This is a genomic window from Maribacter sp. MAR_2009_72, assembly GCF_007827235.1.
In the GTDB taxonomy this organism is placed as follows: Bacteria; Bacteroidota; Bacteroidia; order Flavobacteriales; family Flavobacteriaceae; genus Maribacter; species Maribacter sedimenticola.
The window spans coordinates 4,094,672-4,325,357 of the sequence record NZ_VISB01000001.1 but is presented as its reverse complement, the minus strand read 5'-3'; the positions used below and the strand labels follow the sequence as shown (position 1 = coordinate 4,325,357).

Genomic DNA, 230,686 nt, shown 5'->3' with positions numbered 1-230,686 from the left:
TTCATTACCGTTCCAAGTTAGATAACTCTGCCCTTTTACACCGGAACCAATGACCAAATCTAATTTTGACCTTACTTCCAAGGTATCTCCAAACTTTGCTTTTGCATATTGATAAAGATGATTGTTTAACTCGGTCATTTTAAAACGAACACCGGTAAGGTTCAGTTCATTGTAACCCTCGTTAAAGCTTCCTTTTACATGTTCGTTATCCGCAATAGCTGAAGTTTTGTAATGAGCGGTTTCCAAATGAGATTTGTAAATATCCGGATGACATTCCATACATGTTTCAGAACCAACAAAATTAGCCCCGTTATAATGTGTAGCCACTATTTCAGGCTCAAGATAATCCGAAATCTTCATAGAGTTCCTTATGGACCAAATCCCATAAGCCAGCAGCAGGAGCAGAATTAAAATTAAAGTGTATTTAATATTCCGTCTGCTATCCATGCCCTATACTTCTAACTAGTTTAATTCCTGATTCATAAACCAGTCGTACAATGCATCGGTCTCATAAGCCTTTATCCATGCACTATGCCCAACATTTGGATATTTGGTAAATAGGACATCATACCCCATTTCCTTAAGTCGATCCACCATAGTTTCAGATTCTTCAATTGGGATAGACTTATCCTTTTCTCCATGAAACACCCAAATTGGCATTTTTTTATTGATCCAAGATGCATAGGGCACCGGCGTCATACCGCAAACAACGGCCATTGCGGCAAAAGTTTCAGGGTACTGAACCGCAAGTTCCCACGCAGCACCTCCGCCTCTACTAAGGCCCGTTAAGTAGATACGTTTTTTATCTATTCTATTGGTCGCCACTATAGAGTCCAACAATTGTTTCACGGCTCTTGTGTTCCACCATTTTTTTTCATTGGGGTTTTGAGGGGCCAAAATCAAAAAAGGAAATTTCTTCCCTTGGGCAATAAGTTTTGGAGGTCCATTTCGTTTAACGGTCACCAGGCTATCGCCAGATTCGCCTCCACCGTGCAAAAAAAGCAAAATAGGAAAATCCTTTTCTGGCTCGGTTTCGTAATTTTCCGGATAGTATAGGTAATAGGCAAGATGCTCCCTTACATTGGTCTCCATGGCATCATCGATTAAGATTGCTCTTTCTTGGGAAGCACAATTTTGAAATAGCACAAGTAGAATTACATATAAAATATACTTCATTGATGACAGTGAATTAGTCTATCAAATGTACCAAAAAAGGATGGGTTACAGTCTAAAATAATAATACGCTAAAGGAATTATAATCCTACCGGTAAAAGCCTATATAACCTGTTTGTATAAAAAAAGAGCTAAAATGTTTTAGCTCTTTCTTTACTTTAAAGTGTATTTACCTATCTATATAAGGTAAAATGGCCAACATATCTTATTTCTGCGGTATTGGCATTGACAACATACCAATAATCTCCAGTAGGCACTTCTTTACCTTCGTAGGTTCCGTCCCAACCACTTACCTCGTCCAGAACTGCTACAACCCTACCGTAACGGTCATATATTTTAACGACCACCCCATCAAACAGGTCTCTATTGTTAGGAGACCAAATGTCGTTCAGGTTATCTCCATCTGGTGAAAAGAAATTTGGAAACTCCAACATTCCCGTAAACTCAAATGGCACATCTAATTGCAGCTCACATCCCATTTGGTCCACTACCCTAACATTTACCATTCCGCTTTCATTTGTCGTGTACGTAGTTTCCGTACCATAAGACCTACTATTAAAGAAAAATTCGTAGTTACCAAAACCACCTGTGGCCACGGCCACAATTTCATTTGGACCAGTTTTATCAACGGAAAGACTTAAGGGCTCATAACTATCTATAGAAAATTCCACACTATTTGTACACCCATTCTCATGATAGATATAGACTGTATGGTCCCCAGGTGGCAAATCTCCCCAAATATATTCCTCCGTTGCATTGGCACTAATAGGGTCTGTAGGATCTATGGGGTCTAAAGCGAACATTAATTGTGATGCCTGAACATCTCCGCCCCAGTTGATCGTAGTGGTATTTGTTGGAAATATACCATCACAACCGTATTGAACTTGTGGTGCGGCAGAAAGGTCAACCCCAATATTTACGATAAAAACTTCCATGGTTCCACAGAGATTTACATCCTGAACATAGATTGCATAAGAAGCCCCTCCTTGTAAGTTTTCTATACGATCGCCTAAATAGGGTTGAAAAGTTGCCGTTCCTGTTTCATCAACTGGATCGATCATTTCAATTTTATATTCATAGTATGGGGTATTACTGACCAATACGTCCGTAAAAGGGGTACCACCAATAATGTTAAAGGACATTGAGCCATCATTGGCACCTATACATAGTTCTGCCATGGTCTCTATATCCACTATCTGTATTTGATCGGGAGCCTCAATGGTAATGACATCTTTTTCAAAACAACCATTTTCGTCCTGTATCAAAATTTCATAAGATCCGGCTTCAAGTTCATCAAACGTATAACTGCCAGGATTTTCAGCATCGCTAAAGAATTCATTAAAATTAGGTGCGATCGCAAATTGTATTAAACCAACACCTCCTTCACTAACGGTTATAGTTATAGAACCGTCCGCCTCACCGCTACAGGTGACATTGGCAGCAACGGCATCAAAAACAATAGGTTCCGGTCTAACAATCTCAAATGGACCCGCTATATCCATACAAGTGGATCCACTGGTTACCGCTATATAATAATTTGTTCCTTCAGGAAGGCCTTCAAAAGTTCCATTGTCCTGAGGTCCCCTAACCATAGTAGCGGTTGCAACAGGGTTAAAAGCATCAATTGGATCACCTTCAAAAAGGTAAAACAGGTCTTCGCCCACACCACCATTAACAAAGGATTCTATACGGCCATCCAACTCAGAGGCACAGGAAATATCATCAGGTAAATTGGGCAATAACGTAATTCCGGTAGCATTGGTCATAGTAATACCGTTACTCCTAATTGAAGGACAAGCACCGGCGGAATTGACCTTTCTCACATCAAATTGATAAGTAATTCCTTCTACTCCAGATATTAATATTGAAGTACCGTTCATAGGTTCGTAACCACCTATTGCCACATTGTTCTCTACCCTTAAATACTCATAAGAAAAAGAAGGATCGGGATTTTCAACGGTCAACCTCATTTCTCCGTCACCACCACAACCTGGTACTCTGGTCTGCACCAAAAGGGGTTGGATCGGCGGAGGTGGGTCAACATAATAGGCATCGGTAACAAAAGAACATCCAAAACTGGAAGAAACCTCAATTGCATACCAACCAGCACTAATGTAACCTCCACTATCACCAATAAAGGTAGGTGTATTCTGTAATCCACTTTGGGAAACGATATCCGTATTATCATTACTATTAAGGTAAAGTAAAGTGTAATTATATCCTGCACCGGCAAAACCACCACTTGCACCGGCAATTGCCGTAGCACTATCGCCAGAGGTAATATCATAAGCCTCCAGTACCGCATTGTTCCCGTTGGGGCAGTCAAGGCCCTGGGGCTCTCTAATACCTGCTACAATTTGTGGAACTTCATCCAATTCAATTTCAAAAGTGTCCGTACACAGTTCAGAATCACGTATTTCCACTTGATAAAAACCATAAGATAATCCCGTAAAGTTATTGAGGTTAGAAAATGCCGCTATTTCCGTGGTATACGTTGCCCCACCATCGGCGCTCATAAACAAACGGTATTCATAAGGTACGTTGTCCCATCCTCCGGTACCTGTGGCTTCTATTTCACCTGTATCGTTCGTACAACTAACATTACCAATTGCAACTGCATTAACCGTTAACGGTCCATTAGGGGTTCTAATATTAGCTACGTTACTGGTTGCAGAACAGAATGGCATACCTACGGATACTATATCCACTATTAAGTTTCCACCGGGTAAATTTTCTATTCTAGCTTCATCACCATTACCATCCGGATAATTGGCCGTATTGAACGTTCCCGTAGCCAATGGAGTTGTTCTTGAAATGTCATCCGCCTCATAGACGATATAATCAAATATACCGGAATAATCACTGACCGTAATGAACAACGCCCCATCATTTCCTGGGTTAGCACAACTTACGGGTTTAGCCTCGCTTATGACAACCCTTGGTTGCAGAGGCTCAATAACCGTATGAACCGGCATAGGATACGTACAGCCAACCGTATTATCAACAACCTCAAAAAGATAATCGCCGGAAGCAGGCAATAAGACATCTACATAGTCATTTCCTGTTGTATTAGTTACAGGAGTAACGCTTGCGACCGAAATTGTATTCACTGTAAAATCCGTAGTACCCAAAACTTGGATACGTACCACTTCATCATCCCTACAATTTAGAGGTTCCACATTAATTATAGATGGAACCACATCCGTAGGCGGATAGATTCTAGGCACATCAAAAGTAGTTTGACATCCATTACCATCTATTGCATAAACGGTTATGTCCTGTGGATAACCATTATCGACAATTTCAAACGTATTGCCAGATTGATAGTTGGAGAACCCGGTGATACTATACTGATACCCAGATCCAACAGTGCCCGGATCTAAAACATTTATTGAAATAATGGTTGAGCTATAACGGTTTGCACCCGGTTCACAAGCAAAATCCGGAGCCGAAGCTTCTATTGAAAATACCGCAGGTTCGCTAATTGTTACCTCTACAAGGTCCGTACATCCCAGATCTGTTACAACCTCAGCAACATAATCCCCAGCACTTAAACCTGTAAATGAACCAGACAGGTTAGTAGTTGTTGGCGTTGCTGAACTGGGTAATGGTAAGGTACCTGTGTATAAATTATATGCGGCAATCCCATCCACATCTGACCCACCGGCCAATATTATGTTGATACTACCGTCATCCGCCCCGTTACAACTTATACTGCTTGCCCCGTCAGCTATAATACTAGGAGCCGTAGGTATGGTACTTATAATATCATATACGGTAAACGGACAATAAATGGTACCGTCATTTACAAGATCATCCACCAGCACAACTTGGTATTCCCCTGCCGGTACTCCTGTAAATACTCCTGTAGCATTATCAGCGATATAATTTCCTAAGCTATCCTGTAATTCAAAATTAAAATTACCGCTACCACCATTGGCATAAACCGTAATTTCCCCATCAGAATCCGTACAATTTGGCGGTCTGGAGAATTCACCTGTTGCGGATAATACCTGATACACTTCAGGATCGGCAGCACCAACACAGCCGTTTGCATCCATAACATCTACATGGTACACCCCTACACTGTTAACGGTAAAGGTTGTGGTCCAAGGATCGGTATCATTGGCCCTGGTACCTAGTTGACTTACACCGCCCAAGGTAAAGGTTGGCGTATTAATATAGGCCGGTAAGGATAGGTCAATGGTAAAGCTAGCCGCAGTTACATCACATTGGTTACTTACCAAAAAAGTAGGCGCCGGCAATGGTGGGTCTTCCGTAATTATTGCCGCTGAAATCCTATAGGAGCAATTCCTGGAATCCCTCACCCAAATATCATATTCAATTCCCGCTCCGGGAGCACCAGGCAACGTAACGGTAGAGGCATCCGTAAAATCGTCAGACGGATCACCGGGAGTAAGTGTTCCATTTTCATCTACAGGGGTACCTGCAGGCACGTAAGCATATTCATAAGGACTACCGGTAGCAAAAGGTGCACCACCACTACCCCTTACGGTAAGTTGGCCTTCCGCATTACAGTTAGAGTTTATATTTTCCAAAATATCCACCCTTGGAGCATTCAAAAGAGCTTCTGCCTGTGCACCATCTGAACATTGTGTACCATTATCAAAAACCAAGATACTATAAGCACCTTCTGGAACTTGGTATGTGAAATTTGTTTCTGATCTTGTTTCGGCAATAAACAGGTCTCCTGTCTCTGTATTTCGTATTTCAATATCCAATAACCCCGTAGTACCTGTAACAGAATAGGTCAATCCTACTTCATTTCCAGGAATACAGGTTGCATTATCAATAGCAAGGTTTACGTCTACGGTAGAAGGTCCTTGCGGCACCTCAATAATTTCTTGGTACATACAACCAGAGAACGTATCTACTACCTCAACCGTAAATACCTCCCCAAATTGAATATTTGGAAAACAATACCTTCTTATTTCACTTGGAGGTGTACCTCCCAATGATATATACGGCGGATTAGTACCATCTAAAATACGGATATCAAATGGTCCAGTACCGCCAACAATATCTACGCAGTAGGGAAATCCGCCCGGTGTACATGTTGGCGGTAACAACGTATTATCCGGTTGAATCTGTACCGTCGCATTACCAATTGTAACCGTATCCACATCCCTACAACCTCTAGAGTCCAAAGTAACCAATTGATAGTTTCCTTGTACAATATCTGGATGGGTGATGTTTAAAGGATAAATTGTTGAACCATCCGTTTCCACTCTTGTAATTTCATTTCCAAAAAGGTCTTCAACGATATACACAAATTCTGGCACACCTCCACTTACGGTAGTTATTTCAATACCTCCGGAAACCACATTACCAATACAGGTAGCATCAATTGGCGCAACCGTTGCATTTGGTGCCACTGTACCATCCGCAGATACCGTTACTGTTACAACACCAGGTATTAAACAACCTCTACCATCCTTGACCACGTACTCATAATCACCGATCGGTAACCCAGAATATGTTGTTTGAGAAGAATATTGGTATGCACCGTCATCTGCCACGGAATAACTTAAACTACCGGCAGGTCCAAATTTAATTTCATACGGTGGTATACCTACCGTAGGATCTGGCGTAATATCTATAAAACCACTGTTGGCATCGCCACAACTGGGACCAACAACTCTATGCGTAGCGGTAATGGTAGATGGAGCTTCAAAAATTATAGGTTCGCTTATATCCGTACAACCATTATTGTCCTCTACAGAAACGCTATATGTACCATGTTCCAGGGAACCAATTGCAAAATCAAATGAATTTGATGGCAATTGAAGACCTGTTGCGGACGCTACCGGAGCGCCATCCTTGAAAATGGTATATGAGGTATTGGTCAAATCGGATATATTACCACCATTAACAGTAATACCCATGGTACCGCTACCGGCACATGGTATTTCATCATCAACGGATAATTGAACATTGATCTGTGGTGGTATTGTTATATTAACAGAACTTCGACAATTGTTATCATCCTGCACTTCAATAGTATAAGTTCCCGGGAACAAATTGTTGAACGTAGGTGATGCGGTAAAGCCCCCGTTATTTATTCTATAAACATGTCCTGTTCCCCCACCTGAACTTGTAACGGTTACAGACGGAGTATTGGTTGGCGAATAACACAGGTCTGCAGCTGCAATACTAATACTTGGTGCAGTCCTAGCTTCAAGGTCAAAGGTAAAGGTGGTACTACAACCTTCACTATCAATAGCCGTTAATGTATATACATCGGATGGATCTAGCGCATCCGTAGTTTCTGTCAGATTACCAAATATGTTACCTGATACGACTCCAGTATTATAACCGGAAGGATATTCAAGTGCATATTTATAACCTCCCCATCCTCCAGTGGTTATTGCTTCTACCCTACCAATATTATTATTATCACAACTCATTGGTGTTACTACACTTGAGGTCAAGTCCAAGGTGGTCGCTTCCTCAATATCAAAAGAAGCGGTATCCGTACACCCGGTATCCGAGTCCGTTATAGTAATGGTATATGTACCTGCACCGGATAATGGCAAGATAACTTCAGCGTCATTTTGGGGCCCTCCGGTATAAAGTCCACCATTGATATCATAGGTATAAGTATTTGAAAAACCATCAACGATAAAAGTACCGGAACCATCTGCAGCACCGTTACACACCCTTAAATCTCCTCCAGATTTTACACGCACTCTAATAGAGCTGGTAACTATAGGCCTAAAACCTTCCGTATAGGTACATCCGTTTACATCAGTGATTTGAAAAATATAAGCTTGTGAAGTCAGTAGGCCAATAAAAGTATCATTGTTACCATTATCAACGTAAGATGGGCTAATGATTTCATACCTATTGATGGCCGCATTGCTGGTTGGCGTCAATTGTACATCAGATGTCCCGGCGGAACAACTCACGTTAGATTGCACAAAAGCCAAATCCGTAGGTGGATCAATATCCAAAATTTCAATTGACGTCAATTCCAATCGGCAACCACCGGCATCACGGATTATAGGTGTGTACGTACCCGGAGACAAATCAGAATAAGAGGTAATACTCGAAAAATGCACACCATCTATACTAAATTCATAACCGCTACCAGAACCACCTGAAAATGGTCCCACAAAATCTATTTGTCCACCTTCTGTACCACTACTGGTACAGGTAACATCAGAAACTTTATTGGCCGATCCCGTTAAAGAGCCTACCGTATTAACAGTAATGGAAGGCATTGCCAAGGTACACTCAAAGTCGCCTTGTTGATAACGAACTTCTATATCATTATATGTACTTGCAGCAACAGATATCTGGGGAGTGCTCACCCAAGGGGCAGAGGCACTTTCACGAAAAGATATGTTATACCCCCGTCCATTGTTTATGGTAAAATCCAATTTAGCACCACCATTACTACAGCTACCATCAATACCGGCCACAGTTACATCTGGTGGAGAGAGTGTTTCAACATCTGATGAAGCACTAATGGTACAACCATTACTATCCGTAATAATAAAATCATAGGTACCAGCGGAAGTTACGGTAAAGATCGTACTTCCCGTATCCGTAGAAGCATTACCAAAAGCAGGTTGTACCGCACCATTGTTCACCGTAAATGTATAAGGCGCAGAACCGCCGTTGGTATTTAAAATAATATCCACACTTGAAATATCCGAACAGCCAAAACTACTATTGACCTCTGTAGAGGCGTCCAAGGCAGAGGCACCCGCACCAATGGTCAACGTATTTCCATTAACATCTAAATGCTGCCTTGGAGGATTGATTCCGTTACCCGGATCACCCGTACATTGATAGGTTTCCACTTGTACGATATAAGAACCAAAACCTACCGCAGAGAACGTATAGGAACTGTCTGGCATAAATGCGGTAAATTCCTGACGTACGCCGTTGGAATTCAGTAAAGTATATTTGTAAGGCCCTGGTACTCCTGATGCGTTTACGGTGATGCTACCGGTGTCGCCATTACATAGCGCATCTTGGAAAGTTGCGGTAATATCAATATTTCTTTCTTCAATTATTATAGGCTCATAAGGATATTCACAGGTATTCGCCGTATTTTTTAATCGGGCTTTAACATTATAGGTGCCCGCTGCCAAATTAGGGAATATAGGTCCTTGCCAAGCCCCAAAACCACTGCCATCGTTAATACTGAATTCATAAGCACTGGACAAGTTGGTAATTTGGATCCTACCATCTACTCCACAGATGAAGTCTTGCTTTTCATAAGTTTGGTTTATGGTACTTTTCTTAACTTTAAAATAATAGATTTGACCATTGGCTACAACACGATATTCCGCACCTTGTGTAGAGGGCACGGAACTGGCGTCCAAGGTAAAGGTCTGTTGATCGGCAACTTCCGTGTAACATGCACCGGTATTTGGACATTCCGTATTAATATCCGGACTACACGACCCACCCAATACTTGCCATGAGACATTACTGTATGGCCCACCGGAAAGGCTTATGATACGGTCATCATAGTCACCGCAAAGATTAAAGCGTGCGACCGTAAAACCGTTGTCGTCACAATTTTCAAGATTATCCGCCCCTTGAATGATTGTTGCAAACATTGCCGTTGAAGTTGCTTTGGCAACAAGTTGCGCATTCTTTTTCTTGGTTTGTTGGGGTTGTTTTTTTTCTGTGGTAGAAACAGCCTTATCAAAAGCTAAAGACACTTCCTCAAAAAGGGTACTTACCTTAGAGTTGGCTATTGCAGTTGTACCAGCTACGGATATCAATATCAGTAATAGTACAACCAACGTATACCGTTGTTGTTTTGGGAGCATAGGTTAAGTGAAATTTTAAGAACAATGCGATTTGGGATCTTTACCGTTCTTTGTTGTAATTTTTTATACTTATATTTTATCTTTAAATAATGATTAGTCCTTTAATATATTTCTAACGTCTCAATATGAAAAAAAGTATCGTTCTACAGCTTTTATTTGTTGTAATGCTCAATTCCTCTTGTGCACAAAATATTGAAAACAAAGTAATTACACCAAACACTTCTGTTTTTGACGCAGAGTTGTTCGTCGATCAGCTACAGATTCCATGGGGGTTTGCATTCCTTCCGGATAAAAGTATATTGATTACAGAAAAATCGGGAAAATTGATTCATTTTAAGGATGGCAAAAAATCGATGATCGGTAATGTTCCCGATGTTTATCAGCGTGGTCAGGGTGGGCTCCTGGATATTGCCCTGCACCCGAATTACGACAAAAACGGATGGATTTATATCACTCTCGCCTCTGCATCGGGCGATGAAAAAGGAGGTAACACCGCACTTATGAGGGCTAAATTGAGCAATGATAAACTAACGGATGTTGAACAATTGTACAAGGCCGTACCCAATACCACCAAAGGCCAACATTTTGGGTCCAGAATAGCGTTTGACAATGAAGGCTACCTCTACTTTTCCATAGGGGAAAGAGGCGACCGGGATATCAACCCACAAGATCTAAAACGAGATGGCGGTAAAATCTATCGATTACATGATGATGGCAGAATTCCAGCGGATAATCCTTTTGTAGGTGTGGATGGTGCCAAAAGGGCTATATATAGCTACGGACACCGTAATCCCCAAGGATTGATAAAACATCCCGTTACGGGAGAAATTTGGGACAATGAGCACGGACCTAGAGGCGGGGATGAAATCAACATTATTAAAAAAGGAGCTAACTACGGATGGCCATTGGCCACTTATGGCATTAACTATAGCGGCACACCAATAACGGATCAAGAGAGTATTTCCGGTATGGAGAACCCCATACACTACTGGGTGCCTTCCATTGCCCCTAGCGGTATGGCCTATGTAACTTCAAACAAATATAAGGGATGGAAAGGTAGCTTACTGGTAGGGTCTTTGGCCTTTCAATACCTTGAACGTTTGGAACTGAACGGAAACAAGGTGACCTTACGTGAGAAACTTATGCCAAATTTAGGAAGGGTCAGGGCAGTAAAGGAAGGCCCGGACGGCTTAATTTATGTAGCGGTAGAAGGAAAAGGAATTTACAGGTTAGTCCCCAAAAAATGATTATTCAGGAACTATTAATTCTGTTTAAAAAAGTATAAATTCAATTACCCTTAACAGAGTCTACCGCTAATTTAACGGATCCATATTTTTTGAGAAGTTTTTCAGCTTCCGCATAGCCAATACCTAAATCCTCCATAATGTAGCGGGTTCCTCGGTCCACCAGCTTATCATTGCTCATTTGCATATTTACCATTTTGTTCCCCTTTACCCTTCCAATTTTTATCATCAACGCAGTGGAAATCATGTTCAATGCCAATTTTTGCGATGTACCACTTTTCATTCTTGTACTACCGGTAAGGAACTCTGGACCAACATTGATTTCTATGGGGACATCTGCAATTTTAGCTATCGGGGACCCTGGGTTATTGGTAATGGCAGCAGTAAGGATCCCATTGTCCTTTGCCGCTTTAAGCCCACCAACCACATAAGGCGTACTACCGGATGCTGCTATACCAACTACAACATCCTTTTCCGTAATTTGATGCTCTTTTAAATCTACCCATGCCTGTTCCATTGCATCTTCTGCATTTTCTACAGCTTTTCTGATTGCAGTATCACCGCCCGCGATAAGACCTACCACTCGTTCATGGGGCATTCCAAAAGTTGGGGGTATTTCAGAAGCATCCAGAATACCTAAACGACCACTTGTACCTGCACCAATGTAAAACAGTCTACCGCCTTGATCAAAACGGGTTGCCAGCGCATCTACTAAAATTGTAATCTGTGGTATGGTTTTTTTTACCGCAGCCGCAATTTTTTCATCCTCCTCGTTCATTTTTTGCAAGATCGTTGCGGTATCCATCATTTCCAAATGGTCGTGATTGGATGGCATTTCAGTGATTTTTTTGTAATCCATATACTTAAATAATTTTTATATCATGGTTTTTAAACGCATTGAGCAGGGTGTTTTCCGGTTTTAATTCCGTAATCATAGTATTAATGGAATTGATATCACAGGTTTTATAGCGGTGTTGTGAGTTCAATTTTTCAGAAATGGACAACAGAACCGTTTTTTTTGATGCCTTGATTACCGCTTTTTTAATCTGAACGATATCCCAATCAAACTCCGTTAGCCCATAAATAGCGTCTACATAACCCGTACCTATAAAACTATAGTCAAACCTAATTTCCGATAAATGGTGTATGGCATTTGCCCCAATTGCTATCTGTGCTTCCTTTGCAATTTGTCCTCCAATGGAAATTACACTGATATTTTCTTTATTGGAAAGTTCCATGGCAACCGGCAGACTTATTGTAAAACAGGTAAGGTTTAGGTTTTCCGGTATAATTCTGGCCATTTCCAAACAAGTTGTGCCCCCATCTATAAAGATAACGGCACCATCTTTCAATAAACTTATTGCCTTGGTGGCGATCGCCATTTTTTGGTCTAGCTTATAAATATTGGTATTACGTGCACTATTGCTCATAAAACCCATGGATATGGCACCACCGTGTACTTTTCGTAATTTTTTCTCCGCATCCAGCTCCTTAACATCTCTTCTAACGGTATCGATAGATACATCCAAGGCCTCTGCGATATCGGTCAATAAAATTCTATTATGAAGATCTACCTCATTTAAAATAGTTCTGTGACGTTCCTCTTTTAGCATTTTACAACAACATGTTTTAGCGAATTAAGGCAAAGATAACATTTTAATTTACTTGCCGTTTTATGACGTTAAAGTTAATAAAACAATATATCAATATTAATTAACAGCAAAATAAAGCAAATTTTATTGCAAAAAACGGCATAAATGCAAAATAGTGCATATATTTGCATGAATTTAAAACCTAAATTTTATTGCTGTCCTATGAAAAACGCCTTACAAGATTCTAAGATTGATATCAGCCATAAACCCATTGGCCAATTTGAGGAAACTCGTTTTGAAAAAATCCATAATGTAATCTTTCAAGATTCCAACATTGCATCCATTATAGTTGCGGAAGAAATTGCCAACCTGATCAAGAAAAGACAGGGACAAAAAAGAAAGTGTGTACTAGGACTGGCAACCGGCTCTTCCCCAATTAGGGTATATGAAGAATTGGTACGTATGCACAAGGAAGAAGGATTAAGTTTTAAAAACGTGGTTACTTTTAATTTGGATGAATATCTACCCATGGAGCCCAATAACATACAAAGTTATTTTTACTTCATGCACGAACATTTGTTCAACCATATAGATATCCCAGAAGAAAACATTCATATTCCAGACGGTACGGTCAGCAGTGATGAAACTACCGCTTATTGCCTTTCCTACGAAAGAAAAATCAAAGAACATGGAGGTCTTGATTTTCAATTGTTGGGCATAGGTAGAACGGGCCATATAGGTTTTAACGAACCAGGATCACATTTGAATTCCGGCACAAGGGTCATAACCTTGGACCACATTACTCGCGTAGATGCGGCTCCATCGTTCTTGGGAATAGACAATGTTCCCAGAAAAGCCATTACAATGGGTATTTCAACGGTAAAAAAGGCTAAACGCATTATACTCTTGGGCTGGGGTCAAAACAAGGCGGATATTATCAAAAAAACTATAGAGGGGGAAATATCCTCACATGTACCCGCTACCTACTTGCAGGACCATGACAATTGTACGTTTGTTCTAGATACAAGTGCCGGTACCGAGCTTACCAGAAACAAGACTCCATGGCTGGTAGATGCCTGTACCTGGACGGACGAGCTAAAATCAAAAGCTATGGTTTGGCTATGCGAAACTACCGGAAAAACAATATTGAGTTTAACGGATAAGGATTATAATGACAATGGTATGGCAGATCTCTTAGCACAGGAAGATGCCTATAACCTAAACATTAAAATGTTCAACAAACTTCAGCATACCATTACAGGTTGGCCCGGGGGCAAGCCCAATGCCGATGACACCCACAGACCGGAACGCGCAACCCCGGCACAAAAAAGGGTCATTATCTTTAGTCCACACCCAGATGATGACGTCATTTCAATGGGCGGTACTTTTGACAGGTTGGTTGAACAAGGTCATGATGTACATATTGTCTACCAGACCTCAGGAAATATTGCGGTATCTGATGTTGATGCACGAAAATATGCCGAAATAGCAATGCAGATCACCCCTTCTTCCGAAGCGGAAAAAATCATTAAATCCATAACGGACAAAAATGAGACCAGGATAGATTCTCCCGAAGTCAGAAATCTAAAAGGTAAGATCAGACGTGGTGAAAGCTATGCGGCAACAAGATATATGGGACTACAGGATGAAAATGTACACTTTTTGGACCTGCCATTTTATGAAACAGGAACCATTAAAAAGAAAAATTTAAGCACTGAGGACATTGCATTAATGGTGGAGATTATTAGTAAGATAAAACCTCATCAAATTTATGCCGCAGGAGATTTGGCAGACCCGCACGGAACGCATAAAGTTTGTCTAGATGCTGTTTTTGCAGCCTGTGAGCAATTGAAATCAGAACCGTTTATGAAAGATTGCTGGTTATGGCTGTATAGAGGAGCTTGGCATGAATGGGATATCAACGAAATTGAGATGGCCGTACCAATGAGTCCGGGGCAGGTATTGAAAAAACGAAATGCCATATTTTGCCATCAATCTCAAAAAGATGGGGTCATGTTCCAAGGAGATGACTCTAGGGAGTTTTGGATGCGCGCCGAGGAACGTAACCGTGACACGGCCAATAAATATAAGGCGTTAGGACTTTCTTCCTACGCCGCTATGGAAGCCTTTGTACGCCATAAATTCAATTAACATATTCTTTATTCAAAAAGGCCTATTTTAGTTCTAAAATGGGCCTTTTTCATTCCTATATATGTCAAAATACATCATCTTAATAATTTGCATTCTTTTATTTCATTCCTGTGCAGTTTTTAAAACCTATGAGAAACATCCTAAAACAGAATTTAGAGGGGTTTGGATCGCTACCGTAGTGAATATTGACTGGCCAAAAAATGGAAATGACACTTCTAAGAAACAAAAGGAAGACTATTTAAAAATTCTAAATTTTTACCAAAAAGAAAATTACAATGCAGTCATAGTACAAATACGCGCTGCAGGTGATGCCTTTTACGATTCTGAATTTGCTCCTTGGTCTAGATTTCTGTCCGGTGAAGAAGGAAAAGCTCCAGAATGGAATACCGATGTGCTGGACTGGATGATCAAAGAAGCGCATTTGCGGGGAATGGAATTTCATGCATGGTTAAATCCGTACAGGGCAACTTTCGATGAAAATTTTGAAGTTCTTTCAAAATCCCATGATTACTGTACCCACCCAGAATGGATAGTGCATTACGGAAAAAAGAATTATTACAATCCCGGGTTACCAGAGGTTCAAAAAAGATTCTCTGAAATTGTGGGTGAAATAGTTACCAATTATGATATAGATGCCATACATTTTGATGATTATTTTTACCCCTATAGAATTAAGGATGAAATCTTCAATGATTCAACAACATTTAAAACCTATGCAAAGCCAAATCAAAATTTAGAGGATTGGAGACGTAGTAATATTGATTCTTTGGTACTCCAGACCCACCGAACCATTAAATCCATTAAACCATATGTCCAGTTTGGAATAAGTCCGTTTGGGGTATGGAAAAATAAAACTACAGACCCAAGTGGCTCCAATACCAAAGCTGGTCAAACTACCTTTGAGGACTTATATGCAGATCCGTTATTGTGGATGAAAAATGGGTGGATAGATTACTTAGCTCCACAAATTTATTGGAGCATGGATCTCAAAGCGGCACCACACGCAACTTTGGTAGATTGGTGGGCCAATAACAGCTACAATACCAACATATATATAGGTAATGGCGCATATAAAGTCAAAAACAACAGTGACCCCGCCTGGAACAATCCAAAGGAACTTCCTCAGCAATTAGAACTGGCTAGAAAAACCCCTGAGGTATTGGGAAATATTATGTTCAGTGCAAAATCGTTAATGAACGACAATGATGATGTTGTGAACGCAATACGCAAAGATTTTTATAAGGTACCGGCCTTGACCCCTTCATTTTCATCCTTGAACATAACAGCAGTGCCTACACCGCGTTTGGCAATTACTGAACTAAACGATCAAGAATTTATTCTGCACATAGAAGATATCGTCAATATGAGATATGCAGTGTTATACAGATCCGGCCGTAAGGTAAAGGAGGCATACAAAATGAAGAAATTGGTAAAAAAAATATTTTTGGATGAAAACCCCAATACCATAAGTATTCCAAAAACAGCTATTAACAACAACTTTATAGCCCTTAGTTTCATAGACAAATATGGTGTAGAAACAGCGGCAACCGTAATTAATATTAAGAAATTAAAAAAAAATGGTACAAAAAGATAAAGGAGCTTGGGCATGGGTACCGGTCTTATATTTTACACAAGGTTTGCCTTATGTTTTAGTAGTTACCGTATCGGTAATCATGTACAAAAAACTTGGTGTAAGCAATGAAGATATAGGTCTATATACCAGCTTATTGTACTTGCCTTGGGTGTTAAAACCACTATGGAGCCCTTTTGTGGATTTAAAAAGCACAAAGCGTAACTGGTTTCTAGCCATGCAATTGCTAATAGCTATTGCCCTATTGGGCGTAGGCCTTACCCTACCTACCAATATGTTCTTTATCTCCTCCCTTGCTTGTTTCTGGATGGCCGCTTTTGCTTCTGCTACCAATGACATTGCTTCAGATGGTTATTATATGCTGGGACTAACGGAAAAAAAACAATCTTTTTTTGTGGGGATGCGCAGTACGTTTTATAGATTGGCCATGGTCACGGGTGAAGGATTAATTGTTGTTTTGGCAGGTTTCCTTGAAAATAAGTATGGTGACAATACCAAGGCATGGAGTATTACCATGTCCGCGGCAGCATTCTTAATGCTGATCATGACGGTGACCAATTTTTTTGTAACCCCAAAATATGAATCGGAAAATGGGATAAATAACGAAAAAGCTACTGGCTTCTTGGAAGTTTTTTCTTCATTTTTCAAAAAGCCGGGTATAGGAATTGCTCTAGCTTTTATTTTAACTTACCGTTTAGGAGAATCGCAATTGGTTAAAATGGCATCGCCTTTTTTGTTGGACACACCAGATAAAGGCGGCTTAGGATATTCCACGGAACAGTTGGGAACCATATTTGGTACGGCTGGCGTAATTTTTCTATCCATTGGAGGTATATTGGGAGGAATCTTGATTTCTAAGGATGGATTAAAAAAATGGATGCTACCTATGGTCCTTTCGTTAAACCTTCCAAATATTTTATATGCGGTGTTGGCATTCACGAATACCACCAACATATATGCAGTGACCGCAACGGTTATATTTGAAAAATTTGGCTATGGGTTTGGTTTTGCAGCCTTCTTGATGTATTTAATCTATATAGCGGATGGCAAATCAAAAACATCACATTATGCAATTGCTACTGGTTTTATGGCCTTAGGAATGATGCTGCCCGGCATGATCAGCGGTTATATGCAACAGTGGTTAGGTTATGACGGCTTTTTTATCTGGGTGGTCATTGCGGCCCTCCCAGCCCTTTTACTATTAAAGTTTATAACCTATCCAGCAGATTTCGGTAAAAAAACAGCAGTTCCCAATGAATAAGATTATGCTAACCCAAGAGACACTAGACCAACTTACAACTACGGAAAAAGTAGGTCAATTATTTATGCCTGCCGCTTTTATCAATGATACCGAAGATGAGATACGGGATCTAGAAAACTTAATAGCCAATTACCATATTGGAGGATTGTGTTTTTTTCATTCCAGGGCAAGTGCAGCTACAAATTTTGAAGGAAAGAAAAAGATAGCTCACAATGCGCACAGTTTTGAGGTGCTTAAACAACTGATTAACCGTTACCAACAAGCAGCTAAATACCCTCTTTTAATAGCAATTGATGCGGAATGGGGGTTGGCAATGCGTATTGAAAATACACCACAATACCCTTATGCCATAACCTTAGGGGCTAATACCGACAATTTGGATTTGGTGTTTGAAGTTGGAAAACAAATTGCAAAAGACTGTAAAGCGGCTGGTATACATTGGAATCTCTCTCCGGTAGTGGACATAAATACCAACCCCAATAATCCAGTAATTGGTTATCGTTCCTTTGGTGAAAACAAAGACCATGTAACCTCGTTGGCAACCGCATATGTAAATGGAACGCAGAGCGAAGGCATCCTTACGAGTATTAAACATTTTCCAGGACATGGTGATACTGCTACAGATTCACATTTAGGATTACCCGTAATAGACAAAACCAAGGCCGAGCTTTTGGAAAATGAACTATATCCTTTTCAACAGCTCATTAAAAATGGGGTAAATTCCATAATGGTAGGCCATTTATCAGTACCTGCACTAACAGCGGACAGAAGTTTACCCTCTAGTATAAATAAAGATATTATTACGGGAATATTAAGAAACGAAATGGGTTTTGACGGAGTAGTCATATCCGATGCACTGAACATGCATGCCGTATCAAAAAACTATCCTACACCAGGGCAGTTGGAATGGCTGGCATTTAATGCCGGAAATGACGTTTTGTGTTTTGCGGAGCATATAAAAGAAGGTATCGATATGATACTAAAAAACGCATCAATTGCCCAAATTAACAAAAGTCTAGAACGAATTTGGAAGCTTAAAACAAAAGCTTTTCAAAATACAGACCCAAATATTGAGCTCACCAACCCTAGTTCTTTAAACCGAAAGATTGCAGAGCGATCGCTCACGTTACAGGTTGGTACTACAAAGGCAATTGAAAATTTCAGACAAACAAATCACTGCACTATTACAATAAAACGCTATAGTGCTGATCAATCCGAAAAAGAGATACTAGCATCCTTGAAAGAAATGCAGAGTGATGTTGCAGATGAGACAGATGCGTTGATACTACTGACCCCACCACAAATAAAACCCACGAACAATTTTGGATTCCTGAAGGAAGAAATTGAGTTCATAAATCGTCTTATAGAAACAAAAAACGTAGTGCTGTATCATTTTGGCAATCCCTATGCCCTTAAATTTTTTGATATAGACAAGACAAAAGCTACGGTAATTGTCTATCAAAATTTTAAGGAATTTCAAGACGTGGCCACAGCTCATTTCTTGGGAACAATTGAAGCTCATGGAAGACTTCCGGTGGCATTAAATTAATTAGATCATTTAAATATCATTAAAATGAAAGTTTATAAAATTCTTGGTCTTATGTCCGGCACATCTTTAGATGGACTGGACTTGGCATACTGTCACATTTGGGAAAATAAAGGGTCTTGGAAATTTGAAATTAAGGCCTCCAAAAGTATATCGTATTCCAAGGAAATGTTAGTTGAACTTAAAGATGCTATTGGTTTATCCGCCGAAAAACTGATTGAACTTCATAATACATATGGCACATGGCTTGGGGAACAATCCTTACAATTTATTAAAGATCATCATTTAGAAGTTCAGTATATAGCCAGTCATGGCCATACCACGCACCACCGTCCGGAGATGGGACTTACTTTCCAAATTGGATCAGGTCAACATTTGGCCAATGTCAGCGGAATTAAGGTTATTGCGGATTTTAGGACCAATGACATGGCCCTTGGCGGTCAGGGAGCTCCTTTAGTCCCCATTGGCGACCGACTTTTCTTTGACGAGTATGACTTCTGTCTAAATCTTGGGGGCATTAGCAATATATCCTTTGAGGTAAAGAACAAACGTATTGCCTATGATATAGGTTTGGCAAATATGATATTGAACTATATCACCAGAAAAATTGATTTGGAATATGATGAAGATGGAAGATTAGCAAGCAGCGGGGCCATAAATGAAACAATGTTAAAACGACTGAACGATTTACAGTACTACCTTTTGCCCCATCCAAAATCAATTGGTTATGAATGGTTTTTGGAAGAAGTCGTACCAATCGTTGAAGAAACGGAAGACACCATAGAAAATTTACTCCACACCAGCATTCACCATGTGTGCGATAAAATAGCACAACAGGTAAAATTGAACACAAAGAAAAAAACGCAACGATTATTGGTAACTGGCGGCGGTGCTTTAAACTCTTTCCTTATAAGGATATTACAGCACAAGCTAGGTCAGGGCACAGAAATCGTTATACCAGAAAAAATAATCATTGAATTCAAAGAAGCACTTGTATTTGCATTAATGGGAGTGTTAAGGGTAGAACAACAAACAAATGTTCTGTCTTCTGTTACAGGAGCCAAAAAAGATTCCTCTAGTGGAGTATTGTTCATACCAAATTGAACTTTTTTAACTAATTTACTGGATTGTAAATCAACTTAAAGATGTCAGAAAAACAAAAGAAAGCAACTGCTTACTGGAAAGAGAACGTAAAATATCTTTTCATTTTATTGACTATTTGGTTCCTGGTTTCGTTCGGTGCGGGAATTTTATTTAAAGATGCCTTGGATTCCATTACCATAGGTGGATTTAAACTAGGGTTTTGGTTTGCACAACAGGGAGCTATCTATGTGTTTGTTATCCTCATATTTGTATATGTAAGGCTCATGAACAAATTGGATAAAAAATACCAATACAACGACTAGACCATTCTCTAACCAACCAAAATTACCAACAATATGAGTGTTCAAACCTGGACGTATATTTTAGTGGGGCTTACCTTTGCCCTTTATATCGGCATAGCTATTTGGTCAAGGGCCGGTTCAACAAAAGATTTTTATGTAGCCGGTGGGGGCGTATCTCCCCTTGCCAATGGCATGGCAACCGCAGCAGATTGGATGTCAGCTGCATCATTTATTTCAATGGCCGGAATAATTTCATTTGCAGGCTATGACGGTTCCGTTTATCTAATGGGCTGGACCGGCGGGTATGTACTGTTGGCACTTTTATTGGCTCCCTACCTTCGTAAATTTGGAAAGTTTACGGTGCCTGATTTCATAGGCGACCGCTATTATTCAAAAACAGCTCGCATTGTGGCGGTCATCTGCGCACTTATCGTATCCTTCACTTATGTGGCTGGGCAAATGCGTGGTGTAGGTGTCGTTTTCTCCAGGTTTTTACAAGTAGACATCAATACAGGTGTAATTATAGGTATGGTGATTGTCCTATTTTATGCGGTTCTTGGCGGAATGAAAGGCATAACCTATACACAGGTTGCCCAGTATTGCGTATTGATATTTGCCTTTATGGTTCCAGCCATATTCATATCCATACAAATGACAGGCAACCCAATTCCACAATTGGGCATGGGGGCTACCCTCAACGATGGTTCCGGTACTTATTTACTGGAAAAGTTGGATGGTCTCTCCACTGAACTTGGTTTTAATGAATATACCAATGGGTCAAAATCCATCACCGATATATTTGCAATAACACTTGCCTTAATGGTCGGAACCGCAGGTTTGCCCCACGTTATCGTTCGTTTCTTCACCGTAAAAAAAGTAAAGGATGCACGTAAGTCTGCAGGGCTGGCGCTTTTGCTGATTGCCATACTATACACAACGGCACCAGCGGTAGCCGTTTTTGCAAAAACAAACTTAATTGATACGGTAAGTAACCAAGAATATTCCAGTATGCCCGTTTGGTTTAAAAACTGGGAGGAAACCGGCCTACTTTCTTTTGATGATAAAAATGAAGATGGAAAAATTCAATATGTAGCGGATAAAGAAAAAAATGAACTTACGATCGACAATGACATTATGGTATTGGCAAATCCTGAAATTGCAAACTTACCTGCTTGGGTAATTGCCTTGGTAGCAGCAGGTGGTCTTGCCGCCGCACTTTCAACCGCCGCAGGTTTATTGTTGGTGATATCAGCTTCCGTTTCCCATGATTTGGTAAAAAAGGTATTTAACCCCAACATATCGGACAAGGCAGAATTATGGGTGGCAAGAGGTTCTGCAACTGTTGCAGTCGCAATAGCAGGTTACTTTGGCATTAATCCGCCTGGTTTTGTAGCTGCCGTAGTGGCATTGGCATTTGGACTGGCAGCGGCTTCATTTTTTCCGGCCATTGTACTGGGTATTTTTTATAAGAAAATGAATAAGGAAGGAGCCATTAGCGGTATGGTAGTAGGAATTCTACTTATGCTTTTTTATATGACTAAATTTAAATTCGGTTGGTTTGGCGGAGGAACACAAGACGACTGGTGGTTTGGTATTTCACCGGAAGGATTTGGTAGTATTGCCATGATCGCTAACTTTATAGTATCGATCATTGTTTTACAATTTACACCTGAGCCGCCGGAAGATGTCCAAGAAATTGTGGAGAATATTAGAATTCCAAGCGGAGCAGGAGAAGCAACCGGTCACTGATTTGAAAACAACTTTTATCAACAACCATAGGGATGTAAAATCCTTGAATAATATAATTAACGCATACAATGAGTAATTATCACATTAAGCATTTAGAGGAATATTTTCAGGTTTATAGAAAATCCATTCGAAACCCTGAAGCCTTTTGGGAGGAAATTGCAGAAGAGCATTTTGTTTGGCGCAAGCGCTGGGACAATGTGTTGAGCTGGGATTTTAAAAAACCGGAGATTAAATGGTTTGAAGGGGCAAAACTGAACATAACGGAAAATTGTTTGGACCGCCACCTACCCACAAGGGGAGATAAAACGGCCATAATTTTTGAACCTAACGACCCCAAGGAAGAAGCAACCCATATTACCTATAGACAATTACATGAACGGGTATGCCGCATGGCTAATGTACTTTTAGACCACGGTGTTAAAAAAGGAGATAGGGTTTGCATTTATTTACCCATGATTCCCGAACTGGCCGTAGCTTTGTTGGCATGTGCTAGAATTGGCGCTATCCACTCTGTAGTATTTGCAGGTTTTTCCGCAAATGCGCTATCTACCAGAATTAATGACAGTGACTGTAAGATGGTACTCACCTCAGATGGATCCTTTAGGGGTTCCAAGTCTATTGACCTAAAAGGTATAGTTGACAAGGCCTTGGAGGACTGTCCAGGTGTAGAACATGTATTGGTAGCAAAACGTACAGACACGGATATACATATGGAAAAAGGAAGGGATAAATGGTTACAGCCCTTATTAGATGAAGCATATGCGGATTGCGTAGCGGAAATCATGGATGCAGAAGACCCACTGTTTATCTTATACACTTCTGGTTCAACCGGCACTCCAAAAGGTATGGTACATACTACCGCAGGATATATGGTCTATACCGCCTATACTTTTAAAAATGTTTTTCAATATCGAGAACATGATGTGTACTGGTGTACTGCGGATATTGGATGGATAACCGGACATTCTTATATAGTGTACGGACCATTGGCCAATGGTGCAACCACCTTAATGTTTGAAGGGGTTCCCTCCTACCCGGATTATGGTCGTTTTTGGGAAGTTGTAGAAAAGCATAAAGTCAATCAGTTCTATACAGCACCTACCGCTATTAGAGCATTGGCCAAAGAAAATCTGGATTATGTAGAAAAACATGACCTTTCTAGCCTAAAGGTTTTAGGATCTGTAGGCGAACCCATCAATGAAGAGGCATGGCATTGGTACAATAATAATGTGGGGAAGAAAAACAGTCCTATTGTTGATACCTGGTGGCAAACAGAAACCGGTGGTATTATGATTACCCCAATACCATATGTAACACCAACGGCCCCAACGTATGCAACGCTTCCATTTATTGGTATTCAACCTGCTTTAATGGATGAAAATGCGAAAGAAATCAAAGGGAACCAAGTAGATGGCCGACTTTGTATTAAATTTCCATGGCCTTCAATTGCCCGTACTATTTGGGGCAATCATGACCGTTATAGAGACACCTATTTTAGCGCTTATGAAGACATGTATTTTACGGGTGATGGAGCCCTAAGGGATGCTGTAGGATATTATAGAATTACTGGTAGAGTCGATGATGTTATCATTGTATCCGGGCATAACCTTGGAACAGCACCAATAGAGGATTCCATTAATGAGCACCCTGCCGTAGCAGAGTCCGCAATTGTAGGTTTTCCACATGATGTCAAGGGTAACGCCCTGTATGGTTATGTAATTCTAAAAGAGACGGGAGAAAGTAGGGATAGGGATAATTTAAGAAAAGAAATCAATCAACAGATTACCGAACAGATAGGGCCAATTGCAAAATTGGATAAAATCCAGTTTGTTCCTGGCTTGCCAAAAACGCGTAGTGGTAAAATTATGCGCCGCATTTTACGCAAGATTGCAAGTAACGATACCAGCAACCTTGGAGACACAAGTACACTTCTAAATCCAGAAGTTGTTCAAGAAATTATGGATAATGCCCTATAATTTCAAATAATAGAAAAAGTTTTAAGTGTAAATTTCGCCAGCCAGATTTAAAAAATGGGTCTGGCGAATTTTATTTTATACGGGAAATAGATATAGCAATATCACCATTCTCCCAACTTTGAATTATTTGCCCCTCAATTTCTTTTACCCTTTATACATTATTTAGATTTTGATAAGCCAGTTTTAATCCGTGTAAAGCCCTTCCGTTTTTAGAAAGTCTAACTAAGTCTTCTTTGTACGTTCTTATTACATCTTGGTAAGCCAGCTTCTATTTGAATACCTCCTAGGCGATGCCTTTCCTAAAAAAAGCCAATCTGGTGGTTCGTTATAATTCAAAGCATTTTCAAGTTGATATCGGGCTCCATGCCCGCGTTATAATTTGGACCTAGCACATGAACGGTCTATTCAAAATATTCTCTACCCATATTCTTACAAGCCATGATAATAAGAAACAGTTGTAAAAAATAAACGGATGTGTTTTTCACAATTCTCAACATTAAGCCTTTTAAACAATGAAGTTGAAAATATATGTTCATCAATACCAACAACTTAACGTGCGAACAGTGCAGAATAACGTATAAATTACAATTCGTTAAATCTCCGGCACAGCCAGATGCTACTAGAAAATATTAGTTATATTATTTGGAAAACGCATGGTTGTTGGCAAATAATGGCCTAGTCTTAAAGGTCATGAACAACACTACGGAAAGTAGTCCGCAAATACCTAAGCCTGCAAACAAGGCCCAAACGGAATCTTTTATAAAACTACCTACAAAGATAGAAATAGGAATGGACAAAATAGTGGATACAAAACCGGTTATTGCCGCTCCTATACCTGCTATATGGCCTATTGGTTCCATGGCAATGGAGCGCATATTGCCCCAAATAAAACCAAGACACAAAAACAAGAGCGATAGAAAAACCAAAAGTATGGTAATATTAGGGTCATGGGAATTTACGAACAAAATGCTATAGGTCAACGCTATTGTCGTAAATGCTACCAAAGCCATAAACGAAAGGTTGCGCATGCCAAAACGTAGTACCAAAGTGCCGTTCATTAATGTGGAAAGTCCTACGGACAATGCCAGGCCGGCAAACACGTAAGGAAAAGTATCCGTTAGGCCATAAAGGTCTTCAAATACATGTTGGGCAGAACTTAAATACACCAAAAAAGACCCTGTTATAAGTCCGGAAATAATTGTACAGGAAACAGTTTCCTTATACTTGAATATTTCCTTGGTCCCTTTGATGAACACTTTAAAGGAAAATGGAACTTTGTAAGCAGGACTCAATGTTTCTTGTTGTCTCTTAAAAAACCAAATGCCTACGACTAGGGCAAAGAACAATTGCATATAAAAAATGCCCTGCCAACCTGTATACCCCATTACCGCTTTTCCTATGGCCGGTGCCACAACAGGCACCAAAATAAAAAATGCGGTTACAAAGGACATGATCTTGGCCATATAGTCTCCACGATAAGTATCCCTAATAATGGATATACTTATCGTCCTGGGCGCAGAAAGTCCAACACCCTGTAAAATTCTGCCTACTAGCATAATTTCAAGGTTTGGTGCCACCAAACAAATGATACTGGCAATAAAAAAGATGATAAATCCAAAATAGACAATTGGTTTTCTCCCTAAACTATCTGACAAAGGTCCAAAAAACAACTGCCCTACACCCAGTCCAAGAAAAATCATGGTGACCAACAGTTGATTTTGCGTAGGGTCCAAACTGTTTATTGCGATACCAATATCTGCCATTGCCGGTAAAATTGCATCTATGGTAAGTGCCACAATGGACATTAACGAAGCCATTAATGCTACAAATTCAAAATTTGGTTTTGTATGTTCTTGTTGCATCATGCAAAAATAAGGCTTACCATCTCAAGGGGTGTTAATAAAAGTTGAATTTTAAGTTTTATGCATTTTTGATATTCAAATATGTATTTTTGCATCAAAGCAATTGATATGTTGATTATTGGGATAGCCGGAGGGACCGGGTGTGGAAAAACAACGGTAGTAAATCAAATTATAAATGAATTACCTAATGAGGAAGTGGGTGTAATTTCCCAAGATTCCTATTACAATGATCTCTCACATCTATCACTTGAAGAAAGAAGAAAAACCAATTTTGACCACCCTAATTCTATTGACTTTGCACTTTTGGAAGAGCATTTAAATGCATTGCGAAACGGCAAATCCATTGAACAGCCCGTGTATTCATTTTTAGAGTGCAATAGAACGGCCAAAACAATCCTTACCCACCCTACCAAGGTAATTATCGTAGAAGGTATTTTGATCATGACGAACCCTGCAATCAGAAAGATGTTCGACATTAAGATTTTTGTACATGCAGATACGGATGAGCGACTAATTCGCAGATTAAAAAGAGATGTAAATGAACGAGGTTGGAATTTAGATGAGACCCTAGAGAAGTATCAGGCCATAATAAAACCTATGCACGAGCAATTTATTGAGCCAACCAAGGAATATGCGGATATTATAATACCAAATAATAAATACAATACGGTTGCCGTTGAAATCGTAAAGAGTATAATCAACGAAAAATTAATGCAGTCCTAATGTCGTTCAAAGATCTAAAGCAAAAGAAGTGGTTTAAGGTAGTGACCAATATGTATGTATTGGTACTTTCCGCTTTTGTTATTTGGATGCTTTTTTTTGACACCAACTCCTTAATGATCCATTTAGAGTTGAGGAAAGAAATCAAGAAATTGGAAAAAACCCAGGATTTTTTAAAAAAGGAAATTGCAAAGGATAAAAAGATTATAGAAAAACTCTCAAGTGAAGGGGAATTGGAAAAATTTGCCAGAGAAGAGTACTACCTTAAAAAAAAGAATGAGGAAATCTATCTAATTGAATATGAGGATAGCCTAAAACTAAAGGAAAAGGAGTAGACAATTGCATGCTTAATAAGTTGTTGAAAGAAATTTAAAGGCCGTATACTACAAAACATAAGCCGTTCATTTTAAATAAATTAACGCTTTTTTAATGAATTCAATTTCATTATTCACTTAGTGTTAACAAAATCCTTTCATAAGCCCCGTAAATAATTGTATTTTTACGGCCTAACTTACTTTAAATATGGGCAAGATTATTGCTATAGCCAATCAGAAAGGTGGGGTAGGTAAAACTACCACTACAGTGAACTTAGCCGCCTCGCTAGGTGTATTGGAAAAAAAAGTGTTGTTGATCGATGCTGACCCACAGGCCAATGCCACATCTGGCCTTGGAATAGATGTAGATGGAGTGGAATTGGGCTCTTACCAATTATTGGAACATACTAAGAGTGCAAAGGAGACGATTATACCAACCACTTCCCCAAATGTAGACCTTATCCCGGCACATATAGATTTGGTGGCCATTGAAATAGAACTAGTGGATAAGGATGAGCGGGAATATATGATGAAAAAGGCCATTTTGGACCTTAAGAACGATTATGATTTTATCCTTATAGACTGTGCCCCTTCCTTGGGTCTTTTGACCTTGAATGCACTTACTGCAGCAGATTCGGTAATAATTCCTATACAATGTGAATATTTTGCCCTTGAAGGATTGGGAAAACTTTTGAATACCATAAAAAGCGTTCAACGATTGCATAATGCGGAATTGGATATAGAAGGAATGTTATTGACCATGTATGATTCTAGGTTACGATTGTCCAACCAAGTGGTAGATGAAGTAAGAAAACATTTTGGCGATATGGTATTCGATACGGTTATACAGCGTAATGTACGATTGAGCGAAGCACCAAGTTATGGGGAGAGTATTATTAAATATGATGCTTCTAGCAAGGGAGCGACCAACTATCTGAATTTGGCAGATGAGATAGTCAAAAAAAATAAGCAGACGGTTTAATATGGCAAAAGCGACAAAAAAACAAGCTTTAGGTAGAGGACTTTCGGCTCTTTTAAAAGATCCGGAAAATGATATTAATACGGCAACCGATAAAAATGCAGATAAGGTAGTAGGCAATATTATTGAGCTGGATTTGGAGCATATAGAGGTAAATCCTTTTCAACCACGCTCCAACTTCAATGACGAATCCATTAAGGAATTGGCTACTTCTATAAAAGAATTGGGTGTTATTCAACCCATAACGGTTCGCAAACTAGGTTTTAACGAATATCAGTTGGTTTCTGGTGAAAGAAGGTTTCGTGCATCCAAACTGTTGGGACTGGAAACCATACCCGCTTACATACGTATTGCAAATGACCAGGAGTCTTTGGAAATGGCATTGGTCGAAAATATTCAGCGCCAGGATTTAGACCCTATTGAAATAGCACTCTCATATCAGAGATTGATAGATGAGATTAACCTTACCCAAGAAAAATTAAGTGACCGTGTTGGTAAAAAAAGGTCTACCATAGCAAACTATTTAAGGTTGTTGAAATTGGACCCAATTATCCAGACAGGTATGCGCGATGGTTTTTTAAGCATGGGGCATGGCAGGGCCTTGGTCAATATTGACAAGAAACAGGATCAGTTGGCACTTTATGAAAAAATCATTACCAACAACCTTTCTGTGAGGGATACTGAAAGTGCAGTTAAATCCTACCATACGGACGCTTCTGATAAATCTTCAAAAGAAGTAAAGAAAACGGAAAAAAAGGACCCCGCAGTTTTTGTACGTAAAGGAATCAAGGAACTTACCGATGCCCTTTCCGTGAAAGTGGACATTAAAGCTTCGGATAAGGCACAGGGAAAAATTACTATTCCTTTTAAATCACAAGAAGAATTTGACCGTATCAAAAAATTGATTACAGGTGCGTAGCAAGCTATCCCTTTTAACTTTTCTATTAATAGTATCAGGTTTTTGCTATGCGCAAGAAGAGGAACCAACCGTACCTACAGTGGTAACGGATAGCGTACCAAAAATACGTGAGAATGAAGTTGTGGTAATCAATGATTCTGTTGCATTAAAAAAAACAGAACGGGAATTTAAACCCTTAGCGCCGAGTAAAGCCGCTTTTTATTCCGCATTGGTTCCCGGACTAGGTCAAGTCTACAATAAAAAATATTGGAAAGTACCTCTAGTCTATGGTGCCATAGGTGGAAGTATATATGCTTACACTTGGAACAATGACAATTATCAAAGCTTTAGAACTGCATTTAAAAGAAGGTTGGCCGGTTTTACGGACGATGAATATTATGATATCAACAATGATAATTTACCGGGTGATCCACCAGATTTAGATCAAGATGACCTGGAATATCAACAGGAACGGTTTCAAAGTGACCGCGACCTGTGGTTGGTAGTTGCCATTGGCATGTATGCGTTGAATATTGTGGATGCCAATGTAGATGCACATTTAAAACAATTTAATATTGACGATGATTTAAGTATAGATTTTGAACCTTACTTTGACTTAAATCAGGTGACCAACAGCCCAAATTATGGTATGGCCTTAATTATAAAATTTTAAGAATGAGAATCGCACTTTTTGGATATGGGAAAATGGGCAAGATGATAGAGCAGATAGCTTTATCTCGTGGTCATGAAATTGCGGCAAGAATTGATGAAAATACAGAACAAATTGATTTTGATGCCATGGATGTGGCAATAGATTTTAGTATGCCCAATGCCGCCTATAACAATATTAGCACCTGTTTGAACAATAATATCCCAGTCATATCCGGTACTACAGGATGGTTGGATCGCTATGATGATGCGGTGTCACTTTGCAATAAGAACAATGGTGCATTCATTTATGCATCTAACTTTAGTTTAGGGGTGAACATTTTTTTTGAACTGAATAACTATTTGGCAAAAATGATGCAAAACCTTCCCGAGTATAAAGTTTCCATTGAGGAAATCCATCACACTCAAAAATTAGATGCCCCAAGTGGTACAGCCATAACTTTGGCAGAAGGTATTATTGAAAATTCTGACTATGGGCAATGGAAGTTAGACGAGGATACCCAAGGTACAATACCGATAACGGCAAAAAGAATTGGCCAAACACCGGGTACACATACTATAGATTATACTAACAACATAGATAGCATTGAGATAAAGCATACTGCCCATAACAGGGAAGGATTTGCGCTTGGTGCAGTAACCGCTGCGGAATGGATTGTTGGCAAAAAAGGTGTATTTTCCATGCGCGATGTGTTAAACCTTGGTTAAAAAACGTAACAATAGATAGTTGTAAAGACTGATGGATCATTGATGCCTTACACTGTGGTTAGCAGTGGGTCTTGATTATAAAAACAAAACATATGAATGCAACCCAGTGGATAATTTTTATTTTAATTGTTCAAGTCATACATTTTTTAGGCACTTGGAAACTTTACGTCAAAGCAGGAAGAAAAGCTTGGGAGGCAGCAGTTCCCGTATATAATGCAATAGTGTTGATGCAAATTATCAAAAGACCTAAGTGGTGGGTTATTTTGCTTTTCATACCTATTATCAATCTATTGATGTTCCCGGTAATTTGGGTGGAGACCATTAGAAGTTTTGGAAGAAACAGTACGTTGGAGACATGGATAGTAATAGGTACCCTTGGTTTCTATATTTATTACGTAAACTATTCCTTGGAAGTATCCTATATTCAAGATCGCAGCTTACAACCTAAGACAGCAACGGGAGAATGGATAAGTTCCATACTATTTGCTATTGTGGCCGCTACATTGGTTCACACTTATTTTATACAGCCCTACGTAATACCTACGGGCTCGTTGGAGCGTACATTGCGCATCGGTGATTTCCTTTTTGTAAGTAAGTTTCATTATGGGGCAAGAACACCAATGACAACGGTTGCAGCACCTATGGTGCATGACACCTTGCCCATATTGGGAACACCTTCATACTTAAAAAAACCACAATTACCCTATTTTAGGCTGCCCGGTTTTACCAAGGTAGACCGTAATGATATTGTAGTATTCAGTTGGCCGGCAGATACGGTCCGTGTATTCTTTAAAAAAGAAAAAGGGGTAAAAAAGCCAATTGATAAAAAATCAAATTATGTAAAACGTTGTGTAGGACTCCCAGGGGATTCGTTGGAAGTACATAATGGCTATGTATTTATAGATGGCAAACAATTGGAATTACCTGGAAGTGCCAAACCACAGTTTGATTATACCATTTATAGTGCTAAAGGAGTTTCTTCCAGATTACTGTTGCAAAAAGGTATAACCAGTTTTACCCGTAAGTACATTTCAGGACCCATAAATCAAGAGCAGGTCAATGGGTTACAAGGTTATGTGGTAGGCTTTAATCAATCCGCCAATGGGCAAATAGAATTATATACCGGTAGTTCAGGGATACCGGCCAATGTAATTTCCAATTATAGACTATCCTTGAAAGAAGTAACGGATCGGGAACGAACTATTCCCTTGACCGCTGATATGGTAAGGGCACTTAAGTCAGATTCTAGCATAGATTCTGTGGTTCAAAATGTCCAGCCCAAAGGTAAAAGAGGAACCAATTTATTTCCACAGAGTACGGACTATCCTTGGAACTATAGTCAAATGGGACCAATTTATATTCCTAAAAAAGGGGCTACCGTAGATTTAAATTTAAAAGTATTACCGCTCTATAAAAAAATAATAAGGGAGTATGAAGGCAACGAAATATCCGTTGCAGGAAATCAGATTAGTATTAACGGCACACCAACGGACACCTATACCTTTCAGCAAGATTATTATTGGATGATGGGTGATAATAGGGACCATTCAGAAGACAGTAGGGCTTGGGGCTATGTACCTGAAAACCATATTGTAGGCACCCCTATCTTCATTTGGATGAGCTTTGATAATTTTGTCGATGCAAATGGAAACCCGAATAAAATATGGAAATGGAAACCTAGATGGGACCGCATATTCACCACCGTTAACGGTGAAGGACAACCACAATCCTATTTCAAATATTTCTTGATTCTTTTAGGTGTTTATTTTGTTGGAAATTGGTTCTGGAAACGAAAAAAATCAAAATAGGTTTAAATAAGTAGTTTAGGCGACTGTAACGTAACTACCTGATCATTATAAATATACTTTGACGTAATTAAAAATATATAATGAAGATGAAACTAATTCATCCTACATATTTTCCCAATATCCATACATTTAGTTTAATCGCAAATGAAAGTATCTGCTGGGAACTAGAGGATAATTACCAAAAGCAGACTTTTAGGAACAGGACATATATTTCTACAGATCGCGGAAAGCATATTTTAAGCATACCAATTGTTCATGTAGGGAAAGAATTTGGAAGACAACGCTATAAGTCAGTGGCATTGGACCACACTTATCCTTGGCAACGCCAACATTGGAGAACATTGGAAACAGCTTATAGAACCTCTCCTTTTTTTGAATTCTATGAAGATGAGATAAGACCGCTATACACCCAGCCTTTTGATTTGTTGATGGATTTTAACTTAAAGACCATTGAAGTAATATTAGATTGCCTTCAATTACAAATGCCCTCAGAAACAACCAGCTCTTACGAAGACAAACCTGCTTTATACGAGGACTACAGGTTTTTGGTAAATGCCAAATTAGACCATGATCTACATTTTGAACCTTACACCCAGGTTTTTGGCGATCGGCATGGGTTTATCCCTAATTTAAGCATATTGGACCTCTTATTTAACTTGGGTCCAAATGCACTGACTTATTTGAAGCAAGGTATTTTGCCTAAAACACATGGTTAGATTTATTGCCCACTACGGCATACATTTTATAGTACCCTTAGTTATCGCCTTTTATTTTTATAAGGAAAATAGATTACTGGCTACGCTTATTCTTTTATCAGGAATACTTATTGATCTTGATCACGTTTTGGCCACCCCAATGTTTCAGGCAAATAGATGCAGTATAGACTTTCATCCGTTGCACAGTTATATAGCCATTGCTATTTATATATTGTTATTTACGTTTAAAAAAACTAGAATTTACGGTTTGGCGCTTCTACTGCATATTCTGGCAGATACGGTAGATTGCCTTTTTATTCGTGCCCAATTTTAATCGTAGCCATAATAGGCTCATGATCAGAGAGATTTATTTCATAATTATAATGAGACAGTACTTCATAAACGGGGTCTACCAGAATAAAATCTATCCTAAAAGGAAATTTCCAAAAATTAATGGTTTTGCCATATCCATTTCCCTTTTTCAAAAAAGTATCGTTTAAACTACCCTTTATGGTAAAATACGAATTGGAAAATTGCGTATTGTTGAAATCTCCGCAGACAATTAAAGGATATGGACTTTTATTGATAAGGCTGCGCACAATAGTAGATTGCTGTTGTTGCTTGGAGAAAGAGTTTCGTAGTCTTACGAACAATTTATCCGATCGTTCCCTCTTAATATTGGAAGGTCTTATGTTTAAGGATTCTAAATGTAAATTATAGACCCTAATAGTATCTTTTTGAACTATAACATCTGCATAAACCGCACTGTTAGATGACTCGGGAAACTCAATTATTTCCTTATTGATGATCTTGTGTTTTGAATAAATTGCCTGAATTACCTTATCCTCGTCAACATCAAAATTAAAATCAACATATTTATACGGGTATTCTTCAAAAAAGTGCGACCGTATTTTTCTATAATCGAACTCTTGAAAACAAACAATATCCGGATTCTCTCGTTGTATAAATTTTACTATGGTATCCCCAGCCGTACTCTTCCACTCATCTTCCTTTCCCCTAAACCCTAAACTATTAAAACTCATAATGGATAGGGTATTGGAAGTATCTTCCACTTCTTCAATGCTATTGAATACTACAAACGTATCCAAAGCAAAATATCCATAAATTAGGACCGAGAGCGATAATAGCATTCTAATATTGAACTTAAAAAGCCAATAAAGAAAAAACAGCATATTCACGAACACCAAAACCGGTACGGCCAAACTTACAAAAGCCAAACTTGCTGATGCTGTATATGGTACAATACATGCCAGCAATAGAATGAGGAAAAAAATCATGTTTAAAGCAAACATGATCTTAGCGAAAAATGAAGATATTCGCATATACTAATTTTCTTTGCCCGCTTTAAATAAAAAATCCTTTTCTGCTTTGGAAAGGCTCTCATAACCGGACTTACTGATTTTATCCAAAATGGCATCTATTTTTTTCTGATGCGTTTTTTTGTCATAATCCTGAGAAGACCCAAAGTTAGAAGTTCTCTTCTTGTTTTTATAAACCGTTTTCATAGGGGCTTTTTTACCTGTGGTCTTGAACACGTTGACCACATTGTCCATTAATTTTGAAAAACCGGAACCTATATCCGTACCTTTCAACAACTGACTGGCATAAAAATATCCTAGAAAAGCACCTCCCAAATGTGCTAAATGTCCACCGGAATTACTTATGGGCAACTGAATCAGGTCCAAGAGAACCACCCCGGCACCTACCATCCAAAGCTTTACGTTAAAAAAAATGAGTCTAACTTCTTGATTTGGCAAATAGGTACAAATAAAAATAAGAACCGCACTGGCCCCCGCAGAAGCCCCTATCAAATATGCATTGGTATTAAAAAAAGCAGGAAATATATTGTAGCCCAGTACAAATGTCAGCCCTCCTAGAATGACCCCCAAAAGGTATACCGTTAAAAAACGCTTGGCATCAAAAAGGTTAAGGAATATTCTACCAACAAAATATATAAGCAACATGTTCCAGAACAGATGGCCAATGCCTCCATGAAAAAATGAATAGGTAATGATGGACCATGGCTGATAAACAATATCCATCAAGTTATTGGGTAGCTCAAACCATTGTACAATCCTATTTTTAGAAATCCCCAATAAAAAAGGTACAAGTCCGTTGACGACAAAGACCAGTACATTTATGGCAATAAGCTTTTCAGCTACGTTTAATCTACTCCATTGATATCTTATATCCGGTTGTGCCATAATTTAATTCCACCTATTGTTATTAAATTGATTTTTTTTCCAGTACCACATCATTAGGAAACCGAACAATGCACCACCTACGTGGGCAAAATGTGCAATACCTTGACCAAACAAACTATAGCCCGTTACCCCAGAAAATAAATCTAAAGCTATTAAAACCGGAATAAAGAACTTGGCCTTAATTGGTACTGGTAAAAACAATAAAAATAGTTCACTGTTAGGGTAAGACATACCAAAGGCCACCAAAACTCCATAGATGGCCCCAGAAGCTCCCACTACTGGAGTATTAAAGGCTCCCAAAAAGTTATCTATGGTAGATTTACCTGCAATCTCATACCATTGCGTACTATACTGCCCACTATTGATAATTTCCAGAATATTACTTTCAGTCAACCCTGCACTCAAAAGAGCGTTCATACCCGCATCGTAATAATAATAATTGACACCTATATGAATCAAGGCCGCCCCAAGTCCTGCTGAGATATAAAAGAACAAAAACTTGTTTCTACCCCACATACGCTCCAAAGGTGAACCAAATGCATACAATGCATACATGTTGAATAAAATATGCATAAACCCACCATGCATAAACATGTGGGTAACAATTTGCCATAATTGAAAATGGTCGTTTTTAGGAAAATACAGCGAAAACCACTCGTACATTTGGTCTCCGTACATATTCGTTGCAATAAAAAACAGTACGTTTATTATTAGCAAATGTTTAATGGTCTCGGTTAATCTACCCATTTATATAAATTTTCGTTCTATATCGTTCTCTGTAATCATTATATATACTTTTTTATTAAACGGGCTCAAGGTAGATTCCTTACAGGCGAACAAGTCATTGACCAGTTTTTGCTGTGAAAATTCATCCAAGGTTTCTCCCGTTTTTACGGATAGCGTTTTGGCCAATGTTTTTGCCAACATATCACTTTGTGAAAAACTATCTCCTGGAACTTCCTGCTGAAAATCTGACATAAGCTGCTCCATGATCATCTGCACCTCGCTTTCTGCTACCAGTACAGGAACACCCTTGATTTCCACACCTTCATTGGACACCTCTCCAAATACAAAACCAACCGTACAAAGATTATCCTTTATCTCATCTAATATTTCTATTTCACTTGGGGTAAATGACAAGGTCAAGGGAAACAACAACTGTTGGCTTACCGCTTCCTTTATGGTAATGTTCTTTAAAAAATTCTCATATAATACCCGCTGATGAGCCCTGCTTTGGTTAATGACCACCATACCGGATTTGATAGTGGTAATAATATACTTTTTCCGTAACTGAAACGTGTGGGTTACATGGTCCGCCGCTTCATTATCAGATTCAAAAATACTACTGTTCACGACTTCAGATTCAAATTCCAAAGTACTATTATTATTGCTAGGATGATCTACGGCGACCTCTAGACCGGCATACATGTTTTCCCAACCCTTGGCACTTGTTTTAGTGTAATTTCCAGAAGTACCGCCTTTATATTTTTTGACCTCTTCAAACGGATTGAACGAAGCATCTACGACAACTTGTGGAATACCAACTTTTTTACCTTTGTAGGCATATGGAGTTTCCAAATTTTGGTCCTGCTCAAAATCAAGTGCAGGTATAACGTTAAATTGGCCCAAACTATGTTTCACCGCAGATTTTAGCATGGCGTAAAGAGTGTGCTCATCGTCAAACTTCACTTCGGTTTTAGTAGGATGAATATTAATATCTATGGTACCGGGATCAACCTCTAAATTTAAAAAATAACCAGGATGCGTACCCGGACGTATCAACCCTTCAAACGCACCTAAAATGGCATGGTGCAGATACGGACTTTTTATAAATCGATTATTGGCAAAAAAGAACTGTTCTCCCCTACTCTTTTTGGCAAATTCAGGTTTCTGAATATAACCCGATATTTTTACCACCTGTGTATCCTCTTCTACAGGCACTAACTTTTCGTCTGTTTTCCTGCCGAATATATGGACAATACGCTTTCTAAAATCATTGCCGGGCAATTGAAAAACATCACTGCCATTATTGTAAAAACTGAATGCAACTTGAGGATGCGCCAATGAAATTCTATGAAACTCGTCTGTAATATGCCTATACTCTACCTGATCGGATTTAAGGAAATTACGTCTGGCGGGAATATTGAAAAACAAGTTTTTAACCAACATGGAGGTACCCTTAGGTGCCACCACCACTTCTTGAGTTACGACCTTGGAACCCTCTATCTTAATTTTGGTGCCTATTTCATCATCTTCAGTCTTGGTAAGCATCTCTACATGTGCGATTGCCGCAATAGAAGCGAGTGCTTCTCCCCTAAAACCTTTGGTATGCAAATTAAATAAGTCCTCTGCCTTCTGGATTTTAGATGTGGCATGGCGTTCAAAACTCAACCTGGCATCGGTACCGCTCATACCTTTACCATTATCAACTACCTGAATCAAAGTCTTACCCCCATCCTTAATTATAAGTTTTATTTCAGTAGCGCCTGCATCTATGGCATTCTCCAACAACTCCTTGACTACGGATGATGGGCGCTGAACCACTTCTCCTGCAGCAATTTGGTTCGCTACATGGTCTGGTAATAATCTAATAATATCGGCCATTATTAAGAAAAGAAAATTGAGAGTTCAAAATCAATAATATAGAGAAAAATAAGTATGAGTACCGCCAAAATTACGGCCATTCTTATTTTAATGTTCCGATCACCCTTTCTTTTGGTATCTTCAAGTGCACTATTGATTTTATTTTTAAGTCCCCTAGAGGTATGTAAGGTACTTCTAAACTGATCGAACTTTGGTTCTATTTTGTAGGGGTTGGCTTTATCCTTGTTATCGTAATACCTAGGATTATATTCAAACTGCCTGTTTTTTCGTAACCTCGTTATTTTACTCAACATCCCCATAATACCAAAGTTACTTAAAATAGAAAAATAGCACCCTAAAGGAATGCCAAAATTTGTTAACAGCTATATGGACTGTAGAACTAATCTATAATCAGTTAACAAATAAGTAAATAAACAGAAAAGCGCTAGTTTCCTAGAGCAGCCATTTTAATGGCGGCTATGGCAGCCTCAGTACCTTTATTGCCATGTTTTCCACCACTGCGATCAATGGATTGTTGTATGTTATTATCCGTAAGTACACAGAAAATAACGGGTACATCCATTAAAACATTCAGGTCCTTAATTCCTTGGGCGGTTGCATCACATACGAAATCAAAATGCTTGGTCTCACCCTGTATTACGCTACCTATGGCAATAACCGCGTCTACTTTTTGCGTTTGGATCATTTTTTTTGCACCAAAGGTAAGTTCAAAACTACCTGGAACATTCCACCGTAAAATATCCGTTTCCGTTGCCCCACAATCTAACAATGCCTCCATGGCACCCGAAAAAAGTCCTTCCGTAATTTGGGAATTCCATTCAGAAACAACAATCCCAAACCGAAGTCCTTTCGCGTTTGGGATTGTTGCTTTATCGTAAACTGATAAATTTTTATTGATCGTAGCCATTATGCACCACTTTTAGCCATTCCTATAAATGCATCGATACTACCGGCATTTTCAGATTTTGGATACTCGTCCTTTATTCTTTGGAAAAAGCCCAAAGCTTTGTCCTTATCACCCATTTCAAGAGCGGTAACACCTGCCTTGTAAAGAAATTTAGGCGTAGTATAATCATTGGTACTGTGGGCCACTGCTGCCTCATAATATCCCAAGGCATCTTCCGGCTGATCTAATTGCATAAAGGCATCACCCAATCCGCCTTTGGCAAGTGCCCCCAATATGGCATCGTCGGAACTGAAGTTTTCCAAATAATTGATTGCCTCTTGGTATTTGTTCATATTCAAGTAGGACATACCGGCACCATAGTTTGCCAAGTTTGCAGCTTGGGTACCACTATATTCCTCTATAATATCCTTAAAGCCGTACTTACCTTCTGCACCTTCCAAAGCCAATGTAAACAATGAATCTTTGGCAGTTGTACTTGTCAACGCCTGATCAAAGTATTGCTGGGGATAATACATTTCGTTAGCCGCACTGGTCTCCTTTGGTTTTACCACAAATTGACTATAGGCCAAATATCCCAAAACACTAATTGCAATAACCCCTATAGCACCCAATATAAAATTTTGGTTTCTAGAAACCCACTCCTCTGACCTTGAAGCCCCTTCGTCCAAGGAACTAAATACTTCTGCGGTAGTACTTTCTTGCTCATCGAATTCTTGCTTTTCAGCCTTTGTTTCAGGTTTGTATCCTCTTTTCTTATATGTAGCCATCTCTAATTTTATTGGTCGCGCAAAAATAAAGTTTTTATTGAAATCCAATGGTGTATTTATTCGTTATTTTTGGATATTATAGGGTAGTTATCGCCTAATAAATCCCAAATTCAAGAATTTTAATGTTACTGAGACAATTATCATTAATCAATTATAAAAATTTCGAATCAAAAGAATTAGTGTTCGATGCTAAGATTAATTGTTTTGTGGGTGATAATGGGGTTGGCAAAACCAATATTCTGGATGCCATTTATCATTTATCCTTTGGTAAGAGTTATTTTAACCCTGTTTCCTCCCAAAATATAAAACATGGCACCGATTTTTTCGTCATTGACGGATTATTTGAGAAAGACGACCGTGAAGAAAAGATCGTTTGCAGCTTAAAGAAGAACAATAAAAAAATAATTAAACGCAATGGAAAAGCTTATGACCGTTTTTCCGACCATATTGGTTTTTTGCCTTTGGTCATAATTTCCCCTGCAGACCGTGACCTCATTGTTGAGGGAAGTGATACGCGCAGGAAATTTATGGACGGGGTCATATCACAATCTGACAAGGGGTATCTACAACACTTGATCAATTATAATAAGATATTGTCCCAGCGCAATGCACTCCTAAAGTATTTTGCGGCCAACAGAACCTTCAATAAGGACACATTAGCAGTATATAACGAGCAACTTGCCACGTATGGTACCGCAATCTTTGAAAAGAGAACCGCGTTTATAGAAACTTTTATTCCCATCTTTCAGGAGCAGTATAGGGCAATTACCGGTGGCTACGAACATGTAAGGCTCACCTATAACAGTAAGCTTTTGGATAATGGATTAATTGATCTATTGGAAAAAAACCTGGATAAGGACAGAGCGCTACAATATACGAGCGTAGGTATACACAAGGACGACCTTAACTTTGAGATCAACGAATATCCTATTAAGAAATTTGGGAGCCAAGGACAACAAAAATCATATTTAATCGCCCTTAAATTTGCCCAATTTCATTTTATGAAATCGCAAAGTAATACTACCCCAATCTTAATTTTGGATGATATTTTCGATAAATTGGACGAGCATCGTGTTGCACATATTATATCTTTGGTGAACAATGAAAATTTTGGCCAGATCTTTATAAGCGACACCCATGCCGATCGAACGGAGGATGTGGTAAAAAAAATTCATCAGTCCTATAAAATCTTTAAATTATAAACATGCGTTATATAGCGTTACTAACATTGTTTCTAGCAACTTCCTGCAGCACCGCCGTGGATACCAAAGACCTTCCAAACTTAAATGGTTATTGGGAAATTAAGGAAGTACGCTTTACCGATGGCACAAAAAAGGAATATAAGGTTAACAGTATGGTAGATTATATTACGCTAGATAGCTTAAACGGTTTTCGTAAAAAAGTACAGCCAAAATTTGATGGTTCTTTTGTAACCTCCAATGATGCAGAGCCGTTCAAGATCCTTATGCAGAACGATTCCATTTTTATGGAATACAATAATGACCTTACCCATTGGCGAGAAGCTTTACTTTCAATTAGCCAAGATTTTTTTTCCGTTAGGAACGAAGAAGGCATTATTTATCATTATCAAAGATTTGAACCAATAAACATTACACCATAATGTCAAAAAGACAAAACGATAACCTATCAATGAAAGAAGCCCTTTCCGCTTTTATCCAGAAAAACAAATTGGAAAAAGGAATGGATAAGGTGAATGCAAAGGATGCATGGGTGAGGTTAATGGGTAACGGGGTAAATAATTACACTACCGCTGTTGAACTCAGGAACGAAACACTTTATATATCGCTCTCCTCTTCCGTTCTACGTGAAGAACTAAGTTTGGGAAAATCCAAAATCATTACCATGATGAACGAGGAATTGGGAAAAGAACTTATAAAAAAATTGATCTTACGGTAAAAGATTGTTTAACCTTAAACCATTATTAAATCTTATTAAAACAAAGAACCGGCCTAATAGGCCGGTTCTTTTGTTTATAACCTATTATAACTTAGTAAATTTCCCTTCCTGAAAAGTGAAATGCACCTTCTATTGCTGCATTTTCATCACTATCAGAACCATGGACCGCATTTTCTGCAATATCCGTAGCGAACAGTTTACGAATGGTACCCTCCGCTGCCTCCGCAGGATTGGTTGCACCTATCAATGCCCTAAAATCTTCCACTGCATTTTCTTTCTCCAAAATGGCGGCAACAATTGGTCCTCTAGTCATAAATTCAACCAATTCACCAAAGAAAGGACGCTCTCTATGTATACCATAAAATTCTTGCGCATCCCTTAAGCTAAGTTGCGTATATTTCATGGCCACTATTTTAAATCCAGAAGCGGTAATCTTTTCCAATATAGCCCCTATATGTCCATTTTCAACGGCATCTGGCTTAATCATAGTAAATGTTCTATTCGTACTCATATCTTAATTTTTGCGCAAAAATACATTTTTCCCCATAACTGACAACTATTCAAAAGACTTGTTCCATTTTCTCGAGCACCACTCCACCGTCACCAACAATCTGAAAATCAATCTTTTTTGCTTTAAAATTGAAATTTAAAAGACCAAAACTTTCCGTAAAAATAACCTTGCCTACCCTATAAGGGTTTGGTTCTCCCGTAAATCCTCTATAAGTATGGGTAAGACCACTACTTGTAAAATCTATAAGCGGATACTCCATTCCGTCAAGGCTTTTTCTTGAAAATTCAGATATGTGTCTATCACCGGACAATAGGACAACCCCTTTGGCCTTGGACTTAACGATAGTTTGCTCCAAACGGTCTACTTCATGGGGAAAGTTCCCCCAAGTTTCAAAACCATGCTCCCGTGAGAGAAATTGAATACTGCTTACGATAATATTAAAATCGGCTTTGGAATGGAGCAGTTCATTTTCTAACCACACCCATTGCCCTTCTCCCAATATAGTTCCAATACCATATTCATTAGGTTTAATACGTTTCTTCGTTTCATGGTCAGGGGTCAAAGGGGTTCTAAAGTATCGGGTATCCAAAATAATGATTTTAATGCTGCCCTGATCTATATTAAAATCCTTGGTACGGTAGACCCCTTTTTGGGTTCTTAACGGGCTTTGCATAGGAACACGCATAAAGTTCCAAAATTCTTGTTGACTTTCATCTTTAGAGGTATATTCTACGCCCCCATCGTTTAAACCGTAATCATGGTCGTCCCATGTGCCCAAAACCTCTGTGACATTGACCAGTTTGCTATAACCAGGTACGGCCTGTTGGGCATCGTACATTGCACGCAATAAGGACATATCATCTGTATCCGCATAAATATTATCTCCACCCCAAATCCAAACATTAGGATTAGAATCAACTATATCGTCCCATAATAAATTAGGAAGTTCTGTCTTATTGCAGGAACCAAAGGCCAAAGTGAAATCTACCTCATGTGCGGAGTCTACCACCCCATGCTTAGGTGCAGAGCAAGATAGAATCAAGACCGCTATCAAATAACTGAGCGTTTTTTTCATTTCATAAATTTATGGACAAGTAAAATTAAACGATTCCATTTAAAGCCTATATTATTAAATTGTATCTTTGCCGCCATGAATTTAGAGCACCTAAACGCGCTTAAACAGTTACTTTCCACACCAAGGAAAATTGCGATTATACCCCATAAAAATCCGGATGGTGATGCCATAGGTTCAACCTTGGCGCTCTGGCATTATGTAATTAATAAAGGTCATAATGCCAGTATCGTTTCACCTAACGATGCTCCAAAATTTTTAAAATGGATGCCCGGAGCGGATAAAATCCTAAATTTTGAAAAACAGAATTCCCAAGCCAAATCATGTATTGGAGCGGCAGACGTAATCTTCACATTGGATTTCAACCACTTGGGCCGTGTTGGGCAAATGAGCGAACTATTGGAAGAATCATCCGCTACATTCGTAATGGTTGACCACCATCAAGAACCATCGGATTATGCAAAAATCATGTATTCCGATGTAACCATGAGCTCCACTTGTGAAATGGTATATCATCTTATAGGACTATTGGGCGACGTAGATCAAATTACTAAAGAAATGGCCAATTGCATCTATACCGGTATCATGACCGATACCGGGTCGTTTAAATTTGCTGCAACTACAAGTAATACGCATAGGGTGGTCGCAGATTTAATGGACAGAGGTGCAGAAGGTACAGAAATTCACCATCGTATTTACGATACCAATTCACCCAGTAGATTACATTTACTAGGATGTGCCTTAAAAAACATGGTCATTTTGGAAGAGTACCATACCGCTTATATCACCTTAAGCCAAGAAGAGTTGGATAAGTACAACTATCAAAAAGGAGACACCGAAGGTTTTGTAAACTATGGGTTAACCTTGGACGGCATTAATTTTGCCATAATTTTTATTGAAAACAAGGAGGAAGGCATATTGAAAATATCTTTTAGGTCGGTAGGTGATTTTTCCGTGAACGATTTTGCAAGAAAACACTTTAATGGCGGCGGCCATACCAATGCCGCTGGAGGAAAGAGTGAAGATTCCATTGAAGATACTATCAAATATTTTACTTCGTTATTACCACAATACCAGAATCAATTACAGTCATGAGAGTAGTTTTTTTAGCATTACTTTTAATACTTGTATATAGCTGCAATGGGCCCGAGCCAAGAAAACCTGTACAGACAAAAAGCGGCAGTTTTTTTAAGGCTTCAATAGAAAGAAGCAGAAAATTATTGGAACAAGAAGAAAAAAAGATCCAGCAACTTATTAAAGCGGATTCATTAAAACATTATACCCATAGTTCATCTGGATCTTGGTATACTTACTTGGCCGTTAACGACACCACGGACTATACCCCACAAACAGATGATATCGTAGTCTTCAATTATGATGTATTAACCTTGGACAATGACACTATTTATTCTAAAAAAGATATCGGTGTAGTTACCTACAAAGTAGATAAACAGGAACTTTTTCAAGGCCTTAGGGATGCCGTCAAGCTGTTAAAGGAAAATGAGCGTGCCACATTTCTTTTTCCATCATCCTTGGCATTTGGTTATCATGGTGACGAAAACAAGATTGGCAGCAATGTTCCCATAAAATCTACAATTACAATTTTACAAATAGAAAAACAACAGGAAAATTAAAATGAATATTATGATTAAAAACATGTATATTATTGCAGTTGTTGGGCTAGTTATGGCCAGCTGCAATACTAGTAAAAGAGCAGATTTGGGCGATGGTCTTTTTGCTGATATAAAAACCAATAAAGGAGATATCATTGTTAGGCTAGAGCAGGAAAAAACACCTATTACGGTAGCCAATTTTGTTTCCCTTGCAGAAGGTAAAAATCCGTTTGTCAGTGAGCAGTACAAAAACAAAAAATTCTATGACAGTTTAACATTCCATAGAGTAATGAAAGATTTTATGATACAGGGAGGGGACCCATTAGGAAACGGGCAAGGCAATCCTGGATACCGTTTTATTGATGAATTCAATGACTCACTGGTTCATGATAAAAAAGGAATACTCTCCATGGCCAATTCTGGCCCTTCTACCAATGGCAGTCAATTTTTTATAACCCATAAGGCAACGCCTTGGCTGAACAACAAGCATTCCGTTTTTGGCGAAGTGGTGGAAGGCTTGAACATTGTTGACTCTATTGCCAATGTTCCTGTAGGAGCAGGAAACAAACCCATAGAACCCGTAACAATGAATACTATAGAGATTATCAGAAATGGTAAGGAAGCACGTAAGTTCGATGCCGTAGAGGTCATGACCAACTATTTTGACAACGAAGAGGAAAGACTAGCGGCCATAGAAAAGGAAAAAGCTGAAAAATTGGCGGAAGTACAAAAAATAAAAGCTGAATTTGCCTCTCAAATAGAAGCACAAAAAGCAAAAGCAACGGCATTGGCATCCGGTCTAAAGGTTTTGACATTGAACGAAGGTTCTGGAGATAAACCAAAAGTTGGCCAAAAAGTAAATGTAATGTATGCAGGTTACTTAATGGACGGTAGCTTGTTTGATAGTAATTATGTAGAAATTGCCAAAAAATACGGCACCTTTGATTGGAACAGGGAACAAGCTGGTGGTTACATGCCAATTCCTATGGATTATTCACCGGAATCCCGTTTAATTGCAGGTTTTAGGGAAGGCTTATTGACCATGAACGTAGGTGATAAAGTACGTTTGTTCATACCTTCACATTTGGGCTACGGAGCTCAAGGTGGTGGTCCCATCCCTGCAAATGCAGATTTGGTGTTCGATGTTGAGATTACTGAAGTAGTAGAATAAAAATTTACAAAGACCAATATAATCGGTAACTTTATACAGATATGTATAGAGCAATTCATTTACCGATTGTATTGGTTCTTTTTTTTAGCATCAATTTATCATGCGCCTCTAAAAATGAAATTGGAGCCGCGCCAAATTCCAACCAAGAACAATCCACCTCCACACCTACCGGCACCAATGAGGTGAACGAAAAAGAGTCTTTTGTATCCCTTCATGGACAATTGCGCATAGATGGTAATAAAATAGTGGATGAGTATGGAAATGCCGTACAATTAAGAGGCATGTCTTTTTTCTGGAGTCAATGGATGGGCAAATACTATACTCCCGAAACTGTTTCGTGGCTAAAGGAAGATTGGCAATGTACCGTTGTAAGGGCTGCAATGGGCATTGAAGATTCTGAAGGCTATATAACCGATCCACAAGCCGAAAAAGACAAAATTTTTACCGTTATAGATGCAGCAATAGCCAATGGAATCTATGTTATTGTAGATTGGCATAGTCATCATGCAGAGGATTATGAAGAGGAGGCCAAACTATTTTTTACCGAAATAGCACAAAAATATGGAGCCCGTCCAAATATAATTTATGAACTGTACAATGAACCCTTGGACGTTTCTTGGATTAATGTTCTTAAGCCATATCATGAAGCGGTCATAACGGAAATAAGAAAATATGATCCGGATAATATTGTCATCTGCGGTACCAGAAATTGGTCACAACAGGTAAACGAAGTCATAGGCAATGAAATTGAAGATGATAATGTAGCCTACACATTGCACTACTATGCCTCATCGCATAAACAGGACTTACGTGATATAGCCCAAAGCGCGCTGGACAATGATATTGCCTTATTTGTTACGGAGTTAGGCACTACGGATTATTCGGGTGATGGATTGATTGATGTACAAGAAACCAATACCTGGTGGAAGTTTTTGGATGACAATGGCATTTCCTGGTGCAATTGGTCTATAGCGGATAAAAACGAAAATTCTGCAGCATTACAGCCAAATGCAAGTACCAGTGGTCAATGGCCAGATAGTGCAATTACCCAAAGTGGACGGTTGGTACGTGAAGAATTAAGAAATAAAAATCCTAAGTTTCAATAACCCTTTAAAAGGTTTTCTTTTGGTTTATCTATGAACTATGGGGTACGCCGTAAGATTTCCTGTAAAAATTTCCAAAACTTCTGAACCGAACCAATATGAACACGTTCATCTGGGGAATGCGCCCCTAAAATGGTAGGCCCAAAACTAATCATATCAATCTCTGGGTAATTCTGTCCTAAAATACCACATTCCAAACCTGCATGGCAGGCTACCACCCTAGGCTCATGCTGAAATAAATTGGTATATGTCTCTTTTGCTATAGCCAATATGCATGAATTTGGATTAGGGTTCCAACCAGGGTAGGAACCACTGTAGGCTACTTCAAAACCAGCCAATTCAAAAACCGAACGCAAGGAATTTGCCAAATCCAATTTAGCGGAATCCACAGATGAACGCGTTAAACAGCCCACCAAGATTTCACCATCCTTGACCATTACCTTGGCTATGTTATTGGAAGTTTCCACCAATCCTTCTATTGTGGCACTCATGGCATAAACTCCATTGGTTGCTCCATATAATGCTTTTATAAATTTTCCCTGCGCACCAAGGCCCATGACCATTTTGGCCGGCTTAACTTCTGCAAGGGATATTTCCAATTCAGGTTCCTGGGCAAGTAACTCGTTTTTGATTGCTTTTGAAATTTCATTGAATTTTGCAGTAAAGTCGCCAACGGACTTTTTACCAATATTTAAAATACACGTACTTTCCCTTGGTATTGCATTACGTAAACTTCCTCCTTCTAAATATGCAATACGCATATTATAAGGCAAACCTACGTACAATAGGCGGTTCATAATTTTATTGGCGTTGCCCAACCCCTTTACTATATCCATTCCACTATGTCCACCCTTAAGACCTTTTACAGAAATTTGATAGCCAATATCACCGTGCACACTAGATTTTTGATTGTAGTTTCTGGTGGCCGTAACATCTATACCTCCGGCACAACCAATATCTATCTCATCATCTTCTTCCGTATCAAGGTTTAAAAGAATTTCACCTTTTAGGACACCACCTTTTAATCCAAACGCTCCGGTCATTCCCGTTTCCTCATCTATGGTAAATAAGGCTTCCAGAGGCGGATGTTCAATAGTATTGCTCTCCAGTAAGGCCATTATAGCGGCAACGCCCATTCCATTATCCGCTCCTAGTGTGGTTCCCTTGGCTTTTACCCATTCTTGGTCAATGAACATTTCTATACCTTGGGTTTCAAAATTAAATTGGGTATCGGTATTTTTCTGATGCACCATATCCAAATGGCTTTGTAGGGTAACCATTTTCCTATTCTCAACCCCCAAAGTAGCGGGTTTTCTAATGATCACGTTACCAATTTCATCTGAGAAGGTTTCCAGCCCCAATTGTTTGCCAAAATCTATCATAAAGGCAATGACCTGTTCCTCTTTTTTGGAAGCTCTGGGCACCGCATTCAGATTTACAAAATTTCTCCAGACGGATTTTGGTTCCAATTGATCAATATTCATATTATTTGTTCATAGTTAGTGATGGCAAAAATACTGATAGAAAAAGGATTTCGCTATTTTTGAATCAATGAAGATATCGTTTAAAGATGCAGTAGCCATTTCGCTTATCCCCCAAATAATCATTATAAAATGGTTAGGGAAACACACACAATGGATAGAGATGTATTACAGTAAAGGTATATATCCGTTTGTTTCCAAAATCTTCAGGACCCTATTTGGTTGGTTACCTTTTTCCGTAGGCGACATTATTTATTTTGCCTTGATTTTTAGTGCCCTCTATTATTTAATCCGGTACTTTTCCCATATCAAAACACACAAACTTGCATTTTTAAGAGATGTGGCCATGGTACTATCAATTGCGTATTTTACCTTTCATTTAATGTGGGGACTAAATTATTATAGGGAACCCTTGTCTACATCCTTAAATTTGACCGAAACCAAGGATTACCAACAGTTGGTCACTTTTACCCAGCAATTAATAGAAAAAACCAACCAAGCACAGATCAACATTACCAAAGACTCAACAATAGCGGTCAATGTACCCTATACCCATCAGCAAATGTTTGAAAAAACCTTGGAAGGTTATGAAAATTTGGCAACCCTTCACCCTTTCTTAAACTATACGACGCCCAGCATTAAAACATCCTTGTTCAGTACCGGGCTGACCTATATGGGCTATGCAGGATACCTAAACCCTTTCACCAATGAGGCACAAGTTAACCGCCTTCTGCCCAATTTTAGATTTCCTATTGTTGCCGGTCACGAAATAGGACATCAATTGGGATACTCTGCTGAAAACGAGACCAATTTTATAGGATACTTGGTCACGGCCAAAAATAAAGACCCCTATTTTCAATATGCGGCTTATGCATATGCACTAGGATATTGCTTAAACGATGTTAGGCGCGGAGACATTGAAGTGTTCAATGAATTACTGTTAGGTCTAAACCCAGGCGTAAAAACTAATTTTCAAGAGATGGCGGTTTTTTGGAACTCCTATGAAAACCCGCTGGAGCCAATGTTTAAATCTGTATTCAACACATTTCTAAAAGCCAATAATCAGGCACAAGGCATAAAGAGTTACAATGCTGTGGTAGCTTTATTGATTGCGTATCATAAAGAGCATCCGTTATAGATGACCGCACGTTGTAAAATCCGTAATTACAATCCTAAAAACCAAGCCATCGTTCAATAATTTAAGATTAAAATACAGATTTCCAATTTTGGCTTGGACAACTGTTAAACAAAAGTGAAAAATACGGGATATACTATTGAATCCCAGTATTTTTAAACAACTAATTCAAACTAACAAAAATGAAAAAACTGACGTTGGCCCTATGCCTTTTATGGTGTAGCACATCTTTATTTGCACAAGAGTATTTTCCGGAAAATGCAGGAGTAAAAGCAAATAACAATAATTACACTGCTTTTACGAATGCGAAGATTTATGTTTCTCCCACGGAAATTATCGAAAAAGGAACCTTACTTATTCAACATGGAAAAATTGTAAATGCGGCAGCATCCGTAAACCTTCCAAAAAACACGGTCGTCATTGATGTCAAGGGTAAGTCCATTTACCCTTCTTTTATTGATGTATATTCAGAATTTGGTGTAGAACAACCCAAAAGAAAACCGGGCGGCGGTCGCTCTGCCCAATATGAACCTTCTAGGGAAGGTTATTATTGGAACGACCATATCATGCCGGAAAATAAGGCAATTGCTAAATTTTCTTATGATGACAAAAAAGCCAAAGAATTACGTGAAGCTGGTTTTGGAGTGGTAAACAGTCATATCCAAGATGGAATAGCACGTGGAACCGGCGTACTAATTGCACTTAATTCAGAAGGTACGGATGCCAACAGAATTCTTGAGGACGAATCCGCACAATATTTTTCATTAAAGAAAAGTATTTTGAAAAGACAATCTTATCCCGGTTCCTTAATGGGAACCTTGGCCCTATTGCGACAAATGTATAGTGATGCCGATTGGTATGCCAAGGGAAATGCCTCTACTACGGACCTTTCATTAGAAGCGTTGAACGCCAATAAAAGTCTGGTACAGATATTTGAGGCAAAGGACAAGGGCAATGATATACGGGCAGATAAAATTGGTGATGCCAATGGTATACAATACACCATTCTTGGTGGTGGAAACGAATTTGAACGCATAGCGGAGATAAAGGCGACCAATGCTAAATATATCATTCCAATAAATTTTCCTGATGCCTATGATGTTTCTGACCCTTATGCAGAAGGCTATGTTTCCTTAAGTGATATGCGCTATTGGAACCAAGCACCTGCCAACCCCAAAATTCTGTCAGAAAACGGAGTTGTGTTTTCATTAACATTGCATGATTTAAAGTCCCCTGCAAAATTTAAGGAAAAACTGGCAAAGGCTATTGAATATGGATTGCCAAAAACAAAGGCATTAGAAGCCCTGACTACCGTTCCAGCACAAATCTTAGGGAAATCCAACATCATAGGATCCTTGAAAAAAGGTTCATTGGCCAATTTTTTGATTACTTCCGGAGATGTATTTGAATCTTCCACCACATTGTACGAAAATTGGGTACAGGGTACTAAAAATGTAATCAATGATATGGATATTAAGGACATTCGTGGAGATTACGATATGGTGGTCCAGGGCAAAACTTATACCATGTCCGTTACGGGTGAACTGTCAAAACCAAAAGTTGAAGTAAAACAAGATACCGTAAAGTTAAGTTCAAAAATTTCCTATGACAATGACTGGGTAAATGTTTCCTTTACCACCAAAGAGGAAGATACGTTTAGAATGACCGGTGCCGTACTACTTACGACCGATAATCTTTCCGGCAGATTAATATTACCAAACGGTACACAGACCCAGTTTACGGCCAACAAGACAAAATCCTTTGAGGAAAAAAATGATAAAGATTCCCCAGCGGAAGAATCCGTAAAAATTATGCCGGTAACCTTTCCCAATGTAGGTTATGGATTTGCTGTTAAACCTCAACAGGAAACAATGTTGTTCAAGAACGCAACGGTTTGGACCAGTGAAGATGCAGGCATTCTAGAAAATACAGATGTACTTATTAAAAATGGTAAGATCACTAAGATTGGGAAAGATTTAAGTGCCGGTGGTGCAAAGGTCATTGATGCTACGGGAAAACATTTGACCGCGGGCATAATAGATGAACATAGCCATATTGCGGCATTGGCAGTAAATGAAGCAGGTCAAAATAGTTCTGCGGAAGTTAAAATGGAAGATGTAGTAGACCCGGAGCATATGGGAATCTATCATTCACTTGCAGGTGGTGTAACCTCGTTACAGTTACTTCATGGCTCCGCCAACCCTATAGGTGGCAGATCGGCCATATTAAAATTAAAATGGGGTGAAGAGGCAGACGGTCTCATCTATGATAATTCACCCAAATTTATAAAGTTTGCCTTGGGTGAAAACGTAAAACAGAGCAATTGGCAAAGTTATTCCCGTTTTCCACAGACACGTATGGGTGTAGAACAAATGTTGATGAATTATTTTCAGCGTGCCAAGGAATATGATACAAAAAAGAAAAGCGGTGTACCTTATCGTTATGATGAGGAAATGGAAGTCTTGGCAGAAATCATCAATGGGGAACGTTTTATCTCTTGCCACTCTTATGTACAGAGCGAAATTAATATGATGATGAAGGTTGCTGAACATTTTGGTTTCAAGGTCAATACCTTCACCCATATTCTAGAAGGTTATAAAGTTGCCGATAAAATGGCCGAACATGGCGTGGGCGCAGGTACCTTTAGTGATTGGTGGGCTTATAAATATGAGGTGAACGATGCAATTCCCTATAATGCCGCAATTATGCAAAAGCAAGGTGTAGTTACCGCTATTAATAGTGATGATCGTGAAATGATGAGAAGATTAAACCAAGAAGCTGCCAAAACTATCAAATATGGAGGTATGACAGAATTGGAAGCTTGGAAGATGGTAACCATTAATCCTGCAAAACTTTTACACTTGGACAATCGCGTAGGTAGCATTAAAGAAGGCAAGGATGCAGATGTGGTTCTATGGTCCGGTAATCCCTTGTCCGTATATTCCAAAGCAGAAAAAACGATAATTGAAGGAGTTACTTATTTTGATTTGGAAATGGACAAGCAAAAGCGAGATGCTATAAAAAAAGAAAGAAATGAACTGGTGACCATGATGCTCAAGGAAAAAGCGGGCGGTAAGAAAATGCAAGGTCCAAAAAAATCAATAAAAAAGAATTTTACCTGTGAAAGCCTGTAACCATATCATCAGTAAGCTGTATCTAAACTTAAAATCATTAAAATGAAAAAACATATATATATTCTACTGGCCTTGGGAATCTTCTTCCAAACCACGGCACAACAGACACCGGCTCCAAAGCAAACGGAAGCCATAACTATAGAAGGCGCTACTGCCCATTTAGGAAACGGAGAAGTCATTGAAAGTTCCCTAATCATGTTTGAGGATGGTAAAATTACTTTTGTAGGTGACTCCAAGATGAGGATTGCCCGTAAAGGAAAAATTATAGATGCAACCGGAAAACACGTCTACCCCGGTTTTATTGCTCCTGGAAAAACCTTGGGGTTAGTGGAAATTGATGCCGTAAGGGCCACTAATGACAAGGATGAGTTAGGGGAACTCATTCCACATGTACGCAGTTTAATTGCGTACAATGCCGAATCTAAAGTGGTAGAAAGTATGCGCCCCAATGGAGTACTTTTGGCACAGATTGCACCTGAAGGCGGATTAATATCCGGCACCTCATCCATTGTTCAATTTGATGCCTGGAATTGGGAAGATGCCGCTATTAAAGTAGATGACGGTATACATCTACATTGGCCCAATACGTTTAAACAAGGACGCTGGTGGGCTGGTGAAGAACCTGGTTACCAACCTAACAAGGACTATCCTAAACAAGTGCAAAAAGTAACGGACTTCATGCAAAATGCCATTGTATATGAAGATGGAACAGCCAAGGAAATGAATCCGGCATTTGCTGCCATGAAAGGAGCGTTTGATGGTTCTAAAAAATTATATGTCTATGCAGATGGGGAAAAAGAAATTATAGATGCGATCAATACATTAAAGAACAATAAAGTAAAGGAGATTGTATTAATGGGCGGTTACCATGCCTATAAAATTACCGATTTTCTTAAAAGTCATAATATCCCGGTCATGGTTCAGTACACTCATAATCTGCCCGTATTTGAGGATGATGATTATGACCTACCTTATAAACTTCCAAAACTGTTGGTAGATGCGGGTCTGTTTGTGGCCATACAAAATTCAGATGCGGAAAATTTCCAGACTAGAAATCTACCTTTCTATGCAGGCCAGGTAGTGCAGCAAGGACTTGATAAAGAAGTTGCCGTGCAATTATTAACGGGCAATACAGCAAAAATTTTAGGTATTGATGATTCTTACGGTACTTTGGAAAATGGCAAAAGTGCCACATTGTTCATATCTGAAGGAGATGCCTTGGATATGGCAGGTAACCAACTTACCCACGCCTTCATAGATGGCAGGTCGGTTTCACTGGAAACACACCAAACTAAACTATGGAAACGGTATTCTGAAAAATACGAAGCTGAATAGCGGACAATATTTAAACATTAAAAGCCCACATGTTATGTGGGCTTTTTTATGCTCAAATAAATCCTCGGCATTATTTTTTCCCCGAGAGTATCCAACCCAGGTAAGCCATGGGAATATATGCTACTATTAAATCTAGAGCACTAAACCACAAAGGTCCACCCAGCATTGAAATATTAATAGTTCCTCCAATTAAAAAACAAAACCCTACGATCAAGGCCATCAACAATTTTCTGGTTCCGGCCAGTTTGGCCGCCACAAAAGCACCAACCAATGTACCTAGCGCATGGGCCAGAAAAGGAAACAGGAAATGCTTTGGTTCAAATAAATGAATGGTAGATTTTAAACCCTCCATTGTTGTTATATCTCCCCCTTCTGGAGGAGGAATGACGGAACCGCTTATCATAACGATGCCCATATTCACTATACTGCCCACTATAAGTCCGGCAACGACCGCTAAAATATTTCTTAAGATGGTATTCATATGTATATATTTATGGTTAATTATTTCGTACTAATAAACGGCACCAATTCTCCTGAACCATACCCTTTCTCTCTTGGTTGCAAACAAATAAATCCGTTAGATTTGGATAGGCTTAACAAATCTCCCGATCCATTTTCACTAATTGGCACTGCATAAATACCCCCTTTTTCTCTTTTTGTACATACTTGAATAAAACGTGTTAAAGGTGGCTTTATATGTATTTCCCCGGAAAGCTTAATATATTGGTTGGCAACTGGGATATTCCAACATTTATGAAGCCAAGGTAAAAAATAGACATGAAAATTGGCAAATGTGGAAACCGGGTTTCCTGGAAAAGAAAATATGACCGTTTTCAGTTCTTTATGCACACCGAACCAAAATGGTTTTCCTGGTCTTTGAGCAACCCTATGAAAAACCTTTTCCACTCCCAGGGATTCCATAACCTCAGGGATAAAATCAAATTTTCCTTTAGAAACACCCCCACTCAGTAACAACACATCATTTTGTTCCAATGCTGTTTGAAGTGATTTAGACAGTGCCTCCTTATTATCTATAAGATGTAGGGAATTAGTAGGTATAGCCCTTGTTTGCAAAGCGGCCTCCAAGGTTATGGTATTGGATTTCCGTATTTGATGTGGTAACGGTACTGCATCAACCTCTACTAGTTCATTACCTGTAGCTATCGTAGTGATTTTTGGGTTTGCCTTTACCGTTACATATGATTTGCCCACAGTTGCCATTACCCCTATTTCCGCAGCCGTAATCTTAATACCTTTTGTCAATAGAACAGCCCCAGCTTTTTCATCGCTTCCTTTATAATGTATGTTTTGCCCTTTGGTAACCTTTTCATTGATTACCGCTACGTTATCGGTTATGGATATGTGTTCGTACATAATCACCGTATCGGTATTTTGGGGCACCACCGCTCCGGTCATAACTTCTACGCAATTACCCACAGTACTTAAAACTTGTTGTGGTGCACCAGCTGCAGCTACTCCTTCAATTTGAAAGATATGGTCCGTATTAATGTGGTCAGAATAATTAATAGCTATCCCGTCCTTTGTGGCACGGTCAAAAGGTGGAAAATCCCTATCCGCACAAATATCCTCTGCTAAAACCCTCTGCAGGCTTTGCATAAGTGGAACCACTTCAACACCCAAATCCAAAGTATGTTCCAATACATGAGTATAGGCCTGATCAAATGAAATCATATCATAAAGATAAAAATTACCTTAGGAAAAGGTAAGAAATTAAAAGACTCCTAGACCATTTACCAATAACACACGAATACCTACCAACAAAACCAGTAATGACGTAACCCTTTTTATGCCTTTGGCAGATAATTTTTTTAAACTGATACGAATACCCAACTGCCCCCCTAAAAGAACAGCTATTACCAAGCAAATGGTTTCGCGCCAAGGTAATGATAATGCATTGCTTGCCACTAACCCAAACAAACCGGAAATTGAATTTACCAAAATGAAAAAACTGGCCAATGCCGCAATTTTAATGGCTTTGTCCCATTTTATATGATTTAGTACCGGGGCCAGGAAAATACCCCCACCAATGCCTACCAATCCAGACAGGAAACCAATACCCGATCCAAGTAGGTAGCTTAGATAATTAGGATATGCCTTGGTCTCAGCGGTATTGTTCAAATTAAATGTCTGTAACGCCAAAGAAATTGCCGACAGAATTAGCGCACTTCCTAAAATGATAAAAAATATATGTTCTTTTAACCGAAACGACGCACCTAAAAACGCCAAGGGTATACTTGCGACTACAAAAGGTAGAAAATCCTTTAATTTGGCGTGGCCATTTTTAAAATATAAATAGGTACTTCCAGATACTACTACCAAATTACACACCAAGGCTATTGACCTAATTGCAAAAAAACTGGATAAGAAAAGGGTCAAAAATGCTAGATAACTTGAGCCCCCACCAAAACCTACGGAGGAATACAATGTGGCAATCATAAAAAACCCGATACACAAAAGTGCTAATTCATCAATCGGTAAGAGCATATACATCTATATGGTTCATTCCACCCAAAACATTGACAAATTCATTGGATGGAAAAAGTTCACGAAGTAGAGTGATCGCTTTTTTACTACGTACTCCAGACTGGCATATTATATATACAGGTGCTCTCAAATCAATTTCATTTGCCCTTTCCTTAAGCTCGCTCAAAGGAATATGTTTTGCCCCTGCTATATGTTGTCTTGAAAACTCCTTAATAGTTCTTACATCTACCAACTCTGTACTGCCAGGCGTATATATTTGTTGAAAATTCTTGGCCTCTATGGATGCAATAGGAATTTCACACTCAAATTCATAACTTTTTTCCAACTTTATTATGCTTTTATTCTTGGGGTTTGAACTCAAATTCATACGTTGGTAACGTTGGGACAATCCGTCAAACAATAACAGTACTCCAGAGAGCACCTCCCCTATTCCAGTAATTATCTTAACGGTTTCCAAGGCCTGTAGATTACCAATTATTCCTGGTACTATACCCAGAACGCCATGATCATTACAGTTGGGTACGGCATCTGCCCCTGGCATTTCCGGAAACAAACAACGATATGTTGGCCCATCCCCATAATTAAATACACTTACCTGTCCTTCAAAACCATGTAATGCACCGTAAACAAAAGGTTTGTGTAAAATAACACATGCATCATTGATTAAGTATCTTGTAGGAAAGTTATCCGTGGCATCAATGACCACATCATAATCACCAATGATTTGTAAAGCGTTCAAAACAGTTAAAAAAGTTTGATGCACAATGATTTCAGTATCGGAGTTTTTCGCAAGCAATTGGTTTTTGGCGGCCAACACCTTTGGTTGCCCCACCATTTTTTCCGTATACAGGACTTGACGGTGTAAATTTGATAAGGAAACCACATCGTTATCAACAATACCTAAGGTACCAACGCCCATTGCATTTAAATAGGTAAGGACAGGAACCCCCAACCCCCCAGCACCTACAACCAAGACCTTTGCCGACCTTAGTTTTTGCTGGCCTTCATTACCAAAACCTTTTAAAGTTGTCTGTCGTAGGTATCTATTATCGTTCATAATCCCAATTTTTGCAATGCCTGGGAATAATCTTCCTTGGAATTTGCATTTAACAACACTTCCTTATTTCTTGGGAACACTAAATGAATATCTGCATTAATTAAAAATTTACGTGGACACGACCCATTTCCATTATTTAGATAGGCAATGGATTGCTCTAAGGACTCCGGTTCCCAAATAGCACACAATGGTTCCGGTAAGGGGTCATCCACATTGGCAAAAGCACTTGCTATTTTTTGGGTATTGCGACCTGCAACCAATTCTTGTAGAGCCTTAATATCAATTAACGGAAGATCACATGCCAAAACAAGCCAAGCCGCCTCAGGATAGGCCGCGTGTGCAGATAGTAAACCGTTATAAGGCCCCCTATATTCATCTTGATCTATGAGCGTTTCAAAGTCCTGGGAAATTTCTTCTTCCTGATCACTACGTATACTTAAAAAGGTACGTTCACAAACTTTACTCAACAATTGATATAAATGTTCCCGTTGTGGGAGCTGGTGGTATGTAATCAACCCCTTATCATTACCCATTCTTGTACTTTTACCCCCAGAAAGTACTAATCCGTATAGCTTAACGTTGGAAATCATGCTTACCTCCAGTTTTTTGTTCCAGTTGAATTGTACCGATGACGATGTCCTGTGATAAAGCTTTGCACATATCATATATGGTAAGTGCGGCAATGGATACTCCTGTCAACGCTTCCATTTCCACACCGGTCTTCTCATTACATTTTACGGTACACGTTATTTTAAATTGGTGCTCACCCGGAACTATTTCCACATTAATTTTAGAAAGGTTTATTTGATGGCATAGCGGAATTAGTTCTGCTGTTTTTTTTACCCCTTGAATTCCTGCAATTACCGCCGTTTGTACAATACTCCCTTTTTTACCTACAAAATCCTGGTCTGTCAAGGATTTGAACACTGTATGGGGAAATGTGACCGTACCGGAGGCTACAGCTTGCCTCACAGATACATCTTTTAGCGAAACATCTACCATGGTAGCATTACCAGATTCGTCTATGTGTGATAACTTTTTTTCCATCATCCTCCTATAGAAGTCATTGAATTACTGAATACATCCTTATACTTTTCTTGAGCCTCAAAACCTGTTTTGGCCCTGCTGCCTACCGCTTGTAAAATTGCGGATTTTATGTTCGCTTCAACATCATCCGCCCGCATGATATCCCTTAAATTGGCACTTGCTTTTGCATATAGACAGGTGATTACGTCACCCGTAGCGGAAATCCGTAACCTGTTACAACTGCCACAGAACGTTCTACTGAACGAAGGAATGACGCCAAAAGTTCCCTTATAACCGGGGATTTTATAGTTAATGGAGGTAGAAGTTTTAGGGGATTGCAATTTATAATAGCCAGGATGCGCCTCTTTAATATGCGCAAGAATTGCCCTAAAATCCCATTTTATGGACTGAAATTCCTTTGAACCACCATTGAACGGCATTTCCTCTAAAAAACGAACCGACACGTTATAATGTTTGGTAAGTTCTAACATAGGAATAATATCCTCTACATTCTGACCATCCAATGCTATAAAATTGATCCGGACATTGAACCCTTCGGTAATTAGCCGTATCATATTATTATACACTACATCATAATGGTTGCGACGCGTAATACGTTCAAAAGTTTCGCGATTGATGGCATCCATGCTGACATTTATATTCTTAATGCCCAATTCTTTCAATTCATCTATATACGGACCAATTAAGGTAGCATTGGTGGTCACTGAAATATCTTTTAAACCTATAAGGGATGCCAAATTGCGTAACAAAACCATTAAATCTTTTCGTACAAAAGGCTCTCCCCCGGTAATACGGATCTTATCTATACCTTGTGAAACCATAAGGGAACTCAAACGAACCAATTCATCTATCGTGAACAATTTGTCGTTTTTGGCAAAATTGATTCCTTCCTCCGGCATACAATAATTGCACCGCAAATTACATCGGTCCGTAACGGCCAATCGCAAGTAATTAATGGTCCTATTATGATTATCTACTAGCATTTACCTTATTCAAGTTCAACATCAAACACATTTAATCTACTTTCTAAACTTACTCCTTTTAAAACAAACTATGGATGTGCCGAAACCCAGACTGACTTGTTCTTGAATTTCTCCTTTTTCCAAATAGGCACAGTTTCCTTTAGCGTATCTATTAAAAACCTACAAGCTTCAAAACAGGCATCCCTATGAGCAGAAGATGCCCCAACTATTACTACAGGCTCTGCCACTCCTTTCTCCCCCACTGCATGGCGCAGCACCACCTTATTAAGATTCCATTTTTCAATTGCCGTATCGACAATTTTTTCCATTTCCTTTAAGGCCATTTCTCTGTAGGTTTCGAACTCCAAGGCAATTACCTGTTCTTGGTTTGTAAATTCACGAACCGTACCCACAAAAACGCAAATACCGCCGCTTTCAACATGGTTCAATTCGGTATACACCTTAGCGGTATCTATAACATCTACTATTTCTACTACTTTTTTCATTAGCCCCCGCTTACTGGTGGTATTATTGCAATTTCATCATTGCCGCTCAAAGTTACATCATCATTGGCATATTCACTATTAACGGCCACGGCAAGGGTCTTTAATTTTAAGAACTCCGGATAATTCTTAATCAAATCCTTTTTTAACGCGGCAACCGTTGCCGGCTTGGCCTCCTCATCAGAAAACAAGATTTCCGAACTACCAACAATATCCTTGGCTATTCCAAAAAACAATACGTTCATCTGCTTCAAAATTATTTGAATTTCAAGTTAGTTATAAAAACTAAGGTGCCATAAAAATGACACCTTTATTAACTAAATAATAATAATTTGATCCACAATCAATCCACCACCTTTGCATTGGAAGGTTTGGCAAAAAATGTTGTTGGCTCAGCGCTTTTTAACAGTTTGGCATTTTCAAACTTAACCGTATTCACCCGGTCCTTTACATTATTGTTTTCAGTAGAATACCAGGAAATAGCACTCGGTAAAAGTACCTCTCCTACTTTATTCCAATGTGCATATTCTATCCAGCTGATCTCGTTGGATGGTATACCGCTAAAATAGGTTACGGTATATCCCAACCATTTCATTTGAAAAGTTTCTGGATCATAGTGTAGAAAATATTCGTCTTTAGATGAGGCACCTACACCGTTGTTAAAAGTAATATGGAATCCCGGATAGGAAACCCCATCCACGACCAATGCAGGTATCTCCTCATAATTAAGCCCTTCATCTGCCAGCACAAAGGGCATGGCATAAAAATAAAACATTAGATTATGATAAAACTTAGGTTTACCCTCATACGAACCGGCCTCATCCATCAACCAAACATCTTTCCCGTCAAAACCTAAACTGTAAGTTTCCGCTATGATTTTATCGGTCCTTCTGTATAGGTCAACTATATGGGTTTCTACACTAGCCGGTTTTGGTAAATCAAAACGTAAGGTTTTATACTGTTTTTAATTATCCAACCCACCGTGTGCATTCAATACCTTAAAAAAATCTTGCGGATAGGTATTTAAGGTAATTTGTTCTTCTGTTTGGGCCGCGGTGTCTATAATCTCCTCTTTTTTTGGAGCTTCCTTGCACGAAAAGGCAAATGATACTAGCAAGCACCCTAAAATGTATTTCTTCATATTTTCTTAGGTTAATTTGAATTCTCTTGGTCGATATTATTTAGCCTACTTAACAGATTAGATTACTTTTGTACCTAATGCACGAACATAAACATATAAGTAGCGCCCAAAACCCTTTAATCAAAAAGGCTGTTTTATTAAAGGATAAGGCTAGGGAACGCAAAAAGACAGGACTCTTTTTATTAGAGGGACTGCGTGAATTGAGCATTGCCATTAAGGCCGAATATGAAATTACGACCATTTTTTATTGTGCTGATATTTTTGAGAACAGCGATGGCAATAGCCTTTTAAAAGATTTTCCTGAAAATAAAATAATTTCCGTTAGTCATGAAATCTATAAAAAACTAGCTTATAGAGATACTACAGAAGGTATTTTGGCCATTGCAAAAGGAAAAGACCATACCTTGTCCACTTTAGCGTTCAACAAACCCAATCCGCTTATCCTTGTTGCTGAGGCCCCTGAAAAACCAGGAAATATAGGTGCGTTGTTAAGAACGGCAGATGCTGCCAATTTAGACGCCGTTTTTATTGCAAATCCAAAAACGGACCTATATAATCCCAACATTATACGATCAAGCGTTGGATGCGTATTTTCAAGGACAATCAAGACAGGAAGCACACAAGAAATTATTTCCTATTTACAACAGGAACGGTTTGGCATTTTCTGTGCCGCATTGACCGCATCAAAAGAATACACCTCAATAAACTATACCGGCCCTACAGCTATAGTGGTCGGCACCGAACATGATGGACTTAGCAAGGAATGGCTTTCCAATTCAACTCAAAATATTATAATACCAATGGAAGGAGAAATAGACTCCATGAACGTTTCGGTATCAGCGGCAATACTTATCTTTGAGGTCAAAAGACAGCAAAAACTTGGGCGTTAACCCGTTAACCATTAAACAAAAAACCAATAGCATTTTTTATGGATAGCACCTTCGTTTTTTATTGTATCCTAATTATCTTGGTTGCCGAGTTTTTATTGGCCACTGCATTAAATTTTCTGAACGCCCAAAAATTCAAAGACCCTGTTCCAAAAGATTTGGAGGATGTTTACAATATTAAGGAATATGAAAAATCCCAAGCTTATAAGCTCACCAATTACAGATTTGGGATTTTGACCTCTACCTTTTCATTGGCACTTATACTTGGGTTTATAGTTTTTGGAGGATTTAATTGGGTAGACCAAATTGCCCAAAATAGTACAGACCACCCTATTGGCCAGGCCTTACTATTTTTTGGAATTATTTTATTGGGCAGTGATATCATCAATATACCGTTTACCTATTACCAAACATTTGTCATTGAAGAAAAATTTGGGTTCAACAAAACAACACATAACACCTTTATCTTGGACAAAATAAAGCAATGGGCACTAACTTTAATTGTTGGTGGTGGTATTTTAGCGTTGATCATATGGTTTTTTCAGACCGTAGGCACAAATTTCTGGTGGTACACCTGGATTGCCATTGCATTTTTTACCTTAATCGTTAATTTATTTTACAGCAAATTAATTGTTCCTTTATTCAACAAACAAGAACCCTTGGAGGCTGGTAGCCTTAAAGAGAAAATAGAACATTATGCGGCCAATGTAGGTTTTGACCTTAAGCACATATTCGTTATCAATGGATCAAAACGGTCTACAAAGGCCAACGCTTATTTTTCCGGATTTGGCAAGGAAAAAAGAGTGACCCTATATGACACCTTGATCAATGATTTGGAAGAGGAAGAAATAGTTGCCGTTTTGGCACATGAAGTGGGCCATTACAAACGCAAGCACATTATTTTTAATTTGGCATCTTCCATTTTACTTACCGGCTTAATGCTGTTTTTGCTATCATTGTTCATTAATAATCCTGAACTATCTTTAGCTATAGGTGTAGATAGACCCAGCTTTCACGCCGCTCTAATTGGTTTTGGTATACTATACAGTCCGGTTTCAGAACTTACGGGGCTGTTAATGAATTATTTTTCCCGAAAATTTGAATACCAAGCAGATGATTATGCAAAGAACACTTATGCCGCAACGCCGTTGGTAACTTCCCTAAAGAAATTATCAAAAAACAGTTTGAGCAACCTGACCCCTCATCCGGCCTATGTTTTTATGCATTATTCCCACCCACCGCTAATTGACCGCATACGTAATTTAAAGGCATAATTTTTGTTGTTCATCATTTAAGATTATCTTAATTTTAATCTAGTATGACACAGGCAGCGATAGAAAAGGAAAACAAGCTTATAGCTCAAGAGTATAAGGAACTTTTACGTATTAGTTACCAAACCTTAACAGATGAGGACAAAACTTTAATACGAAGTGCTTTTGAGGTAGCTGTTGACGCGCACAAAAACCAAAGAAGAAAATCTGGCGAAGCTTATATCTTCCACCCAATAGCAGTTGCTAAGATCGTAGCATCCGAGATAGGTCTAGATGCCGTATCCATTGCCTCTGCCCTTTTACACGATGTAGTTGAGGATACAGAATATACTTTGGACGACCTAGACCGTATGTTCGGTGAGACCGTGGCACGTATTGTTGATGGGCTTACTAAAATTGCCCATTTAAAAAAGGAGATGAACATCTCTCAACAAGCGGAGAATTTTAGAAAAATGCTGCTGACCTTAAATGATGATGTTCGTGTTATTATCATAAAGATAGCCGACCGTTACCATAACATGCTTACCATGGACTCCATGCCGGAGCATAAACAGGTTAAAATAGCGTCTGAAACCTTATACATATACGCCCCGTTGGCCCACAGGATCGGCCTCTATAATATAAAGACCGAACTGGAGGATCTGAGCCTTAAGTACACAGAGCCAGAAGTATATAATTCCATAAAGGATAAAATTGAGGAAAGCAAGGAGGAACAACAGGCGTATATAGATGCATTTTCCGCTACAATAGACAATTCATTAAAAAAAGAAGGCTTAAACTACATTATAAAAGGTAGAATGAAATCTATCTTTTCAATGAGAAGAAAGATGTTGGCGCAAAATGTCACATATGAAGAAATCTATGATAAGTTCGCCATAAGAATCATCTATGAGTCAGATGCGCAGAATGAAAAATTCTTGGCCTGGAAAATATATTCCATTGTTACGGACCACTTTACACCTAATCCCGTACGTCTTCGTGATTGGATTTCCTCTCCAAAGTCCACAGGTTACGAAGCTCTGCATATAACGGTAATGGGGCCTCAGGGCAAATGGGTTGAAGTACAGATAAGAAGTGAGCGCATGCATGAAATTGCAGAAAAAGGATATGCGGCCCATTTTAAATATAAGCATGGCAACCAAAAAGAACAAGGTATTGAAGTCTGGTTGAACAAACTTCAGGAAGCTTTGGAAAATGCAAATACAAATGCAGTGGATTTTGTGGAGGAATTTAAACTCAACCTCTACTCCAAGGAAATTTTTGTATTTACCCCTAAAGGGGATTTAAAATCCTTACCAAAAGGTGCTACACCGTTAGATTTTTCCTTTAACATACATACCGAGGTAGGTATGCGTACAAGGGGTGCAAAAGTGAACGGAAAATTGGTTCCTTTAAACACCACGCTACAAAGTGGCGACCAAGTAGAAATTATAACTTCAGAACAGGCCAGGCCCAATCAAAACTGGTTGGACTATGCCACAACGGCCAGGGCCAGGGCAAAAATAAAATCTGTATTAAGGGAAGAGAAAAAATCCGTTGCAGAAGAAGGAAAAGAAATATTAAGAAGAAAGTTAAAGTCCCAAAAAATTAATTTGAACGAGGACTCCATCAACAAAATGGTGACCTATTTCAAATTAAAGACCAGTCTAGATTTATTTTACAGGGTGGGTATTGGTTCTATAGACAACACCATGTTAAAGGATTTTGCATCTTCTTACAACAATGCATTTATCAGTTTCTTTAAAAACAGAATGCGCCGTACGCCAGCTCCTGAGGATATCAATAAAGATGAAATTACGTCTAAATATGATATGCTGGTTTTTGGCAAGGAAGAGGAAAAACTGGAATACAAATTATCCCAGTGCTGTAATCCTATACCAGGTGATAGTGTTTTTGGTTTTGTCAGTGTATCCGAAGGTATTAAAGTACACAAAAAGAACTGTCCCAACGCTATATCGCTTCAGTCTAATTACGCCTATAGAATCATTACCGCAAAATGGATAGATTCCTCTCAACAAGAATATCAGGCAGATATAGAATTAACGGGAATAGATAACCTAGGCCTTATCAATGACATTACGGAAGTCATTTCGGATATTATGCATGTTAATATGCGAAACCTTAATTTTAGTACGGACGGGGGCACCTTCAAAGGCAAGATTACTGTAGTGGTCAAGAACAAGTCAATCCTTAAAAAACTGACCGATAATCTTAAGGAGATACACGGTATTGACAAAGTAACCAGAATTTAGAAAAGTAAATTAAAATTTAACTGTACATTTGTATATTAATGCAGTAAATATGTCTTCGGATAAAAATCAAGAAATTGTAAAAAATGTCTTCACAACCTTTTTAGAGGACAAAGGACATAGAAAAACCCCAGAACGCTACGCTATACTTCAGGAAATATATGAAAGTGACGAACATTTTGATATAGAATCGCTGTATATCAACATGAAGAACAAGAACTATCGTGTTAGCCGGGCTACCTTATACAATACCATTGAACTTCTTTTAGATTGCAAGTTGGTACGCAAACACCAATTTGGAAAAAACCAGGCACAGTATGAAAAATCATATTTTGACCGTCAGCATGACCATGTCATACTTACCGATACCGGTGAGGTTATGGAATTTTGCGACCCAAGAATTCAATCTATAAAAAAGACCATAGAGGAGGTTTTTGATATAACCATCAACACACACTCCTTATATTTTTACGGAACAAAGAATACGCCCACCAAAGAGGTAGGCAAAAAATAAAATAACTAACCTAGTATATAAAATTAAATGGCAGTAGATTTATTGTTGGGCCTACAATGGGGTGACGAAGGAAAAGGAAAAATCGTAGATGTATTAACCGCAAATTATGATATCATTGCTCGTTTTCAAGGTGGACCAAATGCAGGCCACACGCTTGAATTTGATGGTATAAAGCATGTGTTACACACCATACCCTCTGGAATTTTTCATAAAAATGCAGTAAACGTGGTAGGTAACGGGGTTGTTATAGACCCGGTTATATTTAAAAAGGAATTGGATGCGCTAAAAAAATTCAATCTTGACATCAATGCCAAGTTGCTTATTTCTAGAAAAGCACATTTAATATTACCTACACACCGTTTATTGGATGCCGCATCGGAAGCTTCAAAAGGTAAGGCAAAAATAGGTTCTACTCTTAAAGGTATTGGGCCAACGTATATGGACAAGACCGGGAGAAATGGTATGCGCGTAGGTGATTTGGAATTAAGTGATTGGAAAGAAAAATACAGAAACCTGGCCAATAAACATGAAGCCATGATCAGCTTCTATGACGTGGATATACAATATGACCTAGCAGAATTAGAAGCAGATTTCTTTAAGGCAGTAGCAGCGCTAAAGGATTTGACCTTTATTGACAGTGAGGAATATTTGTACCAAGCTCAAAAACAAGGCAAGAAAATTTTAGCAGAAGGTGCACAGGGATCCTTATTGGACATTGATTTTGGCACCTACCCATTTGTAACCTCATCCAATACAACGGCTGCCGGAGCATGTACAGGATTGGGCGTAGCTCCAAACCAAATTGGAGAAGTAAAAGGAATCTTCAAGGCATATACTACAAGGGTTGGTAGCGGCCCTTTCCCTACGGAATTGTTTGATGAGGACGGTGAGACCATGGGTCGGGTAGGAAATGAATTTGGAGCCACCACAGGAAGACCCAGAAGATGTGGATGGTTAGACTTAGTAGCCCTAAAATATGCGGTACGCATTAATGGCGTAACGGAACTCATGATGATGAAGGGCGATGTGCTTAGTGGTTTTGATAAACTTAAAGTGTGTACCGCCTACAATTACAAAGGAGAGCAAATAGACCATTTTCCATATAATATTGAAGCGGAAAACGTTACACCCGTTTATACAGAAGTTAATGGTTGGAAAGAGGATTTGACAAAAATGACCGCTGCGGATCAATTACCAAAAAATTTAATGGACTATATTTTGTTCTTGGAAAATGAATTGGAGGTACCCATTAAAATAGTCTCCGTTGGTCCAGATAGGACACAGACGATCCATAGATAAACTTTCAGCGACCCATAGAGGTTGTTCAACTTTAAAGAATGGCGATATAGGGAAATACCTTTATCGCCATTCTTTTTTTTTGTACTTTCCATAATGTGCTTTTTACCAACAACGATGTTAAAATAATAGCGACTTATGAAAAAATTAACGTACCCAACTATCTTATCTGTAATTTTACTTATCACATCCTGTAAAACAGAAAAGAACAAACCTGAAGGTCAAGAAGAAAATACGGTACAACAAACGCAAGAAGAATGGATACCCTTGTTTGACGGTAAGACTACAAAAGGTTGGCGGGCCTATAATGGTGATGAATTGCCACCGGGGTGGATCGTTAAGAACGGAGAATTGACCTTTGACACCGAGCTTGGAAAAGAACAGGATTATACAGGAGGTACAGATATCATATATGGAGCGGAAGAGTTTGATAATTTTGAACTTTATCTTGAATGGAAACTTCCAAAAGGAGGAAATAGCGGCATTTTTTACCATTTAAAGGAAGGGTATGATTCGCCGCCGGAAGTAGCTCCGGAATACCAATTGATCGATGATGAAAATTATGCAAGCATACATGACCTAACAGCGTACAATCTAAGTTTGGGCTATACGGACAAACCAGAGGAGCTGAAACCTCTACAACAAACAGGGTCGGATTATGCCATGCATGCAGCAGATCCAAATGGTAAAATCCTTAACCCAGTAGGAACATGGAACACTACTAGAATAATCTTTACGCCCAATCAGGTAGAACACTGGCTGAACGGCAAAAAAGTAGTATCTTTTGTTCCATGGGACGATGCCTGGTACGAGAAAAAAAATTCCGACAAATGGAAAAATAGTGAAGATTACGGAAAATACAAGACCGGTTTCATAGGACTACAGGATCATTCGAGTCCAATTTGGTTCCGGAACATTAAAATCAAAAAATTATAACCAACTACCAATGAACAAAAGAGATTTTATCAAAAATGCAGCTGCATTGTCCACGTTTGTATTATTGCCATCAGGACTTTGGTCGTGCAAAAACGAAGCCTCTAAGGCCAAACCAAAACGTTTGCGCACCGCACATATAGGTGTTGGCAATATGGGTGCGGAAGACCTAAAAGCAATATCATCGCACCAAAAAGTAGATGTTACCGCTTTGTGCGATGTAGATGCCAACAACTTGGCTGCTGCTAAGGAGCTGCACCCCAATGCAAAGACGTATTCTGACTATAGGATCATGTTAAAGGAAATGGGCGACGAAATAGATGCGGTAATAGTGTCCACTCCTGATCACACCCATGCACCCGCATCTATGATGGCTATGGAAATGGACAAACCGGTCTACTGCCAAAAACCATTGACCCATTACGTATCCGAAGCGCGGGCAATGAATAAATTGGCAGCGGAAAAAGGCCTAGTAACCCAAATGGGAATTCAGGTACACTCATTTTATGATTATAAATTAGCTACACTTTTAATTCAGTCCGGCATAATCGGAAAAGTACATACCGTACGAGCATGGTCACCCAAAGATTGGGGTTATGATGGCGATGAACCAACCGGGGAGGACCCGGTACCAGAGACTTTGGACTGGAACCTATGGCTGGGTACCTCAGCCCAAAGGCCATATAAAGAAGGTTTTTACCATCCAGGAAACTGGAGAAAATTGGTAGACTATGGATGTGGTACTTTAGGGGATATGGGCGTTCATATTTTTGATACACCTTACAATGCCTTGGATCTTCAAGTACCAAGGACCATTAAGAATGAATGCAGGGAACCAAACGGATTTGGCTACCCTCAAAAAAATAAGGTTACCTATGAGTTTCCACAGACAAAGTATACTGCAGAAACGCTAACATGGGTTTGGTATGATGGGCCAGGAGCCCCAGAAGATCATGAAGATTTATTATTGCCAGGCGCTGAAAATGTCTCAAAAAATAGTGATAGCGGAGATGATACCTTAGAGGACAAAATGTCTTTGGAAACCAAAACCGCCGGTGAAGGAACGTTGCCGGATCAAGGAGCTATGTTCATAGGTGACAAAGGCAGATTGCTACTTCCTCATTTCATGCAGCTCCCCAAAAAGATAGTGGATGGAAAATATGTGGATATTTCTGCAGAGATAGAAGCGGTAGAAAAAGCCAATAATATGGGCAAACCCGTTCGTAATTACGATACTGAAGGACCTAAACATTATCACCAATTCGTTGATGCTTGTTTGGGCACGGGAGAAACTACGGCTCCTTTCTCCTACGCATCACGTTTAACGGAAACAATTTTATTAGGTGTCATTGCAGGTAGGTTCCCCAATCAAGTATTACATTGGGACAGTGAAAAGGCAAAATTTGCCGAAGAAGAGGCAAATGCTTTTTTAGAAGGAGATTATAGAAATTTTTAATGAACAGTTTCAAAATGACAAAAACCACTTTCGAGTGGTTTTTTTATATCTATATTTAAAGAACAATTTACTTCAACCAATTAACAAACCATGAAAAGCAAACCAACCGATCAACTTTTCAAACTTACCATTAGCATTTCCTGTTTACTTTTAGCCATAGGTTGTACCAAAAAAAAAGACCCTTTAATTTCAATTGAACCACATTCCTCCATTGTTTTAATCGGCAACAATTTAGGCTCACGAATGTTGAATTACGGTAGTTTTGAAACAGAAATGCACTTACGCCATCCTAAGGATTCCTTATTAATAAGAAATATGTGCGATGGTGGCGACACCCCGGGCTTTAGGCCCCATTCAGGCAGAGTGTCTCCGTGGGCTTTTCCAGGAGCCGATAAATTTCAAAATGAACTGGCCCAAAATTCTGGTAGCGAAGGCGTATTTGAAACGCCTGATGAATGGTTGGCTCGTTTAAAGGCAGATATTGTAATAGGTTTTTTTGGATTCAACGAATCTTTTGAGGGGGACCAAGGTTTAGAAAATTTTAAGGCAGAACTAAATGCTTTTATCGAACATTCCCTTAAACAAACATATAATGGCTCCACCCCTCCAGAATTGGTGATTGTTTCCCCTATAGCTTTTGAAGACCTCTCCGATCATATGGATGTACCCAATGGAATTCAGGAAAACAAAAACTTGGATTTATATTCCCAGGCCATGGAAGAAATTTGTGCATTGAAGAATGTAGCTTTTATCAATGTATTTAAGGAGTCCAAAAATTGGTTTAAGGAAAAAAAAGAAGATTACACCATAGATGGATCACAACTAAATAAATTCGGTTACGAAGTGTTTGCCCGTTTTTTGGCCAATGAACTCACTGGAGACAAAAAGATTACCAATGAAGACTATAGGTTAGCAGTCAATAAAGCGGTAAACGAGAAAAATTTTTATTGGCATAATGACTTCAAGATTCCCAATGGTGTTCACGTTTTCGGAAGACGTCATGCCCCATATGGTCCGGACAATTATCCGTTTGAAATACAAAAAACAAGGGAATTGACTTCGGTAAGGGATACATTGATATGGTCCTCTGTACAAAATAAATCTTTTGACATTGAGGCTGCAGATGCACGAACAAGTAAACTACCACCGGTAGAAACCAATTATAATTTAGGAAACAAAGAGGATATCGTTCATTACAAGTATGGTGAGGATGCTCTTGAAACACTAACAGTACCTGAAGGATACAAAGTAGAACTGTTTGCTTCGGAAAAGGAGTTTCCAGATTTGGCAAACCCAGCACAGATTTCTTTTGATAACGAAGGTAGGTTATGGGTGGCTACCCTCCCCTCTTATCCCCACTACAAACCAGGAGATCCTAAACCAAATGATAAAATAATAATTCTGGAGGATACCGATAAGGATGGCAAAGCAGATAAACAAACGGTATTTGCGGACCAGTTACATTTGCCGATCGGCTTTGAATTTGCACCGGAAGGCGTATACGTTAGTCAAGGCACCAACCTCAAGTTATTTACGGACACCGATGGTGATGACAAAGCAGATAAAATAGAAATTGTTTTAAGCGGTTTTGACGATCATGATACCCACCATGCCATTTCTGCATTTTGCGCAGACCCCTCTGGCGCATTCTATATGTCTGAAGGTATTTTTCTTCACACCAATGTAGAAACATCCTACGGGCCCGTACGCGCCACCAATGGTGGTTTTTACAGATATAATCCGCAACGTAAAAAATTGGAACGTACATTACAGGTAGCCATACCCAACCCTTGGGGCATTGCTTTTGATGAATGGGGGCAAGATTTCTTTTTGCATACTTCGGGCCCAAAAGTTAATTGGATGATGCCAAGTTCCCTAAAACCAATATATGGCGTCTTTTCGCCCTTGACAGAAGAATTGATAGAAAAGGAGCATAGGGTTAGACCCACATCAGGTATGGAGTTTATTTCAAGCAGACATTTTCCGGATGATGTCCAAGGTGATATGCTATTGGCAAACTCCATAGGATTTTTAGGACTAAAACAACATGAGATGATGGAGGACGGTACGGGGTACAAAACCAAACATCGTCAAGACTTGATTACAAGTACGGATCCCAACTTTAGACCCGTGGAAATGGAGTTTGCCCCAGACGGGTCATTGTATGTCGTAGATTGGCACAATGTGCTTATAGGCCATATGCAACACAACGCTCGTGACCCTTTGCGCGACCATGTTCATGGCAGAATATATAGGATAACCTACCCATCTAGACCATTGGTACAACCGGCAATGGTAAATGGTGCATCATTGGCACAATTATTTGAAAATTTAAAATTACCGGAATATAGGACCCGTTACCGTACCCGTAGGGAATTAAGGGGAAGAAATACGGAAGAAGTCCTTAAAACTGCCAAAGAGTGGGTCAAAAACCTAGATGAAGATGACCCAAATTATGACCATAACAGATTAGAGGCGTTATGGGTTTCATGGGGAATGAACAAGGTAGATGCCGAACTGCTAATGGAGCTATCCAAATCAAAAGATCATAGGGTACGCGCAGCAGTGGTCAGGGTAGTTAGGTATATGGGCCACCAAGTGGAAAATTCACAGGAAATATTGATGCAGGCAGCCTCCGATGTTCATGGCAGGGTGAGACTTGAAGCAATTACCGCGGCATCATGGTTGCCACAAGCAGAAGGTATGGAAATACTTGATATAGCAAGTCAACACCCGTTGGACGAGTGGATGTTGGATTCTTTCAATTTTGCGGAAACAAGGTTGACCGGAAACTTTTTGGAGAAAGCAGATGAAAAAATTTTGGCATCACACCTAAACGATGAAGATTTAAAAATATTCATTAAAGGGAAAAAAATTTATGAAACAGAAGGGTATTGCATAACCTGTCATCAAGAAAGCGGCAGTGGACTCCAAAAAGCCGGATACCCCACCTTAGTTGGCCAACAATGGGTTTTAGGCGACCAGGACAGACTAATTAAACTTGTCCTGCATGGACTTTATGGACCAATGGATATTATGGGCAACCATTATGACGGGCAAGTACCCATGATGGCGTTCAAGGGATTATTGACCGATGAGGAAATTGCAGCGGTACTGACCTATGTAAGAAATTCATTTGGCAATAAAGCTTCGGTCATAAATAAGGAACAAGTACAAAAAATTAGGGAAGCAACTAAGACCCGAGAAGCTTTTTATACCCCAGAAGAATTATTGAAAGAACATCCCATGCAATAAAAAAAGACCAATCACCACCTATGAAACACATATTTGATAAAATAGTTTTTACAATGGTCGCCATTGCCTTCATATTGGCCTGTGGAGAGAATAAGAAAGAGAAACAAAAATTGGACGAAGGGACTGCGCCACCTCCCCATATTGTTTTTGTAACCGGCGACGAAGAATACCGTTCTGAAGAATCCATGCCAATGCTGGCCAAATTGGCAAAGCGTGAGCTAGGTGCCAAAGTCACTGTTTTATATGCGCTGGACAGCCTTGGTTTTATAGACCCTAACAGAACCGATCATATTGCAGGTTTGGAAGCATTGAAAAATGCGGATTTAATGGTCATATTTACAAGATTCAGGAACCTGCCTAAAGAAGAGCGTACCTATATTACTGATTATGTAGAATCCGGAAAACCTATTATGGGATTTAGAACGGCTACCCATGCGTTTATGTACAAGAAAGATTCTTCCCTAACAGTATTTAACGGGGAATGGTCCGCCAAGGTATTTGGCCAACAATGGATAACACACCATGGCCATTTTGATGATGGCAAGTTTCAAGTAACCAATGTAACGGTCAAGGAAGGACAGGAAACACATCCTATATTAAGGGGGTTCAATGATTTTAAGGCATATTCCTGGTTATACCATGTTGATGGCGGCGGTTGGAAACTTCAAGGAGACAGCAAGCCAATTCTTATGGGGCACTCCACAAAATCACAACATGAAATTGATGGCAAGTTGAACAAGTATCCTTTGGATAACCCCGTTGCATGGACCAAAAGTTATACGGGCTCTTCTGGAATCAAGGCCAGAGTTTTCTTCACAACTCTTGGCCATCCTTTTGACTTTAAAATTCCCGAAGCTAGAAAAATTGCTTTGAACGGTATTTTTTGGGCCTTGGGAAAGGAAAATCTTATTCCAGAAGATGGTGCAAACGTTGTGTTAGACGAAGCCTATATGCCCAACAACTCAGGATTTGGACAAAAGTTTAAAAAGAACAGGAAACCAGAGCTAATACCCTAAGCGTTTCCTAAATGTATACTAATAGTATTATCCGCTCTTGGAAATTGTTCTATTTTTGAAAAAAAAAGTAGATTGAAAACTATCGGTTTATTCGCCCTATTACTTTTGGCATTTGCAAATCATGGTCTAGCCCAAAATAGTGCGGATCAAGAAGAAGCCAAACAAATTAATATTGTTCATGGGGCCAATTTCACAAAGAACGAAGTAGACTATCCCGGAGCTTCAATATTCAGCAAAGATGAACGACAGGTACAATTTGAACATCAAGGTGCAGACCTTTGGTGCGATGTAGCCATTTATTACCAACTTGAGAACCGCTTGGAAGCCATTGGCAATGTAATTCTGAAACAAGGGGACTCGGTTCAAATGACCAGTAAAAAAATCAATTACCTAGGGGACGATAAATTGGCAAAAGCATGGGGCAACGTCATTTTAAAAAATGCCTCCATGACCTTAAAAACGGACACCCTGAGATTTGACAGGGAAAAACAAGAGGCCTTTTATCGTGACAATGGTACTGTAATTGATTCGGCAAATACGTTGACCAGTAAGATTGGCAAATACTTCATGGAATTGAAAAAGTATCAATTTTTGGATAGCGTACATGTTCAAAATCCAGAATACACCTTAGATTCCGAACAGTTGGATTATTACACTACCTCTAAAAATGCATACATGTACGGCCCCTCGACAATTGTAGGGGAAGCCTATAAAATTTACTGTGAACGTGGATTTTACGATACCAAAATAGAAAGCGGTTATGGTATTAAAAATACACGTATAGATTATAATAATAGAATAATTGAAGGGGATAGCGTTTATTTTAACAAAGCCAATGAATTTGCATCTGCTACCAATAATATTACCGTAACGGATACCATTAACAAGGGTATCATAAGGGCACATTATGCAGAGGTACATAAAGCAAAAGACTCTGTATTTGCGACCAGAAGAGCGGTATCTATTTCAGTACAGCAACAAGACTCGCTCTATGTACATGGAGACACTTTGATGGTTACCGGCAAACCTGAAGAACGCTTGCTCAGGGCATTTAGAAATGCCAAATTCTATAAGACGGATTTGAGCGGTAAGTGCGATAGCATACACTCGGAGCAAAAGACAGGTATCACCCAATTGATCAAGAATCCGGTTATATGGAACGGTGCCAATCAAATGACAGGAGATAGCATCCATTTAAAATCCAATCTAAAAACTGAAAAACTCGATTCCTTAAAAGTATTAAGAAATGCCTTTATAATCTCTTTGGATAGTGTTAGCATGACTGGTTATAACCAGGCAAAGGGCATTAACCTATTTGGCAAGTTCATAGAAAACGAATTAAAATTAATTGATCTGGTTCAAAATACGGAGGTGGTCTACTACATGTATAATGATGATGATGAACTTATTGGGATAGATAAAACGGTATGTAGCAAGATTAGGATAACCATGGAAGAGAACGATATAGAAAACCTTACTTTTTTCACGGATCCTGATGGTGATATATTTCCCGAAAAGGACCTGCCCGAAAATAGCAGGATATTAAAAGGATTTGTGTGGCGGGGAGATGAGCGTATTTTGACCAAGGAGGATATTTTTGACGAGGACGACAATAATTTGGAACTGGTGGTCATTCAAGGAATAGACAATCCTATTGACATAGATGCAGAAGAACAGCAGCGCAGTCAAAATGAGTCTGACCCCGTTAATAAGATCAAAACGGACAATGCCATAGACCCAAAAGCAAAGGCAACCAAAAAGAAGGTGAATTAAATAGTTCCCATGACCAAGGACTTTTTAAAATATCAGGCACAAACCTCACCCTACCCTTTAGGGATGGAAATTTCACATGCCAGTGGTAGCTATATTTATGATACTGCCGGTAACGCACATTTAGATTTTGTTGCAGGGGTTTCTGCCTGTACCTTGGGGCACAGTAATCCTAACGTGGTAGAGGCCGTACAGAAACAAGCTGCAAAATACATGCATGTAATGGTCTATGGTGAATATGCGCAATCCCCCGCAACGGACTATGTAAAGTTATTGGCTGCACAATTGCCCCAGCCCTTGGAGGTTACTTATCTGGTAAATTCAGGAACGGAAGCAATTGAGGGAGCTTTAAAATTGGCAAGGAGGTATACGGGGAGATCACAGATAATATCCGCAAGGAACGCGTATCACGGCAATACGATGGGAAGCTTAAGCTTAATGGATTTTGAGGAACGCAAAAGTGTGTTTAGGCCATTGCTCCCAGACGTGTATCACATAACCTTCAATAATGAAAAGGAATTAAATAAAATTACCACCAGGACGGCGTGTGTAATTTTGGAGACCATACAAGGTGGTGCCGGATTTATTGAACCCCAAAACCGGTATTTGGAAAAGGTAAGAAAACGTTGTGATGAAACAGGTGCGTTATTGATACTGGATGAGATACAGCCTGGTTTTGGACGAACCGGTAAACTATTTGCTTTTGAACATTACAATTGTGTACCGGATATATTGGTCATTGGTAAGGGAATGGCATCGGGTATGCCCGTTGGGGCCTTCGTGTCAAGTCCTAAAATAATGGGTACGCTAAGTAAACGGCCTAAAATGGGGCATATTACCACATTTGGAGGACATCCTGTGGTAGCATCGGCCAGTTTGGCCACCTTAAACGAGCTACTGCAGACCACGTTAATAAAAGATACTTTGTCCAAAGAACAAGTATTAAGAAAGCACTTGGTCCATCCAAGGATAAAAGAGATACGCGGAAGAGGATTAATGCTCGCTTTGATAATGGATACTGCAGATACGGCCAACTCCGTCGTGCTTAAAGCTAAAGAGAAAAATTTAATATTGTTCTGGCTATTATTTGAAGATAAGGCAGTAAGAATTACCCCTCCCTTGACCATTTCCATAGAGGAAATTAAAGAAGGATGTACTATAGTTTTAGGTATTTTGGATAGGCTGTAATTTAAGGTTGTTAACTAATTTGTTAATAATATAGCCACTATCACCTACCCTAACACGCTTCAAACACTTACTTTTAATTATCTAGAAATCCCAAAAAGTTCCTATGGCGTTAGAATCTAACGAGAAACCGGACAAGCCAATTACAAAATTTGAATCGATGCTCAAGACAGACGATGTCTATTTCTTTGATGCGGAGGATTTTGAAGATATTGTTCACCATTATCTAAACCACGGGAAAATTTCCTTGGCCAAAAAAGGCATTAAGATAGGGTTACAACAGCATCCTGCATCAATTGAATTAAAATTGCTTCAAGTTGAAGTATTGGTGTTTGAAAATCAAATAGAAAAAGCGGAAGCCTTATTGGATGAACTGCAACTGCTAGACCACCAAAACGAAGAAATATATATACAACGTGCAAATATTTTCTCCAAGCAGGACAACCATGAAGCTGCGGTTGAACTATTGCGCCAAGCCCTAGCCTTCAGCACCAATAGTTTTGATATTTATAGCTTACTTGGAATGGAATATCTGTTCATGGACGATTTTAAAGAAGCTAAGAAAAGCTTTATGAAATGTGTTGAATATGATGAACAGGATTATTCATCGCTCTACAATGTAATTTACTGTTTTGAGTTTTTGGAAGATTACGATGGGGCCATCATATACTTGAACGACTATTTGGAAAGTAATCCGTATTGCGAAGTAGCTTGGCACCAACTAGGTAAGCAATATTCGTACATAGAAATGTACGCAGAGGCATTGACCGCCTTTGAGTTTGCCATTATATCAGATGACAGTTTTATAGGTGCATATTTTGAAAAAGGAAAGGTGTTGGAGAAATTAGGTAGACATAAAGAGGCCATAGAAAATTATGAGACCACAATATCTATTGAAGATCCCACCTCTCATGCATTCTTAAGAATAGGAAAATGCTATGAAAAGCTAAAAGATATTGAAATGGCCAAATATTACTTTTACCAAACGGTACATGAAGATCCGTTATTGGATAAAGGATGGTTGGCCATTACCAATCTTTATTACAATATTAAAGACTTTGAAAAGGCAGTTTTTTACATCAACAAAGCACTTAACATAGATGGGGAAAACCCACTATACTGGAAAAAGTGTGCACAGATTCATACAGCGCTCAAAAATTATGACCAAGCAGATTTTGCCTTTAAACAAACCGTGGATTTAGGTAATTATGAATTGGATACGTGGTTGAAATGGGCAGACGTGGTGCATATAAATGGGGAAACCCATGCCGCAATAGAAATTCTGGCACAGGGAAGGGAATTTTATCCTGACAATCTTAAGCTTTTATATAAATCTGTAGGATTACAATGTATGGCCAATGATTTGATCAATGCCAGAATAACTTTAATGGATGCGCTAAAGATTGACAAAAATCAAAAAAAGCTTCATCTGTTCAAAGAAAAATTTCCTGAATTTGGCAATTCTGAATGGACCCAGAAAATTGTAAACAAATACAATAAAGCCTCTTAGAACGGGTTCTACATTTCATGGAAAATAGAAAACCAATAGATTACATATTTATTAGCCTTAAAGGCATGGCCATGGGCATTGCGGAACTGGTACCCGGGGTATCGGGAGGAACCATAGCTTTTGTTACAGGAATATATGAAGAATTCATAACCTCAATCAACAACGTTAATTTAACGACATTAAAATTGTTTAGGGAAAAAGGTTTTGCCACCTTTTGGGACAAATTGAACGGAAATTTTTTAGTAGCTCTTTGTTTGGGAATGCTTATTAGTATACTCTCACTTTCAAAAGTAATTTCCTGGCTTCTGGATACCCACCCCATACCTACTTGGGCATTTTTCTTCGGGTTGGTTCTGGCAAGTGTACTATTTGTTGCAAAATCAATCAAAAGATGGGGTATACTGGCTATAGCGCTGTTCATTTTAGGAACCGTATCCGCCTTCTATATTACTACGCTACCACCATCAACAAGTACGGGTAGCCTACCATTTATATTTCTATCCGGCGCCATAGCCATTTGTGCAATGGTCTTACCAGGTATATCCGGATCTTTTATTTTAGTATTGCTCGGCTCTTACAAAACAGTGCTAGAAGCGGTAAACGATAAGGACCTCGCCATAGTAACAGCCTTCGCCGCAGGGGTAATTTTTGGTATTTTGAGTTTTGCAAGAATCTTAAAATGGATGTTCACCAACTACAAAGATGCTACTCTAGCCATTTTAACAGGTTTTATACTAGGTTCATTGAACAAAATATGGCCTTGGAAAAACATTACCGAGGTTATACAGATTGGCAAAAAGGAGATTATTATAGATGAAAACATATCGCCATTTTCTTTTACGGGCGATAATCATTTAACCTTTGCAATTGTAGCTGCTATCATAGGTTTTTCCCTTATTTTTATATTGGAAAAATCAGCTTCTAAGAAGTAAGCAATAAAACTACATGAACCATCCCAGATCCTTAACCGATAAAATTTTCTTGGTCATAAAAGGATTATGCATGGGTACAGCCAACAAAGTACCCGGCGTATCTGGGGGCATCGTTGCCTTTGTCGGAGGGTTTTACGAGGAATTTATATACTCGCTTCAAAAAATCAATGCAAAGGCGTTCAAATTATTGATCGGCGGAAGATTTAAAAGCTTTTATAGATATATAAACGGACCCTTTTTAACCCTGTTGATCTTTGGTATGCTCATAAGTTATTTCAGCATATCCAAACTACTGGATTATTTTTTGGTCAAAAAAGAATTACTGGTCTGGTCCACTTTTTTTGGTATGATATTAGGTTCTATCTATTATATAGGTAAGGATTTTGATTATTGGAAAAAGAAGACCTTTACCGCTGCACTCATAGGATTAGGTATTGGTGTAGCCATTAGTTTTTTGAGTCCGGCAAAGGAAAACGACAATTTAATATTCATATTTCTATGCGGTATGATCAGTGTATCCGGCATGACCTTACCAGGACTTTCGGGTTCTTTTATATTAATTCTCTTGGGCAATTATGTGCTGCTTTTAGTAGATTCCGTAAATGCTCTGTATGATACTTTTTCAGAAATAATTGTTGGTGATTTTAGCTTCACTTCTAATAGTGAACGATTGCATACCTTAAAAATATTAGCGGTGTTTACATTGGGCTCCGCAACAGGCTTGGTAACATTATCACATGTATTAAGTTTTGTCCTAAAACATTATAAACATATTACAACTGCCACCATATTAGGTTTTATTACTGGTTCTTTGGGCGTTGTATGGCCTTGGAAAAAAACAATTTATAAAATTGGTGAAGATGGCAGTGTATTATTGGATTCGAATGGAAAAAGGATAATCATGAACTATGAACGTTTTCTACCGGACATGGGCATTTTAGAAAATTGGACCGCTATATTATTTATCGTTATTGGTATTAGCATTTTGTTACTTTTAGATTGGTATGGAAAAAACAGAACAACATAAATTTGGCTTGGTAGGAAAGAATATTTCGTACTCTTTCTCCCGGGGATATTTCAAAAAAAAATTCCAAGATTTAGGTCTTGAAAATTATAGTTACGAAAATTTTGACTTGAATTCCATAGAAATGTTTCCTTCAATATTTTCAAAAAACAATACAATTAGCGGACTCAATGTAACCATTCCCTATAAAGAAGAGGTTATTCCTTACTTGGACCATATGGATCATGCGGCTCAACAAATTGGAGCGGTGAACACCATAAAAATTGATGAGAATGGCCTTACAGGCTTTAATACGGATGCCTATGGTTTTAAAAACGCCATATTGCCCCACATACAACCTCACCACAACAATGCATTGATATTGGGTACCGGAGGCGCTTCAAAAGCAATAGCTTTTGTACTTGATGAATTGGGAATTGATTATAGATTTGTATCAAGGTCGGGCAAAAAAAATGGTTTTAGATATGATGAGTTAACCGTTGATACTATCGAAAAACATACCTTGATCATTAATTGTTCTCCTGTAGGTACCTTTCCTAATATAGAGGAAAAACCTGCCTTACCCTATACTTGTATTGGCCAAAAACATTTATTGTTCGACCTTATTTATAACCCGGAGGTTACGGCATTTTTGCAAACGGGTAAATTAAATGGAGCACGTATTTGCAACGGGTTAAGAATGTTAGAGTTGCAAGCGGAGAAAGCATGGTCTATTTGGAACAATATTTAATAAAGAAAAAAACTCTATAGTCTAAAATGCATAAAAAAACACAATCCTAAAGCCTGTCAATGCACCGTAGGCCAATACTAAAAATAGACGCTAATACTTTGCAATTCTAGGGGTAGTCACTATCTTGTAAACATATAATTAAGGAATATGTCCGAGGATAAAGAACACCAATTACCAGAATCATCAACAGAAGAAAATTCTACTACGGATACTTCAAGTAACGTTGCGGAAGGTCAAGATGTACAGGAGGAAATTACAGAAGAGCAAAAAACGGAAGAATCTTTAGATTCAGCCGCAAAAGAACCTGATGCCATAGATGAAATAGATGAGTCCAATGCAGAGGACGCGGAAGATGAAGATACCGTAAAAAGACATGAAATACCTATGCCGGATTATCATGAAATGAATATGGAAAACCTGGTTGGGGAACTGCAACGCTTAGTTAAAAATGAAAAGGTACAGGCCATACGTAAACATGTAGATTCCATTAAAGATGAATTCAACCAAAAGTTCGATGAATTTATAGAAGAAAAAAAGGAAGAATTCATAGCCAATGGTGGAAATGAAATTGACTTTAGGTACAACTCCGTTGACAAAAGACAATTCAACGAAGTGTATGCAGAATATAGGGAGAAAAGAAATCAGTATTACAAAAGCTTAGAAAAAAGCCATAAAGAAAATCTCGCCTATCGGTTAGATTTAATAGAACAATTAAAGGCTTTGGTAAATGTTGAGGAGGATATTAATACAACCTACAACAACTTTAAGGATATACAGGCCAAATGGAGGCACGCGGGTCCTATACCTAAGGCGAATTACAACAATGTTTGGAAAACGTATCACCACCACATTGAAATTTTTTATGATTTCTTAAATATCAACCGGGAATTAAGGGATCTTGATTTTAAGCACAATCTGGAAGAAAAAAGCAAAATAGTCACAAGAGCTGAAGAACTTGCCAAAGAACCAGATTTAAATAGGGCCTTTAGGGAATTACAAGTATTACATAAAATCTGGAAAGAAGATTTGGGACCGGTTGGCAAAGAGCATCGGGAGGAAATCTGGAACCGCTTTAGCGCGGCTACCAAAACTATTCATGAAAGAAGACAGGACTATTTTAAGAACCTTGATCAAATCAAGGAAGAAAATTTAGAGCGCAAGAATGCCATCATAGAAGAAATAAAGGAAATAGCATCTTCTGTTTCTTCCAATCATGGAACTTTGCAGCAACAAATAAAAAAGATTGAGGAATTAAGGGAGACATTCTTTAAGGCCGGCCAAGTTCCCCAAAAGGTGAATTCCAAAACATGGAATGCGTTTAAAAGCGCAGTACGTGAATTCAACCAAAATAAAAATGCCTTTTACAAAAACTTAAAAAAAGAACAACAGGAAAACCTGCAAAAGAAAAGGGAGCTCCTTGATTTGGCTATATCTTTAAAAGATAGTGAGAATTGGGATGTAACCACCTCAGAAATGAAGCGTATACAAAGCCAATGGAAAAAGATAGGCCATGTTCCGCGTAAGTATTCCGATAAAATTTGGAAGGATTTTAAAAATGCCTGTAACCATTATTTTGACAGATTAAATGCACTTAAGAATGATGCATTTAAGGAAGAAGAAGAAAATTACAAGAAAAAAGATGCCTGTATTGAGCGTCTAAAGGATTTTAAATTGAGCGGCGAAAAAGAAAAGGACCTCGCAGCTATTAAGGAATTTACAGAAGAATGGAAAAAAATTGGTAAAGTTCCGTTCAAGAAAAAGAACATTAACCAAAAATTCGACAAAATAATTGATGCCTTGTTCAATAAATGTGGAGTTAGCAAGCAAGAATCTGAACTGTTGAAATATGGTAATAAAATTCAACAGCTTAAAACAACGGACAATCAAGAACTGGCCATCCAAAATGAACGTGCTTTTATTAGAAAGAAAATAGACGAAAGTAAAAGTGAAATAAGGCAGTTGGAGAATAATTTGGAATTTTTCTCAAATGCATCAGAAAGTAATCCGTTGGTGCAAGATGTCATAAAGCGTGTTAATGAACATAAAGAGTCCTTAGCCGCATGGAAGGCAAAATTGAAAAAGCTGAATATTTTAAAAAATAATTTACTCAAAGAAGATGAAGAAGAAGGCGAGTCAACAGAAGAAGTTCAGCCTCAGGAGTAAACATAAAGGAACGGGTATAATAAACGAGTTACATAATCGTTATAAGTAGGAAAAAACCTACTATATAAAGTTTAAGTAAAAATTACACCCAACTAATGGTAAAACCAGAAATACCAATAAACGAACAAAAACGATTAAGTGTATTAAACAGTTTTAATATTCTTGACACCTTAGAAGAAAAAGAATACGATGCTATAACACGTATTGCTGCTGATCTTTGTAATACACCTATGGCACTTGTTTCGTTAATAGATGAAGATAGACAGTGGTTTAAATCTCATTATGGTATTGAATCTTCAGAAACTCCCAGGGATTTAGCCTTTTGTGCACATGCTATAAACAATCCAAACTCCTTATTAATAGTAAATGACGCTAACAAGGATCAACGATTTTTTGACAACCCGTTAGTTACAGGTGGTCCTTTAGTAAAGTTTTATGCGGGAGCACCTTTAAATACGAAGGAAGGGGTTTCACTTGGTACACTTTGTGTTATTGACACCAAACCAAGACATAATTTTACAAAACAACAACAAGCATCTTTAAGAGATCTCGCTGATCAAGTAATTGCCCAATTAGAATTACGTAAACAGAATATTCAGCAAAAATTGGTCAATGAAGAATTACGTATAAAAAATGATCAGTTAAAACACTTATCATATCGGCTTGCCCATGATATGAAAACCCCTCTACTTGGAATAAACTCTATTGTTGGCTTTATAAAAGAAGACTACAGTGATTTCTTAAAAGAAACTGAAATACCCAATTTCCTTTATATAATAGATAATAGAATAGAGTATATGGAGGCATTAATTAATGGAATTATTAATTACAATTCTATTACTAATGAAGAAATAATTGTAGAAAAATTTAATGTTTCAAATATGCTGAAACAGGTACTAAACCAAAATATCAACATAAACAATGTTAATTTACATCTAACAAATTGTGATATAGATATTAATCAATCACTTAGCAGTTTCAACCAGATTTTTAGGGATTTAATCTCAAACAGTTTAAATTTTGTCAATTCTCCCAACATTGATATTCACATATCCTTAAGTGAAGATTATGATTATTACTTCTTTACTTACGAAGACAATGGGCCTGGAATACCAGAAAAATACTGGCAAAAAGTATTTGGTTTGTTTGAAAAGCTACATACGATTGATGTTAAAAACACTGGTATTGGCCTGACAACTATAAAAACATTAGTAGAGAAACTTGGTGGTAAAATTACACTTGGTAAACGTAATAATAATAAAGAAGGTGTATTTTTTAGATTTTCTCTTGCAAAAATTAAAGTTTAATTCATGATTAAATATTGCTTATAAATTCTGCTTTAAATTTTTCAATTATCTCATAAAAAAAGCCTCTTGTTATAAGAGGCTTTGTTATTGAAGTAAATATGATATTATTTGGCCACGTTGACTGCTCTGGTTTCCCTAATTACAGTAACTTTTACCTGACCTGGATATGTCATATCCGTTTGTATCTTTTGAGAAATTTCAAAGGATAGCTGTGCAGCCCTATCATCGTTAACCTTTTCACTTTCAACAATGACACGTAATTCTCTACCTGCCTGTATAGCATAGGCTTTCTGCACCCCGCTAAAACCAAATGCAATTTCTTCCAAGTCTTTTAAACGTTGAATATACGAATCCAATACCTGTCTTCTAGCACCTGGCCTAGCACCGCTTATGGCATCACAGACCTGTACTATTGGAGCTATAAGAGTCTTCATTTCTATTTCATCATGGTGGGCTCCAATGGCATTACAGACCTCAGCTTTTTCTCCAAATTTCTCCGCCCATTGCATACCAAGGATAGCATGCGGAGTCTCCACTTCATTTTCAGTATTGGGCACTTTACCAATATCATGCAATAGACCTGCTCGTTTGGCAATTTTAGGGTTAAGACCAAGTTCAGATGCCATAACACCACACAATTTAGCCACTTCCCTAGAGTGCTGCAACAAATTTTGGCCATATGAAGAACGATATTTCATTCTACCCACGGCACGTATAAGTTCAGGGTGCAATCCATGAATACCTAAATCAATAACCGTACGCTTACCAATTTCAACAATTTCCGCCTCTATTTGTTTCTCGGTCTTCTTAACGATTTCCTCAATTCTAGCCGGGTGTATTCTACCGTCTGTCACTAATTTATGTAACGACAATCTTGCCACTTCTCTACGTACAGAATCAAAACAGGAAAGGATGATAGCTTCAGGAGTGTCATCAACAATGATTTCCACACCAGTAGCCGCCTCCAATGCCCTAATGTTCCTACCTTCCCTACCAATAATTCTACCCTTAACGTCATCAGATTCAATATTGAATACAGAAACACAGTTCTCTACTGCTTCTTCCGTACCAATTCGTTGAATGGTATTGATAATGATCTTACGGGCTTCTTGTTGGGCGGTAAGTTTGGATTCTTCTACCGTAGATTGTATAAAGGCCATAGCGTCTGACTTGGCAGTCTCCTTAAGGCTTTCCACCAATTGATTTTTAGCTTCATCTGCAGAAAGTCCAGATATGACCTCTAGTTGCTGAACTTGGCTTTTATGCATCTTGTCCAGTTCTTCGTGTCTTTTTTCAAACAAGGCCCTTTTCTGCTCTACTTCCTTTAGTTTTCCGTCTAATTGTGAGTTCATTTGCTTGTTTTTGGCAAGCTCGCTACTCACTTGAGATTCCTTATCTCGCGTACGCTTTTCCGCCTCGCTAATTTTTTTGTCCTTCCCGTAAATTACTTTTTCATGTTCGGCCTTTAGTTCTAAAAACTTTTCTTTGGCCTGTAATATTTTTTCCTTCTTAATGCTTTCCCCTTCCTTATTAGCTTCCTTTATAATGCGCTCAGCATCTTTCTTTGCATTTATTATGGTTTTAGAGGCTTTCCCTTTTTCCAAAAATTTTGCTATTGCAAAACCGATTGCCAGCCCAACTATTGCGGCAATAATTATCATTGTACTATCCATAGTCTAATTAATTAATAAAAAAAAAAGCCCACATTGGAGAAGTTTTGATCAAACTCCGGTAAACAGGTTTAGGGCTAACAGACTGATCAAGGATCCCTATACGAGTAGGGCCTGCTTTTACAATCTAAACTCACCCTTTTTAAAAAAATAAATGTTGAGTTTGTCAAAAGGTATTACCAATGTGGGCAGTAACTTAATGTATTTTAAAGAACGTTTTTTTTACAAAGCCAATTTAGAGTTCACCAAATCGTTCAACGCTTTTAAACGTTGTTCGGCCTCTTTGGATCCTTCCGTTTGCTCAATGCCGTTTTGCTCAATTTTAGATGCAAATTGCAGGGCACACATGGCCAATACATCTTGCTTATCTCTAACTGCATAATTCTGCTCAAATTTTTTGGCCAACTGTTCAATATTTTTAGCGGCCTTTCTTAAACCTTCCTCTTGCGCAGGATCGATCGTCAAAGGATATACCCTATCTGCAATAGAAAGTTTTATTTTGAGCTTTTCTGACATATTTTATAGACATTATTCTGAAAGTTGGGCTATACAATGGTCCAACTCCCGTATCAATGTATTTATTTTAAGCTTAGCTTCTGTTTTGTTTGTATTACTGCCAAGCATTGAATTTGCCAGTTTAAGAGAATTGTACTTCTCTTCCCATTCAGATACCGTTTTACTTGCATTCTCCTGTGAAGATTTTATATTCTTCAATTCCTTTTCCAACTCTAAATTAGCCTTGTTCAGCACTTCCAGCTTATGCAACAATTTGCTAATTTTATCTTCTAAGGAATCAACGATTTTAATCAATTCGCCCATACATCAAAATCAATGCGATTTACACAAAGTTAACATAGATTAGATGACTTAGCAATAGTTTTGTGAAATATTCCAAAATGAACTGTAATTAAATTGACAATTATATAGCCAAGATGTCTTTATAAAAATTTTAGCACGGGCAACTTCATAGAATTGTGGTTGTTTAATTATTTTCGCACTATTGCAATCTACCATATGAAAAATTCACCCTGCGTCCTATTCTTTCTTTTTTGTCTAACATTACTAGGTCAAGAACAATATCCTAAGGATGTTTTTGGCCCTCCAATGGACATACCTATTATTTTGGCCGGGACGTTCGGTGAGCTACGTTCCAATCATTTTCATGCGGGTCTGGACATCAAGACACAGCAGCGGGAAGGAATTCCGGTCAACGCCATAGGGGACGGAACGGTTACCCGTATTAAGGTTTCCTTATGGGGATATGGCAAAGTGCTGTACATTGCCCACCCAAACGGCTACACCTCGGTATATGGCCACCTACAGAAGTTTTCACCTACCATAGAAGCCTATATTAAAAAACTCCAATATGAAAAAAAATCATTTGAGGTTGAAGTTTTTCCTGATTATGGGGAAATAAAGGTCTCCAAAGGAGAATTAATTGCATATAGCGGAAACACGGGTGGCTCTGCTGGTCCACACCTACACTTTGAAATTAGAAGTAGTATATCAGAAAAGCCAACGAACCCGTTTCTTTATGGAATGCATGTAGCTGATGCAACAAATCCTATTTTGGAAAAACTATTTGCATATCCGTTAAGCGACAACGCGCACATTAATCATAACCAAGAAAGGACGCAGATCAATTTTAGTAGACAGGATGATGGCACCTATTTGGCAGATAAGGTCGAAGCCCTTGGAGAAATAGGTTTTGGATTCATTGGGTATGATAGATTGGATATGGCTGCAAATAAAAACGGGGTTTACTCCGTAGAATTCAACGTCAACGGAAAAATTTATTCGCTATATGATTTTGAGTCGTTCTCATTTGGCGAAACCAGATACATCAATACATTGATAGACTATGATTATTATGGTAGGCATAGGCAGCGCATACAGAAAAGTTTTAAATCTCCCGGTAACAACTTAAGCATTTACAAGGAGCTTTATAATGAAGGTAAGGTCAAAGTAAATAAAGGGCTTAGCTATACTGCTAATCTAATCATTAAGGATTATGCCGGTAACACGGTTAAACTTGCCATTCCTATTGAAGGGAAGGAAAATAAAGGCCCCAGCACAAACAATGAAAAAGTGACCGATAATTTTTTGGTAGCCAAAAAGCCAAATAACTATGACTTGGGGGGCGCAAAAGTCTATTTTCCGGCAAATACATTTTATGAAGATTTTTATATCGATTTAAAAAAAGGTGCCGATACGGTTACCATACATAGCAATACTGTACCGGCCCATAGGAATTTCACTATTACTTTTGACGCATCAAAATATCCCAAGGAAACGCACAAACAGTTGTTCATTGCAAGATTGAACGATAAATTACAGCCAAATTTTACCAACACATACAAACGCGGCGATCTGTTTACCGCACGTACCAGAAATTTGGGAACCTATACCATTGCACAAGACACTACACCGCCAACCATTAGAACAAAAAATTTTAAGGAAAAGCAATGGCTCAACAACTACAAATACCTTAGTGTAAGCATTGCGGACGATTTAAGCGGAATTGATTCATATACGGCAACTTTGAACGGTGAATGGATATTGATGGAATATGAACCTAAACGCAATACATTGACGTATAATTTTGATGATAAGATTGCCGACCAAACGCAATGTGTTCTTAAAGTGACCGTTACAGATAATGTAGGCAATGTAAGTACGCTTACCACCTCTTTTTATAGAAAATAGATATTTGAGACCATTTAGTGTTCTGGGGGTTATCATAGTATTGTGCAACACCATTGTTTTTGCGCAAAATGCCACCATTACGGGTATTGTGTTGGATGAAAATAAAAACGCATTGTCCAACGTAAATATTTCTGCTGGAACTTTAGGAACCACCACAAATGATATAGGGTATTATTCGCTAGAGCTTGTTGCGGACCAAGAAAACACTATTATCTTTTCCCATATTGCATTCAAGGATGTAGTGTTGGAAAATTTGATTCTTACTACGAACGACATATTTGAGTTTAACCCAGTACTAAAAAATAATACCATACAAATTGGTGGCGTAACGGTATTGGCAAACGGAGAACGGGCAACAGAAACAATTTTAAATATTGCCCCCGCAACTATCAGAAAAATCCCAGGAGCCAATGCGGGGGCAGAAACTATTTTAAAATTACTTCCAGGCGTAAATGCCAATAACGAACTTTCCACCCAATATGCGGTAAGGGGAGGCAATTATGACGAAAACTTGGTCTATGTAAACGAAATTGAAGTGTACAGACCTTTTTTAATAAGGTCTGCCCAACAAGAAGGTCTTAGTTTCGTTAATAGCGATCTGGTCCAAAATGTTAAGTTTTCCGCAGGAGGATTTCAGGCCAAGTACGGAGATAAATTATCTTCTGTATTGGATATCAAATACAAGACCCCTACGGTATTTTCCTTACGTATGGAAGGCAGCTTTTTAGGGGCACAAGCTAGTGTGGAAACCGTATCTAAAAATGCCAAGTTCAGTAGTTTATCCGGTTTAAGATATAGGAATAATGCCTTGTTGGTCAATAGCCAACAGACACAAAGCAATTTTAATCCTTCATTTACGGATGTACAGAGTTATTTAACCTACCGGTTCAACCCAAAATTTAAATTGGATTTTTTAGGCAATTTGGCCCTTAACGATTATGTTAACGAGCCATTGAACAGGCAGACCAATTTTGGCACCCTAGAGAACCCACAAGCTTTAATCGTTTATTATGAAGGATTGGAAAAAAACAGATATACCACAGCATTGGGGGCTTTAAAAGGTACGTATCAATTAAATGAGAATACGGTATTAAAGCTAATATCTTCGCTTTACCATACTACTGAAGAGGAATACTCAGATGTTATCGCAACCTATGGTCTGGGCCAAGTAGACAGCAATTTTACCAGTGAGACCATGGGCAGTGCATTGAACCCTAGAGGCATTGGCTCTCAATTTAATAGAACCCGAAATGACTTGGACGCCCTAATTTTAAATGTGGAACATAAAGGCTCCCATACAATGAACAACTCCATTCTTGAATGGGGTGCAAAATATACCCATGAAGATATAAGGGACCAATTAAGGGAATCAGAATTTATAGATTCCGTCGGGTTTTCAATTAGACCTCCACGACCAGAATTTGTAAACAATCAACCTTTAGACCCATACAATGCTCCCTTAGTTGCCTATAACAGTTTAAACGCCTTAAATTTTGTTCAGACCGACCGTTTCTCCGGTTATGCGCAATTTGGCACACAAAATAAATGGAACAAAGCCAATGTATATTATAATCTAGGTATAAGATTTCATCATTGGTCCGTTAGCGATGATACCGGTGAACAAGTATCCCAAACCGTATATAGTCCAAGGTTACAATTGGCCCTTAAACCAGATTGGAATAAGGATATGTTATTCCGGTTTTCTACGGGACTCTACCACCAACCACCATTTTACAGGGAATTAAGGGATGTTACTGGTATAGTTATCCCTTCGGTAAAGGCACAAAGGGCAATACATTTTGTTCTTGGTAGTGAGTACAGTTTTCTTCTATGGGAACGGCCCTTTAAACTATTGGGCGAGGCCTATTATAAAAAATTGGAACATGTAAATCCATATACCTTAGAAGATGTGCGCATTCGGTATAGTGCAAATAATGATACGGAGGCCTATGTTTACGGTGCAGAGTTACGTATGAACGGGGCGTTTGTACCTGGAACCGAATCTTGGATCAGTGTAGGTTATTTAAAGACTGAAGAAAACAGGAATAACCGGGGTTATATTCCTAGGCCCACAGATCAACGCTTGAAAATAGGAGTACTGTTCCAGGATTACATTCCTAAAATTCCAGATTTAAAAATGTACCTTAACCTGGTTTATCAAACCGGTGTACCGGGAGGTTCGCCCAGCTATGCAGATCCGTATATTTTTCAAAATAGATTAAGGGATTATAAACGTGCAGATTTAGGAATTTCCTATATTTTTGTAGGCAAGGACAAGCAATTTCCTGCCACGCATTGGTTACACGCCTTTAAAGAGCTAAGCCTAGGGTTTGAAATCTTTAATTTATTCAACAACCAAAACTCCATAACCAATACATGGGTTAGAGATGTGGACAGTAAGAACGAATTTGCCGTGCCCAATTATTTAACATCAAGGGTATTGAATCTAAAATTAGGAATACACCTTTAAAATTAACAGATGAAAAGAATACTTTTCTTATTGACCACATTGTACTGTATAGCAGCTCTTGGACAAAAGAACATTTATGAAAGCCCAAATTTTGATGAATTAAGTGAAGATCATGCCGTATTGGCCATAATTCCTTTTCTAACAAATCTAGACCTTAACGAACCCATTTCCAGGGAGGAACAAAAAAGACTTGAAGAAAATGAGGGATATGCTGTACAAAATGCTTTGGAAACTTATTTTTCCAGAAGAAGTAAAAAGAAAAAGTTACCGGTAAAGTTTCAGAATATAAAAAATACTACCGCTATTTTGGCACAAAACAATGTAACCTATGAAAATATAGATGTCTACACCACCAAACAATTAAGTGAAATTTTGGGTGTAGATGGTATAATTAGCGGAACTTTGGATTTAAACATATTACTTTCTAGCGGTATACCTACAGAGTTCAGCTTTACAGATTATATTTCTGGTGGAGCAGATTATGGCCGAATTGGCATAAAGATCAGCGATGGCGACACTGGAAGACTGCTATGGAAATATGAAAAGGAGATTAATAAAAAAACTGGCAAAAACACCACGGACCTCATTGACCGTATGATGAAATTGGCCATTAGAAAATTTCCATACGAAAGGGAAAGAAAACGAGACCGCAACAAAAATTAAACTAACTTTCTATTATATCCTTGAGCACCTTAATGGTATAAACAATTTCCTCCCTCGTGTTATAGGTAGAAAATGAAAAACGCACAGATGGTTTTTTCATGTCTTCCTTGGACAAAATTTGGGTAAGGACATGACTACCGGTATCGCTCCCTGATTGACATGCACTTCCTTTTGAACACGCTATACCTTTAATATCCAAGTTGAACAAAAGCATCATAGCCTTATCTTCCGTAATGGGCAAACAAACGTTCACCAACGTATAGGTGCTTTTTTCCATATCTGCGGAATGTCCGTTAAATTTGGCTTCCGGTATATCCTTTCTTACCTGTTCTATAAAATACCTCTTAAGTCCTTCAACATATTTCTTTTCCGTTTCCAAATTATCATAGGCGTGCACAAACGCTTCTTGGAGACCAACAATATTATGGAAAGACTCCGTACCTGCCCTGAGCCCACGTTCTTGAGACCCTCCGGATATCATACAGCTCATACCTGAATTTTTTCGGATAAAAGCAAAACCAATTCCTTTAGGCCCATGAAATTTATGAGCTGCTGCAGCTAGAAAATCTATTGGAAACTTTTTTACATCCCATTCATAATGACCTAAGGATTGAACAGTATCGGAATGTACCAAGGCATCGTATTTTTTGGATAATAAGGTAATCTGTTCCAAATCTATTTTATTGCCTATTTCGTTGTTCACATGCATAAGGCTTACCAATTTTTTAGAACCATTGCTTTTCAAAAGTTCTTCCAAATGCAACAAATCAGGATTGCCATAAGCGTCCAAATTAACATATTGTAATTCTATAAGACCTTTTGCTTCCAGTTCCTCTACCGTATGCAGTACTGCATGATGTTCTATTCTAGTAGTGATTATAGTCTTTACCCCTAGATCACGCACCGCACATCTTAATATCATATTATCCGCCTCAGTACCTCCACTGGTAAAAATAATTTCAGAGGGCTGTGCATTAATATATTTGGCAATTGTCTTTCTTGCACTTTCTATGGCCGTTTTCGCTGTTCTGCCAAAACTATGTGTAGAAGAAGGATTTCCGTAGGAATTAGCCAATGCATCCTGCATTTTTGAAATTACCTTAGCGTGAACCTGTGTTGTTGCCGCATTATCTAAATATACCTGTTTCATCAAAGCCTGCTCTAATAAATAAAGAACAAAAATAGCTCAAATAAAGTTAATTTACCCATAAATGGAGGGTGTGCTTTCCATGGGTTTATAATTTTTAAATTAAATTTGATGTATGAAAAAATACCTACTAATTGGTTGTTTATTTTTATTGTTTGCCTGTGACGATGGCGACCTTCAAATAGAAACGGTAGACTTTGATAGCATAGACAATGTCCAAAATTGTGGAACGTTATCCACATCTTCTACCAACGTGGTTTTTAAGATCAATGGTGACGAGTCCTTGATCATTACCTTGGCTAGCGGACTCCTAAAAAATGAAGTAACCACGACGGATAGGGAAAGTGCTGTTCCCGGAAACTCACAAGTAAGCTATCGTATATTTTCTGAAACCGTAACCAGTGCCTATTTTTGTGATGCACCACCACCACTTACACCAACGGTCATTGAAGAAATTGAGGCTGAAGGCGGCTCTGTTATCGTTAGTACTACAACCACGGATAACGTAACCTTTACGCACACTATCAAGCTAAGTGGCATTACATTTGTCAATGAAAATGGAAGTAGAATTACAGATCTGCAGATTAATGAGTTTGGTGAAGTAACTACTGGCGGATAATCTAAGGGTTTTGGTAGACATAAACTTCTGTTGCCCCTAGGCCATATTTTTGATACTCTGCATCATAATATTTAATATTCTCATATTTATTGAAAAGGTAACGTAGTTCTTCCTTTAGAATTCCTTCCCCTACTCCGTGGATAAAGACAATTTTTTGAATGCGTTTGGCTATGGCAAAATCCAATTGCCTTTTTGCGGTTTCCAATTGCAGGTTCAGAATAGCATAGTTGTCCAGTTGTTTAGGATTTTTCACCAATTGGTTAATATGCAGGTCCACTTCCATCTTAGGTGCGTTACGCTCTTTTGGCTTAACAATGGTAGATATTTTCCGCTTTGGTATTTCCTTTTCTTTTTTAATGCGAGCAATATCAAAATTAGAGACACGTATATCGTTGGCCATTAACACAAGTTCATGGGGCTCATAGACTAGAGGAAAACCATCATCGCTAATGATCGTTATATCCTTACCGTTAATGGCATTTACCCTTCCCTTGATAACATCATCAATTGTTTCTACAATATCGCCTATCTGAAATTGAGACATGTTTTTATTTTGAATACACAAAAATAATGGTAATTTTCCAACTTAGAATTTCTATTAAATGCGATTAAGGGCATTATTTATTTATTTGGGGTTGGATAATTTTATGTTGCCCTGTTTCATCAAAAAATTAATAGGGATAGATTGCCCAGGTTGCGGTATGCAACGTGCCATACTTTTTTTGACCAAGGGAGAATTTATTGAGGCATTTAAAATGTATCCTGCCATTTATCCTATGCTATTACTTTTGGCTTTTTTGGGAGCAAACAAATTATATACTATAAAGTATGCTAACACCATTACAATAATTCTTATGATTAGCACCGTAGGATTTATATTGACCAATTATATATTAAAATTTATCTAACTAAACCTTTAAATTATGGAACAACAAAAATTACCTAATGTAACATTGATATTAGTGCTCGGCATAGCTTCAATCATTCTATGCTGGTGTTATGGTATTTTAGGGCTAATTCTTAGTATCATTGGTTTGGTACTTGCACTTAATACTACCAAGCTCTATAATGCTAATCCAAATGATTACACTAATTACTCCGCCCTTAAAACGGCAAAGCTGGTTACCATCATAGGTCTGGTACTGAACATTTTATTTTTATTGTTCATGATTTGGTTTATTATGTGGATCGGTTGGGATGTAATCATGAGTCAAGATCAAGAGCTTATACAGGAGCGAATGAACGAATTATTAAATCAATAATAATGGAAGAAAAAATTCCAGGTTCCAGTAATGCATTAACATTTGGCATTCTATCTATAGTATTGACCCTTTTCTGTTGTGGGCCTTTTGGTGCAATTTTTAGTTTCATAGGTTTGAACTATGCTAAAAAAGCAAAAGCTTTCCATGAAGCCAATCCGGGCAATTATAGTGGTTATGATAACATACAGACCGGTAGAGTGCTCTCTTATATAGGCCTGGCCCTTTCAGTTATATTATTAATACTTACCATTATTTATTTTGGATTGATCATTGCGTTTTTTGCTACAGCAGATTTCCAATAACCAAAAGTAAGCAAAGAAAAATCCCCGAACATGTTCGGGGATTTTTTTATTGTTTAAATGTTTGCAAGGTTCTTATGATAATGGACACACAGTCCAACAACTCTGCTTTTGTCATGACCAAAGGTGGTGCAAAACGAATTATGTTACCGTGTGTTGGTTTAGCAAGTAGACCGTTTTCCTTTAATGCCATACAAATATCCCATGCAGTGGAACTTTCTTCTGTATCGTTGATAAGAATTGCATTTAAAAGTCCCTTGCCCCTAACACTTTTCACAAGGTCACAAGTAGGAATAAACTCATTGAGTTCTTTCCTGAAAATTTCACCTAGAACATAAGCGTTTTCAGCAAGTTTTTCTTCTTTGACAACACCTAGGGCCGCCATACCCACGGCCGCGGCAATTGGGTTACCTCCAAAGGTACTACCGTGATTGCCTGGGCGAATTACATTCATGATGGCATCATTGGCCAAAACGGCAGAAACTGGGTATGCACCACCGGATAATGCCTTTCCTAAGATTAATATATCCGGTTTTACTTCTGGTTCTCCGCTACAATGTTTGTCCACACAAGAGCAATTACCGCATGTGGCAAGTAAACGACCCGTACGGGCAATACCTGTCTGTACTTCATCTGCAATGAACAATACGTTGTATTTTTCACATAATGCCTTAGCACCTTTTAAATAACCTTCAGATGGCACATAAACCCCAGCTTCACCTTGAATTGGTTCTACCAAGAACCCAGATACATTTTCATTGGTTTTCAAGGCCTCTTCCAGAGCCATTAAATTATCGTATTCTATTTTAATGAATCCGTCCGTATACGGGCCAAAATTCTTACGAGCCACCGGGTCATTTGAAAAGGAGATGATTGTTGTGGTACGACCATGAAAATTATTTTCACAAACAATGATTTCCGCAGCATTTTCTGCTATACCCTTTTTTTCATAAGCCCATTTCCTACATATTTTCAATGCGGTCTCAACAGCCTCTGCCCCCGTATTCATTGGCAAGAGCTTATCAAAATGAAAAGTCTCAGTTACATACTTTTCATATTTCCCCAACATATCATTATAAAACGCCCTAGAGGTCAAGGATAGCTTTCTAGCCTGATCAATCATTGCGTTAACTATTGTTGGGTGACAATGCCCTTGGTTAACGGCAGAATAGGCCGAAAGAAAATCATAATACTTTTTTCCTTCCACATCCCAAACGAAAACACCTTCACCCCTACTTAAAACAACAGGCAATGGGTGATAATTATGGGCTCCGTGTTTTTCTTCCAAGGCAATTGCATCCTTAGAAGTAATCTTTTCTAAAACTGACATGATAAAATTACTTTAAATAAAACTTTAGCAATTCCTTCTATACCTTTTTCCTTTCGAAGAGTCGAAAATTCAGCGTAGGAGAGAAATCATCCCTGTAGAATTCCAAAAATACAAATTAATGCTGTCATAATAAATAATACCGTCCAACGTATTTAATTACTTGTTAATACTATCAATAACAGTATTCGCAATCCAAAGAAACCTTTTATTTTTGCGCTATGCGAAAAAAGACAAAGCGACTGGTTTTTGAAAAGGTTACGGTCCTAGATGCGGCAGCCAAGGGTAAAACCATAGGAAAAGCTCCGGATGGAAGGGTAATCTTTTTAACCAATACCGTACCGGGTGATGTGGTTGATGTACAGACCACAAAAAAAAGAAAAGCATATTTTGAAGGTGTGGCGACCAATTTTCATACTCTATCGAAAAAAAGGGTTGATCCGGTCTGCCAACATTTTGGTGTATGTGGAGGATGCAAGTGGCAAGATATGGGTTATGAGCACCAACTTTATTATAAACAAAAAGAGGTTGAGAATAACTTAAAAAGAATAGGCCATATTGAGCTACCGGAAGTAACACCGATCTTAGGTTCAAAAGAACAATATTTCTATAGGAATAAAATGGAATTTTCATTTTCCGATAGTCGTTGGCTTACCTTGAACGAAATTCAGTCCGATCAACAGATAGAAGATAGAAACGCTTTAGGTTTTCATATTCCAGGAATGTGGGATAAAATTTTGGATATAAAAAAATGTCATTTACAACGTGACCCTTCCAATGCCATACGCTTACAGACCAAAAAATTTGCTACGGAAAATGGCCTCACCTTTTTTAATCCAAGAAACCAGCATGGTCTTTTAAGAACATTAATGATCCGTACCACCTCTATTGGTGAAGTAATGGTAATGGTACAATTTTTTGAAGATGATAAAGAGAAAAGAGAATTATTGCTAAACCATCTTACTAAAACATTTCCAGAGATAACATCCTTGTTATATGTTATCAACCCAAAACAGAACGACACCATTTACGATCAAGAAATTATTTGTTTTTCGGGTAGAGACCATATTTTCGAAGAAATGGAAGGGTTGAAGTTTAAGATAAACGCCAAATCTTTTTACCAAACCAATTCTGAACAGGCCTATGAATTATATAAAATCACAAGAAATTTTGCAGATTTAAAAGGTGATGAATTGGTATATGATTTATATACAGGCACAGGAACCATTGCTCAGTTCGTTTCTAAAAAAGCTAAAAAGGTAGTTGGAATTGAATCTGTACCTGAAGCAATTTTAGATGCCAAGGCAAATGCAGAGCGAAACAATATTGAAAACGTGGATTTCTTTGTTGGAGATATGAAAAATGTATTCAACGAACAATTTATAGCTCAAAACGGTGTGCCAGATGTAATCATCACTGATCCCCCACGAGATGGTATGCATAAAGACGTTGTTCAACAAATCTTGAATATTGCACCTAACAAAGTGGTTTATGTAAGTTGTAACAGCGCCACGCAAGCCAGGGATTTGGAACTTATGAAAGATATGTACAAGGTTACCAAGGTGCAGCCAGTAGATATGTTTCCACAAACACACCATGTAGAAAATGTTGTACTTTTAGAAAAGAAAGAATTAGATGAGTAGGCTGCGAACTGTAATATTGTGTTTCTTGTGTATCATAGCAATATCCTCATGCGAAAAGGATGATATTTGTGTTGAAGGAGACACTCCTCTTTTGGTCATAGAGTTTTATAATATTTTGGACACTAGTGCTTTAAAAAATGTCCCCACCTTAAGAGTGGTCGGTGTAGGCCAAAATGTTACGGTCAATACAGTGGCGGACAGAACGGCTTTAAGTACCATCTCCATACCACTAAAGACGGATGCTGATATTACCAGCTTTATAATGATCAATAGTTCCGCCACTAACGATGAAGGTATAGAAACCGGAAATATAGATACGATAAACTTTTCCTATCAACGAGTAGAAGACTTTCTCTCAAGAGGTTGTGGGTTTATTGTTAACTATGATGAATTACAAGCTACCATAACAACAGATTCCGAAAATTGGATTCAGGATATAGAAATAACAAGAAGTCAAGTAATCAATTCAGATTCTACCCATGTCAAGATTTTTCATTAATCTTTTTTTCATTTTCTTTAGCTGCTTGGCCATCTGCCAAAATAAGCCCATAGACCTAAATCCAAAAGATACGATTACCTATAAACAATCTTATGGATTACGTCTTGGAGTGGACTTAAGTAGAATCCTAAGAACATCTCTGGATGATAATTACAAAGGATTGGAATTGGTTGCTGACTATAGATTAACACAAAATTTATATATAGCCGCAGAAATAGGTAATGAAGAAAAGACCAAACAGGAAGACTTATATAATTTTACCACATCTGGTAGTTACATTAAGGTTGGGGTAAACAAGAACAACTATGCCAATTGGTATGGTGAGCAAAATTTGATTTATATAGGAGGAAGGTTAGCATTCAGTACATTTGAAAATACGCTTAACAACTATCAATATTTTGACACCAATCGTTATTGGAGCTCAGAGGATTTTCCGAGCGGATCGGATATACCTGAAAATTTTTCTGGTCTTTCCGCCACTTGGCTAGAGGCGGTTTTTGGCACCAAAGTAGAATTATTCAAGAACCTTTATTTAGGTGCTAGTATACGGCTAGGAATTATAATATCCCAAAAAGAAGATGACAGATTTCCAAATCTATATATTCCAGGATTTAATAAGGTTACTGATGATAGCCGGTTTGGAGTAGGTTACAACTACAGTATTTCTTATTTTTTACCTTTTTACAAAAAAAATAAGAAGGCCAATACCCTGCCCAAATCAGAAGAGCCCAATAGTGGAGAATTATAAAACCCTAAAACCTTTAATAAAAATCCACTTCATTACCATTTTCTCCTTTCCTTCTTTATTTACCAAAGCAAATTTAGGTGCCAATAATGAAGCGGCAATGGCCGAAATCAAGGAGATAAAGAACGAATATTCCTTATACACAAAACCAATCCCAAAACGTAGGATTACAAACAGAACGGCAAAGCAAACAAAATTTAAGATCAGTACTTTATGTTTTAATTTCATTCTTTTGTATTTCCTTGATATTTAGCTTTCTTACTTCCTTCATACATTTCATACTTGACCAAGCGAGACTCCAGATGACTATTAAAAACCTTAATCTTGCGTGAAGGTCTTAAACCAACAAATTTTAAAGCCTGAAGATTACTTGTAATGAACCAGGCATTGGTACCAGGGTATCCTTGCTTTAAGGTATCCCCAATTGCACCATAAAAGTTTTCCATCTCAATATCCAATCGTTCTCCATAAGGTGGATTAAAACACATATGTAAAGTACCCTCCGTAGATTTTACGGTTTTAAAAAAATTCTTTCTCTCAACGGTAATATATTCCTCTAAATGAGCATTCTCAATATTATCCTGAGCCTTTCTCACTGCTGACGGAGCTTTGTCATAACCAATTATTTTATGATGAAACTCTCTGGTTTTTTTTAAACTGGCATCAGTGATTTTCTCAAATAATTCCGCATCAAAATCTGGCCACTTTTCAAAAGCAAAACCCTTTCTGTTAATATTAGCAGGTATATTACATGCGATCATAGCCGCTTCTGTCAACATGGTTCCACTTCCGCACATGGGATCCAGAAAATCACATTGTCCGTCCCAACCACTTAAAAGTAATAGCCCAGAAGCCAACACCTCATTTATGGGAGCAATATTCGTAGCCGTTCTATAGCCTCTTCGATGTAAAGAGGTACCTGAACTATCCAAAGATACATTACATTCATTATTATGAATATGGATATTAATACGCAAATCTGGATTCTTGACATCCACATCTGGTCTAGACCCATCTGTATCCCTAAATTTGTCCACTATGGCATCTTTCGCTTTTTGGGAAACATATAAGGAATGCGTAAAGTAATCGGAATTGACCGTAGTATCTATTGCGAACGTTTCCGAAACAGAAAGGTGTTCTGTCCAATCCATGGCATAGATTTTTTTATACAGGTCATTTTCATCCCTCACATAAAAAAAATGAATGGGCTTAATGATTTTTATAGCGGTTCGTAAGCATAGGTTTGCCTTGTACATAAAACCGGTATCTCCTTCAAATGAGACATTCCTGACGCCTTCTACCACATTACTAGCTCCAAGATTTCTAAGTTCTTTAGACAAAAGCTCTTCAAAACCAAATAAAGTCTTGGCGACCATTTTAAAATTATTACCCATATCCTTCTTTTCTCGTACCGCAAAAATACGCTAATTTTGAAGTCTGATTAATTAAAGTCCTAATTCCTTTAATTAAAGCCAAACCAGCATTTACATGATTTACTTATTACCCATTTTGGGAGTATTGCTTAGCTTTTTATTTGTAGTCATAGCAAAACCAAAAAAAAACGAATATTTTAAGCTATTATTGGCATTTAGCGGTGCGTTTTTATTGGCTTTGACCATTTTTGAAATGTTACCGGAAGTATATATAGATTCCGATGCAAAAACGATTGGGGTTTTTATCATGTTAGGAATTCTATTTCAGATTTTCTTGGAATTTTTTTCCAAAGGTGCGGAACATGGCCATGTACATATTTCAAAAGATAGATTAAACTTTCCTTGGTTATTATTTTTTAGCTTAAGTATACATTCCTTATTGGAAGGATTACCCATAGAAACCAATGATACAATTATATATGGCATATTGATACATAAAATTCCTATTGCCATAATTCTTAGCATATTTCTTTTAAGTTCAAAAATTAAAAAATTACATGCCGGATTTTTTATGTTGCTTTTTTCTATCATGACCCCGTTAGGCACATTTTTAGCCCATAATGTAAAATTTCTATCTACATATTCTGTCTATTTACATGCTTTGGTTATAGGAGTTTTATTGCACATATCTACTGTAATTTTATTTGAAAGCTCCGAAGGTCATAAATTTAACCTACATAAACTTTTGGTCATTGTATTAGGGATAGTCATCGCATATTTTTTATAAATGTTCAGTAAAGAAGACTCAAGAAAATTACGAGAAGACTTTTGGATTTCTTTTGGAAAATCCTTCCCTGTTAAATGGACTTTATACAAGACAGGTATTAAGGGTCTTTCATTTAAGTTTCATTTTAATTTAAAAGCTGCAATGGTCTCTATTGATGTTGATACTGACTTTGACCAACGTATAAAAGTTTGGGACAAATTAGTTGCTTTAAAATCTATTCTAATTGATGACTACTTACCAGATGCTATTTATGAAGACTTTTATACTCTAGAAAATCAAAAAGAGATATCTAGAATATATGTTGAATTAAACGATGTATCTATCCACAATAAAAATAGCTGGAGAGAAACTATGGTGTTTTTAAACCAAACTATGTTACAAATTGAGAAATTTTATGAAGACTATAAGGATGTAATAGATTCTTAATAGCATACAGCACTATAAAGTATTTTAAGATTTAAATGACATCTAAATAAATAAAGAACCAGTGACTTATTGCGCCTCCAAGTACAAATAGGTGCCAAATAAAATGATTATATGAAATTCTTCTAACGGCATAAAAAATGATGCCTATAGTATAGAATGCCCCTCCAAGCATCAACAGCTCTATTCCTACTTCAGATGTATTAGCAAGTAGATTCTGGAAATCAAATACGATTAGCCAACCCATAAGTAAGTACAAGAGCAATGACACTATTTCATATTTACCAGTAAAAAATAGCTTTAATATTGTACCTACAGCTGCAATTGCCCATACTGTAAAGAATATTTGCCAACCATTACCATTTATTAATGTTATAAGCGCAACCGGAGTATAAGTACCTGCTATGAGATAATAAATATTTATATGATCGAGTATTCTCATTCTCAACTTCCAAATTCTATTATCCATGGCATGATATACTGACGAAACAACCAGCATACTAATTAGAGATATACTATAAATTATAATTCCCCAAGTAGCATAGGGTGATTTATCCGTATTGCAATACATTAAAACTACCATACCAATAATAGCTAATAAGGCACCAATACCGTGAGAAATGGCATTAAATTTTTCCTCTTTATCCAATGAATTACAATATGACATTTGTTTTATAAAAATGTATAGCTCTTAAACTAGGTATGATTTACAATACTAAATAAATTCCCAGATATATATTTGAATTTATAGCATAAAAAAAGCCCCTTACATAGTTGTAAGGGGCTTTCGAAAAAGGCGGCTACCTACTCTCCCACTTGGTATAGCAGTACCATCGGCGCAAACGGTCTTAACTTCCCTGTTCGGAATGGTAAGGGGTGGGCCCCGTCGCCATGGCCACCTAAGTTTTGGATCGGGCATTCCCGATCGCGGCCTCCGCCGCAATATCGTTGACATGAATGGAACAGGATACTATAAAGGAAAGAGGCACTTATATCAAAAAGTATGTTTCGGTATAAAAAGAAAGAAGTAAAGACCCTCGTCCGCCCCGTTCCAAGGAACGGGACGAGCGTATGCGCAAGCCTGACGGGCAATTAGTACTACTCGGCTACGGACGTTACCGCCCTTCCACCTATAGCCTATCGACGTGGTCATCTCCCACGGCCCTTTAAAGAAATCTCATCTTGTGGCTGGTTTCGCGCTTATATGCTTTCAGCGCTTATCCAATCCCGACATAGCTACCCAGCGATGCTCCTGGCGGAACAACTGGTGCACCAGCGGTCGGTCCAACTCGGTCCTCTCGTACTAGAGTCAGATCCACTCAAATTTCTAACGCCCGCAGTAGATAGAGACCGAACTGTCTCACGACGTTCTGAACCCAGCTCGCGTGCCACTTTAATGGGCGAACAGCCCAACCCTTGGGACCTTCTCCAGCCCCAGGATGTGACGAGCCGACATCGAGGTGCCAAACCCCCCCGTCGATATGAGCTCTTGGGGGAGATCAGCCTGTTATCCCCGGCGTACCTTTTATCCTTTGAGCGATGGCCCTTCCATGCGGAACCACCGGATCACTATGCTCTTGTTTCCAACCTGATCGACCTGTATGTCTCCCAGTCAAGCGCCCTTGTGCCATTGCACTCTACACACGATTGCCAACCGTATTGAGGGCACCTTTAGAAGCCTCCGTTACTCTTTTGGAGGCGACCACCCCAGTCAAACTACCCACCACGCACTGTTCCCTCTTGGAGGGTTAGGCCCCGGACAAGCAAAGGCTGGTATTTCAACAATGACTCCACCACACCTGGCGATGCGGCTTCAAAGTCTCCCAGCTATCCTACACATTGCTTGACCAAGGTCAATACGAAGCTATAGTAAAGGTGCACGGGGTCTTTTCGTCCCACTGCGGGTAACCGGCATCTTCACCGATACTACAATTTCACCGAGCTCATGGCCGAGACAGTGTCCAGATCGTTGCACCATTCGTGCAGGTCGGAACTTACCCGACAAGGAATTTCGCTACCTTAGGACCGTTATAGTTACGGCCGCCGTTTACTGGGGCTTCAATTCAATGCTTCTCCCCGAAGGAATGACATCTCCTCTTAACCTTCCAGCACCGGGCAGGTGTCAGGCCCTATACTTCATCTTTCGATTTTGCAGAGCCCTGTGTTTTTGATAAACAGTCGCCTGGACCTCTTCACTGCGGCCCCCCATAAGGGGGCGACCCTTCTCCCGAAGTTACGGGTCTATTTTGCCTAGTTCCTTAGCCATGAATCTCTCGAGCGCCTTAGAATACTCATCCCAACCACCTGTGTCGGTTTACGGTACGGGCTGCTTCACTCGCTTTTCTTGGAAGTCGATATGCTGGATTATCACCTTGGCCGTGGCCTCGGTGTACTATCGGGGTATTACTACTCCCTTCAACGTACAATTCCGTCTGTACGCACCAACTTCTCGCCTCCGTCACTTTTAGCGTGAGCAGGTACAGAAATATTAATCTGTTGTCCATCCACTATCCCCTTCGGGTTCGCGTTAGGTCCCGACTGACCCCCAGCTGATTAGCATAGCTGGGGAAACCTTGGTCTTTCGGCGTGCGGGTTTCTCGCCCGCATTATCGTTACTTATGCCTACATTTTCGTTTGTAACCGCTCCAGCATCCCTCGCAGGTACGCCTTCGACGCAGTTACAATGCTCCCCTACCCCTTGTATAAATACAAAGTCACGGCTTCGGTGATATGCTTATGCCCGATTATTATCCATGCGGAACCGCTCGACCAGTGAGCTGTTACGCACTCTTTAAATGAATGGCTGCTTCCAAGCCAACATCCTGGCTGTCAATGCAGTTCCACCGCGTTATATCAACTTAGCATATACTTTGGGACCTTAGCCGGTGATCTGGGTTCTTTCCCTCTCGGACATGGACCTTAGCACCCATGCCCTCACTGCGCAGAAACATTTCATAGCATTCGGAGTTTGTCAGGAATTGGTAGGCGGTGAAGCCCCCGCATCCAATCAGTAGCTCTACCTCTATGAAACTATCTACACGCTGCACCTAAATGCATTTCGGGGAGTACGAGCTATTTCCGAGCTTGATTGGCCTTTCACCCCTACCCACAGGTCATCCCAAGACTTTTCAACGTCAACGGGTTCGGTCCTCCACTATGTGTTACCACAGCTTCAACCTGCCCATGGGTAGATCGCACGGTTTCGCGTCTACTACTACTGACTATGGCGCCCTATTAAGACTCGCTTTCGCTACGGCTCCGTTCCTGAAGAACTTAACCTTGCCAGTAAAAGTAACTCGTAGGCTCATTATGCAAAAGGCACGCCGTCACCCATATGGGCTCCGACCGCTTGTAAGCGTATGGTTTCAGGATCTATTTCACTCCGTTATTCACGGTTCTTTTCACCTTTCCCTCACGGTACTGGTTCACTATCGGTCTCTCAGGAGTATTTAGTCTTGGCGGATGGTCCCGCCGGATTCATACAGGGTTTCACGTGCCCCGCACTACTCAGGATACCACTATCTAAATGCTCTTTGCCTATACGGGACTATCACCCTCTATGGTCGCTATTTCCAAAGCGTTCTAGTTCATCACATCTCGAATGTCGTGGTCCTACAACCCCGTTATTGCCGAAACAACAACGGTTTGGACTAATCCGATTTCGCTCGCCGCTACTATCGGAATCACTTTTGTTTTCTCCTCCTCCGGGTACTTAGATGTTTCAGTTCCCCGGGTTTGCTTGGCTTACGCCATGACATACCTTCAATATGCCGGGTTGCCCCATTCGGATATCTGCGGATCATATCGTGTGTGCCGATCCCCGCAGCTTTTCGCAGCTTATCACGTCCTTCTTCGCCTCTGAGAGCCTAGGCATTCCCCATACGCCCTTTTCCAGCTTGTCGCCAGATCTTTAATCTATTCTATTCTTAATTCGTACTCTTTACTTAATAAAGATTCGTGTTTCTTTCTTTTTTAGTCGGTAAAACATTAAAAATGTCTTACCTCCTGTTCCAATATGTCAATGAACGATCGCGAGTCGCGATAGACAATTAAATCATCTATGCCAATCACTGCAAGCTCCTAAGATCGTATTTCATATCCCGGGCATTGCCTGGTGGAGAATATCGGAGTCGAACCGATGACCTCCTGCGTGCAAGGCAGGCGCTCTAGCCAGCTGAGCTAATCCCCCGTTTTCAGTCGTCGGCTATCAGTTAACAGTTATCAGTTAATCGATGACCATACGCCAACTTGGGATACCCAACTCCTAAAATTTCCTTCAATCCTTAATGAACGTGCCGCTTAACCAAAAACGACCTTTTTGTTTGTAGTCCCAGGCAGACTCGAACTGCCGACCTCTACATTATCAGTGTAGCGCTCTAACCAGCTGAGCTATGGGACTGTCCCTACTCTTCCTTTTCAGTATAAATACCTCGCAGAAAAAAGCAATTACTTATATATCATAATTATGGAGATGTAACAATCGAACAATTACCAAAGAAACTATTATTAAATCAAAAGACCGGGACCGTGGTTCCATTCTTCTCTTCGTCAGGGACCGTCCTTAAAAGGACAATCTCTAGAAAGGAGGTGTTCCAGCCGCACCTTCCGGTACGGCTACCTTGTTACGACTTAGCCCTAGTTACCGATCTTGCCCTAGGCCGCTCCTTGCGGTGACGGACTTCAGGCACTCCCGGCTTCCATGGCTTGACGGGCGGTGTGTACAAGGCCCGGGAACGTATTCACCGGATCATGGCTGATATCCGATTACTAGCGATTCCAGCTTCACGGGGTCGAGTTGCAGACCCCGATCCGAACTGTGACAGGTTTTATAGATTCGCTCCGCCTTGCGACGTGGCTGCTCTCTGTACCTGCCATTGTAGCACGTGTGTGGCCCAGGACGTAAGGGCCGTGATGATTTGACGTCATCCCCACCTTCCTCACGGTTTGCACCGGCAGTCCCGTTAGAGTCCCCATCATGACATGCTGGCAACTAACGGTAGGGGTTGCGCTCGTTATAGGACTTAACCTGACACCTCACGGCACGAGCTGACGACAACCATGCAGCACCTTGCAAATTGCCCGAAGGAAAATCTATCTCTAGACCTGTCAATATGCATTTAAGCCCTGGTAAGGTTCCTCGCGTATCATCGAATTAAACCACATGCTCCACCGCTTGTGCGGGCCCCCGTCAATTCCTTTGAGTTTCATTCTTGCGAACGTACTCCCCAGGTGGGATACTTATCACTTTCGCTTGGCCGCCCAGGACTCAAGGCCCCGGACAGCTAGTATCCATCGTTTACGGCGTGGACTACCAGGGTATCTAATCCTGTTCGCTCCCCACGCTTTCGTCCATCAGCGTCAGTATATAGTTAGTCACCTGCCTTCGCAATCGGTGTTCTATGTAATATCTATGCATTTCACCGCTACACTACATATTCCGGCAACTTCACTATAACTCAAGACCGACAGTATCAAAGGCAGTTCTACCGTTGAGCGGCAGACTTTCACCCCTGACTTATCGGCCCGCCTACGGACCCTTTAAACCCAATAATTCCGGATAACGCTCGGACCCTCCGTATTACCGCGGCTGCTGGCACGGAGTTAGCCGGTCCTTATTCTTACGGTACCGTCAGTAGGCTACACGTAGCCCTTTTTCTTCCCGTATAAAAGCAGTTTACTACCCATAGGGCATTCTTCCTGCACGCGGCATGGCTGGATCAGAGTCTCCTCCATTGTCCAATATTCCTCACTGCTGCCTCCCGTAGGAGTCTGGTCCGTGTCTCAGTACCAGTGTGGGGGATCCCCCTCTCAGGGCCCCTACCCATCGTAGCCTTGGTAAGCCGTTACCTTACCAACAAGCTAATGGGACGCATGGCCATCTTGTACCGCCCGAGGGCTTTAACCACATCCCGATGCCGGGTCGTGGTACCATGGGGCATTAATCTTCGTTTCCAAAGGCTATTCCCCTGTACAAGGCAGGTTCCATACGCGGTGCGCACCCGTGCGCCGGTCGCCGGCGGAAAAGCAAGCTTTTCCCCGCTGCCCCTCGACTTGCATGTGTTAGGCCTGCCGCTAGCGTTCATCCTGAGCCAGGATCAAACTCTTCATCGTTGTTCTGTATATATTCGTCCCAACGAAGTCAAAATCTCTCCCGGCCCCGACTCTCGATTCAATTCCTTATATATACCTTACGATATATTAAATTGTATGTTTCCTTAATTCTTGTTCCTCTCATCCAGGTCCTCACCTGAACTCGATTCCTATCTCCACAATATTTCAATGAACTTCCATAAACCAGGCACAGAATCTCCCGATTCCCTCGCCTCGTTTCCCCTAGGTAATTCCCTAAGCGGGTGCAAATATACAACTGTTTTTTAACCTGACAACTACTTTGTGAAAAAAATAAAATTTTCTTTACAGGCCCGGTAAAACAACATTTTTATGAACTTGCCCCGGCGGCGGACAAAGACCGTGATCTTCATCGTTAGCGGGCTGCAAATGTACACCCTATTTCCAAACCTACAAGGCTTTTTTTAAAAAAAATGAGGTTTTTTTTGGACCGCCACCTACCCCGCTGATTTACTGAACTTTATGGGAACGGAAAATACCCCTAAAGGATAAATAATACACAACGTTCTGATAAACAGCCTTTTAAAACATACGACCATTGCAACGGCGCGCTAACCAACATGTTTACAGCAGGTTGAGAAACGAGACCAGGCAACTAGGAAAAGAAATTCCAGACTAGGCTTTCAAAAAAGCCCCAAAAACATCACCATTTCAAGAGTAAGGCATCATATAAAATACATCACACTACACTCTACATATATACAAATCGTATACTGACCACTAAGAATACCAAAACCAACTAACTAATTATTATCTGCATTGCCCCCAGAACCAACCGAAAATAAATATACCTTATTATAACAATCACTTTTGCAACAACAAATCTATATTCTTAGAAGAAGAGACCTTAATCTATTGAAACAACGCGTAGAATTATAAAATAGACCTGCGTATAAATAGTATCGGCAAAACATAACCTTATACTATTGTGGACATGAATACAACATAGTATCTTTGGCACCTGAAAAGATTTACAGCATATGATCAAGATTACATTGCCAGATGGCTCAGTTAAGGAATTTGAACAAGGCACAACACCTATGGAGGTTGCCAAGAGTATCAGTGAAGGTTTGGCCCGTAATGTTATTTCGGCAAAATTCAATAATACTACAGTTGAAACCACCACCTCCTTGAAGTCAGACGGCAGCTTGATCCTCTACACTTGGAATGACAAGGAAGGTAAAACCGCTTTTTGGCACTCCACATCGCACATTGTTGCCCAAGCTTTGGAAGAATTATACCCTGGAGTAAAACTTACTATAGGACCGGCTATTGACAATGGCTTTTACTATGATGTTGATTTACCTGAAGGCGTTATCTCGGAAAAAGATTTTCCTGCAATAGAAAAGAAAGCTTTAGAGATTGCCAGGGGAAAACATGATTATAAATTACGGGAAGTTTCCAAGGCAGATGCATTAAAATTCTACAAAGACCAAGGGAATGAGTATAAAGTTGAATTAATTGAAAATCTAGAAGATGGCTCCATTACATTTTGTGACCACGATACGTTCACCGATTTATGTAGAGGAGGCCATATACCCAACACAGGTATTGTAAAAGCCATAAAAATACTAAGTGTGGCCGGTGCATATTGGAGAGGCAATGAGAATAACGCCCAATTAACAAGAGTGTACGGCATATCCTTTCCAAAGCAAAAAGAATTAACAGAGTACCTTGAGCTTTTAGAAGAAGCCAAGAAAAGAGATCATCGTAAGTTAGGGAAAGAGCTGGAACTCTTTACATTTTCCCAGAAAGTAGGACAAGGTCTGCCCCTATGGTTGCCAAAGGGCGCTGCTTTGAGGGAGCGTCTGGAACAGTTCTTAAAAAAAGCTCAGAAAAAAGCAGGCTATGAAATGGTGGTTACACCACATATAGGTCAAAAAGAACTATATGTAACTTCTGGTCATTATGAGAAATATGGCGCGGACAGTTTTCAACCCATACACACCCCAAAAGAAGATGAGGAATTCTTACTTAAACCAATGAATTGTCCACATCATTGCGAAGTATACAATTCTAAACCGTTCAGTTACAGGGAGCTTCCCAAACGTTTTGCCGAATTTGGAACAGTATACAGGTATGAACAAAGCGGTGAACTGCACGGATTAACACGTGTACGAGGGTTTACTCAGGATGATGCCCATATATTTTGTACACCCGACCAGTTAGACGAAGAGTTTAAAAACGTAATTGACCTTTCATTATATGTTCTTGGATCATTAGGATTTGAAAACTTTACAGCCCAAGTTTCCGTACGGGATTTGGATAACCCAGACAAGTACATAGGTTCTGTTGAAAATTGGGAAAAAGCGGAACAAGCAATTATCAATGCAGCGAAAGAAAAAGGTTTGGATTACATTATAGAAGCTGGTGAAGCAGCTTTCTATGGCCCTAAACTGGATTTTATGGTGAAAGATGCTTTGGGCAGGCAATGGCAATTAGGTACTATACAGGTAGATTACAATTTACCTGAACGATTTGACCTTACCTATAAAGGTAGTGATAATGAATTGCACAGACCGGTCATGATTCACAGAGCGCCATTTGGCAGTATGGAACGTTTTATAGCGCTATTATTAGAACATACAGGGGGTAATTTCCCATTATGGTTAACACCAGAACAGGCAATAATTCTTCCGGTAAGCGAGAAACATGAAATATATGCCCAAAAAGTTTTAAAATCCCTAGAAAATAACGAAATTCGCGCCCTTATCGATAATAGAAATGAAACGATCGGTAAAAAAATACGTGAAGCTGAAATGAGCAAAGTGCCATTCATGCTGATCGTAGGGGAAAGCGACGAAGCTGCCAACACCGTTTCTGTTAGAAAACACGGAGGTGAAGATTTAGGAGCTATAAGCTTAACCACGTTTACAGACTTGGTTAACACAGAAATAAATAGTACCTTAAAGTCGTTTAAAGAATAAAGTTTAACTAAAAATATTAAGTCATAGCAATACGTAAAAGATTTAGACCACAACCTAGAAGGGAAAATAAGAATCCCCATAATATTAATGAAAAGATTACGGCCCCTAAAGTTAGGTTGGTAGGTGACAATGTTGAAGTAGGTGTATATCCTTTTCCTCAGGCTCTTGAGAAAGCAGAAGAATTAGGTTTGGATTTGGTGGAGATTTCCCCAAAAGCAGACCCTCCTGTTTGTAAAATTATGGAGTATAAAAAGTTTTTATACGAACAAAAGAAGAGGGACAAGGCAATGAAAGCGAAAGCTTCCAAAGTTGTTGTTAAGGAAATAAGGTTTGGACCTAATACGGATGACCATGATTATGAATTTAAGAAGAAGCACGCGGAAAAATTCCTGAAAGAAGGAGCAAAGTTAAAAGCGTATGTATTCTTTAAAGGTCGTTCCATAGTATATAAGGACCAAGGAGAAATTTTATTGTTAAAATTAGCTTCAGAATTGGAAGAACTTGGTAAAGTAGAACAAATGCCAAAATTGGAAGGTAAGCGAATGACAATGTTCATAGCACCTAAGACCAAAGGAAAATAAGATTACGATCGGTTTAATACATATAGACCGTAACTATAAAAATACTGAACGCTACTTACGTTTGTAAGTAGCGTTCAGCATGCAAAGTGAGATAATTAAATAAATTAGGAAAAATGCCTAAACAGAAAACGAAATCCAGTGCCAAAAAGCGATTTAAGCTAACGGGTACCGGTAAAATTAAAAGAAAGCACGCTTTTAAGAGCCACATTCTTACGAAGAAATCTAAAAAGCGAAAGCTTGCTTTAACTCATGATACATTGGTTCACCAACATGATGTTAACAGCATTAAAGAACAGTTACGTTTAAAATAAGCGTTCTTTAAAAAGGTAAAATTATTAACCATGGAGTTAGGCCAAAAAAGTTCCTGAATAAATTAGGGCGCCTACTACAAAAAATTAGAAAAAATGCCAAGATCAGTAAATGCAGTAGCTTCCAGAGCCAGAAGAAAAAAGGTGATGAAGCAAGCCAAAGGTTACTTTGGAAGACGTAAAAACGTTTGGACAGTAGCTAAAAATGCGGTTGAAAAAGCAATGTTATATGCTTATAGAGATCGTAGAAACAAGAAAAGAACGTTCCGTTCACTTTGGATTACCCGTATCAATGCAGGTGCCAGACAACATGGAATGTCCTACTCTCAATTTATGGGTAAAGTAAAAGCTAACAATATAGAACTTAACAGAAAAGTTCTAGCTGACTTAGCAATGAACCATCCAGAAGCCTTTAAGGCGGTTGTAGATCAGGTAAAATAAATTAATAACAATCTCACTTTATAAAAATCCGATTCTTTATGAATCGGATTTTTTAATTTTAGCTATAGCGGACTTGAATTCTTGCCAATCTATCAGCTCATCACCATTCTTATCATACCCTTCTATAAGTTTGGATGATACTATTCCGCGTAAAAAACCGCTTATTTCTGCCTCTTTTAACAATTTTACGATTTCTTTTTTGGTCAATTTTTGATCATGATCTTCATCAAAATAATTAAAGGCCATTTCGGGTGTCGCAAAATGATTGGTTATTAATATCTGTATTTTATTTAAAATGGATTCTTCTGTAGTCATATTTTTTATTTCAATTTCAAGTTAATAAAAAACTATATACCCCACGCAGTGAGAACAAGGTTTCTACCAGATGCATAGTTTCGATGTTCACAGAGATATATACCTTGCCATATACCCATATTTAGCTTACCATTGGTAATTGGTATCTTCACAGATGCCCCCATTAAAGACGCCTTTATATGGGCCGGCATATCATCTGAACCTTCATAGTCATGTTTATAATAAGGAGCATTTTCGGGTACTACGATATTTAGATGACTTTCAAAATCATCACGAACAGTAGGGTCGGCATTCTCATTAATGGTTAAACTTGCGGAAGTATGTTTAATAAATACTTGGAGAAAACCTTGCTGAATATGTTTTAGTTCCGGTATGTTATCAATTATGCTTTGGGTAATGATGTGATAACCCCTTCTATAGGGCGTTAAGGTAAATTCCTTTTGAAATATCTTCATAATACTTTTATATCATTTGAGTGTAAAACTTTATGTATTCGTTCAATTACTAAACATACATGAAATATCTTTGTAATTAAATATAGGATGAATGGATTTATCAAAGATAAAAATGGTGGTAACGGATATGGATGGCACCCTTTTAAATTCTGACCATACAGTTAGTGATCAATTTTTTACTTTGTTTGAGAAACTAAAATCAAAGGGAATAGTATTTGTTGCAGCCAGTGGAAGACAATATAACAGTATTGTAGAAAAATTACACCCAATAAAGGATGATATAATCGTTATTGCGGAAAACGGTGGATTTGCCAAAAAACAGGAAACAGAACTAATAACCACTCCCCTGGTCAAGGAACATATCTCCAAAATATTAAAAACCCTTGATCAAATACCAAATATACACGCCGTACTATGTGGAAAATATACGGCATTTACGGCAGGAAATTCAGCTAAGTTTACCCAAAAGCTAAAAGAATACTATACCGAATTTCAAATTTTGGATAATTTAAAGGATGTTGATCTGGAAATCATTAAAATTGCCATCTATCACTTTGAAAGTTCAGAGGCACATATTTATCCATTTGTAAAGCATTTTGAAAAAGATTTGAAGGTAAAGGTGTCCGGAGAAAATTGGTTGGACATCTCTAGTAATAATGCGCATAAAGGTTATGCCCTTAAAAAACTTATGCAAAATTACAATATCAAATCAGACGAGTTAATAGTTTTTGGTGATTATAATAATGATTTGGAGATGCTTGCTTTATCGGATTATGGTTTTGCCATGGCCAATGCACATCCTAATGTTAAAAAAATGGCCAATTACACCACATTAAGTAATGATGAGAACGGTGTGGAACATATTTTAGAATTATTGGTTAAATAGACCATTCAAAAAAACAATCCTACAAAAAATACACCTCTTTTATTGTTCAACAGCAGGTTTTAGCTCACTGGGCAAATACCCCATGGTCCTTTTAAAAGCTGTGGTAAAATGTTGGGGATTGGCGTAACCAACTTCATATGCAGCATGGGCAATGGATACACCATCTTGGGTAATAAGACTTTTGGCAAACTCCATACGTAGTGCCGTAATATATTTGAAAACCGGCATTCCATATACTTTTTTAAAATCCCTTTTTAATTTTGTGGCATTAAATCCTGCAATTTCCGAGAGATCTAAAATTTTAAGTGGTTCTTTTAAATTATTGCGAATATGTGCCTCTACCTTTACCAAAGCCAAATAATCCGAATTGAGTAATTTGACATTGTTTTTGGATATTTTTGCCGTATGCCTTCCCATCATAAAATCAATCAATAGTACGGTCAACTTACTTTCAAGATACTTTTTTCTTACCAGACCAGTATAGGGACATTGGATGATTTCATTGATATAACTACGTATCTGTGGGGGAATAAATTTACTTTTATCCCAAAGTACAAATGAATTAGAATTGGTTATGGCATCTTGCAATTTACCAAAACCGGTAGCAAAATCCGTACCCAAAAGTTTTTGTAACAATTTTGGCTTTACATAAATTTCAAAAACCTTAATATTACTTTTAAAGAAAATATCCCTTCCTTCAGTTGTAGGATAATAGAACATATTACAATGATTTTCAGGAATCTGTACTAAATATTTAATATGACTTAAGGGCTGATAGGAATATTCCCCTTCTAAGCTAAAATGAAATTTAATCAAATGCTCATCACTTTTGACCCTAATCTCTGAATCAAACTCAAAAAGCAATTTGTTGTTGGTAAAATCAATTCCAGTAATAAACGCAATTTCATCTTTATTGGAAACCTCTACCGTATTATATTGAACAGCATTATTGATGTAGGATCCCCTAAATAAATCTTTGGTACATATATTTTTATATAGAACCGGTCTCACTCCATTTTCGCTCCCTTTTATCATTACTTCCTTATGCGTATGTAAAAATTCTTTTTACGGTACTGCACCGTATGTTCCTGCTTTAGATTTGTAAAGGTATTTATTTAGACTAAATCTTAATAAATATAGACCGCTTTTTTATTTACATGAAAAATTTAATAACCCTTTTACTATTATCAACATTTTACACAGGTTTATCCCAAGTGCAAACAGGCACCATTACAGGCTCTGTCAAAGACCCTTCAGGTACACCAATGTCCTATGCCAATATTTTGATAGAAGGACTAAATCGCGGGGTGTTGACCAATGAGGAAGGCAATTTCAATCTATCTAATGTTCCATTTGGCAAACATACCATCGTGGTCTCGTTCATTGGATACCATACCAGGTCCAAGACAATAGTGATCAATAAGGAATACACCGACATTCAGGTAAATTTTACTATTCAGGAAAACGTTGAAAATCTGGACGAGGTAACCGTAAACGGTAAAACTGAAAAAACCGCGCTAGAAACAAAAGGTTTTTCAGTAAACTCTATAGAAACCAAGGAGGCAGGACTTAGAAGTATCCAGACCAATGAATTATTAAATACGACTGTAGGCGTAAAAATACGTCAGAACGGCGGCTTAGGTTCTAATGTAGAATATAGTCTAAACGGATTGTCTGGTAGGTCGGTCAGTATATTCATAGATGGTATTCCTATTTCAATTTACGGTTCATCCTTTAGTTTAAACAGCATTCCCCCTTCAATGATCAAAAACATTGAAGTATACAAAGGAGTAGTTCCCGGACATTTATCCAGTGATGCCGTGGGCGGTGCTATAAATATTGTACTTCATGAAGGAGGTAAAAACAATTTGAACGCATCTGTTTCCTATGGTTCTTTCAATACCATACAGACCAATTTAAATGGCGCGTATAGATTTTCGGAATCTGGATTTACGGTAAAAGCATCTGCGTTTCATAACTATTCTGACAATGACTATAAGATATCTGGCAGGACAATTGTTGATATTGCACCCAATGGGGTACAGACACCAATTGTAGCCAGAAGGTTTCATGATGCATACCGTTCTACCGGCGGCATGGCCCAAATTGGTTATACCAATGTAGACTGGGCAGACCAGTTTTTAGTAGGATTCACCGCCTCTGATGAATATAAGGAAGTACAGCACGGCACATTTGTGACCATATCTCCTTATAATGGAAGATTCTTGGAGTCAGACGCTCTATTGGCCAATCTTACCTATCAAAAAAAGAATCTTCTTGCCAAGGGTCTGGATTTGAATATCAACGGGGTTTATGGTAAACGCAACCGTGTTATAAATGACACCGTAGCACAAGCTTATACTTGGGCAGGAAAAAGATTGGTAGGTTTTGATGGGGAATATTTGGATTATATCTGGAATTCACAAAATGAAAATGGACCCACCCTTGCAAATATAGAACGAAAAGTAGCCTCAGTACGCTCTGGTCTGTCCTATACCGTTAACGACCATCACAAAGTATTGTTCAACCATGTATATAGCGGTGTAGATAGGGAAGATAGTGATGAAATGGTATCGTTATTGGAAAATACCTTTCAGCAAACCAGTGATTTGTACAAGAATATATTTTCGCTTAGCTATGAACTAAATGCGTTTGAGGATAAGTTTAAGCTCAATGCTTTTGGTAAACATTATTGGCAGAAGGTCCTAAACACAAAACCCGTTTTTAATGAGGACAATACAGCAGTAATCGATGAAATTTATCAAAGCGATAACGATTATACCGGTTATGGTTTTGCCGCATCCTTCATAGTAATTCCTACAGTAACCTTATTGACATCAGCAGAAAAAGCGATTAGATTACCAAGCGAAAATGAGGTATTTGGTGATGCTGGGGACAATTTATTACCAAATCTTTCCATTAAACCAGAAACCAGTAACAATCTAAATATTGGGTTTCGCTTAGGAAAGTTCAACTTTAATAAACATGCTGTTACCCTGTCCTCTAATTTCTTTGCACGAAATATTGAAAATAGAATAGGATTACCCGCCAATGCAGACGGACTTAGGGAAAGTGATGAGTTCATTCAATACACCAATTTGGAAAATACGGCAGAGTCCAAAGGAATTGAAGCAGAATTCTTTTACACCTACGACAATAATTTAGGGTTTAATTTCAATGTAACCCGCATGAGCTTGACAACCGTCAACTCTGGCGTAGAAACCAATGTACCCAATGTGCCATTGTTTACCATGAATGCCGGATTACGATACACCCTAAAGGATGTTTTCCAAACAAACTCTATACTAAACCTGTTTTATAACACATACTATACCGATGAATTTACGTTCAAATTTGCGGCAGGGACCAATACTACAGGAGAAGAAGAATTTTTAATTCCGGAACAAGTATCACATGACTTTGGGCTAAGCTATACTTTTCCCAAGAAAAATTTTGTAATGAGCTTTGATGTCAAAAATATTTTTGACCAAGCTACTTATGATAATCTTTCAGTACAAAAACCAGGCAGAGCTTTTTATCTAAAATTGAATTACATAATCAATAATTTTTAATCATTTAAATAGAATCAAATATGAAACTAAATTTTTTAAACTTTAAAACCTTAGCTTCTATCATACTGGCTACCGGTCTAATGACCTCTTGTAGTAGCGACGATACAATAATAGATACAGATCCTGAAACAGAAACTCCAGATACGGAAGAACCTGTTGAGCAAGAACCAAGGTGGATTACCATTGCCGGTGCAAAAATGGGAGAAAACCCTGGAGATGGCAATGGGGGAACCTTGATCTATTCAGTTACAAGTGAAGATGCCAAAGATCCATCCGTACAGATTGATCCATTTAACAATGGCTTTGTAGCCCCTTCCAATAGAACGGCAAGATTACAATCCGCAGAGGATGGAAATACAATTTTTAACATCAGTTATGCAGGGGATACCGGTGGAAATTATACCAAATATACCGTTGACGGTGGCGGAACATTTACCCAAACAGGATCAGAGATCAGTATTGCCCCATATGTAGGGACCGCACCAAGATGGATAAAACTTTTTGATGGAGATAAAACAGGAGCTGCAGTATATGTGGATACTGAACATCAAGTGGATGATAACGGTACTCCTGACGATGTAACGGACGACACCTATCTATACACCAATTCTACCATTGGCGTTGTGACCTTAGATTTGGTAGATTCCCAAATCAATAACTTTGAAGAGCATGTTCTTACCTTAAGCGATGAGGAATCAGCTGCAGGATACTACATTTCAAGAATAGATATGCCTACTTTAAATGCTGTCGGAAATAAATTATATATTGGTGCACGTGTTAGCAAGATCGATCCCGCGACCTTAGAAAATGATAGTGACTATGAAATTTTAGGCTCTAAAACTATTGTTTTGGATTACCCTTCATTATTAAACCCAACAGTCATTACATCTACTATTGGGCATGGTAATACCAACGGGTACCGTAGTATCAATGCCTTTGAATATAGCGGTAGCGTGTACCAAGCCAACCAAGTAGATCCAGAGGGTTCTTATATCTTGAAAATTAACGCTGATAACACCTATGATGATACTTACGACTTTAATCTGGACGAAGCATTGGGTGTTACCGGTGCCTATGTATTGGCCTGGAGACCTGCTGCAAACGGTAAGGCGGTTTTGGCTTATCGCCATGAAGGCTCTGAAGAGGGTGTTGCAGGAGCTCAAGGGTTCTTTGCATTGGTAGACCTAAACGCAAGAACGGCTGTTAAAATTGACGATATACCTTATGACCCAGATTTCTATTTATTCCAATACCAAGGTTTTGTAGTTGAGGGTTCTGAAATTTATTTGACTCAAGGTGCCGTAGGAGAGAATGGTAACATTTATATTGTAGATACCGAAACCGGAGAAGTGACCAAAGGAGCAGAATTGATCAATGCTACGGGAAGCCATTTTATTGGTGTATTCTAAAAGTAGCATGCCTATTTTACAGTAATTTAAGTATACGCAAATAAAAACCGTTGCCACAAGTTGTGGCAACGGTTTTTAAATTTTTGGAGATAATAGATATTATCAGGTTTTTTGTTTCTTTTTTCTGGCGGCAGGGAATAATACATTGTTAAGAATTAATCGATATCCAGGAGAGGTAGGATGTAACTCCAATTCCGTTTTAGGGTCCCCTACCCTGTGTTGGTAATCCTCAGGATCATGGCCTCCGTAAAAAGTAAAAAATCCTTTTCCTTTAATACCATGAATATATCTTGCCTCTTCATTAATTTTGTTTTCCCCTAAAACCATGACCGTTGGTTTAATCTGGCTACGGGTAAATGCTGTAGTCTGTCCCATAAAACCCTTGACCAAAGAAGTATGGTTTTGACAGAGCATGGTAGGAACGGGATCCCATTTTGCGGAAAATTCCATTAACGAAAAATAATCGGATTCCTTAGGTACATTACCTCTCTTGGTGGTCATATCAATTGATGAGAACTCATATTTTAATGGGCTACGTTCCAAAATAAAATCGGTAAAGGCAAAAGTTTTTCCAAAATCCAAACTAGCCTGATAATTGGGGTCTGATGCATCACCATCAAACATAGGCTCAACAATATCAATACCATCTGCAGCCAAGGCAATGTCAAAACTATCGGAAGCGGAGCACATGGCGAACATGAAACCACCGCCTATTACATAGTTTCTGATTTTTAGTGCAACGGACCTTTTTTCTTCGGAAACTTTATCAAAACCCAACTTTTTTGCCAATTTTTCCGCATTCTTCTTTCCTTCAATATACCAAGGGGTTGCCCTATATGCCCCATAAAACTTACCGTATTGACCCGTGAAATCCTCATGATGAAGATGCAACCAATCATACAATGCCAACTTGTCCCCCAAAACCTCCTCATCATATATAGTGGTATAGGGTATTTCCGCATAAGTCAGGGCCATGGTAACCGCATCATCCCAGGGTTGGTTATCCTTTGGGGAATAAACCGCTATCCTAGGTGCCTTTTCCAGAATGACCGCATCTTGGTTCTTGGCGGGACTATTAATTTCATCAAGGATAGAATTGGCTTGACCATCGGACAGCACCTCAAAACTTACCCCTCTTATTTGGCATTCCTTTCGTATACTTTCACCATCTGGCAATAAAAAGGACCCCCCACGATAATTGAGCAACCACTGCACTTTTTGTTGTTTGGACAATACCCAATACGTAATGCCATACGCTTTTAAATGATTTTTTTGGCTATCGGCATCCATTGGAATAAGGATGGATGATGCTTTCAATTGAACGGAAAAAAACAGGATAAAAACTAAAGTTACAATTTTGGACATATGGGATAGTTCAAGATAGCTATTCAAAGATATGGTAAAATCTTTGGCATTGCATTTATGCTCTCGTTAAAGCCGTTATAAATATATAACGTTCTATTTAGGTCTTCAATTGCTGAAAAATAAAAAAGCCTCTTTTAAAGAGGCTTTTAACATGTGCTATTTCCGCTTTTAAAAAGGAACGTCATTATCCTCATCAAAATCTGGACCAGCGTTCATACTACTACCAAAAGCATCATCTGCACTCGGTAAATTTTTGGTTATAAACGGATTTTCCTCATTGGCGTTCATTTTTGATTGAAATTCAAAAGGGGAATCAAAATCATCAAGGTTATCAAATTTACCTTGGTTACCAATAAATTTCAGTCGTATGTTTTCCAGACCACCATTTCTATGTTTGGCTACAATAAATTCTGCCTGCCCTTGTGTTGGGGTGTGTTCCTCATCGTCCCACTCCTCTATTTTATAATATTCCGGCCTATAGATAAAGGAAACGATATCCGCATCCTGTTCAATGGCCCCAGATTCCCTCAAATCCGATAGTATTGGTCGTTTACTTCCCCCACGCGTTTCCACTGCACGGGACAACTGAGACAAAGCAATTACGGGTACGTTAAGTTCTTTTGCCAAAGCCTTTAAGTTTCTTGAGATGGTAGAAATTTCCTGTTCACGGTTTCCTCCTTTTTGCGATCCCCCGGCAGTCATTAATTGCAAATAATCAATCATGATCATTTTAATACCATGTTGTGATGCCAGCCTTCTAGCTTTTGCCCTAAGGTCAAAAATAGAAAGCGATGGTGTATCATCAATAAACAACGGGGCTTTTTCCAAGGACTTTACTTTAACGTTCAATTGCTCCCATTCATGTTTTTCCAATTTACCGGTTCTCAGCTTTTCTGATGAAAGTCCCGTTTCCGAAGAAATCAATCGAGTAATCAACTGTACAGAGGACATCTCCAACGAAAAGAAAGCTACCGGTGTATTTGAATTCACTGCCATATTCCTTGCCATTGATAACGTCAAGGCGGTTTTACCCATACCCGGTCTTGCAGCCACAATGATCAAATCACTTGGTTGCCAACCTGATGTAAGTTTATCCAATTTATCAAATCCGGAAGGAATACCGCTCATACCCTCTTTTCCGGCAATTTCCTCGATTCGTTTTTTGGCCTGTATTACCAAATCCTGGGCGGTTTCCGCAGAACGTTTTAAGTTTCCCTGGGTAACGTCATATAATTTAGATTCCGCAGCATCCAATAGGCTAAAGACATCTGTACTTTCATCATAGGCCTCTTCAATGATCTCTCCTGAAATTTTAATTAAACTACGTTGTATAAATTTTTGTAGAATTATACGAGCATGAAATTCAATATGGGCGGAAGAAGCTACTTTTTGGGTAAGTTTTATCAAATAAAAATCGCCCCCACAGGCTTCTAATTTACCTGCTTTCTTCAATTGTGAAGAAACGGTTAATAAATCCACAGGTTGTGATTCCTCAAAGAGGATAAAGATGGCTTCGTAAATAAAACGGTGCGCGTCCTTGTAAAAAACATCTGGATGTAGAATATCTATTACTTCATCCACACCTTTTTTATCTATCATCATAGCACCAAGCACAACCTCCTCTAAATCAACAGCTTGCGGTGGAATTTTACCCCTTTCCAGGTTAATAATAGTAGATTTGTCGATCTTGCGACCCACAATAGGTTTAGTGTTCTCCATAGTACGAAAATATACAATTAACCTTTAGTTAACGTTAAAAATCGTCATTACGATGTTCACAGTTGACTAACAATTGCTTGTTAATAAATTACAAATTTCTGTTGATAAGATAAAAAAACCGAGGAATAAAATCCTCGGTATATTTTTAAGTTGCCTAAATTGCAGATTAGCCGTTGAAAACGCCCATTTGGGCATATTTTTCCATTCGCTGATTTACCAATTCTTTTGGTGATAACTTTTGCAATTGCTCAAAATGGGAAGCAATTTTATTTTTTACGGTCTCGAACGTTTTTTCTCTGTTTGCATGTGCACCACCTGCAGGTTCCCTTACAATTTCATCGATCAGTTTCAATTTTTTCATATCTGTAGCGGTCAGCTTCAAGGCTTCGGCAGCTCTTTCCTTATATTCCCAGCTTCTCCATAGAATAGACGAACAGGATTCCGGAGAAATTACGGAATACCATGTATTCTCCAACATTAGTACCTTATCACCTACACCTATACCCAATGCTCCTCCAGATGCTCCTTCACCAATGATCACTACAATGATCGGCACCTTAAGGCGGGTCATTTCCAAAATATTGCGTGCAATTGCCTCTCCTTGTCCGCGTTCCTCTGCCTCAATACCTGGGTAAGCACCAGGAGTATCAATAAAACATACAACGGGCACTTGGAACTTTTCTGCCGATTTCATTAGCCTTAAGGCCTTTCTATATCCCTCTGGATTGGCCATACCAAAATTACGGTATTGGCGTGTTTTTGTATTATACCCTTTTTGTTGGCCAATGAACATAAAACTTTGATCATTGATTTTTCCAAGACCACCGATCATGGCCTTATCGTCCTTAACGTTACGATCTCCATGCAGCTCTAAAAAAGTATCTCCACAAATGGCCTTAATGTAATCTAAGGTATAAGGTCTATTTGGATGTCTAGAAAGCTGTACGCGTTGCCAAGCAGTAAGGTTCTTATAAATTTCTTTTCTAGTATCAGCAAGTTTTTTCTCTATCTGTTTGCAAGTCTCCGTAACGTCTACATCACTTTCTTCGCCAATTATCATGCACTTGTCCAATTGTTCTTCCAATTCTTTAATAGGAAGCTCAAAATCCAAATATTCCATATTTCAATAAAGTTTCATTAGTTGTCAGGCCAAAGATAAAACTTTAATACCTAAATTTTAGGTACCCTTTTTTTAATATTTGCCCTTTGTTTTAAAATACCGTTTGCTATGACCGTTAAAAGAATGATACAAGCCCCAACATAGAACATTGGTTTCATTTCCTCTTCTGTACCAAAGATGAACCATGCCAATAAAATACCGTATACAGGTTCCAAATTTGTAGTCAACATGACCGTATACGGGGTAAGTACGCGCATAATTTTTACCGATGCGATAAATGCATAAGCAGTACAAATAATTGCAAGGATCAACAGATAGATCCAATCCATGCTGGTTAATTGAACGAGGGACATATTCAAATCACCTTTGATAAGCAATACTACACTTAAAAAAACCACACCAATACCAAGTTCATAAAAGGATATCACAGAAGGTTTATGCGTTTGTACCAGTTTACCGTTGATCAGTGAGAATACCGCGGCTAAAAATGCAGAGATCAAAGCGATAACCATACCATACATATATTGTGTTTCTACCTTAAAAATTAAATAGAGCCCAATAATTACCAACAGACCAAAAAATATCTCATAGGTTATGATTTTACGTTTATACCAAAACGGTTCCATGAGTGCCGTAAAAAAGGCTCCTGTAGACATCATGGCCAAAGCAACGGATACAGTAGATACCTTGATGGCCAAAAAAAAGGTTACCCAATGCAAGGCAACCACTATACCACCAAGCAATAACCAAACAAAAGTTTTTTTGGAGACTTTAATGTTAAATTTAGAAAAGTAGATATATAAGGAAATAAACAATGTAGCAAGCCCCATTCTTGACCATACCAACGGAAGGGAATCTATAGTTATAAGTTTGCCCAAAATTGCGGTAAACCCCCATATAAATACAATGAAATGTAAATGTAGCAGATTTTGTAATCTATCTTTTGGCATTTTGTAGCAGGTAAAAGGCCAAACAACCAAATATTACATTGGGTATGGTTACGGCAAGTAAAGGTGAAAAACCGGATTGCTCTGCAAGGGTACCAAATACCTTGTCAAAAAAGATAAACACAAAGGCCACCAAAATACCAAACGCCAAATTAACACCCATACCTCCTCTCCTTTTGACCGATGATACCGCAACCGCTATCAATGTTAAAATAAAAGCGGTGAGTGGCAATGCCCATCTTTTATACTTTACAAGTACGTACGTATTGATATTTGAAGCTCCCTTTCTTTTTTGGTCCTTTATAAAGGTATCCAACTCAAAAAGGTTTTTGGTTTCCGCCACATATGATACCGGAGTAAGGTCGCCTATATCAAAGGCAAAAATTGTATCTAACCGTCGTTTACTTTCCAAAATAGCCGTATCGCCAACAATTTTACGTTTTTTATATGAAGTTAACCTATAATTAGAATCTTTCTCTACCCATCTGATGTTTGCGGCAGAAATCTTGAACTCCAACTCATTGTTCTCATCAAAACGTTCAAAAGTAAAATTGTGTCCCAATTGCCTGGCAGGGTCAAAACTGCTTACATAGATAAAATCGGTTTCATTGAGCTGATTAAAAATATTGTTTGTTACACGATCTTGTTTGCCTTTTTTAAGGTATTTATATTTAAACTCATTGAACCCTACACTTGCATTGGGCACAATGAACATTGTCATAAAAAACATTACAATAGCAATTAAGGTGGCCCCAATTAGATAAGGTCTTAAAAATCTACTATAGGAAACCCCAGAACTTAATATGGCCACAATTTCGGTATTGTTTGCCAACTTTGAGGTAAAGAAAATAACGGACAGAAATAAGAAGATAGGAAACAATAGGTTTCCTATATAAATGGTAAAGTTTACATAATACATTACAATCTCGTTCAGCGGAGCCTCATTGTCTATCATCTTGCCAATTTGCTCAGCCAGGTTCACCATAATACCAATGGGAATGAACAAGAGCAGCATTAACGAAAATGTCGCCAAGTAACGTTTTAATATGTATCTATCTATTATTGAAAGCATTACAGCCTTTTATCCATTTGTTTAACCATCATATCCTTCCACGTTTTAAAATCGCCTTCTATTATATGCCTTCTGGCTTCGCGCACCAACCACATATAGAACCCTAAGTTATGTATTGTTGCAATTTGTTTGCCCAAATATTCATTTGCAGCGAATAAATGTCTTAAATAAGCCTTGGAATACTCACGGTCAACGAATGTGGTTCCCATTTCATCAAGGGGAGAAAAATCATCTTCCCATTTCTTATTCTTAATGTTAATGGTACCATGAGCAGTAAACAACATACCATTTCTAGCGTTTCTGGTAGGCATAACACAGTCGAACATATCTATACCCAACGCTATATTCTCCAAAATATTGATCGGTGTTCCTACCCCCATTAAATACCTTGGTTTATCTTCTGGCAAAATTTCACAGACAACTTCCGTCATTCCGTACATTTCCTCTGCCGGCTCACCTACGGATAGCCCGCCAATAGCATTGCCTTGTGCTCCTGCATTAGCTATATATTCCGCAGACTGTCTTCTTAAATCCTTATAGGTAGAACCTTGTACAATAGGAAAAAAAGTTTGTTCGTAATCATACTCAAAAGGAGTTTTTTCCAAATGTTTTATACACCGGTCCAACCACCTATGTGTCATATGCATGGAGCGCTTGGCATAATTATATTCACATGGATAAGGGGTACATTCATCAAAGGCCATTATGATATCCGCACCAATAGTACGTTGAATCTCCATCACATTTTCTGGAGTAAACATATGCATGGAACCATCTATATGGGACTTGAACTTTACCCCTTCCTCTTTTATCTTTCTATTGGCCGATAATGAATATACTTGATAGCCCCCGCTATCGGTCAAAATATTCCTGTCCCAGCCCATAAATTTATGAAGACCCCCCGCTTTTTTTAATATATCCGTTTTGGGTCTTAAAAAAAGATGGTAGGTATTGCCTAGAATAATATCTGGATTGATTTCTTCCCTTAATTCTTTTTGGTGCACCCCTTTTACAGAGGCAACGGTGCCTACCGGCATAAATATTGGGGTTTCAATAACACCATGATCTGTTACCATGGTACCTGCCCTAGCCTTGGATTGTGCATCCGTTTTGTGTAATGTAAATTTCAAATTGTCTAAATATAAGTGCAAATATAATGAACTGCACGTGGTAAAAACTTAATAAAAACCAAAGATGTTCATCTAAAAAGCAATAGAAAAAATATAATTAATAACTCAAAAAAATGAAGATCAACCCAAATGCTTTGTTAAACAATAAAGAAATAACCTGCACGTTTTGATGGTATAACGAGAAAGGGAACCTTTGGTATTGTTATTGCTGATGGTTCCTTATAAAAAATGACAAATATGAAAAAAACAGTTTTAGTAGTTTTTATGGCTCTTTCTGGTCTTTATACAATGGCTCAGGGCGAATTTGGTTTAAAGGGAGGTTTAAACTATAGTGCAAACGGCGATTATTTTGAGTCTGCCGGTGACGCTGCCAGAAATCCTGATAGAAATGTGGGATATCATTTAGGGGTTTTCGGTAAGATAGGAGCATCTAAAGTATATGTTAGACCAGAATTGGTCTATACAAAGACAAAATCTGATTATGACGGCAATGATTTTGATATGAGCAAATTAGATGTACCGGTACTTTTGGGCATTAATGTTGTAGGACCATTACATGTATTTGCCGGACCGGCCTTTCAATATATCCTTGACACTGAATTTGACGGAATTACCATTGATGATGTAGAAAATGACTTTTCCGTAGGAATGAATATAGGTGCCGGTGTAAATCTAGGAAAACTAGGTATTGATCTACGTTACGAAAGAGGATTTAGCGATAACGAAGCTTCTTTTATCAATACCAATATTACCAATGTAGGTCCTAGTAAAATTGATACAAGGCCAGACCAGTTGATATTGAGCTTATCCTTGGCGCTATAAAATTATTTTAAAAGCATAAAAAAGCCTCCTAAAATTTTAGGAGGCTTTTTTTATACTTAATAATAAGCTGTTACAGATCATTGTCCAAATGATCAGGAATACCATCTTTATCCGTATCTGGAAATTGCACAATTCCTTTGTCATCTTTCACGATAACACCATTAATCTTAATTTCATCGATAGTAGGTATACCATCATTATCATCATCAGAATCATTATAATTTGGTAAATAAACGGTTAAACCTTCCAAATCATCATCCGTATTATCGTCGTTTAAATTTCCGTTACCGTTAAGATCTTCTTGAATGGAAGGTATTCCATCCCCATCAAAATCAAAATCCGGTTCGTAGGCAAAAGCATCAATCTTAAAAACTAACGGACTATATTTTGGAGCAACTGACAACCTGTTTTGTAAATCATCAAAATAACCTAGGGCAGAAGGTATAAAAATGGCACCAATTCCATAACCATCATACGTAACCGTACCATCACCTACTTCAATAGGTCCCTGTCCTGTTTGAAAATTTTTCATTCCATTACCAAATCCCCTTACAACCCCAGATAGGTTAAAAACCGTTGGTTGGTTGGTAGATGCATCGAACAACGTTCCATCCAACAGCGATCCTTCATAACGGATAATAACATTATCACCAATGGTAGGCTTACCCTCCTTGATTCCCTGTCTTACGACCAGTGTATACAATTTAACGGTCATTACCTCATCATCATCCCTGCCAAAATCCGAAGACGCCACGGTAAAGGTTTCTGTAATTAAATTTTTGCTGTCAAAAATGGATTCCTTGCCCTCATTATCCCCTGCTATGGTGTCAAATTTAATTTTGTAATCAAAACCATCTGGCGGAGTTTCAAACTCCGCTTCATTGTAGAAATGTGTTTTTAAAAATTCAATGATTTCTGCATCGTCCTCTACCGCTACCTCACTAAGTAATCTTGGCGGTACAATTTCCCCAATAGGGTCATCATCCTTCTTACAGGAACTTATAACAAAAAAACCGGCAATTAATAAATAGGCATATTTCAAATTCATCAAAAATCTTATTTAAGCGCGCAAGATACAATTTTCCCCTATTTTTGTTGAGAAGTTAACAAAGAATTGTAGCAACATGCGCATAGATAAATTCTTATGGAGCACCCGTTATTTCAAGACCAGGAACATTGCCTCTACGGCATGTAAAAAAGGGCATGTCAAAATAAATGGCCAAACGGTTAAGCCTGGTAGGGAAGTTTACCCAATGGATGATATTATAGTACGCAAAAACCAGATAGATTATAAATTTACCGTACTGGATATTCCTAAAAGCAGGGTTGGTGCAAAGTTGGTAGACATTTACCGTAAGGATACTACACCTAAAGAGGCTTTTGAACATAACGAGCTTTTGCAATATTCCAAGGATTATTACCGTAAAAAAGGTATAGGACGGCCCACCAAGAAAGACCGGCGTGAAATTGATGAGTTTTTGGACGACCCTGCGTTAGGCGATACCGCAGAAAGAACAGAAGCCTTAAATACACCCAAAGACGAAGAAGAATAAGAATACTTTTAAAAACAATAGTATCTTTATTACTTATAGATAAATTGCATGGAACACACAATACTCTCCCATTTACAGATCAAGCATAAAATTGAGCGAATTGCCTATCAGATCTATGAAGCAAACGTTTCTGAAGAAGAAATTATCATTGCCGGCATTGAAGGTGGCGGGTTAAATTTTGCAAAAAAAATTGCGACCACCCTCCGCAAGATAACGACGGCCAAAATTACACTATGCAAGGTAATGATGGATAAAAAGAATCCTTTACAAAGTGGAGTATCCACTTCTATTGATGAAAAGGAATTCAAGAACAAATCCGTAGTAATTGTAGATGATGTCCTTAACTCCGGCACTACATTGATCTACGGGGTGCATCATTTTTTAAAAACCCCATTAAAACAATTGAAAACCGCCGTTCTCGTGAACAGAAACCATAAAAAATATCCTGTAAAAGCAGATTATAAGGGCATTTCATTATCAACGTCACTTCAAGAGCATGTAAACGTACATTTTGAAACCAAGAACGATCGGGTCTATTTAGACTAACATACCAATTATTTCTTCTGCCAACGCGGAAGGTGTACGTTGATTGCCCTTTATTTTCTGATGGGCCATGTTATAAAAGTAGCTACGCTCAAATAAGTGCTTACCAATAAACTCTTGCACTTCTTCATTGGCAAGATGGGCGATCATAGGTCTATGCTCCTTTTCCTGCTTTAGCCTATTTGTAAGTTCGTCAATATGGATATTTAAATAAAATGAATTTTTGGTTTGCTTGTTTACCAATTGCATATTATCACCAAAACAAGGTGTACCACCGCCCAATGAAAGCACAAAATTATCTTTTCGTAAAAAAATATCAGCAAGATATTCACGTTCCTTTTTTCTGAAATAAAGCTCTCCACGTTCTCTGAATATATTTGCAACGGTCATTTTTTCCTGCTCCTCTATATACTCGTCCAAGTCTAAAAATTTAATACCTAAATGGTTAGCAACAATTCTACCTATGGTAGTCTTTCCACTGCCCATATACCCCAGCAATACTATTTTCATATTCTCCATTTGCGCAAAATTGAACTAAAATAAAGGGATTTCAAAAAAAAATGAATTTATCTTGAAAAGGGTTTGCATAATAAAGTAATCGACTTATATTTGCACCCGCATTGAGGGAAATAATCTTGATATGTTTTAGACCTGGTAGCTCAGTTGGTAGAGCATCTCCCTTTTAAGGAGAGGGTCCTGGGTTCGAGCCCCAGCCAGGTCACCAGTAAATAGTAGCCTCTTCAACAAAAAGAGGCTTTTTTATTGCAACATGTGACCTTTTTTTTTGGAATTGGAATACATGATTTTGTTCTTTTTATTTTGACCTGGTAGCTCAGTTGGTAGAGCATCTCCCTTTTAAGGAGAGGGTCCTGGGTTCGAGCCCCAGCCAGGTCACTTTATCTCTCTGTACAGCAACCTTCTTAAAAGATTTTTTTACCCATCAAGTTACATTACTACCATTGATATTTGAAAATCTGCGCTCTAGCAACGGACAAGGTAAACTTGTTTATAATAGTATAATCTTACCTAAAAAGTTATTGTACTCTATTGGTTATAGGAAACGAAAATCCTATAGCAACTATTTAAAAATAGTGAACAGAACTATTAAATCCGCATACTAATCCTAAGGCTTACACCTTACTTATTTTTATACAATCTAAATTTAATTTCATGAATACCAGCAATTTAAATTGTTTCTAAAACAACTGAAATTTATATTGGAGAGAATTTAAAATGATTTGTTATGTCGATAAGATTAGGTAATAGCTGTATTAATTGTGAAAATTTATTGGAAGGCAACACCTGTAAAGTACATGGTGTCAAGGTAGGCAATAGCTATACGTGCGATAGTTTTGATATGAAGGCCGCTTTAAAGGACGATACTAACTGTATAACCTGTGTACGGTATGAATCTAGCGATTGTGCCAACCCGCAAAAGGCAGCCCCTGGTATGTCATGTAGCCATTGGGCACCACAAAACGCAACAGCATAGCGTAAAAAAACTTAAAAACACATAATTAAAAAGGTCGGCTATTACAGCCGACCTTTTTAATATTAACAGTATAGGATTAATCATTTAAGCCTCACAACTTGCACATTCTTTCTTTTGTTTGAACTTCTGCGCCGCGTTCATACTATGCTGATAGTATAATGACTTAAGACCAAGTTTCCAGGCCGTTACATGAATTTTATTGATTTCCTTAACAGGCATGTCCGGATGTACAATAATATTCACGGATTGTCCCTGATCAATATGGTTCTGACGATTTGCCGCTTGATATATAATATCCATCTGGTCTATCTCTGAATAGGTTTTGAAAACATCTTTCTCCAAATCCGAAAGGAAATCCAAATGCTGAACAGACCCATCACGATCACGGATACTATGCCATACTTCTGTAGTATTTTTGCCCTTTTCCTCTAAAAGCTCCATTAAGAACGGATTCTTGATGGTAGTCTTTACTTTGGCTATGTCCTTAACATAAATATTTGACCAAATAGGCTCTATACCTTGCGATACTTGCCCTAGGATAAAGGCAGATGATGTGGTTGGTGCAATGGCGTTCAGGGTTGCATTTCTTCTACCATAACCTTTAAGCACTTCTGGCTCACCAAATTTAACGGCCAGCTCCTCTGATGCCTTGTACGATCGCTCTTTAATACTTTTGAAGATCTCACTATTTAAATTATAGGCTTCTTGGCTGTTGAAAGGCAAACGTTTTGATTGAAGTAAGGAATGCCATCCAAGAACACCAAGACCCAAGGAACGGTTATCCTTTGCAAAATTATATGCACGTTCCATAAAGAGGAAGGTCTGCTTGTCCTCTCTACTATCAGAATCACGGTAACGTTCCAATTTCTCAATAAATTCTGTAATAACGGCATCTAAGAAATAAACCATAGTTTCCACAGCATCTGTATTCTTCCACTTGTCATAGTGTAATACGTTTACTGAAGATAACACACAAACAAAAGACCAATTATCATTTGAAGGCAACATGATTTCCGTACACAGGTTACTTGCGTAGATAGGCAAATTCTTGTCCTTATACACATCTGCAGCACCATTATTGGCATTATCGCTAAAGAACACGTAAGGGTACCCCATTTCTCCTCTTCGTTGCAACACCTTTGCCCATATTGAACGTTTTTCGGTATCCCCATCGATCATTTGTTGCATCCACTCATTGGTAACGGTAACACCATGGGTAAGTTCTTGAATTGGGTTACCTTCCGTCCCTATTTCCAAAAATTCCTTAATATCCGGATGCTCTATAGGCAAGTACGGTGAAAATCGACCCCGACGCACCGAGCCTTGGCTTACAACATCTACCATAGACTCAAAAAGCTGCATGATATGCACGGCCCCAGATGCTTGTCCGTTATTTTTTACTTCTGCGCCACGGTGTCTTATTTTACCGAAATAACCAGAAGTTCCGCCTCCTAGTTTGGACATCATACCAACTTCTGATTGGGTATATAGAATATTACCCATATCATCGCCAATATGTGATCCAAAACAACTGATCGGCAAACCTCTTTCTTTTCCAAAATTGGACCAAACGGGAGATGCCAATGAGAAAAACCCTTCTGACATATAGCCATAAAATTTATCTGAGAAACCGGGCATTCCCAATAATTGTTCCGCCCTATCAGCAATTTCGCGTATACGCTGTTCTGCCGTGACCCCTTTGGTCAAATAACCGGAATTTAAAAAATTCAAGCTATGGTCCGTAAGCCACTCAAATCCGCCTTTTGGCTCTTTTTTACTGTTTTTCAGTGCTTCTTTTCTTGCCTGTACAAGTTGTTCGCTTTCTGAAATTGTTCCTTTAATCTGTGGTGTAGTGTTTAATTCGTTCATTTAAAAAAGGTCGTCACTAGTTATACTTTGGGTTCTTTTACTATAATTGATGGAGCGTTTTACGAAAAAATCGCCATGTTTGGTACCAATGATCTCATCATCGAACCATTCTGTTTCGGCCAATAATTTTTCGTCGACCTCAAATATTTTATCGATACCAATACTTTTAAGAGAATTGTTAAATCGATTTTTTATGAATTCATTAATGACCGCTTTAGGCAAAAAGTCTAATTCACCTTTTTCAAAAATCCAATCTACCACTTCACTCTCAGCGGTAAATGCTTTATGGCACATATCCTGTATCATGTTATGGTATTCCTCATTGAACCAAGATGGATTTTCTTCCTTAATGATCTTAATGATATCAATTCCAAAATCTCCATGAATCTGTTCCTCCTTTGAGGTGGCCTCCACTACGTTAGAGATACCCTTGAACATATTCTTATACTTATTAAAAGCCATTATGATCAAGAATTGTGAGAATAGGGAAACATGTTCAATGAACAATGAGAACAACAATACGGACTCAGCATACTCTCTATTATCCAAACTTTTGGAATTTTTCAGAGCGGTTTCCAAATAATGCACACGCTTCATCATTACCGGCTTTTTCTTCAAGTTCTTGAACTCGGCGTTTAACCCCAAGATTTCAAGTAGGTGAGAATAGGCATCTGCATGGCGCACTTCACTTTCCGCAAATGTTGCCCCAACAGAACCAATTTCAGGTTTAGGCATTTTATGGTAGATATCTCCCCAAAAACTTTTGACCGCAACCTCTATTTGCGAAATAGCCAACATGGTATTCTTTAAGGCGCTTCTTTCCGCATCTTGTAGGCCGGTTTTAAAATCCTGGATATCACTGGTAAAATTAAATTCCGTATGGATCCAATATGAATGACGAATTGCAGGTACATATTCATATAACTGAGGATATTCATATGGTTTTAAATTAATACGCTTTTCAAAGATGTTTAATTTTCTCTTTTGTGCCTGTTCATTTCTATACAGGATATAAGCTTTGGCCACATCAAAAAAGCCGCTTTCCATTAACCTATTTTCCACAAAATCCTGCACTTCCTCAATGGTAGGCACATAACCTTCATCACGTGCTTTACGTTCTAAAAGTGACGCATACACACTATTGGCGATCTTTTCCGCATCTCCCGGTCCACCATGCTCAACAGCAGTCATGGCTTTTAAAATGGCATCGGTAATTTTGTGAAGTTGAAAAGTTTTCTTGGTAGAATCGCGCTTAATAAGATGTGTAATTGTCATTGTATATTATATAAGAATTGGTACTTAAGAGAAGTGTAAAGGTCGCAACATATTTCGCTCATTTTTCAGTAAATGGATTTAGGTTTTCCACACTTTATTAACAAATTCTTAATATTGGCCCAAACACAATGAATTTTAGATTGTTAGCTAATTGAAAAAAAAGTCACTGAAAGCCAATGCCCTATAAATTGTAGATGTGAAGTTTTTTTGATGTTTGGACCATTAATACATTAACGATAATACAGAGCATTTCATCGAATCTGGTCACAAAAAAAAGCCTTAATCACACAAACGGATTAAGGCTTTTTCAAAAAATACAACCTAAACAACCAAACAAAATCTTACTAATATTTATCTTCTAAAATTTTATAATACCTATAATTTCAAAAATGTATTATCTCCTAATTTTATATTCATTTTATTTAAAATTCCTTTTACTAAAATTAATTATAATGCACTTCCCCTTCTTGTCCTTTATGTGCCATAAACGGAATATTTAAAATCGTCTGCATGATAATATGTACGGTAGAGCTTATAATTCTCTTGGCCTTTTGTTTTGAGACCTTTCTATCCATACGGGCAATTCTGGCACCATTGACAATTTTAAAGTCCGAATTCTTTACAATCTTCACCAAATCTTTGTAATCCGTAAAATCTGATGTAATCTGAGCATTCAAAAAACCAACATAACGCGTACTTTCATCTTGTAAAAGATGTTCAACTCCCATGCTAATGGCCGTATCATTATCAAGGTTATGACCTTGACATACCTTTATAATCCCAGGATATTTATCCTGCAAACTATCTAGTATGGGCTGGGTTTGGTCTGTACTTCCTTGGTTAACAAAACAAATATGATATCCTAAATCATGAAATGGCACGTTTATGAACGTGGTACTCAAAAGTTCATCCTCTACATCCTGACAAGGTACAACGATACCTACTTGGTCATTCTTATACGTTTGTTCATTAGGAGCATTGTTAATAGAACCGGTATAAATATCCAATACTTGTGCAATTTTTTTAGAAATATCATCAAGACCAAAGGGTTTCTTCATAAAATAATCCACTCCTGGTCCTAAATTGGCACTGGCAATCTGCTCATAGGACTCCTCTAGCATTATTATAACCGGGGTCTTGGAATTTTGTACAAAACGTATATGTCTTAATACATTTAGACCGGATAAGCCAGGCATATTGATATCCACAAGAATTAAATCTGGATTCTCCTTATCAAAAAGTGCTATACCCTCTTCACCTTCATGAGTAGTAATAACCTCATACCCTAAAAGGGATAAGTGCCTTTCTAAAAAAAGTAAAACTTGAGTATCGTTATCTATTGCTAAAATTTTCATGGTAATTAGGTTTAATGATAAGATTTGGAACAAGTACAAAATTAACCATTAGTATAGCCTACAAGGAGTCATGAAAGGTAGTATGCGGATTACTGTAGACGAATGACATTATTGCATCGGTGGTTGATTATGAGGAAAGTGTACAATAAACCTATCTTTGTTTTGTTATATTTTCTTACAATTAACAATTAATGCAAAAGACAAATGTCTTACTTATACTGGCACTTTTTATTGGAGTCGCCTTCCATGGTTCTAGCATATTCTTTACGCTAGAAACTACATATGATGCATTGATCCATCTATTCTTTGCAGACCATTATGCCAATAGCTGGTTTGAACCATGGGATTACCGGTGGTATACCGGTTTTACCGTACAGGCGTACCCTCCGTTGGTACATCAAAGCATTGCGGCATTATCCTATATAGGTGGACTAAAGTTTGGAATGTTCACCATAGCTATAATTGGTATAATACTCTTTATAACAGGCGCTTACAGATATGCGCTTTTAATGACAGGAAGTCGTAAGATTGCAGGATACACTGCCCTATTGGCGGTGTTTTCATCGACCTTTGTAGAGACATTACATATTTTTGGGCAATTGCCAAGTATTTTGGCACTTTCAATCTTACTACATGCCCTACCCGAAATATATTTATGGATAAAAACCGGTAAACTTAGATATCTAGCTACGAGCTTGTCATTAATTTCGGTAACGGTTACATCCCATCATGTTACCCCTATTTTTGGCATGGTATTCTTTATTTTTCCATTAATAGGTATGGTAATAATGGATGCCAGTAAAGATCAAGTGGACCATGTAAAATCCATAACCTTCAAAATATTTTTTAAACAATTTAAAAAATTATTCTGGCGCATAGTAGGTTTTGGTTTTGGCTCATTATTATTGTTCATATTCTGTATACTGCCTTACTGGATCAATTCCAAAAAAAATCCTATTACCCAAGTACCAATACCGCATGGTTCACGTGACAATTTTTTAGAGGTGACCTCATCTGGCTTGGTCTTTTTTTTAATTCCTTGGGGGATATTACTATTTATACTACCCTATATCTTCTATAGATACTTTAGCAAGCGGTATTTATTCTTTGGATTATCGTTTACCGTACTGACCATTTTGGGAACCGGTGGCACTACTCCGGTACCTCTTTTGGTCCTAGGGGAAACCGCTTTCAATATTTTGACCCTAGACCGTTTTACGCTTTGGGCCACGATAATGGCACTACCAATATTTGGCGAGTTCATGTATAGGTTTGTAGAAGGGGACCTAAAGGCAAACTTACAGCATCGGTTTGGCGCGGTATACCATAGAATATTAGGTGGTTTTTTGGCTGGTGGTGTATTGGCCATGGTCATTTTTACCATGAGCCTAAATTATTTTAGACCTTCCCAACCACAAAAAATCAACATGCTGCCCATAATTAATTTTTTAAGTCAGGATATGCATGATCACTGGCGTTATTTACCTCTGGGTTTTGGTGATCAAATGGCATGGTTGTCCGCACAGACCAATGCTATGACTGTTGATGGTAATTACCACTCTGCCAGAAGATTACCAGAACTTACTACAAGACCTATAGAAAGATTGGAAAATTCCAAATTCAGAGGCGTTCAAGGAATTGGATCTTTGCAGCAATTTTTGACGGTACCTGAAAAATATAATCTGAAATATATATTTTCCAATGATAAATTTTATGACCCTTTGCTCTATTTCTGCGGTTGGCAACGATTGCAACAGCTAGAAAACGGAATCATGGTATGGGAGAAATTAAATGTACCCCCAATTCCTGCAATAATTGAAAAGGAAGATGTTTCTGTACTACTCAAGATTATGTGGAGCACTATTCCGCTATTGACCGTAATCATTGCCTTTATTATCAATATACAGATGGCTTGGTTTAGAATGTTAAAGTCTAGACCTTTGGTACAGGGCGTATTCTTAAACTACGAATTACGTTATCAAAAATTTTCTAGAGCATTGGTCAATATCAGCCATGGTTGGGCATTACTACTTTTATTGATTTTAGGTTTTGGAATGTATCATTTCTACTTATCTAACGCCACACAAATATCCCCAAAGAACGTAATTGTTTCCTATTATGATGCCCTTGATTTTAAGGAGTTTAATAGGGCTCACTCTTATTTAAACCCCGATAGCAATGTAGATATTGCCCAATATATGTTAGAAGTTTCCGTAACGGATGGTATTTTAAGTTCATATGCCAAATTAGATTCCATAGGGGTTGAACTTTTTAATGAAACCCAAACTGCCGCAAGAGCCAAAGTCTTAACACATTGGGTTACACCGTTGGAGAAAATAGAAAAGCTTTACGAGCATGACCTGGTCAAAAAAAATGGCAAATGGTATATTGATCCAGATACCTTTGACAATGACCTGCCCCCAGATCAGCTATTATCTTCTAACGGTACATCATTCTTTAATCATGGAAGAAGACGAATTACCACACAACAGACCAATCATGAAGATGTATTAAAACAGCCAACACTTGAAATTTTAACCGCCAAATTGGTGAAGAACAAAGGTAGTTACAGTATAATAGGTGAGTTACAAAATGTAGATAACGTACCCTCTGATGTAGTTCTTAAGGCAAGCCTTTACAACGATCAAAATACCGAGCTCGCCAGTTATAATGGCAAATACCAGATGAAACATAAATTAATGCCCAAGGAAACGACCACTTTTAGAATAGATTTTGAAGGAATTGCGTGGTCATCTACCAAGGACACCTTGCCTCCAACTTTTGATCCAGATGAATTTACACCAATTGACTTTCTGGAACAGCCCACAAAATTTAACATTCAGTGCGCAGGTAATGTGGCAAATACTGATCTTTATAAAGAAATAACCATTCAAGAAGTTGAAATTAACCCTGGCGTTATATCAGGCGCACTTTTTAATTCCGGTATTCAAGAGGTAACCATTCCCCAATTATTGGTCTCATATTATTCAGATGCAAAAGAATTACTATGGGTAGAGCATCATTTTTTGACCGAGGGTGTACGTATACAGCGAAAGCAATATTTTGAGTTTGAGCCCAAAGACCTTACAGGGCTCGTTGTAATAAATTCTAGTTTGGAAAACTGTTTTATAAACGGTATGCCTAACAAAACAGTAATGGAAAATGCCATTCCAAATAGGAATAAAGGGCACGCCATTGAGCAACTGCAACCTGTAAGGGGAGAAGGGTATTCGTATATGAAAATTGAAGTGAACGGTTATATTGGAAATCCTAAGTAATTTGAAAAGAAGTTTTTACATAGTGGCAATTTTATTCCTTATCGTTGGATGCAAACACAGTACACATGATACTCCCCCTGCCCTAACTAAAATTTCCATAATACCGTACAATAAAGTAATAACGGCCGGTGAACCTTTTCAGTTACGTTTTAAAGGAAGTCTAGACTATCAGTTAAAATTAGTGGTAAGGAACAGTATGGGGGTTACTGTACTAACCCCCAAAATTGATAATGATCAATTCCTATTTGACTTTCCAAAATACCTCATTAGAAGATCTGGAATATGCCATTGGAGTTTGGTACATAATACCAATATTCTAAATGAAGGAGCTTTTGACATTACACCCAATACCGAGTTAAATACCCATATAGAATCTTATTTGGGTCCTAGGAGCATCACTGCCGTTGCTACAGATTTTTCCATGCATGTAATATCACCCACTGATGCATATGACAACCCATTATCCCAAGGAACCGAAGTTAAAAGTACCTATCAATTTCAAAATAAAATTAATACGACTACTTTAGATATTAATAATCTATTGGCATGGACCTCTATTTACGCCCCTAACCAAGCCGGTAGAATTTTAGTAACCTCTAGTTGTAACGCTAGTAGTGCCAAAGAACTTACATCAATTGTATATCCAGGAAATGGCACCAATTTTATAATTGATTTTCAACGAAACCACAATTTTGCGGACGGTAACCAAATTATTACATTTTTCACCAGTAAAATAAAAGACGCATATAGCAATGTAATCAGTGATGGTACTTTAGTAGATTTTTTGGCCACAAACTCTAAAGGGCTACAATTAAGCGCAAACGGAACAACTTTGAACGGGGTGGCGAAAGCACGTTTTCTTCATCCTTACGAAGAAGATACATGGAGCGTAAAAGCATATATTACCGGTGCAGCAAAAAGTAATCCGTTAAATGTTTCTTTTGTAGCAGCCATTAAGGATTATGAAATAACGCCGTCCAGAACCGGTCGTACAATAACCGTTGAAAACATTTTAAGTTTTATGGACCAGATTGTCCCAGATGGCTTACCAGTTACCTTACAACTTTATGATGAACAGGGTGTTTATATCGCTACAATCAAGGAAACTTCACGACTGGGAAAAATTGGATTTACTCTTTCACAAGAATATTATAAATCCGGCAACTACAAAATTATAACCAATGTGGCCGGTATTGTTAAAGAAAAAATGATTACACTGCAATGAAAATGAACCGCAATCTATATAGGGCTTTTTTACTAATCACGTTCTTAGCGTTGAATGGCCTTATTCTATATGGTATTAGTTCTATATGGTCCTATTTAAATACGGGTGCAGACCGTAAGACAATGTTACATCTTCCCGCCCAACTGACTTCCAATTATTTGCCCAAGGTAAATTGGTCGCCGCTAAAAAATGAAGGTAGACCTATGGAGTTGCAGACCTTACAAGAATTAGAGCGCGATTATATTAAAGCTTGGTACGTGAAAAACAATGCGCTAGAAACAAACAATCACTATGGCATAAACGATTATTACACAGATAGCGCAAGAGTAAAACTGTATCAAGTGCTTGACCATAATAAAGCAAATAATATTTCTGTAAAAACTACTACCATAGAACACAACCCCATACTTAATTTTTATAGTGCAGATGGTAAGCTGGCCGTTCTGACCGATAAGAATATACAAATACAAGAACAGGTGTTAGTTAACAACACATCGTTATTGAAAAGGAATTATGAAAGTTCATTCCAAACTATGTTGCTATTGGAAGATGGCTTCTGGCGTGTACGTCACCTAGTAGAAATTGAGAACACACCTGTGGCAGTTTCCACAGATCAATCAATTCCACAAACTGTTCTTTCAGAAATTAGAGATATTAAAGGGCTTAATTATTATCCTCGTGAAAACCCATGGAATATGTTTGGGAAACATTTTCAAGATACTGTCATTGACAATGATTTTAGCAAGATCAAATCCTTAGGACTAAATTCCATTAGAATATTCATACCCTATGAAGGGTTTGGTAAAGCGACTGTTGATACTGATAAAATGTCGCAATTATTACGTACCATGGACCTAGCCAGCAAAAACAAACTAAAGGTCACGGTAACCCTGTTCGATTTTTATGGGGATTATTCATTGGCTGATTGGACCTTAACACATAGACATGCAGAAAAAATTATAACGGCATTAAAGGACCATAAGGCCTTGCAGGCTTGGGACATTAAAAATGAACCTGATTTGGATTTTAAATCACGTGGTAAAGAAAATGTACTTTCTTGGTTAGGACAAATGGTGAAGGAAATTCGAAAATGGGATAACAATACTCCTATTACCATTGGTTGGTCCAATCCAGAAGCCGCATTGAACCTTTCTACTGAATTAGATTTCATCTCGTTTCATTATTATAGGAAACCCAAAGATTTTTTAGCATCCTACAATGCATTACAAGATGCCATTAACAATAAACCAATCGTATTACAGGAATATGGCTATTCATCATACGACGGTATTTGGAACGCTTATATGGGTTCTGAGGAAGATCAGGCCAACTACTACAAGGAAATGCAAACCATGATCACCAATGCTAAATTACCATTCTTGTTATGGACACTTTATGATTTTACTGAGGTACCGGATAATGTCGTAGGCAGATTGCCTTGGCGCAAAAGTCAACAACAACATTTTGGGATATTGGACAATCAAGGAAACCTAAAGCCCGCCTACCAAGAAATCATTAAATAAAAAAGGTCGGCTAAATTGCCGACCCTTTTCATAACCAAACCAATCCTCAATGAACCAGTTTCTTCTCCATAGCTGGAATATCAATTGTGTACCCGGTATCCTTGGATTTTTGAATTGCCTTAAAATAATCTATATACATTTGGGTAATATTTGACATAGGCAATGAACAGGCAGCCTTATAGTTTTGTCTGCCCAATTTTATTCTATAGTCATCATCCGTAATGATTTTTTCAATTGCCAATGCCAATGATGAAGTATTATGAGCATCAAAAAACTCTCCTTGATATCCTTCTTCCTCTACCAATGTACTTAAGTCGCCAAGGTCAGGCAATGCCACAGCGTTACCATAACTACCCGCTTGGTGCAATACACCGGAGCTACCTGTAGTAGAGGTATAAGGAAAAACCGTGACCGCACTTTCCGCAAAAATTTTTGGAACGTCCTCTTCGGCCACATAACCGGTAAACCTAATTTTTGGAACATGACTATATTTTTCCTTTATCCCGTCTAAATATCCAGGAGTGTTTGGGCTATCCGTACCTGCAATGACGATTTCAATATCAACATTGCTCCTAGATCTTATTTCTTCTACCGCCTCTATTAATATCTCCACTTTTTTATATGTTCCAAATTTTCCAAAAGCCATTACCTGTTTAGGACCGGCAGGAAGTTGATAACTAGGTTCTGGCGGAGTTTCAAAAGCACCATGGGGAATCAATGCAACATTTTTAACCTTGTATTTCTCTTCTAAAATTGACACATATTTACTAATGGTTACCGCCAATATATCCGAAGCCAAAACAAAACGGGTCAATGAAGTACCAATAAAATTATATATACCCTGTAATACCTTGTTTTTGGTAAAACCGGCATTTTCCAAATCTACTTTTTCAAGAATATTATGCAATAGCGATATGGTAGGAATACCTTTAATTTTACAAATAAAAGGCAGCATTAGTCCCATAGCGGCCGGTACCTTTTTATCCCCAAATTTTAAAAACTGAAGATTAAATAAAACAGCATCTGGCTTAGTTTGGGAAATAGCCTTACTAATATTGATTAAGTTTTTGTAGCTATTAAAGTTCCAACATTCCTTTACCGTAATCTTACAACCTTGTTCTTCAAAATTTAAATCCTTAGGAGCATTTGTATGGTCGGTGATCAAGATAAGTTCCGTAACTTCTTCTTGAAGCCTGAAATGTTTTACTAAATAATACCCATACTCGGTCAGTGTTACTTTACTAGGAGGGTATGCGGTTACAATGGCTAATTTCATTTGATTAAATTTTAATATGTTTAGTGGTTATAGCGTACGTGGACGTACATCCCTTATATCATTGTTATTTGAAGATGAAGAATTTTTTATCAGAAAAAATATGACCTGCGCTATTAACAGAATTACCATGGCAATTATCTGAACCTGAACTACAGTTTCTATACTATCATGATATAGAGTTACCAAAACTACTTGTGAAAGCCCTAAAATTCCGGAAAGAATAACGGGGGCATATTGGTTTAAGGACAAAAAATAATAGGCAAAGATGTTACTAATGGCAAACAATGAGGTTGCCAAGGCATATTGCCAAAGTAAATGGGCTATACTAATATAGGCGTCACCGAACATTAAGGAAATAATCAGTTCCGGAAACCAATAACATGCAAGAACTATTGTGCTTGATAAAGCGCTAATGAAAAAGACATATTTAAATAATATGGGAGCAGTGGATTCCCCATCTTTTTGTTTTTGGATTACTGTTGGCATTAATAACATGACAAACATCCATGCAACAAAATATACAACACGGCCAATCAAAGCCAAAGAAGAGTAAAGGCCGGCATCCGTATCATTAAAATAATGTTTTACCAGAAGGATATCGCTATTGTTTATGATAATCTGGGTAAGCTCATAACCTGCGGTAAGGCCTATAAATATCCATACCTCTTTCAAGTGCGCACTGCTTAAACGTTCTTTGGAAAATACCTGGATATTTTTAATATCAGAAGGAAATAGACCAAATATAAAAGATAGTGCTATACCCATAGCAATTAACAAACTTGACTCTAGGGGTAAAAGCAGCAATAGTAAAAATGTCAATATAAGTCTGCTCCACATTTCGGTTTGGTAGGTTGCCGCAAGTTTACCAAAATGATGTTTGCCCTGAAACCTTCCTCTATTCACACTCATAAAAAAATATAAGGGAACGGACAGCGCAAAAATTTTGAACATATCATGGTTTTCAGTTTGAAAAAGCACTTGCAATTGTTCGGAAAATAGATATATCACGGCTCCAGTGCATACCCCAAACATTAAAGCATATCTATACATTGTACTTTTAAATACAGTCCATGTATTCCCAGAAAAAAGTACGGCAAATTTTGTCGTTGTCAATTGAAATGTCATCCCTACAAAGGATAAAACCAATAATAAGGTAACCAACAATGCCGCATCTGCAAATGCTTCCGGTCCTAGAATACGGCCAAGTAATAAATTATATAGATAGTTACCGCCGTTTACAAGGATGGCACTACCCATAAATAAATGCTTGGAAGAAACTTTGTTCAATGCTACTTTTACGGTGGTCATGAGTTCGTTCTTTTTAAATGCCCTATCAAGAAATACTATCTATATACAAAGGCTATTTTAGCAAGTTGACCAACTATTTTTACTGAATCTTTCATGGATAGTTTAGAGCCGTCTGCATGGATCCAACGTTTTAAAGGCTGCTCACATATAAGTTTTTTAGCTTCGGTCTTGCCATAATGCTTTCGCATTCTTATGAACATTTCTACATCGAATAACCATTTGGTAATAAATGGCTTATTAAAAAGTAAGGGCACAACTGAGCGTTCCATCACTTTGGCCCCACATTGTGTATCATTAAAAGGCATCCTTAATATAGTCCTTATGATGAGGTTAATGGTTTTGCTTATGATTTTTCGTGCGGATTCCTTAGTAATATCGGCTCCCATTCTACTCATTCTTGACCCGCTGACAATCTTAAAATCAGATTGGTCCAACGTGCTTACCAAATCATCAAAATCCCTAAAATCCGTAGAGAGGTCCGCATCCAGAAAACCAATATAATCCAGCTGGGTATCTTTGGCCAAATGCAGCATACCCTGTCTAACGGCCTCTGCCTTACCTCCATTTTTTTCACAGTTATATACACTTATATTATTCTCGCTTCCATTTTGGAGCTCCTGAAGTACTGACAACGTATTATCCGTGCTACCATCGTTGACAAAGCATAAATGATATCCTAAATTTTTATGCGCAAAATCCTTGAACTGCATACTAAGAAGTCGCTCTTCTTCATTATAACAAGGTATGACCACGCCCACACAATTTTTTTGCAAAATTCTTGAGGCATTTGAGGTTAGTGTTGTCACATTTCCAGGAGAACCAATAAGGCGTTTTATACGAGCGGCCATTTCATCTAGACTTACCGGTTTTTTCATATAATCATCAATACCCAAAGTAAAACCATCCATAATAATATGTTCCTCAGTATTACCGGACATTACTAATACAGGAATATTTTTACTACTACCTGTCTTTATATGTTTAACTACATCCAGACCAGACATATCTGGCATATTGATATCAACAAGTACCAAATCGGGCTTAAAAGAATTGAACAACTCTATGCCCTTCTGACCAGAATTAGCCGTCATTACTTGATAACCCAACTCTGTCAAACGTTTTTCAACAGATAAAAGAATAAGCTGTTGATCATCTATAGTTAAAATTTTCATTTTTAAAATTTTGGTAAGATTTAACTTACATATAACGTTTTATTCTGATTATATTGTAAGATAATTGTGTTAATTATTTGATGTAATTCAAATATCAATACGATGCATAGCATTGATATAGTTAAAATTCCTTGACGTCATTTATGATTTTTTGACATAAAAATTTGCGGGTAAAAAGTAGATTGGATTTCAACATTAATTCTTATGATTTAATGTATTTAAAAAGGGAGCAGCTAACCACACTACTCCCTCTTCCACTAAACCTAACCAAAAATTTATTGAATAATTTTCAAGAACAGTACTTTTAAATATATCTATTTGATTTTTTAAATTCTTGCTTATTAAACCCCGTATTCTTATAAAGATCATTATTCATATTTAATTACCGTTATGTCCTATTCTTGAACTATTTCCGGTACAAATATCTTTTTTTCAATGGCTTAAAAAAGCATCATATAGACCAATAGCCTTTAAGTGTAGTTGAGCTACAACTATCATACTTCCAAATAATTATAGACTTATACTACCTTTAAAAATAAACAAAACTAATAAAACGAAAAAATTTACGTTAGGTATTTGTGGTAATAATCTTACATTAAATGTTACAAAAAATTATATTCCTTTTTTTGCTTACTACCATGGTTTTAAGCGCTCAATCCAAAATGGATCCAGGTTTTACTATGTTGGAAGAAGGAAATTTTCAAGAAGCAGAAGAGTTCTTTGAAGCGTATCTTAAAACAGACCCTGAAAATAAAACGGCACGACTATGCTACGGAAGAGCGGTAGGATTGAGTGGTGAACCAGAAAAAGCAACCGCTCTGTTCGCTAATTTATTATTGGACTATCCTGAAGATTTTGAGATTCAAATCAACTATAACGAATCTTTCCTATGGGCCAAAGAATATAAGCGAGCAAAGCCGTTATATATAGACTTGGTCAATAAAAACCCCGATCAGTTTGGCGCCGTTTTAGGACTTGCCAATACCTTAAGCAATCTTAAAGAGTATAAAAATGCTTTGCAATGGGTAGAAAAAGCATTATTGATTCAACCTAACAACTTAAGTGCAAAGACTTCCAGAAAATATATAAAATTAGGGTATGCCAATCAATTCGTAAATGACCAATTGTATCAAAAAGCAGAAGAGTTACTACAAGAAATTTTTATTGATTTTCCAGAAGATAAGGATGCCCTATTGAATTTGGCCAACCTCTATTTGATAACTAAAAAGGTAGATAAAGCTAAGGCCACCTATAAACAACTAGCCGTAACGCCAAAAGATTCTATAAATTCCCTTAACGGAATAGCCTTGGCAGCGCATATAGATGAGAATGACAAAGAAGCTCTTAAAATTTCATCGTCCGCTATAGCCAAAGTCCTTCATATTAACGATGAGGAATTAAAAGAACGTACGTATGATCGTTATGTACAAGCACTTATATGGAACCGGAAATTTATTAGTGCGAAAAAACGAATTGACAGTTTGGAAAATACCATGCCAAACCGTAATTGGATCTACGCATTAAAAGCCACGCTGGGTCTTTATACCGGTAATTCCAAATACAGTGTAGAGAACTATAACAAAATATTGACCAACGACAGTACTTCCTTTGATGGAAATTTAGGGAAGGCTAATGCATTATTTGCGGAAGACCGTATACTACCGGCCTATCATATGGCAAACCAAACCCTTACATATTATAAAAACCAAAAGGATGCAAAAGGTTTTATTGAAAAACTAAATTTAATGCACACCCCAACCATAGAAGAACATGCAGCCTATACATTTGATAATGGTAAGAATGTGGCCTATTTTACCAACACTACCGTTGAGGTACCTTTTTCTACCAAGTTTAGGACTACGCTGTCCTATTTTTATAGAACAACTGAAAATACGGTTACTAACAATCAAGCTAAATCTCATGTAGTGTTGGCAGGACTACACTATAAATTATTGCCCAAAACCTTATTAAAGACAATCATAGGGTTCAATAATTCTAGGTTTATGTCCGATTCCTATACCCAACCGGTAATAGATATAAAACTAATGCTACGGCCATTAAAACTTCAAAACTTAAATTTGGGATATCAACGTGAAGTACAGAACTTTAATGCAGACCTTATAGAACGGGAAATTGTTCAGCACCATTATGGGTTAAACTATAATTTGGGCACGAACATTAACTTAGGGTGGTATACCCAATTAATGCACACCCAACAAAGTGATACGAACACGCGAAATTTACTCTTCACCTCACTATATTATACTGTACTGCAAAAGCCGGCATTAAAAATGGGAATTAATTATCAATATATCACTTTTAAGGATCAACTACCAACCATCTATTTTAGTCCGGAAAAATATAGGGCTATAGAACTCTTTGGCGATATTAGAGGAACGTTCAGTGATAAGACAACCTATATGGCAAGTGCGGCAACAGGAATACAACGGGTAGAGTCTGACCCAAATACTACCATTTTTAGAGCGGAAACCTCCATTCAACATCAATTCTCAAAAAGATTTAGTTTAAATATTTATGGTAAGTACAGTAATATAGCGTCTGCCACTGCTGCCGGTTTTGAATTTACGGAGATTGGGTTTAAGGCAAAATGGCTCTTTTTAAGCAAACCACTATTTTTTAAATCCCTTAAACTGCAAAATTGATTGTTAGGATATTATCACGTGTAAGAAAATGGATTTTATATACCTAAAATTTAATTTACGCTGGTAATTATTAAGTATTGAAATATTGCGTTAAGTGTGTATTTTAAACTTATTTCGGGTATTTTATCGAAGTAGAAATAATATTTTAAAATAATACATATTGTAAGAAATTTAGTTACTTTAGCGTAAGTAATAATTGTCCCCCCAAAAAAATATAGAGTGCCTATGAAAATGAAACTCTAAACGATCATCTATGTGGACAAGAGTTTTAAAAATGTTGGTTAGCCTATATCTACCTTTATTTGCGCTAACATTATTCTTATATTTTTTTCAGAAAGATAGGCAAATCAACCAACTGGCCGTTTATCAAAATAGGGCTATGACTTTTAAAAAAAATACTTTCATGGAAGATAGTTATACTTTCTTACGTGATACCCATTATTGGGCTACCTTGAAATATCCCAACGATTTTGACCCCATGAACAAGCATAAAGAACTTATGCAACCTTTTATAAACCTTATCAAGAAAATTACGGATTATGATCAATTTAGATTCATTGATCTCAATGGACAGGAAATTTTTAGGGCGGTACGTTATAGTCAGGATTCATTGACTATAGGGCAATTACAAAACAAAAAGGAACGCGATTATGTGCAATCCGGTCTCAACTTAAAAAAAGGCCAACTTTATTTATCGCAAATTAGCCTGAACAGGGAAAACGGGGTTATAGAAGAACCTAAAAAGGCCGTAGTGAGAACTGTAGCGCCAATTTTTACTTCAAACAATGAACAAATAGGTCTTGTGGTCATCAATTTTAAGGTAAAGAGAATTCTTGACCAACTTAAATCCAAAATTGTCAATTCAAACATATTCTTGTTGGACAGTGATGATAATGTTATAAGTGCCACCAGTTTACTGGAAGATGTACCGTATGAATCTGAAAATTACACCCAAGATCATAAAGATATTTTAGGAACAACCTTTGTTTCGCATGAAAAAGATACCACATACATAGCTAATGATCATATCTGGACGCAATTAAATATTACTTTAAACCATACCAAATTACCCTATGGCGCAAGCCAAAACGATTCTATTGAAATTATTTCCCCAACTAATTTTGTTATTGCCCAAGAAACACCGCCAAGTGTTATGAAAAGTTATCTTAAGCCAGTTTATGAAAGCCTACTGACTTTTAATTTTATCTCCATTTTGGTCCTTTTGGGTTTTTCATATGTATATCAAAAAAACAGGGGGCAAAAAGAACAATTTTACCTTGAGCTAAAAGAAAAGAACAAAATGTTGTTAAAGAGTAAAGATCAATTACAGGAAAACAATGTAATGGTCACTGAAATGAACAATAGCCTGGAAATACGAAACAAGCAATTGAGCGATTTCAATTATTTAATATCCCATAACCTAAGGGCACCGGTAACCAGTATGTCATTGATCGTAGAAATGATCAATAAGGAAAAGAACCCAGAAGTACTAAATCAACTATTGCCAAAGCTTGACCATGTAGCCAAAAGTATAACCAATCTTACGCAGGATATCAATGAATATGTATCTATTTTAGATAATAAAGAGATTAAGCTAACCGAAATTAATGTACCTGCGTTAATACATGAGGTCAAACATGATTTTACCGAAACACTTTTGGATAATGGGGATTTTGAGGTCAAACAAAATTTTGAGGCTTGGGAACATTTGACTTATTCAAAATTCTATTTGCAAAGCATTCTCCACAACTTTATTTCTAATGCCATTAAATATCGGAGAAAAAATGTATCTTCTTATATTATGTTTAAATCAGCAATGGAAAACAATAAAAAAGTACTATATGTAGAAGATAATGGAATAGGGTTAAACTTGGATCAACATGGTGAAAATGTTTTTAAACTATATAAAAGATTTCATAGAAATGTGTCCGGTAAGGGAATGGGGCTATTTTTGGTAAAATCTCAATTAGAAGCCCTTAACGCCACTATACAAATTGAAAGTGAAGAAGGAAAAGGAACTAAATTTAAATTAATATTTTAAGCATGCATAAAAAGTCCAATATTTTACTTGTTGATGATGATGAACTCTATCTGTTTTTAATGGAAAAAACAATTCATCAAATATCAAATACTCTGAAAGTAAGTAGTGTTACCGATGGAGAGCGCGCTATTGAATACATTGCACAGTGTACCAATGAAATGACTCCTTTACCGGAAGTTATTTTTTTGGATATTAATATGCCTTTCTTGGATGGATGGGGCTTTTTGGCAGAGTTTAAAAAACTAAATCCACTTATTTCCAATAAGGTGAATATTTACATAGTAAGTTCTTCCATGCGAGAAAGTGATAAAAAACGGGCCGCTAATTTAGAGGAACTTACCGGTTATGTAATAAAACCGGTAGATAAAAGTCAATTAATAGAAATATTCAAGACAATATATCATGAAAATTGGTAGACCGGCCTAGTACACGCAAATGTATATTATAAAAGGTTTAACCTTCTCATTAATTCCGGTCTATTGGACCTACTAATGGGAACCACGTTTTTTGCGATCAAAACACTGTTATCCTCAATATCTATAATCTTTGTAAAATTAATTATGTAAGATCTATGAATCTGTAAGAACAATTTTTCAGGAAGTTTCTCCTTAATTTTCTTTAATGTAGTATGAACCCTGTACTCTTCTTTTTCGGTCTTGACATCAATATAATCACCTTTGGCCTCAATAACCAATATTTCACTGAGCTTAAGCTTTATTAACCTCCTATCTATATTAATATAAAGATCTTCTCCCTCAATGGCATCCGGTTGTGTTGTTTTTTGGGATTTAGAATCTTGATTGCCAATACTTTCTATTTTATTGATGCATTTTTCAAAGCGTTCCTGGGTGATGGGTTTAACCAAATAATCAACTATACATTCATATTCATAAGCCTCAATAGCAAAATTGGTATCTGATGTCGTAAGTACGATATGTGGTGGATTTTTTAAGGTCTGTACAAAATCAACACCGCTAAAGCCGGGCATATGAATATCTAAAAAGATGACATCGATTTGTTGTTGATTTAAAAATTTAATTGCCGAAATAGCATTATCAAACTCTTCAATTACATCCAAATCAGGTATTTTAGAGCATAATTGTTTTACAATGGCCCTAGCCGTTGCCTCATCGTCAATTATTATACAATTCATTTATATCGTTTTTATATATGATTCTATAGTGTCTAAAACTATCATGAACTTTGGTTCACTATCTGTCTTTCCCATAAGTAGCTCCTTCTCATAGTCCACTGCTAGCTGATAGGACTTTTCCATTCCTAAAATATTGAATTTATGCTTAAGCTTATGTACCATTTCTGCAGTTTCCTTTAGCCTATTTTGAGCAATATGGTCTAAATATTCTTTTTTTTCTACAGGAAACTCATCCTTGATTATTGCAATAAACTGATTTCTAAAGGCAACATCATCACCTGCCAGTTCATCCACATATTTTAAATTTGGCCGTTCTATCATGAATTCTTCTTTAAAGTGATATAAAAAGTAGTTCCTTCATTTTCTTTAGAGGTCAACCAAACTTCTCCTTCATAAAGAACTACAATTTTCTTAACAATAGCAAGTCCAATTCCTGTGGCATTGTTATCGGTTTCCAATTTTTTGAACATTTGAAAAAGCCCATCTTGGTGTTTTTTGGCAATACCTTTACCATTGTCTGTTACGCTGAATTTCCAGTATACCTCATCTGTTACATAACCAATGCTAATACGTCCTTTTTCAACATGTTCCGTTGCAGTGACGGCATTGGTGAACAAATTCATGAACAATTGTTCCAGAATATCTCGCTCAAAATACATTTGTGGTAAGTTATCAGCGTATTCAAAAACAATATGTTCAGGAACATATATGGTCTTTTCTATTTCCAGTAAAGCTTCGGCAAGATCAAAAGAGACCTTTAATTCTTCCGTTTGTCCCAGGGTAGCATGGTTAAGTATACCGGTAATCAACTTATCCATTTTTGCTAGATTTTGTGAGATCAATGTACAGTTTTCCCTACTGTCCTGAGAAAATTTCTCCATTTCATCCGCCATGATCCAATCCATCAAAGCATTGATATTACGTATAGGGGACTTTAAATCATGCGAGACCATTTGGGCATAGTTGTTCAAAGACTGGTTCTGTACTTCTAGGCTAACGAGCAGTCTATCTTTTTCTACAGACATTTCAGAAACCTTTGATGCCAGGTTACTTATGTTTTCGGCGAGATACGCTGCATTGAACTCGTTTAAATTTGCATGATCAAACAATTGTTCTTCATTTAAATTTTCCGAGAGGCTACGGATGGCCTCCATTAAAGAGGTAAGAATATTCTTTTGTTGATCCGCTTCTTCCTTTAATCTTTGGTTTGCCTGGTACAATTCCTTGGAACTAATTGTGGACGCCCTATGCATCATGGACAATTTTTCATCATAATTTTCATATGATTTATCTACCGCCTCAAGAAAATTTGCAATTTCCTTGTTATCCTGCAATTCATCAGATAGATGTTTCTTTAATTGTCTTTTTATTAATGAATGCATTATTCGCTGAATAAGGTTAAGGTCATGGTCTGGTTATGGAGTTTACATTGGTCCTGACCTTGAAATGGCGCCATTTCACCGTAAGAGTAAAAACCGGTAATAACAGTACTATTCCCAATAACAGACTTCACCTCTTCTATTTCCTCTTCGGTTCTTTGGTCCATAACCAATTTACGTCCAATACAACTGATCAACAGGGCAATCTCTGGATTTTTATTTCTTCCTTTCATGGCAAGTTCCGCAGCACTATATGCCCCACTTGCAATATCATCTACAGAGGACATCATTAGTTGCACCTTAGACCCAATAGGCACATCACCGGCAAGTATCATTGCATTTTCCTTATTATCAATATTTAAGATGGTACGCACCAAAGGTTCAGATTCCTCACTGGTACGAACACTCAGCGGATACAATAAAGCGGATTTTGGCAACTCCTTGGCTTTCTCACCCAAATAATTCTTGTAGAGATCCAAAGCGGGTTTACCATCAAGTTCATACAGTATATTGCCTTGAGCTTTCGTAATAATTCTCTCTGGACCAAAAGGTGTCCATCCGCCAAAATTGGCACTGGTTATTTCCAAAGAGCTTCCATAAAAACCTATGGCCACAATTTCACCTTCTTTGGGGTTTTCGTTATAAGAGACCAATGTCCTTTCAAAACGATCGTCATCTCCACATAAACCACCGGACAAACTTATCATACTATGCTTATGTTTCTCCAAACCGTTAATAAGCGCACTCCCATTGACCGTACTACCTTCTGAGATTATAAACAAATGCTTTAAATCCTCTTTGGGAAACTGCGCCATTAAATGTTGCCCCAACTTTTCATCACTGTTGTTATGTTCACTTACATTGCTTCGGTGAACCAGAATAGAGCTTTTCTCAAATTCTATTGCCGTTAGGACAATGGTACCATCTAAAACGGTATCATCCATAATCTCTCCTGACGTAGAACCAAAAACCACATGCGCATCTGTAAAAAATTCCTTGACCTCTTCATAAATTGAATTGGCCTCTAACATATACCTATTGCCAAAAACCAACACTAAGGGTTTTTTTAAATGTTTTCCATTGGAACATCCTTTAAAAACAAAGGGTTCGTTGGCCTTTTTAATTGCTTGAATGATTTTCATGGAAGTTCTGCTAAGTTTTCATTCTTTTTTATCGTGAAATGAAATTGGGTTCCTTGGCCAACCGTACTATCGATCCATACTTTACCATGGTAACGGTCCACAATTTTTTTAACAATGGAAAGTCCTATTCCTGTTGAACGTTCGTTATGGCCTATAGATTGAAATATGTCAAAAATCTTTTTATGGTATTCTTTGGGTATACCCACACCATTATCACTTACGGTAAAATGCCAAAAATCACTTTCTTCCTTACAAAGTACTTCTACCAACCCATGCTCTCTCTCAATATGGACAACGGCATTGCCTATAATATTCTGAAAGACCTGATGCATTTTGGTTTTATCAGCCATTATGACCGGCAATTTTACCGGCACACGTAACTGTACATGTTCCGGTATATATATAATCTCCGCAATATCCGTAATTACATCGTTCAAGTCTACATTAGAATAATCAAGCTCAGAACTATTTGCTGTTGAATATTCCAAAATGCCATGGATCAATTTATCCATTGAACCAACTTTTTCCTGCATTAGTTCAAGGTTCTGCTTACCCCCGTCATCAAGTACATCTTTATAATCCTCGTATAGCCAGGTTGCCAATGCACTAATACTTCGCAATGGCGACTTAAGATCATGTGAAACTATATGCGCATATTCCTGTAGCCCTTGGTTACTATTCTCCAATTCGTGTAACAACTTTTCCTTTTGCAGTTCCAAATGTTTTTGGTCCGTTATATCCAAGTGAATACCAATAGAACCTATCACCTTACCCGTATCGCTAAATCTGGGAGCACCACTGATAAGCCAATGCTTTACGGAATTGTTTTTATGGATAACCTCAACCTCGTAAGAATCTACTTTACCTTTTAGCCTACTGGCATTTTTCTGGGGTATTAATTGCTCTTCCTTAATCTGAATTACACGCGATGCCACTTTGCCAATAAGTTCATCTTCACTGTAACCGCTCATTTTACAGAAACTCTGGTTAACCATTTGGATAACATCATCATTATCTACCTCTACCAAACCTAAGTTCATATTCGCAATGATACTGCTATATTTTTCTCGTTGAACTTCTAGATTCTTTCTATAGTTCTTGCTGATGGTTACATCATTATAGGCCCATAGATGGCCCTTATATGCGCCATCATTGTTAATAGGAATAAAATCCCGTTCTAAAATTCGTCCATCTAACATTTCCAGTTCATCAGCCAATGTGGTATCCTTTTTCGCTAAAATATCTGCAATACGCTGTAAAAATTGATCAGGTTTTTTAAATTGATGCTTATTAAGTTCTTCATAATAATCGCAATCCTTACCTATTAGCTCTGCAGGATTGGCCTTAATATTGAAAATATTACAGAACTTTTGGTTCGTCAAGGCAATCTTACCATCCTCATCTTCCAGAAGAACGCCTGTTTGCAAATTGGAAATCAAGGCAGATAACCTACTTTCAGATGCTTTAAGTTTTCTTTCCGCTTCCAGTTCCTTAGAGATATCCTCAATGATCGCAACCTGATAATCTGACTTTAGATCATTTTCAGAGATGGAAGTCATTGTGGTCTTGGCCGTAAATTTTGATCCGTTCTTCCTAATAAACTTTACTATTGAAGTAACCTTATTCGATCCCTCATTAATGTTACTATCTCTCTCCGTTTCATTATCCGGTTCGGAAATGGAGTTTAGCGTAACCTTTTTTAATTCTTTTTCTTGGTAACCCAGCATTTCCACAAAAGTGTTGTTCGCCTTCACTATTTGACCATCTTTGGCCAATATGATACCTAAGGGAGAATTTTCCACAATAATATCCAACTGCTTTTTTTGCTCCGAAAGCAATTTTTTAACTTCCATTTCTTGGGTAATATCCCTTAAAATACCTTGTGCTGCAATTGGCTTACGATCCTTATTGTAGATTAAACTACCATTGATCTGTACCCACTTTACCGTAGACTCGTCCAATATGATCTTGGCACGGTAATTTGTTAAGGTACCCACTTCCATTAAGGAACGCATGGACTCTATGGTATAATCCAAAAACTCTGGATGAATAAATTTAGAAAGGTGGACTTTATTGATATTGTGGTCAAATCCTAAAAATTCCTTAGCGGACCTGTTCATGTTAATCACATTAAAACTAAGGTCCATAACTACGTAAGGATCTATGATGTTGATAAAGACACCGTCCAGCTCTGACGTTTTTTCACTAAGTAGGTTTTCAAGTTTGGCATTACTTTCCCGCAAATGACGGGTTACATCATACAATTCCTTAGACTTATCCTCTAAAATTTTTTCCGCCTGTTTTCTGGCTTTTTTTTGTCGCTCAAGGGCTTTTTTCAGAAGAGAAACCTCATTATTGTCCATTTTGCACGATATCAAATTTTACTTCCGTACCATCATCCTTCAATAATTCATATGTGATACTGGCTTTACCATTAAAGTGCTCAAAAGATTTCTCGATCAGACCTTCTGCCAACCTGTACAAACCTCTGGTAGAGGTATAGATCATGGATAGGGAATTGTCCGTTTTCTCAAGTATTTTGAATGAAGGCAATTCCGCTTCGGGGTATAATTTTTTAACGTGAACGTGAATATGGTCCTCTATGGAATATAATAGGGCAATTGGTGACCTATAACTTTGTATGACTTCTGGGTGGGCCTTGCTTAGACTTGTAAACAAATAAAGACCAAATGCATAGATCAAATCGCCGGCAGGTAAATTTACTTCTTCACTTAAATTCGTAATCAAAGCAACCATCTCATTAAATTCATAGGTAGCTACTGAAGTATATATGCCTTCTGATGGCAAATCTGATTTTTCTATAATCCTGTCAACGGTTTCAAGACCAAATTGGATCTCTACCATTTCCAGAAATTCTGTAAATACAATTCCTTTCATTTGAAAATATAAACTATTACTACGGCATCAAACGTAGGAAAATTAATACATATAAGTAAAGAAATGTTGTGAAAAATACTTTTTTGTTAGCCTTTAACCAATTGGTTAACACTCCAATACTCTAAAACTGCATTTAACTTAAATTGGTAATCCTCGTATTTTAAGGGTTTTATAACGTAACCAGCAATACCTGCTTGGTAACATTTCAGTAAATCTGCCCTATTTTCCGATGTAGTTAAAATGATTGTAGGTAAATAACATAATATCTCATCATTCTTTAAGATATTAAGAAACTCTATGCCGTTCATTCTTGGCATGTTCAGATCCAATAGTATAATGTCCGGTAATTTTTTGCCAGACTTCAAATATTCCAAGGCTTCCTCACCATTTTTGGCTTCAATTATCGAATGCTTTAAATTTAGTTTAGAAACGGTACGTTTCAACTTCATCACTTCGATTAAATCATCCTCTATTAACAAGATATCCATAGTCTATAATATTTGAAGATTCAAAATTCAACTAATTGATTCTCTTTTTAGGTCCACTGTAGGTGAATGTTCATTTACTGTCGGTGAACGGTATTTACATATCGATAAGTATATTGCCTTTTAATGGTTAAAACCTTCTATCCGGTGAAAATGCTTCAATAGCCATACTGGTTTTTCGCTCTTCTATTATTTCAGAAACGAGTTTACCCGTGGCCGGACCCAAACTCCACCCCATCATAGCATGACCAGTGGCAATAGTGAGGTTTTTAATATGTCTTGTCTTTCCAATATACGGCAAACCGTCAGGAGATACGGGTCGCAGACCGGTTTTGACCTTTCTTACCTCTTCTTCATTGAATCTAAGGTCCGGATAATAAGATTCTGCACCATTTACCAAGGCCGTTACCCGCTCCTTTCTAACCATAGTATTATTCCCCGAAAATTCCATAGTACCCGCAAACCGTGTAAATCCGTTCATTGGGGTAACCGCCATTTTTGGTTCCATTAATATGGCAGGTATGGTAATACCGGTTTTGCGCTCTACATTAATACTATATCCTTTGCCACCCTGTATGGGCAATCTAAGATTTAATTTTTTGGAAAGCGCTCCGCTCCATGCTCCGGCAGCCAAAATGACCTCATCTGCTACATAAGTGTTTTTTTGGGTTTTAACAGTTTGTATCTGGCCGTTGTTCATTGCTAAATCCATCACTTCTTCCCCCATACAAATTGTTACACCTTTGTTCTTTAAAAAATGTAATAGCTTGGGCATTATTTCATTTGGGGTCGTATGTCCATCACATTCATAGTGTATGGCCCCTTCAGCATTCAAACGGACATTGGGTTGTAATTTGCCCAGTTGTGTTCTGTCCAAATAAGAAACTTCCAGGCCCAATGCACTGGCTTTCTCTGCCACCTTCTTTTCATGTAGAAAACTTTTTTGGGTCTGATACATCATCAAAAGCCCTTTCCGCTCCAATTGAAATTCTCCCAAATCACCTGATTCCCTTATATCTGCAAAAAGGGCCCTACTCATAAGATTGATTTCCTTTATAAGCGGAATGGCCTTTTCAACATTTCTCTTTGTGGATGAACGATGAAAGAACCAGGACCATTTTAAAAAATCAGTTTCCAGGCGAGGTTTCATGTAAAAAGGACTGGCCGAATTGAACATCATTTTAATGCCTTGGGCTATCATTCCAGGCGCGGCCAGAGGAATAATATGGCTTGGGGTTATATATCCTGCATTTACAAATGAAGCACCTTCGTTGCCGTTACCTTTTTCAATAATAGTGATATTATGCCCTTCTTTGCTTAAATAATACGCAGAACATAAACCTATAATACCACCACCAATTATCAGTATATTTTTAGCCATAGGTAACTTACTTGATCATATCGCGCTGGCGCAGTAAAGCTTCCAAAAAATAATAATCCGCATAGTTTAACGGAACATCTATTTCAGAATTTTGAGGTTTGTGCCCAGTAGAGTGTTTTAAAATAAAGCCTTCATTTGTTCCAATTTCCGCCAAATAGGGCTCCTTGCTTAAGGATTCAAGAATGGTATTGGCCCTGTCTACATACGCATGTTCTAAATCGTCTTCAACATAGGTACTAAGTTCAAAAAGTGCCGATGCGGTTATAGCAGCGGCAGAGGCATCTCGCGGAGTATCTTTAGTAACAGGGGCATCATAATCCCAATATGGAATTTTATCCTCGGGCAAATTGGGGTGGTTCATTATGAACGATGCTATATTTTTTGCTTGGTCCAGGTATTTTTCATCTTTTGTTTCCCTATACATTACAATATATCCATAAAGTCCCCATGCTTGCCCCCTAGCCCAAGCAGATTCATCTTTATAGCCCTGTGCCGTATTGCGTTTTAGAACTTTTCCGGTTTCCGTATCATAGTCCAAAACATGGTATGAACTATAATCGTCCCTAAAATGTTTTGCCATGGTAGTATCTGCATGCATGATGGCTACATTATAGAATGTAGAATCACCGGATATTTTTGTCGCTTCAAATAGCATTTCCAAATTCATCATATTATCTATAATCACCGGACATTGCCACCTATCATTTGAATTCCATGATTGTATGACCCCAGCTTTTGGCTTAAAACGGGAAACCAAGGACTTGGCCGCTTGTACCATTACTTTTTCATAAGCCTCCTTATCCATATATTTCAAAGCATTGCCATAACTATCACCAATCATAAAGCCCAAATCATGGGTACCTTCATAATATTGAATGGTATCCATTAAATGGGTGTAGGCTACTGCACGGTTTTTCCATGTAGTATCATTTGTTAGTCCATATAGGTTCCACATAGACCCGGGATGAAATCCGCTTGTCCAATCATATACACCTACGGTATGCAATTTACCGTTCACAATTGTTCTGGGCATTGGTCGATCACTATCCATATAGGAAATAGCTTTATGATACAAATGTTCATATTGTGCAGCAGCTTTTTCAATGACGGTCATTGACTGTTCTTCTGTTACCACTTTCTCCTTACAACCTATAAATACTATTGCCGTTAGGATTATTAAAAGGTTTATTTTTTTCATTGATCGATTGTTTATGTTTATATGACTTGAAATCCGTATGCATATGGATCATCATCATCTATGGTGATCGTGTTATGACCATATATCTTGGCCCATCCTTTTATACTGGGAACAATAGCCGGTTTACCGGCAAGTATGGTCTCTTCCTCTATATTACCAATAAATTGTGAACCTATATAGCTTTCATGTACAAAATCCTCATGAATTTTTAGTTTGCCCTTTGCATGCCATTGGGCCATTCGTGCAGAGGTCCCAGTACCACATGGAGAACGGTCTATTGCTTTATCTCCATAAAAGACGGCATTTCTTGCAGTTGCAGTATCCGCAATGGTGTTCCCTGTCCATAAAATATGACTTACACCATTAATGGTCCCATCCTCAGGGTGAACAAATGCATTGGCATATTTATGGTTTATTTTTTCTCTAATTTCCTGGCTGAATTGAATTAATTTACTGGCAGAAAAATCATGAATACCGGTAAAATTCTTTTGGGGGTCTATTATAGCGTAAAAATTACCTCCGTACGAAACATCAAATTGCAGTTCTCCAAGATCGGAACAATCAATTGTTAAATCCGTTTCCGCCAAATAAGATTTTACGTTGGTAAGTTTTACCCAATCTACCTTATTGCCGGTTTGCCCATACTTTACCAGTACCAATCCTGCTGGGGTTTCCATACGTACCTCACCTTTTATTTTGGGTTTGATCAGTCCTTCCTCAATACCAATTGTAATAGCTCCTATAGTTCCATGACCGCACATTGGAAGGCAACCACTGGTTTCAATGAACAATATTCCAAAATCGTTCAAAGAGTCATGGGGCGGATAAAAAATACTGCCACTCATCATATCATGTCCCCTGGGCTCAAACATGAGTCCCTTTCTTATCCAATCAAATTCGGTCAAAAAATGTTGCCGCTTTTCGCTCATGGTAGCTCCAATTAATTCTGGTCCACCATGCTTAATTACCCGTACAGGGTTACCACAGGTATGTGCATCTATACAAACAAAAGTACTGCTTGCCATAATGGATTATTTTTTGCGCTTGATATAATTGTTGACCCGTTGCTCCAATATGGGCAAGGTTACCGTTCCTTGCTCCAATATAATTTCGTGAAAATCGCGAATGTTAAATTGTTCGCCTAGCTCTCTTTCCGCTTTTTTACGCAACTCCCTAATTTTAATCTCTCCCATTTTATAGGAGATCGCTTGTCCCGGCCATGCAATATAACGATCTGTCTCCGTATTGATTTCGTGGGCAGACAATGCCGTATTATTGGTCATATAATCCACGACTTGTTCACGAGTCCACCCTTTGGCATGAATTCCTGTATCTACTACCAGCCTACACGCACGCCACATTTCATAAGTTAGTTTACCAAACTCCTCATAAGGCGTTCTATAGATACCGAGTTCATTTCCCAAAAACTCAGTATACAGGGCCCAACCTTCACCATAAGCGGATAAGTACATATTTCTTCTAAATTTGGGGATACTATCTCCCAACTCCCTATTTAAACTACCCTGTAAGTGGTGGCCTGGCACCGCTTCATGGGCGGTCAGTGACGGCAAAGTATATAATGGTCTACTTTCCAATTTATAAGTGTTTACCAAATAAAAACCGGGCTGGGTATCAGAAGAAGGTCCGGAATATCTACCACCAGTATATTTGGGTGCAATTGCATCGGGTACTTTTTTTACTCCATAAGGCCTTCTGGGCAACGTTTTAAAATATTTGGGCAATTCCGCGTCTATTCGTTTTGCAATATCCCTAGCATGCATTAAAAGCTCATTTCCCGTTTTCGTATAAAACTGGGGATCCGTCCTTAAAAAGGTAAGGAAATCACTAAAACTACCTTCAAAATTTACATTGGATATAATTTGCTCCATTTCCGATTTTATTCGAGCTACCTCGGCAAGTCCTATCGCATGAATATCCTCTGCCGTATATTCTTCCGTTGTGGTATAATAGTTAATTCTGTTCTGATAAAATTCTTTACCATTAGGGGTTTCAGAAACTCCTATGGCAGTTCTAGTAGAAGGAATATATTGGGTTTCAAAATAATTCTTTATCTTTTTGAACGCCGGTACGACCTTATTACTTATTACCAATTTGGCCGCTTTGATAACCGAGTCCCTTTGACGCGTACCCAGACCCGATGGCAATGCCGTAAAGGGACTATAAAAACTACTTTCTTCAGCATTATCTACTATATGGGTGTCATAAGTAGAACCATATCCATTAAAAATAATTTTAGGTTGCGATATACCCTGCTGAAGCCCTTTATCCAATAAAACTAAATGTTGATCAACATAGATAGGTATGGCATTCAACATATTTAAATATTTTTTGGCATCTGCATAGCTCAATATTGGCTTTATCCTATAATTTAGATTTAAATGAAAGCCTTGGTCTGCTTGTATAGGGTTTAAAAAGGTTTTAAACTTAAACTCATCAACTTGGTTTTGAAGTCTAAACCGTAGCAACTCCTTTGAAATCATTTGGGTTTCCGTCAAGGAAGAAGTATCCAAGGCTTGCAAACGGGATAATAACCCCTTTGCAAATTGCGCATCTTTCTCTTCTTTTGCCTCAGTAAACAACCCAAGCGGATATGCTTTTCTATCATAGGGTTTGTATGATTCAAAATCCGCTATAATCTGTTCTAATTGTTGTAGGTCCTGTTGGGCATTCGTTGTACAGGGGGCAAAAAAAACAACCCCAAATAAGGCAATTAACACAATGATTTTACGCATAAGTATATACTTTACAAGTATGTTATTTACAATAAGTTCCTTCTTCCAAGCGTACGATGTTCAATGGGTTATCATCTTGTAGGGCTTGTGGTAAAAATTTATTGGGCCAATCCTGAAAGGATACAGGTCTAACCCATCTTTTAATGGAAGAAGTACCTACTGATGTAAAACGTGGGTCCGTGCTTGCCGGAAAAGGGCCACCGTGCACCATGGATGAACAAACTTCTACCCCGGTAGGCACACCGTTGAACAAAATTCTGCCAACCTTTTCCTGTAACGCATCTACAATGCCACCATAAGTTTTTAAATCCTCCGTTTCACCTAGGACAGTACCGGTCAATTGACCCTCTAGCTGATTTAGGATTTCTTCCATTTGAACTGCATCTTCACAGCTTACGACCACAGAAAAAGGACCAAATACTTCTTGATGCAAGATATGGTTCCGTAAAAATTCATTCCCTTTTACCCTTAGGATTGTAGGACCGGCCGTATTGGCATTTACCGCATCTTTATGGTCTGCCAAAACCTCTACACCGTTTTGTGTAGATAATACCTCTTTACCTTCCATGTATTTGGAATGGATATTTGGATGAAGCATAGCAGCAGGTTGCAGCTTTAGAATTTCTTCCGATAATTTTAAGGCAAAAGAATTCAGGTCCTCACCTTCAAGACCTAAGACCAATCCGGGATTTGTACAAAACTGGCCTGTCCCCAAAGTTATGGAAGCAGCATATTTTGTGGCCCACATATCTCCACTTTCCCTTAAGGCAGAAGGCAGGGCAATTACGGGGTTAATACTACCCATCTCCGCAAATACAGGTATATGCTCCTTGCGTTCGTTCGCTAATTGATATAAGGCCATTCCCCCATTGTAGCTACCTGTAAAACCTACGGCCTTGACTTTGGGATGTTGTACCAATTGTTGGCCTACCTCTACCCCGCTACTATTTAGATTGGAAAATACCCCATTGGGCATACCGGTCTTGACAGCTGCTTTTATGATGGCTGAAGCTACCAATTCTCCCGTAGCGGCATGCATGGGGTGACTCTTAACGATTACGGGGCATCCTGCCGCTAAGGCACTTGCCGTGTCCCCTCCTGCTGTAGAAAATGCCAAGGGAAAATTACTTGCACCAAAAACGACTACAGGACCTAGTGGAAATAACATTTTGCGAATATCCGCCTTAGGCATAGGTTCTCTTGTAGGCTGGGCTTTTTCAATGACCGCTTCTACCCAAGAACCCTCCTTCAGTAAATTGGCAAACGCTTTAAGCTGCCCCATTGTCCTACCCCGTTCCCCGCGCGCCCTTCCTTCGGGCAACCCAGATTCCAAGCAGTACGTATGAATAAGCTCATCGCCCAATGTTTCTATTTCTGAGGCAATGGCGTTTAAAAATTCCGCCTTTTTGGCACCGGAAATATCCTTGTATACCTTAAAAGCCTCATGGGCCAATGCAACGGCCTCATTGATTTCTGCAGTTGTAGCTTCATTAAAAATCCATTCGTTTTCCTGGTTCGCTATTGGGTTGAACGTTTTATACGTTTTTTCCCCATTTGCTGACATTTTACTTCCTATTATATTTTTTCCACTTATCATATCTTCTGTTTTGAACTACTTGTGTAAGTTAAAGAAAGAACCTTTGTAAAAATCCGGTTCATCCGTATACATACCGCTATATTTTTGATATTGCGATATTCATTTAAATATACCACAATTAGTTGATTCCCTTATAGGCCGGCAGCGTAGGTCTAGAAGCCATTCCTGCCTTGATAATCGCAGCAACACGCTCCCTTTCCTTACCAATTAATGGTAGTCGCGGAGCCCTAACGAATTCAGTACCTATTCCTGTGGCCACCTCTGCCATTTTAATGTTCTGCACCAATTGCGGACTAATATCCAATTCCAATAAAGGTAGAAACCATCTGTAAATTTCCAATGCCTCTGCAATTCTACCTGCCTTTGCCAATTCAAAAACGGCACAGGTTTCAGCAGGGAACGCACATACCAATCCCGCAACCCATCCATCGGCACCCATCAGTACACTTTCCATCCCTAAGGTGTCCACCCCTGTCAAAACTTGTAAACGGTCTCCAAACTTGGACTTAATTCGGGTAATATTAGAAATATCCCTTGTAGATTCCTTTACGGCCTGGATATTGTCACAGACGGTCAATTCCTCCAACATTTCCATAGTTACCATAATACCATAATCTATAGGGTTATTATAGATCATAATAGGTAGGTCGGTACTTTTAGCAGTTTCTTTAAAATAGGTTACCGTTTCATAGTCATTTGCTTTATAACGCATTGGTGGCAACATCATTAATCCGGTAGCTCCACATTCTTCCGCAACTTCTGCGGCATGTATAGCCCCTTTGGTAGTCTGCTCCGCAATGTTGATAATGACGGGAACCTTACCTTCAACAAGATTGACGGTTTCCTTCATCAATATTTTTTTCTCATCATAAGTAAGTGTACTGGCCTCCCCCAATGTACCTCCTAAAATAATTCCACTAACGCCAGCATCTATCTGTGCTTTAATATTCGTTGCGAACATTTCTAAATCCAATTCATCGTTGGCAGTAAATTTTGTTGTTACCGCAGGCATGACACCTTTCCATTCTATACTCATATTCTATTTTTTTTGATACGTAAAAGTAATGTTAAAGCTTTTTTAATTATGTTTATATGTTAACCATACCTAATAGTATATTACCCCTTTAACCATATTTATCAGTGATTTTCCGATAAATATGGCGCAAATCTTATTGGTTACAGCATTTATTGAAAAAACTACTAACAATTTAATCAATAAAAATATAGACCATACAGACTATCTAGTTATAGGAATTATAGAATTAATTATGGGCAATAATTTTAAAATGTAGGATTGGTTTCTATATTTGCGGTTCTTTCATAATAAGAAGCCCACGTGGTGAAATTGGTAGACACGCTACCTTGAGGGGGTAGTGTTCGCAAGGACGTGCTAGTTCGAATCTAGTCGTGGGCACAAAAAGGTTAGATATGGTATCTAACCTTTTTTATTTTGATAATTTTAACTTCAACTATATACTACGTTAAACAAATAATCGTAAGTTTGTTTAATTATTTGTCAAAAAACATGAACAATGTAAAAAAGCAATTTAGTATCAGGGATTTGGAAAATCTTTCTGGCATTAAAGCTCACACCATTAGAATTTGGGAAAAAAGGTACAATTTATTGCAGCCTGAACGTACGGACACCAATATACGTACCTACAGTCTGTCCAGCCTTCAAAAGTTACTCAATGTAACGTTGCTCTATAACAACGGACAAAAAATTTCCAAGATTGCCAAGATACCAGAAGGGGAAATTGCTTATGTTGTTAGGGAAATAGTAGCCAAACATAGTCATGAAAGTCATGCAATCAACGCCTTTAAGCTGGCAATGATCAATTTTGACCAGACCATGTTCTTTAATACCTATAATGCCCTTTTGGGTGAAAATTCATTCCGTGAGATATTTAAGGAAACCTTTGTACCTCTTTTGAACGAATTAGGTCTATTATGGCAAACGGATACCATAAGCCCTGCACACGAACACTTTATCAGTAGCTTAATAAAACAAAAAATTCTCCTGAATACAGAGAAACTTCAACATTTAAGCCCTGTAAAAAACGATAAAGTATTTGTAGCATTCTTACCTGATAATGAGATTCATGAAATTGGATTACTGTATGTGAATTATGAAATCTTACTTAAAGGCTATAAATGTATCTATTTGGGCCCAACCATACCCATTGAAAATTTAGAGGATATCCTAAAATATTTTGACAACGTATATTTCGTATCCTATTTTACGGTCTTTCCCGAAAAGGATCGGGTAAATAAATATTTGGAGGATTTTGATAAATTGGTTTCCAATTATAACAATCCTAATTTATGGTTGCTAGGCAGACAAACAAGGTATATTGAGGATGCTACCAAACCAGCATATTGCAAAACTTTTTCTTCCATAGACAATTTGGTAAACCATTTATAAACAAATCCTTTTATGGGCAAAGATTGTATTGTAATCGGTTCTGGCTTTTCATCATTATCTGCGGCATGCTATCTGGCCAAAGATGGCTTTAATGTAACCTTGTTTGAAAAAAATGATAGTGTGGGCGGACGTGCATCTCAATTCACCAAAGACGGGTTTACTTTTGACATGGGACCCAGTTGGTATTGGATGCCCGATATTTTTGATAAATTTTTCTCCGATTTCAATAAACAAACATCAGACTACTACCAATTGGACAAGCTTGACCCTGCCTACAAAATCTTTTTTGCAGATGACATTATCACCATTGGCGATACCATGGAGAAAATCTGCGAAGAATTTGAAAGAGTTGAAAAAGGCAGTTCAATAGCACTAAAAAAGTTTATTGATAAAGCACAAGAAAATTATGACATTGCCATTAATAAAATTGTCCTAAGACCTGGCCTTTCACCTTTAGAATTAGTAACCAAAGAAACTATTTTAAAAGTTGATCAGTTTTTTAAAACAATAAGCTCACAGGTACGGAAGTCATTTAAAAACCCAAAGTTGGTATCAACCCTAGAATTTCCGGTATTGTTTCTTGGCGCAAAACCAAGCAATACGCCGTCATTCTATAATTTTATGAACTTTGCAGATTTTGGTCTTGGCACATGGCATCCAAAGGGTGGTATGTACCAGGTCATAAAAGCAATGCAACAACTTGCGCAAGAGCTTGGGGTAACCATCCACACCAACAGTGCTATAGACAACATTAATGTAGAACACGGCCAAGTAAAAGGTGTAAGCTGTAATGGCAAATTCCATCGTGCGGATATGGTTATTAGCGGTGCAGACTATCACCACACAGAACAATTGCTAGAAGATAAATTTAGACAGTACAGTGCCTCTTATTGGGACAAAAAAGTTTTTGCCCCCTCATCTTTACTGTTCTATATTGGTTTCGATACCAAATTAAAGAACGTAGAACATCATAACCTTTTTTTTGATACGGATTTTGAGCTTCACGCCCAAGAAATTTACGATGATCCCAAATGGCCTACAAGTCCATTGTTCTATGCAAATTTTCCTTCTGTAACGGATGCCACCATGGCCCCGGAAAATAATGAAGCAGGCTTTTTTCTGGTACCCATTGCAACAAATTTAACCGACACCCAAGAATTAAGAGACCAGTATTTTGACATGATCATGGATAGATTTGAACAAAGAACAGGTCAAAAGATTAGAAATAATATTATATTCAAGGAAACATTTTGTGTCAAGGATTTTATAGAAAGATATAATTCTTACAAAGGAAATGCCTATGGAATGGCAAACACGTTAACACAGACAGCCTTTTTAAGGCCCAACTTGAAGAGCAAAAAAGTTAAGAATTTATATTTTACAGGACAACTGACTGTTCCTGGACCCGGAGTTCCTCCTGCTTTGATTTCCGGTAAATTAGTGTCAGAATTAATTAGAACCAATAATTAGTTTAGTACATGAAAGGAACATTTGACCTTGTATCGTATGAATGTAGCAAAATCGTCACAAAACGATATAGCACTTCATTTGCCTTGGCTACCAAGATGCTTCATACATCTATCCGTGGCCATATTTATAACATTTATGGGTTTGTACGTTTTGCCGATGAAATCGTGGACACTTTTCACGATTATGACAAAGAGCTCTTATTTGATAAATTTGAACAAGATTTGGAAAATGCCCTGCAAGACAGAATAAGCCTTAATCCAATTTTAAATTCTTTTCAACATACCTATCATACGTATTCTATTCCAAAGCATTTGGTAGATTCATTCATGAAAAGCATGCGTATGGATTTGGTTAAGAATATATATCGTACAGATGCGGAGTACAAGGAATACATTTACGGCTCTGCAGATGTGGTTGGCCTAATGTGCTTAAAAGTATTCGTTAAAGGGGATGTAGACAGGTATGAAAGCTTAAAGGATTCCGCAATGGCATTGGGGTCTGCTTTTCAAAAAGTTAATTTTTTAAGAGACGTAAAGGCAGATTTTGAACAATTAAACCGTTCTTACTTTCCAAATACCAACTTAAGAGAGTTAGACGAACTTTCCAAAAAAAGGATTGTAGAAGAAATTAAAGCTGATTTTAGATTAGGTTATAGTGGAATTATCAACTTGCCCGCAGAAGCAAAATTTGGAGTTTATACGGCTTATAAATATTATTTCAAACTATTAAAAAAACTACAGAAAACCCCATCTTTAGAAATTAAAAATGCTCGAATAAGAGTACCCAACTATCAAAAATTTGGCCTTTTGGCAAGGTCGTATGTTAAATATAAAATGAATTTAGTCTAATGGACATAATTATTTGGATCTTACTATTTTTAGGAACTTTCTTGTTTATGGAATTTATGGCGTGGTTTACCCATAAATATATTATGCATGGCTTCCTATGGAGCCTACATAAAGATCACCATCATAAAGACCACGATTCATGGTTTGAGAGAAATGATGCTTTCTTTATTTTTTATGCAATTGTAAGTATGGCATTGTTCTACACTGGAGCTAATGGATCTTGGTACGGATACCCTACTGGATTTGGCATTTTAGCCTATGGCATTGCATATTTCTTGGTACATGACATATTTATACACCAACGTTTTAAATTGTTCAGGAATGCCAATAACTGGTACAGTAGAGGTGTAAGAAGGGCTCACAAGATGCATCATAAACATTTAGGAAAAGGTGATGGTGAATGCTTTGGAATGCTATTTGTTCCCTTTAAATATTTTAAAAAGTAATAGTTACGTACATCCTAGTAGATAACTATTCCGTAAGAAGTTGATCAAATAACCGATCTACCTTGTCATTGTCCCAATCAGCGATCGCGTTTTGGTGAATCACTATGGAGCCCTTTTTATCTATTACATATGAACCCGGAGGTTTTAATAAGGATATGGGACTTGGCTCACCAATGATTTGATAGGTTACAGGAAAAGTATAGCCCTCTTTTTCCATAAAAAGCTCTACAGGCGCTCTTTCCTCATTGGTAATTACATAGAATTTAATACGGTCCCCATAGGTATCAAAAAGATATTGAACGTCTTTTAATTGCGCTTGGGACGGCATATGCCAAGAAGTCCAAAAAGTAATGAATACAACGCTACCCTTTGCTTCTTGAAAATTGAATATATTCCAATTACTATCCTTTAAATTCCAATCATAATCCGCAATTCTACCTCTTTTTTCCGCTTTTATAATTGTTGGGGAAGTAGCAAAAATTCTATTCAACTGTATTTTGCTAAAATCACCTAAAGGCGTTACAAAAAAAGAAAGCACAAAGGCAATGATCAATAAGGTAAAAACAGTTTGTCTTTTCATTAAAATTAGATAGGACCCAAAACTAAAAAACTCCTGAATATTATCAGGAGTTTTCTGTGTTTATTTTAAACGATGTTTATGCAGCGTTTTCTTTCTTAATAACATTTAACGCCGATCCTTCCCTATACCATCTAATTTGAGCATCGTTATAGGTGTGGTTTGCCTTGATCACATCTTTACTGCCATCTGCATGAACAACTTCAATGGTCAATTGTTTATCGGGGGCAAATTCCGCAATATCAAGGAAATTAAAGGTATCGTCTTCCTGAATCAGGTCATAATCGTTTTCATTTGCAAAGGTAAGCCCTAACATTCCCTGTTTTTTAAGGTTAGTTTCGTGAATACGGGCAAAAGATTTTACGAGTACGGCGGCAACACCTAAATGACGTGGCTCCATGGCTGCATGCTCACGAGATGAACCTTCACCATAGTTATGATCACCTACAACAATACTTCTTACCCCTGCCGCTTTATATGCACGTGCCGTATCCGGTACACCGCCATATTCACCGGTAAGTTGGTTTTTTACCATATTGGTCTTATGACCAAATGCATTTACCGCACCGATTAAACAGTTATTAGAAATGTTGTCCAAATGACCACGGAAACGCAACCAAGGTCCAGCCATGGAAATGTGGTCGGTTGTACATTTACCATATGCCTTTATCAACAATTTTGCGCCCATTAGGCTTTCATCCTTAATTGGGGTAAAGGGTTCCAATAATTGTAATCTTTCAGAATCTGGAGCAACCTTTACCACAACCCCGGAACCATCCTCATCTGGCGCTAAGTAACCTGCATCCTCAACTTCAAAACCTTTTGGAGGCAATTCCCATCCTGTTGGTTCATCGAACATAACTTCTTCTCCTTTTTCGTTGATCAACTTATCCGTCATAGGATTAAAATCCAATCGACCGGAAATGGCAATGGCCGCAGTTATTTCCGGAGATGCAACAAATGCGTGGGTATTTGGATTACCGTCCGCACGTTTTGCAAAGTTTCTATTGAATGAGTGGACTATACTGTTTTTAGGAGCATTTTTAGGATCACTATAACGAGCCCATTGTCCTATACAAGGCCCACAGGCATTTGTAAATATCTTAGCATCCAATTTCTCGAATATGCCTAATATACCATCACGGTCCGCTGTATAACGAACTTGCTCGGAACCAGGGTTAATTCCTAGTTCAGCCTTCATTTTCAATCCTTTATCTATTGCCTGTTGGGCTATTGATGATGCCCTGGACAGATCTTCATATGAAGAATTGGTACAAGAACCGATCAATCCCCATTCAACCGCCAATGGCCAATCATGCTCCGTAGCCTTTTTGGTCATATCACTACCCACTTTAGTAGAAAGGTCTGGAGTAAAAGGACCGTTCAACAATGGGGTTAACGCAGTTAGATCAATCTCAATAACCTCATCAAAATACTGCTCTGGATTAGCGTAAACCTCTGCGTCCGCAGTAAGATGTTCTTTTACTTTATTGGCTGCGTCTGCAATATCTGCCCTATCGGTAGCCCTTAAATAACGCTCCATAGATTCATCATAGCCAAACGTTGAGGTGGTTGCCCCAATTTCCGCACCCATGTTACAAATAGTTCCTTTACCGGTACAAGACAATGATTTGGCACCTGGGCCAAAATATTCAACTATCGCGCCTGTTCCACCCTTTACGGTCAAAATTTCGGCAACTTTTAAAATTACATCCTTTGGTGCGGTCCAACCAGAAATAGTTCCTGTCAACTTAACACCAATTAATTTTGGAAATTTAAGTTCCCAAGCCATACCTGCCATTACATCAACGGCATCTGCACCACCAACACCTATGGCTACCATACCTAAACCACCTGCGTTTACGGTATGAGAATCCGTACCTATCATCATTCCACCCGGAAATGCGTAATTCTCCAATACCACTTGGTGAATAATACCCGCTCCCGGCTTCCAGAAACCAATTCCATATTTATTGGAGACCGATTCTAGAAAATCAAAAACCTCTGCACTGGTAGAATTTGCAGATTTCAAATCTGCGGTAGCACCACTTTTAGCCTGTATCAAGTGATCACAGTGTACCGTAGTTGGTACCGCAACCTTGGGCTTGCCAGCTTGCATAAACTGCAATAGGGCCATTTGTGCCGTTGCATCTTGGCAAGCAATACGATCTGGAGCAAAATCAACATAATCCTTACCTCTGGTAAATGCCTTGGTAGGCGTACCGTCCCATAAGTGGGAGTACAAAATTTTCTCAGAAAGAGTAAGAGGTTTCCCTACAATATTCCTCGCTTCATCAACACGTTTAGCCATATTGGCATAAACCTCTTTTATCATATCAATATCAAATGCCATTCTTTAAGTTATTTTAAGTTAACGCAATTCGGTAAATTTAAGAAAATCTATAACGCAATTAAAATTAATTAAGTATGATTGATCGCTTTTTCACAAATGGATACGTATAATGAATCTAATTTTACGCATTAAGATTAAAATGACTCAAAAAAAGACGCAAACGATTTAGAAAAAAATGGATTACAACAATTTATCAATAATATCTTCCTCTGAGATACCCTCGGCTTCCGCCTTGTAGTTTTTAATGATCCTATGGCGCAAAATTCCTTTTACCACAACATGTACATCCTCAATATCAGGTGAAAATTTGCCATTGATAGCAGCATTGGCCTTTGCGCCCAAAATAAGGTTTTGCGAAGCCCTTGGCCCAGCACCCCAATCCAAATACTGTTTTACATATTCTGTAGCCGATGGTAAATTGGGCCGTGTACTATTTACCAATTTTACCGCGTACTCCACCACATTATCAGCAACAGGAATTCTTCTTATCAATTCTTGGATTGCGATAATTTCACTGGCCTTGAACAAAGGGTTGATTACTTGTTTACGGTCTGCAGTCGTATTTTTGACAACCAAGATTTCTTCCTCTACCGTAGGATACTTTAATTCTATTGCAAACATAAAACGGTCTAACTGCGCTTCCGGTAACGGATAAGTACCTTCCTGCTCAATTGGATTCTGGGTAGCCAAAACAAAGTAGGGCAATTCTAGTTTATGCTGGTGTCCGGCAATGGTTACAGCCCTTTCCTGCATAGCTTCCAAAAGTGCAGCTTGGGTTTTAGGCGGTGTTCTATTGATTTCGTCCGCCAAGATAATATTAGAAAAAATAGGCCCTTTAATAAATTTAAAATTCCTGTTCTGATCTAAAACCTCGCTTCCAAGAATATCACTTGGCATTAAATCCGGCGTAAATTGTATTCTTTTAAAATTTAATCCCAAGGCTTGGGCAATGGTGTTTACCATTAGGGTTTTAGCCAACCCTGGCACACCTATCAACAATGAATGGCCGCCAGTATAAATAGACAAAAGAATTTGCTCTATAACTTCATCTTGACCTACAATTATCTTGGCTATTTCCTTTTTTAAAGCAGCATGTTTTTCAACAAGTAGCTCTATAGCGGCAACGTCTGACATATATTTATTCCTTTATCCAGTTGTTAGCGAATTCACAATCCTTATTGTCATCGTTTACACTTATATAGGTATCCTTTATATGCTCGTCCATCCATTTTTTAATGGCATTGTATTTCTTTTCAGTAAGCGCAAGCTCCTGAATTTTGGTATAGTCCTTGGCAAAATCCGCAACATGTTCATCAAACCTATTGGTAATCTTCAATATTTTATATTTAGGTGCCCCACCTCTAGGATCTTGCTCCAACACAGGGTGTGTTATTTCGTTATCCTTTAACCCTTGTACCTGATTGTATAATGTAGGATCCATTTTGGTCAACTCAAAACGCGAACTAAAATCCTGTGGATTTCTCAGAAGTCCGCCGTCAAATTTCGTTTCCTTTTCATCGGAAAAATTAAGTGCGGCTTCTGCAAAGGTAAATTCATTATTAATGATTTTTTGACGGATACTATCCAATTCTTGCTTTGCCTCTTCTAAAACATCCTGTGAAATTTCAGGTTGAATCAAGATATGCCTAAGGTCCAATTCCTGTCCCCTTATTTTTTCTATATATATTATATGATAACCAAAAATCGTTTCAAATGGTTCTGAAACCTCTCCTTCCTTTAAGCTGAACGCTACATCCTTAAAAGTCTTATCAAAACCGGTATCCTTGGTTATACTATAAAAACCTCCTTTAGATTTGGAACCTGGGTCTTGGGAATATAAAATTGCCTTTACGCTAAAGCTGGCATCATTATCTTCCACATCTGCCTTGATCTGGTTTAATTTATCGATCACTTTTTGTTTCTCCTCCTCAGATGGCTCCGGCTCCTTTGTAATCTGTGCAATCTCTAGTTCGGCACCAAATACAGGTCGTTCATCTACAGGAATCTTATTAAAGAACTGACGTACCTCTTCTGGCGTAATTTCAATTTCCTTTATGATATCTTGCTGCATGCGTTCAGAAAGCATACGCAATTTGTTGATCTTATATAACTCTTCCCTAAAACTGGCCTCGTCCTCTTTTTTATAATATTTCAAGACTTTTTCCATTGAGCCAATCTGTTGAACCAAAGATTGTAATTGACGGTCACCGGTTGCATTGACTTCATCATCAGAAACCAAGATACTATCCTGAACCGCTTGGTTTGCGTATAACCTATCCTCCATCAATTTGCCCAAAAGACTACAATGAGAAATATCCTCTGCGGATGCACCCTGACTTTTAAGGTCTATCAATGTTTTCTCAATGTCAGAATCCAATATTACATAATCCCCTACTACGGCCGCAATACCATCTAACTTAACACGTTTAAAGTTATTGGAAGAATCCTTACGGACATTTGTAGCTTCCGCAACAGCCTCCATTTGTTCCATCTGGCCTTCTGCTTGTGTAGGTATGGAATCCTGCGCATTGGCAACACCTGCAATAAGCGCCAACGCACAAAAAAACATACTATTCCTTAATTTCAAACACTTCAAATTCTTTATCCTTGATTGCTTCATCTAATAATTCAGTTTCTAATTTACGCAGGTAGTTCATTTTTCTGCGACTTAATAAAACTTGCTCTATGGTAGGCCTAATAAATGACAAAGGAGCTATATCGTTAATATCCTTTATCTCTTCAATTTTACCCAAATATACCCCGATCGAATCCTCTAATTCAAAAAATTGTGAATTTTTTAAGTACTTATCGGCATTATCTGCGGTAATTGGAGGTATTTCCTCGAAAATTCTGGTATAGCGCACCCAAATAGAATCGTTAAAATTCAACTTATTGAATTGCACCCCTATAGAATCCAAATAACGAATATCCTCTACCTTAAATCTTTTTAATCTTTTAGAAACTTCATCCTTATCCAAAAAGCTTTTTGGCAAGGCAACAAACCTAATCCTTGCAATTCTCTCCTTTAGTTTAAAGTTTTCCTTTCCCTGTTCGTAAAAATCCGCCAATTGAGCATCGGTAATTACCGAGTCCGTTGCCCTTGACATTAAAGCCTCTTTATAAGCCCTAGTGTAAAGGTCCGTACGGTAATCATCTACCAGAACGTTATATTGCGCCAATTTTTCCTCGGATAAATTAATCTTTGCCTTGGATAGCAATAATTGTTTGGAAGCCCAATTATTGATGTAGTTAGAAACAAATGATGCACTATCGCCCTTACTCATATTTTCAGTAATCAACGCCTTTATATCCTCTTCATACAAGAAAGACGCTCCCACTCTGGCAATGGGCTTTTTATCCTCCTCACTTTTAAACAGATCAGTACATGAAAAAATGACCAATGAAAACAGCCCCATACATATAATAGGGTATACATTTTTCATTTTCATTTTTGTTTTAGAAGAAAACATCGAGCAAAAATAGCAATTACACTCTCGTGTGCAAATGCAAAATGATTTACTTAACACATTTTTTAAAAGTGAACAGTTTATCAATTATCTTATTATCAATTAAAAACAACCTACTAAAACAATTAAGCCTCTTTAATAAAGGAAGGGGTTTACAAATGAATTTTAGGTAAATTTGCGATGATATATACCGTATTAAAAATTATTTTTTGAGCAGAAAAATTAAGTTGATTTGGGATTTTAGAGGTCCGGCCGCATTAAAGACCGCAGAACATCATGTTAAGCATTTAAAGGAATTCATTGCAATTGAAGGTACTGCATTGAATATTACAGGACATCAACAGATTAACGATATGTTCAGCATAGCGTTCATGGTGGTAGAAGAGCATGAAATGATTTCCGTTAGAGACACCTTAAAACCACATCGTGGTGAAGTATACGAACCTTAATTAATAATTCAGTTGAGAATCTGCATCTTATTCTTATGGGCTTTCCTAATTTGGTCATGTACCAAAGATCACGCAGCTACTGACCCTTTGGAAAAAGCATTGGCCTCTGACCACCCAAAAATTAGACGGGTCATGGATAGTGTTGATCGCTATGAGGTGCAGATAAAATACACCCAAATAGACCGATTAAAAGATAGCATTATTTTTACGGATTTTGATTTTCAAGTACATGATAGTGTATATTTTTATCCGGCTAGCACCGTAAAACTACCAATTGCGGTTTTGGCCTTGAAAAAACTTCACCAAACGGACAGCTTAAATGTATTGACCAAATATTATGTTGAGGGCGATACCATAGAAAGCACGGTTGCCCAGGATATTTCAGCAATTTTTGCCGTAAGCGATAATTTGGCCAACAACCGTTTGTTTGAACTGCTTGGCCAAAATGCAATTAATTCCTCCTTAAGCCAAAAGAATATAGGACCCGTGCGTATTTCGCATAGATTAGGGTACCATTCAGAAGATCTACGAACAAAACCCTTGGTCGTTTATTTAAATGACTCAACAACCGGTATGACGGTACCCTCTTACAACACCAACCCTGAACCGTTGAAACTTCAAAACATCAAAAAAGGAATTGGCTACATGGCCAATGGTAAGCAAATAGACGAGCCTTTTGATTTCAGTTTAAAAAATTATTTGCCAATTTCTTCGCTGCATTCAATTTTAAAACGAATCATATTTCCTGAACAATTTGACCCCAAAGAGCAATTTCATATCAGTGAACAACAACGTGAACTTTTATTGAACGCAATGTCTACCGTGCCCAGAAAGGTTGGCTATGACCAAAACACCTTTCATGACGGGTATTGCAAATTCTTTATGTATGGTGATAGCGATGAAGAAATTCCTACATCCTTAAATATATATAATAAAGTAGGCTTTGCTTATGGCACTGTGACAGATTGTGCCTATATTAAAGATACTGCCAATAATGTAGAATTTTTATTGACCGCTACACTTTTGGTTAATGAGGATGGCATATTTAATAACGACCATTATGAGTTTAATGAAATTGGCATACCCTTTCTAGCACAATTAGGTCGTGAAATTTATGACCTTGAGCTAAAAAGAAAACAATAGTTACAATCTAGAATGAGAATACATGCAAGATAACGGCAATAAAACAAGAATCAACAAATACTTAAGTGAAGCAGGTTATTGTTCACGTAGGGCCGCAGACAAATTAATAGACCAAGGCAGGGTTACCATCAATGGAAAAATTCCTGAAATGGGCACCAAAATTGGCCCGGATGACGTGGTTAAGGTTGACGGTGAACTTATTAAAGAACCTAAAGGAAAAAATGTTTATTTGGCATTTAACAAACCTGTTGGCATTGTCTGTACAACAGATACCGGAGTAGAAAAGGATAATATCATTGATTTTATCAATTACCCCAAACGAATATTCCCTATCGGTAGACTGGATAAACCTAGTGAGGGACTTATATTTCTTACGGATGACGGCGATATTGTCAATAAGATACTACGTGCACGAAACAATCATGAAAAGGAATATTTAGTTACTGTGGACAAACCCATCACAAAGGATTTTTTGGTCAAAATGCGCAAGGGAATTCCAATCTTGGATACCGTTACCAGGGAATGTGAGGTATTTGAAGTTAGCACTTATCAATTTCGTATTATTCTTACCCAAGGCCTTAATAGACAAATTAGGAGAATGTGCGAATACCTAGACTATAGGGTTAAAAAATTAAAGCGCATACGAATAATGAATGTACATTTGGACGTGCCCGTGGGCAAATGGAGAGACATTACGGAAGAAGAATTAAATGAAATCAATAGACTGGTCAGCACTTCTTCAAAAACCTTTGACGGACAGTAATTATAAAACCGACCGAAAAACTAGTCCATCTTCTTAAAACTGCAACAAAAGCGTGTTAAATAAGTATGCTATTTCACTGAAAAACATTATCTTATATAAAAATTACACTTAATTTTAAAGCACCATATATCATGTTTATTTCAAGAAAATTGGGCCATATTTTAGTTTGGATACTACTGGTGGCCACAGGCACTAATTATTTACAGGCACAGACAGTTAATTTTACCGAATATACGGGTGAAGTTCTGGATGCCAATACTAACAAGGCCCTGGTCTTTGCCACCTTAAGTATTGGAGGTACAAATGTGAGTACTATAACCAATTCTGAAGGTGAGTTTGCACTTAAGGTTCCTAAGGAATTTGAGGATGATAATTTAATCGTCGCTTTTTTGGGTTACAAGACCAAAGAGTTTCCTATAGCGCAGTTAGAGACCAAAAAGAATAAAATTCTTATGGAGGAGTTTGCCATGGCACTTTCAGAAGCTCGCATAGATGCTCCAAATGATGCAGAATCCTTAGTAAAAGAAGTATTGGACAAAAAAGGCACGAACTACCTTAACGAAAATACGGTCATGACAGCATTTTATAGGGAAACAATTAAAAAAAGAAGAACAAACGTTAGTTTATCCGAAGCCGTTGTCAATATATACAAAGCACCTTACTCCTCTAACAAAAAAGATGCGCTGGAACTTTACAAAGCCAGAAAAAGCACCGACTATAGTAAACTGGATACTGTAGCCTTAAAACTGCAGGGCGGCCCTTTCAATACCTTGTTCGTTGATATGGTCAAATACCCAGATTATATATTTACGCCAGAAACATTGTCCTATTATGAATTCTCCTTTAATACTTCCACTAGGGTAAACGACCAACTTATCTATGTTATAGATTTTAAACAAAAGGAAGAAATCTTGGACCCACTTTATACGGGCAAACTGTACATAGATGCTGAAAATAAAATTTTGACTAGTGCCATTTACTCACTAAACATTACCGATAAAAGGTTGGCCTCACAGATGTTCGTACGCAGAAAGCCCAAAAATGCAGAGGTATGGCCTACGGATGTTTCCTATAGGGTAGATTATAGGGAAAAGAACGGCAAGTGGTACTATGGCTATAGTAACGTACTGTTAGAATTTAAGGTCAATTGGGACAAGCGCTTGTTCAACTCCGTTTACAGTATGAGCTGTGAAATGGCTATAACGGATTGGGAAGAAAATCTGGAGAACACAATACCAAAGACCAAGGATAGAATAAAATCATCTATAATTTTAAGCGATGAAGCCATAGGTTTTGCCGACCCAAATTTTTGGGGAGAATACAATATTATAGAACCGGAAAAATCTATTGAATCGGCCATAAAAAAAATACAAAGACAATTAAAAAGGGATAAGTCCAACTTAGAAAGCGCCTCAAAACCTTGAATGGAATAAATAAAAAGCCCCATCTGAATTCAGATGGGGCTTTTTAATTTTAAATACTTGAATTATTTAGGCATAACTACAGTATCAATAGCATGTATAACACCATTGCTTGCCGCTACATCTGCCATAATAACAGTTGCCATATTACCATTCGCATCTTTCAACATCACCTTATCACCACTCAAACTAAGGGTAATTGACCCCCCTTGTACTGTTTTTACGGAAAAAGCACCATTATTACCTTTAATAGCATTAATTACATCGCCAGCCATATAGTTACCGGCAACCACGTGATAAGTTAAAATTCCGGTTAATGCATCCTTACTTTCCGGTTTTAACAAATTGTCGACTGTACCCGTTGGCAATGCATCAAAAGCACTGTTGACCGGTGCAAATACGGTAAAGGGTCCTTCACTATTTAGCGTTTCCACCAAATCTGCAGCTTTAACCGCCGCAACCAATGTTGTAAAATTTTCATTACCCGCTGCTACTCCAACTATCGTTTTAGACTGTGCATAAGAAGTAGAAATGAATAACATTAACGCACCAAAAATTGTAATTTTTAAAATTTTCATAGTTCTATTTTTTTTAGATTGATGTAAATGTAACGCCTTACCCACCAATAAACTCTTAAAAATTGTTTAATATATTTTATAATATGTTAAACATTATAGAATTTCTGAAAGAATCTCCAATTAAATTATAATATTACACAAGACTTCTAATTATTAATAAATGTTTAGTACTTCAATTAAGGAAAAATCTTATTTGTCATTATACACATTACCAAATGAATAACTATTTAATATAATAATTAAACATAATTATATAATTGAAAATCATATAATTAATAAAATAACGCCATAAAAAAAGCCCATCACGATAATTTCGTAATGGACTCAGTAGATAACTTTAACCAATTTAATTTGCGACTTCGCTTATAAATTTTAAACGGTACAACCTTAGTTCTTCTTCTTCGTATTCTCCATCAAACTCCGTCATAGCCTCCTCTAGGTTATCGGTATCGGCTTCAAGAAAATACTCATGAATTTCTTCTTGTTGATCCTCATCCAAAACCTCATCTATCCAATAGTTCAAATTTAATTTGGTACCGCTAAAAACAATTTGTTCCATTTCCTTGATCAGTTCAGGAATCTCCAGTCCTTTGGAGGATGCAATATCGGACAATGGTAGTTTACGATCTACGTTCTGAATAATATACAGTTTTAGAGCCGAGTTGACTCCAGTACTTTTTACAACTAGATCATCTGGACGAATAATATCGTTTTCCTCTACATACCCTTTGATAAAAGCGGTAAAGGGCTTTCCATATTTTTTGGCCTTACCCTCGCCAACGCCATGAACATTTAAAAGCTCCTCGTGCGTCACAGGGTATTTCAAGGCCATATCTTCCAATGACGGGTCTTGGAAAACTACAAAGGGCGGCACCCCAAGTTTTTTGGCCTGGGCCTTTCTTAAATCCTTTAATTGTTTTAGCAAAATTTCATCCGCTATACCACCACCTTTTGCGGCACCTACAATAGCATTGTCATTTTCGGCATTGTATACATGATCTTTGGTCATCATAAAGGAGACAGGACTTTCCAAATACTCCTTGCCGGTATCGGTCAAGTGTAACACCCCATATTGCTCAATCTCCTTTCGCAATAAACCTGCCACTAAAGTTTGGCGTACCAATGCCATCCAGTAACTCTTGTCCTTATCTGCGCCAATACCAAAGAAGTCCTTTTCATTGGTTTTATGTGATGATATAATGGCGTTCGTTTTACCACGAATGGCATTAACGATCTCCTTGGACTTAAACTTTTCACTAGTACCTTGTACTACTTTAAGTAATTTCAGTACATTGTCCTTGGCCTCTTCTTTTTCCTTGGGATTTTTGGTGTTATCGTCCATATCCGCACCTTCTCCATTGACTTCATCAAACTCCTCACCAAAATAGTGCAGCATAAATTTACGTCTGGACATGGAAGTCTCAGCATACGCAACTACCTCTTGTAACAACGCATTGCCAATTTCCTGTTCCGCCACAGGTTTACCGGACATGAATTTCTCTAATTTTTCAATATCCTTATAGGAATAATAGGCCAAGCAATGTCCTTCACCACCATCCCTTCCTGCCCTGCCGGTCTCTTGATAATAACTTTCTATACTTTTAGGGATATCATGATGAATGACGAATCTTACATCTGGTTTGTCTATACCCATACCAAAAGCTATGGTAGCCACCACCACCTCAACATCTTCCATTAAGAACATATCTTGGTATTTGGACCTTGTTTTGGCATCGAACCCGGCATGATATGGTACGGCGCTAATCCCATTAACCTGTAGTACCTGTGCCAATTCCTCAACCTTTTTACGGCTTAGGCAATAAATAATTCCAGATTTACCGGAATTCTGTTTAACGAACCTAATGATATCCGCTTCTATGTTTTCCGTTTTTGTACGGACCTCATAAAAAAGGTTGGGTCTATTGAAGGAAGCCTTAAATAGTTTGGCCCCACCAATACCCAAGTTCTTTATAATATCTTCCTGTACCTTGGGGGTTGCCGTTGCCGTTAAGCCTATTATGGGTATATCTTCGCCCAGACGTTCCACAATGGATTTTAGGTTACGGTATTCCGGTCTAAAATCATGGCCCCACTCAGAGATACAATGTGCCTCATCAATTGCTACGAATGATATGACCACTGAACGCAGGAACTCAACGTTTTCTTCTTTGGTCAACGATTCCGGGGCCACGTATAGCAGCTTGGTCTTGCCTTGTGTTATATCTTGTTTTACTTGCTTTATTTCTCCTTTGTTCAATGAAGAATTAAGGACATGGGCTATACCATTTTCCGAAGAAATGCCACGAATGGCATCCACTTGGTTCTTCATTAATGCGATCAATGGGGAAACTATAATTGCCGTACCCTCTTGCATAAGGGCGGGTAATTGATAGCAAAGCGATTTACCACCACCGGTGGGCATGATTACAAACGTATTGTTACGTTTTAAAACATTTCTGATTACTTCTTCCTGAAGTCCTTTAAACTGGGAAAACCCGAAATACTTCTTTAATGATGCATGTAAATCGATATCATCAAATTCTTTACTGTCTGTCACATTTAACATTTAAGGGAGCACTACTTATTTTAAAACTCATAAGTGGTCAAAATTATTATCGACCAAGCTTGGTGATTCTAAATTCTTATGCGATAATCGGCATTTAAAATTAAGTTTGTTTAATTTTGTAATCTTAAAGATAACACATTCTTTTAGGATTACAATCCATAATTTGAATAATAGATTGATAGCTACGCACACCATTATTGACTTGGCGAAAAAAACCATTGAAACAGAGCGCGATGCTATTGCACATCTTTCCGCACTGTTAACAGATGATTTTGCATTGGCCGTTAATTGTATTATTGAAGCAAAAGGACGTGTCATTATTTCCGGAATTGGAAAGAGTGCAATTGTGGCCACAAAGATAGTGGCTACCATGAACTCTACCGGTACTCCTGCAATATTTATGCATGCCGGAGACGCCATTCATGGTGATTTGGGTACCATTCAGGAAAACGATGTGGTTATCTGTATATCTAACAGTGGCAACACACCAGAAATTAAAATGTTGGTCCCGCTGATCAAAAGGGGAACCAACAAATTGATAGCCATGACTGGCAATACCGATTCTTTTTTGGCCAAGCAGGCAGATTTTATCCTGAATACGTACGTGGAGCGAGAAGCTTGTCCTAACGGTCTGGCCCCAACCACAAGTACAACGGCCCAATTGGTCATGGGAGATGCACTTGCCATAGTATTATTGGAAATGAAAGGGTTTACAAGTACGGATTTTGCAAAGTACCACCCGGGCGGCTCATTGGGAAAACGATTATATTTAAGAGTTGTCGATCTAGTAGAAAAAAATCAAGTGCCACAAGTTCAAAAGAATGCCGAAGTAAAGGAGGTGATCGTTGAAATTTCCAAGAAAATGCTTGGGGTCACAGCGGTGCTCGATGGAGAAAAGGTTGTAGGCATCGTTACCGATGGTGATATAAGGCGCATGTTGAACAAGCATGATGTGATCAAAGGATTAACGGCCGAAGAGATCATGACCCGCAACCCAAAAACCATTCCTGCGGACACTTTGGCCATAAAGGCCTTGGAGTTCATGCAAAAAAACGGCATATCCCAATTGTTGGCCATGAAGAATGAAACCTATGTTGGTGTCATCCATTTACATAATTTAATAAACGAAGGTATTTTATAATGGGTTCCAAAGCAGCAACGCCCCCTAACGAAATGTCATTTCTTGACCATCTGGAAGAGTTAAGATGGCATTTAATACGATCTACATTGGCGATCGTCATCATTGGCTCCGTAGCCTTTTTGATGAAAGATTTCATTTTTGATACGGTTATTTTCGGGCCCAAAAAAATGGATTTCCCAACCTATCAGTTATTCTGTGACGTAGCCACTTATTTTGGTTTTGACTCTGCCTTCTGTGCAGAAAAGCTTCCTTTTACCATACAAAGCCGTTTAATGTCCGGACAGTTTTCGGCGCACATCTGGACATCTATTTGGGCTGGCTTTATCATTGGTTTCCCATATGTACTTTATGAAATGTGGAAATTTATTAGTCCGGGATTATATGAGCAGGAACGAAAAAACTCAAGGGGTTTTATTTTAATAGCATCATTATTGTTTTTTCTAGGGGTTCTTTTTGGCTACTATGTAGTGGCCCCGCTATCCATTAATTTTTTAGGAACATATCAAGTAAGTGCCGAGGTTACGAATGAATTTGACTTGGCGTCCTATATTTCAACAGTTAGGGCTTCCGTTATTGCCTGTGGTATTCTATTTGAGCTCCCGATCATTATTTTCTTTTTGACCAAGGTGGGTCTGGTGACTCCGGATATTATGAGAAAATACAGGAAGATAGCCCTTGTTATCGTATTAATATTATCCGCCGTAATCACACCTCCGGATGTTGCCAGCCAAATTATTGTGGCAATTCCGGTATTGATACTTTACCAAGTAAGTATTTATATATCTGCAATGGTGTTGAGAAAAGAACGAAAAAAAGCTGAAAAAGAAAAAAAGAAACATACCAATGTCAAACCAAATTGAGGAATTTAACGCCTATCGTTCCAAGATGAACGAGAAGCTGTTGGCGGACAACAATAAAATTGTAAAGCGCATATTTAATCTGGACACCAATGCTTTTGCTGCAGGGGCCTTAGATGTAAAGACCAAGGAATTATTGGGCCTTGTGGCCTCTACGGTCCTAAGGTGTGATGATTGTGTAAAATACCATCTGGAAAGTTCTTACAATGAAGGAGTTTCCAAAGAAGAGGTTATGGAAACTTTAGGTATTGCCACTTTAATAGGCGGCACCATAGTTATACCCCACCTAAGAAGGGCCTATGAATATTGGGAAGCGCTGGAACAGCAAAATGACAAGGTTAAATAATCCCTAAAATCTTTTCTAACCAAGCAATAACCAATAGATTTGAAACCATGAAGTTACGTGCCGATAATATAATGAAGTCCTACCGGGGCAGAAGGGTGGTCAAAGGAATTTCCCTAGAAGTCAACCAAGGGGAGATTGTTGGTCTTCTTGGTCCTAACGGTGCCGGTAAGACCACATCTTTTTATATGATCGTAGGGCTTATAAAACCCAATGGCGGCAGTATTTGGCTAGATGATATGGAAATCACCAAGTTCCCCATGTACAAGCGGGCACAAAACGGTATTGGGTATTTGGCGCAGGAAGCCTCGGTATTTAGAAAATTAAGTATCGAAAAAAATATTTTAAGCGTACTGCAATTGACCAAACTAAGCAAAAAGGAGCAGCACATGAAAATGGAATCGCTCATAGAAGAATTTGGTCTGGGCCATATACGAAAGAACCGCGGTGACCTATTATCAGGTGGTGAGCGTAGAAGAACGGAAATTGCGCGGGCCCTTGCCACTGACCCCAAATTTATTTTGTTGGATGAACCCTTTGCCGGGGTAGATCCCGTTGCCGTGGAGGATATTCAACGTATTGTGGCTCAACTTAAGGACAAAAACATTGGAATTCTAATCACCGATCATAATGTACAGGAAACCTTGGCCATTACGGAACGCTCCTATTTAATGTTTGAAGGTGGCATTTTGAAATCTGGTATACCGGAAGATTTAGCTGCGGATGAAATGGTAAGAAAAGTTTATTTAGGGCAAAATTTTGAGCTTCGTAAAAAGAAACTTGATTTTTAAGCCTTTTCCGTTACAATTTACCCCCCTTAACCAAAGGAAACTTTTCCTGAAATTACTTGTTAATTATAGACAAGTAGTAATTAATCTTAAATTTTGAAGCTCCTTGTATTCTTGTATGGGCTGAAATTTTAGTCCGTTCAAGGTAATTGAGGTAATTTGAAAAATGCTTTCAGGTTCTTTTTTCCCTAAATTTAACACGATAAAAGCGTTACTCTCTATTTTGCGTACAAACCAATAACCAGTATTTCCATTATCTTGGTTAAGCAAACTATAGTTTACCCCTTTACTATTAACATGCCCACCATCATGGTAAGGTTGATTTATAAACTTTAAATCTACACCGTATACAGGATTGCATTGTTGATCTATGATAAAGTCCATGATATCATTTTCGTTCCAATCTATAGGATGTGATAAATCCAGTTGTTTTAATATGTATTTAGTGTTTTTTGAACCTAGCACCTCAAGAGTGTTGTTCTTTGTCATTTTATAAACCAATTTCCCCTTTTTACTTTTTGCCTTTATTCTAGCTTTTTTAGATTTTATGCAATGGGATACGCCTCTTTTGTATCAAAATCACTTATGACCTTGGTGTCAAAATCAATCATCATTCGGGAATTTCCTAGCATATTGGTATTGGTTTCCCTTACATAACCGCCCTTATCCACTAACCAAGTTCCCCTTATCTCTTGGGCCCTGCAAGGCTGTACAATTACAAACAAAAGAAATAGGCCTAGGATACGTGTTGTCATTCAAAATATTATTTAGTAATTAAGAATATAAAGTGTTAAAACATTTTTCATGCGTTAAAATTCATACAACAAATAGTGTAGTGACACAATTGCCATAGCACTTGTAATGAACACTTTAGAATACAAAATTCATCCTATACAAAACAGAAAACTATCCAATTAATTGTGAACGACTGGTAAAACATTACTTTATATTTTAAAAATCCAATTAGAAATTTTCTACTGATTAGTCGTTTAGGTAATTAGTACAGGAAAAATTCAGAACTTAAGACCAGGGCTAACATTATTAGACATTTCCATAGCGCTTTAAATTATATATACCCCACCCTAAGAAAAGAAGCTCTAATAATAGTGCCGGTGTAAAGGGTGTTGAAATACCATCTAAAAGAGTGCTTATAATTCTACCAAATGAGATCCCGCCCATAAAAAGCACATTGCAAAGGGTTGCACTATACCATACTTTGGCATTGTATGCACCTATAAGCCAAAAAACTCCGATTCCCACGTATATTCCCATTATAGCCCGTAACATATTCATCAACTCTAAGGACTCTACCTCATAATCTAGAATTAACGGTATTAAAACCGTAGGGTGCCCACCATATACCAAGCCTGCTATAATAACAATTATGCCTGACAATAATAGATTTAGGTGTTTAGGTAGTTTCATTAGCCTTTTTACCATATAGTTGAACATATTTATATGCGGCTATTGCACCAAGAAAGGAAAATAAGGCTAGCATCCAAAATACATGTTGATGGCCTTGCAGTCCCGGGGAGGCATCCAACAAATAACCCATTGCAGCACCTGCAAATATATCTGGGGTATACCCTATTAAAGAAATTAGGCCTACGGCAGTACCGGTAAAAATCAATGGTATCTTACCGCTTTGCATGACTGCAAAATATAATGCCCTTGCAGCGTAAACACCAATGGCGACTATGAGTATTGAAATTAAAAATAAGATATACGGAATATTTTCTACGACTCCCAATGCATACACGATCGAGCCGACAAACGCAATTATGAAACTCAGGAACAACCATACACTAGGTTTGGATCGGTCTGCCACAACCCCAATAACAATACCAACTACAGGTCTAGCAAATAGTAAAAAAGTACCTACCTGTGCTGACCCAACTTGATCTAAATGCATAACATCTTGTGCATAAAGTGAAAAGACGTCGGTAATTTTATAACCAACATACGCGCAAAGAATAATTACCATTAATAAAATTACCGATGGCAAGCGTAATACCTGCCCTATTTGTGATACGGTAATTTTCTCTACCACAATATCCTGCTCATTTAAATTGGGCAGTTTCATGAACAACAATACCAATACACCAACTAGTGCAACAAGGGCGGATGATGATAAAATTACATATCTAAAAGCGAATCTACTTTTCTGTAAGGATGCAACTTCTAAATCGGTATGTAGAAAAAAAGAAAAAACGGCAACACCTAATGTACCAAAAAGTGCACCTACCAAGCCCCTGCCACCATCTAATAACCCAAAAGCCTTACCTTGAGCGTTCACTCCTCCCCAAACGCGAGTGGCCTTTATCATGGGCGACCAAAAAAGAAATATTGTAGTAAAACCCCAAAATCCATATAAAATTTGAAGTGTTGCATAGTCTGGAAAAGTGGCAAAGACCAATCCTCCTAATGCCGTAAGCCATAGTGCCATTGCAATTAACTTTCTTGGCGGGTATTTATCCGCCAAGGGCCCACCAAAAAAATAGGAGATCAAAGCCACAAAACCATACACCGAAAAACACAGTCCCAATGCCACATTGTCCAATTCAAACACTTTAAGGACCGTTGGTCTAAAAACACGTTGTAAAACAAAAGGGAGAATAAAAACACTCTCGCCTGCCAAGATTAGCAATACCAAATAATACCAAGGTGCTTTTTCCGTCGCTTTCATTTCTGGATTATTGGAATCCAAATTTCCTCTTTGGATGTAGGGTCGTTATGTTTATAGGCATCTCCCAAGACTTCAAAATGAGGTCTATCATCTAATCTATACATGGAATTAGGGACCCATTCCCCATAAATGTATTGAAATATACCAGCGTTTCCACTGGAACCCTCATAATCAAAAACCGCATATAAACCAGCTGGTATGGTCAAATAATGCATGTTAAGAGGAATATGATTCAATGTTGACACCTCAACACATGCCCATTTTGTAAATGTATTATTAGGGTCAAAATGATCAAAATATCCTGGAGGATACAATTGTAGCGATATAAATTCAGCGGAATTCCTACTCGATATCTCACCCGCCCTTGACCTTAGAGTTCTCCAAAGCTCGCCGGTTTTATTGTTTATGATACTCATATCCGCAGAAATACCGACAACCAATTTTTCCTTAAACTGCAATATTCTTGGATCCATTTATTTACGTTTTAGTATATCAATTTCAAACAAACAGGCGGGCCCTTCTTTATAATGAGGCGGCAGTTCATCTACATTATCCAATTCAAACATACCCAAAAAGTCAAAACCTGCAGTTGTATAGTGGCGTATTAAACCGGTGTTCTCTCCAATTGTATCTAACCGTATATATCTTTTTTGCTTTAATGCAGCATACTTTTTGGCCCAATTGACAATGGAACCTACAAAATTTCTGCCTCTAAATTCTGGGTTGGTGGCAATACGGTGAATGTAAATAGCAGTATCAGCATTTCTAGCTCCCCAAATTTGAGGGTCAGAAAAAGTTATGGCCCAAATACAGGCTATTGTATTATCGATTAAAAGCTTAAACTGTGTTTTTTGATCAATCTCTTGGACTACCATTGTACGGTCAAATTCTGGCCAGACCACAACCTCTTGCTTAGAACGTTGAAAATCAGAAGCAATGCGGTAAAGTTTAAATATTTCCTCAATATCCAGAAGATTTGAGTTCTTAATAACCATGGAAATATAGTTTACTTGTTTCTTACTTAAAAACCAAAATTATACTACTAAAAGACCTTGAGCGAATAATTTTCTAATTGGCTTGGAATACCAAAATAGTTCAAAATCACTGGATTGAAGTTCAAAATCCGCTTTTACTTGCTTAAAGGTCATTGCAGGGTGTTGTGGTGTAATTCTGTTTAAAAGGTCATATAACCAGTGCCCATGAACCCTATCTACGGTTATCTCAAAAATATTGGTCTTTGTATGAAATTTTAATGTCAACATTTCCCAAGTCTTTCCTTTTTTGGACTTTACCGTTTGGGTACAAATAGGTGACGATCCCAGCCATACAATTCTAGCCGTAGGTCTGGTTTTAAAGACAGTATCCTCCTGTAAACAGTTATAAATATAATCCGGTTGTATGGTCGTTACCGGTAACTCTACATCAAACCATTCCTGCAACGGCATGTCAAAGCCTATACCATGCATAAAATTGAACAATGATTTTTTTAATCCAAAGCTAAATTGTGCATGGTCAATACCTGTACCATCCACAAAATCGATATCATTATTGGCGAAAGTAATTTTTTTTAGATCCGGAACAACACCAAAGTCTTTTGGTCGTAGACCGACCGGACTGTGGGCCGTTAAAGCGAATTGATGCCAAAACCCTGATTGAATAATTCCCAGTTCAAATAACTGCCTTACCATTTCCAAGCTGTCAACGGTTTCCTGAACGGTCTGTGTAGGATAGCCATACATTAAATAAGAATGGACCATAATATTGGCTTCGGTAAAATTACGTGTCACTTGGGCAACCTGAGCCACCGTTACACCTTTATCGATAAGCTGCAACAACCGGTCAGAAGCCACCTCTAAACCACCGGAAACGGCAATACAACCCGATGCTTTAAAAAGAAAACAAAGGTCCTGGGTAAAGTTTTTCTCAAAACGAATATTGGTCCACCATGTAATGGTCAAATTGCGCTTTAAAATTTCCATGGCCAATGCCTTCATCAACGATGGCGGAGCGGCCTCGTCCACAAAATGAAAACCGGTTTCTCCCGTCTGGGCAATTATGGTCTCTATTCTATCTACCAACAAGCTGGCGGCTACAGGCTCATATACTTTAATATAATCCAACGATATATCACAGAAGGTACACTTGCCCCAATAACAACCATGTGCCATGGTCAATTTATTCCAACGACCATCACTCCATAAACTATGCATTGGATTGGCTATTTCTATTACGGATATATATTGGTCTAACAGTAGGTCCGTATAATCCGGTGTACCTACATCTTGCAGCTTATAATCCGATCTGGTACTATTGTTCCTATAGACAATAGCATCATTTTCCAAAATAAAGGTCCGTTTTAGCTCCCCTACTCCATTTATCAAAAACCCATATATAAGTTCCAAAGGAAGCTCTCCGTCATCCAAGGAAATAAAATCAACAAATTCAAATACCCTTACATCGGTTACGCTACGTAACTCCGTATTTGGGAAACCGCCACCCATGGCAATCTTTATATCGGGAAAATTCCTTTTAATAAATTGGGCGCATCGAAAAGCACTATATAAGTTTCCAGGGAAAGGAACGGAAAAACATACCAACTTGGGTTCGTGTTGTATTAACCTTTGCTCCAATATGGATAAGGTCATATCATCTATGAAGGTAGGCTCGGCATTTAGATGTTCATAGAGTTCGTCAAAAGAATTTGCGCTACGTCCCAATTTTTCCGCATATCTACTAAAACCAAAATTAGGGTCTACACATTCCACCAAAAAATCTGACAGATCCTCTAGATACAATGTTGCCAAATGTTTGGCCTTGTCCTGCATGCCCATATTCCCAAAGGCCCATTCCAAATCGTCCAATTGCTGAAAACGAGAAGCGCGCGGCAAAAAATTATCGGTACATAACTGCCTGGCCAACGTATGGTTCTTGCCCTGCAAAAATAATAGTACCTGATCCAGGGTTTGTAGGTATTGCTCACGTAACTGATATATTCGTTGACAATTTTCCGAAACTATGGATTGTTCTTCATACGCCTTTTCAAAAAGATGTTGAAACGTACCCCTATTGAATAATTTTAAAATGACCTCTATACCTAAATCTGATTGAAACGATGTAATCTGTTTCGTATTCAAAAAACCTTTAATATATGCCGTAGCGGGATATGGCGTATTTAATTGGGTAAATGGAGGAGTTACTAATAAGAGGTCTTTCACTAGGTAATTTTAAAGGAATATTGCAAAGATAATGGTTACCGGACTGATTATCCTTCATTTAGATTTTCGCGTACCGCTTGTTGATATGCCCTAGGGTTATTGGCCTTTTTGATTCTTTTAAACGTTTTGTGCGGATTGGAGAAAGATTGGGAAAAATATTCCCAAAAGCCTTGCATTTTCATTTTTATTGGGGTTGGCCCTGATAGCGCTTCATCGTACTGTTGATAGATAGTATCATGAAATTCGGAAAAAATCTTCCATCTATCCTTTGGATATTCCGTTGTATCGTTCTTAATCATACTGGGTAAAAACGGGTCTGCAATTAACCCCCTGCCGATCATAAAGTGGTCAATACCAGGAAAGCGTTCTTTCATCTCCCTAAATTTTGCCACCGATGTAATATCCCCGTTATAATATAGTTTATGGCGGGTATTGTCTATACACTGTTGAAACGCTTCTAAACCTACTCCGCCTTTATACAATTGTTTGCCTATACGCGCGTGTATTGCAATATTTTTTAATGGGTATTTATCCAATATAGGAAATACCTCTAATATTTCTTGGGCATGCTCATAGCCCATCCTCATCTTCATGGAAACCGTTACATCCGTTTCTTCATGCGTACGTTTCAGGATATGGTCTATTTTTCCTGGATCACATATGAGTCCGCTTCCCATTCCCTGTTTAGTCACCATAGGATAAGGACAACCTAAATTCCAATTCAGTTCCTTGTATCCCAAACTTTGAATATACTTTACAACAAATAAAAATTCGTCGGCATCATTCGTCATAACCTGAGGGATTACCTCTAGGGTTGTATTGTTATGCGGTTGTAAATCTTTTTGATAGGAGTTTTTAATGATCAACTTTCCGTTTAAGCGTATGTAGGGTGCGTAAAACGTATCTACACCTCCAAAATACCGATGAAAGGCGTTCCTAAACCTAAAATCGGTAAAGCCTTGTAACGGGGACGATAAAAGGGTAATGTCTTTCAATTATGCCCGATCGTTTAATACGCTTGTCGTAACCAACAACTGACCTATATGACGTTGACAATGTTCTGCGGCATGGAACAACAGTCCCAAAACAGTAGTAGGTAATTTTTTTCTGCCAACGGTTCTTCTTTTACTTAGGGTTTCTTCAGGTAAGCTTTTAAAATACTCCAAAGCCTCCTCTACCTTACGGGAAAATTGTTCCTGTAAAAAGGTAACTTCGGTCTGTAGATTAAATGTACCCTCATGTTTTAGGAAATTAAATTGTTCCTCAGATAACGATTCTCCTTTGGCATAGGTCAACAACCGGTCTATTACTCCTGTCATATGGTTCATATGAAAACCTACCGAAGCCCTTCCGCTAGCCTTGGCCCACAATAATTCCTTTGGGAAATTGTCCGTATATTTCCTTAATTCCCTTTCTGATTGCAACAACGCATGTGCTGCGGGTTGCAATGTACCGGGTATATTAGGGATTGGCCCACTTAACCAAAATTCTAAACTATCATCTTCCATAATCAACTATGCTTTTGGGGAATATTATACTACTCTTTTCTACCTTTTAAAATTTGTCCTGCACAAAGGAACTTACTACATAAAACAGGATAATTACAGGAATAGCCATATAATGCATGGTTACGATTAAAACAATACTGATAATTATAAAGATATATCGCATAGCATTATCCTTAAAGCTGGTATTCTTAAATTTTAGCGCAAATAACGGTAAACTACAATTTAATAGGTATGCGCTTAATAGGGTAAGTACGATCAAAAACCATTGGTTAAGAATAATACCATTTACAATATCATTATTTTGATATAGAAGTATTAACGGTAAGGAAAGTATAAGCAATGCATTTGCCGGGGTAGGCAAACCTATAAATGATGAGGTTTGGTTTTCATCTATATTAAATTTGGCCAAACGGTATCCGGAGGCCATTGTCACTATAAATCCAAAAAAGGGCAACAAATGCATATGCTTTAATTGTCCTTCTTCCATAAAAAAGTGAGAACCATCTCCCCACCCATCTGTTTGGGACATGGCCAATAGCTGAAACATGACAACACCGGGCACCAAACCACTGGTAATCATATCCGCCAATGAATCTAGCTGTAATCCTAATTCACTCTTTACGTTAAGAACCCTTGCGGCCAATCCGTCAAAGAAATCAAAGAAAATGCCCAATGCAACGAATATTGCAGCAATTTCCAAGCGATTCATCACGGCAAAAATTGTGGCAACACAACCGCAAAAGACATTTAAAAGTGTTATAAAATTAGGGATATGTTTTTTCATAAGAATCTTAGTTAGGTACACTTTAAAACCATGTTGGCAACAGGGAACAAAATATGCGCCATAAAAATAACATAATTCTAATGGATCATAGATGTAATATATGAAAGTAAAATTATGAGCCCACTAGACAATACTAAATTATAAAAGCTTTTAGAATTAAATCTGTTATTATTCGCATCTTTGTATCCGCCACGTGCATGTTTCGTTATGTTCAAAAAAATACTTTTTTATTTTACCATATTCCTTTTTAACTTTTTGGGGCAATCCCAAGAGGTGCAGTTATCCCCGCTATCCAAAATAAGCTTGCTTACCGTGGGTACCGGTGATGATTTGGCCGCAAAATTTGGTCATAGCGCCATTCGTTTACAAGATCCTTCCATAGGAATAGATGAGGTATATGGTTACGGCACCTATGATTTTGAGGACCCCAATTTTTATTTAAATTTTACAAGGGGTAAATTGGCCTATACTATTTCCAGAATTCCATATTCATATTTTGAGATATCTTACAAACAAGAGCAACGTTGGGTCAAGGAACAATCCCTTAACTTGAATTTACAACAACGCAACGCTATAATCGGCTTTTTAGAGCATAACTTACTTCCTGAAAACAAGAGATACAAGTATGATTTCCTGTTTGATAATTGTGCCACTAGAATACCAATGGTATTTGAAAAAACGCTAGGCAATGAATTACATTTTAATTTTGATCATCTAAACGAGCATTTAACATTTAGGCAACTTATACGTTTAAAGCTCAACCCTAATAGCTGGTCCAATTTTGGAATAGACTTGGCTTTAGGTTCAGTGATAGACCGTAAAGCTACCCCGTATGAACATTTATTCCTCCCTATTTATGTTTACCGGCAAATGAAGCACACTACTCTAAATGGAGAGCCATTTGTTAAAAAAGAAACGGTTCTTTTAGGTATTCCGGAACAGGACGATAGTTCTATTTTTGTTTTTAGTCCCGCTTTTTGGCTAGGATTGCTTTTAGTTCTGGTTATCTGGATAACCTATAGAGACCATTCCACAGGAGAACGTACCAAGTGGCTAGATTTTTCACTGTTTATCCTTACTGGACTTTCAGGAATTTTAATTGCTTTTCTTTGGTTTGGTACCGACCACCTGGCAACAAAAATGAATTATAATGCTTTATGGGCGTTTGCTCCAAATGCAATTGTGGCAATATATCTTCTAAAAAACGACCCTCCTAAATGGATAATTACCTATTTGATAGTTGTAATGATTTTGGTCCTAATATCCATTTTAATATGGATTTTAAAAATCCAGGTATTTTCCATTTTAATGATACTTGTTTTAGGGGTATTGGGCATTAGATATATCTTCTTGTATTCATTTTTTAAAACCGTCCAAAAAAACCAATACTAATTAAAATTCTCACGAATAAATTGGTTTTAGAACGTAGCATCAATAACGAACAATAAAAATATATGAACTTACTTACCGTTGAAAATATTTCAAAATCCTATGGCGAGCTGGTCTTGTTTGACAACCTTTCTTTTGGTATTAACAAGGACCAAAAAATTGCCTTGATCGCAAAAAACGGTACAGGAAAAACATCCATATTAAATATTCTATCCGGGGCGGACACCCCAGACTCCGGTCAAGTGAATTATCGTAAGTCTACCCGAGTTTCCTTTTTGGCCCAAGAGCCGGTAATGGACCCCAATTTAACCGTTGAAGAGACCATATTTGCGTCTGATAATGAAATTTTGCAAGTTATTTCAAACTACGAAAAAGCCTTATTAAATCCTGAAGATGCAGATGCTTACCAAAAGGCATTTGAGGCAATGGACCGTTTTGAAGCTTGGGATTTTGAGACCCAGTACAAACAAATATTGTCCAAGCTAAAATTGGATGACCTCAATGCAAAGGTGGGCAGGTTATCCGGTGGGCAGAAAAAACGATTGGCACTGGCCAATGCACTTATCAATAAACCGGACTTACTGGTCCTGGACGAACCAACCAACCATCTAGATCTTGAAATGATCGAATGGCTAGAGGATTTTTTCTCAAAAGAAAACATGACCCTTTTCATGGTAACGCACGACCGTTATTTTTTAGAGCGTGTATGCAATGAAATCATTGAATTGGAAAATGGCAAACTGTACCCATATAAAGGAAATTATTCTTACTATTTGGAGAAAAAAGAAGCCCGTATAGAACAGGAGGCCACAGAGCAACATAAAACGGAATTGCTGTTCAAGAAAGAATTAGATTGGATGAGGCGTCAGCCAAAGGCACGTACCACAAAATCAAAATCAAGAATAGATGATTTTGCGGTAATCAAGGAAAAAGCCAGCCAGCGGAGAAAGGACCATCAAGTTCAGCTAGAGTTGAATATGGAGCGTGTTGGCAGTAAAATATTGGAGTTACATAAGATTTCAAAATCTTACCCCAATAAACCAATACTTGATAAGTTTGAATATGTATTTCAAAAAGGTGAGCGCATAGGCATTATTGGTAAGAACGGTACAGGAAAATCTACTTTCCTGAACATTCTTACAGGTAAGGACCAACCAGATGCCGGAAAGGTGGTGGTAGGTGATACCATAAAGTTTGGCTATTACACCCAAAAGGGCATTCAGATAAAAGAGGGTCAAAAAGTAATAGATGTCATACGTGAGTTTGGAGATTATATTCCTTTAATGAAAGGCAGGCAAATTTCTGCCCAGCAACTTTTAGAGCGATTTCTTTTTGATAGAAAAAAACAATATGATTTCGTTGAAAAATTAAGTGGTGGGGAAAGAAAGCGGCTGTATTTATGTACCGTACTTATTCAAAATCCCAATTTTTTGATACTGGATGAACCAACCAACGATTTGGATATTGTTACCCTAAATGTATTGGAAAGTTTTTTGATGGATTTTCAAGGTTGTCTTATGGTAGTTTCCCATGACCGTTATTTTATGGATAAAATCGTAGACCATCTTTTTGTCTTTCGGGGTAATGCCGTCATTGAGGATTTTCCCGGTAATTACTCGGACTATAGGGCTTATGAGGACAGTCAGATACAGGAAAAGCGAGAACAGAAAGAATTAAAGAGCACGCCTAAATCTAATTGGAAAGATACTACCTCAAATGCAAAAGCTTCATACGCGGAACAACAGGAGTTTAAAAAATTGGAACGGGAAATACAGAAACTGGAACAAAGAAAGGTAAAAGTGCAAGAAAAATTTACGGATACCTCCTTATCTCCAGTTGAAATAAAAGACCTGTCCATTGAACTTAATGAATTAACGGATACCATTGACCAAAAGACAGAGCGTTGGTTTGAACTCTCGGCAATTATTGAAGGTTAGTCGTACAATAAACTAATTAAGCCGTACGCTCTTGTTTGGATAAAATAACCAACGAACAAAAATTACCGTTCGTCTACAGTTAAATGATACTCACCTAATATCATAGAATTTAGTTAGACCATGCTACTACTTTAGCAGTATAATTAAACGAATATGAGACTGTTTATCGCTTTTGCCGCACTATTTTTAACTAGCTTTTTGGGTCATGCCCAAAAAACAACAGAAGACAATCCTGCTCCAACAAGGACACCAAATACAATTTTAGTTCAAAAGATAGAGACCAATAAAGCAACACCAATTAAAAGTACAACTGACAAAATTGAAGTAGCCAGGTTACATAAAAACAAGAACAACAGAATAATTAAGGCATTGGCGTTCGACGTAAAAGCGAACAAACCAAAAATGGCTTAACGTTACGTTTGCCTCTTTTTATTATACGTGCGCATTTTAGCCAACTCATATTCCAAACTAAATACTTCAAAACAATAACAGTTGACAAAGGATACTTATTTTTGAAAAAAAACGGTTTGTATCAAATATTGTCCTTTTTAAAATTCTATGTTACGGCTACCAATCAACACGGTGTGCATTCCCCTTTTGTCTATGACTACGTCACAAAATGTTTGTATAAAAAAGAAAAAATCAGGCTACCTGTAAGTACAAAAGTTCTAGTAAAAAGTATTTTATACTTTAATTACCAAAGCGTAAGGTTATTGACCGCGAACAAAAATCTGGAAAAAGATATATTTGACCATTGCCCTAATGTCAATTTTACCCAAGAAAACCCTATTGTAATTATTGGCTCCGTTAATGAGATCCTCCACAGTAAAATTCTAGATCAGAAACTTGAAAATAGAACAATGCTGTTCATTGATAAAATCCATAAAAATCAAAATACTTTTGAACAATGGAAACATATACAGTCACATAATCAAGTAACCGTTACTATAGATTTGTTTTATTGTGGCTTGGTTTTCGTTAGAAAAGAACAAGTTAAAGAACATTTTAAAATACGGATATAAACCTGTAATTTTAAACTTAATCTCATCAATAAAAATGAACAATACTATTTACATTATACTGGCAGTAGTATTTGCACTTTATTTGGCACTTACGATAATTAACAGGAACAAATCCAAATCCCGCAAATCAAAAAAATTTATGGGCGATTATGAGCGTAAGGATAAGCACAAGAAAAATTAAGCCGTTAATTTCGTGAACCAAAAAATAAGTGAAATCAACAAACGGTAAATAAGAGCAATATGTTCATTATCCCTTAAAGTTTTAAAGTACAATGAAAATATACACAAAAACAGGTGATGATGGCACTACCGGACTCTTTGGTGGGACCAGGGTTCCCAAACACCATATTAGGATAGAAAGCTATGGCACTATTGATGAGTTAAACTCGTGGTTGGGCCTTATACGCGATCAAAAAATAGACACTACCACAAAGGAACAATTAATACAGATTCAAAAAGATTTGTTTACGGTTGGCGCTATTCTGGCTACAGATCCCAATAAAGCACTTTTAAAAAATGGGCAAAAGAGACTGGCCATTTCAACAATAAGTACAAAAGAGCTCCAATTTTTAGAAAAGGCCATTGACGATATAGATTTAAAATTACCGGCAATGACCCATTTTATTCTACCAGGCGGTCACACGACCGTGTCATACTGTCATATTGCCAGAACTGTTTGTAGAAGAGCGGAAAGAATGTCCACCTTATTATTTAAGAATGAAAAATTTGATATGACCGTGCTGTCATATTTGAACAGGTTATCAGATTATTTATTTGTATTGGCACGAAAATTGTCTGTAGATCATAAAGCGAATGAAATAAAATGGGTTCCTGAAAAAAAGGACTAATAAAAAGCTAATTTATTCGTTATCAATTTATCAAAGCAAAAAATAATGGAACAAAAATTGATTTTTAAGGCTAATTTCTTGGCTATCTCAATTTAAAAATTACTTTTGCAAAAATTTTAAAATCAAACAATTACTATGTATTGGACATTAGAATTAGCATCTTATTTAAGTGATGCACCTTGGCCGGCAAGTAAAGATGAGTTAATAGATTACTCTATTAGAACTGGAGCCCCTTTGGAAGTCGTAGAAAATTTACAGTCTATGGAAGAAGAAGGTGGAGAGATTTATGAATCGATAGAAGAGATTTGGCCTGACTATCCAACGGAAGAAGACTACCTCTGGAACGAGGACGAATATTAATATTCGATATCATAATAACTACAAAAAAGTCTCTTAGGAGGCTTTTTTTTTATGTAATTTTGACAGGTAGTAAGGTAATTTCATAGAAAAACAAAGACTGGAATACCTTTTGCTATTTTTCAACGTCGACACATTTGCCGACTCTATAATATTTTGAAACCTACCTTGTTCAACAATAGGCAAGTTAGGTATCATTTCTAATTAGATTAAAACATATGAGTTTCATAAATTCTATCCTAAAGGCCTTTGTTGGTGATAAATCGCAAAAAGATGTAAAGGAGCTTCAACCTTTAGTGGACCAAATAAAATCTTTTGAAGTACAGTTGGAAAGCCTGAGCCATGATGAATTAAGGCAAAAGACCTTGGATTTTAAGCAAATCATACAAGATTCCTATAAAGAAAAGACTGAACAGATCAATGCATTGGAAGAGGAGGTCAAAAACTCAAATGACATTGACAAGAACGAGGATATCTATACGGAGATAGATAAATTAAAGGAAGAAGCTTATGCACTTTCTGAAGAAACATTGAACAAAATACTTCCAGAAGCATTTGCAGTGGTCAAGGAAACGGCCAAACGTTTTGCAAATAATGAGACCATTACCGTTACCGCTTCTGAATATGACAGAACATTGTCAGGTAGCAAAGGCTATGTTACCTTAGACGGTGATAATGCCATTTGGAAAAACTCTTGGGATGCCGCAGGTAAAGAAGTAACTTGGGACATGGTGCATTATGATGTACAACTTATAGGAGGTATTGCCTTACACCAAGGTAAGATTGCGGAAATGCAGACAGGTGAAGGTAAAACCCTTGTGGCTACCCTACCTTTATATTTAAATGCATTAAGTGGAAACGGTGCGCACTTGGTAACCGTAAATGATTATTTGGCCAAGAGGGATAGCGCATGGATGGCCCCAATTTTTGAATTTCATGGTCTTTCCGTAGACTGTATAGATCACCATAGACCAAATTCCGATGGTAGACGGGCTGCATATAATGCGGACATTACGTATGGAACCAATAATGAATTCGGTTTTGATTATTTAAGGGATAATATGGCGCATACCCCAAAAGATTTGGTACAACGCCCCCATAATTACGCCATTGTAGATGAGGTAGATTCCGTTTTGGTAGATGATGCACGTACACCGCTTATTATATCCGGACCCGTACCCGAAGGTGACCGCCATGAGTTTAATGAATTAAAACCTAAGGTTAGCGAAATAGTACAAAAGCAGCGGCAGCATTTAACTGGTGTATTGGCGGAAGCTAAAAAATTGATTGCCGAAGGTGATACCAAAGAAGGAGGATTCTTTTTACTGCGCGTATATCGCGGGCTTCCTAAGAACAAGGCCTTAATAAAATTCTTGAGTGAGGAAGGCGTAAAACAGCTGCTTCAAAAAACTGAGAATTTTTATATGCAGGATAACAATAGGGAAATGCCCAAAGTAGATGAGGACCTGTTGTTCGTAATAGATGAAAAAAACAATCAAATAGAATTAACGGATAAAGGCGTAGACTATATCTCTGGGGAGCAGGACAGGGATTTCTTTGTCATGCCGGATATTGGTGGTGAAATTGCCAAAATAGAAAATCAGAATCTTGATATTGAAAAAGAAGCGGAACTAAAGGAAGAATTGTTCAAGGACTTTACCGTTAAGAGTGAGCGTATACATACCATGAGCCAATTATTAAAGGCGTATACCTTATTTGAAAAAGATACCGAATATGTGGTCATGGACAATAAGGTAATGATCGTTGACGAACAGACCGGTCGTATTATGGATGGCCGTAGATATTCTGACGGTTTGCACCAAGCCATTGAAGCAAAGGAAAATGTAAAAATAGAGGCCCTAACACAAACCTTTGCAACCGTTACCTTACAGAATTATTTTAGAATGTACAGCAAGCTTGCGGGTATGACGGGTACGGCAGTTACCGAAGCGGGCGAATTCTGGGAAATCTACAAATTGGATGTTATGGAAATTCCAACCAACAGACCAATAGCCAGAGATGATCGTAACGACTTAATCTATAAGACCAAAAGGGAAAAATACAATGCGATCATAGAAGAGGTTACCAAGATCAGTAAAGCTGGTAGACCCGTATTGATCGGTACAACATCTGTAGAGATTTCAGAACTTTTATCAAAACTATTGAGTGTACGCAAGGTTCCCCATAATGTACTGAATGCCAAACTTCATAAAAAGGAGGCAGATGTAGTTGCTGAGGCCGGTAATGCAGGAGTAGTTACAATTGCTACCAACATGGCGGGTCGTGGTACGGATATTAAATTGTCCGAAGAAGTTAAAAAAGCTGGAGGACTTGCAATCATTGGTACGGAAAGGCATGATTCACGACGAGTGGACAGACAGCTACGTGGTCGTTCCGGACGTCAAGGAGATCCGGGAAGTTCTCAGTTCTATGTTTCCTTGGAAGATAACCTAATGCGTTTGTTCGGTTCTGACAGGGTAGCCAAAATGATGGATAAGATGGGCTTGGAAGACGGCGAGGTCATTCAGCACAGTATGATGACCAAATCCATAGAACGCGCACAGAAAAAAGTTGAAGAGAACAACTTTGGCGTACGTAAGCGTCTATTGGAATATGATGACGTAATGAACGCACAGCGTGAAGTGGTCTATAAGAGAAGACGCCATGCGTTACAGGGAGAGCGTTTAAAGCTAGATATTGCCAATATGATCTATGATACCTGTGAGGTAATCGTTGAGGGCAATAAAAATGCCAGTGACTACAAGAATTTTGAATTTGAACTGATCAAGTATTTCTCAATGACCTCTCCCGTAGAGGAAACTGAGTTTGACAAATCCGGTGCACAGGAAATTACCGCCAAAGTATACAAGGCTGCCTACAAACATTATAATGAAAAAATGGAACGTAATGCCGCAGCTGCGTATCCGGTAATCAAAAAAGTACATGAGGATAATGCCAATAATTTTGAACGTATCGTTGTGCCTTTTACAGATGGCATTAAAAGTCTAAACGTTGTAACCAATCTTCAAGATGCATATGATACCAATGGCAAACAATTAATAACAGATTTTGAAAAGAATATTTCGCTGGCCATTATTGACGACTCTTGGAAAACGCATTTGCGTAAAATGGATGAATTGAAACAATCTGTACAATTGGCGGTTCACGAACAAAAGGATCCATTATTAATTTATAAGTTTGAAGCATTCGAGCTTTTCAAGTCCATGATAGAAAAAGTGAACAAAGAAGTTGTTTCCTTTCTTTTTAAAGGGGAACTACCTTCAGAAAACACCAATGCTATTCAAGAAGAACGTATGGTTCAGCGTTCAAGGGAAAATTTAAAAACCACCAAAGAGGAAATACCCAATAGTGATGAATTGGCGGCACGTAATAGAGCAGTTGGTCAAAACCAAGGACAGCGACCTGCTGTTACAGAAACCATAACTAGGGAACAACCAAAAATTGGTAGAAACGAACGTGTTACCATTAAAAATGTAATGAGCGGTGAAAGTAAAACCGTAAAGTTCAAACAGGCAGAACCGCTGATTCAAAGTGGCTCTTGGGTGTTAACACAAGACTAATTTAACATACATTTCTTTTAAAAAAGCATTTCATTTTATTGAAATGCTTTTTTAATGTGTAAAATCCTCACTTTTAAATCCCAACTTGTTAAATCAGAATATTATAAAATTTTGGTATAAAAAAAACGGTATATTTAAATTACCACTTAAAAAACCGAAAAATGAACAATACCAGGAGAAAATTCATTACTTCTATAGGAATGCTTGCAGCCAGTTCGGCATTTCCTATATCAACTTTTGCGTTTAACAAAACTTCTAAATTAAAGGTTGCCTTGGTAGGCACCGGTATTAGGGGCACCACTTTTTGGGGTAAACGTTTGGTAGATGAATATGGTGAAATATTGGAATTTGTTGGTTTATCCGATATTAACTCAAGCCGCTTAAAATATGCCATGAACTATATAGGAGCGGACTGCCCGCTCTTTACGGATTTTGAAGAGATGATACAAAAGACTGAACCTGATTTGGTCATCGTTACCACTAAAGACTCCACCCATCATGAATACATTATTAAAGGATTGGAAATGGGCTGTGATGTCCTTACGGAAAAACCGTTGACTACGGACGAAAGCAAATGCCAAGAAATTATTGATGCAGAAAAGAAATCGGACAAAAAGTTAATTGTAGGTTTTAATTATCGATGGAGTCCTTATGCTACAAAAATTAAGGAATTGATAAGCAACAAAACCATAGGAGATTTGGTTTCCGTAGATTTCCATTGGTACCTTAATACGTATCATGGTGCATCTTATTTTAGGAGATGGCATGGAGAAATGGAAAGCAGTGGTTCGTTATGGGTTCATAAATCTACCCATCATTTTGATTTGTTAAATTGGTGGATAAATTCCGAACCTAAAGAAGTATTTGCCTATGGCGATTTGGAATTTTATGGCAAAAACGGACCGCAAAGAGGTCCCAATTGCAGGTCATGTGACCATAAATCCACTTGTGAGTTCTATTGGGATATTACAAAGGATGAGTCCATGAAAAAACTTTATGCCGACCATGAGCATGAAGATGGTTATATCCGGGACAATTGTCTCTTTAGGAACGAGATAGATATTTATGATAAAATGTCCGCACAGGTTAAATATGCCGATAATACGGTAGTCAATTATAGCTTAACGACCTACTCCCCTTTTGAAGGTTGGCGTGTTTCGTTCAACGGAACAAAGGGCAGAATTGAAGCTTCAGAGGATATACCCTACCATTCGGTCAGCACGGTCAGTGAAGCTGAAAAACATGCTTTGGAAATGGCCCAGAATAATAAAGAGGAAGAAAATTTTGGTTCGATCGTTGTACATAAATTATGGGAAAAACATGAGGTTGTCAACGTACCCATTGAAAAAGGGGGCCATGGAGGCGGTGATAAGCGTCTTCATGATAAAATCTTTGTCAATCCAGAAACCACAGACCCTTATGGCAGAACTGCAGGTATTAGGGATGGGGCCATGTCCGTCTTAATAGGAATTGGAGCAAGAAGGAGTATAGAGTCAGGAAAACCAATAAAAATTGGTGATTTAACAGACCTGGAACCTAAAAAAATACGTTCATAATAATTTTTTTGTTGCATTAGGCTACACTATCCTAAAATTTACTAGTATAATGTTAAAAACATAATTAGATTTACATTGTATAAACAGTATAATTTATAGTACCTAAACCACATTTATGCCCGGATTTACCATTGACCAAGAGCGTCTACAGGATAAAACCAAATTATTTTTAAGGGTAAGTTATGCCACTAGTATCATCTCCATATTATTTGGGGCCATATGCTATTTTATATTGCATGTTACCCAAATAATACCGTTTGTATTAGTTGCATTTGGTATAATCAACCTTATAAACCTTCAATATTTCAAGGTTCATAAGCAAATTTTACCCACGTTCAATTTTTCATCGGTCATTGGGCTTATATCTGCATTTGTGGTAACCCTTTATAGTGGTGGTATTCAAAGTCCGTTTATATTCATGCTTCCCTTAATAGGTTTTGGCGGGTTTGTCAATAGCAGTAAATATGGCAGAAATTATTTTAATCTAATTTACGTTCTAATTTGCTTGCTTTTTACGCAAACTATACCAAGTTTAAGGGTTACGGAAAATGTAGTTCCGGTAGAATACTTTGGAACGTTTAGTTTTCTTTCCATATTGATCTCGGTATTCCTATTGGGTAATACCTTTGGCAAAAGTTTGTTAAAAACCTACAATGCCTTATATACGTCCAAAAAAAATATGGCTATCCAGGTTCATGAAAAAGAGAACTTATTAAAAGAAGTACACCATAGGGTAAAAAATAATTTACAGACCGTTTCAAGTTTATTGAGCCTACAATCCAGAAACATTGAAAACGGACCTATGAAAGGACTTCTAAAAGGGACACAAAACAGGGTTATAGCCATGGCTATGGTTCACGAAATGTTATATATGCGTAATGATATTAGCCATATAGAATATAAATCGTACGTGCAAGAATTGAGCGAATACCTTATACGTTCCATAAAAGGAATTGAAAATTCAATTGTGTTAAATATTGAAATCCCAAATATTAAATTAGGTATTGATACCGCCATACCTTTAGGATTGTTAATCAATGAAGCATTGACGAATGCCTTAAAATATGGAATTGAAGGTGACGATTCCGGAGAAATCCATATTAAATTACAAAAAGACCAGGCCAAACAAAACTGTTATATTTTGGAAATTGGCGATAATGGAAAAGGTTTCCCAGATACGGTAAATTATAAGAATACTAAATCATTAGGGCTAAAACTAATACATAACCTTACCCGCCAATTAAGAGGCACCATAGAAAGGGACCATTCTAAAAAAGGAACTAATTACATCATACAGTTTCAAGAAATTAATCAGCAGTTAAACCAGACCCTATAAGTTTATGTTGAGAATAATGCCAATAATTTAATTGGCGTTCAGAAAAATTCAGCACAAAAGTAATTGCAGTTATTTGTCTATATTTAAGCAACCAACTAAAAAACTGACTGCATGCTTAAAAAATTACTCCTTTTGGTAATTCTTTCTGGATTTACCTTATCTGCTCAAGATTATTTTGTTCAAAAATACAAACCCTTTACAGCTGAAATTCCTTCTCCCGAAACGTTTTTGGGCTATGCTATTGGTGAACATCATACACGGCATGACCTCATAGTAGCTTACCTGGAAAAACTTGCCGAACTTTCCGATCGGGCAAGCATAGAAGAATACGGTAGAACCCATGAAGGTAGAAAACTGGTCATGCTTACCGTTACCAGTCCAAAAAATTTAAACAACCTAAACAATTTACGTGAAGCGCACTTGGCCTTTACTGACCCAAAACAAAAAGTTTCCAATTATAACGAGGTTCCTATCTTCATTAACTTAGCATACAACGTCCATGGCAATGAACCTTCAAGTTCAGAGGCTGCATTGTTAACGGCGTATTCACTAGTAGCTTCCCAAAATCCTGAAATTTTAAAATATTTAGACAATGCCGTTATTTTTATTGACCCCACCATTAACCCTGATGGTAGGGATAGGCATACCCAATGGGTAAATACATATCAAGGGAGTCCAGAAGTGGCAGACCCCCAAGACGCGGAGCATAATGAATATTGGCCTATGGGAAGAACTAATCATTATTGGTTTGACCTGAACAGGGATTGGCTATTGGCCATTAATCCTGAAAGTAGGGGTAAATTGAAATGGTACCATCAATGGTACCCCAACGTTGTGACAGATTTTCATGAAATGGGAACCCAAAGCACATACTTTTTTGAACCAATGAAAACGAATGCCTCTTTTGACCCCATTATGCCCAAAGAGAATTATGAAGATTTGAACACCCTATTTGGAAATGAATTTGCAAAAAGTTTGGATAGCATAGGATCATTATATTTTACAAAGGAAGTTTTTGATGGTACTTATCCCGGCTATGGCTCTTCCTACCCAGACCTACAGGGCGGACTAGGACTATTGTTTGAACAGGCCAGCTCAAGAGGACATAGACAAACTACGGCATTTGGTGAAATTACCTTTGCATTTACGATAAGAAACCAATATGTATCTGGGTTAACCACTGTAAAAACAGCGGTGGACAATAAAGATATAATGCGTAAGTATCAACAAGATTTTTTCAAGAGCGCCTTGACCAATGCTACCAAAAACAAGGTTAAAGGCTATCTTTTTGGGGATACACATGATCAAAACAGAACAAAAGCCTTTATTGATAAATTGCTTCTTCACAAAGTAGAGGTATACCGGTCTGGCAATAGGTTTGCGGTACCCACCCAGCAACCACAATACCGTATGGTGCAAACAATGTTTGAGACCTATGAAAAATATAGAGACAGTGTATACTATGATGCCTCTGCATGGTCCGTTGCCAATTTTTACAATATGAAATATAGACCCGTTAATAATTTGGACTTAGGGGAGAAAATTTCCACCACGCAGGAGCTGATCAAATTAGAACCCGTATCCAAATCCAGCTATGCTTATATCATGGATTGGGACGATTATAATGCACCGGCAGCCTTATATTATTTACAGCAAAAAGGAATTATAGCCTCGTCCGCTGCAAAGCCCTTTTCAGTTAGGGTTAACAAGGATAACAAATCATTTAATTATGGTGCAGTCTTGATTCCGGTAAGTCTCCAAAAAGTAGATGGCACATCAATTCATCAAATGATTACAGAAGCACAGGAAAAATTCAATGTTCCTTTTTATGCGGTGAACTCTGGACTTAGCGATAATGGTATTGATTTGGGCAGCGGCAATATCTCACCTATAAAGCAACCAAAAGCCGTAATGTTGATTGGTAATGGAGTAAGGTCCTATGAGGCAGGTGAGGTTTGGCATCTACTGGATACCCGTGTACATATGCCTATTACGAAGGTACCCATGCGCAATTTCAACAAGTTGAATTTAGATAAGTATACCTCCCTAGTAATGGTTTCGGGACAATATAATTTTACTAAAAATCAAATTGAAAAAATAAAGCAATGGACGGAAAAAGGAAATACTTTGGTGACTATAGGCTCTGCCAGTAAATGGGCTATAGACAAAAAAATAGTTCAAGAAGAGCTCATTGCTAAAGAAAAGGATTCTACCCAAATAGCTGTTAGAAAACCCTATGTAGATGCACGTGAGAATATTGGTAAGGAAAGTATTGGTGGTGTTATCTTAAAAGTTGACTTGGATATTACCCATCCACTCTCCTATGGCTATAGGGACAATCAATTACCTGTTTATAAAAACAATTCCGTTTGGTTAGCTCCCAGTAAAAATCCGTATGCTACCGTTGCCAAATATGCTGAAGACCCACATATTGATGGTTTTATAACCAAAAAAAACATGGCGGAACATATTATGAATTCGGCATCGCTTATTGTCAGTAAGGTAGGCAAAGGCAGGGCCGTATTATTTGCTGACAATCCAAATTTTAGAGGCTCATGGTATGGAACAAACAGGCTATTTTTAAACGCTCTTTTTCTTGGAGATAAAATAAACGTTCCCTCGCAGGATTAATAATACCTATTTAAAATTTTAAAATAGAACATGAAAAAAAAATTAGGTCATATAGCACTGGTCATCGCCACTTTTTTTATAAATAATATATCTGCTCAGTCTTTGCAAGGTGACGGACCACATAACCAATTGATTATTAGAGGAGTCATGCTTATTAACGGTAATGGAGCCCCTCCTCAAGGACCTGTTGATATTGTTGTTGAGAACAACATTATTAAAGATGTGAAGGTTGTTGGTTACCCGGGGGTAATAATAGATGAAAGTAGAAGACCAAAACTTAAACCCGGTGGAAAGGAACTTGATTGTACAGGTATGTTCCTCATGCCCGGTTTTATAGATATGCATACCCACATAGGGGGCGATGCACAAGGAGCAGACCCGGATTATGTGTTTAAACTGTGGATGGCACATGGAGTTACTACGGTGAGAGAAGTAGCGGGAAGAGGTATCGATATAGCGTTAGATCTAAAAGAAAAGAGTAAAAGAAACGAAATAATTGCGCCACGCATAATTTCCTATACTGCCTTTGGACAGACAAGTAAAACCTTCAACCCCTTGAACGACATACCTATTTCTACACCAGAACAGGCTCGGGAGTGGGTACGTGCCAATGCAAAAAAAGGCGCGGACGGAATTAAATTCTTTGGGGCCGAACCTGAAATTATGGCAGCTGCTTTGGATGAAAACAAAAAGTTGGGCCTAGGTTCGGCATGTCACCATGCACAGATGAGCGTAGCCAGGTGGAACGTTTTACATTCCGCTAGGGCCGGGTTGACCTCAATGGAACATTGGTATGGTTTGCCAGAGGCACTATTTGAGGACCGTACGGTGCAAGATTTTCCGTTGGACTACAATTACCAAAATGAGCAGGACCGTTTTGAAAATGCGGGTAAATTATGGAAACAGGCGGCAGAACCATACTCTGAACATTGGAACAATGTAATGAACGAACTATTGGAGTTGGATTTTACTATTGACCCCACATTCAATATTTATGAGGCAAGTAGGGATTTACAACGAGCTAGACGTGCAGAATGGCATGATGATTATACACTGCCATCTCTTTGGGAGTTTTATCAACCAAGTAAAATTTCCCATGGATCCTATTGGCATGATTGGGGTACAGAGCAGGAAGTGGAATGGAAAAACAATTACAAGCTGTGGATGACCTTTATCAATGAATATAAAAATAGAGGTGGCCGTGTAACGACAGGATCGGATTCCGGTTTCATTTTTCAACTATACGGCTTTGCATATATACGTGAATTGGAGTTGTTGCGCGAAGCTGGATTTCATCCGTTGGAAATTATACAATCTGCCACACTAAATGGCGCAGAAGCGCTTGGAATGGACGATGTAATAGGCTCGGTCAGTATTGGTAAATACGCAGATTTTGTAGTAGTAGAAGAAAATCCACTTCAAAACTTTAAAGTGTTATATGGAACTGGAGCCATAAAGCTTACCGAGGACAATGAGGTGGTTCGTATTGGTGGTGTAAAGTATACGATCAAAGATGGTATCGTATATGACGCCAAGGCCCTACTGGCTGATGTTAAACGACAAGTAGATGAAGCCAAGGCAAAAAGTAATTATAACATTAAACAGCCCGGTATCAAGAATTAAAACTTCTTCTTGTCCACACGCACTTTGATCGCTTGTAGTTTATTTTGTTTTCTTGTATTAATGGTAAACACTTCAAGAACAATAAGTACTGGTATTAAAATCGTAAGTAAAATCATAATTCAATATTTAAAAGGTGCTTCGTTGCACCTTTTTTAATATGGCAAAGATTATGCCAATTTACCGTAATTTTTCTTTGTAATAAAGGCCAATTCCCTATTGACCCTAGAATTCTTATATCTATATAAACGGGCTATTGAAGTTTCGTCAGAAACTGTAACCTTTTCCTCAAGGTCAGAATCACTAATGCTACCAACCATAACAATACCCATTTCAAGAGTGTCAACTTTATCATTTTGCTTTGCATTTTGAGCCAGTGCAACCCCACCGGCAAAAAGAATTATTAATAAGGTAAAAAGTGTTTTCATAACTAATCTAAATACAATGTAAAGATACCTTCAGGTGTTGAAGAGTGGCCGTTGACCTCGCTGAAGTGCTATAATTTTCGCTTATTGTAATTTTCATTGATGAATAGACAAAAAGTATCGACGAATGGTTTTTAGGTCAAAAACCACATGTCGAAACAGTGTGCATTTCGTCGATGATATTAAATTACAAGAATGTTCAACAGGAGTAATTCAATACAAAAAAAACTAGATTGCCGAGTACAATTTATGATGAAGAAGCACTAGATATGAGCAGATTTGATCATCTGCAATACCTTATGGTTATGTTTATCGTACTTTATATAAAAGAATTGTTGTTAGGGTAGTTTAAAAACAATATTGAAATTATCTTTTCTTACGTTTGGCATAATTTTTATCTCCCCTGGTCTTTGGTTTGGAGTATTTCTTTTTGATAATGCGTTTATAGGAACCACCTTGATTCTGCTTTTTGTTCTTTTCCGATTTCTCATGAAAGCTGGCACCACGTTCCTCCTCATTAATGTGTAGAGGATTTTCACGCTCCCTATGTTTGGGTTGTTCATCATAGGTGAGTTTGGTTGCTATTTCCACATCTTCGGGCAACGTTTTTAATGGTATTTCCTGTCCCATTAAAGCCTCAATAGCTTCCTTATATTCAGTTTCTGCAGGAGTATACAGTAATATTGAAGTACCCTCCTTCTCTGCCCTACCGGTTCTACCAATACGATGCATATAATTTTCTGGATATACTGGGGTATCAAAATTGATGACATGAGAAATTTCTTGTAGGTCCAGCCCCCTAGCCATTACATCTGTTGTCACCAAAATGCGGTTCTTACCCTCATCAAACTGGGTAATGGACCGTAACCTATAGTTTTGGGTTTTATTGGAATGGATGATACAAATCTCTTCACTAAAAAACTCTGCCATTTCCTTGAAAAGTAAATCTGCACTTCGCTTGCTAGAAACAAAAACCAACACCTTATGAAATTCAGTTTCATTCTGTAATAGATGCACCAAAAGGTTCACTTTGGTATAAAAATTAGGTGTGGCATAGCCAAGTTGCTTAATATTTTCCAAAGGTGTACCACTAACGGCAATAGCTATTTTTTGGACTCCCTTAAAAAAATCAGCAATAAAAATATCGATATCATCGGTCATGGTGGCAGAGAACATTATGTTCTGCCTTCTTTGAGGTAACAATTCAAAAATATTTATCAATTGAAATCTAAAACCTAGGTCTAGCATTACATCGACCTCATCAATCACTAGTTTTTTAACTTGCTTGAGTTGCACCGCTTTGGTCAATATTAAATCATACAACCGTGCCGGAGTAGCCACTAAAACATCCGTACCCTGAGCCAATGCCTCTTTCTGACGCAGCATGCTCTTACCTCCAAAAACTCCAAGTACACGAATACCAGAATACTTAGCAAGTTTTTCCGTTTCTTCCACAACCTGGACCACCAACTCCCTAGTGGGCACCAAGATTACTACTTTAGGATGAATTTCTTTAGAAAATGTCAACGTGTTTAAAATAGGAAGCAAATAGGCAAATGTCTTTCCTGTACCTGTTTGCGCAATTCCTACCACATCACTACCACTCATAACTATTGGAAAAGCTTTTTCCTGAATAGGGGTGGTTTGTTCAAAACCTAAATCTGCCAACGCTTTTTCAAGGTTTCTAGAAATCTTTAAATCGGTAAACAAGGACATATAATGACTTTTGTATTAAAATGCAAAGCTATGTGGATTAGTTGACAAATCACGCAAAGTGAGACAATTATCAGGTTATTGGTATAAAATTAGGGTTTAGACCAATAATAATCCACTACCGTGGGGTGCTTTGTATTTCGTCCTTGTTTAGCCCCAGATGAAATACTGTTAACTTCCTTCTTTACGTAACACCTCTAAAGGCGGACTTTTTAAAATCCCCCTGCTATTGAACCATCCTATAAACAACACCAATAAGGTAATGCCAGGCAGAAGAATTATAAACGGAACATAAGAAGGTACAAATGGCGTGTCAAAAACAAAATAGGCGAGCAAAAAGCTGCTGAGCAATGAAAGTAGTACGCCTACCCCACTACCTAATATGCCTAAAAATAAATACTCCAAAGCATTTATTTTTAAAATCTGTTTGCTTTGTGCTCCCAATGTACGTAACAAGACACTTTCACGTATTCGTTGGTATTTGCTATTGCGTACGGAACCTATTAAAACAATGATTCCTGTTAGGATACTAAAAAATGCCATAAAGGTGATGACCCATGAAATTTTGTCCAATATATTTTCGATTAGGGAAACAACTTGTCTTAAATCAATGATAGATACATTTGGAAACTTACGCACTAGCTCTCTCTGCAAATTGGCCGATGATTTTTTATCTGGTGCGTTCGTGGTAAGAACATGAAACTGCGGTGCATTCTCCAATACGCCTTGCGGAAAAACAATGGAAAAGTTAAGTTGCATCCGTGCCCAATCCACTTGCCTTATATTGCCTACCACTGTAGTCATTAATTTACCTTGAACATTGAACAACAATGTATCTCCAACGGTAACCAGTGCATCATTCGCCACATTATTCGCCAATGATATTGGTATTACCTTTGCATTGGGGTCTACACGTTCTATCCATTCCCCTTCCAATAATTGTTCTGACCCGATCATGGAATCCCTATAGGTGGTTCTAAACTCGTGATTTAAAATCCACTTGTTCACCCGCGTAGTTGTGTCTAATCGAATATCATTTACCGATCGGTCCTTTATACGTTCCAATCGCATGGTTACTATTGGAATATTATCTATTACGGGCAATCCTTTTGGGGTTATTGTATTTGCTACCTCATTGCGCTGATCGGTCTGTACATCAAAAAGTATTAGATTAGGACTTTGCTCATTTGTTTCAAAAGCAGTTTTTGCCAATAAAAAATCTTTGGTAAAGTATAAAGTACTAATTAAAAATGTACCTATACCAATTGCCAATATCAGTACTACGGTTTGGTTGTTCGGTCTAAAAAGATTCAACAAACTTTGACGGGCCGCAAAACTCCATGATTTTGGAAAGTATCTCTTTATCAAGCGCATAAACCCAATGGATACCAATCCCAAAATGGAGAACGTTACCAATATACCTAGCACAAAACCGGCAGCAAAAGTCCAACGGCCCAATAGCCAATAAGCAAACCAAAAAACAAACAGGATAATGGTCAACATGACCCAAAGTTGATACGGTCTAGATTTTTTACCAGTGTCCTCTTGTACACGCAGTACCTGTAATGGAGATACAAACCAGGTATTTATTAAAGGGGACAGTGCAAATAGAACCGACATAATCACCCCTAACGACAACCCAACAAAAATTGCTTGGAACGAAGTGGAAATCTCCACCTCAAATGGTAAAAACTCCTGTAATATTAATGGAAACGTCTGTTGCAATAGTAATCCTATTACCGTTCCAATAAGTCCACCCAATAGACCCATTCCAGCAATCTGAAGTAGAAAAATCATGAATGTTTGTTTACGGGTCGCCCCCAAACATTTTAGTACGGCGACCGCCTTCAATTTTTCCTTAATATAAATATGTACGGAACTGGCAATACCCACGCATCCTAACAATAGGGCTATAAACGCTACCAAATTTAAAAACCGGCCAACATTGTCATAGCGTCGTCCCAGACGTTCACTGGTATCCGTATGCGTATCCATATCTGCATTTTCGGCATCCAGCATAGGATCGACCATTTTATCCAACTGTTTTAAATCTATTGTAGCATTCTTAAAATAGTAGTTATATTCCAACCTACTTCCACGTTGTAATAGTCCGCTCTGTTCCATGAAACGATAGGGTACAATAATGGGCGGTGCCGCAGTGGCCCCAATGGCCGTACTACCCGGGGCGGTTAACAATGAACCTACAATAGGAAAGGTAATGTTACCCAATTTTACGCTATCGCCCGGCTGAAGATTATACTGTAACATAGCGGTGGCATCTACCAAGGCCCCACCTAATTCTTGATAGGAAATTGCGGCACTGGCAGGCTCCGTCTCCAGCTCCCCGTAAAATGGAAAATTACCATCTATTCCACGTACCTGTACTAATTTTGTATTGCCGTTTTTCAAAAAAGCTGCCATAGAGGCAAAATTGACTTCTTTAGCATCTGCCCCACCAAGGGAATCCATTAATTCCTCTACCCTTTCATTGGCAGGTTGGTTGCTGTCTATTAAAAAATCTGCACCCATAAGCGCTTTGGACTGCAGGCCAATATTTTCTTTTAGATTATTGCTGAAGGATTGTATGGAAACCACGGCGCTGATTCCTAAAGTAATGGAGGCCATGAACAATAACAATCGTTTGCCACTGGCTTTGCCATCTCGCCAAGCCATTTTAACCAACCAGCCAAAGTCTGCCTTTGAAATCCGTTTTAAGTTGCTCAAGATATCGCCGTGGTTTCGTTGATTACTATTTTACCACCTTTTAAGCGCAACACATGCTGATTTAATCTTGCCAAGTCCAGGTCATGGGTTACTATTACCAAAGTAGTTCCCATTTCCTTATTTAGGTCAAACAATAATTTGATTACATTTTTTCCGGTTTCTTCGTCAAGATTACCCGTAGGCTCATCAGCAAATAAAATTTCGGGTTTAGTACTAAATGCACGTGCAAGCGCTACACGTTGTTGTTCCCCGCCTGATAATTGGGACGGATAATGGTCATATCTGCTGCCCAACCCAACTTTATCCAAAAGTTCCTTAGCATCTTTGGACGCATTTTTAACCCCTTGCAGCTCTAAGGGCACACTAACGTTCTCCATCGCTGTTAACGTAGGCAGCAGTTGAAAATCCTGAAAAATAAAACCAACCTTTTCATTTCTAAGAAGAGCACGTTGATCCTCGTTCAAGCCGTTTAAATCTTCCCCACATAAGGTTATTGTTCCTTCATCAATTTGGTCCAAACCCGCACATAGTCCTAACAGAGTAGTTTTACCACTGCCCGATGGACCTACTATGGCAAAACTTGAACCTGCCTCTATTGAGAATGAAATATTATCGAGAACCGTTAATTTCTTTGATCCACTGGTATAGACCTTCTTTAGGTTGTGAACGTTTAATATCTTTGTCATAAATCATTTTCTACAAGAGAACAAAATAAGCAAATGATTTGGATTCTAATTAGATAAGGCTATGTTGAAAGTATTAAAGTTTCGTTATTTTTTATGTGCATTGCTTATTATAGGTTGTAAGGAAAATGTTGAAAAAAAGAAAGTTGAACCTAATGAAAATGCCACGAAAGTAACGGAACAAGAAACGTTGGAAACGGATGAAAAGGTCATCCTATTTTATGGAAACAGTCTTACCGCCGCTTATGGATTGGATACCGAGCAGGGTTTTCCACAAAGAATACAAGAGCGTTTGGACTCCTTAGACTTACATTATAAAGTCATTAATTCCGGTTTAAGTGGGGAAACCACTTCTGGAGGTCTAAACAGGTTGGACTGGGTGCTAAACCAGCCAGTAGATATTTTTGTATTGGAACTAGGGGCCAATGATGGTTTAAGGGGAATACCCATTACGGAATCAATGAACAACCTACAGACCATGATTAACATGGTTAAAGACAGGAACCCAGAAACCCGAATAATACTTGCCGGCATGCAGATACCTCCAAATATGGGTGCAGATTATGCTACACAGTTCAAGCAAATGTATCCCGCCTTGGCAGAATCCAATAATATTTATCTCATTCCATTTTTATTGGAAGGCGTTGCAGGAATACCTGAATTGAATTTGGAAGATGGTATACACCCTACGGCAGAAGGTCAAAAAATTGTGGCCGAAAATGTTTGGGAAATTTTAAAACCTATAGTCACCACAGGTTTGGAAAATTCGGAAATTTTGGAAAGCGATAAGAATACAATGATCAATTAGGCTACCAATGTTCTTCTTGAAATTGGCTTAAACGCCAAAGCTCTTTTAATTCTAGCATTCTTGACTTTAAAAAACCTTGCAGCTGTTTGGGAACTCATAGGTAATCTTTCTGCCATAGGTTTTGCTTGCGCCATAGGCATAACAATAACCTGTACTCTTTTGGCCGGAGGATTTTCCTGTGCTTGGGACAATGTTCCCAAACAGATAACAAGGAATAAAAATATAAGGGTACGCATAAGTAGGTAAATTTGGTTTGTAGATAACTACCCGTTTCTAATTTTACGTACTTTCAATTCGACAAAAGGTATATTTTTTACGATGAAATGTTAGCTTTTCGATGTATTACCATTTTTTGTAGTCCGTTTTCCTACAAAAACATTTACCGATAATCGATAAAACCGTACATTTCACCCGTATTGTAATTAAATTCATACAATTATACAATATCCAGTATATTCCTTCTTACAAAACAATTTACTTACTTATAATCACAGTTACAGGTCTTTATCTTAGGTTGACAATTTATACGAAAAAGAATTGAAGAATATCATTATCAATATAATACCCTATAGATAAAATTAGACCATTTTGGCCTTATTGGCCTTGGTGATGAAATTCAGCTCTCTTTTTATCTTCGAATTTTTAGACCTGTACAAACGTGCTGTTTGGTTATAATCCTTGGCGTTGAATTCCTTGGTAATTTTAGGTGCATTGATCATTTCAATAGTTTCAACCTTAACGTCCTTACCTTTATCCTGTGCTTGGACAGCAATTCCTATAAAGAGGATAAAGATGATAGATACTATTGTTTTCATGACTTGATTTGTTACACTTAAATAACGCAGCAAACCTAGTCCTACCCCATTCCAATTCGCTCAAAAACACGATTTTCCGTTACGATACAACAACATGGACAAAGTGTAAATTACGTCCGATGAACAACAAACCTCATCAATTCCTCATAGCGATCAAACAAGTAGTTTATCGATATGTCCTTTAAAACTTCAATAATAAATTTGGATCAGGACAATTACCTTTGTAGTGTTCCAATTTATTCTTGGCACAAACTCCTGGATAATCTCCCAAATAACCTTCCATATCGCGTATTATTTGAAAATGCAAATGTGGTGCATAGTTTACATTTATATCCGGAGTCCCTAACACACCCAATACTTCGCCCGTATAAAAGGCTTTGCCCAATTTTAGATTATCCAAGGAGGACAAACTTAAATGACCGTACAAAGTATAAAAGGTATGGTTGTTTAGGCTATGCTGTAAAACTATAGTGGGTCCATAATCACCTGGAACGTTATTAAATTTAAAACTATGTACAATCCCATCAATAGGCACCATGACCTTTGTATAGGCCTGACACCAAAAATCTATCCCTAAGTGTATATTTCTTACTGGCGCGGTACTGGAGGTAAAGCTTTCCTTGTCACTATAAAGATTTCGTTCTTCCAAATACCCGCCAAAAGCTACAGAGCCTTTTTCGTAGCCAAGTACCTTATCAATATAATCTTGACAAACCGTAGGCTCGGTTATATTTAAATTATATAATTCTACATTATTTTTAGATAGATCAAGGGGCACATATTGTTCCGTTCCTAGATTTTTATCCAAAATTTGAATAGTCGTATCCGATACTGAAATTAAATCCTTAATGAATGCATCCATTTATCAAAAATAATTGATCTATACATGTTCTTAACATTTTTTAACCCTATACCACGTAAGGTCTTTGTAAATTACCTACCAATTGTTAAAAGAAAATTGTTATGAAATTAGTTCAACTGACCCTATTACTAGGTGCCACCTTATTGGCAACCAGCTGTCAATCCAAAGCCAAAAAAAATATACTTCCGGAACTTTCAGATACCACCAAAGCTACCGTTGATGAAAGTCAAAAAACGGAAAAACTTACACCTCAGCAACTAGACAAATATGAAACCGCATATTTTGCAAGTGGTTGTTTTTGGTGTGTAGAGGCCATTTTTGAAAGTGTTAAAGGAGTAAAAGAGGTCATTTCCGGATATGCGGGGGGTACACAGAAAAATCCGACTTACGAACAAGTGGGTTATGGAAAAACGGACCATGCCGAAGCGGTTGAAGTGTATTATGACCCTAAGGAAATTTCGTTTACACAATTGGTGCAGGTGTTTTTTGGATCTCATGACCCTACTCAATTAAACAGACAAGGACCTGATCGTGGTAGGCAATACCGTTCAATAGCCTTTTATAAAACGGAAGAACAAAAAAAAATCATTGAAAACTATATGAAAGCACTAACCGATCAAAAGGTTTATGACAATGACCCCATTACTACCGAGGTTACCAAGCACACTATATTCTACAAGGCAGAAGACTACCATCAGGACTATGAAAAAAATAATCCAAACAATTCATATATACGTAATGTATCCGTACCAAGGCTAAACAGGTTTAAAGAAAATTTTGGGGATTATTTAAAGGTAGATGCCCACTAGTAGACTCCTAAAAAATTACTATATTCAAGCGCCCTATGTTGGGCGCTTTTTTATAAATCAAAATTTACCAAACCAATGAAATCAACAATCAATTACTTGCTATGTACCGTAGCCCTAACAACACTACTCCATAGCTGTCAGCAAGAACCAAAGGATGATACCCCATGGGTTAATCTATTTGATGGAGAAACTTTAAATGGATGGACACAATTAGGTGGTGAAGCTACCTATACCATAAAGGACAATGCCATTGTGGGTACTACCGTGCACAACACACCAAATTCATTTATGACGACGGATAAAATGTACGGGGACTTTATCTTGGAACTGGACTACAAAGTAGATCCTAGTATGAATTCCGGTGTACAGATAAGAAGCAACAGTTTACCGCACTATATGGATGGTCGCGTACATGGGTATCAAATAGAAATTGACCCTTCAGAAAGGGCATGGAGTGCCGGTATTTATGATGAGGCCAGACGTGGTTGGCTAAATCCTATGACCAATAACCCTACTGCGCAACAAGCGTTTAAACAAAATGATTGGAACCACTATAGGATAGAGGCCATTGGAGATACCATAAAAACATGGATCAATGATGTACCTGCGGCTCATTTAATAGATGATAGGACATCTGAAGGTTTTATTGCGCTACAGGTACACAGCATATCCGATGAGCAAAAAGATGGAACGGATATTATTTGGAAAGATATAAAGATATTGACCGATAGTCTATCCAAATATTCTAGACAAACACCAATTCAACCCATAATTACCAAAAATGCCTTAGGCGCGGACGAGGCCAAAAAAGGCTGGAAAATGTTATGGGACGGAGAAACCACCAATGGTTGGAGAGGGGCCCGCTTAGATGAGTTCCCAACAAAAGGATGGGAGATTAAAGATGGAATATTGACCGTACTTTCCTCTGGCGGTGAAGAATCCGCTGCCGGTGGTGATATTGTGACCAAAGAACTTTATGGCGATTTTGAATTGATGTTGGATTTTAAAATTACCGAAGGTGCCAATAGCGGTATAAAATATTATGTAGATACAGATATCAATAAAGGACCAGGATCTTCTATAGGACTGGAATATCAAATACTGGACGATGCAAGACATCCGGATGCCAAGCTTGGAAACCATGAAGGTAGCCGTACCGTATCATCATTATATGACCTTATCAAAGCAGACCCAAACAAACCTATGAACGGCCCGGGAGAATGGAACACTGCCCATATCGTATCTAAGGACAACCACGTAGAACATTACCTTAATGGTATGAAAGTGTTGGAGTACGAACGCAAAAGTGACGATTTTAGAAAATTGGTATCCGAGAGCAAATATGTAAAATGGCCAAATTTTGGCGAAGCTGAAAAAGGTCATATTCTATTGCAAGATCATGGAGATAGGGTATCATTTAAGAATATCAAGATAAAACCAATTGAAAAGGAATAGCACATGACGACAAGAAGAAATTTTATCAAAAAAACAACTGCTGGATCAGCGGCAGTTACCTTAGGTGGTTTAGTATTCCCAACTAGTTCATATGCTAATATTTTAGGTGCAAATGACCATATAAATTGTGCAATTATAGGTGTACGTAGCAGGGCAAAGGCACATATAATGGCCATCCATAAAGATAAAAATGCCAAAATCGTTTACTCCTGTGATGTGGACGACGTAATACTTAAGGAACATAATGCATGGTGCCAAGAAACCATTGGCTATATTCCTAAGGTTGAAAAAGATTTTAGAAAGGTATTGGAGGATAAGGATGTTGATGCCGTTTTTATAGCAACCCCAGAACATTGGCATGCTCCTATGGCCATAATGGCCTTACAGGCGGGCAAACATGTATATGTTGAAAAACCCTGTAGCCATAATCCTTATGAGAACGACCTTTTGGTCGCTGCCCATAAAAAGTATGGAAAGAAAGTGCAAATGGGTAACCAACAACGCTCCGCCAAAACATCAATCAGTGCAATCAAGGATATTAAGGAAGGCGTCATTGGCGATGTATATAAAGGAGAGGCTTATTATTCCAACAATAGGGGCTCCATAGGCATTGGCAAGGAAATAGACGTCCCTTCAACATTAAATTGGGATTTATGGCAGGGTCCTGCGCCAAGACAAGCCTATAGAAACAATGTTCACCCTTATAATTGGCATTGGTTCCGCACCTATGGAACTGGGGAAATTCATAATAACGGAACCCATGAGATAGATATTTGCAGATGGGCATTAGGGGTAGACCTTCCCAATAGTGTTACATCGTTTGGAGGAAAATATACTTTTCAAGATGATTGGGAGTTTGTGGACAACCAGCAGGTCACCTATACCTTTGATAATGATAAATTCCTGACATGGACAGGGCACAGTAGAGGAATGATGAAACCGGAGAGACCTGGACGAGGTAGTACCATCTATGGTTCTAAAGGAACCATTATGCTAGACCGTAATTTCTATCGCCTTTTTGATTTGGAAGGTAACCTTATAAAAGAAGAGTTGGAAGGTGGCACGAGCCTGACAACAAATACTCGTGGAGAAGGTGTTTTGGACATTAACCATATCTCTAATTTCTTTGCGGGCATACGTGAGGACAAAAACTTAAATTCTGATATTAGGGATGCCAGTATTTCTACCATGTTGTGCCATTTGGGCAATATGGCCCAAGACGCGGGAGAAACCATACAAATAGATGCAAAGACCGGTAAAGTAACCAATAACGACAAAGTAATGGAGTCTTGGAAGCGTACCTACGAAAATGGTTGGGAACCAAAATTATAAAAAAAACCACCTATCCGTTAAATTATTATGACTATAACAGCCTGCACCATCGTCATAGATGCTGCAGGCTGTTTTCTTTCTAAATGTCAATGTCTTTCATATAGTAGTGTGCTTAAAATCTTACTTCTCAATAAAATACTATCTTTGAACTTAAGATTTCAAACCTTTACGTTATGAAATGGACTCTCATTTTGATTGTCTTGGTATCCCTTTTATCATGTAGTGATATCGAAAAAAAGAAAGATACCCACATTACCACCGTTACCTATATAGAAGATGCGCCCAAGTTAGATGGTAGGCCAATTGAAAATTTCTGGAATACCCTAGAGTGGTATCCCATTGATCAAAATTGGATAGGCGGCCCGTTTGAACATACGGATTTCAACGGTAAATATAGAATAGCTTGGAAAGAACAAGGATTATACCTGCTTTTAGAAATTGTTGATGATTCTATTTATAAACAGGCCAAAGACCCACTGAAACTTTGGTGGAACGATGATTCTGTTCTAGTCTATGTTGATCAGGACAATTCTGGTGGGCTACACCGCTTTAATAGCAATGCCTTTACCTATCACGTTGCATTGGATGGCAATGTGGTTGATCTAGCTGAAGACAAGGAAGCCCATTTTTTTAATGATCATATAATTTCTGCCCATATAACGGAAGGAAACACGACCTACTGGGAGCTATTGGTGAAAGTATATCCGGATACCTATACAACAAGTTCAAATGTAGAACCGGCAGTTTTAAAAAAGGGTGATAAAATTGGTTTTGCCTTGGCCTATGGAGATAATGACCAAAGTGAAAAACGGGAAAATTTAATTGGATCTGTCTTTATTCCCGGAGAAGATAAAAATCAAGGTTGGATCAATGCAAACTCTTTTGGCACATTGATTTTGGATAAGTAGTTATTGAACAACAACTTCACTATAATCAGAAGTAATAATTATAGACCTACCACTGTTGTCATTTAAGTGATAACCTTTACTGATTCTTGTGGATCCATTGACGGTCTCTTTTAAGTTCAACCCTTTGGGTTTGTCAAAGGTTGAGGAGTTTCCTTTTACGTATATATCACTGGCCACCTTTGGGAGTGCCAATCTAAATTCCGCATTTTTTAGACTAATATCCAAATCCTTAAAATCAGGGCCGAGCTCAAGAATATGCACCGCACCAAAATTATTTTTTACAAGGGCGCTTTTAAGTAATTTTTCTATGGTTACTTCTGAGGAAACGGTTTCTAATTGTAGCTGTACAACTTGATTCAAGGAAATTTGTTCAGAATAAGAGGTACTCAATTGACCATGGTTCCATTGAGCAACGGTCACCGGGGAATAAGAAGCACAAACATTGGTTTCCTTACCATCTATACTATTGGCCCAAAGGCTTGAATGCGAAAGTTTCGCATTCAAGTTTTTGGTATTGGCCGCCAATTTAACTTCCCCATGCCTTACATCCATTTTAATTCGGGTAGACTTGGGTAAACTAATCTTTATGGTTTTCTTTATTTTGTAGTTTTTAGTGCCTTGATCGGTATTTAGATAAAAAATATTGGGTGCACTCCTTAAACTGTCTCTTCGTACAAAAAAACTTGTCCTTATTGAATCTCGTTTCACCATTTGCTTGGCACGGACCTCTTCTCGCTCCTTAAGTCGTTGTTCCATCTCTTCCGCACGTTCCTCAAGCCTTTTTTGACGTTGTTCATTCTGTTCCTCTAAACGTTGCTCCATTTCTTCTGCGCGTTTCTCCATCTTTTCCGCCCATTCCTCCAATCGTTTTTGATGTTCCTTATCAAAACTTTTTTCAAAATTCTTTTGCCACTGCTTCATGTATTTATCACCATCTTTCTGAAAAGCCTCATAGTCAAACGAAAATGCTTCCGTTTGTGGTAATGGGGGCATATTTGGAAAAGGGGCAACTTGTGGCATACTCATGACAAAAGTGGCAATTTCCGGTATTTCTATATGAAGATCGTTGTGGTCAAACTCAGTGCCTTCCATAGCAAAAAACCTATTGTTCTTAGATTTAGATGCAATTGAGATGGTGCTGCTGTTTCCTAATATTTCAATAGGATTTCCATTAAAATATGCTTCGGCTTCTTCCTTTGTTGCTCCTTCAAGGGTAATGGTTGCGGTTATGGCAACTTCGTCCTTGCCCCAGGTTTCAAATTCTATATCGGCATAGCTGGTATTGATTTCCAATACGGCATCATCTGCAACATTATAGCGTTCTTTATAGGTTTTACTTTCTGTTTGTGCAAGTAGCCCCAAAGGCATTAATAGTCCCAGCACAATGATGAGTTGCGCCGATACAGTTTTACATGATCTGTTCATTTTTTGATTGTTTTAAATCGTTTAACTTCTTTTTTAGTTTCTGTAATAATTGTAAGCGTAATTGTAAATTTTCTATAAGAGCTGTTATGGTCTGGTCATTGGGTCCCAATTCCTTTAATTCGGTATTAAGGTTTTTATACTCCATGTTCAAGTTGTTCAACTGTTCCATATAACTATCGATCAAATCCTTATTGTCCGTAGAAAACTGCAGTTTGGATAATTCAATATTGATATTTGCCATATAAAAATTTTCTACCTTTTTTAGGTCTGGGGACAGGTCGCCAAATGTAAATTCCCGATCAGGTAAATTCTCCTCCGCATTAACCACTGCCGGTTGTTCAACATTTCTGTTCGTATAGGTATATCCTAGACCAATACCCAATAAGATTACAATAGACGCCGCCATAAATAGCCAAGACCTATTTTTCTTTTTACCTATTGGCAATTCTTTTTCCAGTTTTTGCAAAAAGCGTGCTTCATGTCCCGTCTTCAAGGCACATCGTTCATCTTTATGTTGGGTCTTAAACATTTCCCTAAGATCCTGTTCCATATCTATTTGCTTTTAATACTTCTTTTAATATTGCCTTTCCCCTTAATAATCTTGTTCTACATGCGGTTTCGGAGATATTCAATACCTGTGCAATTTCTTGATGGTCATATCCTTCAATTAAATACATCAATACCACACATCTGTAGGTAGCCTGTAGATTATCTATGGCTTTTTTTACTTCATCAATAGTAATCGTAGCCTCAATATTCCAATTTTCATCATCGTCCTTATTCTGCATATAACCCTCATCCAAAGAAACCAAATACTCTTTTTTTGATTTAAGGAAGTCGATACATTTATTGATGACGATACGTTTTAACCAAGCCCCAAAAGTCACATCTCCCTTAAATTGATCAATTTTTTGAAAAGCCTTTATAAAGGCCTCCTGCAAAACATCCTCCGCATCATCTGCATCCTTAACAAAACGCATGGCAACAATATACATTCCTTCACAATACTTCCTATACAGTTGTACCTGTGCAGACCTATCGTTTGCTTTGCATTTCTCTACAACATTGCTTTGAAACATTGGGTAAAAAGATTGGTTTTCGGTTGTTGTTATTTTAAAGACGATAGAAAAAAAAGGATGTTGCAAAAATCTTTATTTTTACAACTTATTTTTAAAATTTCCCTTTGAAACAAGTTACGATTTCCAATAGGTTTATGACACTTATGGTGTTGGATTATGGCGCTACCATTCAAAAATTGCTTGTAAAGGGTAAGGATGGGGAATTTACGAATGTTGTAGCCGGTTTTAACCATCCCAGTAGATACCGTTTGGACGAAAATGTACTGGGCGCAAGTGTGGGTAGGTATGCAGGCAGAATTTCCAGAGGTGGGTTTGATTTGGATAGGGAAAAGTTTTTTCTCTATCAGGAAGATGGGGTTCACTTACACGGGGGAAAAGAGGGCTTTCATCAAAAATATTGGACAATTGATGAAGTCAATACCACAGATAACCCTTTCGTAAAACTAACCTATTACAGTAAACATTTAGAAGAAGGCTATCCTGGCAATTTAACAGTTAGTGTTACCTACAGGCTAATGGATAATGCCTTGCAGGTCATTTATGAAGGTACTACGGACAGAAGTACGGTCATTAATCTTACCAACCATTCCTATTTTAAATTAGATAAGGACCCCTTCATTGATGAATGCGAACTGCAATTAAATTGTCCATACCGATTAGAAACTAAAGAAAACCATTTACCCACGGGTAATTTAATACCGGTAAGAAAGACCGACTATGATTTTTTACTACCTAGAAAAATTGGACTGCAACGTTTCAACACGGTATTTGTCAAGGATATGGGAAACGAAAAAGTAGCGGAATTAAGATCTAAGACATCTGGTATTCATATGAGGGTATATACCAACCAACCCGCGGTGGTCGTTTATACCCCAACCGAATTTCCTGGAATCTGTTTTGAAACACAAAATTATCCGGATGCTCCCAACCAACCGGATTTTCCTAAAAGCGTCTTAAGACCGGGCGATATCTACAACAACATTTCTATCTTTAAATTTGATTTGCAGACCTAGCTGGATAGCTCTTTTAAATAGTCATGTGTATGAAGCTGATTAAAAAAATTGTTGTGGTCTTGTTGGTACTGGCCGCTCTGGTTTATTTTGTGGCCATACCTTATGTACAACGAGAGACTAAAAAATTTAGTCCCTACAAGACCTCCGTTTTGGAACTTGGCAATACCGTTCTAAAAATAGATTATTCCAGTCCGTCCAAAAAAGGAAGGAAAATTTTTGGGGAGTTGGTTCCATATGGCAATGTATGGCGTACCGGCGCCAATGAACCCACTACCATAACCGTTTCCAAACCAATTAAGATTATAGACAAACCACTTCCTGCCGGCACTTATTCACTATGGTCCATACCCAATAAAAAGAGCTGGAAAATAATGTTCAACACGCAAATACCGGATTGGGGGGTTACCCGCATCAATGGCAACCAGACAACCCATGATAGCAACTATGATCTTATAACTGTAGAGGTACCGGTCATAGACCTCCAAAATCCTGTGGAAGATTTTACCATTACTTTTGAAGAACAAACATTACAACAAAAATCACAAAACGTTATAAGTTTAGCTTGGGATACCACTAAAATAATGGTTCCCGTTTACAAATAGTACTTTTGTTGCCAACGGGTAAAAATACACAGCAATGAATCTAGCCAACCTTACTTCTACCGATATTATTGATGGTATTTTTAACAATGACATAGCTCTGGTCAGTAAAGCAATTACCCTTATTGAAAGTACCAAGGCAGAACATCGCACAATGGCAAAGGACATAGTGCAAGCGTGTATATCAAATCATAATACTGTAAGAATAGGCATTACAGGAGTTCCAGGAGTGGGAAAAAGTACGTTTATTGAACAATTTGGCACCCTGCTCACAAATTTGGGAAAAAAAGTGGCGGTATTGACCGTAGACCCCTCTAGCAGGATAACAAAAGGAAGCATTTTAGGGGACAAAACACGTATGTTGGAATTGGCCAAGAACCCCAATGCCTATATACGGCCATCCGCATCAGGTTCAACTTTGGGGGGCGTTGCACGTAAAACCAGGGAAAGTATTAATGTGCTGGAAGCGGCAGGGTATGATACCATTATTATTGAAACCATTGGCGTAGGCCAAAGTGAAATAGCCGTACATAGTATGGTAGATTTCTTTTTATTATTAAAATTAGCCGGTGCCGGTGATGACTTGCAGGGGATAAAAAGGGGCATCATGGAAATGGCAGATTTAATAGTCATTAACAAGGCAGACGGCAACAATATTAAAAATGCTGAATTGTCAAAGACGGAATTTACAAGGGCCTTACATATGCTCCCTCCTAAGGAAAATGGTTGGTCTGCCGAAGTACTTACTTGTTCCGCACTTGAAAACAAGGGACTCCGGAAAATTTGGCAGGTCATTTCAACCTATTGCACCTTAATGAAAGATTCCGGATTCTTTGCAAAAAATAGGCAAAAGCAAAATGAGCAATGGCTCGTTCAATATTTAGAGCAAGAAGTATTGACCGCCTTCTATGACAACAACAAAACCAAGGAATTACTGCCAGAACTTAAAGATGAAGTAATGAACGGCAAAACATCTCCATTTGCTGCGGCAGAAAAATTATTAAAGTTGCTCAAGTAACAATCCCCACATAGTTACCTACCAGCTTTGCCTTATTATTAAGGATAAAAAACATAACTTTGTCGCTATTCCAAAAACAACCCAATGCAACCTATTACCACTTCCTTACTTTCGGTCGTAGTTCCTTTATATAATGAAGAGGAAAATGTTACTTTACTAACACAAAAAATTCACGAAAGTCTGGTAGGCTATGATTATCAAATCATATATGTGGATGATTTTTCTACGGACACCACCAAAAAAGTAGTGAAATCATTAAAGGATGAAAAAGTCCATCTTATAGAATTAAAGAAAAATTATGGGCAAAGCTTGGCTTTGGCGGCAGGGTTAGACTATGCGGAGGGAGAGTATATCATTACCATGGACGGGGATTTGCAGAACGACCCATCTGATATTCCTGAAATGCTCAGCTATGCCGTAACCGAGGAATATGATGTAGTGACCGGTATCCGTCAAAAAAGAAAGGACTCCCTAGTTAAAAAAATACCTTCAAAAATTGCCAATTTTCTAGTCAGGCGAATTACAAAATTAGATATCAAGGACAATGGTTGTGCCCTAAAGGTCTTTACAAAGGATATTGCCAAAGATTTAAATCTCTACGGAGAAATGCATAGGTTCATTACCCTTTTGGCTCATTTGGAAGGCGGACAGATAAAACAAATCCCCGTAAAACATCATGCACGCCATGCCGGTGTGTCCAAATATGGTTTGGAACGCGTTTTTAAGGTAGTAGCAGATATGATGCTCCTTTTATTTATTCGCAAATATTTTCAACGCCCCATACATCTGTTCGGTATTTTTGGTTTCTTAATGATATTATTGGGAATATTAATCAATATATATCTATTGATCGTAAAAGTTGGTTTTGGGGAGGATATAGGCACCAGACCCCTATTGATGTTCGGGATGATGTTTATTCTTGCAGGAATTCAACTGTTTACTATAGGAATAGTAATGGAACTTTTAATACGTACCTATTATGAATCCCAGAAGAAAAGACCTTACCGTGTTAAAAAAGTAAGCGTAGGTGGCCAAATTAAATAAAAAAGTAACCACTGGTATCAAGGTACTGATCAGTGCCCTCTTAATCTATTTCATCTACACCAAGATAAATATTGGTGAGATAAAGAATATTGTACTTGATAGTAATCCGTTTTACCTGATAATTGCTACTCTTTTTTTTGTTGCTTCAAAAATTATAGCGGCCTTTAGGCTTAATCTTTACTTTCATCAACTTAACGTACCCTTGACCCAACAAAGTAATCTTAAATTGTATGTCTTGGGTATGTTCTACAATCTTTTTCTTCCTGGCGGTATTGGTGGTGATGCTTATAAAGGGTATGTCCTTAAAAAGAATTTTGAGGTATCAACCAAAAAAATAATAAGTGTTTTAATATTAGATCGGTTAGGAGGACTACTGCTACTCTTTATTTTTGCCTGTGGGTTATTGGCAGTATCAGAAATAGAAAAACTGGTAAATTATAGATGGATTTTTATTCTGGCAATACCACTATCAATTGCGGTCTATTGGTTGCTCAACAAAAAATTCTTTGATTATGTAATTCCTATTTTTTGGAAAACAACATTGTTGTCCGGCTTGGTACAATTGGCACAATTAATCTGTCTATGGTGTATATTAATGGCCCTTAATATTACGTTGCACCAAATCTCCTATCTAATAATCTTTCTTATCTCATCTATTGTTGCCGTACTACCATTGACATTAGGTGGTATAGGTAGTAGGGAGGTAACATTCTTTTATGGTGCCCAATTCTTAGGTTTAGATGAAAATATATCCGTAAGTATCAGTGTTTTGTTTTTTTTGATAACCGCTATAATTTCCTTGTGCGGCATTTGGTATCACTTTAAAAAAATAAAATTGGAAGTAAGAACTTTACACACTAAAGGTCAATAAATATGCAGTAAGTACATTTTTCTAGTCACCTTTTTCCGGGTATTGGGATTCAGGAATTTACCCTGAAGTCTTGTAATCCTAAATTGGTCAACATTAAATTGGGCATCCCAATCAAAATCTTTGTTTTTCAATAATTCCATTTCATCCTCAGTAACATATACCCAAACATCCTTCTGGTTTTTTAAGGAATCTACCGAAGTTATCTGAACGGGATATTGATTATAAAAGTCCAGGGCCCATGTGAAATCGTCCCCAATTTTATAAATACGATCAACGGGAATATTCTTTTGTTCAACAATTTTAGCCATAGAAGAACCGCCTTGATATTCCAATAGGTTCGGATAAAAATGCAAGTTTAAAACAGCATTCAATAATACAGAAGCGCAAACGGAAACCGTTATTAGCTTTATATATTCACCTTCCCTCTTCATAGCATAATACACAATGATTATTGCCGCGACGACTAGCGATATATATGCCAGGACACTATTTAATTTAAATACATAAAAACATATTAAGGCTGAAGCAATGAATACGATTCCAAGTACAAAAAACTGACCTATTTTTAAAATATGAATAGTACGCTGTTGTTGATGCCTATAGGTATTATATAAATATGAAGCAGTTAATACTGCAAATAAAGGAATGGTTATATTTAAATAATGTGGAAGCTTAAATTGGGCAAAACTAATGACCGCAAAAATAAGCGTTATACCTCCCAATGTTAAAAATTCATTCTTGGAATCGAATTTTAGCTTAGACTTGAAAAAAGTTTTTAATCTACCC

Annotated in this window: 202 protein-coding genes, 5 tRNA genes, 3 rRNA genes and 1 other RNA gene (2 of these 211 cut by a window edge); 111 read left to right on the top strand and 100 right to left on the bottom strand. The window is 38.0% G+C overall.

Going from position 1 to position 230,686, the window contains the following annotated elements:
* The 3 genes from JM81_RS18295 to JM81_RS18285 form a co-directional block, all read right to left on the bottom strand.
* Nucleotides 1–360: the start of a multiheme c-type cytochrome gene (locus JM81_RS18295; RefSeq protein WP_186435609.1), read on the bottom strand. Its footprint begins 762 nt before the window's first position; 360 of the gene's 1,122 nt are visible here — the first part of the coding sequence; the start codon lies at nucleotides 358–360; its stop codon lies off the left edge, out of view.
* Nucleotides 361–462: 102 nt separating this feature from the next.
* The gene (locus JM81_RS18290; RefSeq protein WP_089261739.1) at nucleotides 463–1,176 is read right to left on the bottom strand and encodes a prolyl oligopeptidase family serine peptidase; all 714 of its coding nucleotides are present in this window, start codon (nucleotides 1,174–1,176) and stop codon (nucleotides 463–465) included.
* Between the two features lie 170 nt (nucleotides 1,177–1,346).
* Nucleotides 1,347–9,986, bottom strand: a complete 8,640-nt coding sequence (locus JM81_RS18285; protein WP_144805521.1) for a T9SS type B sorting domain-containing protein — start codon at nucleotides 9,984–9,986, stop codon at nucleotides 1,347–1,349.
* A 125-nt stretch (nucleotides 9,987–10,111) separates the two neighbouring features.
* Between JM81_RS18285 and JM81_RS18280 the strand changes: the two genes are divergently transcribed.
* Nucleotides 10,112–11,233, top strand: a complete 1,122-nt coding sequence (locus JM81_RS18280; protein ID WP_144805520.1) for a PQQ-dependent sugar dehydrogenase — start codon at nucleotides 10,112–10,114, stop codon at nucleotides 11,231–11,233.
* A 40-nt stretch (nucleotides 11,234–11,273) separates the two neighbouring features.
* Here the strand turns inward: JM81_RS18280 and murQ are convergent, their stop codons facing one another.
* Nucleotides 11,274–12,089: an N-acetylmuramic acid 6-phosphate etherase gene (gene murQ / locus JM81_RS18275; protein WP_144805519.1), complete on the bottom strand. Its 816-nt coding sequence runs from the start codon at nucleotides 12,087–12,089 to the stop codon at nucleotides 11,274–11,276.
* Nucleotides 12,090–12,093: 4 nt separating this feature from the next.
* Nucleotides 12,094–12,843, bottom strand: a complete 750-nt coding sequence (locus JM81_RS18270; RefSeq protein ID WP_144805518.1) for a DeoR/GlpR family DNA-binding transcription regulator — start codon at nucleotides 12,841–12,843, stop codon at nucleotides 12,094–12,096.
* Between the two features lie 201 nt (nucleotides 12,844–13,044).
* Between JM81_RS18270 and nagB the strand changes: the two genes are divergently transcribed.
* The 8 genes from nagB to acs all read left to right on the top strand — a co-directional run bounded on the left by nagB (nucleotide 13,045) and on the right by acs (nucleotide 24,481).
* Nucleotides 13,045–14,973 (top strand): glucosamine-6-phosphate deaminase, encoded by a 1,929-nt coding sequence (gene nagB, locus JM81_RS18265; RefSeq protein WP_144805516.1) that lies wholly within the window; start codon nucleotides 13,045–13,047, stop codon nucleotides 14,971–14,973.
* Nucleotides 14,974–15,034: 61 nt separating this feature from the next.
* Nucleotides 15,035–16,567: a glycoside hydrolase family 10 protein gene (locus JM81_RS18260; protein ID WP_144805514.1), complete on the top strand. Its 1,533-nt coding sequence runs from the start codon at nucleotides 15,035–15,037 to the stop codon at nucleotides 16,565–16,567.
* Nucleotides 16,551–17,825, top strand: coding sequence for an MFS transporter (locus tag JM81_RS18255; RefSeq protein ID WP_089261754.1), 1,275 nt, complete (start codon nucleotides 16,551–16,553; stop codon nucleotides 17,823–17,825). Before JM81_RS18260 ends, JM81_RS18255 begins: the two co-directional genes overlap by 17 nt.
* Nucleotides 17,818–19,374 (top strand): glycoside hydrolase family 3 protein, encoded by a 1,557-nt coding sequence (locus tag JM81_RS18250; RefSeq protein ID WP_144805512.1) that lies wholly within the window; start codon nucleotides 17,818–17,820, stop codon nucleotides 19,372–19,374. The genes JM81_RS18255 and JM81_RS18250 overlap by 8 nt, the downstream gene beginning before the upstream one ends.
* Nucleotides 19,375–19,398: 24 nt before the next feature.
* A complete protein-coding gene (locus JM81_RS18245; RefSeq protein WP_144805510.1) occupies nucleotides 19,399–20,475 on the top strand; it encodes an anhydro-N-acetylmuramic acid kinase in 1,077 nt (358 codons plus the stop codon).
* Nucleotides 20,476–20,516: 41 nt separating this feature from the next.
* On the top strand, nucleotides 20,517–20,777 hold the full coding sequence (locus tag JM81_RS18240) for a DUF4212 domain-containing protein (protein WP_144805508.1): 261 nt from the start codon (nucleotides 20,517–20,519) through the stop codon (nucleotides 20,775–20,777).
* A gap of 33 nt (nucleotides 20,778–20,810) precedes the next feature.
* On the top strand, nucleotides 20,811–22,505 hold the full coding sequence (locus tag JM81_RS18235; protein ID WP_144805506.1) for a sodium:solute symporter family protein: 1,695 nt from the start codon (nucleotides 20,811–20,813) through the stop codon (nucleotides 22,503–22,505).
* 68 nt (nucleotides 22,506–22,573) lie between these two features.
* A complete protein-coding gene (acs, locus tag JM81_RS18230) occupies nucleotides 22,574–24,481 on the top strand; it encodes an acetate--CoA ligase (RefSeq protein WP_144805504.1) in 1,908 nt (635 codons plus the stop codon).
* 638 nt (nucleotides 24,482–25,119) lie between these two features.
* Here the strand turns inward: acs and JM81_RS18225 are convergent.
* Complete coding sequence (locus JM81_RS18225) at nucleotides 25,120–26,343, bottom strand: MFS transporter (RefSeq protein WP_144805698.1); 1,224 nt, start codon at nucleotides 26,341–26,343, stop codon at nucleotides 25,120–25,122.
* Nucleotides 26,344–26,451: 108 nt separating this feature from the next.
* Between JM81_RS18225 and udk the strand changes: the two genes are divergently transcribed.
* From udk to JM81_RS18180, 9 genes are all read left to right on the top strand, one after another.
* A complete protein-coding gene (gene udk, locus JM81_RS18220; RefSeq protein WP_089261918.1) occupies nucleotides 26,452–27,066 on the top strand; it encodes a uridine kinase in 615 nt (204 codons plus the stop codon).
* Nucleotides 27,066–27,398, top strand: coding sequence for an FtsB family cell division protein (locus JM81_RS18215; RefSeq protein ID WP_089261768.1), 333 nt, complete (start codon nucleotides 27,066–27,068; stop codon nucleotides 27,396–27,398). Before udk ends, JM81_RS18215 begins: the two co-directional genes overlap by 1 nt.
* A 187-nt stretch (nucleotides 27,399–27,585) precedes the next feature.
* Complete coding sequence (locus JM81_RS18210) at nucleotides 27,586–28,359, top strand: ParA family protein (RefSeq protein ID WP_089261770.1); 774 nt, start codon at nucleotides 27,586–27,588, stop codon at nucleotides 28,357–28,359.
* A gap of 1 nt (nucleotide 28,360) precedes the next feature.
* On the top strand, nucleotides 28,361–29,275 hold the full coding sequence (locus JM81_RS18205; RefSeq protein WP_144805502.1) for a ParB/RepB/Spo0J family partition protein: 915 nt from the start codon (nucleotides 28,361–28,363) through the stop codon (nucleotides 29,273–29,275).
* Nucleotides 29,268–29,927 (top strand): DUF5683 domain-containing protein, encoded by a 660-nt coding sequence (locus JM81_RS18200; protein ID WP_186435608.1) that lies wholly within the window; start codon nucleotides 29,268–29,270, stop codon nucleotides 29,925–29,927. The genes JM81_RS18205 and JM81_RS18200 overlap by 8 nt, the downstream gene beginning before the upstream one ends.
* 2 nt (nucleotides 29,928–29,929) lie before the next feature.
* Complete coding sequence (gene dapB, locus JM81_RS18195; protein WP_144805500.1) at nucleotides 29,930–30,631, top strand: 4-hydroxy-tetrahydrodipicolinate reductase; 702 nt, start codon at nucleotides 29,930–29,932, stop codon at nucleotides 30,629–30,631.
* A gap of 92 nt (nucleotides 30,632–30,723) precedes the next feature.
* Nucleotides 30,724–32,439 carry a signal peptidase I gene (gene lepB / locus JM81_RS18190; protein ID WP_144805498.1) on the top strand — a complete coding sequence of 572 codons (1,716 nt, stop codon included), beginning with the start codon at nucleotides 30,724–30,726 and terminating at the stop codon, nucleotides 32,437–32,439.
* Nucleotides 32,440–32,519: 80 nt separating this feature from the next.
* On the top strand, nucleotides 32,520–33,155 hold the full coding sequence (locus tag JM81_RS18185; protein ID WP_315897760.1) for a WbqC family protein: 636 nt from the start codon (nucleotides 32,520–32,522) through the stop codon (nucleotides 33,153–33,155).
* Nucleotides 33,148–33,468, top strand: a complete 321-nt coding sequence (locus JM81_RS18180; protein ID WP_144805496.1) for a DUF6122 family protein — start codon at nucleotides 33,148–33,150, stop codon at nucleotides 33,466–33,468. Before JM81_RS18185 ends, JM81_RS18180 begins: the two co-directional genes overlap by 8 nt.
* Here the strand turns inward: JM81_RS18180 and JM81_RS18175 are convergent.
* The 7 genes from JM81_RS18175 to JM81_RS18145 all read right to left on the bottom strand — a co-directional run bounded on the left by JM81_RS18175 (nucleotide 33,449) and on the right by JM81_RS18145 (nucleotide 39,637).
* Complete coding sequence (locus JM81_RS18175) at nucleotides 33,449–34,432, bottom strand: endonuclease/exonuclease/phosphatase family protein (protein WP_186435607.1); 984 nt, start codon at nucleotides 34,430–34,432, stop codon at nucleotides 33,449–33,451. The two genes, JM81_RS18180 and JM81_RS18175, sit on opposite strands and share 20 nt — an antisense overlap.
* A gap of 48 nt (nucleotides 34,433–34,480) precedes the next feature.
* Entirely contained in the window at nucleotides 34,481–35,359 is an 879-nt protein-coding gene (locus JM81_RS18170; protein WP_144805492.1) for a rhomboid family intramembrane serine protease, read from the bottom strand.
* A gap of 3 nt (nucleotides 35,360–35,362) precedes the next feature.
* On the bottom strand, nucleotides 35,363–36,106 hold the full coding sequence (locus tag JM81_RS18165; RefSeq protein ID WP_144805490.1) for a rhomboid family intramembrane serine protease: 744 nt from the start codon (nucleotides 36,104–36,106) through the stop codon (nucleotides 35,363–35,365).
* Nucleotides 36,107–37,963, bottom strand: a complete 1,857-nt coding sequence (gene mutL / locus JM81_RS18160; protein ID WP_144805488.1) for a DNA mismatch repair endonuclease MutL — start codon at nucleotides 37,961–37,963, stop codon at nucleotides 36,107–36,109. It lies immediately after the preceding gene.
* A gap of 2 nt (nucleotides 37,964–37,965) precedes the next feature.
* Nucleotides 37,966–38,262: a riboflavin synthase subunit beta gene (locus JM81_RS18155; RefSeq protein WP_089261790.1), complete on the bottom strand. Its 297-nt coding sequence runs from the start codon at nucleotides 38,260–38,262 to the stop codon at nucleotides 37,966–37,968.
* 125 nt (nucleotides 38,263–38,387) lie between these two features.
* On the bottom strand, nucleotides 38,388–38,870 hold the full coding sequence (ribH, locus tag JM81_RS18150; protein ID WP_144805486.1) for a 6,7-dimethyl-8-ribityllumazine synthase: 483 nt from the start codon (nucleotides 38,868–38,870) through the stop codon (nucleotides 38,388–38,390).
* Nucleotides 38,870–39,637: a tetratricopeptide repeat protein gene (locus JM81_RS18145; RefSeq protein ID WP_144805484.1), complete on the bottom strand. Its 768-nt coding sequence runs from the start codon at nucleotides 39,635–39,637 to the stop codon at nucleotides 38,870–38,872. Before JM81_RS18145 ends, ribH begins: the two co-directional genes overlap by 1 nt.
* 122 nt (nucleotides 39,638–39,759) lie before the next feature.
* Here JM81_RS18145 and recF point away from each other — a divergent pair, with 122 nt between their 5' ends.
* Genes recF through JM81_RS18130 form a run of 3 tightly spaced genes read left to right on the top strand, consistent with a single transcriptional unit; the run spans nucleotide 39,760 to nucleotide 41,554 of the window.
* Nucleotides 39,760–40,839: a DNA replication/repair protein RecF gene (gene recF / locus JM81_RS18140; RefSeq protein WP_144805482.1), complete on the top strand. Its 1,080-nt coding sequence runs from the start codon at nucleotides 39,760–39,762 to the stop codon at nucleotides 40,837–40,839.
* 2 nt (nucleotides 40,840–40,841) lie between these two features.
* Entirely contained in the window at nucleotides 40,842–41,258 is a 417-nt protein-coding gene (locus JM81_RS18135) for a hypothetical protein (protein ID WP_144805480.1), read from the top strand.
* Nucleotides 41,258–41,554 (top strand): DUF721 domain-containing protein, encoded by a 297-nt coding sequence (locus JM81_RS18130; RefSeq protein WP_089261800.1) that lies wholly within the window; start codon nucleotides 41,258–41,260, stop codon nucleotides 41,552–41,554. Before JM81_RS18135 ends, JM81_RS18130 begins: the two co-directional genes overlap by 1 nt.
* Nucleotides 41,555–41,645: 91 nt before the next feature.
* Here JM81_RS18130 and JM81_RS18125 read toward each other — a convergent pair whose 3' ends face one another.
* Entirely contained in the window at nucleotides 41,646–42,065 is a 420-nt protein-coding gene (locus JM81_RS18125; RefSeq protein WP_089261802.1) for a nucleoside-diphosphate kinase, read from the bottom strand.
* Nucleotides 42,066–42,114: 49 nt separating this feature from the next.
* Nucleotides 42,115–43,140, bottom strand: coding sequence for an alkaline phosphatase D family protein (locus JM81_RS18120; RefSeq protein WP_144805478.1), 1,026 nt, complete (start codon nucleotides 43,138–43,140; stop codon nucleotides 42,115–42,117).
* Nucleotides 43,141–43,215: 75 nt separating this feature from the next.
* On the opposite strand from JM81_RS18120, the gene JM81_RS18115 reads away from it, so the two are divergent.
* Genes JM81_RS18115 through JM81_RS18100 form a run of 4 tightly spaced genes read left to right on the top strand, consistent with a single transcriptional unit; the run spans nucleotide 43,216 to nucleotide 47,027 of the window.
* Nucleotides 43,216–44,232: a DHH family phosphoesterase gene (locus tag JM81_RS18115; RefSeq protein ID WP_144805476.1), complete on the top strand. Its 1,017-nt coding sequence runs from the start codon at nucleotides 43,216–43,218 to the stop codon at nucleotides 44,230–44,232.
* The gene (gene gldI / locus JM81_RS18110) at nucleotides 44,229–44,771 is read left to right on the top strand and encodes a gliding motility-associated peptidyl-prolyl isomerase GldI (RefSeq protein ID WP_089261808.1); all 543 of its coding nucleotides are present in this window, start codon (nucleotides 44,229–44,231) and stop codon (nucleotides 44,769–44,771) included. Before JM81_RS18115 ends, gldI begins: the two co-directional genes overlap by 4 nt.
* 10 nt (nucleotides 44,772–44,781) lie before the next feature.
* Complete coding sequence (locus tag JM81_RS18105) at nucleotides 44,782–45,921, top strand: peptidylprolyl isomerase (protein WP_144805474.1); 1,140 nt, start codon at nucleotides 44,782–44,784, stop codon at nucleotides 45,919–45,921.
* A gap of 41 nt (nucleotides 45,922–45,962) precedes the next feature.
* A complete protein-coding gene (locus JM81_RS18100) occupies nucleotides 45,963–47,027 on the top strand; it encodes a glycoside hydrolase family 5 protein (RefSeq protein WP_144805472.1) in 1,065 nt (354 codons plus the stop codon).
* A 35-nt stretch (nucleotides 47,028–47,062) separates the two neighbouring features.
* On the opposite strand, the gene JM81_RS18095 is transcribed toward JM81_RS18100, so the two are convergent.
* A complete protein-coding gene (locus JM81_RS18095) occupies nucleotides 47,063–48,508 on the bottom strand; it encodes an aminoacyl-histidine dipeptidase (protein WP_144805470.1) in 1,446 nt (481 codons plus the stop codon).
* A 67-nt stretch (nucleotides 48,509–48,575) separates the two neighbouring features.
* On the opposite strand from JM81_RS18095, the gene JM81_RS18090 reads away from it, so the two are divergent.
* The 3 genes from JM81_RS18090 to JM81_RS18080 all read left to right on the top strand — a co-directional run bounded on the left by JM81_RS18090 (nucleotide 48,576) and on the right by JM81_RS18080 (nucleotide 54,109).
* Entirely contained in the window at nucleotides 48,576–49,643 is a 1,068-nt protein-coding gene (locus JM81_RS18090; protein ID WP_144805468.1) for a DUF3810 domain-containing protein, read from the top strand.
* Nucleotides 49,644–49,822: 179 nt separating this feature from the next.
* Nucleotides 49,823–52,774 carry an amidohydrolase family protein gene (locus JM81_RS18085; protein WP_144805467.1) on the top strand — a complete coding sequence of 984 codons (2,952 nt, stop codon included), beginning with the start codon at nucleotides 49,823–49,825 and terminating at the stop codon, nucleotides 52,772–52,774.
* A 42-nt stretch (nucleotides 52,775–52,816) separates the two neighbouring features.
* Nucleotides 52,817–54,109, top strand: coding sequence for an amidohydrolase family protein (locus JM81_RS18080; RefSeq protein WP_144805465.1), 1,293 nt, complete (start codon nucleotides 52,817–52,819; stop codon nucleotides 54,107–54,109).
* A gap of 70 nt (nucleotides 54,110–54,179) precedes the next feature.
* Here JM81_RS18080 and JM81_RS18075 read toward each other — a convergent pair whose 3' ends face one another.
* The 11 genes from JM81_RS18075 to JM81_RS18495 form a co-directional block, all read right to left on the bottom strand.
* A complete protein-coding gene (locus tag JM81_RS18075; RefSeq protein ID WP_144805463.1) occupies nucleotides 54,180–54,590 on the bottom strand; it encodes a hypothetical protein in 411 nt (136 codons plus the stop codon).
* A gap of 20 nt (nucleotides 54,591–54,610) precedes the next feature.
* A complete protein-coding gene (locus tag JM81_RS18070; protein WP_144805461.1) occupies nucleotides 54,611–55,801 on the bottom strand; it encodes a molybdopterin molybdotransferase MoeA in 1,191 nt (396 codons plus the stop codon).
* A gap of 39 nt (nucleotides 55,802–55,840) precedes the next feature.
* Nucleotides 55,841–56,614 carry a sulfite exporter TauE/SafE family protein gene (locus tag JM81_RS18065; RefSeq protein ID WP_144805459.1) on the bottom strand — a complete coding sequence of 258 codons (774 nt, stop codon included), beginning with the start codon at nucleotides 56,612–56,614 and terminating at the stop codon, nucleotides 55,841–55,843.
* The gene (locus JM81_RS18060; protein ID WP_144805457.1) at nucleotides 56,598–57,671 is read right to left on the bottom strand and encodes a HesA/MoeB/ThiF family protein; all 1,074 of its coding nucleotides are present in this window, start codon (nucleotides 57,669–57,671) and stop codon (nucleotides 56,598–56,600) included. The genes JM81_RS18065 and JM81_RS18060 overlap by 17 nt, the downstream gene beginning before the upstream one ends.
* A complete protein-coding gene (locus JM81_RS18055; protein WP_144805455.1) occupies nucleotides 57,668–58,261 on the bottom strand; it encodes an NTP transferase domain-containing protein in 594 nt (197 codons plus the stop codon). Before JM81_RS18055 ends, JM81_RS18060 begins: the two co-directional genes overlap by 4 nt.
* On the bottom strand, nucleotides 58,245–58,718 hold the full coding sequence (moaC, locus tag JM81_RS18050; RefSeq protein ID WP_144805453.1) for a cyclic pyranopterin monophosphate synthase MoaC: 474 nt from the start codon (nucleotides 58,716–58,718) through the stop codon (nucleotides 58,245–58,247). Before moaC ends, JM81_RS18055 begins: the two co-directional genes overlap by 17 nt.
* Nucleotides 58,718–59,701 (bottom strand): GTP 3',8-cyclase MoaA, encoded by a 984-nt coding sequence (gene moaA / locus JM81_RS18045; protein ID WP_144805451.1) that lies wholly within the window; start codon nucleotides 59,699–59,701, stop codon nucleotides 58,718–58,720. Before moaA ends, moaC begins: the two co-directional genes overlap by 1 nt.
* Before the next feature lie 68 nt (nucleotides 59,702–59,769).
* On the bottom strand, nucleotides 59,770–60,186 hold the full coding sequence (locus tag JM81_RS18040) for a molybdenum cofactor biosynthesis protein MoaE (protein WP_144805449.1): 417 nt from the start codon (nucleotides 60,184–60,186) through the stop codon (nucleotides 59,770–59,772).
* Nucleotides 60,186–60,428 carry a MoaD/ThiS family protein gene (locus JM81_RS18035; RefSeq protein WP_089261832.1) on the bottom strand — a complete coding sequence of 81 codons (243 nt, stop codon included), beginning with the start codon at nucleotides 60,426–60,428 and terminating at the stop codon, nucleotides 60,186–60,188. The genes JM81_RS18040 and JM81_RS18035 overlap by 1 nt, the downstream gene beginning before the upstream one ends.
* A gap of 98 nt (nucleotides 60,429–60,526) precedes the next feature.
* Nucleotides 60,527–60,958 (bottom strand): DUF6503 family protein, encoded by a 432-nt coding sequence (locus JM81_RS18030; RefSeq protein WP_144805447.1) that lies wholly within the window; start codon nucleotides 60,956–60,958, stop codon nucleotides 60,527–60,529.
* A 189-nt stretch (nucleotides 60,959–61,147) separates the two neighbouring features.
* Entirely contained in the window at nucleotides 61,148–61,324 is a 177-nt protein-coding gene (locus JM81_RS18495) for a hypothetical protein (RefSeq protein WP_186435606.1), read from the bottom strand.
* Nucleotides 61,325–61,401: 77 nt separating this feature from the next.
* On the opposite strand from JM81_RS18495, the gene JM81_RS18025 reads away from it, so the two are divergent.
* The 17 genes from JM81_RS18025 to JM81_RS17945 all read left to right on the top strand — a co-directional run bounded on the left by JM81_RS18025 (nucleotide 61,402) and on the right by JM81_RS17945 (nucleotide 84,822).
* Nucleotides 61,402–62,214, top strand: a complete 813-nt coding sequence (locus tag JM81_RS18025; RefSeq protein WP_089261836.1) for a TrmH family RNA methyltransferase — start codon at nucleotides 61,402–61,404, stop codon at nucleotides 62,212–62,214.
* 38 nt (nucleotides 62,215–62,252) lie between these two features.
* Nucleotides 62,253–63,485, top strand: coding sequence for a M48 family metallopeptidase (locus JM81_RS18020; RefSeq protein ID WP_089261838.1), 1,233 nt, complete (start codon nucleotides 62,253–62,255; stop codon nucleotides 63,483–63,485).
* A gap of 44 nt (nucleotides 63,486–63,529) precedes the next feature.
* Nucleotides 63,530–65,734 carry a RelA/SpoT family protein gene (locus tag JM81_RS18015; protein ID WP_144805446.1) on the top strand — a complete coding sequence of 735 codons (2,205 nt, stop codon included), beginning with the start codon at nucleotides 63,530–63,532 and terminating at the stop codon, nucleotides 65,732–65,734.
* Nucleotides 65,735–65,783: 49 nt separating this feature from the next.
* Nucleotides 65,784–66,245: a Fur family transcriptional regulator gene (locus tag JM81_RS18010; RefSeq protein WP_089261842.1), complete on the top strand. Its 462-nt coding sequence runs from the start codon at nucleotides 65,784–65,786 to the stop codon at nucleotides 66,243–66,245.
* Between the two features lie 27 nt (nucleotides 66,246–66,272).
* On the top strand, nucleotides 66,273–67,544 hold the full coding sequence (locus tag JM81_RS18005; protein ID WP_144805444.1) for an adenylosuccinate synthase: 1,272 nt from the start codon (nucleotides 66,273–66,275) through the stop codon (nucleotides 67,542–67,544).
* Nucleotides 67,545–67,679: 135 nt separating this feature from the next.
* Nucleotides 67,680–68,477 (top strand): DUF1080 domain-containing protein, encoded by a 798-nt coding sequence (locus tag JM81_RS18000; RefSeq protein WP_089261846.1) that lies wholly within the window; start codon nucleotides 67,680–67,682, stop codon nucleotides 68,475–68,477.
* Between the two features lie 10 nt (nucleotides 68,478–68,487).
* Entirely contained in the window at nucleotides 68,488–69,930 is a 1,443-nt protein-coding gene (locus JM81_RS17995; protein ID WP_144805442.1) for a Gfo/Idh/MocA family protein, read from the top strand.
* A gap of 90 nt (nucleotides 69,931–70,020) precedes the next feature.
* A complete protein-coding gene (locus JM81_RS17990; protein ID WP_144805440.1) occupies nucleotides 70,021–73,185 on the top strand; it encodes a PVC-type heme-binding CxxCH protein in 3,165 nt (1,054 codons plus the stop codon).
* A 20-nt stretch (nucleotides 73,186–73,205) separates the two neighbouring features.
* Nucleotides 73,206–74,201, top strand: coding sequence for a ThuA domain-containing protein (locus JM81_RS17985; RefSeq protein WP_222430314.1), 996 nt, complete (start codon nucleotides 73,206–73,208; stop codon nucleotides 74,199–74,201).
* 105 nt (nucleotides 74,202–74,306) lie between these two features.
* Nucleotides 74,307–75,974, top strand: coding sequence for an OstA-like protein (locus JM81_RS17980; protein WP_261375167.1), 1,668 nt, complete (start codon nucleotides 74,307–74,309; stop codon nucleotides 75,972–75,974).
* Nucleotides 75,975–75,983: 9 nt separating this feature from the next.
* Nucleotides 75,984–77,159: an aspartate aminotransferase family protein gene (locus tag JM81_RS17975; RefSeq protein WP_144805438.1), complete on the top strand. Its 1,176-nt coding sequence runs from the start codon at nucleotides 75,984–75,986 to the stop codon at nucleotides 77,157–77,159.
* A 103-nt stretch (nucleotides 77,160–77,262) separates the two neighbouring features.
* Nucleotides 77,263–78,666, top strand: coding sequence for a tetratricopeptide repeat protein (locus tag JM81_RS17970; RefSeq protein ID WP_144805436.1), 1,404 nt, complete (start codon nucleotides 77,263–77,265; stop codon nucleotides 78,664–78,666).
* A gap of 17 nt (nucleotides 78,667–78,683) precedes the next feature.
* On the top strand, nucleotides 78,684–79,598 hold the full coding sequence (locus JM81_RS17965) for a DUF368 domain-containing protein (protein WP_144805434.1): 915 nt from the start codon (nucleotides 78,684–78,686) through the stop codon (nucleotides 79,596–79,598).
* A gap of 13 nt (nucleotides 79,599–79,611) precedes the next feature.
* A complete protein-coding gene (locus JM81_RS17960) occupies nucleotides 79,612–80,625 on the top strand; it encodes a DUF368 domain-containing protein (protein ID WP_144805432.1) in 1,014 nt (337 codons plus the stop codon).
* The gene (locus JM81_RS17955) at nucleotides 80,603–81,352 is read left to right on the top strand and encodes a shikimate dehydrogenase family protein (protein WP_144805430.1); all 750 of its coding nucleotides are present in this window, start codon (nucleotides 80,603–80,605) and stop codon (nucleotides 81,350–81,352) included. Before JM81_RS17960 ends, JM81_RS17955 begins: the two co-directional genes overlap by 23 nt.
* Before the next feature lie 147 nt (nucleotides 81,353–81,499).
* On the top strand, nucleotides 81,500–83,515 hold the full coding sequence (locus JM81_RS17950; RefSeq protein ID WP_144805428.1) for a DUF349 domain-containing protein: 2,016 nt from the start codon (nucleotides 81,500–81,502) through the stop codon (nucleotides 83,513–83,515).
* Between the two features lie 95 nt (nucleotides 83,516–83,610).
* On the top strand, nucleotides 83,611–84,822 hold the full coding sequence (locus tag JM81_RS17945; RefSeq protein WP_144805426.1) for a sensor histidine kinase: 1,212 nt from the start codon (nucleotides 83,611–83,613) through the stop codon (nucleotides 84,820–84,822).
* A gap of 104 nt (nucleotides 84,823–84,926) precedes the next feature.
* On the opposite strand, the gene rny is transcribed toward JM81_RS17945, so the two are convergent.
* The 4 genes from rny to JM81_RS17925 form a co-directional block, all read right to left on the bottom strand.
* Nucleotides 84,927–86,495, bottom strand: coding sequence for a ribonuclease Y (gene rny / locus JM81_RS17940; protein ID WP_144805424.1), 1,569 nt, complete (start codon nucleotides 86,493–86,495; stop codon nucleotides 84,927–84,929).
* 50 nt (nucleotides 86,496–86,545) lie between these two features.
* Nucleotides 86,546–86,655, bottom strand: a non-coding RNA gene (gene ssrS / locus JM81_RS17935) — 6S RNA.
* Nucleotides 86,656–86,714: 59 nt separating this feature from the next.
* A complete protein-coding gene (locus JM81_RS17930) occupies nucleotides 86,715–87,008 on the bottom strand; it encodes a cell division protein ZapA (RefSeq protein ID WP_089261870.1) in 294 nt (97 codons plus the stop codon).
* Nucleotides 87,009–87,020: 12 nt separating this feature from the next.
* Nucleotides 87,021–87,311 carry a hypothetical protein gene (locus tag JM81_RS17925; RefSeq protein WP_089261872.1) on the bottom strand — a complete coding sequence of 97 codons (291 nt, stop codon included), beginning with the start codon at nucleotides 87,309–87,311 and terminating at the stop codon, nucleotides 87,021–87,023.
* Between the two features lie 195 nt (nucleotides 87,312–87,506).
* Here JM81_RS17925 and JM81_RS17920 point away from each other — a divergent pair, with 195 nt between their 5' ends.
* The 3 genes from JM81_RS17920 to JM81_RS17910 are packed head-to-tail and all read left to right on the top strand — an operon-like array spanning nucleotide 87,507 to nucleotide 92,331.
* Entirely contained in the window at nucleotides 87,507–89,198 is a 1,692-nt protein-coding gene (locus JM81_RS17920) for a M23 family metallopeptidase (RefSeq protein WP_144805422.1), read from the top strand.
* Nucleotides 89,199–89,202: 4 nt separating this feature from the next.
* A complete protein-coding gene (locus JM81_RS17915) occupies nucleotides 89,203–91,668 on the top strand; it encodes a TonB-dependent receptor (protein ID WP_261375144.1) in 2,466 nt (821 codons plus the stop codon).
* A gap of 9 nt (nucleotides 91,669–91,677) precedes the next feature.
* Nucleotides 91,678–92,331, top strand: coding sequence for a hypothetical protein (locus JM81_RS17910; protein WP_089261876.1), 654 nt, complete (start codon nucleotides 91,678–91,680; stop codon nucleotides 92,329–92,331).
* Between the two features lies 1 nt (nucleotide 92,332).
* Here JM81_RS17910 and JM81_RS17905 read toward each other — a convergent pair whose 3' ends face one another.
* Nucleotides 92,333–93,481 (bottom strand): cysteine desulfurase family protein, encoded by a 1,149-nt coding sequence (locus JM81_RS17905; RefSeq protein WP_144805420.1) that lies wholly within the window; start codon nucleotides 93,479–93,481, stop codon nucleotides 92,333–92,335.
* A 112-nt stretch (nucleotides 93,482–93,593) separates the two neighbouring features.
* Here JM81_RS17905 and JM81_RS17900 point away from each other — a divergent pair, with 112 nt between their 5' ends.
* On the top strand, nucleotides 93,594–94,097 hold the full coding sequence (locus tag JM81_RS17900; protein ID WP_144805418.1) for a hypothetical protein: 504 nt from the start codon (nucleotides 93,594–93,596) through the stop codon (nucleotides 94,095–94,097).
* 1 nt (nucleotide 94,098) lies between these two features.
* Here the strand turns inward: JM81_RS17900 and JM81_RS17895 are convergent, their stop codons facing one another.
* Nucleotides 94,099–94,641 (bottom strand): Smr/MutS family protein, encoded by a 543-nt coding sequence (locus tag JM81_RS17895; RefSeq protein WP_144805416.1) that lies wholly within the window; start codon nucleotides 94,639–94,641, stop codon nucleotides 94,099–94,101.
* A 58-nt stretch (nucleotides 94,642–94,699) separates the two neighbouring features.
* On the opposite strand from JM81_RS17895, the gene JM81_RS17890 reads away from it, so the two are divergent.
* The 3 genes from JM81_RS17890 to JM81_RS17880 are packed head-to-tail and all read left to right on the top strand — an operon-like array spanning nucleotide 94,700 to nucleotide 95,661.
* Complete coding sequence (locus JM81_RS17890; protein ID WP_144805414.1) at nucleotides 94,700–95,005, top strand: DUF2752 domain-containing protein; 306 nt, start codon at nucleotides 94,700–94,702, stop codon at nucleotides 95,003–95,005.
* Between the two features lie 15 nt (nucleotides 95,006–95,020).
* Entirely contained in the window at nucleotides 95,021–95,359 is a 339-nt protein-coding gene (locus JM81_RS17885; protein ID WP_089261886.1) for a CCC motif membrane protein, read from the top strand.
* A 2-nt stretch (nucleotides 95,360–95,361) separates the two neighbouring features.
* Nucleotides 95,362–95,661 (top strand): CCC motif membrane protein, encoded by a 300-nt coding sequence (locus JM81_RS17880; RefSeq protein ID WP_245838950.1) that lies wholly within the window; start codon nucleotides 95,362–95,364, stop codon nucleotides 95,659–95,661.
* A gap of 46 nt (nucleotides 95,662–95,707) precedes the next feature.
* Here JM81_RS17880 and rocD read toward each other — a convergent pair whose 3' ends face one another.
* On the bottom strand, nucleotides 95,708–96,988 hold the full coding sequence (rocD, locus tag JM81_RS17875; protein WP_144805412.1) for an ornithine--oxo-acid transaminase: 1,281 nt from the start codon (nucleotides 96,986–96,988) through the stop codon (nucleotides 95,708–95,710).
* A 218-nt stretch (nucleotides 96,989–97,206) separates the two neighbouring features.
* Between rocD and rlmD the strand changes: the two genes are divergently transcribed.
* The 3 genes from rlmD to JM81_RS17860 are packed head-to-tail and all read left to right on the top strand — an operon-like array spanning nucleotide 97,207 to nucleotide 99,875.
* Nucleotides 97,207–98,628, top strand: coding sequence for a 23S rRNA (uracil(1939)-C(5))-methyltransferase RlmD (gene rlmD, locus JM81_RS17870; RefSeq protein WP_144805410.1), 1,422 nt, complete (start codon nucleotides 97,207–97,209; stop codon nucleotides 98,626–98,628).
* Nucleotides 98,629–98,653: 25 nt separating this feature from the next.
* A complete protein-coding gene (locus tag JM81_RS17865; protein ID WP_245838951.1) occupies nucleotides 98,654–99,127 on the top strand; it encodes a DUF6452 family protein in 474 nt (157 codons plus the stop codon).
* Nucleotides 99,108–99,875 carry a DUF6048 family protein gene (locus tag JM81_RS17860; RefSeq protein ID WP_144805408.1) on the top strand — a complete coding sequence of 256 codons (768 nt, stop codon included), beginning with the start codon at nucleotides 99,108–99,110 and terminating at the stop codon, nucleotides 99,873–99,875. Before JM81_RS17865 ends, JM81_RS17860 begins: the two co-directional genes overlap by 20 nt.
* Here JM81_RS17860 and JM81_RS17855 read toward each other — a convergent pair.
* Together JM81_RS17855 and JM81_RS17850 are read right to left on the bottom strand one after the other, a co-directional pair.
* Entirely contained in the window at nucleotides 99,870–100,100 is a 231-nt protein-coding gene (locus JM81_RS17855) for a hypothetical protein (protein ID WP_089261896.1), read from the bottom strand. The genes JM81_RS17860 and JM81_RS17855 overlap by 6 nt on opposite strands.
* Complete coding sequence (locus tag JM81_RS17850; protein ID WP_144805406.1) at nucleotides 100,097–101,266, bottom strand: class I SAM-dependent RNA methyltransferase; 1,170 nt, start codon at nucleotides 101,264–101,266, stop codon at nucleotides 100,097–100,099. The genes JM81_RS17855 and JM81_RS17850 overlap by 4 nt, the downstream gene beginning before the upstream one ends.
* Before the next feature lie 94 nt (nucleotides 101,267–101,360).
* Here JM81_RS17850 and JM81_RS17845 point away from each other — a divergent pair, with 94 nt between their 5' ends.
* Both JM81_RS17845 and JM81_RS17840 read left to right on the top strand, forming a co-directional pair.
* Complete coding sequence (locus JM81_RS17845) at nucleotides 101,361–102,032, top strand: ZIP family metal transporter (protein WP_144805404.1); 672 nt, start codon at nucleotides 101,361–101,363, stop codon at nucleotides 102,030–102,032.
* Complete coding sequence (locus JM81_RS17840; protein ID WP_144805402.1) at nucleotides 102,033–102,458, top strand: DUF4268 domain-containing protein; 426 nt, start codon at nucleotides 102,033–102,035, stop codon at nucleotides 102,456–102,458.
* Nucleotides 102,459–102,489: 31 nt separating this feature from the next.
* Here the strand turns inward: JM81_RS17840 and trhA are convergent, their stop codons facing one another.
* The 6 genes from trhA to JM81_RS17810 form a co-directional block, all read right to left on the bottom strand.
* Complete coding sequence (gene trhA, locus JM81_RS17835) at nucleotides 102,490–103,104, bottom strand: PAQR family membrane homeostasis protein TrhA (RefSeq protein WP_315897759.1); 615 nt, start codon at nucleotides 103,102–103,104, stop codon at nucleotides 102,490–102,492.
* 142 nt (nucleotides 103,105–103,246) lie between these two features.
* Nucleotides 103,247–103,358, bottom strand: a 5S ribosomal RNA gene (gene rrf, locus JM81_RS17830).
* Between the two features lie 168 nt (nucleotides 103,359–103,526).
* Nucleotides 103,527–106,358: ribosomal RNA gene (locus JM81_RS17825) — 23S ribosomal RNA — on the bottom strand.
* 209 nt (nucleotides 106,359–106,567) lie between these two features.
* Nucleotides 106,568–106,644 (bottom strand) — tRNA-Ala (locus tag JM81_RS17820).
* Between the two features lie 136 nt (nucleotides 106,645–106,780).
* A tRNA-Ile gene (locus JM81_RS17815) sits at nucleotides 106,781–106,854 on the bottom strand.
* Between the two features lie 181 nt (nucleotides 106,855–107,035).
* Nucleotides 107,036–108,566: ribosomal RNA gene (locus JM81_RS17810) — 16S ribosomal RNA — on the bottom strand.
* The 16S, 23S and 5S rRNA genes sit together here with 2 tRNA genes alongside, the layout of an rRNA operon.
* A 998-nt stretch (nucleotides 108,567–109,564) precedes the next feature.
* Between JM81_RS17810 and thrS the strand changes: the two genes are divergently transcribed.
* The 4 genes from thrS to rplT all read left to right on the top strand — a co-directional run bounded on the left by thrS (nucleotide 109,565) and on the right by rplT (nucleotide 112,841).
* Nucleotides 109,565–111,511 carry a threonine--tRNA ligase gene (thrS, locus tag JM81_RS17805; RefSeq protein ID WP_144805398.1) on the top strand — a complete coding sequence of 649 codons (1,947 nt, stop codon included), beginning with the start codon at nucleotides 109,565–109,567 and terminating at the stop codon, nucleotides 111,509–111,511.
* Between the two features lie 23 nt (nucleotides 111,512–111,534).
* Nucleotides 111,535–112,092, top strand: coding sequence for a translation initiation factor IF-3 (gene infC / locus JM81_RS17800; RefSeq protein ID WP_089261938.1), 558 nt, complete (start codon nucleotides 111,535–111,537; stop codon nucleotides 112,090–112,092).
* Nucleotides 112,093–112,205: 113 nt separating this feature from the next.
* Nucleotides 112,206–112,403 carry a 50S ribosomal protein L35 gene (gene rpmI, locus JM81_RS17795; RefSeq protein ID WP_047245905.1) on the top strand — a complete coding sequence of 66 codons (198 nt, stop codon included), beginning with the start codon at nucleotides 112,206–112,208 and terminating at the stop codon, nucleotides 112,401–112,403.
* 93 nt (nucleotides 112,404–112,496) lie between these two features.
* The gene (gene rplT, locus JM81_RS17790; protein WP_089261940.1) at nucleotides 112,497–112,841 is read left to right on the top strand and encodes a 50S ribosomal protein L20; all 345 of its coding nucleotides are present in this window, start codon (nucleotides 112,497–112,499) and stop codon (nucleotides 112,839–112,841) included.
* A 36-nt stretch (nucleotides 112,842–112,877) separates the two neighbouring features.
* Here the strand turns inward: rplT and JM81_RS17785 are convergent, their stop codons facing one another.
* Together JM81_RS17785 and JM81_RS17780 are read right to left on the bottom strand one after the other, a co-directional pair.
* Entirely contained in the window at nucleotides 112,878–113,156 is a 279-nt protein-coding gene (locus tag JM81_RS17785) for an EF-hand domain-containing protein (protein ID WP_089261942.1), read from the bottom strand.
* A 32-nt stretch (nucleotides 113,157–113,188) separates the two neighbouring features.
* Nucleotides 113,189–113,611 carry a secondary thiamine-phosphate synthase enzyme YjbQ gene (locus JM81_RS17780; protein WP_144805396.1) on the bottom strand — a complete coding sequence of 141 codons (423 nt, stop codon included), beginning with the start codon at nucleotides 113,609–113,611 and terminating at the stop codon, nucleotides 113,189–113,191.
* Between the two features lie 91 nt (nucleotides 113,612–113,702).
* Here JM81_RS17780 and JM81_RS17775 point away from each other — a divergent pair, with 91 nt between their 5' ends.
* Entirely contained in the window at nucleotides 113,703–114,497 is a 795-nt protein-coding gene (locus JM81_RS17775) for an HAD family hydrolase (protein WP_144805394.1), read from the top strand.
* A 39-nt stretch (nucleotides 114,498–114,536) separates the two neighbouring features.
* Here the strand turns inward: JM81_RS17775 and JM81_RS17770 are convergent, their stop codons facing one another.
* A complete protein-coding gene (locus JM81_RS17770) occupies nucleotides 114,537–115,532 on the bottom strand; it encodes a helix-turn-helix domain-containing protein (RefSeq protein WP_144805392.1) in 996 nt (331 codons plus the stop codon).
* A gap of 122 nt (nucleotides 115,533–115,654) precedes the next feature.
* Here JM81_RS17770 and JM81_RS17765 point away from each other — a divergent pair, with 122 nt between their 5' ends.
* The gene (locus tag JM81_RS17765; RefSeq protein ID WP_144805390.1) at nucleotides 115,655–118,069 is read left to right on the top strand and encodes a TonB-dependent receptor; all 2,415 of its coding nucleotides are present in this window, start codon (nucleotides 115,655–115,657) and stop codon (nucleotides 118,067–118,069) included.
* A gap of 20 nt (nucleotides 118,070–118,089) precedes the next feature.
* Nucleotides 118,090–119,478, top strand: a complete 1,389-nt coding sequence (locus JM81_RS17760) for a hypothetical protein (RefSeq protein WP_144805388.1) — start codon at nucleotides 118,090–118,092, stop codon at nucleotides 119,476–119,478.
* Nucleotides 119,479–119,580: 102 nt separating this feature from the next.
* Here the strand turns inward: JM81_RS17760 and JM81_RS17755 are convergent, their stop codons facing one another.
* From JM81_RS17755 to tgt, 6 genes are all read right to left on the bottom strand, one after another.
* Nucleotides 119,581–120,843: an asparagine synthetase B gene (locus JM81_RS17755; RefSeq protein ID WP_144805386.1), complete on the bottom strand. Its 1,263-nt coding sequence runs from the start codon at nucleotides 120,841–120,843 to the stop codon at nucleotides 119,581–119,583.
* Between the two features lie 168 nt (nucleotides 120,844–121,011).
* Nucleotides 121,012–122,562, bottom strand: a complete 1,551-nt coding sequence (gene dnaB / locus JM81_RS17750; RefSeq protein ID WP_089261956.1) for a replicative DNA helicase — start codon at nucleotides 122,560–122,562, stop codon at nucleotides 121,012–121,014.
* A gap of 166 nt (nucleotides 122,563–122,728) precedes the next feature.
* Entirely contained in the window at nucleotides 122,729–123,682 is a 954-nt protein-coding gene (locus JM81_RS17745; RefSeq protein WP_089261958.1) for an acetyl-CoA carboxylase carboxyltransferase subunit alpha, read from the bottom strand.
* 50 nt (nucleotides 123,683–123,732) lie between these two features.
* A complete protein-coding gene (locus JM81_RS17740) occupies nucleotides 123,733–124,632 on the bottom strand; it encodes a DMT family transporter (RefSeq protein WP_144805384.1) in 900 nt (299 codons plus the stop codon).
* Nucleotides 124,619–125,701, bottom strand: a complete 1,083-nt coding sequence (locus JM81_RS17735) for an LptF/LptG family permease (RefSeq protein ID WP_144805382.1) — start codon at nucleotides 125,699–125,701, stop codon at nucleotides 124,619–124,621. The genes JM81_RS17740 and JM81_RS17735 overlap by 14 nt, the downstream gene beginning before the upstream one ends.
* The gene (gene tgt / locus JM81_RS17730; protein ID WP_089261964.1) at nucleotides 125,701–126,831 is read right to left on the bottom strand and encodes a tRNA guanosine(34) transglycosylase Tgt; all 1,131 of its coding nucleotides are present in this window, start codon (nucleotides 126,829–126,831) and stop codon (nucleotides 125,701–125,703) included. Before tgt ends, JM81_RS17735 begins: the two co-directional genes overlap by 1 nt.
* Nucleotides 126,832–127,068: 237 nt before the next feature.
* Between tgt and JM81_RS17725 the strand changes: the two genes are divergently transcribed.
* The gene (locus JM81_RS17725; protein WP_144805380.1) at nucleotides 127,069–127,653 is read left to right on the top strand and encodes a porin family protein; all 585 of its coding nucleotides are present in this window, start codon (nucleotides 127,069–127,071) and stop codon (nucleotides 127,651–127,653) included.
* A gap of 70 nt (nucleotides 127,654–127,723) precedes the next feature.
* Here the strand turns inward: JM81_RS17725 and JM81_RS17720 are convergent, their stop codons facing one another.
* Nucleotides 127,724–128,701, bottom strand: coding sequence for an FKBP-type peptidyl-prolyl cis-trans isomerase (locus tag JM81_RS17720; protein WP_144805378.1), 978 nt, complete (start codon nucleotides 128,699–128,701; stop codon nucleotides 127,724–127,726).
* Nucleotides 128,702–128,777: 76 nt separating this feature from the next.
* Between JM81_RS17720 and JM81_RS17715 the strand changes: the two genes are divergently transcribed.
* Complete coding sequence (locus tag JM81_RS17715; protein WP_144805376.1) at nucleotides 128,778–129,206, top strand: RNA-binding S4 domain-containing protein; 429 nt, start codon at nucleotides 128,778–128,780, stop codon at nucleotides 129,204–129,206.
* 48 nt (nucleotides 129,207–129,254) lie between these two features.
* Nucleotides 129,255–129,752, top strand: a complete 498-nt coding sequence (locus JM81_RS17710) for a phosphoribosyltransferase family protein (protein ID WP_144805374.1) — start codon at nucleotides 129,255–129,257, stop codon at nucleotides 129,750–129,752.
* Here JM81_RS17710 and JM81_RS17705 read toward each other — a convergent pair.
* Nucleotides 129,744–130,259, bottom strand: coding sequence for a shikimate kinase (locus tag JM81_RS17705; RefSeq protein WP_186435605.1), 516 nt, complete (start codon nucleotides 130,257–130,259; stop codon nucleotides 129,744–129,746). The genes JM81_RS17710 and JM81_RS17705 overlap by 9 nt on opposite strands.
* 138 nt (nucleotides 130,260–130,397) lie before the next feature.
* Between JM81_RS17705 and JM81_RS17700 the strand changes: the two genes are divergently transcribed.
* The 3 genes from JM81_RS17700 (at nucleotide 130,398) to JM81_RS17690 (ending at nucleotide 131,241) form a co-directional block, all read left to right on the top strand.
* A tRNA-Lys gene (locus JM81_RS17700) sits at nucleotides 130,398–130,473 on the top strand.
* 97 nt (nucleotides 130,474–130,570) lie between these two features.
* Nucleotides 130,571–130,643, top strand: a tRNA-Lys gene (locus JM81_RS17695).
* A gap of 349 nt (nucleotides 130,644–130,992) precedes the next feature.
* Nucleotides 130,993–131,241 carry a hypothetical protein gene (locus JM81_RS17690; RefSeq protein WP_144805372.1) on the top strand — a complete coding sequence of 83 codons (249 nt, stop codon included), beginning with the start codon at nucleotides 130,993–130,995 and terminating at the stop codon, nucleotides 131,239–131,241.
* An 84-nt stretch (nucleotides 131,242–131,325) separates the two neighbouring features.
* Here JM81_RS17690 and JM81_RS17685 read toward each other — a convergent pair whose 3' ends face one another.
* The 3 genes from JM81_RS17685 to JM81_RS17675 all read right to left on the bottom strand — a co-directional run bounded on the left by JM81_RS17685 (nucleotide 131,326) and on the right by JM81_RS17675 (nucleotide 135,740).
* Nucleotides 131,326–133,110 carry a ribonucleoside-diphosphate reductase subunit alpha gene (locus JM81_RS17685; protein WP_089261974.1) on the bottom strand — a complete coding sequence of 595 codons (1,785 nt, stop codon included), beginning with the start codon at nucleotides 133,108–133,110 and terminating at the stop codon, nucleotides 131,326–131,328.
* Nucleotides 133,111–134,385, bottom strand: coding sequence for a ribonucleotide-diphosphate reductase subunit beta (locus JM81_RS17680; protein WP_089261976.1), 1,275 nt, complete (start codon nucleotides 134,383–134,385; stop codon nucleotides 133,111–133,113).
* 443 nt (nucleotides 134,386–134,828) lie between these two features.
* Complete coding sequence (locus JM81_RS17675; protein WP_144805370.1) at nucleotides 134,829–135,740, bottom strand: response regulator; 912 nt, start codon at nucleotides 135,738–135,740, stop codon at nucleotides 134,829–134,831.
* Nucleotides 135,741–135,931: 191 nt separating this feature from the next.
* On the opposite strand from JM81_RS17675, the gene JM81_RS17670 reads away from it, so the two are divergent.
* The 3 genes from JM81_RS17670 to JM81_RS17660 are packed head-to-tail and all read left to right on the top strand — an operon-like array spanning nucleotide 135,932 to nucleotide 141,766.
* Nucleotides 135,932–139,018: a hypothetical protein gene (locus tag JM81_RS17670; protein WP_144805368.1), complete on the top strand. Its 3,087-nt coding sequence runs from the start codon at nucleotides 135,932–135,934 to the stop codon at nucleotides 139,016–139,018.
* 1 nt (nucleotide 139,019) lies between these two features.
* The gene (locus JM81_RS17665) at nucleotides 139,020–140,243 is read left to right on the top strand and encodes a hypothetical protein (RefSeq protein WP_144805366.1); all 1,224 of its coding nucleotides are present in this window, start codon (nucleotides 139,020–139,022) and stop codon (nucleotides 140,241–140,243) included.
* Between the two features lie 2 nt (nucleotides 140,244–140,245).
* On the top strand, nucleotides 140,246–141,766 hold the full coding sequence (locus JM81_RS17660; RefSeq protein WP_261375140.1) for a glycoside hydrolase family 2 TIM barrel-domain containing protein: 1,521 nt from the start codon (nucleotides 140,246–140,248) through the stop codon (nucleotides 141,764–141,766).
* Nucleotides 141,767–141,812: 46 nt separating this feature from the next.
* On the opposite strand, the gene JM81_RS17655 is transcribed toward JM81_RS17660, so the two are convergent.
* The 3 genes from JM81_RS17655 to JM81_RS17645 are packed head-to-tail and all read right to left on the bottom strand — an operon-like array spanning nucleotide 141,813 to nucleotide 145,522.
* Nucleotides 141,813–143,042 carry a glycosyltransferase gene (locus tag JM81_RS17655; protein ID WP_144805362.1) on the bottom strand — a complete coding sequence of 410 codons (1,230 nt, stop codon included), beginning with the start codon at nucleotides 143,040–143,042 and terminating at the stop codon, nucleotides 141,813–141,815.
* A 27-nt stretch (nucleotides 143,043–143,069) separates the two neighbouring features.
* Complete coding sequence (locus JM81_RS17650; protein WP_144805360.1) at nucleotides 143,070–144,350, bottom strand: oligosaccharide flippase family protein; 1,281 nt, start codon at nucleotides 144,348–144,350, stop codon at nucleotides 143,070–143,072.
* Nucleotides 144,351–144,385: 35 nt separating this feature from the next.
* Nucleotides 144,386–145,522 (bottom strand): response regulator, encoded by a 1,137-nt coding sequence (locus tag JM81_RS17645; protein WP_144805358.1) that lies wholly within the window; start codon nucleotides 145,520–145,522, stop codon nucleotides 144,386–144,388.
* A 599-nt stretch (nucleotides 145,523–146,121) separates the two neighbouring features.
* Here JM81_RS17645 and JM81_RS17640 point away from each other — a divergent pair.
* The 3 genes from JM81_RS17640 to JM81_RS17630 all read left to right on the top strand — a co-directional run bounded on the left by JM81_RS17640 (nucleotide 146,122) and on the right by JM81_RS17630 (nucleotide 150,642).
* Nucleotides 146,122–148,185 carry a tetratricopeptide repeat protein gene (locus JM81_RS17640; protein ID WP_261375139.1) on the top strand — a complete coding sequence of 688 codons (2,064 nt, stop codon included), beginning with the start codon at nucleotides 146,122–146,124 and terminating at the stop codon, nucleotides 148,183–148,185.
* A 403-nt stretch (nucleotides 148,186–148,588) separates the two neighbouring features.
* Nucleotides 148,589–150,226, top strand: a complete 1,638-nt coding sequence (locus tag JM81_RS17635; protein ID WP_186435604.1) for a sensor histidine kinase — start codon at nucleotides 148,589–148,591, stop codon at nucleotides 150,224–150,226.
* A gap of 2 nt (nucleotides 150,227–150,228) precedes the next feature.
* Complete coding sequence (locus tag JM81_RS17630; protein ID WP_144805354.1) at nucleotides 150,229–150,642, top strand: response regulator; 414 nt, start codon at nucleotides 150,229–150,231, stop codon at nucleotides 150,640–150,642.
* A 26-nt stretch (nucleotides 150,643–150,668) separates the two neighbouring features.
* On the opposite strand, the gene JM81_RS17625 is transcribed toward JM81_RS17630, so the two are convergent.
* From JM81_RS17625 to JM81_RS17565, 13 genes are all read right to left on the bottom strand, one after another.
* Entirely contained in the window at nucleotides 150,669–151,379 is a 711-nt protein-coding gene (locus JM81_RS17625; RefSeq protein ID WP_144805352.1) for a LytR/AlgR family response regulator transcription factor, read from the bottom strand.
* Nucleotides 151,380–151,700 carry an Hpt domain-containing protein gene (locus tag JM81_RS17620; RefSeq protein WP_144805350.1) on the bottom strand — a complete coding sequence of 107 codons (321 nt, stop codon included), beginning with the start codon at nucleotides 151,698–151,700 and terminating at the stop codon, nucleotides 151,380–151,382.
* Nucleotides 151,697–152,761, bottom strand: coding sequence for a sensor histidine kinase (locus JM81_RS17615; protein WP_144805348.1), 1,065 nt, complete (start codon nucleotides 152,759–152,761; stop codon nucleotides 151,697–151,699). The genes JM81_RS17620 and JM81_RS17615 overlap by 4 nt, the downstream gene beginning before the upstream one ends.
* Nucleotides 152,761–153,900 (bottom strand): FIST signal transduction protein, encoded by a 1,140-nt coding sequence (locus tag JM81_RS17610; RefSeq protein ID WP_144805346.1) that lies wholly within the window; start codon nucleotides 153,898–153,900, stop codon nucleotides 152,761–152,763. Before JM81_RS17610 ends, JM81_RS17615 begins: the two co-directional genes overlap by 1 nt.
* A complete protein-coding gene (locus tag JM81_RS17605) occupies nucleotides 153,897–156,263 on the bottom strand; it encodes a PAS domain-containing sensor histidine kinase (RefSeq protein ID WP_144805344.1) in 2,367 nt (788 codons plus the stop codon). Before JM81_RS17605 ends, JM81_RS17610 begins: the two co-directional genes overlap by 4 nt.
* Nucleotides 156,253–156,798 (bottom strand): heme NO-binding domain-containing protein, encoded by a 546-nt coding sequence (locus tag JM81_RS17600; RefSeq protein ID WP_144805342.1) that lies wholly within the window; start codon nucleotides 156,796–156,798, stop codon nucleotides 156,253–156,255. The genes JM81_RS17605 and JM81_RS17600 overlap by 11 nt, the downstream gene beginning before the upstream one ends.
* Nucleotides 156,799–156,884: 86 nt before the next feature.
* Nucleotides 156,885–157,286, bottom strand: coding sequence for a response regulator (locus tag JM81_RS17595; protein ID WP_089262008.1), 402 nt, complete (start codon nucleotides 157,284–157,286; stop codon nucleotides 156,885–156,887).
* Between the two features lie 127 nt (nucleotides 157,287–157,413).
* The gene (locus JM81_RS17590) at nucleotides 157,414–158,664 is read right to left on the bottom strand and encodes an NAD(P)/FAD-dependent oxidoreductase (RefSeq protein ID WP_144805341.1); all 1,251 of its coding nucleotides are present in this window, start codon (nucleotides 158,662–158,664) and stop codon (nucleotides 157,414–157,416) included.
* 7 nt (nucleotides 158,665–158,671) lie between these two features.
* Nucleotides 158,672–159,862 (bottom strand): glycoside hydrolase family 88 protein, encoded by a 1,191-nt coding sequence (locus JM81_RS17585; RefSeq protein ID WP_144805339.1) that lies wholly within the window; start codon nucleotides 159,860–159,862, stop codon nucleotides 158,672–158,674.
* A gap of 17 nt (nucleotides 159,863–159,879) precedes the next feature.
* Nucleotides 159,880–160,887 carry a 4-hydroxyproline epimerase gene (locus JM81_RS17580; protein WP_144805337.1) on the bottom strand — a complete coding sequence of 336 codons (1,008 nt, stop codon included), beginning with the start codon at nucleotides 160,885–160,887 and terminating at the stop codon, nucleotides 159,880–159,882.
* A 6-nt stretch (nucleotides 160,888–160,893) separates the two neighbouring features.
* The gene (locus tag JM81_RS17575; RefSeq protein WP_144805335.1) at nucleotides 160,894–162,615 is read right to left on the bottom strand and encodes a DUF885 domain-containing protein; all 1,722 of its coding nucleotides are present in this window, start codon (nucleotides 162,613–162,615) and stop codon (nucleotides 160,894–160,896) included.
* Between the two features lie 22 nt (nucleotides 162,616–162,637).
* Nucleotides 162,638–164,212 carry an aldehyde dehydrogenase (NADP(+)) gene (locus JM81_RS17570; protein WP_144805333.1) on the bottom strand — a complete coding sequence of 525 codons (1,575 nt, stop codon included), beginning with the start codon at nucleotides 164,210–164,212 and terminating at the stop codon, nucleotides 162,638–162,640.
* 118 nt (nucleotides 164,213–164,330) lie between these two features.
* Complete coding sequence (locus JM81_RS17565; protein ID WP_144805331.1) at nucleotides 164,331–165,248, bottom strand: dihydrodipicolinate synthase family protein; 918 nt, start codon at nucleotides 165,246–165,248, stop codon at nucleotides 164,331–164,333.
* Between the two features lie 294 nt (nucleotides 165,249–165,542).
* On the opposite strand from JM81_RS17565, the gene JM81_RS17560 reads away from it, so the two are divergent.
* The 5 genes from JM81_RS17560 (at nucleotide 165,543) to JM81_RS17540 (ending at nucleotide 169,401) form a co-directional block, all read left to right on the top strand.
* Nucleotides 165,543–165,626: transfer RNA gene (locus tag JM81_RS17560), tRNA-Leu, on the top strand.
* A 111-nt stretch (nucleotides 165,627–165,737) separates the two neighbouring features.
* A complete protein-coding gene (locus JM81_RS17555) occupies nucleotides 165,738–166,637 on the top strand; it encodes a MerR family transcriptional regulator (protein WP_089262022.1) in 900 nt (299 codons plus the stop codon).
* Nucleotides 166,638–166,649: 12 nt separating this feature from the next.
* Nucleotides 166,650–168,107: a phytoene desaturase family protein gene (locus JM81_RS17550; RefSeq protein WP_144805329.1), complete on the top strand. Its 1,458-nt coding sequence runs from the start codon at nucleotides 166,650–166,652 to the stop codon at nucleotides 168,105–168,107.
* Nucleotides 168,108–168,115: 8 nt separating this feature from the next.
* The gene (locus JM81_RS17545; RefSeq protein ID WP_089262026.1) at nucleotides 168,116–168,955 is read left to right on the top strand and encodes a phytoene/squalene synthase family protein; all 840 of its coding nucleotides are present in this window, start codon (nucleotides 168,116–168,118) and stop codon (nucleotides 168,953–168,955) included.
* Complete coding sequence (locus tag JM81_RS17540; protein ID WP_089262028.1) at nucleotides 168,955–169,401, top strand: sterol desaturase family protein; 447 nt, start codon at nucleotides 168,955–168,957, stop codon at nucleotides 169,399–169,401. Before JM81_RS17545 ends, JM81_RS17540 begins: the two co-directional genes overlap by 1 nt.
* 25 nt (nucleotides 169,402–169,426) lie before the next feature.
* Here the strand turns inward: JM81_RS17540 and JM81_RS17535 are convergent, their stop codons facing one another.
* From JM81_RS17535 to JM81_RS17515, 5 genes are all read right to left on the bottom strand, one after another.
* Nucleotides 169,427–169,981: a TlpA family protein disulfide reductase gene (locus tag JM81_RS17535; protein ID WP_315897758.1), complete on the bottom strand. Its 555-nt coding sequence runs from the start codon at nucleotides 169,979–169,981 to the stop codon at nucleotides 169,427–169,429.
* 76 nt (nucleotides 169,982–170,057) lie between these two features.
* The gene (locus tag JM81_RS17530) at nucleotides 170,058–172,331 is read right to left on the bottom strand and encodes an aconitate hydratase (protein WP_144805325.1); all 2,274 of its coding nucleotides are present in this window, start codon (nucleotides 172,329–172,331) and stop codon (nucleotides 170,058–170,060) included.
* 180 nt (nucleotides 172,332–172,511) lie between these two features.
* The gene (locus JM81_RS17525) at nucleotides 172,512–173,465 is read right to left on the bottom strand and encodes an AAA family ATPase (protein ID WP_144805323.1); all 954 of its coding nucleotides are present in this window, start codon (nucleotides 173,463–173,465) and stop codon (nucleotides 172,512–172,514) included.
* 4 nt (nucleotides 173,466–173,469) lie between these two features.
* A complete protein-coding gene (locus JM81_RS17520) occupies nucleotides 173,470–174,900 on the bottom strand; it encodes a peptidylprolyl isomerase (protein WP_144805321.1) in 1,431 nt (476 codons plus the stop codon).
* 1 nt (nucleotide 174,901) lies between these two features.
* Nucleotides 174,902–175,774 carry a peptidyl-prolyl cis-trans isomerase gene (locus JM81_RS17515; protein WP_315897757.1) on the bottom strand — a complete coding sequence of 291 codons (873 nt, stop codon included), beginning with the start codon at nucleotides 175,772–175,774 and terminating at the stop codon, nucleotides 174,902–174,904.
* A 233-nt stretch (nucleotides 175,775–176,007) separates the two neighbouring features.
* Between JM81_RS17515 and JM81_RS17510 the strand changes: the two genes are divergently transcribed.
* From JM81_RS17510 to JM81_RS17495, 4 genes are all read left to right on the top strand, one after another.
* The gene (locus JM81_RS17510) at nucleotides 176,008–176,247 is read left to right on the top strand and encodes a hypothetical protein (protein ID WP_089262038.1); all 240 of its coding nucleotides are present in this window, start codon (nucleotides 176,008–176,010) and stop codon (nucleotides 176,245–176,247) included.
* 12 nt (nucleotides 176,248–176,259) lie between these two features.
* The gene (locus tag JM81_RS17505) at nucleotides 176,260–177,390 is read left to right on the top strand and encodes a class A beta-lactamase-related serine hydrolase (protein ID WP_261375136.1); all 1,131 of its coding nucleotides are present in this window, start codon (nucleotides 176,260–176,262) and stop codon (nucleotides 177,388–177,390) included.
* Between the two features lie 22 nt (nucleotides 177,391–177,412).
* Nucleotides 177,413–178,153 (top strand): 23S rRNA pseudouridine(2604) synthase RluF, encoded by a 741-nt coding sequence (rluF, locus tag JM81_RS17500; RefSeq protein ID WP_144805317.1) that lies wholly within the window; start codon nucleotides 177,413–177,415, stop codon nucleotides 178,151–178,153.
* Nucleotides 178,154–178,284: 131 nt separating this feature from the next.
* The gene (locus JM81_RS17495; protein WP_144805315.1) at nucleotides 178,285–179,577 is read left to right on the top strand and encodes a carboxypeptidase-like regulatory domain-containing protein; all 1,293 of its coding nucleotides are present in this window, start codon (nucleotides 178,285–178,287) and stop codon (nucleotides 179,575–179,577) included.
* Between the two features lie 62 nt (nucleotides 179,578–179,639).
* Here JM81_RS17495 and JM81_RS17490 read toward each other — a convergent pair whose 3' ends face one another.
* Together JM81_RS17490 and JM81_RS17485 are read right to left on the bottom strand one after the other, a co-directional pair.
* The gene (locus JM81_RS17490) at nucleotides 179,640–180,116 is read right to left on the bottom strand and encodes a fasciclin domain-containing protein (protein WP_261375164.1); all 477 of its coding nucleotides are present in this window, start codon (nucleotides 180,114–180,116) and stop codon (nucleotides 179,640–179,642) included.
* Nucleotides 180,117–180,498: 382 nt separating this feature from the next.
* On the bottom strand, nucleotides 180,499–182,709 hold the full coding sequence (locus JM81_RS17485; protein ID WP_261375135.1) for a RecQ family ATP-dependent DNA helicase: 2,211 nt from the start codon (nucleotides 182,707–182,709) through the stop codon (nucleotides 180,499–180,501).
* Between the two features lie 172 nt (nucleotides 182,710–182,881).
* Here JM81_RS17485 and JM81_RS17480 point away from each other — a divergent pair, with 172 nt between their 5' ends.
* The 4 genes from JM81_RS17480 to lptB are packed head-to-tail and all read left to right on the top strand — an operon-like array spanning nucleotide 182,882 to nucleotide 185,850.
* Nucleotides 182,882–183,859 (top strand): SIS domain-containing protein, encoded by a 978-nt coding sequence (locus tag JM81_RS17480; RefSeq protein ID WP_261375134.1) that lies wholly within the window; start codon nucleotides 182,882–182,884, stop codon nucleotides 183,857–183,859.
* Nucleotides 183,859–184,719 (top strand): twin-arginine translocase subunit TatC, encoded by an 861-nt coding sequence (gene tatC / locus JM81_RS17475; RefSeq protein ID WP_089262048.1) that lies wholly within the window; start codon nucleotides 183,859–183,861, stop codon nucleotides 184,717–184,719. The genes JM81_RS17480 and tatC overlap by 1 nt, the downstream gene beginning before the upstream one ends.
* On the top strand, nucleotides 184,703–185,062 hold the full coding sequence (locus JM81_RS17470; protein ID WP_089262050.1) for a carboxymuconolactone decarboxylase family protein: 360 nt from the start codon (nucleotides 184,703–184,705) through the stop codon (nucleotides 185,060–185,062). The genes tatC and JM81_RS17470 overlap by 17 nt, the downstream gene beginning before the upstream one ends.
* Nucleotides 185,063–185,109: 47 nt before the next feature.
* Nucleotides 185,110–185,850: an LPS export ABC transporter ATP-binding protein gene (gene lptB / locus JM81_RS17465; RefSeq protein WP_144805310.1), complete on the top strand. Its 741-nt coding sequence runs from the start codon at nucleotides 185,110–185,112 to the stop codon at nucleotides 185,848–185,850.
* 63 nt (nucleotides 185,851–185,913) lie between these two features.
* Here the strand turns inward: lptB and JM81_RS17460 are convergent, their stop codons facing one another.
* The 10 genes from JM81_RS17460 to JM81_RS17415 form a co-directional block, all read right to left on the bottom strand.
* Nucleotides 185,914–186,336: a hypothetical protein gene (locus tag JM81_RS17460; RefSeq protein WP_144805308.1), complete on the bottom strand. Its 423-nt coding sequence runs from the start codon at nucleotides 186,334–186,336 to the stop codon at nucleotides 185,914–185,916.
* A 56-nt stretch (nucleotides 186,337–186,392) separates the two neighbouring features.
* On the bottom strand, nucleotides 186,393–186,602 hold the full coding sequence (locus JM81_RS17455; protein WP_144805306.1) for a hypothetical protein: 210 nt from the start codon (nucleotides 186,600–186,602) through the stop codon (nucleotides 186,393–186,395).
* A 286-nt stretch (nucleotides 186,603–186,888) separates the two neighbouring features.
* A complete protein-coding gene (locus JM81_RS17450; protein ID WP_261375132.1) occupies nucleotides 186,889–187,272 on the bottom strand; it encodes a DUF4345 domain-containing protein in 384 nt (127 codons plus the stop codon).
* On the bottom strand, nucleotides 187,259–188,533 hold the full coding sequence (locus JM81_RS17445) for an MFS transporter (protein WP_144805302.1): 1,275 nt from the start codon (nucleotides 188,531–188,533) through the stop codon (nucleotides 187,259–187,261). The genes JM81_RS17450 and JM81_RS17445 overlap by 14 nt, the downstream gene beginning before the upstream one ends.
* The gene (locus JM81_RS17440; protein WP_144805300.1) at nucleotides 188,530–189,006 is read right to left on the bottom strand and encodes a GyrI-like domain-containing protein; all 477 of its coding nucleotides are present in this window, start codon (nucleotides 189,004–189,006) and stop codon (nucleotides 188,530–188,532) included. The genes JM81_RS17445 and JM81_RS17440 overlap by 4 nt, the downstream gene beginning before the upstream one ends.
* Nucleotides 189,007–189,528 (bottom strand): GNAT family N-acetyltransferase, encoded by a 522-nt coding sequence (locus JM81_RS17435; protein ID WP_144805298.1) that lies wholly within the window; start codon nucleotides 189,526–189,528, stop codon nucleotides 189,007–189,009.
* Between the two features lie 39 nt (nucleotides 189,529–189,567).
* Complete coding sequence (locus tag JM81_RS17430) at nucleotides 189,568–191,748, bottom strand: B12-binding domain-containing radical SAM protein (RefSeq protein WP_144805296.1); 2,181 nt, start codon at nucleotides 191,746–191,748, stop codon at nucleotides 189,568–189,570.
* Between the two features lie 47 nt (nucleotides 191,749–191,795).
* The gene (locus JM81_RS17425; RefSeq protein WP_261375130.1) at nucleotides 191,796–192,743 is read right to left on the bottom strand and encodes a tRNA dihydrouridine synthase; all 948 of its coding nucleotides are present in this window, start codon (nucleotides 192,741–192,743) and stop codon (nucleotides 191,796–191,798) included.
* On the bottom strand, nucleotides 192,744–193,256 hold the full coding sequence (locus JM81_RS17420) for a DinB family protein (protein WP_144805294.1): 513 nt from the start codon (nucleotides 193,254–193,256) through the stop codon (nucleotides 192,744–192,746).
* A gap of 46 nt (nucleotides 193,257–193,302) precedes the next feature.
* Nucleotides 193,303–194,040: a CDP-alcohol phosphatidyltransferase family protein gene (locus JM81_RS17415; protein WP_144805292.1), complete on the bottom strand. Its 738-nt coding sequence runs from the start codon at nucleotides 194,038–194,040 to the stop codon at nucleotides 193,303–193,305.
* Nucleotides 194,041–194,247: 207 nt separating this feature from the next.
* Between JM81_RS17415 and JM81_RS17410 the strand changes: the two genes are divergently transcribed.
* The 12 genes from JM81_RS17410 (at nucleotide 194,248) to JM81_RS17360 (ending at nucleotide 210,320) form a co-directional block, all read left to right on the top strand.
* A complete protein-coding gene (locus JM81_RS17410) occupies nucleotides 194,248–195,432 on the top strand; it encodes a DUF4105 domain-containing protein (RefSeq protein ID WP_144805290.1) in 1,185 nt (394 codons plus the stop codon).
* A gap of 62 nt (nucleotides 195,433–195,494) precedes the next feature.
* Nucleotides 195,495–197,366 (top strand): ABC-F family ATP-binding cassette domain-containing protein, encoded by a 1,872-nt coding sequence (locus JM81_RS17405; protein ID WP_144805288.1) that lies wholly within the window; start codon nucleotides 195,495–195,497, stop codon nucleotides 197,364–197,366.
* 153 nt (nucleotides 197,367–197,519) lie between these two features.
* Nucleotides 197,520–197,777: a hypothetical protein gene (locus JM81_RS17400; RefSeq protein ID WP_144805286.1), complete on the top strand. Its 258-nt coding sequence runs from the start codon at nucleotides 197,520–197,522 to the stop codon at nucleotides 197,775–197,777.
* Between the two features lie 302 nt (nucleotides 197,778–198,079).
* Nucleotides 198,080–198,388: a hypothetical protein gene (locus JM81_RS18545; protein WP_144805285.1), complete on the top strand. Its 309-nt coding sequence runs from the start codon at nucleotides 198,080–198,082 to the stop codon at nucleotides 198,386–198,388.
* A 34-nt stretch (nucleotides 198,389–198,422) separates the two neighbouring features.
* Complete coding sequence (locus JM81_RS18485; protein ID WP_179213212.1) at nucleotides 198,423–198,569, top strand: hypothetical protein; 147 nt, start codon at nucleotides 198,423–198,425, stop codon at nucleotides 198,567–198,569.
* Nucleotides 198,570–198,660: 91 nt separating this feature from the next.
* Nucleotides 198,661–199,236: a cob(I)yrinic acid a,c-diamide adenosyltransferase gene (locus tag JM81_RS17390; RefSeq protein ID WP_144805283.1), complete on the top strand. Its 576-nt coding sequence runs from the start codon at nucleotides 198,661–198,663 to the stop codon at nucleotides 199,234–199,236.
* 135 nt (nucleotides 199,237–199,371) lie between these two features.
* Nucleotides 199,372–199,596 carry a DUF2795 domain-containing protein gene (locus tag JM81_RS17385; protein ID WP_027064442.1) on the top strand — a complete coding sequence of 75 codons (225 nt, stop codon included), beginning with the start codon at nucleotides 199,372–199,374 and terminating at the stop codon, nucleotides 199,594–199,596.
* A gap of 215 nt (nucleotides 199,597–199,811) precedes the next feature.
* Nucleotides 199,812–203,174 carry a preprotein translocase subunit SecA gene (gene secA, locus JM81_RS17380; protein ID WP_144805281.1) on the top strand — a complete coding sequence of 1,121 codons (3,363 nt, stop codon included), beginning with the start codon at nucleotides 199,812–199,814 and terminating at the stop codon, nucleotides 203,172–203,174.
* A 161-nt stretch (nucleotides 203,175–203,335) separates the two neighbouring features.
* Nucleotides 203,336–204,730, top strand: a complete 1,395-nt coding sequence (locus JM81_RS17375; RefSeq protein ID WP_186435602.1) for a Gfo/Idh/MocA family oxidoreductase — start codon at nucleotides 203,336–203,338, stop codon at nucleotides 204,728–204,730.
* A gap of 115 nt (nucleotides 204,731–204,845) precedes the next feature.
* Entirely contained in the window at nucleotides 204,846–206,066 is a 1,221-nt protein-coding gene (locus JM81_RS17370; protein WP_089262082.1) for a sensor histidine kinase, read from the top strand.
* Between the two features lie 111 nt (nucleotides 206,067–206,177).
* A complete protein-coding gene (locus tag JM81_RS17365; RefSeq protein ID WP_144805279.1) occupies nucleotides 206,178–208,697 on the top strand; it encodes a M14 metallopeptidase family protein in 2,520 nt (839 codons plus the stop codon).
* Between the two features lie 30 nt (nucleotides 208,698–208,727).
* Nucleotides 208,728–210,320 (top strand): amidohydrolase family protein, encoded by a 1,593-nt coding sequence (locus JM81_RS17360; protein ID WP_144805277.1) that lies wholly within the window; start codon nucleotides 208,728–208,730, stop codon nucleotides 210,318–210,320.
* A 167-nt stretch (nucleotides 210,321–210,487) separates the two neighbouring features.
* Here the strand turns inward: JM81_RS17360 and JM81_RS17355 are convergent, their stop codons facing one another.
* The 4 genes from JM81_RS17355 to JM81_RS17340 all read right to left on the bottom strand — a co-directional run bounded on the left by JM81_RS17355 (nucleotide 210,488) and on the right by JM81_RS17340 (nucleotide 215,865).
* Nucleotides 210,488–210,745, bottom strand: coding sequence for a hypothetical protein (locus JM81_RS17355; protein ID WP_144805275.1), 258 nt, complete (start codon nucleotides 210,743–210,745; stop codon nucleotides 210,488–210,490).
* A 363-nt stretch (nucleotides 210,746–211,108) separates the two neighbouring features.
* Nucleotides 211,109–212,458 (bottom strand): DEAD/DEAH box helicase, encoded by a 1,350-nt coding sequence (locus JM81_RS17350; protein ID WP_144805273.1) that lies wholly within the window; start codon nucleotides 212,456–212,458, stop codon nucleotides 211,109–211,111.
* A 168-nt stretch (nucleotides 212,459–212,626) separates the two neighbouring features.
* Nucleotides 212,627–215,128, bottom strand: coding sequence for an ABC transporter permease (locus tag JM81_RS17345; RefSeq protein WP_144805686.1), 2,502 nt, complete (start codon nucleotides 215,126–215,128; stop codon nucleotides 212,627–212,629).
* A 47-nt stretch (nucleotides 215,129–215,175) separates the two neighbouring features.
* Nucleotides 215,176–215,865, bottom strand: coding sequence for an ABC transporter ATP-binding protein (locus JM81_RS17340; RefSeq protein ID WP_144805271.1), 690 nt, complete (start codon nucleotides 215,863–215,865; stop codon nucleotides 215,176–215,178).
* A 61-nt stretch (nucleotides 215,866–215,926) separates the two neighbouring features.
* On the opposite strand from JM81_RS17340, the gene JM81_RS17335 reads away from it, so the two are divergent.
* Complete coding sequence (locus JM81_RS17335) at nucleotides 215,927–216,670, top strand: arylesterase (protein WP_144805269.1); 744 nt, start codon at nucleotides 215,927–215,929, stop codon at nucleotides 216,668–216,670.
* On the opposite strand, the gene JM81_RS17330 is transcribed toward JM81_RS17335, so the two are convergent.
* From JM81_RS17330 to JM81_RS17320, 3 genes are all read right to left on the bottom strand, one after another.
* Nucleotides 216,667–216,906, bottom strand: coding sequence for a hypothetical protein (locus JM81_RS17330; RefSeq protein WP_144805267.1), 240 nt, complete (start codon nucleotides 216,904–216,906; stop codon nucleotides 216,667–216,669). The genes JM81_RS17335 and JM81_RS17330 overlap by 4 nt on opposite strands.
* A 342-nt stretch (nucleotides 216,907–217,248) precedes the next feature.
* On the bottom strand, nucleotides 217,249–217,485 hold the full coding sequence (locus JM81_RS17325) for a hypothetical protein (protein WP_144805265.1): 237 nt from the start codon (nucleotides 217,483–217,485) through the stop codon (nucleotides 217,249–217,251).
* A 181-nt stretch (nucleotides 217,486–217,666) separates the two neighbouring features.
* Nucleotides 217,667–218,347, bottom strand: a complete 681-nt coding sequence (locus JM81_RS17320; protein WP_144805263.1) for a peptidoglycan DD-metalloendopeptidase family protein — start codon at nucleotides 218,345–218,347, stop codon at nucleotides 217,667–217,669.
* A 101-nt stretch (nucleotides 218,348–218,448) separates the two neighbouring features.
* Between JM81_RS17320 and msrA the strand changes: the two genes are divergently transcribed.
* From msrA to JM81_RS17300, 4 genes are all read left to right on the top strand, one after another.
* On the top strand, nucleotides 218,449–219,156 hold the full coding sequence (gene msrA / locus JM81_RS17315; RefSeq protein WP_144805261.1) for a peptide-methionine (S)-S-oxide reductase MsrA: 708 nt from the start codon (nucleotides 218,449–218,451) through the stop codon (nucleotides 219,154–219,156).
* 75 nt (nucleotides 219,157–219,231) lie between these two features.
* Entirely contained in the window at nucleotides 219,232–220,611 is a 1,380-nt protein-coding gene (locus JM81_RS17310; protein ID WP_144805259.1) for a DUF1080 domain-containing protein, read from the top strand.
* A 3-nt stretch (nucleotides 220,612–220,614) separates the two neighbouring features.
* Nucleotides 220,615–221,943, top strand: a complete 1,329-nt coding sequence (locus tag JM81_RS17305) for a Gfo/Idh/MocA family oxidoreductase (RefSeq protein WP_144805257.1) — start codon at nucleotides 220,615–220,617, stop codon at nucleotides 221,941–221,943.
* A 173-nt stretch (nucleotides 221,944–222,116) separates the two neighbouring features.
* Nucleotides 222,117–222,851 carry a sugar-binding protein gene (locus JM81_RS17300; RefSeq protein WP_144805255.1) on the top strand — a complete coding sequence of 245 codons (735 nt, stop codon included), beginning with the start codon at nucleotides 222,117–222,119 and terminating at the stop codon, nucleotides 222,849–222,851.
* Here the strand turns inward: JM81_RS17300 and JM81_RS17295 are convergent, their stop codons facing one another.
* From JM81_RS17295 to JM81_RS17285, 3 genes are read right to left on the bottom strand one after another with little or no spacing between them, the layout of a single operon-like run.
* Entirely contained in the window at nucleotides 222,852–224,276 is a 1,425-nt protein-coding gene (locus JM81_RS17295) for a hypothetical protein (RefSeq protein ID WP_144805253.1), read from the bottom strand.
* A complete protein-coding gene (locus JM81_RS17290) occupies nucleotides 224,260–224,826 on the bottom strand; it encodes a hypothetical protein (RefSeq protein WP_144805251.1) in 567 nt (188 codons plus the stop codon). The genes JM81_RS17295 and JM81_RS17290 overlap by 17 nt, the downstream gene beginning before the upstream one ends.
* Nucleotides 224,810–225,355, bottom strand: coding sequence for an RNA polymerase sigma factor (locus JM81_RS17285; protein WP_144805249.1), 546 nt, complete (start codon nucleotides 225,353–225,355; stop codon nucleotides 224,810–224,812). The genes JM81_RS17290 and JM81_RS17285 overlap by 17 nt, the downstream gene beginning before the upstream one ends.
* 104 nt (nucleotides 225,356–225,459) lie before the next feature.
* Here JM81_RS17285 and JM81_RS17280 point away from each other — a divergent pair, with 104 nt between their 5' ends.
* The 5 genes from JM81_RS17280 (at nucleotide 225,460) to JM81_RS17260 (ending at nucleotide 229,900) form a co-directional block, all read left to right on the top strand.
* Nucleotides 225,460–226,368 carry an aldose epimerase family protein gene (locus JM81_RS17280; protein ID WP_144805247.1) on the top strand — a complete coding sequence of 303 codons (909 nt, stop codon included), beginning with the start codon at nucleotides 225,460–225,462 and terminating at the stop codon, nucleotides 226,366–226,368.
* Between the two features lie 29 nt (nucleotides 226,369–226,397).
* Nucleotides 226,398–226,970: a DUF2911 domain-containing protein gene (locus tag JM81_RS17275; RefSeq protein ID WP_144805245.1), complete on the top strand. Its 573-nt coding sequence runs from the start codon at nucleotides 226,398–226,400 to the stop codon at nucleotides 226,968–226,970.
* Between the two features lie 34 nt (nucleotides 226,971–227,004).
* Nucleotides 227,005–227,985, top strand: a complete 981-nt coding sequence (meaB, locus tag JM81_RS17270) for a methylmalonyl Co-A mutase-associated GTPase MeaB (protein ID WP_144805243.1) — start codon at nucleotides 227,005–227,007, stop codon at nucleotides 227,983–227,985.
* Nucleotides 227,986–228,069: 84 nt separating this feature from the next.
* Nucleotides 228,070–229,029: a glycosyltransferase family 2 protein gene (locus JM81_RS17265; RefSeq protein ID WP_089262124.1), complete on the top strand. Its 960-nt coding sequence runs from the start codon at nucleotides 228,070–228,072 to the stop codon at nucleotides 229,027–229,029.
* Entirely contained in the window at nucleotides 229,013–229,900 is an 888-nt protein-coding gene (locus JM81_RS17260; protein WP_144805242.1) for a lysylphosphatidylglycerol synthase transmembrane domain-containing protein, read from the top strand. The genes JM81_RS17265 and JM81_RS17260 overlap by 17 nt, the downstream gene beginning before the upstream one ends.
* Here JM81_RS17260 and JM81_RS17255 read toward each other — a convergent pair.
* Nucleotides 229,894–230,686, bottom strand: the 3' end of a protein-coding gene (locus tag JM81_RS17255) for a glycosyltransferase family 39 protein (protein ID WP_144805240.1). Its footprint extends 866 nt past the window's final position; only the last 793 of its 1,659 coding nucleotides appear in the window; its start codon lies beyond the right edge, outside the window; it ends in the stop codon at nucleotides 229,894–229,896. The genes JM81_RS17260 and JM81_RS17255 overlap by 7 nt on opposite strands.

What these genes read in the sequence shown, in the direction of transcription:
- JM81_RS17955 (WP_144805430.1), top strand. Translation starts at nt 80,603, where the DNA reads ATGGAAAAAACAGAACAACATAAATTTGGCTTGGTAGGAAAGAATATT.
- rplT (WP_089261940.1), top strand. Translation starts at nt 112,497, where the DNA reads ATGCCAAGATCAGTAAATGCAGTAGCTTCCAGAGCCAGAAGAAAAAAG.
- JM81_RS18000 (WP_089261846.1), top strand. Translation starts at nt 67,680, where the DNA reads ATGAAAAAATTAACGTACCCAACTATCTTATCTGTAATTTTACTTATC.
- JM81_RS18065 (WP_144805459.1), bottom strand. Translation starts at nt 56,614, where the DNA reads ATGCTCTTACCGATTGATGAATTAGCACTTTTGTGTATCGGGTTTTTT.
- JM81_RS17350 (WP_144805273.1), bottom strand. Translation starts at nt 212,458, where the DNA reads ATGTCCTTGTTTACCGATTTAAAGATTTCTAGAAACCTTGAAAAAGCG.
- murQ (WP_144805519.1), bottom strand. Translation starts at nt 12,089, where the DNA reads ATGGATTACAAAAAAATCACTGAAATGCCATCCAATCACGACCATTTG.
- JM81_RS17365 (WP_144805279.1), top strand. Translation starts at nt 206,178, where the DNA reads ATGCTTAAAAAATTACTCCTTTTGGTAATTCTTTCTGGATTTACCTTA.
- tatC (WP_089262048.1), top strand. Translation starts at nt 183,859, where the DNA reads ATGGGTTCCAAAGCAGCAACGCCCCCTAACGAAATGTCATTTCTTGAC.
- JM81_RS17855 (WP_089261896.1), bottom strand. Translation starts at nt 100,100, where the DNA reads ATGAAATTAAAACATAAAGTACTGATCTTAAATTTTGTTTGCTTTGCC.
- JM81_RS18130 (WP_089261800.1), top strand. Translation starts at nt 41,258, where the DNA reads ATGTCAAAAAGACAAAACGATAACCTATCAATGAAAGAAGCCCTTTCC.
- JM81_RS18120 (WP_144805478.1), bottom strand. Translation starts at nt 43,140, where the DNA reads ATGAAAAAAACGCTCAGTTATTTGATAGCGGTCTTGATTCTATCTTGC.
- JM81_RS17400 (WP_144805286.1), top strand. Translation starts at nt 197,520, where the DNA reads ATGAGACTGTTTATCGCTTTTGCCGCACTATTTTTAACTAGCTTTTTG.
- JM81_RS17595 (WP_089262008.1), bottom strand. Translation starts at nt 157,286, where the DNA reads ATGGATATCTTGTTAATAGAGGATGATTTAATCGAAGTGATGAAGTTG.
- JM81_RS17650 (WP_144805360.1), bottom strand. Translation starts at nt 144,350, where the DNA reads ATGACCACCGTAAAAGTAGCATTGAACAAAGTTTCTTCCAAGCATTTA.
- JM81_RS17345 (WP_144805686.1), bottom strand. Translation starts at nt 215,128, where the DNA reads ATGGCTTGGCGAGATGGCAAAGCCAGTGGCAAACGATTGTTATTGTTC.
- JM81_RS18245 (WP_144805510.1), top strand. Translation starts at nt 19,399, where the DNA reads ATGAAAGTTTATAAAATTCTTGGTCTTATGTCCGGCACATCTTTAGAT.
- lptB (WP_144805310.1), top strand. Translation starts at nt 185,110, where the DNA reads ATGAAGTTACGTGCCGATAATATAATGAAGTCCTACCGGGGCAGAAGG.
- JM81_RS18495 (WP_186435606.1), bottom strand. Translation starts at nt 61,324, where the DNA reads ATGAAGAAATACATTTTAGGGTGCTTGCTAGTATCATTTGCCTTTTCG.
- rny (WP_144805424.1), bottom strand. Translation starts at nt 86,495, where the DNA reads ATGGATAGTACAATGATAATTATTGCCGCAATAGTTGGGCTGGCAATC.
- JM81_RS17930 (WP_089261870.1), bottom strand. Translation starts at nt 87,008, where the DNA reads ATGTCAGAAAAGCTCAAAATAAAACTTTCTATTGCAGATAGGGTATAT.
- JM81_RS17680 (WP_089261976.1), bottom strand. Translation starts at nt 134,385, where the DNA reads ATGACAATTACACATCTTATTAAGCGCGATTCTACCAAGAAAACTTTT.
- acs (WP_144805504.1), top strand. Translation starts at nt 22,574, where the DNA reads ATGAGTAATTATCACATTAAGCATTTAGAGGAATATTTTCAGGTTTAT.
- JM81_RS17435 (WP_144805298.1), bottom strand. Translation starts at nt 189,528, where the DNA reads ATGGTTATTAAGAACTCAAATCTTCTGGATATTGAGGAAATATTTAAA.
- JM81_RS18015 (WP_144805446.1), top strand. Translation starts at nt 63,530, where the DNA reads ATGACACAGGCAGCGATAGAAAAGGAAAACAAGCTTATAGCTCAAGAG.
- JM81_RS18290 (WP_089261739.1), bottom strand. Translation starts at nt 1,176, where the DNA reads ATGAAGTATATTTTATATGTAATTCTACTTGTGCTATTTCAAAATTGT.
- mutL (WP_144805488.1), bottom strand. Translation starts at nt 37,963, where the DNA reads ATGGCCGATATTATTAGATTATTACCAGACCATGTAGCGAACCAAATT.
- JM81_RS17945 (WP_144805426.1), top strand. Translation starts at nt 83,611, where the DNA reads ATGGTAAAACCAGAAATACCAATAAACGAACAAAAACGATTAAGTGTA.
- JM81_RS18270 (WP_144805518.1), bottom strand. Translation starts at nt 12,843, where the DNA reads ATGCTAAAAGAGGAACGTCACAGAACTATTTTAAATGAGGTAGATCTT.
- rlmD (WP_144805410.1), top strand. Translation starts at nt 97,207, where the DNA reads ATGCGAAAAAAGACAAAGCGACTGGTTTTTGAAAAGGTTACGGTCCTA.
- JM81_RS17290 (WP_144805251.1), bottom strand. Translation starts at nt 224,826, where the DNA reads ATGGAACAGGATCTTAGGGAAATGTTTAAGACCCAACATAAAGATGAA.
- JM81_RS17320 (WP_144805263.1), bottom strand. Translation starts at nt 218,347, where the DNA reads ATGGATGCATTCATTAAGGATTTAATTTCAGTATCGGATACGACTATT.
- JM81_RS17740 (WP_144805384.1), bottom strand. Translation starts at nt 124,632, where the DNA reads ATGCCAAAAGATAGATTACAAAATCTGCTACATTTACATTTCATTGTA.
- nagB (WP_144805516.1), top strand. Translation starts at nt 13,045, where the DNA reads ATGAAAAACGCCTTACAAGATTCTAAGATTGATATCAGCCATAAACCC.
- JM81_RS17355 (WP_144805275.1), bottom strand. Translation starts at nt 210,745, where the DNA reads ATGAAAACACTTTTTACCTTATTAATAATTCTTTTTGCCGGTGGGGTT.
- dapB (WP_144805500.1), top strand. Translation starts at nt 29,930, where the DNA reads ATGAGAATCGCACTTTTTGGATATGGGAAAATGGGCAAGATGATAGAG.
- JM81_RS17850 (WP_144805406.1), bottom strand. Translation starts at nt 101,266, where the DNA reads ATGGGTAATAATTTTAAAATGGTCGCCAAGACTTTATTTGGTTTTGAA.
- gldI (WP_089261808.1), top strand. Translation starts at nt 44,229, where the DNA reads ATGAGAGTAGTTTTTTTAGCATTACTTTTAATACTTGTATATAGCTGC.
- JM81_RS17720 (WP_144805378.1), bottom strand. Translation starts at nt 128,701, where the DNA reads ATGAATTTGAAATATGCCTATTTATTAATTGCCGGTTTTTTTGTTATA.
- JM81_RS17370 (WP_089262082.1), top strand. Translation starts at nt 204,846, where the DNA reads ATGCCCGGATTTACCATTGACCAAGAGCGTCTACAGGATAAAACCAAA.
- JM81_RS17890 (WP_144805414.1), top strand. Translation starts at nt 94,700, where the DNA reads ATGCGATTAAGGGCATTATTTATTTATTTGGGGTTGGATAATTTTATG.
- JM81_RS17760 (WP_144805388.1), top strand. Translation starts at nt 118,090, where the DNA reads ATGAAACTAAATTTTTTAAACTTTAAAACCTTAGCTTCTATCATACTG.
- JM81_RS18075 (WP_144805463.1), bottom strand. Translation starts at nt 54,590, where the DNA reads ATGAATACCATCTTAAGAAATATTTTAGCGGTCGTTGCCGGACTTATA.
- JM81_RS18240 (WP_144805508.1), top strand. Translation starts at nt 20,517, where the DNA reads ATGTCAGAAAAACAAAAGAAAGCAACTGCTTACTGGAAAGAGAACGTA.
- JM81_RS18035 (WP_089261832.1), bottom strand. Translation starts at nt 60,428, where the DNA reads ATGAACGTATTGTTTTTTGGAATAGCCAAGGATATTGTTGGTAGTTCG.
- JM81_RS17765 (WP_144805390.1), top strand. Translation starts at nt 115,655, where the DNA reads ATGAAAAATTTAATAACCCTTTTACTATTATCAACATTTTACACAGGT.
- JM81_RS17775 (WP_144805394.1), top strand. Translation starts at nt 113,703, where the DNA reads ATGGATTTATCAAAGATAAAAATGGTGGTAACGGATATGGATGGCACC.
- JM81_RS17710 (WP_144805374.1), top strand. Translation starts at nt 129,255, where the DNA reads ATGGAACACACAATACTCTCCCATTTACAGATCAAGCATAAAATTGAG.
- JM81_RS17900 (WP_144805418.1), top strand. Translation starts at nt 93,594, where the DNA reads ATGAAAAAATACCTACTAATTGGTTGTTTATTTTTATTGTTTGCCTGT.
- JM81_RS17575 (WP_144805335.1), bottom strand. Translation starts at nt 162,615, where the DNA reads ATGCGTAAAATCATTGTGTTAATTGCCTTATTTGGGGTTGTTTTTTTT.
- JM81_RS18175 (WP_186435607.1), bottom strand. Translation starts at nt 34,432, where the DNA reads ATGATTTTTTTCCTCATTCTATTGCTGGCATGTATTGTACCATATACA.
- JM81_RS18260 (WP_144805514.1), top strand. Translation starts at nt 15,035, where the DNA reads ATGTCAAAATACATCATCTTAATAATTTGCATTCTTTTATTTCATTCC.
- JM81_RS18055 (WP_144805455.1), bottom strand. Translation starts at nt 58,261, where the DNA reads ATGATTTCCAACGTTAAGCTATACGGATTAGTACTTTCTGGGGGTAAA.
- JM81_RS17660 (WP_261375140.1), top strand. Translation starts at nt 140,246, where the DNA reads ATGAACCGCAATCTATATAGGGCTTTTTTACTAATCACGTTCTTAGCG.
- JM81_RS18090 (WP_144805468.1), top strand. Translation starts at nt 48,576, where the DNA reads ATGAAGATATCGTTTAAAGATGCAGTAGCCATTTCGCTTATCCCCCAA.
- JM81_RS17625 (WP_144805352.1), bottom strand. Translation starts at nt 151,379, where the DNA reads ATGAATTGTATAATAATTGACGATGAGGCAACGGCTAGGGCCATTGTA.
- JM81_RS18100 (WP_144805472.1), top strand. Translation starts at nt 45,963, where the DNA reads ATGTATAGAGCAATTCATTTACCGATTGTATTGGTTCTTTTTTTTAGC.
- JM81_RS18145 (WP_144805484.1), bottom strand. Translation starts at nt 39,637, where the DNA reads ATGGCTACATATAAGAAAAGAGGATACAAACCTGAAACAAAGGCTGAA.
- JM81_RS18135 (WP_144805480.1), top strand. Translation starts at nt 40,842, where the DNA reads ATGCGTTATATAGCGTTACTAACATTGTTTCTAGCAACTTCCTGCAGC.
- JM81_RS18010 (WP_089261842.1), top strand. Translation starts at nt 65,784, where the DNA reads ATGTCTTCGGATAAAAATCAAGAAATTGTAAAAAATGTCTTCACAACC.
- JM81_RS17675 (WP_144805370.1), bottom strand. Translation starts at nt 135,740, where the DNA reads ATGAAAATTTTAGCAATAGATAACGATACTCAAGTTTTACTTTTTTTA.
- moaA (WP_144805451.1), bottom strand. Translation starts at nt 59,701, where the DNA reads ATGCTAGTAGATAATCATAATAGGACCATTAATTACTTGCGATTGGCC.
- JM81_RS17615 (WP_144805348.1), bottom strand. Translation starts at nt 152,761, where the DNA reads ATGCATTCATTAATAAAAAGACAATTAAAGAAACATCTATCTGATGAA.
- JM81_RS17545 (WP_089262026.1), top strand. Translation starts at nt 168,116, where the DNA reads ATGAAAGGAACATTTGACCTTGTATCGTATGAATGTAGCAAAATCGTC.
- JM81_RS17745 (WP_089261958.1), bottom strand. Translation starts at nt 123,682, where the DNA reads ATGGAATATTTGGATTTTGAGCTTCCTATTAAAGAATTGGAAGAACAA.
- JM81_RS18185 (WP_315897760.1), top strand. Translation starts at nt 32,520, where the DNA reads ATGAAGATGAAACTAATTCATCCTACATATTTTCCCAATATCCATACA.
- JM81_RS17515 (WP_315897757.1), bottom strand. Translation starts at nt 175,774, where the DNA reads ATGAAAAATGTATACCCTATTATATGTATGGGGCTGTTTTCATTGGTC.
- JM81_RS17960 (WP_144805432.1), top strand. Translation starts at nt 79,612, where the DNA reads ATGAACCATCCCAGATCCTTAACCGATAAAATTTTCTTGGTCATAAAA.
- JM81_RS17885 (WP_089261886.1), top strand. Translation starts at nt 95,021, where the DNA reads ATGGAACAACAAAAATTACCTAATGTAACATTGATATTAGTGCTCGGC.
- JM81_RS17895 (WP_144805416.1), bottom strand. Translation starts at nt 94,641, where the DNA reads ATGTCTCAATTTCAGATAGGCGATATTGTAGAAACAATTGATGATGTT.
- JM81_RS17630 (WP_144805354.1), top strand. Translation starts at nt 150,229, where the DNA reads ATGCATAAAAAGTCCAATATTTTACTTGTTGATGATGATGAACTCTAT.
- JM81_RS17520 (WP_144805321.1), bottom strand. Translation starts at nt 174,900, where the DNA reads ATGTTTTTTTGTGCGTTGGCGCTTATTGCAGGTGTTGCCAATGCGCAG.
- JM81_RS18115 (WP_144805476.1), top strand. Translation starts at nt 43,216, where the DNA reads ATGAATTTAGAGCACCTAAACGCGCTTAAACAGTTACTTTCCACACCA.
- JM81_RS17610 (WP_144805346.1), bottom strand. Translation starts at nt 153,900, where the DNA reads ATGAAAATCATTCAAGCAATTAAAAAGGCCAACGAACCCTTTGTTTTT.
- rluF (WP_144805317.1), top strand. Translation starts at nt 177,413, where the DNA reads ATGCAAGATAACGGCAATAAAACAAGAATCAACAAATACTTAAGTGAA.
- JM81_RS17880 (WP_245838950.1), top strand. Translation starts at nt 95,362, where the DNA reads ATGGAAGAAAAAATTCCAGGTTCCAGTAATGCATTAACATTTGGCATT.
- JM81_RS17735 (WP_144805382.1), bottom strand. Translation starts at nt 125,701, where the DNA reads ATGCTTTCAATAATAGATAGATACATATTAAAACGTTACTTGGCGACA.
- JM81_RS17305 (WP_144805257.1), top strand. Translation starts at nt 220,615, where the DNA reads ATGACGACAAGAAGAAATTTTATCAAAAAAACAACTGCTGGATCAGCG.
- JM81_RS17690 (WP_144805372.1), top strand. Translation starts at nt 130,993, where the DNA reads ATGTCGATAAGATTAGGTAATAGCTGTATTAATTGTGAAAATTTATTG.
- JM81_RS17410 (WP_144805290.1), top strand. Translation starts at nt 194,248, where the DNA reads ATGTTCAAAAAAATACTTTTTTATTTTACCATATTCCTTTTTAACTTT.
- JM81_RS17715 (WP_144805376.1), top strand. Translation starts at nt 128,778, where the DNA reads ATGCGCATAGATAAATTCTTATGGAGCACCCGTTATTTCAAGACCAGG.
- JM81_RS17570 (WP_144805333.1), bottom strand. Translation starts at nt 164,212, where the DNA reads ATGATAAGTGGAAAAAATATAATAGGAAGTAAAATGTCAGCAAATGGG.
- meaB (WP_144805243.1), top strand. Translation starts at nt 227,005, where the DNA reads ATGAATCTAGCCAACCTTACTTCTACCGATATTATTGATGGTATTTTT.
- JM81_RS17640 (WP_261375139.1), top strand. Translation starts at nt 146,122, where the DNA reads ATGTTACAAAAAATTATATTCCTTTTTTTGCTTACTACCATGGTTTTA.
- JM81_RS17995 (WP_144805442.1), top strand. Translation starts at nt 68,488, where the DNA reads ATGAACAAAAGAGATTTTATCAAAAATGCAGCTGCATTGTCCACGTTT.
- JM81_RS18025 (WP_089261836.1), top strand. Translation starts at nt 61,402, where the DNA reads ATGCACGAACATAAACATATAAGTAGCGCCCAAAACCCTTTAATCAAA.
- dnaB (WP_089261956.1), bottom strand. Translation starts at nt 122,562, where the DNA reads ATGGAGAACACTAAACCTATTGTGGGTCGCAAGATCGACAAATCTACT.
- JM81_RS18215 (WP_089261768.1), top strand. Translation starts at nt 27,066, where the DNA reads ATGTCGTTCAAAGATCTAAAGCAAAAGAAGTGGTTTAAGGTAGTGACC.
- ribH (WP_144805486.1), bottom strand. Translation starts at nt 38,870, where the DNA reads ATGGCTACGATCAATAAAAATTTATCAGTTTACGATAAAGCAACAATC.
- JM81_RS18125 (WP_089261802.1), bottom strand. Translation starts at nt 42,065, where the DNA reads ATGAGTACGAATAGAACATTTACTATGATTAAGCCAGATGCCGTTGAA.
- JM81_RS17530 (WP_144805325.1), bottom strand. Translation starts at nt 172,331, where the DNA reads ATGGCATTTGATATTGATATGATAAAAGAGGTTTATGCCAATATGGCT.
- JM81_RS17310 (WP_144805259.1), top strand. Translation starts at nt 219,232, where the DNA reads ATGAAATCAACAATCAATTACTTGCTATGTACCGTAGCCCTAACAACA.
- JM81_RS18170 (WP_144805492.1), bottom strand. Translation starts at nt 35,359, where the DNA reads ATGGCACAACCGGATATAAGATATCAATGGAGTAGATTAAACGTAGCT.
- JM81_RS18250 (WP_144805512.1), top strand. Translation starts at nt 17,818, where the DNA reads ATGAATAAGATTATGCTAACCCAAGAGACACTAGACCAACTTACAACT.
- JM81_RS17495 (WP_144805315.1), top strand. Translation starts at nt 178,285, where the DNA reads ATGTTTATTTCAAGAAAATTGGGCCATATTTTAGTTTGGATACTACTG.
- JM81_RS17905 (WP_144805420.1), bottom strand. Translation starts at nt 93,481, where the DNA reads ATGAAACAGGTATATTTAGATAATGCGGCAACAACACAGGTTCACGCT.
- JM81_RS17620 (WP_144805350.1), bottom strand. Translation starts at nt 151,700, where the DNA reads ATGATAGAACGGCCAAATTTAAAATATGTGGATGAACTGGCAGGTGAT.
- JM81_RS17600 (WP_144805342.1), bottom strand. Translation starts at nt 156,798, where the DNA reads ATGAAAGGAATTGTATTTACAGAATTTCTGGAAATGGTAGAGATCCAA.
- JM81_RS17685 (WP_089261974.1), bottom strand. Translation starts at nt 133,110, where the DNA reads ATGAACGAATTAAACACTACACCACAGATTAAAGGAACAATTTCAGAA.
- rpmI (WP_047245905.1), top strand. Translation starts at nt 112,206, where the DNA reads ATGCCTAAACAGAAAACGAAATCCAGTGCCAAAAAGCGATTTAAGCTA.
- JM81_RS17565 (WP_144805331.1), bottom strand. Translation starts at nt 165,248, where the DNA reads ATGAGTATAGAATGGAAAGGTGTCATGCCTGCGGTAACAACAAAATTT.
- JM81_RS17295 (WP_144805253.1), bottom strand. Translation starts at nt 224,276, where the DNA reads ATGAACAGATCATGTAAAACTGTATCGGCGCAACTCATCATTGTGCTG.
- JM81_RS17455 (WP_144805306.1), bottom strand. Translation starts at nt 186,602, where the DNA reads ATGACAACACGTATCCTAGGCCTATTTCTTTTGTTTGTAATTGTACAG.
- JM81_RS17985 (WP_222430314.1), top strand. Translation starts at nt 73,206, where the DNA reads ATGAAACACATATTTGATAAAATAGTTTTTACAATGGTCGCCATTGCC.
- JM81_RS18255 (WP_089261754.1), top strand. Translation starts at nt 16,551, where the DNA reads ATGGTACAAAAAGATAAAGGAGCTTGGGCATGGGTACCGGTCTTATAT.
- JM81_RS17590 (WP_144805341.1), bottom strand. Translation starts at nt 158,664, where the DNA reads ATGGCTAAAAATATACTGATAATTGGTGGTGGTATTATAGGTTTATGT.
- secA (WP_144805281.1), top strand. Translation starts at nt 199,812, where the DNA reads ATGAGTTTCATAAATTCTATCCTAAAGGCCTTTGTTGGTGATAAATCG.
- JM81_RS17335 (WP_144805269.1), top strand. Translation starts at nt 215,927, where the DNA reads ATGTTGAAAGTATTAAAGTTTCGTTATTTTTTATGTGCATTGCTTATT.
- thrS (WP_144805398.1), top strand. Translation starts at nt 109,565, where the DNA reads ATGATCAAGATTACATTGCCAGATGGCTCAGTTAAGGAATTTGAACAA.
- JM81_RS17555 (WP_089262022.1), top strand. Translation starts at nt 165,738, where the DNA reads ATGAACAATGTAAAAAAGCAATTTAGTATCAGGGATTTGGAAAATCTT.
- JM81_RS17285 (WP_144805249.1), bottom strand. Translation starts at nt 225,355, where the DNA reads ATGTTTCAAAGCAATGTTGTAGAGAAATGCAAAGCAAACGATAGGTCT.
- JM81_RS17525 (WP_144805323.1), bottom strand. Translation starts at nt 173,465, where the DNA reads ATGTCAGACGTTGCCGCTATAGAGCTACTTGTTGAAAAACATGCTGCT.
- JM81_RS17645 (WP_144805358.1), bottom strand. Translation starts at nt 145,522, where the DNA reads ATGAAAATTTTAACTATAGATGATCAACAGCTTATTCTTTTATCTGTT.
- JM81_RS17975 (WP_144805438.1), top strand. Translation starts at nt 75,984, where the DNA reads ATGACCAAGGACTTTTTAAAATATCAGGCACAAACCTCACCCTACCCT.
- JM81_RS17670 (WP_144805368.1), top strand. Translation starts at nt 135,932, where the DNA reads ATGCAAAAGACAAATGTCTTACTTATACTGGCACTTTTTATTGGAGTC.
- JM81_RS17655 (WP_144805362.1), bottom strand. Translation starts at nt 143,042, where the DNA reads ATGAAATTAGCCATTGTAACCGCATACCCTCCTAGTAAAGTAACACTG.
- JM81_RS17910 (WP_089261876.1), top strand. Translation starts at nt 91,678, where the DNA reads ATGAAAAGAATACTTTTCTTATTGACCACATTGTACTGTATAGCAGCT.
- JM81_RS17330 (WP_144805267.1), bottom strand. Translation starts at nt 216,906, where the DNA reads ATGCGTACCCTTATATTTTTATTCCTTGTTATCTGTTTGGGAACATTG.
- JM81_RS17275 (WP_144805245.1), top strand. Translation starts at nt 226,398, where the DNA reads ATGAAGCTGATTAAAAAAATTGTTGTGGTCTTGTTGGTACTGGCCGCT.
- JM81_RS18285 (WP_144805521.1), bottom strand. Translation starts at nt 9,986, where the DNA reads ATGCTCCCAAAACAACAACGGTATACGTTGGTTGTACTATTACTGATA.
- JM81_RS18205 (WP_144805502.1), top strand. Translation starts at nt 28,361, where the DNA reads ATGGCAAAAGCGACAAAAAAACAAGCTTTAGGTAGAGGACTTTCGGCT.
- JM81_RS17405 (WP_144805288.1), top strand. Translation starts at nt 195,495, where the DNA reads ATGAACTTACTTACCGTTGAAAATATTTCAAAATCCTATGGCGAGCTG.
- JM81_RS18040 (WP_144805449.1), bottom strand. Translation starts at nt 60,186, where the DNA reads ATGAAAAAAGTAGTAGAAATAGTAGATGTTATAGATACCGCTAAGGTG.
- JM81_RS18060 (WP_144805457.1), bottom strand. Translation starts at nt 57,671, where the DNA reads ATGAACGATAATAGATACCTACGACAGACAACTTTAAAAGGTTTTGGT.
- JM81_RS17470 (WP_089262050.1), top strand. Translation starts at nt 184,703, where the DNA reads ATGTCAAACCAAATTGAGGAATTTAACGCCTATCGTTCCAAGATGAAC.
- lepB (WP_144805498.1), top strand. Translation starts at nt 30,724, where the DNA reads ATGAATGCAACCCAGTGGATAATTTTTATTTTAATTGTTCAAGTCATA.
- JM81_RS17420 (WP_144805294.1), bottom strand. Translation starts at nt 193,256, where the DNA reads ATGGAAGATGATAGTTTAGAATTTTGGTTAAGTGGGCCAATCCCTAAT.
- JM81_RS17950 (WP_144805428.1), top strand. Translation starts at nt 81,500, where the DNA reads ATGTCCGAGGATAAAGAACACCAATTACCAGAATCATCAACAGAAGAA.
- JM81_RS18080 (WP_144805465.1), top strand. Translation starts at nt 52,817, where the DNA reads ATGAAAAAACATATATATATTCTACTGGCCTTGGGAATCTTCTTCCAA.
- JM81_RS17920 (WP_144805422.1), top strand. Translation starts at nt 87,507, where the DNA reads ATGAAAAATTCACCCTGCGTCCTATTCTTTCTTTTTTGTCTAACATTA.
- JM81_RS17450 (WP_261375132.1), bottom strand. Translation starts at nt 187,272, where the DNA reads ATGAAACTACCTAAACACCTAAATCTATTATTGTCAGGCATAATTGTT.
- JM81_RS17550 (WP_144805329.1), top strand. Translation starts at nt 166,650, where the DNA reads ATGGGCAAAGATTGTATTGTAATCGGTTCTGGCTTTTCATCATTATCT.
- JM81_RS18030 (WP_144805447.1), bottom strand. Translation starts at nt 60,958, where the DNA reads ATGTTTTATTTTTATGCCATGCCCTTTGTGCTGGCAGATGAAGGGCTT.
- JM81_RS18180 (WP_144805496.1), top strand. Translation starts at nt 33,148, where the DNA reads ATGGTTAGATTTATTGCCCACTACGGCATACATTTTATAGTACCCTTA.
- JM81_RS17390 (WP_144805283.1), top strand. Translation starts at nt 198,661, where the DNA reads ATGAAAATATACACAAAAACAGGTGATGATGGCACTACCGGACTCTTT.
- JM81_RS17360 (WP_144805277.1), top strand. Translation starts at nt 208,728, where the DNA reads ATGAAAAAAAAATTAGGTCATATAGCACTGGTCATCGCCACTTTTTTT.
- JM81_RS17725 (WP_144805380.1), top strand. Translation starts at nt 127,069, where the DNA reads ATGAAAAAAACAGTTTTAGTAGTTTTTATGGCTCTTTCTGGTCTTTAT.
- JM81_RS17860 (WP_144805408.1), top strand. Translation starts at nt 99,108, where the DNA reads ATGTCAAGATTTTTCATTAATCTTTTTTTCATTTTCTTTAGCTGCTTG.
- JM81_RS17770 (WP_144805392.1), bottom strand. Translation starts at nt 115,532, where the DNA reads ATGATAAAAGGGAGCGAAAATGGAGTGAGACCGGTTCTATATAAAAAT.
- JM81_RS17535 (WP_315897758.1), bottom strand. Translation starts at nt 169,981, where the DNA reads ATGAAAAGACAAACTGTTTTTACCTTATTGATCATTGCCTTTGTGCTT.
- JM81_RS18235 (WP_144805506.1), top strand. Translation starts at nt 20,811, where the DNA reads ATGAGTGTTCAAACCTGGACGTATATTTTAGTGGGGCTTACCTTTGCC.
- recF (WP_144805482.1), top strand. Translation starts at nt 39,760, where the DNA reads ATGTTACTGAGACAATTATCATTAATCAATTATAAAAATTTCGAATCA.
- udk (WP_089261918.1), top strand. Translation starts at nt 26,452, where the DNA reads ATGTTGATTATTGGGATAGCCGGAGGGACCGGGTGTGGAAAAACAACG.
- JM81_RS17445 (WP_144805302.1), bottom strand. Translation starts at nt 188,533, where the DNA reads ATGAAAGCGACGGAAAAAGCACCTTGGTATTATTTGGTATTGCTAATC.
- JM81_RS17970 (WP_144805436.1), top strand. Translation starts at nt 77,263, where the DNA reads ATGGCGTTAGAATCTAACGAGAAACCGGACAAGCCAATTACAAAATTT.
- JM81_RS17840 (WP_144805402.1), top strand. Translation starts at nt 102,033, where the DNA reads ATGTTCAGTAAAGAAGACTCAAGAAAATTACGAGAAGACTTTTGGATT.
- JM81_RS17460 (WP_144805308.1), bottom strand. Translation starts at nt 186,336, where the DNA reads ATGACAAAGAACAACACTCTTGAGGTGCTAGGTTCAAAAAACACTAAA.
- JM81_RS17325 (WP_144805265.1), bottom strand. Translation starts at nt 217,485, where the DNA reads ATGAAAACAATAGTATCTATCATCTTTATCCTCTTTATAGGAATTGCT.
- JM81_RS18095 (WP_144805470.1), bottom strand. Translation starts at nt 48,508, where the DNA reads ATGAATATTGATCAATTGGAACCAAAATCCGTCTGGAGAAATTTTGTA.
- JM81_RS17490 (WP_261375164.1), bottom strand. Translation starts at nt 180,116, where the DNA reads ATGTTATTCATTTCTACTTCTTATGCACAGTCTAAAACGATAGTTGGA.
- JM81_RS17340 (WP_144805271.1), bottom strand. Translation starts at nt 215,865, where the DNA reads ATGACAAAGATATTAAACGTTCACAACCTAAAGAAGGTCTATACCAGT.
- rocD (WP_144805412.1), bottom strand. Translation starts at nt 96,988, where the DNA reads ATGTCAGTTTTAGAAAAGATTACTTCTAAGGATGCAATTGCCTTGGAA.
- JM81_RS17755 (WP_144805386.1), bottom strand. Translation starts at nt 120,843, where the DNA reads ATGTCCAAAATTGTAACTTTAGTTTTTATCCTGTTTTTTTCCGTTCAA.
- JM81_RS17580 (WP_144805337.1), bottom strand. Translation starts at nt 160,887, where the DNA reads ATGGCAAGCAGTACTTTTGTTTGTATAGATGCACATACCTGTGGTAAC.
- JM81_RS17785 (WP_089261942.1), bottom strand. Translation starts at nt 113,156, where the DNA reads ATGACTACAGAAGAATCCATTTTAAATAAAATACAGATATTAATAACC.
- JM81_RS18070 (WP_144805461.1), bottom strand. Translation starts at nt 55,801, where the DNA reads ATGATTTCATTTGATCAGGCCTATACTCATGTATTGGAACATACTTTG.
- msrA (WP_144805261.1), top strand. Translation starts at nt 218,449, where the DNA reads ATGAAATTAGTTCAACTGACCCTATTACTAGGTGCCACCTTATTGGCA.
- JM81_RS18020 (WP_089261838.1), top strand. Translation starts at nt 62,253, where the DNA reads ATGGATAGCACCTTCGTTTTTTATTGTATCCTAATTATCTTGGTTGCC.
- JM81_RS17780 (WP_144805396.1), bottom strand. Translation starts at nt 113,611, where the DNA reads ATGAAGATATTTCAAAAGGAATTTACCTTAACGCCCTATAGAAGGGGT.
- JM81_RS18225 (WP_144805698.1), bottom strand. Translation starts at nt 26,343, where the DNA reads ATGCAACAAGAACATACAAAACCAAATTTTGAATTTGTAGCATTAATG.
- JM81_RS17415 (WP_144805292.1), bottom strand. Translation starts at nt 194,040, where the DNA reads ATGAAAAAACATATCCCTAATTTTATAACACTTTTAAATGTCTTTTGC.
- JM81_RS17440 (WP_144805300.1), bottom strand. Translation starts at nt 189,006, where the DNA reads ATGGATCCAAGAATATTGCAGTTTAAGGAAAAATTGGTTGTCGGTATT.
- JM81_RS18210 (WP_089261770.1), top strand. Translation starts at nt 27,586, where the DNA reads ATGGGCAAGATTATTGCTATAGCCAATCAGAAAGGTGGGGTAGGTAAA.
- JM81_RS17845 (WP_144805404.1), top strand. Translation starts at nt 101,361, where the DNA reads ATGATTTACTTATTACCCATTTTGGGAGTATTGCTTAGCTTTTTATTT.
- JM81_RS17300 (WP_144805255.1), top strand. Translation starts at nt 222,117, where the DNA reads ATGAAATGGACTCTCATTTTGATTGTCTTGGTATCCCTTTTATCATGT.
- JM81_RS17540 (WP_089262028.1), top strand. Translation starts at nt 168,955, where the DNA reads ATGGACATAATTATTTGGATCTTACTATTTTTAGGAACTTTCTTGTTT.
- JM81_RS17605 (WP_144805344.1), bottom strand. Translation starts at nt 156,263, where the DNA reads ATGGACAATAATGAGGTTTCTCTTCTGAAAAAAGCCCTTGAGCGACAA.
- JM81_RS18155 (WP_089261790.1), bottom strand. Translation starts at nt 38,262, where the DNA reads ATGGGGATGTTGAGTAAAATAACGAGGTTACGAAAAAACAGGCAGTTT.
- JM81_RS18085 (WP_144805467.1), top strand. Translation starts at nt 49,823, where the DNA reads ATGAAAAAACTGACGTTGGCCCTATGCCTTTTATGGTGTAGCACATCT.
- JM81_RS17385 (WP_027064442.1), top strand. Translation starts at nt 199,372, where the DNA reads ATGTATTGGACATTAGAATTAGCATCTTATTTAAGTGATGCACCTTGG.
- JM81_RS17635 (WP_186435604.1), top strand. Translation starts at nt 148,589, where the DNA reads ATGGAAGATAGTTATACTTTCTTACGTGATACCCATTATTGGGCTACC.
- JM81_RS17705 (WP_186435605.1), bottom strand. Translation starts at nt 130,259, where the DNA reads ATGAAAATAGTATTGCTGGGGTATATGGGCAGTGGAAAGACTACCATA.
- JM81_RS17585 (WP_144805339.1), bottom strand. Translation starts at nt 159,862, where the DNA reads ATGAAAAAAATAAACCTTTTAATAATCCTAACGGCAATAGTATTTATA.
- JM81_RS18280 (WP_144805520.1), top strand. Translation starts at nt 10,112, where the DNA reads ATGAAAAAAAGTATCGTTCTACAGCTTTTATTTGTTGTAATGCTCAAT.
- JM81_RS17990 (WP_144805440.1), top strand. Translation starts at nt 70,021, where the DNA reads ATGAAAAGCAAACCAACCGATCAACTTTTCAAACTTACCATTAGCATT.
- JM81_RS18485 (WP_179213212.1), top strand. Translation starts at nt 198,423, where the DNA reads ATGAACAATACTATTTACATTATACTGGCAGTAGTATTTGCACTTTAT.
- JM81_RS17265 (WP_089262124.1), top strand. Translation starts at nt 228,070, where the DNA reads ATGCAACCTATTACCACTTCCTTACTTTCGGTCGTAGTTCCTTTATAT.
- JM81_RS17965 (WP_144805434.1), top strand. Translation starts at nt 78,684, where the DNA reads ATGGAAAATAGAAAACCAATAGATTACATATTTATTAGCCTTAAAGGC.
- JM81_RS18105 (WP_144805474.1), top strand. Translation starts at nt 44,782, where the DNA reads ATGATTAAAAACATGTATATTATTGCAGTTGTTGGGCTAGTTATGGCC.
- JM81_RS18165 (WP_144805490.1), bottom strand. Translation starts at nt 36,106, where the DNA reads ATGGGTAGATTAACCGAGACCATTAAACATTTGCTAATAATAAACGTA.
- JM81_RS18005 (WP_144805444.1), top strand. Translation starts at nt 66,273, where the DNA reads ATGGCAGTAGATTTATTGTTGGGCCTACAATGGGGTGACGAAGGAAAA.
- JM81_RS17925 (WP_089261872.1), bottom strand. Translation starts at nt 87,311, where the DNA reads ATGGGCGAATTGATTAAAATCGTTGATTCCTTAGAAGATAAAATTAGC.
- JM81_RS17375 (WP_186435602.1), top strand. Translation starts at nt 203,336, where the DNA reads ATGAACAATACCAGGAGAAAATTCATTACTTCTATAGGAATGCTTGCA.
- moaC (WP_144805453.1), bottom strand. Translation starts at nt 58,718, where the DNA reads ATGGAAAAAAAGTTATCACACATAGACGAATCTGGTAATGCTACCATG.